The organism is Ruegeria sp. AM7 (assembly GCF_056535965.1).
This window is the reverse complement of sequence record NZ_JBQFJE010000001.1, coordinates 56,242-286,927: the sequence shown is the minus strand read 5'-3', so window position 1 is coordinate 286,927 and position 230,686 is coordinate 56,242. Positions and strand designations below refer to the sequence as shown.

Annotated in this window: 184 protein-coding genes, 3 pseudogenes and 1 riboswitch (2 of these 188 running past the window's edge); of the genes and pseudogenes, 106 read left to right on the top strand and 81 right to left on the bottom strand. The window is 56.6% G+C overall.

Features of this window, described 5'->3' with window-relative positions; genetic code table 11:
- From ACR3EG_RS01225 to ACR3EG_RS01175, 11 genes are all read left to right on the top strand, one after another.
- On the top strand, positions 1-395 hold the 3' end of the coding sequence (locus tag ACR3EG_RS01225; protein ID WP_170356381.1) for an ion transporter. The gene continues 460 nt to the left of window position 1, outside the view; the window shows 395 of its 855 coding nt (coding positions 461-855); its start codon lies beyond the left edge, outside the window; it ends in the stop codon at positions 393-395.
- Positions 388-4,167, top strand: coding sequence for a type VI secretion system contractile sheath small subunit (gene tssB, locus ACR3EG_RS01220; RefSeq protein ID WP_480482201.1), 3,780 nt, complete (start codon positions 388-390; stop codon positions 4,165-4,167). Before ACR3EG_RS01225 ends, tssB begins: the two co-directional genes overlap by 8 nt.
- 34 nt (positions 4,168-4,201) lie before the next feature.
- The gene (locus ACR3EG_RS01215; protein WP_480482199.1) at positions 4,202-6,331 is read left to right on the top strand and encodes a type VI secretion system Vgr family protein; all 2,130 of its coding nucleotides are present in this window, start codon (positions 4,202-4,204) and stop codon (positions 6,329-6,331) included.
- A gap of 11 nt (positions 6,332-6,342) precedes the next feature.
- Positions 6,343-6,933: a DUF6931 family protein gene (locus ACR3EG_RS01210; protein WP_353391756.1), complete on the top strand. Its 591-nt coding sequence runs from the start codon at positions 6,343-6,345 to the stop codon at positions 6,931-6,933.
- A 2-nt stretch (positions 6,934-6,935) separates the two neighbouring features.
- Positions 6,936-7,241 (top strand): PAAR domain-containing protein, encoded by a 306-nt coding sequence (locus ACR3EG_RS01205; protein WP_170356385.1) that lies wholly within the window; start codon positions 6,936-6,938, stop codon positions 7,239-7,241.
- A 10-nt stretch (positions 7,242-7,251) separates the two neighbouring features.
- Positions 7,252-8,715: a type VI secretion system-associated FHA domain protein TagH gene (gene tagH / locus ACR3EG_RS01200; protein ID WP_480482197.1), complete on the top strand. Its 1,464-nt coding sequence runs from the start codon at positions 7,252-7,254 to the stop codon at positions 8,713-8,715.
- 36 nt (positions 8,716-8,751) lie between these two features.
- Positions 8,752-10,092, top strand: a complete 1,341-nt coding sequence (gene tssK / locus ACR3EG_RS01195) for a type VI secretion system baseplate subunit TssK (protein ID WP_480482195.1) — start codon at positions 8,752-8,754, stop codon at positions 10,090-10,092.
- Between the two features lie 93 nt (positions 10,093-10,185).
- Positions 10,186-11,619 (top strand): type VI secretion system protein TssL, long form, encoded by a 1,434-nt coding sequence (gene tssL, locus ACR3EG_RS01190; RefSeq protein WP_480482193.1) that lies wholly within the window; start codon positions 10,186-10,188, stop codon positions 11,617-11,619.
- The gene (tssM, locus tag ACR3EG_RS01185; RefSeq protein WP_480482191.1) at positions 11,616-15,188 is read left to right on the top strand and encodes a type VI secretion system membrane subunit TssM; all 3,573 of its coding nucleotides are present in this window, start codon (positions 11,616-11,618) and stop codon (positions 15,186-15,188) included. The genes tssL and tssM overlap by 4 nt, the downstream gene beginning before the upstream one ends.
- Complete coding sequence (gene tagF, locus ACR3EG_RS01180) at positions 15,188-15,874, top strand: type VI secretion system-associated protein TagF (protein WP_480482189.1); 687 nt, start codon at positions 15,188-15,190, stop codon at positions 15,872-15,874. The genes tssM and tagF overlap by 1 nt, the downstream gene beginning before the upstream one ends.
- On the top strand, positions 15,871-16,593 hold the full coding sequence (locus tag ACR3EG_RS01175) for a PP2C family protein-serine/threonine phosphatase (RefSeq protein ID WP_170356391.1): 723 nt from the start codon (positions 15,871-15,873) through the stop codon (positions 16,591-16,593). Before tagF ends, ACR3EG_RS01175 begins: the two co-directional genes overlap by 4 nt.
- A gap of 8 nt (positions 16,594-16,601) precedes the next feature.
- Here the strand turns inward: ACR3EG_RS01175 and ACR3EG_RS01170 are convergent, their stop codons facing one another.
- The gene (locus tag ACR3EG_RS01170; protein ID WP_480482187.1) at positions 16,602-18,785 is read right to left on the bottom strand and encodes a serine/threonine-protein kinase; all 2,184 of its coding nucleotides are present in this window, start codon (positions 18,783-18,785) and stop codon (positions 16,602-16,604) included.
- Between the two features lie 36 nt (positions 18,786-18,821).
- Complete coding sequence (locus tag ACR3EG_RS01165; RefSeq protein ID WP_480482185.1) at positions 18,822-19,355, bottom strand: OmpA family protein; 534 nt, start codon at positions 19,353-19,355, stop codon at positions 18,822-18,824.
- Positions 19,356-19,647: 292 nt separating this feature from the next.
- Here ACR3EG_RS01165 and ACR3EG_RS01160 point away from each other — a divergent pair, with 292 nt between their 5' ends.
- The 4 genes from ACR3EG_RS01160 (at position 19,648) to ACR3EG_RS01145 (ending at position 27,809) form a co-directional block, all read left to right on the top strand.
- Positions 19,648-20,403 carry a M15 family metallopeptidase gene (locus ACR3EG_RS01160; protein WP_480482183.1) on the top strand — a complete coding sequence of 252 codons (756 nt, stop codon included), beginning with the start codon at positions 19,648-19,650 and terminating at the stop codon, positions 20,401-20,403.
- 174 nt (positions 20,404-20,577) lie between these two features.
- Positions 20,578-22,317, top strand: coding sequence for a ShlB/FhaC/HecB family hemolysin secretion/activation protein (locus tag ACR3EG_RS01155; protein ID WP_480482181.1), 1,740 nt, complete (start codon positions 20,578-20,580; stop codon positions 22,315-22,317).
- Between the two features lie 13 nt (positions 22,318-22,330).
- Positions 22,331-25,855 (top strand): two-partner secretion domain-containing protein, encoded by a 3,525-nt coding sequence (locus tag ACR3EG_RS01150; protein ID WP_480482179.1) that lies wholly within the window; start codon positions 22,331-22,333, stop codon positions 25,853-25,855.
- Between the two features lie 19 nt (positions 25,856-25,874).
- Complete coding sequence (locus ACR3EG_RS01145; RefSeq protein ID WP_480482177.1) at positions 25,875-27,809, top strand: caspase family protein; 1,935 nt, start codon at positions 25,875-25,877, stop codon at positions 27,807-27,809.
- A 5-nt stretch (positions 27,810-27,814) separates the two neighbouring features.
- Here the strand turns inward: ACR3EG_RS01145 and ACR3EG_RS01140 are convergent, their stop codons facing one another.
- The gene (locus ACR3EG_RS01140; protein ID WP_480482175.1) at positions 27,815-28,870 is read right to left on the bottom strand and encodes an OmpA family protein; all 1,056 of its coding nucleotides are present in this window, start codon (positions 28,868-28,870) and stop codon (positions 27,815-27,817) included.
- Between the two features lie 150 nt (positions 28,871-29,020).
- On the opposite strand from ACR3EG_RS01140, the gene ACR3EG_RS01135 reads away from it, so the two are divergent.
- Positions 29,021-30,484, top strand: a complete 1,464-nt coding sequence (locus tag ACR3EG_RS01135; RefSeq protein WP_480482173.1) for a caspase family protein — start codon at positions 29,021-29,023, stop codon at positions 30,482-30,484.
- 4 nt (positions 30,485-30,488) lie between these two features.
- Here ACR3EG_RS01135 and ACR3EG_RS01130 read toward each other — a convergent pair whose 3' ends face one another.
- The 4 genes from ACR3EG_RS01130 to ACR3EG_RS01115 form a co-directional block, all read right to left on the bottom strand.
- Entirely contained in the window at positions 30,489-30,893 is a 405-nt protein-coding gene (locus ACR3EG_RS01130; protein WP_480482171.1) for a hypothetical protein, read from the bottom strand.
- 11 nt (positions 30,894-30,904) lie between these two features.
- On the bottom strand, positions 30,905-31,606 hold the full coding sequence (locus ACR3EG_RS01125; RefSeq protein WP_480482169.1) for a hypothetical protein: 702 nt from the start codon (positions 31,604-31,606) through the stop codon (positions 30,905-30,907).
- On the bottom strand, positions 31,576-33,135 hold the full coding sequence (locus ACR3EG_RS01120) for a caspase family protein (protein WP_480482167.1): 1,560 nt from the start codon (positions 33,133-33,135) through the stop codon (positions 31,576-31,578). Before ACR3EG_RS01120 ends, ACR3EG_RS01125 begins: the two co-directional genes overlap by 31 nt.
- 294 nt (positions 33,136-33,429) lie before the next feature.
- Positions 33,430-34,320 (bottom strand): LysR family transcriptional regulator, encoded by an 891-nt coding sequence (locus ACR3EG_RS01115; protein WP_480482165.1) that lies wholly within the window; start codon positions 34,318-34,320, stop codon positions 33,430-33,432.
- Positions 34,321-34,606: 286 nt separating this feature from the next.
- On the opposite strand from ACR3EG_RS01115, the gene ACR3EG_RS01110 reads away from it, so the two are divergent.
- The 7 genes from ACR3EG_RS01110 (at position 34,607) to ACR3EG_RS01080 (ending at position 45,802) form a co-directional block, all read left to right on the top strand.
- The gene (locus ACR3EG_RS01110) at positions 34,607-36,232 is read left to right on the top strand and encodes an AMP-binding protein (RefSeq protein WP_480482163.1); all 1,626 of its coding nucleotides are present in this window, start codon (positions 34,607-34,609) and stop codon (positions 36,230-36,232) included.
- 195 nt (positions 36,233-36,427) lie between these two features.
- A complete protein-coding gene (locus ACR3EG_RS01105; protein ID WP_480482161.1) occupies positions 36,428-38,083 on the top strand; it encodes a BCCT family transporter in 1,656 nt (551 codons plus the stop codon).
- 117 nt (positions 38,084-38,200) lie between these two features.
- A complete protein-coding gene (locus tag ACR3EG_RS01100; RefSeq protein WP_480482159.1) occupies positions 38,201-39,007 on the top strand; it encodes a crotonase/enoyl-CoA hydratase family protein in 807 nt (268 codons plus the stop codon).
- Between the two features lie 198 nt (positions 39,008-39,205).
- Positions 39,206-40,705: a CoA-acylating methylmalonate-semialdehyde dehydrogenase gene (locus tag ACR3EG_RS01095; protein ID WP_480482139.1), complete on the top strand. Its 1,500-nt coding sequence runs from the start codon at positions 39,206-39,208 to the stop codon at positions 40,703-40,705.
- 16 nt (positions 40,706-40,721) lie between these two features.
- A complete protein-coding gene (locus ACR3EG_RS01090; RefSeq protein ID WP_480482157.1) occupies positions 40,722-42,377 on the top strand; it encodes a GMC family oxidoreductase in 1,656 nt (551 codons plus the stop codon).
- A gap of 100 nt (positions 42,378-42,477) precedes the next feature.
- Positions 42,478-44,991 (top strand): CoA transferase, encoded by a 2,514-nt coding sequence (locus ACR3EG_RS01085; RefSeq protein ID WP_480482155.1) that lies wholly within the window; start codon positions 42,478-42,480, stop codon positions 44,989-44,991.
- Between the two features lie 157 nt (positions 44,992-45,148).
- The gene (locus tag ACR3EG_RS01080; protein WP_480482153.1) at positions 45,149-45,802 is read left to right on the top strand and encodes an NAD-dependent epimerase/dehydratase family protein; all 654 of its coding nucleotides are present in this window, start codon (positions 45,149-45,151) and stop codon (positions 45,800-45,802) included.
- A gap of 8 nt (positions 45,803-45,810) precedes the next feature.
- On the opposite strand, the gene ACR3EG_RS01075 is transcribed toward ACR3EG_RS01080, so the two are convergent.
- Complete coding sequence (locus ACR3EG_RS01075) at positions 45,811-46,392, bottom strand: TetR/AcrR family transcriptional regulator (RefSeq protein WP_480482151.1); 582 nt, start codon at positions 46,390-46,392, stop codon at positions 45,811-45,813.
- A 255-nt stretch (positions 46,393-46,647) separates the two neighbouring features.
- Here ACR3EG_RS01075 and ACR3EG_RS01070 point away from each other — a divergent pair, with 255 nt between their 5' ends.
- The 6 genes from ACR3EG_RS01070 to ACR3EG_RS01045 all read left to right on the top strand — a co-directional run bounded on the left by ACR3EG_RS01070 (position 46,648) and on the right by ACR3EG_RS01045 (position 54,689).
- Entirely contained in the window at positions 46,648-47,325 is a 678-nt protein-coding gene (locus tag ACR3EG_RS01070) for a type 1 glutamine amidotransferase domain-containing protein (protein WP_480482149.1), read from the top strand.
- A gap of 271 nt (positions 47,326-47,596) precedes the next feature.
- Entirely contained in the window at positions 47,597-48,883 is a 1,287-nt protein-coding gene (locus tag ACR3EG_RS01065; RefSeq protein ID WP_480482147.1) for a Hint domain-containing protein, read from the top strand.
- Between the two features lie 314 nt (positions 48,884-49,197).
- Positions 49,198-50,649 (top strand): coniferyl aldehyde dehydrogenase, encoded by a 1,452-nt coding sequence (locus ACR3EG_RS01060; RefSeq protein WP_480482145.1) that lies wholly within the window; start codon positions 49,198-49,200, stop codon positions 50,647-50,649.
- A 168-nt stretch (positions 50,650-50,817) separates the two neighbouring features.
- Positions 50,818-52,680 (top strand): AMP-binding protein, encoded by a 1,863-nt coding sequence (locus ACR3EG_RS01055; RefSeq protein ID WP_480482143.1) that lies wholly within the window; start codon positions 50,818-50,820, stop codon positions 52,678-52,680.
- Between the two features lie 213 nt (positions 52,681-52,893).
- The gene (locus tag ACR3EG_RS01050; protein ID WP_480482141.1) at positions 52,894-53,871 is read left to right on the top strand and encodes an NAD(P)H-dependent flavin oxidoreductase; all 978 of its coding nucleotides are present in this window, start codon (positions 52,894-52,896) and stop codon (positions 53,869-53,871) included.
- Positions 53,872-53,912: 41 nt separating this feature from the next.
- Entirely contained in the window at positions 53,913-54,689 is a 777-nt protein-coding gene (locus tag ACR3EG_RS01045) for an enoyl-CoA hydratase (RefSeq protein WP_209197341.1), read from the top strand.
- A gap of 116 nt (positions 54,690-54,805) precedes the next feature.
- Here the strand turns inward: ACR3EG_RS01045 and ACR3EG_RS01040 are convergent, their stop codons facing one another.
- Positions 54,806-55,723 (bottom strand): LysR family transcriptional regulator, encoded by a 918-nt coding sequence (locus tag ACR3EG_RS01040; RefSeq protein WP_170356418.1) that lies wholly within the window; start codon positions 55,721-55,723, stop codon positions 54,806-54,808.
- Between the two features lie 93 nt (positions 55,724-55,816).
- Here ACR3EG_RS01040 and ACR3EG_RS01035 point away from each other — a divergent pair, with 93 nt between their 5' ends.
- The 5 genes from ACR3EG_RS01035 (at position 55,817) to ACR3EG_RS01015 (ending at position 63,255) form a co-directional block, all read left to right on the top strand.
- Positions 55,817-57,316, top strand: coding sequence for a CoA-acylating methylmalonate-semialdehyde dehydrogenase (locus ACR3EG_RS01035; RefSeq protein ID WP_480482139.1), 1,500 nt, complete (start codon positions 55,817-55,819; stop codon positions 57,314-57,316).
- Between the two features lie 23 nt (positions 57,317-57,339).
- On the top strand, positions 57,340-58,617 hold the full coding sequence (locus tag ACR3EG_RS01030; protein ID WP_480482137.1) for a CaiB/BaiF CoA transferase family protein: 1,278 nt from the start codon (positions 57,340-57,342) through the stop codon (positions 58,615-58,617).
- A gap of 97 nt (positions 58,618-58,714) precedes the next feature.
- Positions 58,715-59,488: an enoyl-CoA hydratase-related protein gene (locus tag ACR3EG_RS01025; protein WP_209197823.1), complete on the top strand. Its 774-nt coding sequence runs from the start codon at positions 58,715-58,717 to the stop codon at positions 59,486-59,488.
- 18 nt (positions 59,489-59,506) lie between these two features.
- The gene (locus ACR3EG_RS01020; RefSeq protein ID WP_480482135.1) at positions 59,507-60,475 is read left to right on the top strand and encodes an enoyl-CoA hydratase/isomerase family protein; all 969 of its coding nucleotides are present in this window, start codon (positions 59,507-59,509) and stop codon (positions 60,473-60,475) included.
- A gap of 440 nt (positions 60,476-60,915) precedes the next feature.
- Positions 60,916-63,255: an ATP-binding protein gene (locus tag ACR3EG_RS01015; RefSeq protein WP_480482133.1), complete on the top strand. Its 2,340-nt coding sequence runs from the start codon at positions 60,916-60,918 to the stop codon at positions 63,253-63,255.
- A gap of 5 nt (positions 63,256-63,260) precedes the next feature.
- Here the strand turns inward: ACR3EG_RS01015 and ACR3EG_RS01010 are convergent, their stop codons facing one another.
- From ACR3EG_RS01010 to ACR3EG_RS00995, 4 genes are all read right to left on the bottom strand, one after another.
- A complete protein-coding gene (locus ACR3EG_RS01010) occupies positions 63,261-63,878 on the bottom strand; it encodes a hypothetical protein (protein ID WP_480482131.1) in 618 nt (205 codons plus the stop codon).
- A gap of 61 nt (positions 63,879-63,939) precedes the next feature.
- Positions 63,940-66,399 carry a trimethylamine-N-oxide reductase TorA gene (gene torA / locus ACR3EG_RS01005; protein ID WP_480482129.1) on the bottom strand — a complete coding sequence of 820 codons (2,460 nt, stop codon included), beginning with the start codon at positions 66,397-66,399 and terminating at the stop codon, positions 63,940-63,942.
- Between the two features lie 123 nt (positions 66,400-66,522).
- The gene (locus ACR3EG_RS01000; RefSeq protein ID WP_480482128.1) at positions 66,523-67,152 is read right to left on the bottom strand and encodes a TorD/DmsD family molecular chaperone; all 630 of its coding nucleotides are present in this window, start codon (positions 67,150-67,152) and stop codon (positions 66,523-66,525) included.
- A complete protein-coding gene (locus tag ACR3EG_RS00995) occupies positions 67,145-68,323 on the bottom strand; it encodes a NapC/NirT family cytochrome c (RefSeq protein ID WP_480482126.1) in 1,179 nt (392 codons plus the stop codon). Before ACR3EG_RS00995 ends, ACR3EG_RS01000 begins: the two co-directional genes overlap by 8 nt.
- Positions 68,324-68,441: 118 nt before the next feature.
- Here ACR3EG_RS00995 and ACR3EG_RS00990 point away from each other — a divergent pair, with 118 nt between their 5' ends.
- A complete protein-coding gene (locus ACR3EG_RS00990; RefSeq protein ID WP_209197304.1) occupies positions 68,442-69,143 on the top strand; it encodes a response regulator in 702 nt (233 codons plus the stop codon).
- A gap of 69 nt (positions 69,144-69,212) precedes the next feature.
- Here ACR3EG_RS00990 and ACR3EG_RS00985 read toward each other — a convergent pair whose 3' ends face one another.
- The 10 genes from ACR3EG_RS00985 to ACR3EG_RS00940 form a co-directional block, all read right to left on the bottom strand.
- The gene (locus tag ACR3EG_RS00985) at positions 69,213-70,664 is read right to left on the bottom strand and encodes an NAD(P)(+) transhydrogenase (Re/Si-specific) subunit beta (RefSeq protein ID WP_480482123.1); all 1,452 of its coding nucleotides are present in this window, start codon (positions 70,662-70,664) and stop codon (positions 69,213-69,215) included.
- Between the two features lie 13 nt (positions 70,665-70,677).
- Positions 70,678-72,249 (bottom strand): Re/Si-specific NAD(P)(+) transhydrogenase subunit alpha, encoded by a 1,572-nt coding sequence (locus tag ACR3EG_RS00980; RefSeq protein ID WP_480482121.1) that lies wholly within the window; start codon positions 72,247-72,249, stop codon positions 70,678-70,680.
- A 10-nt stretch (positions 72,250-72,259) separates the two neighbouring features.
- Complete coding sequence (gene lpdA, locus ACR3EG_RS00975) at positions 72,260-73,993, bottom strand: dihydrolipoyl dehydrogenase (RefSeq protein ID WP_480482119.1); 1,734 nt, start codon at positions 73,991-73,993, stop codon at positions 72,260-72,262.
- A gap of 11 nt (positions 73,994-74,004) precedes the next feature.
- Complete coding sequence (gene aceF, locus ACR3EG_RS00970; protein WP_480482117.1) at positions 74,005-75,258, bottom strand: dihydrolipoyllysine-residue acetyltransferase; 1,254 nt, start codon at positions 75,256-75,258, stop codon at positions 74,005-74,007.
- 27 nt (positions 75,259-75,285) lie between these two features.
- A complete protein-coding gene (aceE, locus tag ACR3EG_RS00965; protein ID WP_480482115.1) occupies positions 75,286-77,940 on the bottom strand; it encodes a pyruvate dehydrogenase (acetyl-transferring), homodimeric type in 2,655 nt (884 codons plus the stop codon).
- Positions 77,941-77,973: 33 nt separating this feature from the next.
- On the bottom strand, positions 77,974-78,696 hold the full coding sequence (phbB, locus tag ACR3EG_RS00960; RefSeq protein ID WP_170356498.1) for an acetoacetyl-CoA reductase: 723 nt from the start codon (positions 78,694-78,696) through the stop codon (positions 77,974-77,976).
- 162 nt (positions 78,697-78,858) lie between these two features.
- A complete protein-coding gene (gene dld / locus ACR3EG_RS00955; RefSeq protein WP_480482113.1) occupies positions 78,859-80,550 on the bottom strand; it encodes a D-lactate dehydrogenase in 1,692 nt (563 codons plus the stop codon).
- Positions 80,547-81,734: an alpha-hydroxy acid oxidase gene (locus tag ACR3EG_RS00950; protein ID WP_480482111.1), complete on the bottom strand. Its 1,188-nt coding sequence runs from the start codon at positions 81,732-81,734 to the stop codon at positions 80,547-80,549. Before ACR3EG_RS00950 ends, dld begins: the two co-directional genes overlap by 4 nt.
- Positions 81,735-81,748: 14 nt before the next feature.
- Positions 81,749-83,812 (bottom strand): TRAP transporter large permease subunit, encoded by a 2,064-nt coding sequence (locus ACR3EG_RS00945; RefSeq protein WP_209197866.1) that lies wholly within the window; start codon positions 83,810-83,812, stop codon positions 81,749-81,751.
- Between the two features lie 114 nt (positions 83,813-83,926).
- Positions 83,927-84,976, bottom strand: coding sequence for a TRAP transporter substrate-binding protein (locus tag ACR3EG_RS00940; protein ID WP_480482109.1), 1,050 nt, complete (start codon positions 84,974-84,976; stop codon positions 83,927-83,929).
- Between the two features lie 351 nt (positions 84,977-85,327).
- On the opposite strand from ACR3EG_RS00940, the gene ACR3EG_RS00935 reads away from it, so the two are divergent.
- The 17 genes from ACR3EG_RS00935 to ACR3EG_RS00855 all read left to right on the top strand — a co-directional run bounded on the left by ACR3EG_RS00935 (position 85,328) and on the right by ACR3EG_RS00855 (position 102,377).
- Positions 85,328-86,122 (top strand): FadR/GntR family transcriptional regulator, encoded by a 795-nt coding sequence (locus ACR3EG_RS00935; protein ID WP_480482107.1) that lies wholly within the window; start codon positions 85,328-85,330, stop codon positions 86,120-86,122.
- 280 nt (positions 86,123-86,402) lie between these two features.
- On the top strand, positions 86,403-87,701 hold the full coding sequence (locus ACR3EG_RS00930) for a hypothetical protein (protein ID WP_247742645.1): 1,299 nt from the start codon (positions 86,403-86,405) through the stop codon (positions 87,699-87,701).
- A gap of 61 nt (positions 87,702-87,762) precedes the next feature.
- Entirely contained in the window at positions 87,763-88,824 is a 1,062-nt protein-coding gene (locus ACR3EG_RS00925; protein ID WP_480482105.1) for a cytochrome-c peroxidase, read from the top strand.
- 10 nt (positions 88,825-88,834) lie between these two features.
- Positions 88,835-89,551 carry an MbnP family protein gene (locus ACR3EG_RS00920; RefSeq protein ID WP_480482103.1) on the top strand — a complete coding sequence of 239 codons (717 nt, stop codon included), beginning with the start codon at positions 88,835-88,837 and terminating at the stop codon, positions 89,549-89,551.
- Positions 89,552-89,686: 135 nt separating this feature from the next.
- Entirely contained in the window at positions 89,687-90,328 is a 642-nt protein-coding gene (locus ACR3EG_RS00915; protein ID WP_480482101.1) for a Crp/Fnr family transcriptional regulator, read from the top strand.
- Between the two features lie 65 nt (positions 90,329-90,393).
- Positions 90,394-90,594: a YgaP family membrane protein gene (locus tag ACR3EG_RS00910; protein WP_170755893.1), complete on the top strand. Its 201-nt coding sequence runs from the start codon at positions 90,394-90,396 to the stop codon at positions 90,592-90,594.
- Complete coding sequence (locus tag ACR3EG_RS00905) at positions 90,591-91,205, top strand: rhodanese-like domain-containing protein (RefSeq protein ID WP_480482099.1); 615 nt, start codon at positions 90,591-90,593, stop codon at positions 91,203-91,205. The genes ACR3EG_RS00910 and ACR3EG_RS00905 overlap by 4 nt, the downstream gene beginning before the upstream one ends.
- A gap of 307 nt (positions 91,206-91,512) precedes the next feature.
- Positions 91,513-92,538 carry an ABC transporter ATP-binding protein gene (locus ACR3EG_RS00900; RefSeq protein ID WP_480482097.1) on the top strand — a complete coding sequence of 342 codons (1,026 nt, stop codon included), beginning with the start codon at positions 91,513-91,515 and terminating at the stop codon, positions 92,536-92,538.
- Positions 92,526-93,623: an ABC transporter ATP-binding protein gene (locus ACR3EG_RS00895; RefSeq protein WP_480482095.1), complete on the top strand. Its 1,098-nt coding sequence runs from the start codon at positions 92,526-92,528 to the stop codon at positions 93,621-93,623. The genes ACR3EG_RS00900 and ACR3EG_RS00895 overlap by 13 nt, the downstream gene beginning before the upstream one ends.
- Positions 93,620-95,131 (top strand): ABC transporter substrate-binding protein, encoded by a 1,512-nt coding sequence (locus tag ACR3EG_RS00890; RefSeq protein ID WP_480482093.1) that lies wholly within the window; start codon positions 93,620-93,622, stop codon positions 95,129-95,131. Before ACR3EG_RS00895 ends, ACR3EG_RS00890 begins: the two co-directional genes overlap by 4 nt.
- A gap of 60 nt (positions 95,132-95,191) precedes the next feature.
- Positions 95,192-96,136: an ABC transporter permease gene (locus ACR3EG_RS00885; protein WP_480482091.1), complete on the top strand. Its 945-nt coding sequence runs from the start codon at positions 95,192-95,194 to the stop codon at positions 96,134-96,136.
- Position 96,137: 1 nt separating this feature from the next.
- Positions 96,138-97,001, top strand: coding sequence for an ABC transporter permease (locus ACR3EG_RS00880; RefSeq protein WP_170356483.1), 864 nt, complete (start codon positions 96,138-96,140; stop codon positions 96,999-97,001).
- 15 nt (positions 97,002-97,016) lie between these two features.
- Positions 97,017-98,810 (top strand): gamma-glutamyltransferase family protein, encoded by a 1,794-nt coding sequence (locus ACR3EG_RS00875; RefSeq protein WP_480482088.1) that lies wholly within the window; start codon positions 97,017-97,019, stop codon positions 98,808-98,810.
- A gap of 1 nt (position 98,811) precedes the next feature.
- Entirely contained in the window at positions 98,812-99,561 is a 750-nt protein-coding gene (locus tag ACR3EG_RS00870) for a DUF1028 domain-containing protein (RefSeq protein ID WP_480482086.1), read from the top strand.
- Between the two features lie 3 nt (positions 99,562-99,564).
- The gene (locus ACR3EG_RS00865) at positions 99,565-100,398 is read left to right on the top strand and encodes a sulfite exporter TauE/SafE family protein (protein ID WP_480482084.1); all 834 of its coding nucleotides are present in this window, start codon (positions 99,565-99,567) and stop codon (positions 100,396-100,398) included.
- Positions 100,399-100,400: 2 nt separating this feature from the next.
- On the top strand, positions 100,401-101,120 hold the full coding sequence (locus ACR3EG_RS00860) for a FadR/GntR family transcriptional regulator (RefSeq protein ID WP_480482082.1): 720 nt from the start codon (positions 100,401-100,403) through the stop codon (positions 101,118-101,120).
- A gap of 120 nt (positions 101,121-101,240) precedes the next feature.
- On the top strand, positions 101,241-102,377 hold the full coding sequence (locus ACR3EG_RS00855; protein ID WP_480482080.1) for an NADH:flavin oxidoreductase/NADH oxidase: 1,137 nt from the start codon (positions 101,241-101,243) through the stop codon (positions 102,375-102,377).
- Positions 102,378-102,482: 105 nt separating this feature from the next.
- Here the strand turns inward: ACR3EG_RS00855 and ACR3EG_RS00850 are convergent, their stop codons facing one another.
- The 11 genes from ACR3EG_RS00850 to ACR3EG_RS00800 form a co-directional block, all read right to left on the bottom strand.
- The gene (locus tag ACR3EG_RS00850; RefSeq protein WP_480482078.1) at positions 102,483-103,295 is read right to left on the bottom strand and encodes an IclR family transcriptional regulator; all 813 of its coding nucleotides are present in this window, start codon (positions 103,293-103,295) and stop codon (positions 102,483-102,485) included.
- Between the two features lie 114 nt (positions 103,296-103,409).
- Positions 103,410-104,366 carry a substrate-binding domain-containing protein gene (locus ACR3EG_RS00845; protein WP_480482076.1) on the bottom strand — a complete coding sequence of 319 codons (957 nt, stop codon included), beginning with the start codon at positions 104,364-104,366 and terminating at the stop codon, positions 103,410-103,412.
- 85 nt (positions 104,367-104,451) lie between these two features.
- The gene (locus ACR3EG_RS00840) at positions 104,452-105,735 is read right to left on the bottom strand and encodes an ABC transporter permease (RefSeq protein ID WP_480482074.1); all 1,284 of its coding nucleotides are present in this window, start codon (positions 105,733-105,735) and stop codon (positions 104,452-104,454) included.
- Between the two features lie 40 nt (positions 105,736-105,775).
- Positions 105,776-107,326 carry a sugar ABC transporter ATP-binding protein gene (locus ACR3EG_RS00835; protein WP_480482072.1) on the bottom strand — a complete coding sequence of 517 codons (1,551 nt, stop codon included), beginning with the start codon at positions 107,324-107,326 and terminating at the stop codon, positions 105,776-105,778.
- Between the two features lie 402 nt (positions 107,327-107,728).
- Positions 107,729-108,577, bottom strand: a complete 849-nt coding sequence (gene nadC, locus ACR3EG_RS00830) for a carboxylating nicotinate-nucleotide diphosphorylase (protein ID WP_480482070.1) — start codon at positions 108,575-108,577, stop codon at positions 107,729-107,731.
- Positions 108,574-110,136, bottom strand: coding sequence for an L-aspartate oxidase (locus ACR3EG_RS00825; RefSeq protein ID WP_480482068.1), 1,563 nt, complete (start codon positions 110,134-110,136; stop codon positions 108,574-108,576). Before ACR3EG_RS00825 ends, nadC begins: the two co-directional genes overlap by 4 nt.
- An 8-nt stretch (positions 110,137-110,144) precedes the next feature.
- The gene (gene nadA / locus ACR3EG_RS00820) at positions 110,145-111,197 is read right to left on the bottom strand and encodes a quinolinate synthase NadA (RefSeq protein ID WP_480482066.1); all 1,053 of its coding nucleotides are present in this window, start codon (positions 111,195-111,197) and stop codon (positions 110,145-110,147) included.
- A gap of 124 nt (positions 111,198-111,321) precedes the next feature.
- The gene (locus ACR3EG_RS00815; RefSeq protein WP_480482064.1) at positions 111,322-113,379 is read right to left on the bottom strand and encodes an adenylate/guanylate cyclase domain-containing protein; all 2,058 of its coding nucleotides are present in this window, start codon (positions 113,377-113,379) and stop codon (positions 111,322-111,324) included.
- A gap of 219 nt (positions 113,380-113,598) precedes the next feature.
- Complete coding sequence (locus tag ACR3EG_RS00810; protein ID WP_480482062.1) at positions 113,599-114,630, bottom strand: NADP-dependent oxidoreductase; 1,032 nt, start codon at positions 114,628-114,630, stop codon at positions 113,599-113,601.
- Positions 114,631-114,843: 213 nt separating this feature from the next.
- Positions 114,844-117,252 carry a YbcC family protein gene (locus ACR3EG_RS00805; protein ID WP_480482060.1) on the bottom strand — a complete coding sequence of 803 codons (2,409 nt, stop codon included), beginning with the start codon at positions 117,250-117,252 and terminating at the stop codon, positions 114,844-114,846.
- Positions 117,253-117,266: 14 nt separating this feature from the next.
- Complete coding sequence (locus ACR3EG_RS00800) at positions 117,267-118,817, bottom strand: proton-conducting transporter transmembrane domain-containing protein (RefSeq protein ID WP_480482058.1); 1,551 nt, start codon at positions 118,815-118,817, stop codon at positions 117,267-117,269.
- A 112-nt stretch (positions 118,818-118,929) separates the two neighbouring features.
- On the opposite strand from ACR3EG_RS00800, the gene ACR3EG_RS00795 reads away from it, so the two are divergent.
- The 5 genes from ACR3EG_RS00795 to ACR3EG_RS00775 all read left to right on the top strand — a co-directional run bounded on the left by ACR3EG_RS00795 (position 118,930) and on the right by ACR3EG_RS00775 (position 123,747).
- Positions 118,930-119,820: a LysR family transcriptional regulator gene (locus tag ACR3EG_RS00795; protein WP_480482056.1), complete on the top strand. Its 891-nt coding sequence runs from the start codon at positions 118,930-118,932 to the stop codon at positions 119,818-119,820.
- Positions 119,821-119,991: 171 nt separating this feature from the next.
- Positions 119,992-120,507, top strand: a complete 516-nt coding sequence (locus ACR3EG_RS00790) for a DUF4178 domain-containing protein (RefSeq protein WP_480482054.1) — start codon at positions 119,992-119,994, stop codon at positions 120,505-120,507.
- A complete protein-coding gene (locus tag ACR3EG_RS00785) occupies positions 120,507-121,808 on the top strand; it encodes a DUF4178 domain-containing protein (protein WP_480482053.1) in 1,302 nt (433 codons plus the stop codon). Before ACR3EG_RS00790 ends, ACR3EG_RS00785 begins: the two co-directional genes overlap by 1 nt.
- 176 nt (positions 121,809-121,984) lie before the next feature.
- Positions 121,985-122,209 (top strand): DUF350 domain-containing protein, encoded by a 225-nt coding sequence (locus ACR3EG_RS00780; protein ID WP_170356464.1) that lies wholly within the window; start codon positions 121,985-121,987, stop codon positions 122,207-122,209.
- Positions 122,206-123,747, top strand: coding sequence for a polyamine aminopropyltransferase (locus ACR3EG_RS00775; RefSeq protein ID WP_480482051.1), 1,542 nt, complete (start codon positions 122,206-122,208; stop codon positions 123,745-123,747). Before ACR3EG_RS00780 ends, ACR3EG_RS00775 begins: the two co-directional genes overlap by 4 nt.
- On the opposite strand, the gene speD is transcribed toward ACR3EG_RS00775, so the two are convergent.
- A complete protein-coding gene (speD, locus tag ACR3EG_RS00770) occupies positions 123,694-124,092 on the bottom strand; it encodes an adenosylmethionine decarboxylase (protein WP_480482049.1) in 399 nt (132 codons plus the stop codon). The two genes, ACR3EG_RS00775 and speD, sit on opposite strands and share 54 nt — an antisense overlap.
- Positions 124,093-124,580: 488 nt before the next feature.
- On the opposite strand from speD, the gene ACR3EG_RS00765 reads away from it, so the two are divergent.
- The 5 genes from ACR3EG_RS00765 (at position 124,581) to ACR3EG_RS00745 (ending at position 131,026) form a co-directional block, all read left to right on the top strand.
- Entirely contained in the window at positions 124,581-125,732 is a 1,152-nt protein-coding gene (locus ACR3EG_RS00765; RefSeq protein ID WP_480482047.1) for a porin, read from the top strand.
- 377 nt (positions 125,733-126,109) lie between these two features.
- Complete coding sequence (locus tag ACR3EG_RS00760; protein ID WP_480482045.1) at positions 126,110-128,170, top strand: 3-hydroxyacyl-CoA dehydrogenase NAD-binding domain-containing protein; 2,061 nt, start codon at positions 126,110-126,112, stop codon at positions 128,168-128,170.
- Between the two features lie 2 nt (positions 128,171-128,172).
- Positions 128,173-129,360, top strand: a complete 1,188-nt coding sequence (locus ACR3EG_RS00755; RefSeq protein WP_480482043.1) for an acyl-CoA dehydrogenase family protein — start codon at positions 128,173-128,175, stop codon at positions 129,358-129,360.
- A gap of 3 nt (positions 129,361-129,363) precedes the next feature.
- A complete protein-coding gene (locus ACR3EG_RS00750; RefSeq protein WP_480482041.1) occupies positions 129,364-130,422 on the top strand; it encodes an acyl-CoA dehydrogenase family protein in 1,059 nt (352 codons plus the stop codon).
- A gap of 136 nt (positions 130,423-130,558) precedes the next feature.
- Entirely contained in the window at positions 130,559-131,026 is a 468-nt protein-coding gene (locus tag ACR3EG_RS00745) for an acyl-CoA thioesterase (RefSeq protein ID WP_170356457.1), read from the top strand.
- A gap of 64 nt (positions 131,027-131,090) precedes the next feature.
- On the opposite strand, the gene ACR3EG_RS00740 is transcribed toward ACR3EG_RS00745, so the two are convergent.
- From ACR3EG_RS00740 to ACR3EG_RS00730, 3 genes are all read right to left on the bottom strand, one after another.
- Positions 131,091-132,710 (bottom strand): GMC family oxidoreductase, encoded by a 1,620-nt coding sequence (locus tag ACR3EG_RS00740; protein WP_480482039.1) that lies wholly within the window; start codon positions 132,708-132,710, stop codon positions 131,091-131,093.
- Positions 132,711-133,075: 365 nt separating this feature from the next.
- Complete coding sequence (locus ACR3EG_RS00735) at positions 133,076-134,059, bottom strand: AraC family transcriptional regulator (protein WP_480482038.1); 984 nt, start codon at positions 134,057-134,059, stop codon at positions 133,076-133,078.
- Positions 134,060-134,213: 154 nt separating this feature from the next.
- Complete coding sequence (locus tag ACR3EG_RS00730; protein ID WP_480482036.1) at positions 134,214-135,257, bottom strand: zinc-dependent alcohol dehydrogenase family protein; 1,044 nt, start codon at positions 135,255-135,257, stop codon at positions 134,214-134,216.
- A 276-nt stretch (positions 135,258-135,533) separates the two neighbouring features.
- On the opposite strand from ACR3EG_RS00730, the gene ACR3EG_RS00725 reads away from it, so the two are divergent.
- The 4 genes from ACR3EG_RS00725 (at position 135,534) to ACR3EG_RS00710 (ending at position 139,804) form a co-directional block, all read left to right on the top strand.
- Positions 135,534-135,911 carry a DoxX family protein gene (locus ACR3EG_RS00725; protein ID WP_480482034.1) on the top strand — a complete coding sequence of 126 codons (378 nt, stop codon included), beginning with the start codon at positions 135,534-135,536 and terminating at the stop codon, positions 135,909-135,911.
- A gap of 144 nt (positions 135,912-136,055) precedes the next feature.
- Positions 136,056-137,582 carry a DUF4153 domain-containing protein gene (locus ACR3EG_RS00720; RefSeq protein ID WP_480482032.1) on the top strand — a complete coding sequence of 509 codons (1,527 nt, stop codon included), beginning with the start codon at positions 136,056-136,058 and terminating at the stop codon, positions 137,580-137,582.
- A gap of 12 nt (positions 137,583-137,594) precedes the next feature.
- Positions 137,595-138,287: a response regulator transcription factor gene (locus ACR3EG_RS00715; RefSeq protein WP_480482030.1), complete on the top strand. Its 693-nt coding sequence runs from the start codon at positions 137,595-137,597 to the stop codon at positions 138,285-138,287.
- Positions 138,272-139,804, top strand: coding sequence for a sensor histidine kinase (locus ACR3EG_RS00710; RefSeq protein WP_480482028.1), 1,533 nt, complete (start codon positions 138,272-138,274; stop codon positions 139,802-139,804). The genes ACR3EG_RS00715 and ACR3EG_RS00710 overlap by 16 nt, the downstream gene beginning before the upstream one ends.
- Positions 139,805-139,837: 33 nt before the next feature.
- Here the strand turns inward: ACR3EG_RS00710 and ACR3EG_RS00705 are convergent, their stop codons facing one another.
- The 4 genes from ACR3EG_RS00705 to paaZ all read right to left on the bottom strand — a co-directional run bounded on the left by ACR3EG_RS00705 (position 139,838) and on the right by paaZ (position 144,600).
- On the bottom strand, positions 139,838-140,722 hold the full coding sequence (locus ACR3EG_RS00705) for an SGNH/GDSL hydrolase family protein (RefSeq protein ID WP_480482027.1): 885 nt from the start codon (positions 140,720-140,722) through the stop codon (positions 139,838-139,840).
- A gap of 22 nt (positions 140,723-140,744) precedes the next feature.
- The gene (locus tag ACR3EG_RS00700) at positions 140,745-141,599 is read right to left on the bottom strand and encodes an SGNH/GDSL hydrolase family protein (RefSeq protein WP_480482025.1); all 855 of its coding nucleotides are present in this window, start codon (positions 141,597-141,599) and stop codon (positions 140,745-140,747) included.
- Positions 141,600-141,739: 140 nt separating this feature from the next.
- Positions 141,740-142,477 carry a hypothetical protein gene (locus ACR3EG_RS00695; protein ID WP_480482023.1) on the bottom strand — a complete coding sequence of 246 codons (738 nt, stop codon included), beginning with the start codon at positions 142,475-142,477 and terminating at the stop codon, positions 141,740-141,742.
- An 83-nt stretch (positions 142,478-142,560) separates the two neighbouring features.
- Complete coding sequence (paaZ, locus tag ACR3EG_RS00690) at positions 142,561-144,600, bottom strand: phenylacetic acid degradation bifunctional protein PaaZ (protein WP_480482021.1); 2,040 nt, start codon at positions 144,598-144,600, stop codon at positions 142,561-142,563.
- A 370-nt stretch (positions 144,601-144,970) separates the two neighbouring features.
- Here paaZ and paaI point away from each other — a divergent pair, with 370 nt between their 5' ends.
- Genes paaI through ACR3EG_RS00675 form a run of 3 tightly spaced genes read left to right on the top strand, consistent with a single transcriptional unit; the run spans position 144,971 to position 147,340 of the window.
- Positions 144,971-145,396, top strand: coding sequence for a hydroxyphenylacetyl-CoA thioesterase PaaI (gene paaI / locus ACR3EG_RS00685; RefSeq protein ID WP_480482019.1), 426 nt, complete (start codon positions 144,971-144,973; stop codon positions 145,394-145,396).
- Positions 145,397-145,407: 11 nt separating this feature from the next.
- Positions 145,408-146,709: a phenylacetate--CoA ligase PaaK gene (gene paaK / locus ACR3EG_RS00680; RefSeq protein WP_480482017.1), complete on the top strand. Its 1,302-nt coding sequence runs from the start codon at positions 145,408-145,410 to the stop codon at positions 146,707-146,709.
- Positions 146,710-146,713: 4 nt separating this feature from the next.
- Positions 146,714-147,340 carry a TetR/AcrR family transcriptional regulator gene (locus tag ACR3EG_RS00675; protein WP_480482015.1) on the top strand — a complete coding sequence of 209 codons (627 nt, stop codon included), beginning with the start codon at positions 146,714-146,716 and terminating at the stop codon, positions 147,338-147,340.
- Here the strand turns inward: ACR3EG_RS00675 and ACR3EG_RS00670 are convergent.
- The 5 genes from ACR3EG_RS00670 to paaA are packed head-to-tail and all read right to left on the bottom strand — an operon-like array spanning position 147,319 to position 150,913.
- The gene (locus ACR3EG_RS00670; RefSeq protein ID WP_480482013.1) at positions 147,319-148,386 is read right to left on the bottom strand and encodes a 2Fe-2S iron-sulfur cluster-binding protein; all 1,068 of its coding nucleotides are present in this window, start codon (positions 148,384-148,386) and stop codon (positions 147,319-147,321) included. The genes ACR3EG_RS00675 and ACR3EG_RS00670 overlap by 22 nt on opposite strands.
- Positions 148,387-148,395: 9 nt before the next feature.
- Positions 148,396-148,857 (bottom strand): 1,2-phenylacetyl-CoA epoxidase subunit PaaD, encoded by a 462-nt coding sequence (gene paaD / locus ACR3EG_RS00665; protein ID WP_480482850.1) that lies wholly within the window; start codon positions 148,855-148,857, stop codon positions 148,396-148,398.
- 2 nt (positions 148,858-148,859) lie between these two features.
- On the bottom strand, positions 148,860-149,624 hold the full coding sequence (gene paaC, locus ACR3EG_RS00660; protein ID WP_480482011.1) for a 1,2-phenylacetyl-CoA epoxidase subunit PaaC: 765 nt from the start codon (positions 149,622-149,624) through the stop codon (positions 148,860-148,862).
- The gene (gene paaB, locus ACR3EG_RS00655; RefSeq protein ID WP_170356441.1) at positions 149,624-149,914 is read right to left on the bottom strand and encodes a 1,2-phenylacetyl-CoA epoxidase subunit PaaB; all 291 of its coding nucleotides are present in this window, start codon (positions 149,912-149,914) and stop codon (positions 149,624-149,626) included. The genes paaC and paaB overlap by 1 nt, the downstream gene beginning before the upstream one ends.
- 3 nt (positions 149,915-149,917) lie before the next feature.
- A complete protein-coding gene (gene paaA, locus ACR3EG_RS00650) occupies positions 149,918-150,913 on the bottom strand; it encodes a 1,2-phenylacetyl-CoA epoxidase subunit PaaA (protein ID WP_480482009.1) in 996 nt (331 codons plus the stop codon).
- A 160-nt stretch (positions 150,914-151,073) separates the two neighbouring features.
- Here paaA and ACR3EG_RS00645 point away from each other — a divergent pair.
- The 3 genes and pseudogenes from ACR3EG_RS00645 to ACR3EG_RS00635 all read left to right on the top strand — a co-directional run.
- A pseudogene (locus ACR3EG_RS00645) lies at positions 151,074-151,331 on the top strand (NAD(P)-binding domain-containing protein); the annotation flags it as partial.
- A 69-nt stretch (positions 151,332-151,400) separates the two neighbouring features.
- Positions 151,401-151,919 carry a DUF2520 domain-containing protein gene (locus ACR3EG_RS00640; protein ID WP_480482848.1) on the top strand — a complete coding sequence of 173 codons (519 nt, stop codon included), beginning with the start codon at positions 151,401-151,403 and terminating at the stop codon, positions 151,917-151,919.
- A 139-nt stretch (positions 151,920-152,058) separates the two neighbouring features.
- The gene (locus ACR3EG_RS00635) at positions 152,059-154,848 is read left to right on the top strand and encodes a bifunctional aconitate hydratase 2/2-methylisocitrate dehydratase (RefSeq protein WP_480482007.1); all 2,790 of its coding nucleotides are present in this window, start codon (positions 152,059-152,061) and stop codon (positions 154,846-154,848) included.
- A 64-nt stretch (positions 154,849-154,912) separates the two neighbouring features.
- Here ACR3EG_RS00635 and ACR3EG_RS00630 read toward each other — a convergent pair whose 3' ends face one another.
- From ACR3EG_RS00630 to pqqA, 13 genes are all read right to left on the bottom strand, one after another.
- Positions 154,913-155,671, bottom strand: coding sequence for a methyltransferase (locus ACR3EG_RS00630; protein WP_480482005.1), 759 nt, complete (start codon positions 155,669-155,671; stop codon positions 154,913-154,915).
- The gene (locus tag ACR3EG_RS00625) at positions 155,668-156,288 is read right to left on the bottom strand and encodes a pimeloyl-ACP methyl esterase BioG family protein (RefSeq protein ID WP_480482003.1); all 621 of its coding nucleotides are present in this window, start codon (positions 156,286-156,288) and stop codon (positions 155,668-155,670) included. Before ACR3EG_RS00625 ends, ACR3EG_RS00630 begins: the two co-directional genes overlap by 4 nt.
- The gene (gene bioA / locus ACR3EG_RS00620) at positions 156,285-157,571 is read right to left on the bottom strand and encodes an adenosylmethionine--8-amino-7-oxononanoate transaminase (RefSeq protein ID WP_480482001.1); all 1,287 of its coding nucleotides are present in this window, start codon (positions 157,569-157,571) and stop codon (positions 156,285-156,287) included. The genes ACR3EG_RS00625 and bioA overlap by 4 nt, the downstream gene beginning before the upstream one ends.
- Positions 157,568-158,188: a dethiobiotin synthase gene (gene bioD / locus ACR3EG_RS00615; RefSeq protein ID WP_480481999.1), complete on the bottom strand. Its 621-nt coding sequence runs from the start codon at positions 158,186-158,188 to the stop codon at positions 157,568-157,570. The genes bioA and bioD overlap by 4 nt, the downstream gene beginning before the upstream one ends.
- Positions 158,185-159,318: an 8-amino-7-oxononanoate synthase gene (locus tag ACR3EG_RS00610; RefSeq protein ID WP_480481997.1), complete on the bottom strand. Its 1,134-nt coding sequence runs from the start codon at positions 159,316-159,318 to the stop codon at positions 158,185-158,187. The genes bioD and ACR3EG_RS00610 overlap by 4 nt, the downstream gene beginning before the upstream one ends.
- The gene (gene bioB / locus ACR3EG_RS00605; RefSeq protein WP_480481995.1) at positions 159,315-160,295 is read right to left on the bottom strand and encodes a biotin synthase BioB; all 981 of its coding nucleotides are present in this window, start codon (positions 160,293-160,295) and stop codon (positions 159,315-159,317) included. Before bioB ends, ACR3EG_RS00610 begins: the two co-directional genes overlap by 4 nt.
- Positions 160,296-160,434: 139 nt before the next feature.
- Positions 160,435-160,776 carry a plastocyanin/azurin family copper-binding protein gene (locus tag ACR3EG_RS00600; RefSeq protein WP_480481993.1) on the bottom strand — a complete coding sequence of 114 codons (342 nt, stop codon included), beginning with the start codon at positions 160,774-160,776 and terminating at the stop codon, positions 160,435-160,437.
- Positions 160,776-161,297, bottom strand: coding sequence for a DUF4142 domain-containing protein (locus tag ACR3EG_RS00595; protein ID WP_480481991.1), 522 nt, complete (start codon positions 161,295-161,297; stop codon positions 160,776-160,778). The genes ACR3EG_RS00600 and ACR3EG_RS00595 overlap by 1 nt, the downstream gene beginning before the upstream one ends.
- 149 nt (positions 161,298-161,446) lie before the next feature.
- Complete coding sequence (pqqE, locus tag ACR3EG_RS00590) at positions 161,447-162,541, bottom strand: pyrroloquinoline quinone biosynthesis protein PqqE (protein ID WP_480481989.1); 1,095 nt, start codon at positions 162,539-162,541, stop codon at positions 161,447-161,449.
- Positions 162,538-162,825, bottom strand: a complete 288-nt coding sequence (gene pqqD, locus ACR3EG_RS00585; RefSeq protein ID WP_480481987.1) for a pyrroloquinoline quinone biosynthesis peptide chaperone PqqD — start codon at positions 162,823-162,825, stop codon at positions 162,538-162,540. Before pqqD ends, pqqE begins: the two co-directional genes overlap by 4 nt.
- Entirely contained in the window at positions 162,822-163,550 is a 729-nt protein-coding gene (gene pqqC, locus ACR3EG_RS00580) for a pyrroloquinoline-quinone synthase PqqC (RefSeq protein ID WP_480481985.1), read from the bottom strand. Before pqqC ends, pqqD begins: the two co-directional genes overlap by 4 nt.
- Entirely contained in the window at positions 163,547-164,434 is an 888-nt protein-coding gene (gene pqqB, locus ACR3EG_RS00575; protein WP_209198076.1) for a pyrroloquinoline quinone biosynthesis protein PqqB, read from the bottom strand. The genes pqqC and pqqB overlap by 4 nt, the downstream gene beginning before the upstream one ends.
- Positions 164,435-164,460: 26 nt before the next feature.
- Positions 164,461-164,568, bottom strand: a complete 108-nt coding sequence (gene pqqA / locus ACR3EG_RS00570) for a pyrroloquinoline quinone precursor peptide PqqA (protein ID WP_170537497.1) — start codon at positions 164,566-164,568, stop codon at positions 164,461-164,463.
- 199 nt (positions 164,569-164,767) lie between these two features.
- On the opposite strand from pqqA, the gene ACR3EG_RS00565 reads away from it, so the two are divergent.
- Together ACR3EG_RS00565 and ACR3EG_RS00560 are read left to right on the top strand one after the other, a co-directional pair.
- Positions 164,768-166,831, top strand: coding sequence for a 4Fe-4S binding protein (locus tag ACR3EG_RS00565; RefSeq protein ID WP_480481983.1), 2,064 nt, complete (start codon positions 164,768-164,770; stop codon positions 166,829-166,831).
- A complete protein-coding gene (locus tag ACR3EG_RS00560) occupies positions 166,831-167,718 on the top strand; it encodes an FAD:protein FMN transferase (protein WP_480481981.1) in 888 nt (295 codons plus the stop codon). The genes ACR3EG_RS00565 and ACR3EG_RS00560 overlap by 1 nt, the downstream gene beginning before the upstream one ends.
- Positions 167,719-167,753: 35 nt before the next feature.
- On the opposite strand, the gene ACR3EG_RS00555 is transcribed toward ACR3EG_RS00560, so the two are convergent.
- The 6 genes from ACR3EG_RS00555 to pedF all read right to left on the bottom strand — a co-directional run bounded on the left by ACR3EG_RS00555 (position 167,754) and on the right by pedF (position 173,832).
- A complete protein-coding gene (locus ACR3EG_RS00555; protein ID WP_480481979.1) occupies positions 167,754-168,545 on the bottom strand; it encodes an FAD binding domain-containing protein in 792 nt (263 codons plus the stop codon).
- A 95-nt stretch (positions 168,546-168,640) separates the two neighbouring features.
- A complete protein-coding gene (locus ACR3EG_RS00550; RefSeq protein WP_480481977.1) occupies positions 168,641-171,001 on the bottom strand; it encodes a xanthine dehydrogenase family protein molybdopterin-binding subunit in 2,361 nt (786 codons plus the stop codon).
- A gap of 75 nt (positions 171,002-171,076) precedes the next feature.
- Positions 171,077-171,562 (bottom strand): (2Fe-2S)-binding protein, encoded by a 486-nt coding sequence (locus ACR3EG_RS00545; RefSeq protein ID WP_480482846.1) that lies wholly within the window; start codon positions 171,560-171,562, stop codon positions 171,077-171,079.
- Positions 171,563-171,586: 24 nt separating this feature from the next.
- Positions 171,587-172,165, bottom strand: coding sequence for an SRPBCC family protein (locus ACR3EG_RS00540; RefSeq protein ID WP_480481975.1), 579 nt, complete (start codon positions 172,163-172,165; stop codon positions 171,587-171,589).
- Between the two features lie 71 nt (positions 172,166-172,236).
- Positions 172,237-173,133, bottom strand: a complete 897-nt coding sequence (locus ACR3EG_RS00535; RefSeq protein WP_480481973.1) for a substrate-binding periplasmic protein — start codon at positions 173,131-173,133, stop codon at positions 172,237-172,239.
- An 18-nt stretch (positions 173,134-173,151) separates the two neighbouring features.
- Entirely contained in the window at positions 173,152-173,832 is a 681-nt protein-coding gene (gene pedF / locus ACR3EG_RS00530; RefSeq protein WP_209196092.1) for a cytochrome c-550 PedF, read from the bottom strand.
- 158 nt (positions 173,833-173,990) lie between these two features.
- On the opposite strand from pedF, the gene ACR3EG_RS00525 reads away from it, so the two are divergent.
- From ACR3EG_RS00525 to ACR3EG_RS00475, 11 genes are all read left to right on the top strand, one after another.
- The gene (locus ACR3EG_RS00525; RefSeq protein WP_480481971.1) at positions 173,991-175,157 is read left to right on the top strand and encodes an ABC transporter substrate-binding protein; all 1,167 of its coding nucleotides are present in this window, start codon (positions 173,991-173,993) and stop codon (positions 175,155-175,157) included.
- A gap of 5 nt (positions 175,158-175,162) precedes the next feature.
- Positions 175,163-176,125: a YVTN family beta-propeller repeat protein gene (locus ACR3EG_RS00520; protein ID WP_209196094.1), complete on the top strand. Its 963-nt coding sequence runs from the start codon at positions 175,163-175,165 to the stop codon at positions 176,123-176,125.
- Positions 176,126-176,140: 15 nt separating this feature from the next.
- A complete protein-coding gene (locus tag ACR3EG_RS00515) occupies positions 176,141-176,584 on the top strand; it encodes a cupredoxin domain-containing protein (protein WP_480481969.1) in 444 nt (147 codons plus the stop codon).
- Positions 176,581-177,300: an ABC transporter ATP-binding protein gene (locus ACR3EG_RS00510; RefSeq protein WP_480481967.1), complete on the top strand. Its 720-nt coding sequence runs from the start codon at positions 176,581-176,583 to the stop codon at positions 177,298-177,300. Before ACR3EG_RS00515 ends, ACR3EG_RS00510 begins: the two co-directional genes overlap by 4 nt.
- Positions 177,297-178,082, top strand: a complete 786-nt coding sequence (locus ACR3EG_RS00505) for an ABC transporter permease (RefSeq protein WP_480481965.1) — start codon at positions 177,297-177,299, stop codon at positions 178,080-178,082. Before ACR3EG_RS00510 ends, ACR3EG_RS00505 begins: the two co-directional genes overlap by 4 nt.
- Before the next feature lie 73 nt (positions 178,083-178,155).
- A complete protein-coding gene (locus ACR3EG_RS00500) occupies positions 178,156-178,695 on the top strand; it encodes an SEL1-like repeat protein (RefSeq protein ID WP_234899563.1) in 540 nt (179 codons plus the stop codon).
- A gap of 122 nt (positions 178,696-178,817) precedes the next feature.
- Entirely contained in the window at positions 178,818-179,210 is a 393-nt protein-coding gene (locus tag ACR3EG_RS00495) for a c-type cytochrome (RefSeq protein ID WP_170356218.1), read from the top strand.
- A 201-nt stretch (positions 179,211-179,411) separates the two neighbouring features.
- A complete protein-coding gene (locus tag ACR3EG_RS00490; protein WP_170356219.1) occupies positions 179,412-181,178 on the top strand; it encodes a PQQ-dependent methanol/ethanol family dehydrogenase in 1,767 nt (588 codons plus the stop codon).
- A gap of 133 nt (positions 181,179-181,311) precedes the next feature.
- The gene (locus tag ACR3EG_RS00485) at positions 181,312-182,001 is read left to right on the top strand and encodes a response regulator (protein WP_480481963.1); all 690 of its coding nucleotides are present in this window, start codon (positions 181,312-181,314) and stop codon (positions 181,999-182,001) included.
- 45 nt (positions 182,002-182,046) lie between these two features.
- The gene (locus ACR3EG_RS00480; RefSeq protein WP_480481961.1) at positions 182,047-183,225 is read left to right on the top strand and encodes an FIST N-terminal domain-containing protein; all 1,179 of its coding nucleotides are present in this window, start codon (positions 182,047-182,049) and stop codon (positions 183,223-183,225) included.
- Positions 183,218-185,437 carry a hybrid sensor histidine kinase/response regulator gene (locus ACR3EG_RS00475; RefSeq protein WP_480481959.1) on the top strand — a complete coding sequence of 740 codons (2,220 nt, stop codon included), beginning with the start codon at positions 183,218-183,220 and terminating at the stop codon, positions 185,435-185,437. The genes ACR3EG_RS00480 and ACR3EG_RS00475 overlap by 8 nt, the downstream gene beginning before the upstream one ends.
- 56 nt (positions 185,438-185,493) lie before the next feature.
- Here the strand turns inward: ACR3EG_RS00475 and ACR3EG_RS00470 are convergent, their stop codons facing one another.
- The 3 genes from ACR3EG_RS00470 to dctP all read right to left on the bottom strand — a co-directional run bounded on the left by ACR3EG_RS00470 (position 185,494) and on the right by dctP (position 189,359).
- A complete protein-coding gene (locus tag ACR3EG_RS00470) occupies positions 185,494-186,810 on the bottom strand; it encodes a TRAP transporter large permease (RefSeq protein WP_480481957.1) in 1,317 nt (438 codons plus the stop codon).
- A gap of 42 nt (positions 186,811-186,852) precedes the next feature.
- Positions 186,853-188,184 (bottom strand): TRAP transporter small permease subunit, encoded by a 1,332-nt coding sequence (locus tag ACR3EG_RS00465; RefSeq protein ID WP_480481955.1) that lies wholly within the window; start codon positions 188,182-188,184, stop codon positions 186,853-186,855.
- 74 nt (positions 188,185-188,258) lie between these two features.
- Positions 188,259-189,359 carry a TRAP transporter substrate-binding protein DctP gene (gene dctP, locus ACR3EG_RS00460; RefSeq protein ID WP_209196103.1) on the bottom strand — a complete coding sequence of 367 codons (1,101 nt, stop codon included), beginning with the start codon at positions 189,357-189,359 and terminating at the stop codon, positions 188,259-188,261.
- A 320-nt stretch (positions 189,360-189,679) separates the two neighbouring features.
- On the opposite strand from dctP, the gene queC reads away from it, so the two are divergent.
- From queC to queF, 4 genes are read left to right on the top strand one after another with little or no spacing between them, the layout of a single operon-like run.
- Positions 189,680-190,381, top strand: coding sequence for a 7-cyano-7-deazaguanine synthase QueC (gene queC / locus ACR3EG_RS00455; RefSeq protein WP_480481953.1), 702 nt, complete (start codon positions 189,680-189,682; stop codon positions 190,379-190,381).
- Positions 190,381-190,734, top strand: coding sequence for a 6-carboxytetrahydropterin synthase QueD (gene queD, locus ACR3EG_RS00450; RefSeq protein WP_480481952.1), 354 nt, complete (start codon positions 190,381-190,383; stop codon positions 190,732-190,734). Before queC ends, queD begins: the two co-directional genes overlap by 1 nt.
- Positions 190,731-191,441 carry a 7-carboxy-7-deazaguanine synthase QueE gene (gene queE / locus ACR3EG_RS00445; RefSeq protein ID WP_480481950.1) on the top strand — a complete coding sequence of 237 codons (711 nt, stop codon included), beginning with the start codon at positions 190,731-190,733 and terminating at the stop codon, positions 191,439-191,441. Before queD ends, queE begins: the two co-directional genes overlap by 4 nt.
- A gap of 20 nt (positions 191,442-191,461) precedes the next feature.
- Positions 191,462-191,923, top strand: coding sequence for a preQ(1) synthase (gene queF, locus ACR3EG_RS00440; protein ID WP_170756028.1), 462 nt, complete (start codon positions 191,462-191,464; stop codon positions 191,921-191,923).
- Positions 191,924-191,982: 59 nt separating this feature from the next.
- Here queF and ACR3EG_RS00435 read toward each other — a convergent pair whose 3' ends face one another.
- Positions 191,983-192,864, bottom strand: coding sequence for a LysR family transcriptional regulator (locus tag ACR3EG_RS00435; RefSeq protein WP_209196107.1), 882 nt, complete (start codon positions 192,862-192,864; stop codon positions 191,983-191,985).
- 485 nt (positions 192,865-193,349) lie between these two features.
- Between ACR3EG_RS00435 and ACR3EG_RS00430 the strand changes: the two genes are divergently transcribed.
- From ACR3EG_RS00430 to ACR3EG_RS00410, 5 genes are all read left to right on the top strand, one after another.
- On the top strand, positions 193,350-193,904 hold the full coding sequence (locus ACR3EG_RS00430) for a toxin-activating lysine-acyltransferase (protein ID WP_480481947.1): 555 nt from the start codon (positions 193,350-193,352) through the stop codon (positions 193,902-193,904).
- Positions 193,905-193,982: 78 nt separating this feature from the next.
- A complete protein-coding gene (locus ACR3EG_RS00425; RefSeq protein WP_480481946.1) occupies positions 193,983-202,865 on the top strand; it encodes a beta strand repeat-containing protein in 8,883 nt (2,960 codons plus the stop codon).
- Between the two features lie 65 nt (positions 202,866-202,930).
- On the top strand, positions 202,931-203,179 hold the full coding sequence (locus ACR3EG_RS00420) for a hypothetical protein (protein ID WP_170356233.1): 249 nt from the start codon (positions 202,931-202,933) through the stop codon (positions 203,177-203,179).
- A gap of 95 nt (positions 203,180-203,274) precedes the next feature.
- Positions 203,275-205,017: a type I secretion system permease/ATPase gene (locus tag ACR3EG_RS00415; protein WP_480481943.1), complete on the top strand. Its 1,743-nt coding sequence runs from the start codon at positions 203,275-203,277 to the stop codon at positions 205,015-205,017.
- Entirely contained in the window at positions 205,014-206,330 is a 1,317-nt protein-coding gene (locus tag ACR3EG_RS00410; RefSeq protein ID WP_480481941.1) for an HlyD family type I secretion periplasmic adaptor subunit, read from the top strand. Before ACR3EG_RS00415 ends, ACR3EG_RS00410 begins: the two co-directional genes overlap by 4 nt.
- Here the strand turns inward: ACR3EG_RS00410 and ACR3EG_RS00405 are convergent.
- The 5 genes from ACR3EG_RS00405 to ACR3EG_RS00385 form a co-directional block, all read right to left on the bottom strand.
- Complete coding sequence (locus ACR3EG_RS00405; RefSeq protein ID WP_480481939.1) at positions 206,293-207,084, bottom strand: maleate cis-trans isomerase family protein; 792 nt, start codon at positions 207,082-207,084, stop codon at positions 206,293-206,295. The genes ACR3EG_RS00410 and ACR3EG_RS00405 overlap by 38 nt on opposite strands.
- Positions 207,081-208,163: a pyridoxal phosphate-dependent aminotransferase gene (locus ACR3EG_RS00400; protein WP_480481937.1), complete on the bottom strand. Its 1,083-nt coding sequence runs from the start codon at positions 208,161-208,163 to the stop codon at positions 207,081-207,083. The genes ACR3EG_RS00405 and ACR3EG_RS00400 overlap by 4 nt, the downstream gene beginning before the upstream one ends.
- The gene (locus ACR3EG_RS00395; RefSeq protein WP_480481935.1) at positions 208,160-209,809 is read right to left on the bottom strand and encodes a hydantoinase B/oxoprolinase family protein; all 1,650 of its coding nucleotides are present in this window, start codon (positions 209,807-209,809) and stop codon (positions 208,160-208,162) included. Before ACR3EG_RS00395 ends, ACR3EG_RS00400 begins: the two co-directional genes overlap by 4 nt.
- On the bottom strand, positions 209,809-211,905 hold the full coding sequence (locus ACR3EG_RS00390; protein WP_480481933.1) for a hydantoinase/oxoprolinase family protein: 2,097 nt from the start codon (positions 211,903-211,905) through the stop codon (positions 209,809-209,811). The genes ACR3EG_RS00395 and ACR3EG_RS00390 overlap by 1 nt, the downstream gene beginning before the upstream one ends.
- A gap of 246 nt (positions 211,906-212,151) precedes the next feature.
- Complete coding sequence (locus tag ACR3EG_RS00385) at positions 212,152-212,889, bottom strand: DUF3299 domain-containing protein (protein WP_480481932.1); 738 nt, start codon at positions 212,887-212,889, stop codon at positions 212,152-212,154.
- A 331-nt stretch (positions 212,890-213,220) separates the two neighbouring features.
- Positions 213,221-213,327: riboswitch (guanidine-I (ykkC/yxkD leader) on the top strand.
- 95 nt (positions 213,328-213,422) lie between these two features.
- Between ACR3EG_RS00385 and ACR3EG_RS00380 the strand changes: the two genes are divergently transcribed.
- The 7 genes from ACR3EG_RS00380 to aspT all read left to right on the top strand — a co-directional run bounded on the left by ACR3EG_RS00380 (position 213,423) and on the right by aspT (position 219,916).
- Positions 213,423-214,481: a putative urea ABC transporter substrate-binding protein gene (locus tag ACR3EG_RS00380; protein ID WP_480481930.1), complete on the top strand. Its 1,059-nt coding sequence runs from the start codon at positions 213,423-213,425 to the stop codon at positions 214,479-214,481.
- A 63-nt stretch (positions 214,482-214,544) separates the two neighbouring features.
- Entirely contained in the window at positions 214,545-215,357 is an 813-nt protein-coding gene (locus tag ACR3EG_RS00375) for an ABC transporter permease (RefSeq protein WP_480481928.1), read from the top strand.
- Entirely contained in the window at positions 215,354-216,121 is a 768-nt protein-coding gene (locus ACR3EG_RS00370) for an ATP-binding cassette domain-containing protein (RefSeq protein ID WP_480481926.1), read from the top strand. The genes ACR3EG_RS00375 and ACR3EG_RS00370 overlap by 4 nt, the downstream gene beginning before the upstream one ends.
- A gap of 97 nt (positions 216,122-216,218) precedes the next feature.
- Entirely contained in the window at positions 216,219-217,472 is a 1,254-nt protein-coding gene (locus tag ACR3EG_RS00365) for an agmatinase family protein (protein WP_209196120.1), read from the top strand.
- On the top strand, positions 217,462-217,917 hold the full coding sequence (locus ACR3EG_RS00360) for a hypothetical protein (protein ID WP_480481923.1): 456 nt from the start codon (positions 217,462-217,464) through the stop codon (positions 217,915-217,917). The genes ACR3EG_RS00365 and ACR3EG_RS00360 overlap by 11 nt, the downstream gene beginning before the upstream one ends.
- Positions 217,914-218,069, top strand: a complete 156-nt coding sequence (locus tag ACR3EG_RS00355) for a hypothetical protein (RefSeq protein WP_480481921.1) — start codon at positions 217,914-217,916, stop codon at positions 218,067-218,069. The genes ACR3EG_RS00360 and ACR3EG_RS00355 overlap by 4 nt, the downstream gene beginning before the upstream one ends.
- A gap of 146 nt (positions 218,070-218,215) precedes the next feature.
- A complete protein-coding gene (aspT, locus tag ACR3EG_RS00350) occupies positions 218,216-219,916 on the top strand; it encodes an aspartate-alanine antiporter (protein ID WP_480481919.1) in 1,701 nt (566 codons plus the stop codon).
- A gap of 22 nt (positions 219,917-219,938) precedes the next feature.
- Here the strand turns inward: aspT and ACR3EG_RS00345 are convergent, their stop codons facing one another.
- Complete coding sequence (locus ACR3EG_RS00345; protein WP_480481917.1) at positions 219,939-221,570, bottom strand: bifunctional aspartate transaminase/aspartate 4-decarboxylase; 1,632 nt, start codon at positions 221,568-221,570, stop codon at positions 219,939-219,941.
- A 227-nt stretch (positions 221,571-221,797) separates the two neighbouring features.
- On the opposite strand from ACR3EG_RS00345, the gene ACR3EG_RS00340 reads away from it, so the two are divergent.
- A complete protein-coding gene (locus ACR3EG_RS00340) occupies positions 221,798-224,050 on the top strand; it encodes a hypothetical protein (RefSeq protein ID WP_480481915.1) in 2,253 nt (750 codons plus the stop codon).
- 139 nt (positions 224,051-224,189) lie between these two features.
- Here ACR3EG_RS00340 and ACR3EG_RS00335 read toward each other — a convergent pair whose 3' ends face one another.
- Positions 224,190-224,825 carry a glutathione S-transferase gene (locus ACR3EG_RS00335; RefSeq protein WP_480481913.1) on the bottom strand — a complete coding sequence of 212 codons (636 nt, stop codon included), beginning with the start codon at positions 224,823-224,825 and terminating at the stop codon, positions 224,190-224,192.
- Positions 224,826-225,137: 312 nt separating this feature from the next.
- Here ACR3EG_RS00335 and ACR3EG_RS00330 point away from each other — a divergent pair, with 312 nt between their 5' ends.
- Positions 225,138-226,496 (top strand): DUF3179 domain-containing (seleno)protein, encoded by a 1,359-nt coding sequence (locus tag ACR3EG_RS00330; protein WP_480481911.1) that lies wholly within the window; start codon positions 225,138-225,140, stop codon positions 226,494-226,496.
- 210 nt (positions 226,497-226,706) lie between these two features.
- On the opposite strand, the gene ACR3EG_RS00325 is transcribed toward ACR3EG_RS00330, so the two are convergent.
- Positions 226,707-226,868, bottom strand: a complete 162-nt coding sequence (locus ACR3EG_RS00325; protein WP_480481909.1) for a hypothetical protein — start codon at positions 226,866-226,868, stop codon at positions 226,707-226,709.
- 128 nt (positions 226,869-226,996) lie between these two features.
- On the opposite strand from ACR3EG_RS00325, the gene ACR3EG_RS00320 reads away from it, so the two are divergent.
- Together ACR3EG_RS00320 and ACR3EG_RS00315 are read left to right on the top strand one after the other, a co-directional pair.
- Positions 226,997-227,754 (top strand): IS5 family transposase gene (locus ACR3EG_RS00320; protein WP_480481907.1). Its coding sequence is split into 2 segments (ribosomal slippage): positions 226,997-227,318 and positions 227,318-227,754, totalling 759 coding nucleotides; the frame shifts between segments, so codons are not numbered across the junction.
- A 50-nt stretch (positions 227,755-227,804) separates the two neighbouring features.
- Positions 227,805-227,930: pseudogene (locus ACR3EG_RS00315) on the top strand (IS3 family transposase); the annotation flags it as partial.
- Positions 227,931-228,395: 465 nt separating this feature from the next.
- Here ACR3EG_RS00315 and ACR3EG_RS00310 read toward each other — a convergent pair.
- Positions 228,396-228,638: a lipid-binding SYLF domain-containing protein gene (locus tag ACR3EG_RS00310; protein WP_480481905.1), complete on the bottom strand. Its 243-nt coding sequence runs from the start codon at positions 228,636-228,638 to the stop codon at positions 228,396-228,398.
- Positions 228,639-228,678: 40 nt separating this feature from the next.
- Here ACR3EG_RS00310 and ACR3EG_RS00305 point away from each other — a divergent pair.
- Positions 228,679-228,801: pseudogene (locus tag ACR3EG_RS00305) on the top strand (integrase); the annotation flags it as partial.
- Between the two features lie 268 nt (positions 228,802-229,069).
- Here the strand turns inward: ACR3EG_RS00305 and ACR3EG_RS00300 are convergent.
- Together ACR3EG_RS00300 and ACR3EG_RS00295 are read right to left on the bottom strand one after the other, a co-directional pair.
- Positions 229,070-230,581 (bottom strand): mannitol dehydrogenase family protein, encoded by a 1,512-nt coding sequence (locus ACR3EG_RS00300; protein ID WP_480482844.1) that lies wholly within the window; start codon positions 230,579-230,581, stop codon positions 229,070-229,072.
- Positions 230,581-230,686 carry the 3' portion of an L-iditol 2-dehydrogenase gene (locus ACR3EG_RS00295; RefSeq protein ID WP_480481904.1) on the bottom strand. The gene runs 668 nt beyond the window's last position, so 106 of the gene's 774 nt are visible here — the last part of the coding sequence; its start codon lies off the right edge, out of view; it ends in the stop codon at positions 230,581-230,583. The genes ACR3EG_RS00300 and ACR3EG_RS00295 overlap by 1 nt, the downstream gene beginning before the upstream one ends.

The following is a 230,686-nucleotide window of genomic DNA, read 5'->3' as shown; positions in this document are numbered from 1 at the left end:
TTGCCGTCATGGCCACGCTGATGTACGGCCCAGATTTCCCCGATTGGTTCGGTACGCTGGGCCGGTCGCTTTACACGCTGTTCCAGGTCATGACGCTGGAAAGCTGGTCGATGGGCATCGTACGTCCGGTGATGGACGTGCATCCGACGGCCTGGATATTCTTTGTCCCCTTCATCGTCATAACGGCTTTTTCGGTATTAAACCTGTTCATTGGCCTTCTGGTCAACACGATGCAGTCGGCGGTTGAAGACGAGTCAGTGGAAGAGTTTTCGCACCTTCGGGACCTTGTTCGCAGTGAAACGGATATTGTGGACGAACACGTGATGGAGCTTATGGTCGAGGTCAAAGCCTTACGCCGCGAGGTCGCGGAATTGAAAGGACAAGGCAATGGCTGACAACTCGCAAAAGTTCATTGCGCGTAACCGGGCGCCGCGCGTTCAGATCGAATATGACGTGGAATTGTACGGGGCTGAAAAAAAGGTCCAACTTCCATTTGTGATGGGCGTGCTCAGCGACCTGTCCGGCAAATCCAAGGCCGAGACGCCTTCGGTATCCGATCGCAAGTTCCTTGAGATTGACGTCGACAATTTCGACGACCGCATGAAGGCGATGGCCCCGCGCGTCGAATTCGTGGTGCCGAACACGCTGACCGGCGAGGGCAGTCTTTCGGTTGATCTGACATTCGAGAAAATGGACGATTTTAACCCGGCCCAGATCGCCGCCAAGATCGAACCATTGCAGAAGCTGCTGGATGCACGAACGCAGTTGGCTACTCTCATGGCGTATATGGATGGCAAGGCCGGTGCAGAGGCGCTGATCGAGAAGATCTTGGCTGATCCTGCGTTGTTGGCAACGTTGGCCAACAGTCAGGTTGATCAGCAAGATACACAGACAACACTCGATGCCCTGCGCGAAATGGCCCCAGAGGAAGCACCTGATGATCGCTCGGTCGCCGATGCTTTGGCCTCTCTGCCCGACGCTGAAATTGAAGAGCCCACAGATGACACGTCAAATGTCTTGTCAAATCTTTCCGCAGCTGCGCCCCAAGACGCACCGGAAGACAGGTCTGTGGATGACGCCCTAGCTTCTTTGCCAGACGCCGTCGAAACTGACGATCCGCAGGATGAGTTTGCGGATGTGCTTTCAGATTTGGCGGAATCCGCTCCTGACGACGAACAACAGTATCGGTCGGTCGAAGAGGCCTTGTCTTCGGTTCCAGAGGTGACACATGAAGACGTCGAGGATGATACCACGGGTGTTTTGTCTGATCTGGCGGATCGCGCACCGGAAGAAGTTACAGAAAGTGATGCTCTCGAGGATGCATTATCTTCCCTGCCTGAGGTCGAAGACAGAAGTGCGGCCGATCACTCGGATGTCTTGTCAAACCTCGCCGATGCGGCGCCAGAGGATGAGGCGTTGGACACCAGTTTGGATGATTTGCTGGGCGACCTTGCCGAAATGGCTCCTGAAGAGGACATGTTCGACGAAAGTTCTGCGGCAGAGGCTCTGGCCTCATTGCCCGATGTGGCGGATGTCGAGGATGCCGATGACAGTGACGATATTCTGTCCGATTTGGCCGATGTAGTTCCTGATGACGGCCCAGAAGACACCAGCCTAGATGATTTGCTGGGCGATCTTGCCGGCATGGCTCCTGATGAGGATGCGTCTGACGAAAGCTCTGCGGCAGAGGCTTTGGCGTCGTTGCCCGATGCGGCCGAAGTCGAGGATGCCGATGACAGTGACGATATTCTGTCCGATTTGGCCGATGCAGATCCAGATGACGGCCCAGAAGACACCAGCCTAGATGATTTGCTGGGCGATCTTGCCGGCATGGCTCCTGATGAGGATGCGTCTGACGAAAGCTCTGCGGCAGAGGCTCTGGCGTCGTTGCCCGATGTGGCCGAGTTTGACGATGCGGACTCTGATCTTGATGATCTTTTGGCCGATCTTGCCGAGACTCCCTCTGAGCAGGTTGACGCAAGTGATGACACCGATGACGTCTTGGCGTCCCTTCCTGACATTGACGAGGATGAGGACGCAGACAGTTTAGATGACGTTCTCGGCGATCTTGCCGACGCTGCCCCGGATGAGGACGCAGAGGATGACGATGATCTTGACGCGCTGCTGAACGATTTGGCTGAAACCGCTACTGAGCCGGACAGCTTGGACGACATAGACCTGGATGATCTTCTGGGCGATTTGGCGGATGAGGGCACGGAAAGCGACGGCGATGCGCAAGAGCCCGACTTGGATGACCTCGATTTGGACAGCTTGTTGGCAGAAGACGAGACTGAAACCGAGGAAAGCAGCGAAGTTGACCTGGATGATCTGGATCTGGACGACCTGTTGGGGGATTTGGATGACGTATCCGAACCCGAAGAACAGGGCGATGACGATTTGGATGACGCATCCGTTTCCCAAGAGGTCAAGACGGATGGCGAACCGGTGCTGGCCTTTGGCCGCATGAGCGCCGACCGGCCCGAGCCGGAACAGTTGAAACGCAGCCGGTTCCGAATTGCCATCTTCGGTGATTTCTCGGGCCGGGCGGCACGGGGGCAGATGGAAACTGGCGATGCGCTGGCTGTGCGCGCGCCGATCCTGCTGGACGCCGATACAGTCGAAGATGTGATCTCAAGTTTTGCCACTAACTTGGTTCTGCCCATCGGTAAGGACGGCGCGGGGATCGAGGTCAAGTTGACCGAACTGGACGATCTGCACCCCGACGAGCTGTATGAAAAGGTCGCGCTATTCGAAGGGCTGTCGGGCCTGAAAGGCCAGCTTGGCGCCGGAGCTACCGCCGATCACGCGGCGAAACAGTTGACGGCATGGGGAGAGGAATTCGGGCAGGCCGTGGTGCCGCCGCGCAAAACGTCTGGTGGCAATACTGTGCGGGCTGATCTGAAACTCAGTGATTTTCAGAAGCTGATCGGAGATACGAGCGGAGAGCTGGCGCAGCCTTCTCCGGTGGATGATCTGCTGAAACGGGTGGTCGGGCCGCATATTCGCAAACTGCCCAGCCCGGACGTAGCGGCGATGAAAACAGCGGTGGAAAAGGCGCTGAGTACGGCGATGCGCATGGTTCTGCATCATCCCGAATTCCAGTCGATCGAGGCGCAGTGGCGCAGTCTGGACCTGATCGCGCGCAGCGTTGAGGATGACGATACGCTGGACGTGATCCTCTATGATGTTTCGGCCGAAGAGATTGCGGCCGATCTGGCGTCGGAAGAGGATCTGGCCCAGACCGGGTTGGTTCGTCTTCTGACCGAGGAACCCTTGGATGAGGAAAACGGGCGCGGCGGCTATTCCGCCCTGATCGGGCTTTATACGTTCGAGGAAACCCCGCCCCATGCCGAGTTGCTGGGGCGTATCGGCCGGGTCGCCGCCCATGTGGATGCGCCTTTCATCAGCGCGATCACCCCCGCCTATCTGGACATCAAGAAAGAGGATCGCCACCCGCTGGTGGTTAAAGCCTGGGATACGTTCCGCGCGATGCCCGAGGCCGGGCATGTCGGGCTTGCCTCACCTCGCTTTATGCTGCGACGGCCCTATGGGGCCAAGTCCGAGCCGATATATGAGTTCGACTTTGAGGAATTCACCGAAGCTGAAGGTCTGCGCGGGATGCTGTGGGCCAATCCGGCGGTGTTGGTGACAATCCTGTTGGCGCAGTCCTTTAAGCAGAATGGCAAAGCGATGAATCTGGGGGCCGTCATGAGCCTTGGTGGGGTGCCCTATCATTTCGTCAACGACCGATACGGTGACCAGGTGGCGCTGCCCTGTACCGAACGCAACCTGACAATGGACAAGCACGAACATTCGGTCCAGCGGGGCTATATGCCGGTGCTGTCCGTCAAGGGACGGGACGAGATCCGGCTGGGCTCGTTCAACTCGGTCGCGGGGCAAGAGCTTCTGGGGCCATGGTCGGGTGTTCCCGCCCCGGCGCCTTCGCCGGATGTACCTGATGCGCCCGAATCCGATGACCCAGAGTTTGACGAAACGACAGTCGAGGATGACTTTGATCTGGATGATCTGGGGCTGGAGGACGATACCGGTTCTGGTGACTCGGACGATTTGGATGATTTCCTTGCTTCCTTCGATGACGATGCGGAAGAAGATGAGGATGACGACGAAATGGACCCGGAATTGGCCGCATTATTGGCTGATCTGTAACGGCGTATCCAACGCGATTTGGAAGGATTAGGAAATGTCTGACAGTCTGCAAAGCAAGGAATGGCCGCTTCGGATCACGGGCAGTTATAAATATAAGGAAGACGAGCTTGTCATTCGTCGCGCGATCATCACCGAGAAGATGGGTGAACTGACTGAGATCCAGGTCGAGATGCTGTCGCCCGACAAAACCATCAAGCTGGAAGAGCTGCTGGGTAAAATTCTTACAATCCATATGGCTTCGGGCGAGGGGAAAGAACGCAAGTTCACCGGCACGATCGTGCGCGTCGAACGGCTGGCGCTGCGGGATGGGTTCGTGCATCTGCTGGCCGAGCTGCGCCCGTGGTTCTGGATGCTGCAACAGACCACCAACAGTCGCATCTTCCAGAACATGACAGCCGACAAGATCATCGAAGATGTTTTCAAAGCGCACGGGTTCTCGGACTTCCAGAAGAAGCTGAGCGGAACCTATGAACAGAGGGAATATTGCGTTCAGTACCGGGAAACCGATTTCGACTTTGTCTCACGCCTGATGCAGGAAGAGGGCATTTATTACTTCTTCGACTATGCGAAGGCGGACAACAAATATGAAACGTTGGTCCTGTGTGACGGGCTGTCGGGGCACACGCCGCTGACCGGGAGTTCAGACCTGTTTTACCGGGCGGGCGACGATTATGAACAGCGCCTGCCCGACAGCGTGACTGAATGGGCCAGCGCGCAGCAAATCGTTCCCGGTGTCGTTGCTTTAGGAGATTTCAATTTTGAGACACCCAGTGCCAAAATGGCCTCGGTGTCGAAAACCATCCTTTCGCCCGATCACAAGCACAACAAGTACGAGCTGTATGACACGCCCGGTCATTACATTGACGCCAACAAGGGCAAACCCCGCGCGCAGGTTCGGATGGAGGCTGAAGAAACCGAATATGACCGCCGCCGGGGCCGTGCCTCGGTCCGGGCGATGGAGGTCGGCAAGACCTTCACCTTGAAAGAACATCCCGACAAAGATCAGAACCAGGAATATCTGGTCACGGCGGCTACCTTCTATCTACAGACGACCGAAGGCTACGGTTTTGAAAAGAACTCCAAAGACCTGGATACAGGCGCGTTGGAATTTCCCGAAGACATTAGCGAAATGTATATGGTTGAATTCGACGTTCAGCCCAAAAAGGTTCAATACCGTAACGCCCGCACTACGCCCTGGCCCGAGATTGCAGGGCTTCACACGGCCATCGTCACCGGCCCTTCGGGCAAGGAAATCCACACCGACAAATATGGCCGGATTAAAGTTCAGTTCCATTGGGATCGTGTGGGCAAGAAGGATGAGAAGACGTCTTGCTGGGTGCGTGTCGTCACCCCGTGGTCCGGTAAGAACTGGGGCATGATCCATATCCCCCGGATCGGGCAAGAGGTCGTCATCCAGTTTGAAGAGGGCGATCCCGACAGACCCATTTGCACTGGTATGTTGTATAACGCCGAAACGATGCCGCCCTATGATTTGCCGGCAAACCAGACGCAGTCCGGGATCAGGACCCGGTCGTCCGAGAAAGGCAAACCCGACACATTTAACGAACTGATGTTCGAAGACAAAAAGGATGCGGAACTGGTGCGCTTTCAGGCGCAGAAAGATCATGAGAAGCTGGTCAAGAACAAGTCTACGGTCACGATAGGCTATGACAAGCTGGACACGGGGGGCAACGGCGGCGACGGTTGCCTGAGCCAGGTGGTGAAGAAAGACGTGAATGAAACGATCAAGGAAGGGAATCATACCTTCACGATTGAAACCGGCAGTCAGAAGGTCAGCATCAAGACTGACCAGACTGAAACGATCGAGGGCAAATCCACCCGCACCGTTACCGGCAACGACACCGAAACGATCAAGCAAGGCAACATGGTCACGTCGGTCGATTCCGGTAACAAAACGACGACTGTGAAACTGGGGAACATTCAGGTCGATGCCAAGGCGGGCAAGATCACCATGACAGCCATGCAGTCAATCGAGCTGAAAGTCGGGACCTCGTCAATTAAGCTGGATCCGACCTCGGTGACGATCAAAAGCACAATGATCAATGTGCAGGCGACCGCCAAGATGGACGCAAAAAGCCCACTGACGACGGTCAGCGGCGATGCTATGCTGACCCTTAAGGGTGGCGTGACGATGATTAACTAAGGGGCGAACGGATGAGCGAACGATTTGCCAATTTGACCAAGACACCCCAGATGCCTGCCGCCCGGATGCTGGCGGATGCCAATGCGCGGCTGGGCACCAAGCTGGATGCACCGGCCAGTGCGCCTCTGGACGTTGTTCTGGCCGAGCTTGAAGAAAAAGGCGCACCGATTGACATGTTGCGGTTGCTGGGCGTGGCTCTGCCGCCGCGCGAACGGGTCTGGTGGTCGTGTCTGGCTGCGCGCGACTATATCGGAGCTGCGCCCGATCACAACACGCCGTCTCTGGCGGCGTCCGAGGCTTGGGTGTTTCGCCCGACGCAGGAAAATCGCGAAAAGGCCGAGCATACGATTGATCTGGCCGAGCCCGATGATGAGACCATAAATTGCGCCATGGGCGTGCTCTATGCCGACGGCACGCTTGGCACGGGCGAGCTTGCGTCGATGCCGGCCCCGCATGGCGCAGCCGAAGCGTTGGCATTCGCGATGAATGTCACAGCGATGGGCTATCATGAGGGCGATTTCGACGCTTATGTGCAATTGCTGATCGACCGTGGCCTTGATATCGCTCGTGGTGGAAACGGCAATCTTGAGGCGAAGGAATAGACATGGGATTTCCACAAGCCCGCGTCGCGGATCTACACACCTGTACGTTTCTGGCCCCGCCGCCTGCACCCCCCGCACCGGTGCCTGCGCCGATGCCGATCCTGCCGCCCTGCTGCCCCACGGTGTTGGTGGGTAAGATGCCTGCCGCTCGCATTTTTGACATGGCCACACCCGCCTTTCCGCACCCGATCATCAAAGGCTCGGCGACGGTACTGATTGGCAAGATGCCAGCTGCGCGGGTGATGGATACCTGCGCCTGTGGCGGACCTATCGTCAAAGGTGAATTTACCGTGCTGGTCGGAGGATGAAGACAGAAGTATGACGGTCACGCTCAAATTCCAATCCACCGGCGTCGTGCCGGGCGACGGGCGTCCTGTGTCGATGCAGGGGGGATCGCTGACCGTAGGGCGCGGTCCGGCCAATGATCTTGTTTTGCCCGACCCCGAGCGGACACTCAGCAAGAACCATTTCGTGATCGAGGATCACAATGGCAACGTGGTGATCGTGGACCTGTCGACCAACGGGACCTTTCTGAACTATTCAAAGATTGCTTTGGGTCGAACGCCGACACCGCTGAACAATGGCGATGTGCTGACGGCGGGCGGTTATGAGATGGTGGTCGAGATCGGCGCCGATTTACCCTCGTTCGAAGAGATGATCCCGCAGCCGATGCAGCAGGGCAATGTCTCGCCCGGACAGTCGCAAAACGCGCCGGACCCGCTGGATTTGCTGGACGCGCCCTCGCCGGGAGGGGATTTTCTGGACGACCTGCTGGGTGGTGAAGCCCCCAAAGGACCGGGCCAGATCGCAACGCCTGATCCCATGGACGAACTGTTGCCACCGCTCGGTGATGATGACCCGTTCTTTGCCAAACCTGCCGATGCGCATCAGGGCATGGGCGCGAGCGACCCCATGCACAACCCCTCGGCTACGGATGCGTTTTCAGCGCCCACCAGTGGCGACGGCGCGAACCTGATCCCCGACGATTGGGATGACGATTTCCTGTCGCCGCCAGAGCCGTCCTCTTCGGACCCGTTTGCTGCGCCACCGCCGGAACCTGCCGCTCCACCGGCCAAGCCAACACCGGGCGTGCGTGCGGCCCCACCTCTGCCGTCGGAACCTGTGGCTCCGCCCCCTGCGCCCGAGCCTGCGAATGAGCCCACAGTCGTCGAAACCCCTGCGCCCGCTGCGGCAAGTGGCGACCAATCCGCCGCCCGTGCTCTGCTTGAGGCGCTGGAGGTCGATGACTTGCGCATCGACGATGCCGATCTGCCCGCCACGATGGGCCGGATGGGGCGCGTGTTACGGGCAATGATCACGGGTCTGCGCGAAATTCTGATGACGCGCACCTCGATCAAGTCCGAATTCCGCATTGACCAGACGATGATCAGCGCAGGCGGAAACAACCCGCTGAAGTTTTCGATCAGTGCCGAACAGGCGATCGAGGCGCTGGTGAAACCGCGGGTCAAAGGCTACCTCGCTTCTGAGGAGGCAACCGCTGAGGCGTTGAACGATATCAAGGCCCATGAGGTCGCCATGGTCACAGGGATGGAGGCCGCGCTCAAAGGTGTGTTGTCGCGGCTCGACCCCGAGGTGCTGGCCGGGAAAATCGAAGGCTCCGGCAAACTTGGGTCACTTTTCAAGGGTAAGAAGGCCCAATATTGGGAAGTGTATGAAAAGATGTATGCGGAAATTTCGGATCAGGCCGAGAATGATTTTCACGATCTCTTCAGCCGGGAATTCGCGCGTGCGTATAAAGAACAGCTGGAAAAGCTGAAGTAACGCCCCATCGGGCGCAATAACAAGGGAGGGCAGCCATTGTCCTGGGACAGCAAGGTGCTTTGGACCGAAGGGTTGTTTTTGCAGCCCCACCATTTCCAGCAGGCCGACCGGTATACCGAGGCGCTGGTGGCCGGGCTTGCGCGCCGGGTTACACCCTATGCCTGGGGGCTGAGTGCGCTTGAACTGGATGACGAGGTGCTCAAGGTCGGGCAGATTGCGCTGAAATCCTGTTCAGGGCTGACGCCGGACGGGCAGGTGTTTCGCGTTCCGCAGGCCGAAGACCATCCGCCCGCTTTGGAAGTGCCCGAAACGATCAAGGATTGCGTTGTTTACCTGACCGTACCGCAGCGGCGTCAAGGCGCATCTGAGGTAGATCTGAGCGGTGCGGAACAGTCCGTCAGCCGCCTGCGTCCCGCCGAACAGGAAATCACCGACGTGATGAGCCAGCAGAAAAAGCCGGTGACGCTGGGCGTTGGCAAGCTGCGGCTTCAATTTGCGTTGGCGGTGGACGATCTGGCCGACAAACTGGCCATTCCGATTGCCCGCATCATCGAAGTGCGCCCCGACAAAGAGATTGTTCTGGATCGCGGCTTTGTGCCCTCGGTCCTGGATGTGCGCGCAGCCCCGGCACTGGCGGGGTTCATGAATGAGCTTGAGGGGATGCTGTCGCACCGGATGCAGGCATTGGCCGGGCGGCTGTCCGAAGGTGGACCCGCCAAGGGTGCTGCCGAGATTTCGGATTTCCTGCTGTTGATGGTGATCAACCGCAACCTGCCCCTGGTGCGCCATTTCGCCAATATCGAAAACGTGCACCCCGAACACGTCTACCGCGTTTGCGCAGCCCTTGCCGGTGAATTGGCCACCTTCATGAGCGCCGAGAAAGAAGCCGTGCAATTCCCCGCCTACCAGCACGACAACCTGACCGAAAGTTTCGCTCCGGTGATCCGGGTGCTGCGCCAATATCTCAGCTCGGTGCTGGAACAGACGGCGATCTCGATCCCGTTGGAGCCGCGCAAATACGGCATCAGTGTCGGTGTGATTGCTGACCGCAAGTTGATCGGCTCGGCCGGATTTGTGCTGGCGGTTAATGCCGATATCCCCGCCGAAGATGTGCGGCGGCACTTTGCGGGTCAGGCCAAAACCGGCCCGGTTGAGGAAATCCGCCAATTGGTGAACTCGGCCCTGCCGGGCATCACCTTGCGCCCACTACCGGTCGCGCCGCGCCAGATTCCGTACCATTCGGGCGTGGTCTATTTCGAATTGGATGCCGCCAGCCCGTATTGGAGCAAGATGACAACTTCGGGCGGGATCGCGGTGCATGTGTCGGGGCAATATCCCGGCTTGCAGATGGAGCTCTGGGCGATCCGCAATCAGTAGCCGTCCGGGCAGCTGGTTGGTACGAAACAAATTGATGGGGCTGCCCGCGTGGACCACTGGACCATGCGGGCGCTGTGAGGAAGCAGGTAGATCATGTCCGACAACGATCCTTTTGCCGAACCGGACGATACAGACAAGACGGTCATCCGCCCCAACCCGGGTGGACGACGTCAGGCCGGGACCATGCCGCAACAACCCGCCGCGCCTCAGCAACCGGCGGGTTACCCCGAGCCGATGGAAGCGCCTCAGCCGCAGCCCGCTGCGGGAGGGGACGGATATGGCGTACCTCCGGCGCAGGCCCCACAGTCGCGCCCGCCACAAGGCGGTGGGGAACAGGTGGCCGCAACTGGGATGAACCGGCTGAACGCCTGCGCCGCGCCTTTGTTTTCACTGATCAGCCGTATCCGCAACCGCGCGCAACACATGGACCCCGACAAGCTGCGCCAAAGCGTGGTGGCCGAGGTGCGCAGCTTTGAAAATGCCGCCCTACAGGCGGGCATCCCGGCGCAGTCGGTCAAGGTGGCGCGTTATGCGCTGTGCGCGACGCTGGATGATGTGGTGCTGAACACGCCGTGGGGCGGCCAGTCCAGTTGGGCGACGCAATCACTTGTCGGCACTTTCCACCGCGAGACGGTGGGTGGGGATCGGTTCTATGACCTTCTGGCGCGGCTGGAACAGGAGCCCGCGAACAATATCGAACTGCTGGAATTCGTCTATATGTGCCTGTCGCTGGGCTTTGAAGGCCGCTTGCGGGTCGAACAAGGCGGCCCGGACAAGCATCTGCAAATCCGGCAGGGCCTGGCTCGGGTCATCCGGGCGCAGCGCGGTCCCGTTGAGCATGATCTGGCCCCGCATTGGGAAGGTGTGGATAAGCCATACCGTGCGCTTAGCATGTGGAAACCGGTCTGGATCGCGCTTGGCGTGACGGCGCTTTTGCTGGTGATTGAATTTAGTGGTCTGTCTTATGTCCTGTCGAACAAGACGGAAAATCTTGTGGGTCAGATGTCGGTGATCGACGCGGGTCCCGTGACCGAGCTGCAGCGCCGCGCGCCTCCGCCACCTCCGCCTCCTCCGCAGGCGCAACCTCAGATCGCGAAGGTCGTCGAATTCCTTCAACCCGAGATTGACGAGGGGCTGGTCGAGGTTTTTGAGAAAGGCAATACGCTGGTCATCCGTATCAAGGGGTCGGGTATGTTCGGGTCAGGCTCGGACAGTCTGCAAGACAAATTCCAAGAGCCGGTGCGTCGGGTTGCCGTGGCGCTAAATGCTGAGCCGGGCACGGTGATCGTGACCGGACATTCGGACAATGTGCCAATCCGGTCAGCGCGCTTTCCGTCCAACCTCGCCTTGTCGCTGGCGCGCGCAAAATCGGTGATGAATAAGATGTCACCCGAATTGACCGACCCCAATCGCCTCAGCGCCGAAGGTCGGGCCGACAGTGACCCGATTGCCGACAATTCCACCCGTGAAGGCCGCGCCACCAACCGCCGGATCGAAGTCCTGTTGGTGCAGGAGGATACTCAATGACCGCCCGTAGAATCTTGAGATTCATCTTCATGTCGATTTACACCGTGCTGTTTTTTACGGCGACGGCGTTGTCCTTGTGCCTTTATTTTTTCGGACCACTTATTGGGTCGGATGAATGGCGTCCTTTGGATGGGATGACGGCGCGGTTGATCTGGTGCGGTGTGATTTATGCGTTTTTCCTGATCATTGCGCTAACCATCTTCTTTGTTCGTCGTCGTCGCGAAAAGAAGCTGACCGAAGAAATCACCGAAGCCGTCAGCGACGGCGGCGACATGATCGACAGCGAAATCTCGGAATTACGCGGCAAGTTGAAAACCGCAATGGCAGAGCTGCGCAAGTCCAAGAACGGACGGCGGCATCTGAATGAGCTGCCGTGGTACGTGATGATCGGCCCTCCGGGCGCGGGCAAGACCACAGCCATTGTGAATTCCGGCCTGAACTTTCCGCTGGCAGATGAGATGGGTAAAACCGCGATTGGTGGTGTTGGCGGCACGCGCAACTGCGATTGGTGGTTCACCGAAAACGCCGTTCTGATCGATACGGCCGGGCGATACACGACACAGGAAAGCGACGCGCAGGTCGACAACGCGGCGTGGATCGGGTTCCTTGGGCTGCTCAAGAAATACCGCAAGCGACAGCCGATCAACGGGGCGATGATCGCGATCTCGTTGTCGGATCTGTCTTTGCAGGATGAGATCACCCAGAAAGAGCACGCCAAAGCCGTGCGCCGCCGTCTGGAAGAGTTGCGCGAAAAACTGGGCGTGCGCTTTCCAGTTTATATCCTGTTCACCAAGGCCGACCTGATTGCCGGGTTTGCCGAGTTCTATGACAATCTGGGCAAGGAAGATCGTGAACAGGTTTGGGGTTTTACCTTGCCATTGGACAAGTCCCGGTCTGAGCAATCCCCGGTCGCCGCCTTTGACGAGGAATTCGCGTTGCTGCTGGGCCGTTTGAACGCCCAGTCGCTGGAGCGGATGCAGGCCGAGACAGACCCCCAGCGCCGCGCCTTGGTTGCGGGCTTCCCGATGCAGGTGGCCTCGTTCCGCAAAGTGGCGCATGAATTCCTGACCGAGGTGTTTCAGGACAGCCGCTATCAACACCGCCACATGTTGCGCGGGGTCTATTTCACATCCGGCACGCAAGAAGGCACCCCCATTGACCGGCTGATGTTGGGCATGGCGCGTACCTTCGGGATCGGACGTCAGGCGATTGGTTCGGGTCAGGGCTCGGGCCGGTCGTATTTCCTGACCCGCCTGTTTGATCAGGTGATCTTCCGCGAGGCCGGTCTGGTCAGCGCCGATGACAAGGTTGAGCGGCGCTATAAGATCACCAAATGGGCCTCGGTCGCGGCGACGCTGATTGCCGCTGTTGCAGTGGGTGCCCTGCTGGTTCGCAGCTTCTCGGGCAATTCCGAACTGATCGCTGAGGCACAAGACGGCGTGTCCGCTTATCAGGCCGCGGCCGCGACTCTGCCGCCCAGCCCGGTGGGCGATACCGATCTGGTGCCAGTAGTGCAAGCGCTGAACACACTGCGCGATCTGCCCGCGAACCCGACCCTGTCCGACCCGGACCCTGAAACGCGCCTGACCTATGGCCTGTATCAGGGGGATGTGATTGGCACGCAGGCGGCGCAAACCTACCGCGCGGCGCTGAATCAGCGCCTTCTGCCGCGCTTGTTGCTGCGTCTCGAAGAACAGATGAGCGCCAATATCAACAACCCCGATGTGCTGTATGAGGCGCTGAAGGTTTATCTGATGTTGGGTCTGCAAGGGCCGATGAACCAGAACCTTGTCAAGGAATGGATGAATATCGACTGGACGGTGTCCTTCCCCGGCCCCTCGCGCGAGGAGTTTCGCGATGATCTGAACGACCATCTTGAGGCATTGCTGAGCCAGCCGATGCAGGCTGTGGCGTTGAACGGGCCCATGGTCGAGCAGATACAGGGTCTGCTGTCTGAACTGCCACTGGCGCAGCGCGTGTATAACGGGATCATCTCAAGCCCGTCCGCGACGGCTCTGCCTGAATGGCGGATCACCGAGGTCGGCGGCCCTGCGGTTGCGCGCGTTTTGGTGCGGTCCTCGGGCAAACCGTTGAATGACGGGATCGAGGGGATCTTTACCTACCGCGGTTTCAACGACGTATTTGTCGGCGAAGCAGTTGGCGTAGCCAAACGGGTGCAAAAGGAAAGCTGGGTTCTGGGCCCGCGCGGCGAGGCGGAACAGACCGAACTGGCGCTGGCCGCGCTCAGCCGCGATGTGCTGGACCTGTATTACAACGACTACATTGCGCGCTATGACGCGATGCTGGGCGATATCGACATCGTGCCGATGGAAAGCCTCAGCCACGCTGTCGAAGTGACCAATGTGCTGTCCGGCCCGACCTCGCCTATCGTGAATATCCTGAACTCGATCTCGGACGAGACGAAGCTGACCGAAAGCCGATCGGTTCTGCCCAATTCGGATGCTCTGGGTGAAGGACTGTCCAGCGCGGCCAGCCTCGAGTTGCAGTCGGCGACCTCGGTCCAGACGCAAATCCTGCTGGAGGCCTTGGCCAAATCCAGCGGCGCGACTGCGTCACAGCCGGTGCAAGAGCCTGGCCAATATGTCGAGGATCGGTTTGCCTGGCTGCACCAGCTTGTGGACCGGCCCGAGGGGCAGCCCTCGCAATTGGATCAGTTGATGGGATCGTTGACGGGCGTCTATCAGGAACTGAACAAGATGTCCTTCAGCGGAACCTCCGGCGGCGAGTCCGGGCAGGCGCTGCAGCAGTTTCAGCAAGAAGCGGCTCGCATTCCCGGCCCAATGGAACGCTGGGCGGTGCAGATCATCGACGGATCGTCGGGGATCACGTCTGACAGTACACGGGCCTCGCTGAACGCACGCTGGCAGGCCAATGTGCTGCCCTTCTGCGAGCAGGTCGTCACTGACCGCTACCCGTTCAGCCGCAGGTCAGGTGCGGATGTGGCGATGGGCGATTTCAGCCGGTTGTTTGGGCCGCAAGGTCTGATCGACACGTTCTTTACGGACAACCTCGCCAAACACGTGGACATGCGCACGCGCCCGTGGAGTTGGAAAAGCAGCGTGAACGAGGCGGATTTGGGCATCAGCCAGGCCGTTCTCACCCAATTCCAGAACGCCGCCGAAATCCGCGAGGCTTTCTTTGCCGCAGGCCCTCAGCCGCAGATTCAGTTCCAGATCATGCCCGAGGCGCTGGACCCCAAAGCCAAGGGCGTCACGCTTGAGATTGACGGCCAATCGCTGGAATTCCGCCATCGCGGCGGGTTGCCTTCGCCGATGGCGGTGACGTGGCCGGGGCAGGTTGGATTGGCGCGGGTCACGTTCCAGCCCGACAAACGCAACATCGAAAGTGTGTTGTCCAAGGACGGGCCATGGGCGTGGTTCCGCCTTCTGGACGCGGCCGAGGTGCGGCGGACCAACGTATCGGACCGCAAGAAGGTGATCTTCAATGTCGGCGGCCGCATTGCGATCTTCCAGTTGCAATCTGGCTCGGTCATCAACCCATTTGCCCTTCCGGCGCTGCAAAAGTTCAGCTGCCCTAAATCGTTCTGATGCAGCGGGCTGGGTTTGGCGCGTTTGGTAAGATGCCTTCGGTCGGAGATTTTTTTCGGCTGGGGGTTTCACAGGATTTCGTCCAGCCCTGGGATACCTGGATTCAGCACAGCATGTTAAACGCGGCTGAAGCTTTGGGACCTGTGTGGGACGCGCATTACATGTCCGCACCCATTTGGCGGTTTTGTCTGGCTCCGGGATTGGCAGGCCCGCAAAAGATGTTGGGCGTTTTGATGCCATCAGTGGATCGGGTCGGACGACGGTTTCCCCTGACTTTGGTATCGGGCGTATCTAATGAAGGTTCGGCAATTCTGTCTCACTTCCGGGCCGAGGCGACATACCGCCAGCTAGAAGACTTGGCTTTGGCTGCGCTTGAGGATGACATGACGCGGGACAAACTGGCCGAGGGATTGGAGGCGTTGGTGGTTCCATTACAAGAGCCGACTTCCCCGGTTCGGGCCGAGGGAAACACGCTGGTTCTGACGCGCGGGGAAGTCGCTGACAGTCTGTTGCCCGACCTCGCGGCGGGGTTGGTCGCGCATCGCTATCGGTCTCCGACAATCTGGAGCACTGACATCGGCGGCGTCCCTCGGATGATGGTCTGCGAAGGTTTACCGCAAGGATCAAACATGCAAGGTTTGTTTAATCTTCACGCTGCAGTCTGGACCGAGGCAAGGCCACTATGAATTCAAGTCACCGCGTTCGGTACAGCGCCCGCAGCCATGTCGGCCTCAAGCGCAAGCTCAATGAAGATGCCGTTTTGGCCCTGCCCGAGGAAAGCCTTTGGATGGTCGCGGACGGTATGGGCGGCCACGAAGGGGGCGATTACGCCAGCCGTCTTGTCGCTGACATGGTCGCGGCGATCCCGCCGGGACTGCCACCAGCGGATCGACTGGTGAAGTTGCGGGATGTGTTACAGCAAGCGCATTCGGCAATCCGTCAAGAGGCTGAGACCCGTGGCGGTAAAACCATGGGCACGACCGTTGCCTGTATGATGCTGGCCAACGGCCATTTCGTCGGTTTGTGGGCGGGCGACAGCCGCATCTATTTGCTGCGTGACAACCAGATTCAAATGCTGACCACCGATCACTCGGTTGTGGCCGATCTGGTGTTGGCGGGCCAAATGAGCTGGGATGAAGCGGAACAGCATCCCCAATCAAATGCGATCAATCGTGCGGTTGGTGTCGGGGATGTGCTGGAACTGGACAAGATCCGGGGCGAGGTTCAGCCGGGCGACCGGTTCCTGATCTGCTCGGACGGTCTAAGCAAATACGCGACCTTCCCGATGCTGGAAAAGGCTCTGTCCGAGATGCCGATTGAAACCGTCGCCGATCAGTTGATCCAGATCGCGCTGGACGGGGGCGGGGCCGACAATATCTCGGTGATTGTGGTCGATATTCCTTAAGCCCCGCGCTACTGCGCGAGGGTGGTCAGGATACGGCTGTCCAGCGACAAAATCTGCGTTTCCACATTGCGATCCTGTTCGCGCAGCGCCTCGGCATATCCTGCAGCGGATTCCGTGGTTGGGCGTAGTGTGTCGAACAGTTGATTGTCAGTGTGCAGCACGATCACCTTGCTTTTGCCCAAGGTGCTGTCATCGACGCTAAACTGAAGGCCGCCATCTGTAGGTGTTTCATCAAGAGAATAAGCGGCACGCACTGAAATCGGCCCGGTTTCCCCGTCACGCAGCTCAGCAATACTGTTCGTTTGTCGTGTAACGTTGGGAAGCAAATGATACACGTTCCCAGAGACGTCCAGAATAGAAACAGACAAGAAACCATCTTGTACGTCTGCAGGAAGGTCCACGTCGATCACCGGGTTCTGGCCAACGACAAAATCCCCGGTCGGGTTAGGGGCATCATTCTGTTCGCCATTGAAAAACGCGATCGAGATATCGCTGGTTGGGGCAGTTGGTAGAAAGTTCTCGACAAGACAAAGAGTTGGGTTCAGCACATTCACGCCGCCCAGATCAATCGGTCGCTCACCGACCAAAGCGGTCAGGGCAGTGCCCAGGCCGGTCAGGCTGTCCTGCGAGGCCAAGGTGCCACTGATCCGAACCGGTGTCTCGGGGCCATATCCGGCAGTTGGGGCATTCTCCAGTTTCAGCGCGCCGCAATCGGCCAGACCGGCAAGGATCGGGCGGATATCACCAGCGGGCAGGAACAGTGGTTCAAGCTCTAGTTCGACAGTGCCTTGCAGCCCGGCGGGCAAGCCTGCCGAGTAAAGCTGTTCCAGCTTGTCATGCAATGCCTGATCCGTGGTTTGCCCGGTCAGTTGCGCATCATTTCCGTTTACGACCAGCCGCCATTCATCCAGCTCCATCACTGTGTCGATGACGTCGCTGACCGCGGCGCCCCAGCTTTCCGAGATTTCCCCGGACGCCAACGTCAGATCAACCGTCCCACCCTGATCGGTTATCTCGCGGGTCATGGCATCACGAGTGTCTTCCGAGGGCACAAAGCCTACGGCGCGCGGCGGCAGGCCCTCACGCTTGTCCGCCACCAGCGTATAAGGTGCTGCCACGGGATATTGGGGCCCGGTAAAGCTGTCGAATGCGCCGCTGAAATAGGCACCAGCGCCGCCGCCGACAATGACCAGCGCGCCAAGAGCGGCAACCAGTCCGGTGCGCGATTTCTCGGGCGTTTCGGCCGGAGGTGCGGCGGGTGCTGCGACGGCCGGGGCGGGCTGCGCAGGGGCCGCAGGTTTGCTTTTGGGCACGATGATGGTTGCGTCGTCATCGGTCTCGGCAGGGGGGGATTCCGCCTGTCCCGACCGGGCCGAGGACAAAGCCCTCAATACATCGCTGGTCGACTGATACCGGTCATCGGGGTCTGGCGCGGTCATCTTGTCCAGCACGGTTTTCAGCGGCTCGGGCACATCTGCAGTGTTCAGCGGTTGTTTTTTACTTTCCACAACCTCTAGCAGGTTACGCCCGGAATTGGCCTTTTCGCCCCGGAAGTTCGCCAGCAGCAGCGCGCCCAGCGAATAGATGTCGGTACGCTGGTCGGTCTTTCCCGACAGCTGCTCGGGTGCGGCATAGGCGTATTTGCCCGCGAACTCTCCGCCCACGATGGTTTCTGCGCCGGGGTTGGTATCCTTGGCGATGCCAAAGTCGATGATTACCGCCTGCGCAGGATCACCGTCACGCAGGATGATGTTGTCGGGGCTCAGGTCACGGTGGACGATGTTGCGCGCATGCGCGGCCTCGAGCCCCTCGCAGACGCGTTTGCATATGGTCAGAATGTCGTCTGCCGACATAGGACCATCAGCCAGTTTCCGGTCCAACCCCGGCCCGTCCACATAATCCATCACCAGATAGACATGTCCGTCGGCAGTACGGTTGTTTTCGGAATAGCGCACCACCGCGTCATGGCGGATGTCGCGGATCTCTTCCTCACGGGTTAACAGAACGAGGTAATCGTCGTTGCTGGAAAATTCGGCCTTCAGAACCTTAAGCGCGGCCAGACGCCCCGATATCTCGGAGCGCGCGCGATAAACGTCAGAGGTACCACCCCGCCCAAGGATTGCCTCGATCCGATATGTATTGTTCACCAGATCGCCCGGCTGAAACAGGTCGCCTGCGCGGGATTCAGTCATGCTGCCCTCGAAATTGTGTTTTATGAGGAGACTAAATCAGCCGAGCGCCTGAAATTCAACGCGGCGGTTTTCATCGGCGCGCGGATCGTCCTTGTTCAGAGGTTCGGCTTCACCTACGCCCAGTACTTCCAGTCGCCCTTCGGCGATACCGCAATCGCTGACCAGAAAGCGTTTGACTTCTTTCGCGCGTAGCAGAGACAGATTTTGGTTGTAGTCCGCAGATCCTGCGCTGTCAGTGTGGCCGATGATCTGAAAGACGTTAACGTCGACGTTTTTCATCGCTTGGCACAAGGATGACAGCTTGGGTTTTTGATCATCGCGCAAGGCGGCCGAGGCGAAGTCGAACCGAACCTGAATATTAACCTGATCTTCCGAGGCCACCGGTTGATATTCGGCCGGGGCGGCAGCAACCGTGGTTTCCACAGCCTCGTCGGTTGCTTCAGTCGCGGCTGTTGAAGGTACGATCACCAAGCCGCGCGTTTTTTGCTTGTTGAATGCATCGGTGATTTCGTCGGCTGTTAGTTCATTGGATTGGGCCAAAGCGAATTGCGTCGTGCAAACGAGGGCCACGGCCGAAGCCCCAAAAAATTTAAGTCGAGAAAAAGTAATCATTACCGGAGTCCTTCCCTGTTTGGGACGAAGAGTACCCGTGCCTCAGGTGTGCGACAATGAAGAAAGTCACATTTGTGATTAAGAAATAAAGCCGAGCACGTGACATCTTGCGCGGCGACTTTTAGATTTGGGCGCAATTGAATTGAGATACAGGTAAACACATCAGATGCGCATAGTTCCGGCAGTAATTCTTGGGGTTTCGATTATGTTGGCCCCTGTTATCTGGTATGTTTTTCCACTGATCGTTCCTATGGAAAGTGATTTTGAGGGGCCGGCAATCGATTCAGGCGCGCGGATCGAAATCGAAATGCTGAGCCAACAGGTTGAAGATATGCGCAACGAGATTGAGAGGTTGTCGCTCGAGATATCGCGATCCCAAAGCGACGGTTCGCCCGTGTTGCAAGGCGCAGACGGGGCGGACGACTATGGATATGACAGCACCAGCCCAAACGAGATCATTGATGCCTACGCTCAGGTTGTCCTTATCGCCAACCGCAACGACGTTAATAAAGAGCTCAAACTGGCGAGTTCGTCGTTTCTGAAAGAGAAATTCGGGCTGCCGCGCGAAGACTTAACAGATAATTGTCAGTCCATGACCAACCCGCGGTTAGAAGAAAACCTTGTATTAGAAGAAGTCGGCCCGGTTCGGGTACGCATGTTGAAACCGGCAATAGAATCTCTGCGTGTTGTTTTCGAAAACATCCGTCGCACGGACCCCGACCTCTTTGCACGTATCAATACAGCCGGGTCCTTGTGTGTGCGGCGGATTCGTGGCGCGACCTCATCCGCATCGGCCCATGCCTATGGTCTGGCTGTTGACTTGAATATCGACGGAGTGTTGGACACGCTAGGCGATGGTAAAACCCAGCTGGGCCTGACTATTCTGGCCGACTTCTTCCGGCAGGAGGGCTGGGTATGGGGTGCGGCCTGGGGTCGAGAAGACTCGATGCATTTCGAGGTTAGCCGCAACAAGATCGAAGAATGGTTGGAGCAGGGACTTTTGTAAAATCGTCGAATGATACGACGCTCTGTGAACTAGGACACGGACAGTCTCGGAACCAATCGTGATATGGATAACCTCAATCCAGACGGGTATCCTGTATTGGGAAATACAATCTTGCTTTGGCCTGCGGGCTGGGCTTTGCTAGGTTCTGTTTTAAGGTTTCACTAAGGGTTACGAATGCCAAAGACTCTACCTCAGGCGATCATGCGGATTCCGCGTCTCAGCATGATATTTGCTCTTGCAACCGGTGGCAGTCTTGTCCTTTCGGACGCGGTGCTGGCCCAAAGCGCATCGAATTTGGCACCGTCAACATTTCAGCCGCAAAATCAACGTAATACGGGCCCTGTGACTGTCGCCAGAGACCCTGGCGCGCCGGTTCCCGAAGGTGCGGACAAATTGTTTGTGACAGTCGGGGGCGTGGACATCGAAGGCGCTTTGCCGCAAATGGAGGCTGCCAACGCTGCCTTTATTGAGCGACTGACGGGAAAGCGTGTTGCTGCCTCTGAAATTTTTGCAGCCACAAATCGCCTTGAAAGCGCGTATAGCAATGCCGGCTTTGTTCTGAGTCGGGTCGTTCTGCCGCAGCAAACTTTGCGAGATGGTGGAACGTTGCGGATCGTTGTAGTCGACGGGTTCGTCGAGCGTATTGACGCAACCAAAGTTCCGGAAGAGGTCCGGGACCGCGTGGTCAAGATTACCCAGCCGTTAATCGGCAAGCGTGGCATCAAACTGCAGCAGATCGAGCGCGCCTTGCTGCTTGCAGGTGATACGTTCGGAGTTCGCTTGGCGTCGACCTTGTCGGCAGGTGACAGCAATGGCGGCACCGTTCTGACTTTGGACGGAGAGTTCAAGGAGTTTACCGGCTCATATGGGTTCGACAATACGCTTTCAGACGATCTTGGTCCGTTGAATCTGAGCCTTGGACTTGAGTTCAATGGCCTGCTGGATCTGGGTGAGACTTTCTATTTTAACCTGGGTGGGTCTCCGACGCGGTTTTTCTCGGGTGACCCTGAGTATCGGATTTTGGCTGCAGGTGCGGTATTCCCGATCGGTTATGATGGCTTTACGATTAACGCCGAGGTGACCTCTAGCGAAGCGCGCCCCGACACGGATTTTTTACCTAACGAAAGCGAGTTCGAACGGTTTTCGCTGCGGCTCTATTATCCGTGGATTAGATCCAAGAAAGTTAATCTTTCGTCGCAACTGATCCTGGATCGTATCAGCGATACGCAGAACCTGTTGGTCGGTCCCTTTGAGATTCCGGTCTTTGACGACGATATCAGCGTGCTGCGCGCCACTTTGGATGCTACACGCGCCTATGACAATGGTGGCTTCCTGCGCGGGAGTGTTGTGCTTTCAAGGGGTTTGGATATCCTTGGCGCACGGACCTCGGTCGGCCCCGGAGAAACTCCATTCTCGCGCCAGGACGCAGAACCGGAGTTTACGAAACTCGTTCTGTCCGGCCAGTATCAGCGTCCTCTGAATGCCAACTGGTCGTTGGCTTTGAACGGCCGAATTCAAGCCAGCTTTGGGGACGCACTGGTGACGTCCGAGCAATTCAGTATCGCAAGCACCAGCGAATTGTCGACCTTTGATGCGGGTTCGTTGCGTGGCGATGACGGATGGGTCGTGCGGTCCGAAGTGGGTCGATCGCAGCGGGTCGAAGTGGCTGGGTTGCCGCTGATCCTGAAGCCTTATGTATTTGGTGCTTACGGCGAATTGGGAATAGAACAACCTACGGTTTTTGAGCAAAGCACGACCACGGCCTACGCCTATGGGATCGGTGCTGATTTGATTGCAATTGAAGACTCGACCTACAAGTCGGGATCGTTACGAGTTGAATATGGGAGAGGTGAACGCGATGACCTGGGGGCAGACGAAAACCGCTTCACTATTGTTGCAAGCCGCAGATTTTAGGGCTCGCGCCACAGTGATCCGCGGCGCAATTTTGACAGCCACGGCAACGCTTTGGGGCACGACAGCTCTGGCACAAACGCTGCCCAATGGCGGAACCGTGGCGGCGGGAACTGTTACGATTGCGCAACCCAGCGGCAACCAGCTGGACATTACGCAGGGGTCGGGCGCGGCCGTAGTGAATTGGAACGGGTTTTCGATCGGGTCTGGCTCGACAGTTAATTTCTTCCAGCCCGGGCAAGAAAGCGTGATTTTGAACCGGGTGACAGGGGATACTACCAGCGCAATTCTCGGCCAGTTGAATGCCAATGGTCAGGTGTTTCTGGTTAACCCTAACGGTATCTTTATTGGCCCCAACGGTGCAGTCAATGCGGGTGGCTTTGTGGCCTCGACCCTTGATGTAACGGATGAAGATTTCCTTAACGGGCGCTATCGCTTTGCCGGAAATGGAAGTTCAGCCGCAGTGGAAAACGCGGGAACAATCTCGATTGTTCCGGGCGGGTATGCAGCGCTAATTGGTGGGCAAGTTTCCAATTCGGGCTTGATCCGTGTGCCTCTTGGCAAGGTAGGGCTTGGTGCGGGTGAACAAGTAACACTGGATATTTCTGGCGATGGCTTTTTGCAGGTCGCTGTTCCTTCGGATAGCGATGACGCCATGATGGAGGCGTTGATTACCAATTCAGGGCGGATCGAGGCCAATGGCGGTTCTGTTCACCTCAAAGCGGCCAGTGCTCGGAATGCGGCGCGACAGGTAATCAACATGTCTGGCGTGATCGAGGCTCAATCGGTTGGCGGAGTATCCGGAGCTGTCGTTTTGGGTGGCAGCGGCGGCGGCGTTCGGGTCGGTGGCACGATCGATACGTCGGCTCAGGAAACACTTGTCGAAACGTCGCTTCGGCCAAAGGTTCGTACTCAGAACGGTGGGTCTATAACCATAACTGGTGAGGCGATCACGCTGGCAGGGGCCACACTGACATCCGACGGGACGGGTGGTGGAGATGGTGGAACCATTCTGGTCGGTGGCGATTTTCAGGGCGGTGGTACGCTTCCGACGGCGCAGACAACCTTCGTAGATGCGAGCACCAGTATCTCGGCAGACGGCGGAGACGAAGGTAATGGCGGTCGCGTTATTATCTGGTCTGATGACCTGACCGAGTTCCACGGCCAGATATCAGCCCGTGGCGGCGATACTGCGGGCGATGGCGGCTTTGTCGAGGTCTCGGGGCAGATCGATCTGGTCTATCGCGGTTTTACCGACCTGCGCGCTCCGAATGGGGAAACCGGAGATCTGTTGATCGATCCGGTGAACATAACGATTCCGGGCACGTTTACCGAAGCGGGTCTGGAAGCCCAGCTTGAATCTGCGGATGTGTTTCTGACTACGTCTGTGACCGGCACAGATGACGGCAATATCACGATCAACGCTGATATCGACTGGATGGCGGCAAATACGTTGTTCCTGATCGCGGATAACATGATCACGATCAACGGTGCGATCAACGCGGTCAACGGTGGGTTGTTGCTGAATGCAATGGGGGCGGTCGACGGAGTAGGCCGGATCACCACCGGCCCCGGCGGTAGCATAAGTGTGGCCACGTTCAACTTGGTTGCAGGGTTCTGGGATCAGGTTTCGGCCACGCTGCCCAGCTTTTTCGCGGGCGATTTCATCGTCTCGCCAAACGCCACATTCCTGCGCGCCACGGGCGGCAACGGGTCGGGCGCGAACCCGTTCCAGTTAACCGATATCTATGGTTTGCAGGGTCTCAATGGCTCTAGCCAATCCTTTGCGCTGGTCAACGACATCGATGCCTCGCCCACGTCCAGCTGGTCATTTGGTTTTGTCCCTGCAGATTTTTCAGGCACGCTTGAAGGTAACAGGTTTTCGATCAACAACCTGTTCATAGACAACGACTTCACCTTCGGCGGCCTTTTCGGCACTCTGGACGGTACCGTGCGTAACCTGAGTATCAGGAATGCGGATATTACCGCTCAGGGTGGTGGCATACTTGCCGGTGAAAACCTTGGGACAATCTCGGGCGTTAGTGTGTCGGGCAGCTTCACCGGCAGTGACGACGTGACCGGCGGGCTGGTTGGCATTAACGATGGCGGTACAATCAGTGACAGTTTCTCGACTGCCAGTGTGACGGTTGATCCGATCGAGGCTGATTTCGTTTTGGTCGGTGGCTTGGTTGGAGAGAATTCTGGGGTCATTCAGCGTTCGTTCAGTAGTGGTTCGGTGACCGGACTTGGCTTTGGCGAGTTTATCATGGGCGGATTGGTCGGCGAGAACTTCGGTTCGATCGTTGACTCGTATTCCAACTCGGACGTCCGGGGGGTAAGCCAGTTTTCCAGCCCGATGGATACCGTAGCCGTCGGTGGCTTGGTCGGAATAAACAACGGTGGTTCGGTCACACGCAGCTATTCGAACGGCAGTGTGGATTTCTCCGGCAGCGACACTCCGATGTTAGGCGGATTGATCGGCAGTAATTCCGGGACCGTCACCGCATCTTTCTGGGACACGCAGAGTTCCGGGCAGAATACCAGCGCCGGTGGCACGGGACTGTCCACGTTCCAACTGAACGACACAGTGACGTTCTTCAACCTTGCTTCGGCACAAGGCTGGGACTTTGAAAACACCTGGGCTCCGGGATCGGGTGAGACAGGCCCGGCAAATTACACGACCTCGCCGGTTGTGTTTGCTATTCCCGACGATATCGCGGTTGTTGAGGGCGAACAGCCGCCCAATGCGACGACGGGAACCATTTTTGGTGGGCCTTCCGTTTACCTGTTTGGTCCCCCATCTGATTCTTTGGATACGTCCACAGTATTTGAGGGGTTGAACTTCATCGAAAACGACGATGGCACCACGACATTTACGCTGTCGACCTCGTTTTTGCTCAGCTCGGCCGAAATAGGATATCAAGTTGTGTCTTTGCCCGGTTCGGTTGTGACAGTAGTGGAGCCGATACCCGTTCCGCCCACACCCGAGGTAGAAGTTACTCCGACCGTTGATACCACTATAACCGGAGGCGGCGGAGGTGGTGGCACTGCCGTGACAACAGTCGCCGAGGCTGAAGCAACACTTGGGACTGTTGAAAACGTATCCGAGGAATTCGGAGGCGAGATCGCATCCTGCGCCAGCAGCGGTGAGAATGTCAGTGAATACCTGGCCTGTCTTGCCGAAGCGATGGATGACTACGCGTCCGAACTTGACGGTATCGTGAAGGGTTTGCCACCGGGGCTCGAATCCGTCGGTGACATCATTCGCGGCGCCAGCGCGGGTATCCGCGAGGCGGGTGACGAAGCGAATCGTCGCCTGTCGCTGGCCACTACCGCCGAAGAGCGCAACGCGATCCGCCGCGAGGCGGTACAGCAGGCGCGGCGGCAAATCCGTCAGGCCCAGCGTGAGATCCGCAAGGCCATCACATTGATTAGAGCAACCGATCCCGAGCTTGCCATCGTTCAGAACCAACAGGTAGAAACGATTGTGGCAGCGGTCGGTCAGGCGGATATCGGACTGACCCGCGCCATCGGCCTTTGATACGTCGGAGAGTAGACCATTGGCTCTGAAACGGTGCTTCGCAGCGCTTATCCTGATGCTGTTCAGCGCGACCATTGCGCTGGCGGACAAGCGGGTTGCGCTGATTATCGGCAATTCCGACTACGTGTCGGTCAGCCCGCTGGACAACCCGATCAACGATGCCTCTGATCTCGCCATCGCGCTGGAAGGGTTGGGGTTCGAGGTGTTTCTGGGCACCGACCTGACACGGGACGAGATGCTGTCGCTGGCGGAATCCTATGGCACGACTGCTGCGGATTCCGACGTATCGCTGCTGTTTTATGCCGGGCACGGGTTTCAGGTGAACGGGCGCAACTATTTGGTTCCTGTCGATGCGCAGATCACCAAGCCCGAAGACATCCCCGAGCAGACAATCCAGATGGAGGAATTCGTCAACCGGATGGAACGCTCGGACGGCATCCGTCTGGTGTTTCTGGATGCCTGCCGCGACAACCCGTTCGAAGGAACGGGACTCGAGGTTGGTGGCGAGGGTCTGGCACGGGTTGGCAGCGCGGCGGACTTCATGTTCGCCTATGCCACCCAACCCGATAACGTGGCCTATGACGGCACCGGCCGGAACAGCTTTTTCACCGAAGCGCTGCTGAGCCATATCTATACGCCGGGTCAGGACATTTCGGACCTGATGATCTCGGTGCGCAAAGACGTGCTGGCCTCAACAGGGGGACGGCAGATTCCGTGGGACAACTCATCCCTGACGCGGCAGTTCCGGTTCGACAACAGCCCTGTCACTGCGTCCGAGGAGACGCTGCTGTGGCAGGTGGCCGCTAATGCGCAGGATGCGTCCCTGATGCAGCTCTATATGGATCGCTACCCGCAGGGCGCGCATGTGAATGAGGTCGTGGCCTTTCTGGACAGGGCCGGGCAGGGGCAGACACTGACCCGCGCGGTAACGGTTGAGGACGCAGACGAACAGGCCGAACGTCTGTGGAAGCTGGCGCAGCGCAGCCGAATGCGCCCGCTGCTGGAGTTCTACCTTGAGCAATATCCCGAGGGCGCACATGCGGCAAAGGCCCAGCGTCTGATCGCGTCCATCCCGCGCCCCGAGGACAGCACACCCGGCGGCATATGTGAACGTTTGGCTACCCACCCGCGCGACCGCACGGCCAGCATCCCCGGCGTGCCCTTCAGTCGTCTTCAGGAAAACGCCCTGACCGCCATTCAGGCGTGCAGTGCTGCAGCGTCGCAGACGCCTGACCTGTCCCACTACGTGGCCCTGCTGGCGCGGGCTACGATTGCGGCAGGGGATGTGGAACGGGCGGTGACGCTTTACAAGCAGGCAGCCGAAGCGGGGGACTTGCGGGCCATGGTTTCGCTGGCGCAATTGCACGAGGGCGGCACCGGTGTTCCGCAAGATCAGGCCACTGCGCTATCTCTGTATGAACAAGCCGCCCAAGGGGGCAGCTTTGATGCGATGATCAATCTTGCCGTAACTCTGTTTGAAGGACAGATCGTTCCCAAGGACGAAGCGCGCGCGATCGCGCTGTTGCAAAAGGCGGCGGATGGGGGGTCAGCCAAGGCGACTTTCAATCTGGGCGTTCTGGCTCAGGATGGGATAGCAGGCACTCCGGATCAGGCGCTTGGCTATTTCCAGCGCGCCGCACGTGAAGGCGAATATCAGGGCTATCTGGCGGCGGCGATCCTGCTGGACGAAGGGCGCGGCGTGCCCCGCGATCCGCTTGAGGCCGCGCGTATGTTGCTGCGTGGCGCTGCTGAGGATGACGGAGCAATCGTGAACCAATTGTCACTGGCCTCGGACCAGTGGACGCGCGAGACGTTGATGGAAGTGCAGAAACTGCTGCAAAAGGCTGGTTACTACAACAGCACCATCGACGGTGTGCCTGGGCCGAATTTCCTCTCGGCCCTGCAACAATGGCGCAGCGGCGGGTTCGATCCGATCATCCTGGCGGCGAACTGACGCCTCTAGTTCACCGGCACAAATTCGATCCGGCGGTTGCGGCGTTTGCCCTCAGCCGTGTCGTTCGAGGTCACGGGGCGGCTTTCGCCATAGCCTACGGTCACAAGACGTTCCGGCGCGATCCCCTGATTTACCAGATAGGCGTTCACCGCCTGCGCCCGCCGTTCGCTGAGCACACGGTTGGCGGTGTCTGAGCCATCACTGTCCGTATGCCCGCCGATCTCGATTGTTAGTTCTGGGCAGCGGTTCACGATGTCATGCAGGTTCGTCAACAGCGGGATTGAGGCGTCGGACAGCCGCGCGCTGCCCGAGTTGAAATAGATGTTGCCGGTCCGGGACAGGATCTCCATCCGGCCTTCGCACGCCTCGCGGTCAAGATCGCCCTTGGTCTCAAGCGCGGCAGCGCCGGGGGTGGCCGAAGCCGTTACCAATTGCGGCGGGGTGCCCGCCTGGGCGCGGTCGAACACGAAGCCAAAGCTGACAAAACCGAAGGGCAGGATATCAACGCCCGCGGCCTCTTGCAGCTTGCCGCGGCCTTCTTCGAGGTTGAAATCGGGCAGGGCGATGGCAATCGGCGTGGTGTTGGCCACGGCCACGCGGTCATTGTCGACCAGAGTGATCGCAACCTGCGCGACGCCGTCCTTGGTCACACCGTGTAGCGACAGAGAATAGGGAAGGTCGATGATCTTGTGGCGCGACTGATGCAGGTCGACCAGTTTTTCAGGGGGAAGCTGGGCGGTGATGATGGCTTCGGGGTATTTGAAGGTTTCAAAGAACAAAAACCGCATCCGCACGTTGCGCAGGTCGATCTTGGTGTCCACGCTGTCCATTTGCACCCGGATCTCGGCGGCGCCATCGGGGCCGATCACGCCTGACAGGCTGGCGAAACCGCTGTTCTCAGCGACCGAGCTTTTCTTGACGGAAAGAAATTGCAATTCCGAGGCGCCTGCATCCAACGTCCAGCCATGTTCAAACGGATCCGCGCTTTGCGCCCATGCTGCGTTAGACAGCAAAATGACGGTTATGGCACAAATGCTTCGCATCAAGTTTGAGCCTGGCATGTGTGAACCTCTTCCTATGCTTGCTGGTCAATTCGGGATATGTCAGGCGATGGCCACAATAAAGTCAAATGACATATTTAAATATAATCAGGCTTACGTGATGCCATGGCGTCACGGGCGTGATAAAGGACCCGAAACAAAGGACCCGACGTGCTTCGCATTTTTTACTTTCTGATTGCGATGATTTCGATCTCGTGGGCGGCGCCGGCGATGGCCGAGCCGCGGATTGCATTGGTTATTGGCAATTCTGCTTATGCGTCGGTGTCGCCATTGGATAATCCGGTCAATGACGCCACGCTGATCTCGGGGAAACTTAAGGGCCTTGGGTTCGATGTTCGCAATTTGACTGACAGCACGCAGATCGAGATGAAGCGCGCCATTGCCCAGTTTGGCCGCGATCTACGGCAGGGTGGCGAGGATGCGGTTGGGTTGTTCTACTATGCGGGCCACGGGGTGCAGTCCTTTGGATCGAACTATTTGCTGCCTGTCGATATCTCGCTGAGCGACCCCGCTGATCTTGATTTGATGGCGGTCGAGGCGCGTTCGGTCCTGCACCAGATGGCCTCGGCGCATAACAAAACCAATATCGTCATTCTGGATGCCTGCCGGAACAACCCGTTCGAAAATCTGACCGATATGGATGACAACGGCCTGGCCGAGATGAAAGCCCCCACGGGCACATTTCTGGCCTATGCCACCGATCCCGGCGGCGTCGCACTGGATGGTGAGAAAGGCAACAGCCCGTTTACGTTGAGCTTGGCCGAACACATTGAAACGCCGGGTATGGCTATCGAGCACTTGTTCAAGAAGGTCCGCGTGGACGTTTTGGATCAGACCCGAGGGTTGCAAACGCCTTGGGATACCTCGTCCCTGACACAGGATTTTGCCTTCTCTCCGCAGGTTCAGACGCCCGTTGTCCAGACCCGAAGCGAAGAGGAGCTTTGGCGGGAGGCAACCATCTCGCGTGATCCGGTTCAGATCATGTTGTTTATGCGCGCCTATCCAGACAGCGCTTATGCTGCCGAAGCAAGCGATCTTTTGCAGACCGTTCTAGCCGAATCCTTTGGAACCGCGCCGCAACCCAAAGTGCCAGAGCAAACGGTGATCGAGGCAAATGAAACCGAACGCCTGATGTACGAACTGGCGTTGGCTGACGACACAGTGCACGCATATGAGGTCTATCTGCAAAGTTTCCCTGAAGGGGCGTTCTCGGGCAAAGCAGCCGAACGTTTGGCTGCCTTGAAATACGGTGAGGAAACCGTGACCCGTAAGACCGAGGCAGATGGTGAGTTGACAGAAACAGGACCGCCGGGCAACACCCCGATGACGCTCGATTCAGTATTGGATTTCGGCAACGACCATGTGCGCGGGCAAACGATTAACCAACTGGTGGCAGGCGCGCCACTGTTCCCTCCGATCGAAGGTTTGCCGGATGAGTTGTGGAAAGACCAGTCCTGTTCGAATTGCCACCAGTGGACGCCCGAGGACCTGTGCAATCAGGCCCAGACCTATGTCAACCGCCCCGAGGCCGGGAATGTCGCCAAGCAACACCCCTTTGGCGGCGGTTTGAAAGTCAACCTGCGCCGTTGGGCATTGGGCGGATGTCAGGGCTAATCGTTTAACTCGACAGTTTAGCTAAATCGGCGCTGAGTGCGCGCGCGTCCGAGATGCTTTTTTGCAGGGCCGTCAGTCTGGCTTCCGGCGTAGCCCCCCCAGGCGTGTCGTTCAAAACACGGTCGATGCGAGCCGCCGTTGCTGCGTCGCCTCCGCCTGTCGCGTCGCGTTGTTGTAAAATTTTGAGCTTGAGCTTGGCCAGTTCAGATTCCGACGATCGAATTTGCGCAGCAAGCGCATCATTTCGTGCCTGCGCCGTGGCCACATCCCCCTCGGCTGCGGTGATACGATCGTCGTAGGCACCGGTAGTAATTCCAGAAACACCGGCGAAGAACCCACCGTCTGCAGGATCAGTCGTGGTTTGGCACGCGGTAAGCAACAGGCAGGCTAGGGCGGCAAAGCGGATCATTCGTGCACCCTTCACAACGACGACGCCAGATCACTGGCGATCCCGCGCATTTGCGTGATCTGATTCGACAAAGCCGTAAGATCCGCATCTATTGGTGAAGTTGTCTGTCCGCGGGCAATTGTAAGAGAGCGGGCCTCGGTGAATTCGGCCTGTCGTTTGGCGGCACCGTCAATGGCCAGTTCCATCTGGGTCAAGTTTCCGTTGGCTTCGGCCAGTTCTCTTTCGATCTGCGATGGGTCGGCCGTGCCCGCGGCGATGCTTGCGTTCAGTGCATCCAGTTCGGCTTTCTGTGCAGCCAGAACCTGGTTCATAACTGTTAGTGTCGTCTGCATTTCAGTTGTGTTGCGATCCAGGTCTTTCTTGATCTGTCGCAAACGCGCCTCTCGCCCTGCATAGCTGCGCTGGACGAAGGCGACGTAAGTCCCTGCTAAAGCCCCGGCGCCAAAGCCGATCGAGATGCCTGTGCCCACATCATCACTACCACCCAGGCCAAAGCCGATCCCTCCGCCTACCGCGCCTCCGGCGACTGCGCCCTGCAGGATTGTTTTTTGCATGGCTGCGGCCTGTTTGACCAAATCAGCCTCGGCTTGTGTCATGCCCGAGGGGGTGGTTGCTGGAGCCGACGTCTGAGTGCTGTCGCCACAGGCCGCCAGGACTAAGGTCGCAACAACAAGGCTTGCACCTATTCGGGAGGGATAAGATCGGCCAGCCATTGGTAACTTCCTTTTCTGCTATCATCTGCTTGCGATACATGCCGCAGGAACAAGCTCGCGTCCTGCGTCAGTTGCACATTGGCAAAATCGAGATCACGTGACCCTGATGCGGCATTGACAATCGAAGCATCAATGTCGGGTGGAAAAAAAATAACAGCGCGGGCCAGTACCTCATCATAATAACTGCGGCTCTGGTCCAGACGGCGCAGGATAATCCCGCGCGACCGGTAGATGTCGTAGATATCACTGCGTGCCTGTTGCAAAACCGGCAATGCGTCTGCGTTTGAACGGGCGATGTCTTCGATTTGCTTCAAAGCATCCTCGGCAATAGTGAGCGTGCGCTCGACGCTACGAAGGGCTATTATGTCGGTGCGCAGCCTTTGCATCGTTGTGACCGCCAGATACACCGAAACCTGAGCCGCGTCTTCAAATAGCCGCTCCGGCGTGGCTGTTTCGGCAGCTGGCAAACCCCTCCTGTAGCTGTCCAGTGCAGGGCCAAGGTCAGGTGACTGCGGTTCCTTGAGATGCCCCAATGCCATCAAGGCGGTCGCAAGCTTCTGAGGATCGGCCTGTGTGAATGTGGCACTGACCGGTGTCAGCGGAGTCGCCGCCGGTGTTTCAAGGGATGCCAGCTGTTCACGGGCGAATGAGGCAAACAACCCATCGGGATAGGTTTTCAGGTAAGTCTCGAATTCCCGGCTGTCCGAACTGGAGGAGATACGTCTCCAATGTTCCAGATCGGCAGTGATTTCGTCTTTGGGCGAACTGTTGGGCAGGCCGGGTGCAAAGCTGTGTTCGTCCAGCACAGATTCCTCGACCCAAGGGATCTGGCGCCCATCGGTTTCCAAAACCACTTGCTGGCGGACACGACCCAACATCAGTCGAACGTCCAGGTCCGGCGTCGCAATATGGTCCAGTAGCCCATTGGTGAAAACGCTGTTCTTTCCTTGCCCGTCATATGCCACGTTTCCTGGGTCTGTCGCGTAGGCTATCAACAAACCCGCTCCGCCACGCATTCTGACAAGGCCATGTTCGACGAGGCCCTTATCGGAAAACGGATTGTTACGGCAGGCATCCAAAAGCAGGACGCCGACATCGGGCCCGGCCTTGGTCATAACGTCTCGCACTCGGTCCAAGGTGATCGAACTGCGTTTCAGTGCCTGCAGGCTATTTCCGTTGAAATCGGTTCCGATCAGATAATTTGCTCCGCCGATCTGTACCCCATGCCCGGCATAGAAGAACACGGCCATCTTAGCGCCTTTTGAGATAGCACCAAACTTGTCTACCGCCTCTTGCATAGTTCGTGCGTTTTGGTTTGTGGCCTGAATGACTGTGAAACCTAGCTCTTGCAACGTGTTGCCCAAAGCTCCGACATCGTTGCCGGGATTGCGCAGTGACATTTCCTGCGTGGCATAGTCCGAATTGCCAATCAATAATGCGACGCGATCGGCTGCGTAGGATTGTGCCGCACTCAAGGTCAAACACAGTAGAATGATGGGTATTCCGATGGTCATGCGGGTCTGGCACATGATTTCACGATAGCCCAACAGATGAACAGATAACAATCTGATTTGGGACGCTCAGTCACCGGGGTTCGGTTAGGCGTTTTTGCCCGGGCAGTGTTTGTTGAGAGCAGCCGAGAGAGTTCGCTGAAAGCCGTGCGTCAATAATATGCGCGCGTCCTGTTGCATCATTTTATTGGCCGGCATTCAGGGCTGTAGCGGCAGGCTTGTTAAACATAGACTAGGTCGACTTGTACAGACATTGATCCTGCGGAAAAGTTACGTTTTCCGATAGTAGTGTTGGGAACCACTATCCAGTCCTTAGTCGGTTTCTGGAGCGAGGGCATCGTAGATTTTCTGACCTTCTTCGGATTGAAAAAAACCCTTGCGACCCAAAAGCCAATATCCACTGGAGGAGGTAGCCTCGTACTGGGAAAGTTGAACAAGACTGCCGGCGTTCAGGTGGCCTTGTAAAACGCCATGCCATCCCAGTGCGATCCCTGATCCTGCCAGCGCCAGATGTAGCGCCATACCATGATCGTTTACGATGATCCGGTTGTCCAAGAAGTTCCAGTTCTCGGAACTGGCCCCAAGCCAGGATTGCCAGTCCAACCAGCGGTGCTCAGTGTCTTCCAGTTCGATGAGGGGAACGCCTCCGGTTTCAACCCGGTCCTTCAATTTGAGAATCTGTCGTGCGACGCTGGGCGACGCGACCGGGAAAACACGTTCCTGGATCAACAGGCGGGATTCGAACCCGGGCCAGTATCCGTCCCCGAAGGCAATCCAGCAATTTGCCTCTTCTCGAAACAAGTCAGCATCCGTTACTAGCGTTACGACTTTGGTGCGCACGTTTAGGTGTTTGGACAGTGCCGGTAGGCGGGGTGACACCCAATGTGCGCCTACGCCGGCATATGTTGCGATCGTCCAGACCTGCTTTTGATCGGCACGTCGAATCCGGGCCGATGTCTCGCGGATTCCATCAAATGCTCGTGAAACCGAGTGAAACAAATCATGAGCTGGTGGCGTGGGTTCAAGCTTGCCGTTTTTTCGCAGGAAAAGACGAGTCCCCAAGTCTTCTTCTAACTGTTTGATTTGATAGCTTATTGCTGGCTGTTGGACGTTCAGGGCATCGGCGGCCCTAGTAAAGTTACCCAGAATGTAGACTTCTTCGAAGGCGCGCAGGCCTTTGAGTGTCGGTGTGCGTCGTGACATTGAAAAATTCGATACCCCTTCAAAATTTTTCCATATTTTACAGAATCCGCATTCTAATTAAACAACGCGGACCAGAAATTAGTCAGACAGAAAAAGACACAATGCGCCAGAAGTGATCCGGATTGGTTTCCAAAAAGTTAACTACGTCTTCTCGTGGCGTTTGGTGGCTTGACGGGAACCTGTTTCGGCGTTGAGAGTGCCATTGAGCTTTCTTCCTGAACGTTCTGAGCCGCCAACAGTTGGCGGCAAACTAAAAAACTTATCTGGTCGTTTGGGAGGAAAGGCCATGCAGCACAACTATGACGCATTGGCGCAAAATGCGGCGAACTTTGTACCGCTTTCACCGCTTTCGTTTTTGTCGCGGGCAAGCTCGGTCCATCGAGACCGTGTCGCGGTTATCTATGGGGATGTTCGCCGCAATTGGAGCGATATAGCCTCTCGGGCGCGTGCTGTTGCAAGCGGCCTGAAGGCGTTGGGTTTGTCCAAGGGAGACACGATTTCGATCCTGAGCCCGAACATCCCGGAATTGTTCGAGCTTCATTTCGCCATCCCGCTGATGGGCGCGGTTCTCAACACGCTCAATACACGGTTGGAAGCCGAAACGATCGCTTACATTCTGGATCATGCCGATACCAAACTGGTGATTGTTGATCGTGAGTTCGTTCCCCTCCTGTCGCAGGCTTTCGAGCGGCTTGGCCGCACGATTCCAGTGGTCGAGATCAACGATGTGAATGCGCCAAGGTCCGACACGTTGGGTGGCAGAAACTACGAAGATCTCGCCGCGGCCCCTGTCGATCCTGATCTGTCGGTCTCGCCAGCCAGTGAATGGGATGCGATCGCTCTCAATTACACGTCAGGCACATCAGGGCGCCCGAAGGGCGTCGTGTATCACCACCGCGGTGCGTATCTGATGGCTTTGGGTACTGTCGCCGCTTGGGAAATGCCACACTATCCGATCTATCTGTCTGTGGTCCCGATGTTCCATTGTAATGGCTGGGGCCATCCGTGGATGATGGCTATTCTGGGCGGAACCAAGGTTTTCACGCGGACGCCCGCAGCAGACAAAGTTCTGGACGCGATCCGGACCCATGGTGTCACCCATTTGGGAGCAGCGCCTATCGTACTTCAGATGATCGCTGAGCACGAAGATACCGATGCCGCGCCGTTTGATCCGGCAATTCGTGTCCTTACCGCTGGTGCGCCGCCGCCACCTTCTGTCTTGGAAAAGACCAAGGCGATGGGTCTGGACGTCATGCAGGTTTACGGCCTGACCGAAACATATGGTCATATATCGCAGTGCTTGTGGCAGGATGAATGGGATCACAAGCACCCCGAGGAACAAGCTCAGTTGCAAGCCCAGCAGGGTATCGCTTTCCCAATGGTCGAAGATGTGACGGTTCTGGATAGCGAGACCGGGCAAGAAGTTCCGCGCGACGGCGAAACGCAAGGCGAGATTGCCATTCGGGGCAACACGGTGATGAAGGGGTACTACAAAGATCCCGAAGCCACGGCCAAGGCGTTCAAGGATGGATGGTTCTGGTCTGGTGATGCCGCCGTTGTTCAACCGGACGGCTATATCCAAATCCGCGACCGGTTGAAGGATGTGATTATCTCGGGGGGCGAGAACATCTCGTCGGTCGAGGTTGAGGCCGTGTTATTCCGCCACCCGGCAGTTCAAGCAGCGGCGGTTGTTGCCAAGGCTGACCCGAAATGGGGGGAAGTGCCATGTGCATTTGTTGAACTGCGCCCGGGTCACGAGGCTGACGAAGCGGAAATCATCAGCTTTTGTCGCGCAAATCTGGCTGGGTTCAAGACCCCTAAATCGGTGATCTTCGCTGAGTTGCCCAAGACATCGACCGGAAAGATCCAGAAATTCCAGCTGCGGGAAACCGCCAAAGCCGCAAAGGAGTAGATGGATACAGTCACACCAGAAGCACGTTTGCGCGATCAACGCTCTGAGGCGCGAAAAACGGGTTTAGGGTGAGAGACACTCGAACACAAAACACCGCTCGATACAGAAGACGGAGACCTAGGTGCCGGGCGGATCGTGCTTAATGACAATCTATTTTAAGTGCGAGCTTTACGAAATCACGGAGGAGAAACATAAATGGCAAAAGAACCACCACTGATGGAATTGCCCATCGAAGTCAGCGAAGGCGGCTTTTATGATGGCTTCAGCAAGGACGTCACCATCGCGTCAAAAATCCTGGTCGGTGCGCTGATCTTCTGGGCGATTGCCTTCCCAGAGAACGCATCGAGTGTTTTGGGTGCAATGAACAGCTTCCTGCTGTCGAACTTTGCGGCCTGGTACACGTGGGTCGTGGCGTTCTTCATCATCGTCTGTGTGGTGCTGGCGCTGATCCCGTCGACTGGCCGTCTGAAAATGGGCCTGCCCGGCGACAAACCCGAGTTTTCAAGCTTTTCCTGGTTCTCGATGATGTTCGGGGCGGGGATTGGCATCGGAATGCTGACGTTTGCAACCGCAGAGCCTATGTACCACTTTGCCAATAACCCCGAGGTTATTCAGGGTCTGGCAGAAGGGTCGTCGGCTGACAACGTTCGCAATGCCTATAAGTGGTCGTTCCTGCATTGGGGCTTCTCGGCTTGGGCGTGCTATGCGCTGGTTGGCTTGTCGCTGGGGTATTTCTCGTACCGCCGCAACTTGCCGCTGACCATCCGCTCGGGTCTGGCACCGCTGTTCGGCAGTGCGCTGTCGGGTAAGCTGGGCCACGCGATCGACATCGTTGCAGTTGTTGCCACCATTCTGGGCGTCGCGCAGACGCTGGGCTTTGGCGTTGAACAGTTCGTCGCAGGTCTGCACCGGATTGGTGTTGGCGACTGGCTGCTGAACGAAGATGGCAAAGCCACTACCGCTGCCATCGTTGTTGCCCTGCTAGTCATCATGGGTGCGTCCACCTTGTCTGCTCTGTCGGGCGTCGGCAAAGGCATCAAATGGCTGTCGAACATCAACATGGGCCTCAGCTTCTTCCTGCTGGCGTTCTTCTTGATCTTCGGCTCGGCTCTGTTTGGTCTGCAAGCACTGTTTGTTGGCATTTTCGACTATATCGTGGCGCTGCCGGGTATGCTGTTCAACGTCTGGAAAGCTGATGGTACCGAAACCGGCGATGCGCTGGCCAGCTGGCAGGGCGGATGGTCCGTCTTCTACTGGGCCTGGTGGATTGCGTTTGCCCCGTTCGTGGGTGTGTTCCTGGCGCGTATCTCGCGCGGGCGGACCGTTCGTGAATACGTGCTGGGTGCGATCATCATCCCCTCGATGATGTGCTTCGTCTGGTTCACCATCGTTGGTGGCACCGCCATTGACCTGACCCTGAACGGCACCGCTGGTGACGCGATTTCGGGTGCCGGTCAGCAGGCACAGCTGTTTGCGATGCTGGACGTGATCCTGTCGTCTGGCTTTGCTTGGGTAATGGCGGTCATTGTTGTGATCCTGCTGCTGACCTATCTGGTCACTTCGGCAGACTCGGCTGTTCTGATCGTTAACACCATCAACTCGGGTGGTGACGAAGGCCCCAAAGGCCGTCCGCACATCATCTTCTGGGGCGCTGCCCTGGCGCTGGTTGTGGGTGCCTTGTTGATCATCGGTGGGCTGGGCGCAATCCAGACCGCAATGGTGATCGGTGCGCTGCCGTTCAGTTTGGTGATGGCGCTGATGGGTGTGGCACTGATCAAGGGTATCATCCGTGACAGTCGCCGTGAAAAGCTGGGTGTGAACAGCGTTCACGTCGCTGAACCGGCCGAGTAAGGTCAAGAAAATCGGGGCGGGCGTGTAAAAACGCCCGCCCTTTTTTTGTGCCCGGCCTTTCGTGGGCTACAGAATTCGTTAGAAGTTTGATCCAGACAAAAAGCCATAGGATAGACGATGCTGACCCTCGACCAACTGAGTGAACTGAAGAATCTGGTCGTTGAGCGACACGAAGATGGCGTCTGGATTGTGCGATTGAACCGCCCGAACAAACGCAACGCGTTGGATATTGCCACGATTGATGAGCTGGTTGACCTGTTCAGCAGCGCGCCTCGGCTTGGCGCCGCGGCGATTGTCCTGACGGGTGAAGGCGATCACTTTTGCGCTGGCCTCGATCTGGTCGAGCACCATCAGGCCGATCGCAGCCCTGCTGATTTCATGTATGTCTGCCTGCGTTGGCACGAAGCATTCAACAAGATGGAATATGGTGGCGTACCTGTCATTGCCGCCCTGACCGGCGCTGTTGTGGGCGGCGGGCTGGAACTGGCCAGCGCGGCGCATATACGTGTCGCTGATGCCAGCACCTATTTCGCCCTACCCGAGGGTCAGCGTGGGTTATTTACCGGAGGTGGAGCCACGATTCGGGTCGCCGATCTGGTCGGCAAGGCCCGCATGATTGACATGATGCTGACAGGTCGCGTGTATCAGGGACAAGAAGCCATCGAGATAGGCCTCGCGCAATACCGCGTCGAAGGCTCCAGCTTTGACAAGGCGCTGGAACTTGCACGCCGCGCGGCCGAGAACCTGCCGTTGACCAACTTTGCCATCTGCTCTGCGATTAGCCACATGCAGAACATGTCTCCTTTGGACGCGTCCTATGCCGAATCGGTCGTTGCCGGTGTGGTGAATACTCAAACTGATGCCCGCGCGCGACTTGAGGCGTTTGCCAATAAGACGGCCGCGCGAATTCGACCCAACAGATAGTCCATCGAACGTCACCTTTGGGCGCTAAGGAAGTCGTAATCTACTCGTTTTCCTGAAAATTAATTTTGTAAAAACAATTTATTAGACGTTTCGTTTCGAGGAAATATTAACGCTGCTTATATCACTTGGTATGATTAGTCATTGGATTTGTTTTGTTTGGATTTGGCAGATTGAGGTCAACCCAAGGAGGAGGCATCCATGACGACGACAGCAATCGGCCATTATATCAATGGCGAGGTTTATGGTGGTGCGCGCACCAACACTCAGGACGTGTTCAACCCGGCGACGGGGGCTCTGACGGGGCAGGTTGATCTGGCCTCGGCGGGGGATGTGGACAAGGCGGTTGCGGCGGCGAAAGCTGCGTTTCCGGCGTGGTCGAACATGCCTCCGATCCGCCGCGCGCGGTTGATGAACAAGTTCCTGAACCTGCTGAACGAGCACAAGGACGATCTGGCCCGCGCGATCACCGCCGAGCATGGCAAGGTCTTCACCGACGCCCGTGGCGAGGTTGAGCGCGGCATCGATATCGTCGAGTTCGCCTGCGGCATCCCGCAGCTGCTCAAGGGCGATTTCACCGATCAGGTTTCGACCGGCATCGACAACTGGACCCTGCGCCAGCCGCTGGGCGTGGTGGCGGGCGTGACCCCGTTCAACTTCCCGGTGATGGTGCCGATGTGGATGTTCCCGGTGGCGATTGCGGCGGGCAACACGTTTGTCCTGAAGCCCTCGCCGACTGACCCGACGCCGTCGCTGATGTATGCCGAGCTGATGAAAGAGGCCGGCTTCCCCGATGGCGTCTTCAACGTGGTGCAGGGCGACAAGGTGGCCGTGGACGCGCTGCTGGAGCACCCGGACGTGCAGGCGATTTCCTTCGTCGGTTCGACCCCGATTGCGAACTACATCTACGAGACCGGCGCCCGTCACGGCAAGCGCGTGCAGGCGTTGGGTGGGGCCAAGAACCACATGCTGGTGATGCCCGACGCCGATCTGGACAAAGCCGTCGACGCGCTGATGGGCGCGGCCTATGGCTCGGCCGGCGAGCGCTGCATGGCGATCTCGGTGGCCACGCTGGTGGGCGACGTGGCCGACAAGATCGTGCCGATGATCGCGGAGCGTCTGGCCTCGCTGAAGGTCAAGAACGGGGTCGAGATGGACGCCGAGATGGGTCCGATCGTCACCAAGGCCGCGCATGAGCGGATCACCGGCTATATCGCCAAAGGTGTCGAAGAAGGCGCTGATCTGGTGGTCGATGGCCGTGGTTACACGGTTGAAGGTCACGAGGATGGCTATTGGATGGGCGGCACGCTGTTCGACAATGTCACCAAGGACATGACCATCTACAAAGAGGAAATCTTTGGCCCGGTTCTGGCCTGTGTCCGCGTCGACAGCTTTGCCGAGGGTGTGCAGCTGATCAACGACCACGAGTTCGGCAATGGCGTGAGCATCTTCACCCGCGACGGCAACGCCGCGCGCGAGTTCGGACGTCAGATCCAGGTGGGCATGGTCGGTGTGAACGTGCCGATCCCGGTGCCGATGGCCTGGCACGGTTTTGGCGGCTGGAAAAAGAGCCTGTTCGGCGACACCCACGCCTATGGCGAAGAGGGCGTCCGCTTCTACACCAAGCAGAAGTCGATCATGCAGCGCTGGCCTGAAAGCATCTCAAAAGGCGCTGAGTTCACAATGCCCGTCGCGCGGTAAGATCGGAGCACTGACCATGGAAACCTTTGACTATATCGTCGTGGGGGCCGGCACTGCCGGCTGCCTGCTGGCCAACCGGCTCAGCAAGGATCCGTCGAAACGCGTCCTGCTGCTGGAAGCTGGCAAGAAAGACAACTACCCTTGGATTCACATCCCAGTTGGGTATCTGTATTGCATTGGCAATCCCCGCACCGACTGGTTGTACCAGACCGAGCCCGACAAGGGCCTGAACGGCCGTTCGTTGCGCTATCCGCGCGGCAAGACACTGGGGGGCTGCTCGTCGATCAACGGCATGATCTACATGCGCGGTCAGGCGCGCGACTTTGACAATTGGGCAAACCTGAGCGGCGAAGACGATTGGAGCTGGCAGAACTCTCTGCCGGACTTCAAGGCGCATGAAAACCACTACAAGCTGGATGGTGGGGCGGACCCGGCGACCGGAGACAACAGCCGCTTTTCCGACCTGCATGGTCATGGCGGCGAGTGGCGTGTGGAAAAGCAGCGCTTGCAATGGGACGTGCTGGATTCCTTTGCCAAGGCCGCAAACGAGGCGGGCATTGAATCGACCGACGATTTCAACTCGGGCGACAATGCTGGGGTCGGTTACTTTGACGTCAATCAGAAGTCAGGCTGGCGCTGGAATACCTCGAAAGGGTTTCTGCGCCCGGCGAAAGACCGTCAGAACCTGACTATCTGGACCGAAGCGCAGGTTGAGCGTCTGACCTTTGACACCACCGATGACGGCGCGACCCGCTGTTCCGGTGCGGTTGTCCGCCGTGCGGGCCAGCCGGTGACCGTCAAGGCGCAGTCCGAGGTCATTCTGTCCGCCGGGGCCATCAACTCGCCGCAGATTCTGCAGCTGTCGGGCATCGGGGATGGTGAGTTCTTGAAATCGCAGGGCATCGACGTGGTGCTGGACGCACCTGCCGTGGGTGAGAACCTGCAGGATCACCTGCAGATCCGCGCCGTGTTCAAAGTGGACGGGGCCAAGACCCTGAACACGCTGGCCAACAGCCTGGTGGGCAAGGCCAAGATCGGCCTGCAATACGCGCTGCAGCGTTCGGGCCCGATGAGCATGTCGCCCAGCCAGCTGGGTGCCTTCACCCGGTCGGACCCCAGCCGCACCCATGCCAATCTGGAATATCACGTCCAGCCGCTGAGCCTTGAGGCCTTTGGCGAAGATTTGCATGAATTCCCGGCGATTACGGTCAGTGTGTGCAACCTGAACCCCACCAGCCGTGGCCATGTGCGCATCCGGTCGGGCAAATATACCGACGCGCCGATGATCGCGCCGAACTATCTGGACACCGAGGATGACCGCAAGGTCGCCGCCGACAGCCTGCGTCAGGTGCGTGAAATCATGGCGAAACCGGCCATGAAGCGCTATAACCCGCAGGAATGGAAACCGGGGACCCAGTACCAGTCCGATGAGGAACTGGCCAAGCTGGCGGGCGATATCGCTAACACGATCTTCCATCCCGTCGGTACTGCCAAGATGGGCAGCGCGGATGATCCGACGGCGGTGGTTGACCCTCAGCTCAAGGTCAAGGGGATCAAGGGATTGCGCGTGGTCGATGCCTCGATCATGCCCGAGATCACCAGCGGCAATACCAACGCTCCGACCCTGATGATCGCGGAAAAGGCGGCGCGGTGGATTCAGGCGGGCCGCTAACGCGGCGCTTAGAAAAATCTGGCCTCGGGTTCATGGGCGGACCCGGGGCTTTTCACGTCATATCGGGCTGCGGGTCCGACATTTTGCAGGGATAATGCACATGACACGTCACACGTCCACGGAGCTGCCGCTTGCCGGTGTCAAGGTGATCGATTTTGGTCAATATATTGCCGGCCCGGCTGTTGCCATGGTGCTGGCCGACTTCGGCGCGACCGTGATCCGGGTGGAAATCCCCGGCGGTCCGTTGTGGGAGAGCCCGGCCAACGCGACGCTGAACCGCAACAAACAGATTGTGACTCTGGACCTGAAAACCGACGAAGGTATGGATCAGGTCCGTCAGCTGATCGCCGAGGCCGATATTCTGGTCGAGAGCTTCCGCCCCGGCACCATGACCCGCATGGGTCTGGATTTTGCCGAGATGCGCAAAGCCCGCCCCGAACTGATCACTCTGTCGATCCCCGGTTTTGCCTCGAATGACGAGCTGCGCCGCGAATGGCGGGCCTATGAAAGCGTCATCGCTGCGTCCTCGGGCGTGTTCACCGACATGGGCCTGAACCGGGTGCTGATGGGGATCAACCCGTCCTTTTCGCCGCTGCCGCTGGCCTCGGCCTATGGCACGATGCTGGCCGCGTCTTCGGTCGTGCTGGCGCTGCAATCGCGCGAGCGTACCGGGTACGGCGACCAGATCGAAGTGCCGCTGGCCTCGGCCGTGATGGAGGGGCTCAGCTACAACTCGATCAAGATCGAGGACTATCCCGACCGCTACAAGACCCAGCGCGAGCTTGAGATCGAGCGCCGCCGGATCGAAGGTCTGCCGATGAATGTCAGCTATGAAGACCTGCAGGAAATGCTGGACCCGTTTTATCGGTCCTACAAGTGCAAGGACGGGCGGATGTTCTATGTGGTCTGCCCCAGCCACAGGGACCACGCCAAGCGCTGCCTCAAGAAACTGGGCATCTATGATGAGCTGGTCGAGGAAGGGCTGACCGAGGAAGAAGACACCTATCTGCCCATGTCCGAGTGGAAGAACGACGTGTCGCTGGGCGTCTATCCGCTGCCGAAGGAATGGGCCGACAAGATCGCCGAGCGGATGAAAGAGGTGTTCCTGACCCGCACGTCGAAGGAGTGGGAGCGGATTTTCGGCCGCGGCAAATTCCCCGGTGCCCCCCAGCGATGGCTGCAGGAGTGGATTCACGATGACCACGCCGAAACCGCCGGTCTGATGGTCGAGGTCGAAGACCCCGAGTTTGGCACCATGATCCAGCCCGGCCCGATGGTCTGGCTTGAGGAAAGCGGCGAAGAAATGCTCGAACCGCGCGGCCGGGAATGGGTGGATTTCGACACGGCTCTGGCCTCGCTGCGCGCGCATGAAACCTTGGTGCCCGACCCGGTGCCCGAAGAAGAGAAAACCGGCTGGCTGGACGGCGTCCGCATTCTGGACCTGTGCAACGTGATTGCCGGGCCGCATTCGGTGTCCTATCTGGCCCGGTTCGGGGCCGAGGTGATCAAGCTGGACCCGGCTAAGCCGTTTTATGACTGCTGGAACACGGTGATCTTCAGCCTGACCCACGGGTCGGGTAAACGCTCGGTTCTGGCGGATATGAAATCGCCCGAAGGTCGCGAGATCTTTGAGAAACTGGTGAAATCTGTCGATGTGATCGTCTGGAACGCGACCGACGCGCAGGTGCAGTCGATGGGTCTGGACCGCGAAAACCTGGCGAAACTGAACCCCGATGCGATCTTCTGCAAGATGGATTGCTTTGGCGGCGTCCGCCGGGGCCCGCGGTCGAACTATCTGGGCTATGACGATCTGGTGCAGGCCACCACAGGCATCATGCTGCGCTTTGGCGGCTCGATGGAGACGCCCGAAGAACACGCGCATGTGGGCACGATTGACGTCATGTGCGGCTTTGGCGGCTCGCTTGGTGTGGCGACGGCGCTTTACCAAAAGCTGAAAACCGGTCAGGTCGGGCGTCCGCGCACCTCGTTGGCGGCACTCAGCGGTCTGGCTCAGATCCCCTATTGCTATGACCATGAACGCCGGGGGCTGTTTGACGAACCGGCGGGCCGTGAGTTCAACGGCTATGACGCGCTGACGCGCTTTTACTACACCTCGTCCGACCGTTTCATCCTGCTGAGCGCCTATGAACACGATGTGCCCCGTCTGGCCTCGGTCGAGGGTCTGGAAGGATTTGATGAGGTCGCCCCCGAGGATCGCGACGCCTTTCTGGCCAACGCCTTCTATCAGGCCCGCGCCAGCGACTGGGCGGAACGTCTGCAGGCGGCGGATGTGGGTGGAACGATCTGCGAAAACATCGAGTCGCTGCGCTATTACAACGCGCGGCCTGCGGATGGCACGCCGGGGATCGACCGGGGCAGCTATTCCTTCTCGGTGCGCGAAGATCACCCCAGCGGCCACACGGTCACGCAGCTGGACCCCTTTGCCATCCGTCCTGTGCGCGGAACGGTTTATGCGCTGGACCCGGCCGAGAAATTCGGCACGTCCACGCGGGCGGTTCTGCAGGAGCTGGGCTATGACGACGCAGCCATTGACGGAATGTTAAACGATGGCACGGTCAGCGAGAGCTGGAGCAGGGAATACCTGCCCAGTTAATAAAAAGACCTAAGCGGTACCTTGATCCCAAGGTGCCGCTTAGGTTAGCGCGCCGATGTTCGGTTATTCCTTGGCGTCACAAAATCCTTGGGTTGACCGGTGATCGTATATCGGACGAAAACCATGACCCAAACCATGGGCGCTGGAGGTTCCGTTCATGTCTGGGACTGCTCTTGTTTTTGGAGGAACCGGACTTGTCGGCAGAGCGCTTGTCGACTTGCTAATACGTGACGAACGCTGGGAACGCGTTGTTTGTGTCAATCGCAAGCCAATTAGGTACGAAGGACATAAGGTTGTCCAGGTTCTGGCGGACCAGGGTTCTATCGAAGCGGTCGCCGCGAGCCTTTGTGCGGACACAGTGTTTTGTTGCCTTGGGACAACTCAGAAAGTGGCCGGGGGTCGTGAGGCATTCCGCGAGATCGACTATGACTATGTCCTGCAATGCGCCCGAATTGCGTATCGAAAGGGGGCCACGCGGTTTCTTTTAGTGTCTTCAATGGGAGCAAGGATCGGGTCTATCAGTTACTATGCACATGTCAAAGGCGAGACAGAACGTGACATTGCCAGGATTGGGTATCCTGCTGTCGATATACTTAGACCGTCTTTGTTGATAGGTGATCGCTTGGACCATCGGTTCAAAGAAAAATGGGCCGGTCGCATTATGCCTCACTTTAATTTTCTTCTATGTGGTCCACTCAAAAAATATCGACCTATCAAGGCCAGCCAGGTCGCGCGGGCAATGGGCACAATCGCCCATACCGCCGCGAACGGAGTCACCGTGTACACCAGTGACAAGCTAGAAAGTATCTGAGGCCTGTGTCAGCTCGCAGCCATTTTCAACATCTGCCGCGTGTTTATCAGCGCCGCGTCGAAGGCGTCTTGCTCGCGTGAGATTTTGACCATGATGCTCGCGCCGACCCAAAGGGCGTACAGATTGGCGGCAGCATCTTCACTGGACGATGGAGGGCGCAGCGAACCGTCTTTCCTTCCAGTTTCGATTACATTTGCAAGGCGCGAGATAATGCCGTCAGTTCCTTGCTTTAACGCATGACGCATGGTCTCTGAGAAGTCTGAAACCTCTGCTCCCAATTTGACGGCCAGGCATCTGCCCTGGCAGTCGTTAAACCTCTGGTGTTCGCGCCAATTGGCAAAATACAGCATGAGTTTTTCGCCCGGCGTGAGCCCTTGCATGCCAAACATCTCGTCCATTTCGGCATGATAGGCATCAAAGTAATCGTCTAATACGGCGGCACCGAATGCGTCCTTAGACGCAAAGAAATGATAGAATGACCCCTTGGGAACGCCAGCTGACTTCAGGATTTCGGCAAGCCCTACGGCGCTGAAACCTTTTTGGCCGATCAAGGTCTGGCCCGCTGTAACGATATTAGACCGTGTGTTCATGTGTTTACTTCAGGCGAATTTGATTTCACTAGACGAACAGTCTAATAACATTCTTCTCTGTTTTCAATATCCCAGTTGGCTACAAAATATTCTATGCCGGTATGGCGAGAGACAAAAAGATATGACTAGACGACCGGTCTAATAAAGTATAGTGGAAGTGCTCACCGACCCTACCCTGCGGCGACTCACTCCTCTCGTTGCTGTAGGTCAAGGAAGGGCGGACACACATATAAGCAACATTTATGGATCATAATCATGAAAATCCTGATGGTTCTCACTTCGCATGACAAACTCGGTGATACCGGGATGAAAACCGGGTTTTGGCTCGAAGAGTTGGCGGCTCCTTATTACGTTTTCAAAAACGCCGGAGCTCAGATCACACTGGCGTCTCCCAAGGGCGGAGTGCCGCCTCTTGACCCCAAAAGCGCAGATGAAGGTTTCCAGACAGATGCCACACGGGCATTTGAGGCAGATGCAGAGGCAATGGCTCAATTGGCGACGACTAAAAAGCTGGCGGACGTCAATGCAGAAGACTATGACGCGCTCTTCTATCCCGGCGGCCACGGTCCATTGTGGGATCTTGCCGAAGACGCGAAGTCGATTGCCCTGATCGAAGCGTTCCATGGTGCTGGTAAACCTGTGTCGTTGGTTTGCCATGCCCCCGGCGTCTTGAAAAACGTCAAAGGCCCTGATGGCCAGTCGCTGGTCGCGGGCAAGACTGTGACGGGCTTCACAAACTCTGAAGAAGCTGCTGTGGAATTGACTGAAATCGTACCCTTTTTAGTTGAAGATATGCTCAAGGAAAACGGTGCTGAATTTTCTTCCGGAGAGGATTGGATGCCGCATGTCGTCGAAGATGGGTTGTTAATCACTGGCCAAAATCCTGCGTCATCGGAAGATGCGGCAGCAATTTTGTTGGCTGCTGTAAGCTGACCATTTCTTCAGGGCCGCCTTCGGACGGCCCTGATACTTTTGTTCCGTCTGACTGTTTCTTAAGTCATTCTATGACGCTCGAACTTTCGCCAGATTGTCTCCTGTTCACCAATCTCGTTTTCGTCAGTTGCATGGGTTCGCCGGTTCACTTAGAGTACAGCGTAAGTGTCTTTTCAGAATTGTATTTTATCCAAGTCGCAGTAATTGTTAGAAACTGCGTTGTAAAAACTCAGAGCCGCCTTTCGCAGCGCTCTTCAGTGAGGAGAAACACATGCCCTCGACGATCATTTTGAACACTGAAAATGGTACCTTGAACGGGGACGCCACGGGCGCAGGTGATGATCTGGATTTGCTGGATGGTTCTGTTGAAGAACCTGGTGGTGATCCGTCTATTGGATCCGCCTTTTACAATCAGCAGATTTCCTTGAACGAAGATTTTACGTTCACATTGAATGCTACCTTAACGGGTGCAGACGGGTTTGCTGTTGTGCTTCACAACGACACTGACGGTGTGAACGCATTGGGTGGGGTTGGTCGGCAAATCGGCACTGGGGGAATTGACGATGGTATTGGGATCGAATTCGACACGTTTTTAAATAACGCCGTAACCGGAGGTGACGAAACTTCGGATAACCATAGCCATATCGTCGACACAGACGGAAACATTTTTCAATCCTCCAGTGATATTTCGGCGCCGAACAATGCGCTGCCTGTCGATCTGAATGATGGGAATGAACACTCATACGTTATCAGCTGGGATGCCAGTTCGCGAACAATGACATGGTCAATTGACGGGACACAGGTCGGTTCACGAACATTCACTGAGGCGGAGCTAGACAGCTTTCTGACTGACGACCGTTCGGTTTTTATCGGGCTGACTTCCGGTAATTTTCTTGATGGCGATACTCAGATTTCGGATGCGACGCTCACGGCTACTTTTGTCTGCATTCAAGGCGACGCGATGATTGCGACGGACCAAGGCCTGATAGCGATAAAGGACCTCTCAGTGGGGGATCGGGTCCTGACCGACTCGGGTGAATACGAAGCGATCCGGTGGATAGGTTCACGTGTCGTGAAACTGGAAGAGCTTTTGGCCAATCCCAAGCTCTTGCCGGTCCGTATCCGAGCTGGTGCTCTTGGGCGAGCCTTGCCCGCAAAAGACCTTTTGGTATCGCGACAGCATCGGATGAAGGTCTCATCGAAGATTGCACAGCGGGTAACTGAGAGTCAGGATGTCTTGATTCCGGCGTTCCGACTGACAGAATTGCCCGGTATCGAAGTGGCCGACGACGTAAAAGAGGTCAGCTATTTCCATATCCTTTGCGATCGGCATGAGGTGATATTTGCCGAAAGCGCACCGACCGAGACGATGTTGCCGGGCGCCCAAGCAATGCTTTCACTGACCGCTGCTCAACGTGAGGAAATCTTGACGATCTTTCCGGAACTGTCCCTCGATATTGGTCATTGGCAGCCAGCGTTTCCTATTCCGTCGGCTCAGCATCAAAAGCGCATTGTTGAGCGGCATGGTAGGAACGAAAAACCTATTTTGACGTTCTGATACCTAAGGATATTGGCGGTCCGTCGGTGCGATCTGATTGTCTTGCCAGTGTCTCAGGCCGGAACTGTGCAAAGATGCGACCAATCGGCTACTAAACGAAAACAGTCGAGGTGTGGTTCGCCGTGTACTGAGGTCGCTGAAAGCACGGATGCCCTATTTCCCACAATCGTCTGGTGTAGGTCTTAGTTGTGAATTTGTCCCGAGCGGACAACAATCTGTCCTGCCGAACTCTTAACGAGTTACGATGTTTGCCCAATATTTACGAGGCCAAACTCAATAAATGATCTCGGCAGTGCTAACGGAGGACGAAGCTCATGTCTGTTCAAAACGTCGTTGAAATCGAACCGGTCGGACCTGCTCTTTCTGGGGTGCTTGGCAAGCTGCAGGCGGCTTACCGTGCTGATCCTGCACCAAGCTACGAGCAGCGGGTAGGCCGACTGAGCCGGCTGCACGCCGGTTTGATGGAATTCAAAGACAAGATCATCGACGCGGTCGATCAGGACTTCGACGGCCGCGCCCATGCCGAGACGATGCTGGCTGAAATCCTGCCAATTCTGGAAGGCATCAGATATTACCGCAAGAACCTGCGCAAGCTGATGGGTCAGTCCAAGCGCCATCTGCCGTTGATGCTGATGGGGGCGCATGCCAAGGTCCACTATCAACCGTTAGGAGTGGTTGGCATCGTGGTGCCGTGGAATTTCCCCGTATTCCTCGGACTCTCGCCGCTGGTGGGTGCGCTGGCCGCGGGCAACCGGGCGATGATCAAGACGTCGGAATTTGCGCCCAAAACCGCTGACACACTGACCGAGATGATCTCTAAGCATTTCACCGATGAAGAGGTCGTGGTGATTAATGGCGATGTTAGCGTTGCCACGGAATTTACCAAGCTGCCTTTCGACCATTTGGTCTTTACCGGCTCGACCCCAGTTGGGCGCATCGTAATGCGCGCCGCAGCCGAGAACTTGACGCCGGTTACTCTGGAGTTGGGGGGCAAGTCTCCGGTCATCATTCATGATGACTTTGAAATCGAGGAAGCCGCCAAGCGGGTCGTGTTTGGCAAGGGTTTGAACGCGGGTCAGATCTGTGTGGCCCCCGACTATGTGATGGTCCCGCGTGGCAAGGTTGACGCCTTTGTTGCAGCGTTCGTCAAAGCGTTTTCGCGCCGTTATCCGACGCTTGCGGCGAACAATGACTATACCTCGATCATCACCGAGCGTCAGCGTGACCGGCTGTTAGAGAATATCGAGGACGCCAAGGCCAAAGGGGCCACAGTCACAGCGATCAACCCGTCGAATGACAACTTTGAAGGTACGCGCAAACTGCCGATGCATCTGGTTACAGACGTGACGGAAGACATGCGCGTGATGCAGGAAGAGATATTTGGTCCGATCCTGCCGGTCATTCCATATGACACGTTGGACGACGCGATTGCCTATGTGAATGACCGTGATCGCCCGCTGGCGCTGTACTACTTCGATTGGGACAAAGCCCGCGGCGAGAAGATTTTGAACGAAACCCACTCGGGCGGTGTCTGCATCAACGAGGTTGTCACCCATGTGGCCGTTGATGACATGCCCTTTGGCGGCGTTGGCCCGTCGGGGATGGGGCATTACCACGGCAAGGAAGGGTTCCTGAACTTCTCGAAAGCCAAGGGCGTTGTGCGCAAGGGTAAGCTTGACGGTAACCAGTTCGTCGGCGCGCCGTGGGACAACAAGATGTTCAAACTGCTGGTCAATTTTCAGCTGCGCCGCTTTAAAAAGCCCTAATCGCGATCTGCCAATCCTGCGATCCGTTCTAACCCCTATCAAAGGCGTTTAGGGGCGCGGTCAGGCTGTGCCCTGAGCACTGTCACAGGGTGCGGCAACCAAAAAAGGCATAGCGGCGGCACTAAGCCGCCGCCTGACAAAAGACAGTGTTTTGGAGGAGCACAGACTATGGCTGTATTCAGCGATCAACCCGTTCGAACCCTTGAGGATATCAAACGGCTGGAAACCGATCTGACCTTGGATCAACGCCTGCCCGAACGCAGTATTCTTGAGGTGTTCGAAGCCAGCGCCGCCGCCCATCCCGACAAGTCCGCCCTGACCATGCTGATGACCGGGGCCGAAGACGAAGAGGCGCGGCGGGTCACCTATGGTCAGTTGCTGGGCCTGATCCGGGGCGCAGCCAACATGTTTGCCGATCTTGGCGGCCCCGCGCCCGGCGTTGCCTATATGCTGCCCTCGCTGATCGAAACCTACGTGACCCTGTGGGGCGCCGAAACCGCCGGTTACGCGGTGCCGATCAACTTTTTGCTGCAGGTCGAGAGCATCGTTGACCTGCTGCGCGCCTCCGAGGCGAAAATTCTTGTGACGCTCGGGCCGCATCCGCAGCTGGATATCTGGGAAAAGTCGCTGGAAATCCGCGACCAGATCCCCGGCCTGACCCTGGTGCGCATCGCGCCTCCGGGGACGCCGCCGGTCGAAGGTGTGGTGGATTTCGCCGAAGCCATCCAGGGCCAGCCCATGGATCACCTGACCTTTGGCGCGGCGCGCTCGGGCGATGATGTGGCGGCCTATTTCCATACGGGCGGCACGACGGGCGTGCCCAAGCTGGTGGCCCATACCCATCGCGGGCAACTGGTCGCGGCCTTTGGTGGCGCAACCATGTGCGGATACCGCCCCGACGACGTGTTGACCGCGACACTGCCGCTGTTCCACGTGGCGGGAACAATCGCCGCCGGGCTCAGCGCGTTCATGTGCGGTGTTGAATTGGTGGTGATGTCGCCGGGCGGGCTGCGCACTCCGACGATTGTGTCCGGGTTCTGGCGTCTGGTGGAGCAGCACAAAGTAACACTGGTTGGCGGAGTTCCGACCGCGCTGGGTGCGGTGCTGCAGGTTCCGGCCGACGGGTATGACCTCAGCCGCGTGCGCGCCGGTCTGACCGGGGCGGCCTTGCTGCCCCCTGCGGTCGGGGCGCATTTCCGCGAGGTGACAGGTGCGACCCTGTTTGAACTTCTGGGCATGACCGAGGCTTCGGGGCTGGTCAGTATTGATCCGCTGTCGGGCGCTGGGGCCGTCAGTTCGGTCGGCTGGCCGCTGCCTTATTCTCAGGTTGATATCCTGCGCCTGACGGCAGAGGGCGCGTTGGGCGATACCTGCGACGTGGACGAGATCGGCGTGATCGCCATCAAGGGCGCGCATGTCTCGCCCGGCTATCGCGACGCGAGCCAGAATGCGGGCGTGTTTGAAGGCGGATACCTGAACTCGGGCGATCTGGGTTACAAGGACGCGGATGGGCGGATTTACATCGCGGGCCGGTCCAAGGATCTGATCATCCGCAGCGGCCACAATATCGACCCGGCCATGATAGAAAATGTCCTGACCGACCACCCCGCCGTGGCCATCGCCGCCGCCGTGGGCAAACCCGACGCCTATGCCGGAGAGCTGCCGGTGTGTTTCGTGCAGCTGATCGACGGGGCCGACGTTACGATGGACGAGCTGCAGGAACACGCTCACGCGCATATTGACGAACGCCCGGCCTGGCCGAAACAGATTTTCATCGTGGATGAGGTCCCGCTGACGACGGTGGGCAAAATCTACAAGCCAAGCCTGCGCCTTGAGGCGGCAAAACGCGCCGTGGCCGAACTGGTCCGCTATGAACACAAACTGCCCGAGGCGCAGATTGCCGTCACCGATGGTGGCGCGCGCGGGATGCATGTGACGGTGACGCTGCCCGAGCAGAACCGCGCGGATATCCCAAAGGTTCAGGATGCCCTGGCCGAGTATCTGTTCTCGGCGACGGTCGAAATCGGATAACCCAAACCAGCCGGGGAAAGGCGTCGTGCGGCGCCTTCCCGATGCCAGCACCCAACCTATTCCAAATCACAACGCAAACGGAATTCCCCAAACCCACGTCGATCCTGTTCTCGACGCAACGTTCATCTGTAAGGCGCTTTTATTGTGTGCAGCGACATGTTCTCTCGCACTCAAACCGAAACCAGCGCCAGAATCATCACGGAGGCTGCGGCCATGAAAACCGAAATCACCGAACTCTTTGGCATCGAACGCCCGATCCTTCAGGGCGGGATGCATTATGTGGGCTTTGCCGAACTGGCTGCCGCTGTCTCGAATGCGGGCGGGCTGGGCACGATCACTGGGCTGACACAGAAAACACCCGCCGATCTGGCCAATGAGATCGCGCGCTGCAAGGACATGACCGACAAGCCCATCGCGGTGAACGTGACCTTTCTGCCCACCGTCAATGCGCCGGACTATCCGGCCATCATCAAGACCATCATCGAAGGCGGCGTCACCGTGGTTGAAACCGCCGGGCGCAACCCGTCGCAGGTGATGCCGTATCTCAAGGATGCCGGGATCAAGGTGATCCACAAATGCACCTCGGTCCGCCATGCGCTGAAAGCGCAGGAAATCGGCTGCGATGCCGTCTCGGTTGACGGGTTCGAATGCGGCGGACATCCGGGTGAGGATGACGTGCCCAACATGATCCTGCTGCCTCGCGCTGCAGATGAGCTGGAAATCCCATTTGTCGCGTCCGGCGGCCAGGCGGATGGTCGCTCGCTGGTGGCCTCGCTGGCGATGGGCGCGTCGGGTATCAATCTGGGCACCCGCTTTGTGGCCACCAAAGAAGCCCCCGTGCACCAGAACGTCAAAGATGCCATCGTCGCCGCGTCCGAGCTGGACACACGCCTGGTCATGCGTCCGCTGCGCAATACGGAACGGGTTCTGACCAACCCGGCGGTCGAACGTATTCTGGCCACTGAAAAGGCAAAGGGCGATGCCATCCAGTTTGAGGACATCATTGATGAAGTGGCTGGTGTCTACCCGCGTGTCATGCAGGACGGGGACATGGATATTGGCGCCTGGTCCTGTGGCATGGTTGTGGGCCTGATCAATGACATCCCATCCTGTCAGGAGCTGCTGGATCGGATTATGTCCGAGGCTGATCAGATCATCGCCAATCGCCTCGCCGGGTATAACAACGCCTAATAGACCGGGCATAAGAAACCAACCAGTGGTAGGAGCGCAGAATGACCGACGAAAACGCAACCCAGCCAGGTGTAATCACGGAAAAACTGGGATCTGCCCTTCGTGTGACCATGTCGAATCCGGGAAAGAAAAACGCGATCGACCGGGCGATGTATCTTGGCTTGGCCGACGCGCTGACCAACGCGGCGAATGACCCGGACATCCGGGTGGTCTGGCTGCGGGGCGCGGATGGGGATTTTACCAGCGGCAACATGGTGAGCGACTTCCACAATTCTGCGTCCGGCGATCATCCTCCGGTCGTTGCTTTTTTGGAAGCGCTGATTAAGTTTCCCAAGCCGATCGTTGCTCAGGTCGAGGGTGTCGCCATCGGTGTCGGGACCACCATGTTGATGCATTGTGACCTGATCTACGTGGCCGAAGAAACTCTGTTTCGTATGCCCTTCGTCAACCTTGGGTTGGTGCCCGAAGCTGGTTCCAGCTATATCGTGCCGCGATTGATGGGGCAGGCTAAAGCTGCCGAGTTGCTTTTGCTGGGCCGGATGTTCTCGGCGCAGGAAGCGTTGGAAACAGGACTGGTTAGCCGGGTCGTCAGCCCGGAAGACCTGGAAACAACCGTGGCCGCGGCTGTTGCTGAACTCGGCGAGCTGCCACCCAATGCGGTTATGAAAACCAAAGCACTGTTGCGTCGCCCTCTGACCGGCGACCTTTGGAGCCGGGTGACGGAAGAGTTAGTAGACTTCGGAGAAGCGCTGCAAAACGATGAATTCAGCGAAGCTTTCTCGGCGTTCGTAGAAAAGCGCAAACCAGTCTTCAAATAAGCCAAAAGCTACTGGGGAGCGGGCGACGTATCCCGCGCGATTCGGGCGTGTGCGGCCGCATGGATATCTTTATCTGTGGCTGCACATGTCGTCGCGCAATCGTGAAGATGCAGCGGTCAGCTCCAGGTCGAGTCCAGAGCGTCGAAAGCCGCTTCGACATTCGGGTCCTTTTTCTTGGCGGACAATGTCACAAACCGTAGACAGGTTTCAATTCTCACGCGATCCGAGACGGCCAGCCCACGGTTTTGCATTTCTTCCAGTGCAATGGATTCTCGGCACAGGCTGAGGCCAATGCCGGACCGAACCATTGCCAGCATCGAAGGCTCCTGATCGACAAGGCAAACCGGTTCGGGTTGGGTGTCGAGGTCACCATAAATTCTGGTAAGCAGCCGTTGATGTACGGAATTTTGGGGTGTCCCAATCCATGGCATTGTGGCCAATTCGGACCAATCTTTTCCCTGAATACGGTTTCGCCATCCAGCGGGCGCGATGACGCGATAAGTGAACTTGGTCAGTTCTCGCTGATAAAAAAGCGAGCCGGTCTGGTCTTCGGTCTTGGGCTCAAATTCTTCCAATTCCCCAAGAAAAAAGCCGACATCCAGTTGATCGTTGATTAGCCGATTGATCACGTCGCCGCTTATCCCGTGAACCAGTTTGGTTTGAAGATCAGGGTACCCATCTACCAACGCAGCCAGAAACGTACCCAAGCGAATGAAATCGGGATCGACGATTGTACCCAGACGCAAGGACCCGCGTACGTTGCCATTGATCCGCCGAGCAGTCTGGCCAAATTCGGAGATCGCATTCTGAACCTTCTCGGCCTTGGCCACAAGCGCTTCACCGTCGCGTGTCAGTTCAACACCCTTGGAGGTTCGGTGAAATAATTCCAACCCGGTGTCTTCGGCCAGCCTTTTAAGCTGAAGGCTGACGGCTGGCTGGGTCAGGTGCAGGCGCTTTGCCGCGCGCGAGATGTTTCCTTCCTGCGCAACGGCGACGAAGGCGTTCAAAATGCGGATGTCGGTAATTGGTCTCATATTAACGCTGCTTATATCACTTGGTATGATTAGTCATTGGATTTGTTTTGTTTGGATTTGGCAGATTGAGGTCAACCCAAGGAGGAGGCATCCATGACGACGACAGCAATCGGCCATTATATCAATGGCGAGGTTTATGGTGGTGCGCGCACCAATACTCAGGACGTGTTCAACCCGGCGACGGGGGCTCTGACGGGGCAGGTTGATCTGGCCTCGGCGGGGGATGTGGACAAGGCGGTTGCGGCGGCGAAAGCTGCGTTTCCGGCGTGGTCGAACATGCCTCCGATCCGCCGCGCGCGGTTGATGAACAAGTTCCTGAACCTGCTGAACGAGCACAAGGACGATCTGGCCCGCGCGATCACCGCCGAGCATGGCAAGGTCTTCACCGACGCCCGTGGCGAGGTTGAGCGCGGCATCGATATCGTCGAGTTCGCCTGCGGCATCCCGCAGCTGCTCAAGGGCGATTTCACCGATCAGGTTTCGACCGGCATCGACAACTGGACCCTGCGCCAGCCGCTGGGCGTGGTGGCGGGCGTGACCCCGTTCAACTTCCCGGTCATGGTGCCGATGTGGATGTTCCCGGTGGCGATTGCGGCGGGCAACACGTTTGTGCTCAAGCCCTCGCCGACTGACCCGACGCCGTCGCTGATGTATGCCGAACTGATGAAAGAGGCCGGCTTCCCCGATGGCGTCTTCAACGTGGTGCAGGGCGACAAGGTGGCCGTGGACGCGCTGCTGGAGCACCCGGACGTGCAGGCGATTTCCTTCGTCGGTTCGACCCCGATTGCGAACTACATCTACGAGACCGGCGCCCGTCACGGCAAGCGCGTGCAGGCGTTGGGTGGGGCCAAGAACCACATGCTGGTGATGCCCGACGCCGATCTGGACAAAGCCGTCGACGCGCTGATGGGCGCGGCCTATGGCTCGGCCGGCGAGCGCTGCATGGCGATCTCGGTGGCCACGCTGGTGGGCGACGTGGCCGACAAGATCGTGCCGATGATCGCGGAGCGTCTGGCCTCGCTGAAGGTCAAGAACGGGGTCGAGATGGACGCCGAGATGGGTCCGATCGTCACCAAGGCCGCGCATGAGCGGATCACCGGCTATATCGCCAAAGGTGTCGAAGAAGGCGCTGATCTGGTGGTCGATGGCCGTGGTTACACGGTTGAAGGTCACGAGGATGGCTATTGGATGGGCGGCACGCTGTTCGACAATGTCACCAAGGACATGACCATCTACAAAGAGGAAATCTTTGGCCCGGTTCTGGCCTGTGTCCGCGTCGACAGCTTTGCCGAGGGTGTGCAGCTGATCAACGACCACGAGTTCGGCAATGGCGTGAGCATCTTCACCCGCGACGGCAACGCCGCGCGCGAGTTCGGACGTCAGATCCAGGTGGGCATGGTCGGTGTGAACGTGCCGATCCCGGTGCCGATGGCCTGGCACGGTTTTGGCGGCTGGAAAAAGAGCCTGTTCGGCGACACCCACGCCTATGGCGAAGAGGGCGTCCGCTTCTACACCAAGCAGAAGTCGATCATGCAGCGCTGGCCTGAAAGCATCTCAAAAGGCGCCGAATTCACAATGCCCGTCGCGCGCTGATTGTCTGGTTGGGAGGAGGAACCATGCAAAAACCCGAAGACGAAAAACTAGAAGGCGGTCCCCTGTCGGGGATCACCGTTCTTGACTTCTCGCGCGTGCTGGCGGGGCCGTATTGCACAATGGTGCTGGCCGATCTGGGCGCGCGGGTGATCAAGGTTGAAAAGTTCGGGACAGGCGACGACACGCGCGCCTTCCCCCCCTTTATCGACGCCGAAAGCGCCTATTTCATGAGCTTCAACCGGGGCAAGGAGAGCATCGTTCTGGATGTGAAATCGCCCCGCGACCGTGAATTGCTGGAGCGCCTGCTGGATACGTCCGATGTTCTGGTCGAAAACTTCCGCCCCGGCGTGATGGACCGCCTTGGCTATGGCGCAGAACGGCTGGCCAAGACGCATCCGCATCTGATCTATGCCTCGATCTCGGGCTTTGGCCACTCCGGCCCGATGACCGATCTGCCCGGCTATGACATGGTTGTGCAGGCCATGGGCGGCGTCATGAGCCTGACCGGCTGGCCCGGCGAACGCCCGGCGCGCGTTGGCACCAGCTTTGGCGATCTGGGCGCGGCCTTGTTCGGCGTGATCGGCATCCTGTCGGCGCTGTATAAGCGCACCAAGAACGCACAGGGCGAGCGGGTCGATATCGGCATGCTGGACTGTCAGGCCGCGCTGATGGAAACCGCGCTGGCACGGTATGATGTCGAAGGCGTCGTGCCCACGCGCACCGGGGATTGCCACCCCTCGCTGGCCCCGTTCGAGACGTTTCAGGCCAAGGATGAACGCTTTGTCATCGCCGCAGGCAACGACCAGTTGTTCCTGCTGATGGCCGATGCGCTGAACGCACCTGATCTGGCGATGGACCCGGATTTTGCGTCCAACGATCTGCGGGTGCGCAACCGTCCCAAGATGGTTGAGGCGATCGAGGCCGTTACTACCAAAATGCCGATGGAACACTGGCTGGACGCGTTGAACGAGGCTGGTGTGCCCTGTGGCCCGGTCAACACCATCGACAAGCTGCTGGACCATCCGCAACTGCTGTCGCGCAACATGATCGTTCAGGTCGAGGGTAAGGGCAAAACGCCGTTCCGCACCGCTGGCAACCCGATCAAGCTGTCGGCCTACAAGGATATGGACCCTGACCAACCGCAGGTCGCGCCGGGGCTGAACCAGCACCGCGAGGCGATTCTGGCCGAAAAGATGGCGGATTTCGAATCCTACGATCAGAACCGCTCGGCCAAGGTCAAGCACAGCGATGAAGCGCCCGCCGAGGGCACCAACTGGACCGATTTTGGTCTCAAAAACTGAATCAGATTCCGGGAGAAAACTCATGACGACCAACAAGACCAAGGCCAAAGCCGCCGACACCGCCAAGAAAGCCGCACCCGAAGCCAAATCCGAGCGCATCGCTCTTGAGGAAATCATCGTTGAACGCCGTGAAAGCGTTGGCCTGATCACGCTGAACCGGCCCAAAAGCCTGAACGCACTGAACCTGCAACTGGCCGCCGAGGTGATGCAAACCCTCAAGGAATTCGACGCCGATGACCGCATCGGTGCCGTGGTCATCACCGGCAGCCCCCGCGCCTTTGCTGCGGGTGCCGATATCGAGGAAATGGCCGAAAAGCACCTGGTGGACCTGCTGGCAAATGACATCTTTGCCGACTGGGATCAGATGCGGTTCATTAAGAAACCCGTTATCGCTGCCGTCAGCGGCTTTGCGCTGGGTGGCGGGTTTGAACTGGCGCTGATGTGCGATTTCATCATCGCCAGCGAAGACGCGCAATTTGGTCTGCCCGAGATCAAACTGGGCATTCTGCCGGGTATTGGGGGTTCTCAGCGCCTGACCAAATCGATTGGCAAAGCGTTTGCGATGGACCTGATCCTGACCGGGCGGACAATTGGCGCGGCCGAAGCCAAGGAATCGGGCATCGTCGCCCGCGTGGTTCCTACCGAAGATCTGCTACAAACTGCACTGGAGGCTGCACATCAGATCGCCGGTCTGAACGCCCCTGCCGTGGCAATGGCCAAAGAAGCGGTGAACAACGCGCTTGAGACAGGGCTGACCCCGGGCGTGCTGCATGAACGCCGCCTGTTCCAGGCCGCGTTCGCGACCGATGGCCAAAAAGAAGGCATGGCGGCGTTTATCGCCAAGCGGGCACCCGTATTCCGCAACCGCTGAGGCATGGCGGAACAAGCCATGTCACTGGTCAATGTTGAAAAAAAAGGGCGTTCAGGCATCATCTGCCTGAACCGCCCCGAGGCGATGAACGCCCTGAATCTTGAGATGATCCGCCAGATAGACGCGGCCCTGGACCAGTTCCAGGACAATCCGGCCGTGTTCTGCGTGGTTCTGACATCCTCCAGCGACCGGGCCTTTTGTGCCGGGGGCGATATGCGCCGGGTGCGCGAGCTGGTTCTCGCCGAGCAGCTGGACGAGGCCGAGCAGTTCTTTCGGGAGGAGTACGCCCTGATCGAACGGATCGCCGGGTTTCCCAAACCTTATATCTCGGTGATTGACGGGATTTGCATGGGCGGCGGTATGGGCTTGTCGGTGAACGGAGCCTACCGTATCGCGACCGAGCGTGCACTGTTTGCCATGCCGGAAACCGCAATCGGGTTCATTCCCGATGTGGGCGGCAGCTATTTCCTGTCACGTATGCCGCATCATTGCGGTGTCTGGATGGGCCTTACCGGGGCCTCGGTTCGCGGGTTTGATGCGCATGGTCTTGGGATTTCGACCCATATGACGGGGACAGAATCCCTGCCTGCACTGATGAAGGCCCTGTGTCATTCAGACCATTCGATCGACGATATCCTGACTGATTTGTGCGTCACGAACGTAAATCAACCAAGTATATTGATGTTGTCCGATACGTCCGGCTGTTTCAGTCCCACATCGCTAAGCGCCATTGCCGAATGCCTTCAAAAACGCCCCAGTAAACGCAAAGAGGCGGCTCTTAAGGCTCTGCGAAAGGCGTCTCCGCGTAGCTTGCTGGAATCCCTGAACCTGTTGCGCAATGGAAAACATCTGACTCTATCCGAATGTCTGGAACAGGAATTCGAAGCTATGCGGATGGCCATACGCCACCCCGATCTTATCGAAGGTGTCCGGGCAGTGCTGGTCGACAAGGATCATAGCCCGAACTGGCATTCGCGCAGTAACTAATATTAAGGGCGCTAACCTTCCGGCAACAGGAAGGACTGCGATGACCCAAGGCTCAGAAGATTTAAACTGCGTGATTGTGGCGGACGGTTTGGCCAAATGTGATTTGGCTAATCGTTCTTCGGAAACCCCTCAGAACAAGGTGTACTGCTCAAGGGTGGGCAAGAATACTTGTATCTGGACGTAAATCCTCGTCGGTTATTTGTGTTACATGAGTAGGCCCCCGACGGATTTTGGCGTCAGGGCCCGGAGCAGGATGTTTTGATCGCGCGCGCAAAACTAACCGCACCACGGTTGGGACGATGTGCACCGAGCCGGCTACTTGCCGGATATGAAACACGGCACGTGATTGAGTTCATGGGCTGTGACTATCCTGCGCATGGACCCGTGGCATTGCCTGTAGGTACAATGAAGCCGGAGCCTAAGAACAGCCGGAATGAGTGATGCTGCAAGTCTCAAACCTGATAAATTCCCATACCGAGTGGCTGACCGACCGGGTGATCCACTATGCGCATAAAAGGGACTATACTCAGTTCTCATCCACCCTGCGTGAAGCTTGGAGGATTTCGGTCATCGGGCTCAGTGAACCTCTGGTCGATTTGATTGAAACCGCTCATTCTAAAACGCTGCCTCATGAAGCTATGCTGGATCACGCTTCTGAGTTTGGGGTGCAGCAGGGGCTCAAACATCGGGCGCGTGGGATAAACATAGTGGACTTCGTCGGGCTGATGAAGCTGTACCGAAACGCCTATCTGGATTTGGTGGTCGAAAAATCCAACCCGGACAATCAGCGCGAGGAGCTGCGTAACCTGATCTTGGAACTTTTTGATGCTATGGAGACCGGTCTGATCAAGACGTGGCAAGCTACGAACAGCTCTGATCGGCTAGAAGAACTTCAGACGCTTAACCGATCGTTGAGTAACGAAAAGAACAAATACCTGACCGTGTTCGAGAGTATAGCTGAGCCTGCGATCTTGCTGGACAGCGAGAACAAACCCACACATGTCAATGTCGCGGCCAATCGTATTCTACTAGGTCAGATGCAATCCGGTGCCGGATACTACACCGAAATTCAGTCGGCGGCTTTGTCGCAGATCGTTGCGAAATTGTTGAGCGCCCACGGTCCGTCGCTGGAACCTGTTGTGCTTGATACCCCACACGGCGCCCGCTTTTTCGATGTCGCTATCCAGGAAATGCTTGATGTCAGCGAGAAATTTGCAGGGCGCGTTATTATTCTGCAAGACATCACAGACTACCTGAAAGCCATAGATGCCGCGCGCGAGGCCGACCGCGCCAAGACCGTGTTTCTGAATACGATCAGCCATGAAATCCGAACTCCTATCAACAGTATTCTGGGCTTAACCCGCCTGTTGGAAGAAGACTTGGCTCCGGCTACCAACGACAAGCTACTCAGTATCCGGGCGTCGGGTACGGTTCTGGCCTCACTGATTGAAAATGTGCTGGGTTTGTCCAAGGCGGAAAACGGCGCATTGCAACGCGTGGATCAGGATTTCGACCTTGATGAACTTTGCAGTTCTATTGCGCAGATTGTTTGGGTGCATCAGCCTTCGGAGCAGTCACAGTTCAAGCTGCGGATCGCGCCCGAAGTATCGCGGCATTTGAACGGTGATATGCACAAGTTGCGACAGGTTTTGTTGAACCTTTTGTCCAATGCGCGCAAATACGCGTGCGAGGGCGAGGTGGTTCTCAATGTCACGGCTGAGGGCTGCGGAGCACCTGATAGAACACGCCTGATGTTCAAAATTGTAGATTCCGGTCCCGGAGTTCCGGAAAGCGCCGTATCCGATCTTTTTGAGCCGTTCACGCAAATCGCGCAGGGCGACAATTTGGGGCTGAATACAGGGACAGGGTTGGGGCTGGCGATAAGCCACCGATTGGTGAGTTTTCTGGGCGGACGGTTGGAATATCTGCCGAATCCCACGGGCGGCAGTATCTTTACATTTGCGATTGAAATGCGGGTGCTAACGGGAAAGACCCCCAGCCAACCCAGTGGCCGTAAGGTTCTTGTTGTCGAAGACGACCCGTTGAATGCCACTGTGATAGAGGGCTATCTGAGCGAGCTAGGAAATCACGTGGTTACAGCCAGCAGTTTCGCTCAGGCCAGAGACGTTCTGAAGAATCCAAATTTTGATGTTGTAATCACCGACTTTCAATTGGGCTCGCATACGGGGCTGGATGTGGCGCAGCATGTCAAGTCTGTCGGTGCGAATTACGGCCATAGCATTCCAGTAATTGTCGCAACAGCAGCTTTGCCGCAAGATGGGCTGAATATGTTGCGTAAATCGGGTATCAGCCGTTTTCTGGAGAAACCATTTACCAAGGCTGAACTTGGAGCTGCTCTATCCGGCGCTATTGCTGCTGATGACACGCAATCGGAAACTGCCTCGATTCAAAACGCGATTGCAGATGCAAATCTAAGGCAAATCTTTGCCGATCTTGGTGTGCAAAGGGGGTGCGCGGTTGCGGACAAGTTCTTTGAAAGCTGTCCCGATTTGGTTTCCAAATTGAATGCTGCATTAATTGCGGGTGACCACTCGGGCATAGCCGAATTAACTCACCAATTGACCGGAGCCGCAGGTTTTGTTGGTGCCACTCGGTTGGTTGCATTGGCCAAAGAACTGAACCAGCGCAGCAAACAAACCGACGATGCAACGTCCATCAAGCAAAAGCTGCATGAGGTCGAGACCGAAAGTCTGCGCGCAACCAAGGCGTTGCATGAGCTGGTGCAGGAATTGTCGAACGCCCCGAAAGCAGGGGCCTGACTGAATTATGGGTTTTGCGTCAGTCGTGCGCTGTCCTTCGCATGATGTTGCAGATAGGTGCGGATCAGGAACTGATCGTCTTTCGGCAACCCGGTGCGGGGTCCCATCACCTTAAGGTGGCTGGTCCACTGGTTCGCGGTGTAGTGATCGGGAATGCGGCGTTGATGGCAGGCGGTGCAGCGCTTGGCGAACAGCGGCTCGGCGCGCGCCCAGATCTGACTCAGATCGGATTGCAGCGCGGGGTCGTGTAGCCACCCGCGCAACTCCGTCCGGGTCCATGTCAGCCCGGTTTCCGGATCCTCCTGCGTGTCGGTCAGGATCAGATCGCCCACTGCCGATTTTGGCACCGTGGCCGACAGCACACGAATGCCGGGGGCTGCATAGATCACGCGTTCAGCCCCGGACTGGGTCCATCCGGTGATACGGACCTGCACCCAATCGTCCTGACGGCTCAGTACCTGCAGCGGTGTTGCAACAAAGACCCGGCCGGGTTTGCCATCGGTTGAAGGGGTTAGGTGGATGGCGCTCATCTGATCCAGATACTGCAGATCGGGGTCGGCCTGTGCGACTTCGGTCAAACCAAGAGCCGCGCAAAGAATAAGGAGGCGGTACAGTCTAAACATTTCGGCACCTGAAGGGAAAAAGGCGCGCGCCCGAAAGCGCGCGCCAGTAGGGAGGTTAGGATCAGCCCTCTGCCGGGGCGGTAAAGACGTTCACCTCGGGCAGTTCGCCGGTATATTTCTCGACTTCTGCCATGCCGGTGTGACCGCAGTTACCCTGCGCCAGGCTGGATGTGCCGCGACCAACAGTCAGACAGTTGACGTCGCCATATGCGTCCAGCGAGCCCAGCTCACCGCCATTGACCGGATCGTACCAGCCGCCTTCGAAGATGCGGATCACGCTGGGGCGGATATCGTCCGATACGATGGCCCCCACCAGAACCTGACCGCGATCGTTGAAGACGCGCACGATATCCCCATCCGCGATGCCACGGGCGGCGGCGTCCTGCGTGTTGATCATGCAGGGCTCACGTCCGCCAACCACGTATTTCTCGCGGGTGACCGTGCCGCACAGCTGCGAGTGCAGACGGTATTGCGGGTGCGCCGAGTCGATATGCAGCGGGTAGGGCGCGTTGCCACCCAGACGCTCTTCGGGTTCGTACCATGTCGGGTGCGGACCACAGTCGTCATAGCCCATCTTCTCGATATTACGTGAGAAGATCTCGATCTTACCGGTCGGCGTGCCCAGCGGCTCCAGCAGCGGGTCGTCGCGGTAATCAGCATAGCGGACGAACTGCTTGGCGCTTTCGGGGATGTCAAAGACCACGACACCGGCGTCCCAGAACTCGTCAAAGCTGGGAACGTCAATGCCTTTGCCCGGACCCTGTTTGGCGGCATCTTCATAGAAGCCCTGGATCCAGCCCATCTCGTCCTTGCCTTCGGTAAAGGCGTCACCAGCACCCAGACGGGTGGCAATCTCGGTGAAGATGTCAAAGTCGGTGCGGGATTCGAACACCGGATCGACGATTTTCTTCATGCCAAGGATCGCCTTGAGCGAGTAGTCCCCGATATGCTCGATATCGTTGCGCTCGTAGGATGTGGTGGCGGGCAGAACGATGTCGGCAAAGCGCGCGGTTGCGGTCCACTGGAAGTCCTGCACAACAACCGTTTCCAGTTTCTGCCAGGCTTCGACCATACGGTTCCGGTCCTGCTGGTGCGAGAACGGGTTGCCGCCGGTCCAGTAGACCATCTTCACTTCGGGGAAGGTGGTACGGGTGCCGTTAAAGTCGAACTCTTCGCCCGGACGTTCCAGCATCTCGACAATCCGGCTGACCGGGATCGAGGCCGCGCCGGCCTGTGTCAGCCATGCTGCGCCTTCGACCGCTGCGCCGCCATCCGAGATACCCGGCAGAACAACCGAGTCCGCCGACGGTGCGCCACCGTTGGCATAGTGGTAGCTGAGGCCAAAGCCGCCGCCCGGCAGACCAATCTGACCCAGCATCGAGGCCAGAGTGACCAGCATCCAGTGCGACTGTTCGCCGTGGTGCTGACGCTGGATTGACCAGCCTGAACCCAGCATGGTGCGGTTGCTGGCGAACAGGGCAGCCAGTTCCTTGATCTGCTCGGCAGGGACTTCGCAGATTTCCGCAGCCCATTCTGGTGTCTTGGCAACGCCATCGCTTTCGCCGGTCAGATAGGGCAGGAAGTCTTCAAAGCCTGCGGTGTATTCGTCCAGGAAGTCGGCGTCATGCAGGCCCTGCGCATACAGCTCATGCGCGATACCCAGCATCATGGCGACGTCGGTATGCGGACGGATCGGAATCCACTCGGCATCGAAGAACTTGGCTGTTTCCGTGCGGATCGGGTCGATGACGATGACCTTCTTGCCGGTTTTGCGGAACTCTTCGTAGTAGGGATAGGTGTCGTGGTCAGCCACGGTCCAACCGATCTGGTTGGTTTTGACCGGGTCGGCGGCCCAGAAGACCAGTACGTCGGTGCTTTCGATCAAAACAGGCCAGACGGTCTGCTGTTCGTAAACTTCCAGCGTGCCCATCACGTGCGGCATGATGATCTGGCTGGCGCCGGTCGAATAGTCGCCCGAGCTGTTTACGAACTTGCCTTCCAGACCCACGTTCAGCGCACGGCGCAGCAGGTTCTGACAGTTATGCAGCTTGCCCGAGCTTTTCCAGCCATACGAGCCCGCATAAACGCCGGTCGGACCATACGTGTCGCTGACGCGTTTGAGTTCATTGGTGACCAGTTCCAGCGCCTGATCCCAGCTGACGCGCACGAATTCTTCGTTGCCGCGGCCTTCGGGGTTCGCACCTGCGCCACCTTCCAAATAGGCTTTGCGGACCATCGGGTATTTGATGCGCGAAGGCGAATAGACGCTGTCCATGACGCCTTCGAGCATTTCACTGGGATGGGGGTCTTGTTCCCAGGGGCGGATTTTGGTCCAGACGCCGTCTTCAACGGTGCCGTAGAACGCTCCCCAGTGCGAGCCCGACAGGACCTCGCCCGAGGTTGCGGCATGGGCCGCACCTGCACGCAACAATGCCGGAGCAAACGCGCTGAAGACACCCAGCGATGTGGCCCCTTTCAGCAGACTGCGACGTGACAGTTTGGTGGATGTATTAATGGACATTCTTCCCTCCATTACTTCGTCAAACGGGTCGAAAGGACTGGCCTTTCGGGTTTCTGAAGCGGCCCCCCGTCTTGGGTGTAGGGGATCGCTATGCGGTGTGGCTGATCCGACCTTCAGGTCGGGTCACGCTGCGGTTTGGGCCGCCTGTGCGTCGTCCCGACCAAGCGCCAGAGCGGCGCGGGCGGTTTCCGCGATCAGGGCGGGGTCGCGCTGCTGCTCACAGCGATGCGCGAATTGGGGCAGCCAGGTCAGGACGTATCGGTCCAGGAACTCTGACGGTGTCAGTGGCAGGTCGTCCCCCTGATCGACACGGTCCAGCAACTCGGCCATGACCTGAAGCTGAACGCCCAGATGGTCGGGGGGTTCCTTCAGATCGGTGGGCAGACGCATGTCCAGCTCTTGCAGAAGGGCGGCCATGTCGCGGGCGGGTTGTTGAAACAGCCGCCCGCTGCCACTGAGGTAGATCGAGGCATAAGGCAGAGCCCCGTGCTTGCCGCCCATGTCGAAGATCCGGCTGTAGGCGCGGACGATCCGATCATGCAGGGCGTCCAGGTCTTGTCCTTCGGCCATCTCGTCAGTGATCCACTGCACCAGAGGCTTCAGCGCTGGATAGGTGGCGCATTCTGCCAGAAACCTCAGACCATCGTCGCTGCGATAAGCCTGCAGTTCGGGCCGGGTCGGGGGGCACAGCAGAAGCTGTGCCAACCACCGATAGGCTGCGCTGCGGGGCAGGGGTTCGGACCGATCAGCCATGGCTACCCGCTCCGCCTGTGTCCTTGGCGTTCAGCTGGAGGTACTTCTGAAGAATACGGTATTCTTCCTTGTCCAGCGTGATGAACCGTTTCATCGCTTTCAAAGAGCCAATCCACTGGTTCGCCAACGAATGTCCCGGATCAGGTTTCGAGTGGCAGGTGCCGCAGCTGGCGGAGTACATCTCGGATGTATATGTCCACAGCTGGTCCACGTCCGAGATCAGATCCTTGTCAGCCACCCAGCCGTCCAGGCTGACCTTGTGCCAGACCAGATCGGTGTCCGGGTCGGTTTCGGTGCCATGGTTCTGAACCAGGTCAATCTTGGCCTTTTTCACAGTCGCCTCAAAGATACGCTGGCCGCGCAGAGCATAGACAACCTGTCCGACGCCATCCTGTTGCCAGCCTTCGACCTGAACATTCAGTGCGCCCTTGCTGCGATCTTGCACATGCATGTGGGTTGCAGCCAGAACCTGACCGATGACGTTTTCGCCTGCGGCCGCGTCAGCAGCGGTTTCATAGAGCGGCACAGTTTTGATCGGGTACAAATCCTCACCGGATGCGCCATGAGCAGCTTCGGCTGTCAGGTCTTCGAATTTCTTCTTATACCCTTGCGACAGGTCGGGCAGTTTGTGCGCGATGCCTTTGTGACAGTCGATACAGGTGTCACCCCGTTCGAACCCGGCCTGCATCAGCTCGGCCGCTTTAGGGCTTTGCAGTTTGAAGTCCATATGCTCGACCGCGTGACAGTTGCGGCATTCCAGCGAATCGTTGGCCTCCATCGTGGCCCAGACGCTTTGCGCCATCTCGGCCCGGTGGGCTTCGAATTTTTCAGGTGTGTCGATAACGCCCGTTACAAAGTGGCCGTAAAGCTCCTGCGATGCCTGAATTTTGCGGATCACCTTGGGGAACCACTTTTTCGGCACATGGCAGTCAGAACAGACCGCACCCACGCCGGATGCGTTCATAAAGTGAGGGGATTCCTTGTATTCCTTGTATACATTGTCCCGCATTTCGTGACACGAGATGCAGAACTCCATTTCGTTTGTGGCTTCCATCGCGGTGTTGAAACCGCCCCAGAAAATGACCCCGGCAATAAAGCCGCCGATCATGATGAAGCCAAAAGACAGGGCACCTGCAGGGCCCCAGAATTTTCGCCAGATTCGTCCAATCATCTGTTTCGCCTCCGATTATGCCGTCAGCATAGGCGGGGGCTGTAAACACGGTTTTTTGGGTCTTTGAACGGTTGGTAAAAGTATGTAAACGTCATGTAAACGCGCGGAGCCAGACAACATGCAAGCCAAGCAAATCCTGATCGTCGAGGATGATCCGACCAGCCTTGAGGCGATGGCAGGATATTATGAAGTCGAAGGCTACCGGGTCGTCCGTGCCCACGACAGCGACGAAATGGAGCGCGAACTTAAGCGGCACGTGATTGATCTGGTTGTCCTGGATATTCGCCTGCCCGGAAAGGACGGGCTGACCCTTTTGCGTGAATTGCGGGCAGAATCGGATGTACCTGTAATTGTCGCCAGTGCGCGCGGCGAGGACGTGGACAGGATCGTCGCGTTGGAAATTGGTGCTGATGATTATTTGCACAAACCCGTCAACCTGCGCGAATTGTTGGTGCGGACAAAGAACATACTGCACAGGGTCGCAATGCCGGCCGTTCCTCATTCGGAACAGGATGAGGTGCTCGAGTTCAACGGGCTTACTCTTGATCGCGGCGCACGCACATTGACAGCAGCAAATGGAGAAGACGTTCACCTCACGCGCGGCGAGTTTGAACTGCTTAGCTATCTCGCCCAACGCCCCAAACGCGTGCTGCAACGAGATCAGTTGCTGGACTGTCTATCAGGTCGCGACTGGCAACCCTTTGATCGCACCGTAGATGTGATCATTGGACGACTGCGGAACAAAATTGAAGAGAATTCAAAAGCGCCCGAAATTCTGGTGACCGTTCACGGGGTAGGTTACGTGTTCATGGGGGCTTAGCCCTTAACCTACCGCGAAACGCGGAAAGGCGCCCGTTTGGGCGCCTTTTTGAGTTTTATGTGCCTTGGATCAGTCGATCATGGGCAGGAGCTTGTCCAGCGACTGCTTGGCGTCGCCATAGAACATGCGGGTGTTTTCCTTGAAGAACAGCGGGTTTTCGATGCCCGAATAGCCGGTGCCCTGACCACGCTTGGACACAAACACCTGCTTGGCCTTCCAGCATTCCAGAACCGGCATCCCGGCGATGGGGCTGTTGGGATCTTCCTGCGCCGCAGGGTTCACGATGTCGTTCGACCCGATCACGATGGCCACATCCGTTTCCGGGAAGTCATCGTTGATCTCGTCCATCTCCAGCACGATGTCATAAGGCACCTTGGCCTCGGCCAGCAGCACGTTCATGTGACCCGGCAGACGACCGGCAACGGGGTGGATCGCGAAACGCACCTCTTTGCCCTTGGCGCGCAGCTTTCGGACCAGTTCAGAGACAGACTGCTGTGCCTGTGCAACCGCCATACCGTAGCCCGGAATGATGATCACGCTGTCAGCGTCGTTCAGAGCTGCGGCAACGCCATCGGCGTCAATGGCCACCTGCTCGCCCTCAACTTCCATCTGCTCACCCTGCGGGCCGCCAAAGCCGCCCAGGATCACGCTGACAAAGTGCCGGTTCATCGCCTTACACATGATGTAGGACAGGATCGCACCCGACGAGCCCACCAGCGCACCCACCACGATCAGCAGGTCGTTGCCGAGGCTGAAGCCAATGGCCGCCGCAGCCCAACCCGAGTACGAGTTCAGCATCGACACAACCACCGGCATGTCTGCGCCACCGATACCCATGATCAGGTGATAGCCGATGAACAGCGCCGCCAGTGTCATCAGGATCAGCGGGAACAGACCACCCGACGCAGTGTACCAGATCAGGCAGATCAGCGAGAGACCCGCCGCCGCCGCGTTCAGCGCGTGACCGCCGGGCAGCTTGGTCGCCGCCGAGGTCACCTTACCCGCCAGCTTGCCATAGGCCACGACCGAACCGGTAAAGGTGATCGCACCGATGAAGATGCCCAGGAACAGTTCCACATGCAGGATCGTCAGCTCGGCCGCCGTCTTCTTGGCGATCAGCTTGGCAAAGGCGCCCAGATCCGACAGGTCCGCCTGGTTCGCCGCATCCGCAATCGCCATGACCTGCGCGACGTTGCCGATCTCAAAATGCGCGTTGAAGCCCACAAACACAGCCGCCAGACCCACGAGGCTGTGCATCGCGGCCACAAGCTGCGGCATCTCGGTCATCTGCACGCGCTTGGCGACGTAAGAGCCAATCAGACCGCCACCTGCAATCAACAGCAGCGACAGCAGCCACAGGCCGGAACCGGGGCCCACAAGCGTGGCAAAGACCGCCAGCGCCATACCGACAATACCGTACCAGACGGCGCGCTTGGCGCTTTCCTGGTTCGACAACCCGCCCAGAGACAGGATAAATAGGACAGCCGCAACAACATAAGCGGCAGTGGTGAAGCCAATCATCTACCCGGCCTCCTTAAGATTTCTGGAACATGGCGAGCATGCGCCGGGTGACAAGAAAGCCGCCGAAGATGTTGATCCCAGCCATAAAGACCGACAGCGCCGCCAGCAGGATCACCAGGAACGAGCCCGACCCGATCTGCATAAGCGCCCCAACAATGATGATCGACGAGATCGCGTTGGTGATCGCCATCAGCGGGGTGTGCAAGCTGTGCGCCACGCCCCAGATCACCTGGAAGCCCACAAACACGGCCAGCACGAACACGATGAAGTGCTGCATGAAGCTGGCCGGAGCGACCAGACCCACCAGCAGCATCAGCGCGCCGCCCACACCCAGCAGGGTGAACTGCTGCTTGGTCTGCGCCTTGAACGCAGCGATTTCCTGCGCCTTTTTCTCTTCCGGGGTCAGTTCCTTGACCTCGGGCTTCTTCTGCGCCGCGATGGCCTGCACTTTCGGCGGCGGCGGCGGGAAGGTGATCTCACCCTCAAAGGTCACGGTCGAGCCGCGGATCACGTCATCTTCCATGTCGTGGTTGATCTGACCGTCCTTCTCGGGCGTCAGGTCAGTCATCATGTGACGGATGTTGGTCGCGTACAGAGACGACGATTGCGCCGCCATCCGGCTGGGGAAGTCGGTATAGCCGATGATGGTCACGCCATTGTCGGTCACAATCTTCTCATCCGCGACGGTCAGCTTACAGTTGCCGCCTTTTTCCGCCGCTAGGTCCACGATGACCGAGCCCGGCTTCATCGCCTCGACCATATCCTTGGTCCAAAGCTCAGGCGCCTCGCGGTTCGGGATCAGCGCGGTGGTGATCACGATGTCCATCTCGGGGGCAAGTTCACGGAACTTGGCCAACTGCGCGTTGCGGAATTCTTCGGACTGAACCGACGCATACCCGCCAGTGGCCGCGCCATCCTGCTGCTGCTCTTCAAAGTCCAGATAGACGAACTCGGCACCCATCGACTCGACCTGTTCGGCCACTTCGGGGCGCACGTCGAACGCATAGGTGATCGCGCCCAGCGACGTGGACGTCCCGATCGCGGCCAGACCGGCCACACCGGCCCCCACGATCAGAACTTTCGCAGGGGGTACTTTACCCGCCGCCGTCACCTGACCGGTGAAGAAACGGCCAAAGTTGTTGCCCGCCTCGATCACGGCACGGTAGCCCGCGATATTGGCCATCGACGACAGCGCGTCCATCTTCTGCGCGCGGGAAATACGCGGCACCATCTCCATCGCGATCACGTTCGCGCCTTTGGAATTGGCCAGCTCCATCCCGTCTTCATTGCCCGCAGGGTTGAAGAACGAGATCAGCGTCTTGCCCTTGGTCAGACGCTTCAACTCGGTCTCGGTGGGCTGACGCACCTTGGCGACAATATCGCAGTCTTTCCACAGCGCAGCAGCGGTCTTGATAACCTCAACCCCTGCAGCTTCATAGGCAGCATCCGAAAAACCTGCCGCAAGACCAGCCCCCTTCTCAATGGCGCAGTCATAGCCAAGTTTCTGCAACTGCAAAGCGGACTCGGGCGTCATCGCGACCCGGTTCTCACCGTCCAGTATTTCCTTTGGTGTGCCTAGCTTCATGGGTCTGGTCCTAATGGCGTTTCTTGGGCGGCATAAGGTCGGTGATCGTGCCTTCGAACATCTCGGCGGCAAAGTTCACCGTCTCGCTTAGCGTTGGGTGCGGGTGGATCGTGTGGCCGAGGTCCACCGCATCTGCGCCCATCTCGATGGCCAGAGCTGTCTCGGCGATCAGGTCGCCCGCGTTCGTGCCCACGATGCAGGCCCCCACTACGCGTTGATCTTCGGGATCGAAAAGCAATTTTGTGATGCCTTCGGACCGGCCATTGGACAGGGATTTGCCCGATGCAGCCCAAGGGAACACGCCTTTTTCGACCTTGATGCCTTTGGCCTTGGCCTCGGTCTCGGTCAGGCCACACCATGCGACCTCGGGGTCGGTATAAGCGACCGAGGGTATCAGCTTGGCGTCGAAGAACCGCTTGTGACCAGCGGCCACTTCGGCGGCGACCTTACCTTCGTGCACTGCCTTGTGTGCCAGCATGGGCTGGCCGACCAGATCACCGATGGCGAAAATATGCGGCACGCCTGTGCGCTGCTGGTTGTCCACGGCGATGAAGCCACGTTCATCCACCGCAACACCCGCCTTTTCTGCGTCGATTAGCTTGCCATTGGGCTTGCGGCCCACGGCGACCAGAACCTTGTCGAACGTGTCGGTGAAGCTTTCGCCCTTGTCATCCTCGAATGTGACTTTCAGGCCCTTTTTCTGAGGCTCAATCGCGGTCACTTTGGTCTTGAGGAAGATGTTCTCGTACCGGCCCCTAATGCGGTTCATCAAGGGTTTGACGATATCCTTGTCGGCACCGGGGATGATCTGATCCATCAGTTCGACCACGGTGATGTTCGACCCCAAAGCGTCATAGACGCAGGCCATTTCCAGACCGATGATACCGCCGCCCAGAACCAGCATCCGTTTGGGCACATCCGCCAGTTCCAACGCTCCGGTCGAGTCGATCACGCGATCGTCGTCATGCGGGATGAAAGGCAATTCAACAGGTTCAGAGCCCGCAGCGATGATGCACTGATCGAAAGAAACCGTCGTCATGCCATCATCGCCCACAACTTCGATCATGTTGGGGCCCGAGAAACGGCCATAGCCGCGCACGATTTGAACCTTGCGGCCTTTGGACAAACCGTCCAGACCGCCGGTCAGCTTGCCGACAACGCTGTCTTTGAAAGCGCGCAGCTCGTCTAGGTTGATCTTCGGTTTTCCGAAGCTAACCCCGTGTGCGCCCATCTCTTCGGCTTCGGTGATGACCTTGGCCACGTGCAGCAGCGCTTTTGACGGGATGCAGCCCACGTTCAGGCAGACACCGCCCAGAGTTGGATTGCGTTCGATCATGACCACCTTCTTGCCCAGATCGGCAGCACGGAAAGCTGCGGTGTAACCACCGGGGCCAGAGCCCAGCACAACCACCTCGGCATGTACATCGCCCTGACCAGTCGCCGTGCCGGTGGCAGCCACCGCTTGCGGTGCGGCGGCGGGTGCCTCTGCCGGAGCAGCGTCGGGCGTGGCCCCATCGGCGGCTTCCAGTGTCAGGATCAACGCACCTTCTGAGACGTTGTCGCCTTCGGAAACGGCAATCGAGACCACTTTGCCTGCGGCGGGCGAGGGGACCTCCATCGTGGCTTTGTCGGATTCCAGTTCGATCAGCGGGTCCTCGGCGGCGACAGTATCGCCGACCGAGACAAGAATGCTGATCACGGGTACATCGGAGAAATCACCGATATCGGGTACTTTGACGTCCATCTGATCTCTCCTTACCACATCAGCTTGCGCATATCGCCCAACAGCGTCTTGAGCGTCACGCAGAAGCGCGCAGCCAAGGCGCCATCGACGGCACGGTGGTCATAGCTAAGCGACATTGGCTGCATCAGGCGCGGCACAAATTCCTCGCCATTCCAGACCGGCGCCATTTTCGAGCGGGTCAGGCCCAAGATAGCCACCTCGGGTGCGTTGACGATGGGCGTAAAATGCGTGCCGCCGATACCGCCCAACGACGAGATCGTGAAGGTCGCGCCCTGCATGTCGCCCGATTTCAGCTCACCCGCGCGGGCCTTGCCGGACAGCTCCATCAGGTCCTTGGAAATCTCGACAATCCCCTTGCGGTCGGCATCCTTGATGACCGGAACCACCAGACCGTTGGGCGTGTCCGCAGCAAAACCGATATTGTAGTAGGATTTGCGGATCAGCTTGTCGCCATCGGGGTGGATGGACGAGTTGAACTCCCAATGCTGTTTCAGCGCACTGACCGAGGCTTTGACGACAAAACTCAGCAAGGTAACGCGATAGCCTTCTTCTTTGGCCATCGTGTCCATTTCCTTGCGGTACTTGTCCAGATCGGTGATGTCCGCCTCGTCATTATGCGTCACATGCGGGATGTTAAGCCAGGACCGGTGCAGGGCAGGGCCCGACAGCTTTTTGATCCGCGGCATTTCCACATCTTCCACGGGGCCGAATTTCGAGAAATCAACAACCGGGATCGGCGGAATGCCCATGCCGCCCGCCGCACCGGCAGCCGCCGGGGCCGCAGCGGTCGAGGTTTTCAGGAACTTGGTGACGTCTTCACGCAAGATACGACCCTTGCGGCCCGAGCCGTTGACCTTGGACAGGTCGATATCCAACTGGCGGGCAAAGGCGCGCACCGATGGCGACGCGTGGGCCTTGCCGAACCCACCATCCACAACGGGTGCGGGTGCCGGGGCAGCAGGCGCTGCCGGAGCGGTAGCAGGTGCGGCAGCAGGTGCGGGCGCAGTCTCGGCTGGGGCGGCAGAGGCCCCTTCGCCTTCCAGCAGCAGGATCAGCGCGCCCTCAGACACGTTATCTCCCTCGGCCACTTTGATTTCCTTGACGACACCAGCCGCGGGGGAAGGAACCTCCATCGTTGCCTTGTCGCTTTCCAACTCGATCAGCGGATCTTCGGCGGCGATCGTATCACCGACCGAGACCAGAATGCTGATGACCGGAACGTCCGAGAAATCCCCGATATCCGGGACTGTTACTTCGATTGCCATGTCTATGTCTCCTCGTGCCCCGTGGCCTTAAACCAACCGGGGGTTCGGCTTGTCGCCGTCAATTTCATATGTCTTGAGCGCTTTCTCGAGCTCGGCCTTGGTCACGGCACCTTCGCGGTACAGATCGACCATGGCGGCCGCCGCGATGTGGTTGGCATCGACTTCGAAGAACCGGCGCAGGTTCACCCGGCTGTCCGAGCGGCCATAGCCATCCGTGCCCAGCACGGTGTAGCGACCGGGCACGAAGGCGCGGATCTGCTCGGCGTAGTTCTTCATATAGTCGGTGGCCGCAATAATCGGGCCTTTGGCTTTGGACAGCTGCTCGGTCACGTAAGGCACACGTTCTTCGGCCAGCGGGTCCAGACGGTTGGCGCGCGCCGCGTCCTGACCATCGCGGGCCAGTTCGTTGAACGAGGTTGCCGACCAAATATCCGAAGTCACGCCGAAATCTTTCTTCAGCATCTCGGCGGCTTTCATCGCCTGAACCAGAATGGTGCCCGAGCCCATCAGATTGACGTGCTTCTTGCCGGGTTTCTTGACCTCCTGGAACCGGTAGAGCCCCTTGATGATGCCTTCTTCCGCGCCCATCGGCATATCGGGATGGACATAGTTTTCGTTCATCAGGGTCAGGTAGAAATAGATATCCTCCTGATTGCCATACATCCGTTGCAGGCCGTGCTGTATGATTACCGCGACCTCATAGCTGAAGGTCGGGTCATAGGTGATGCAGTTCGGAATGGTGCCCGCAAGGATATGGCTGTGCCCATCCTCGTGCTGCAACCCCTCGCCGTTCAAAGTGGTCCGTCCGGCAGTGCCACCCAGCATGAAGCCACGCGCGCGACTGTCGCCCGCTGCCCAGGCCAGATCGCCGATCCGCTGGAACCCGAACATCGAGTAATAGATAAAGAACGGGATCATCGCCACGCCGTGGTTGGAATAGGACGTCGCCGCCGCGATCCAGTCGGCCATGGCTCCGGCCTCATTGATGCCTTCCTGCAGGACCTGACCGTTGGTCGTTTCCTTGTAGAACATCATCTGATCGGCATCTTCGGGGGTATAGTTCTGACCCGCCGGGTTGTAGATGCCAACCGAGCGGAACAGCCCCTCCATCCCGAAGGTGCGGCTTTCATCGGGCACGATCGGAACCACGTTTTTGCCGATTCCTTTGTCACGCAGCAGCGTGGTCAGGATTCGGACAAAGGCCATGGTGGTCGAAATCTCGCGGTCCCCGGTGCCTTTGAGCTGCGCTTCGAACTTGGACAGGTTCGGGATATCCAGCGCGGGTGCGATGCTGTCGCGTTTGGGGAATTCCCCCCCCAACGCTTTGCGCCGGTCCGCGAGATAAGCCTTCTGTGCATTGTTAAGCGACACGAACGGCGCGTTGGGCAAATCTTCGTCGCTAACCGGGATTTGGAACCGGTCGCGGAAGGCGCGCAGTTGATCTTCGGCCAGTTTTTTTTGCTGGTGCGTGGTGTTCTGACCTTCGCCAGCCGAGCCCATGCCATAGCCTTTGACGGTTTTCACCAACAGGCAGGTTGGCGTGCCCTCATTCTCGGTTGCGCGTTTGAACGCGGTAAAGACTTTCTCAGGGTCGTGTCCGCCCCGGCGCAGCGCCCAGATTTGATCGTCGGTCCAGTCTTCGACCAAGGCGGCGGTCTCGGGGTATTTGCCAAAGAAATGTTCGCGGATATAAGCGCCGTCCTTGGATTTGAAGGTCTGGTAGTCCCCATCGACCGTCTCATCCATCAACTGGCGCAGACGACCGGAGGTGTCTTTCTCCAACAGCTGATCCCAGCCTTTGCCCCAGAGCAGCTTGATCACGTTCCAGCCTGCGCCGCGGAAGTCGCCCTCAAGCTCTTGCACGATCTTGCCGTTACCGCGCACAGGGCCGTCCAAGCGTTGCAGGTTGCAGTTGATGACAAAGATCAGGTTATCCAGACCTTCGCGCACGGCAAGGTCGATGGCACCCCGGCTTTCGGGTTCGTCCATCTCGCCGTCGCCCAGGAAACACCACACTTTGCGGTCTGCCATGTCGATATGGCCCCGGTTGTGCATGTATTTCATGAATCGTGCCTGGTAGATCGCCATCAACGGACCCAGACCCATCGAAACGGTTGGGAACTGCCAGTAATCCGGCATCAGCCACGGGTGTGGATAGCTGGACAGACCACCTCCGCTGACTTCCGAGCGGAAGTTTTCCAACTGCTCTTCGCTGATGCGACCTTCCATGAAGGACCGGGCATAGATGCCGGGGATCACGTGGCCCTGAAAGAACACCAGATCGCCGCCATGGATCGCTGATTTCGACCGCCAAAAGTGGTTCAGGCCAATGTCATACATGACCGCCGACGACGCGAATGAGGCGATGTGGCCACCATATTCGCTGCTGACCTTGTTGCGCCGCACCACGGTGGCCATGGCGTTCCAGCGGTTGATCGTGCGAATGCGCCATTCCATGTCCTGATCGCCTGGAAAGGCATACTGATCATCGACAGGAATGGTGTTCTGATAGGGCGTCGTTGCCGAAAACGGCAGGGTCGCCCCAGCAGCGCGCGCCTTTTGCACCGCTTTGTCCAGCAGGAAATGTGCGCGATTGGCGCCATCCCGTTCGATGACGTCTTCGATGGCGTCCTGCCACTCCTGAGACTCGATTGGGTCGATGTCGGGTTCAAGGTCTTTCATGTGGCAGGATCCTTTCTTGTGTATGTCCGGGCGTTAGCTGAAGAACTGCGCGCCGTTGGCAGAGATGGTCGAGCCGTTGATGAACTGACTGTCATCCGAGGCCAGGAAGGCCACGCAGCGGGCGATCTCCTCGGGCTCGCCCAGCCGTCCCGCCGGGATTTGGGCTATGATCGACTCGCGCACCTTCTCGGGTACGGCCATGACCATCTCGGTTGCGATATATCCGGGGCAGATCGCGTTGGCGGTGATGCCCGCGCGTGCGCCTTCCTGCGCCAGTGATTTTACGATACCCAGATCGCCCGCCTTGGTTGCAGCATAGTTCACCTGCGCGAACTGACCTTTCTGGCCGTTGATCGAGCTGATGACGATGATGCGACCGAATTTGCGCTCGCGCATACCGGGCCAGACGGGGTGGACGGTGTTGAACACACCGGTCAGGTTGGTGTCGATCACGTCTTTCCACTGGTCCGGGGTCATTTTGTGGAATGGTGCATCGCGGGTGATGCCTGCATTGGCCACGACAACGTCGATGGGTCCAAGGTCCGCTTCGACTTGGGCGATACCTGCGGCCGAGGCTTCGTAGTCGGCTACATTCCACTTGTAAGTCTTGATACCGGTTTCGGCGGTGAAGGCTGCGGCCTTTTCATCATTGCCCGCATAAGTCGCGGCGACATTATATCCTTCAGCCTTTAACTTTCTGGAAATCGCTTCGCCGATACCCCGGCTACCACCAGTTACAAGGGCAGTACGCGTCATTTTCAATTCCTCCAATTAGTCAGTAACTGTGACCTAACTCGCCTTGTTACGTAGCGTAATTTTCAGCGTACGGATAGGCCTGAGCGGAATACCAGCTATGCGTCTCAGGAAAAGTTTAACGTTAAACTATCTGAAAAAAGGTCACGCATAGCCTTGGGCGATTTACTTGATCCCTTCGCCATAGTTGCGGGATTTTGACATCTTGCCGATCCCCGGATTGAAAGAGTTCGTCGGATCGCAACACGTGTAATGCGTCGCAAGGTCGGGCTTGGCTTTATAGAGGTGCCCGACATTATGTTCCGCCGGATATTCGGCACCACGTGCGTCGAACAGCTTCAGCATCGCAGTTTTCAGTGCTTTGGGATCCGCCCCTTTGCGCACCACATAGTCCTGGTGCATCACGTGACACATGAAGTGGCCATAGTAGAGTTTGTGTACAATCTGATCGCTGATCTCGGGCGGCAAAACCTCAAGCCAATCACGATCATTGCGGCGCAGGGCTACGTCCAGCGCGATGATGTCCTCGACCTCATCTGCGTGGATCGCCATATAGCGCACCGCAGCGCCCGCAGCAGCAAACCGGTGCAGGCCCGCGATCTTGGCTTCGTGTGGCGTGCATTCGAAGAAACCTGCATCGCGTCCTTCGAAGAAGCCGGGCAACCAGTCGCGGATCGCCTCGATGCCCTCGTCCTTCATCTTCAGGATCAGATGATGTTCATAGGCGTCTCGGTATTCGGTCATCCTCTTGGGCAGGACCTGCGGCAGGAGGCTGACTGCGGCCTGCATGAACCGGTCGGTGAAATTGCGCAGAAAAGGAATGCGCCGCAAACGTGCATCCACCGCGCCCTTCAGCGCAAAGAACATCGGCAAGCGGTCCGTGCCCAGCTTGTCGATCATCCACACTGTGTCCTTACCGTAGGTCTTAGTGATGTCGAACACGTCGCGCTGCATGTACTCGGCCGAGACTGGCAGGGACGCGAATTGCGACAGTATATGCCGGCGCAACTCGGCCAGATCGTCTGGGGAGTTGGTTCCGATATAGAAAACCTGTTCAGCCTCGTTCTTGGCGAAAGTGTCCAGACGCACGGCAAACACAGCCATTTTTCCGGCTGAACCCGCAGATTCAAACAGCTTCGCCTTGTCCGCATTGTATCGTGCGGGCGTTTCGGCATCCACGTCGCGCACGATCTGCGCATAGTCACTGGCCGAGGCGCGTTTATTCGTGGCCCCCGGATTGCGCTCGAACTGGCCTGCATCTAGGTTTGACAGGATCTGTTCCGGTGTCTCACCCAGATCAATGCCCAAGTGGTTGACCAGCTCTAACGCGCCGTCTTCGGTGATGCGGGCATAGACCGACAGCTCGGTGTAGACCGGCCCGCGTTCAACCAATGAACCGCCCGAATTGTTGCAGACTCCGCCCACAATCGACGCCCCAATGCACGAAGATCCGATCACCGAGTGCGGCTCACGCCCCATTGGGTCCAGCAACTTTTCCAGTGCAAAGAGCGTGGCACCCGGAAAGCTGACGACTTGTTCGCCGCCGTTCAGCGGCACCAGAGTATCCATGCGGCGGGTATTAATCAGAACCACATCGCGGTCATAGCGACCCGAGGGTGTGGACCCTTCGGTCAGGCCCGTATTTGCGGCCTGCATGATGACGATCTTGTCGGCGGCAACACAGGCTTGTAGCACCTTCCACTGTTCCAGCAGGGTGCCGGGTTGTACGACGCACAGTGCCTCGCCCTCACCCGACCTGAACCCACGGCGGAACCGCTCGGTCGCGCGTGCGCCGGTCAGCACATGGCGCGACCCGACGATTGCGCGGAAGTCGGATATGAGGGCATCGTTGGTCATGCCGCGTTCCGATGCGCCTGTCCCTGAACCGTCACCGGGTCGCGAAACCGCAGATTGGCGCGCGACAGTTGATCAACTCGCGTGACGCCCATCAGCTTCATGTCGCGCTCGATCTCGGCCCGCATCAGGCCAAGGGCCCGTTCGACACCAGGTTGACCGGCAGCGGCCAGCGGATACAGATAGTGCCGTCCGACACCAACCGCTTTGGCCCCCAGAGACAGCGCCTTCAGCACATGGGTGCCGCGTTGAATGCCGCTGTCCATCATCACGTCCAGCTTGTCGCCGACCGCATCCACGATCTCGGCCAGTTGGTCGAACGGCGTGCGCGAGCCGTCCAACTGGCGTCCGCCATGGTTCGACAGGATGATGCCCGTACAGCCGATCTCGGCCGCGCGGCGGGCGTCCTCGACGGTCATGATCCCCTTAAGGCAGAACTGACCGTCCCATTCGCGCACCATCTGGGCCACATCGTCCCAGTTCATCGACGGGTCCAGCATTTCGGTGAAATAGCTGCCGATGGAACTAGCCCCGCCGCTCATGTCGACGTGTTCATCCAGTTGCGGCAGGCGGAACTTCTCGTGCGTTACATAGTTGATGCCCCACATCGGCTTGATCGCAAACTGGATCATGCCGCCCAACGTTAGCCGGAACGGGATCGAGAACCCTGTGCGCAGGTCACGTTCGCGATTGCCACCTGTGATGGAGTCCACGGTCAGCATCATCACTTCGACACCCGCCTCTTTGGCGCGCTGCATCATGGCCGAGTTCAGTCCCCGGTCTTTGTGGAAATAGAACTGATAGACCTGCGGGTTTTTGTGTTTCTGGCGCAGTTCCTCCAGCGAAACGGTGCCCAGCGAGGATACTCCGAACATGGTCCCGTATTTCTCGGCCGCCGCCGCCACCGCGCGCTCGCCCTGATGGTGGAACAGGCGCTGCAGCGCGGTGGGCGAGCAATAGATCGGCATGTCCAGCTTTTGCCCCATGACGGTGACGGACATGTCCACGTCTTTCACCCCGCGCAACACCGATGGCAGCAGATCGCAGCGATCAAAGGCGTTGGTGTTTTCGCGATACGTCACCTCATCATCGGCACCGCCGTCGATATAGTTGAAGATTGGTCCCGGCAGGCGGCGCTTGGCCAGTTGGCGGAAATCGTGGAAGTTATGGCAATCGGTCAGACGCATGTCTCTTCCTCCTATCAATACGCGACGGATGGCAGCCAGGTGGCCAATGTGGGCCACAGGAAGACCAGCGCCAGCCCCGTCAGTTGCAGCAGGACAAACGGGATGATGCCCTTGTAGATGTCGGTCAGTTTAATCTCTGGCGGGCAAACGCCTTTGAGATAGAACAAGGCAAAGCCAACCGGAGGTGTCAGGAAGCTGGTTTGCAGCGTCACGGCTACCAGGATCACGAACCAGACCAGCGCGGGTTCGTCCAGAACGCCAAAGCCGGGGATGTCGATGCCCAGCCCATTCACGATCGGGCGCATCAGGGGCAGGACGATCAGCGTGATCTCGATCCAGTCCAGCACAAAGCCCAGCAGGAAAACGATGAACAGGATGAACAGGATCGTGCCATTGGCTCCAAAGCCGGTGGACTGAACCACATGTTCGATCAGTTCATCGCCGCCAAGTTCTCGCAGTACATAAGAGAACACGGTCGCGCCCAGGAAGATCGCAAAGATATAGGCGGTGGTGTTGAAGGTCGACACCAGCACGTTCCACAGCTTTTGGAAGGTCAGCTTGCGATAGCCCAAGGCCAGCAGGGTCGCACCCAGTGCCCCGATGCCCGACGCTTCGGTCGGCGTGGTCAGGCCCGCAAAGATCGAACCCAGCACGGCGAGGATCAGCATCAGCGTCGGGATGACCGCGATCAGCACGTCCTTGACGGCAGCCCAGTCGGGGGCCTTGGCCCCTTCGGGGACAGGGGCCGCATCGCGTTTCACCAGCGCAAGGATAAAGATATAGCTCAGATACAGTCCACCGATGATCACACCGGGGAAGACGGCGGCCATGAACAGATCACCCACAGACAGAGCCATCTGGTCGGCCATGATCACCAGCATGATCGAGGGCGGGATCAGAATGCCCAGCGTACCAGACGCGGAAACCACGCCTGCCGCCAGTGTCGGTTGATATTTCTGCTGCATCATCGAGGGCAGCGAGAGCACGCCCAGCAACACGACAGACGCACCAATGATCCCGGTTGAAGCCGCAAGGATGATCCCGATCAGGGTCACGGTGATCGCCAAACCTCCGCGCACTGTGCCAAAGAGGCGCTGCATCGAGGACATCAGGCGCTCGGCCACGCCGGATTCGTCCAGCATCAGGCCCATGAAGATAAACATCGGCAGGGCCACCAGAACCGCGTTGGACATAGTCGCATAGACCCGGTTCACCACCGCACCCAACGTCAGATAGTCCAGCCCGGTAAAGGTGCTTTCCAGCCCCGTCCAAAGCATCAGGTCGTTGTCGAACAGATAGGCCAACCCGCAATAGGCTACGCCAACACCGGCAAGCACCCATGCCACCGGGTAGCCAGTGAACAGCAGCGCGATGAAGGTCAGGAACATGGCGATGACCAGCTTTTCCTCGGTGGTTTCCACCAGGAATGTCAGGCCCACACAGATCGCGGCAAAGACGGCCAGAACCAGCAGGACACGGCGCAGCGGCGCGCCTTCGCGTTCGCTCTCGGGTCCGTAGATCAGCGCGTGGCCATCATGGATCAGCCGGGCAAGGGCGGCGAGCGCCAGTAGCACAAAGCTGATAGGAATGACCGCTTTGAACGCCCACCGTGCCGGCAGGCCGGTCGGGCTGTCGGACCGTTCGTTGACGCGGAAGCTTTCGTAGAAATAATCATACCCCTGGTCGATCATCAGATAGATGAAAGGGGTCAGCAGGGTCAGGATGCCGATCACCTCGATCACCCGCTGAGCGCGGCGGGAAAGCTGCATATGCAGCACGTCCACACGCACATGGCTGTCGGTGATCAGGGCATAGGATATACCGATCATCGTCACGATGCCGTAGAAATGCCACTGGATCTCGTCCAGTTTGGGATAGTTCTGGCTGAACAAATAGCGTAGTGAAACCTGAGTGAAAATCGCGGCCATCAGCAGCACATTGGCCCACATCACCACATGGCCAACGGCCTTTACGCTGGTGTCTATGGCAACAGCAATTTTCTGGCGGTCTGTATCGGGATGTTCCAGGAGGCCTTCATAGGCTTCGACCGGATCATTGACGTTCTTTGGCGTAGCCATGGGTAATCCTCCCTCGGTTGATCGGCGCGGGCGCGATCAAGGCTTTGCAGGCAGTGGTCCTGTGAATATCCGGGGCGGAGGAGCCCGCCGCCCCGGACGCGTCAGTCGTTCAATTTACTGACGAGGGAGGAACGCGTTTGTTTTCCACAGGTCATAGCCTTCGCGGAACTCAGTCATGTCGGTCATGACTTTGGCAAAGAAGGCATCGTTTGCAGCTTCTTCAGCAGCAACTTCTTCCCAAGTGGTGCGGAAGGTGTCCAGCATCTCGGGCGACCATTGTTTGATGGTGACACCGTTGTTTTCGACGTTGTCAATCAATGCGGCGTGCTGAATGGCTTCACCTTCGGCAAAGCTGTCTGTCATCGACGCTTTGCAGGCATTTTCGATGATCGCCTTGTGCTGGTCGCTGGCTTCGTTCCAGACATCCTTGTTGATCATCAATTCGAACACGGTTGCCTGCTGGTGCCAGCCGGGGAAGTAGTTGTACTTGACCAGCTTGTGGAAGCCCAGGCGAGCGTCGATCGCGGGCATCGAAAACTCGGTCGCGTCGATTGCGCCTTTTTCCAGCGCAGGGAAGATCTCACCACCTGGCAACAACGATGTTGCAACGCCCAGCTTTTGCATGACTTTGCCGCCCAGGCCAAAGAAGCGCATCTTCAGGCCGTCCAGGTCTTCGGGGCTGTTGATCTCGGTTGCGAACCAGCCCGAGGTTTCCGGGGCAATGATTGCGCAGGGCATGACGTGTACATTGTAGCCCGCCTGGTCGTACATTTCCTGATACAACGCGCGACCGTTTCCGTAATACATCCAGGCCATGTATTCGCCGGCTTCGGGGCCAAACGGAACGGCCGAGAACAGCGGTGCGGCGGGGATTTTACCGGCCCAGTAACCGGCGGTGGTGTAACCTGAGTTGATCTTGCCGGTCGACACCGCATCCAGAATTTCAAATGGCGGAACCAGCTTGCCCGGCTCATAGACCTTCATCTTCAGCGTGCCGCCCGACATCAGCTGCAGCTGCTCGGCTACGCGCGGAATTGGCGAGCCCAGACCCGGCAGTTCGGTCGAGAAGGCGATAGGTGTTTTCAGCAGCAACTTGTCGGCGGCGAGTGCAGGTGCGGCGATCAAGCTGGCAGCGACTGCAAGGCTGGTCAGGGTCTTTTTCATAAATTCTCCTCCGGGATGTTTCGGACGCAACGTCCAATCAATCTGTGACGCTAGGTTATCTGGCGCCTTGAGTGGTCAATAAAGTTTACCATCATATCCAGTCAACAACTTTATTTACCACTGGATCATGTGGCCGCAGGCACAAACTGCCTTGCGTCTCGATCGGTAGATAATTTCTGACTTTGTGAAGGAAGTTCAGAAATACAGAATAAAATATTTTAAAACAGTCTATTAAGGTAATTCGTCAGGTGATCTTGCGTGCGCAGAAACTAGTTGAAGTTTGATATCTCAAAGGTTATTTTAATTTACCAGTAAGAACGACTGAGCCCAAACCACAAAAGGCTGCGCGTGATGACACCAACTGCGATTTTTGAACCAATCGGCCACGAATCGCTTGCAGATGCGGTGGTTGCTCAGGTCGAGGATCTTATTGCTTCAGGTATTCTCAAGCAGGGTCGGAAGCTGCCTTCCGAACGCGATTTGGCAGAGATGTTGCGCGTGTCCCGGCCTAAACTACGTGAAGCGCTACATGTTCTGGAAGAGCGTGGTCTGGTCACAACCCAACACGGCGAAGGCACTTTTGTCGCTGCTTTGACAGGGCAGGCAATGATGCCCGCGTTGCTGGCATTGTACGAACGCCACGAGCCGGCCTTTTTCGATTATCTTGAGTATCGCCGCGAACAAGAGGGCTTTGCTGCGCGACTAGCCGCGCGCCGCGCGACTAAGGCCGACAAAGAACGGATCACGGAAATTCTGGCTGAAGATGACCGGGCTTGGCGCGCGAATGATCCGACTGCTTCTCGTGAAGCTGATTTTGCGTTGCACGCAGCAATTGTCGACGCAAGCCAGAATGCCACGCTCATTCACATGATGGCCTCAATCTATGAATTGACTCGTCAAGGCGTTTTCTACAACCGCGAGTTCCTGAAAACCATTGACGGAACCGGCGAGCGATTAGTGCAACAGCACAAAGAACTGGGTGAGGCTGTCATTGCGGGTGACGAGGCGCGTGCCGAACAGGCCGCATTCGACCATATTGATTTTGTAGAGGAGTCTTTCCGCCTTGGAATTGAAAGACGCCGGCGAGAGACGATGGCCGAGAAACGACGTATGCTTTCAAGTTCTATGCCGACACCCAATTCCTGAGAGTAAGCGCAGCCCGTGCATTTCGGGCAAAACTCGTGATTTGGTAGCTAAGGTTTGCATTAAAACAGCCATCGTTCACGCGGTAACCTCGAAATTTTGAGTGGGGTGCGTTAAGGTTTGTGTGCACAGAATAGTCGCAAGACTCTATCGTCTTAGAAACGTGCCAGCATTTTCGGTGTGTTGAAGATGAGATCACTGACGGTCAGGCAAGTGTTCCGTGCAGCCCTTATAGGTAGGGTTTTACGTTTTGTAGTCGTGAAAATACTGGGGGGAAATCAATATGAAAACAGCAGGGATACTCAGCGCGTTTGCTTTGCCGATTGTAATCGCTGCGGGCGGAACATCTGTACTGGCTGAAAGTGCTCGCGAGGAAAGTCAGGGTATGGTTTTGCTGCGCGGACTGCCAACTTTGGACACGTCGCACAGTGTGGCGATTGTCGAGCTTGATCCGGAATCCGAAAACTTCGGGAAAATACTCAGCGAGGCCGAACAGCCTGATATGGCTGAGCCCTTTCATCATTTGTATTACAGCCCGAATGGTCGCCTGTATGCCACCGGGCTGGATCCAACATGCAGTTTGGCAGAAATCGGTCTTGTCCGCGATTCCAGCGGTGCGCCGCAGGTCTCAGGTTTTGAATGTCTAGACACGGCAGGCCAGATGGTCGGCGAAGACATCATGTGGACCACGTCGAATGGGTCCGAGTACATGTTTGTCACGTTCATGGGTGGCCTTGGCGGCGACGACGGCGGGTCATTGGGTGTGTTTGATCCACAGACGAATGAAGTCGTAAAAGTCATTGAGGCCCGCAAGAGCGAGGTCGCTGAGGGCGCGCCATACATCATGTATCCCCACGGGATTTCGGCGTTTGAAGATCGTATGGTGATCTCGTCAACAATCCATCCTGATCTGGCGACCGGAGTTGGCAATTCAATCACGGTAATCGACCTCAATACGCTCGAACCTATCCAGACAATTACGGTCGAAGGTGAGACACCGATTGGCTTTCCTTCATCTCCGGTCGAAGTGCTTTTTGCCCGCCCGTCGATCCACCCAGAGATCGAACCAGCGGTCATGGTGAATACGATGTTTGGCTTTGAAACCTGGTCCATCCCTTACGATGCGGCGACTAAGACGTTTGGCGAAGGCAAAGTGATCTATTCCGGGACTGAAAACGGCACAGGCGTGCCACTTGAGTTTTACGGAACCGAGGATGAGCTGTTTATCAGTCACGGTCTGCCGGGTGTCGTAAAGCGCTACGACTTGTCGAAGCTGCCTCAGCTTGTCTCGTCTGGTCCTGATATCGTCGCCGATCCAGGTGCGCATCACATGATCTTTTTCACTTCGGCGTCTGGACGCGATCTGATCGCTGTTCAGAACAACCTTTTGAACCTTGGAAATGCTGAAGCGAATGATCCGACGGATGTCGATTTTATCGCGTCGGTCAATGCCAACACAATTACCGTCCATGATCTGGAAACCGGAGAACGTCTGGGCACGGTGAATTTCAAAGAAACGTACCGGAAAGGGGTCGAAAATGTCGAAGGCCTGTTTGGCTCGGGCTTCGTACATCACCACTAGGCTGCGTTCTTCCAAGTCCAAAAAGGCCGTTTGCACCGGGCTTACGGCCATTTTGGCTTGGGTGCTTTTTGGTTCATTTGATGGTCAGGGCCATGCCGATCCTACGCCGATAGAGGGCTTTCAAGCACCCTTTGTATTTGGCCGGTTCACGGTACCCGCCGACAACCCGCTGACGGAAGAAGCCTTTGAGCTAGGTCGACGTCTGTTTTACGATCCGATCCTGTCGGGTGACAACACGATGTCTTGTGCAACCTGTCACGAACAGTCTCGTGGGTTCACAGATGGCCGCGCGCGGTCGGTTGGGCATAACGGTGAAGAACTGGGCTTCAATGCAATGGCTCTGGGCAATCTGCTTTGGGGTCCGCAACTATTTCTATGGGACGGACGCAGCCCAAGCCTTGAACATCAGGCCCTGCAACCTTTGCTTAACCCGATTGAAATGAACCAGCCTCTGGACGCGTTGTTGCATGAGTTGAGAGCTTCCGCCCACTACCAAGAAATGTTTGACGCTGCTTACGGCGAAATTTCGGAACAGTCCGTTTCCAAAGCACTGGCGACATTTGTTCGACTGTTGATTTCCGCCGATAGCAAATATGACCGTTACCTGCGGGGTGAAATCAAGTTGAACGACCAGGAAGAGCATGGGCGCAAACTGTTCATGGCGCATCCGGATGTGAAAACATCACTGCGTGGAGGGAACTGTATCGATTGCCATAGTCAGTTTGTCACCGCTGGATTTACCGAAGGGTTTGATGGGTTCAGCAACAACGGTTTAGACCCCGATACAGATCTAAAGCCCGGCTTGAGCGCCACGACCAACTATGATGGTGACCATGGAAAGTTCAAAGTACCCAGCCTGCGCAATATCGCAGTCACCGGTCCTTACATGCATGATGGGCGTTTTGAGACATTGCGAGAAGTTATGAACCACTACAATGAAGGTATCGTCCGCAGCAGCACGCTTAGCCCGCTGATCCTTGAGGCAGATAATGAAGTGGTCGACCCGACACAGGCATTGGGGCTGCAACTGACTGACGTGGAAATAGAGGCAATCATCGCCTTTCTGCACACGCTCACGGACGAAGCATTCTTGTCAAATCCAAAGTTTTCGAACCCATTTTAAGGTGCTGTTCATGATCAATCTTCTAACGGCAAAACGACAGTTGATGGGGGCAGGGTTGGGTCTGACCTTGTGGGGCGCACAGGTTGCGGCTCAGTCTCCGATGACGCTTGAATTCCACGCGATGGCCGGTGACGCGCCTTTCATTTTCGATGAATTTGTCCATTCCGACCCAATTGGGGGTGAACCTTTTCGCCTGCGCGACTTTCGTTTTTTTCTAAGTAATGTGGTGTTTTCCGATGGCACCCGGCAATTTGTGGTTCCCGACAGCTATTACCTGATCAGGTTTGATGGCCGTAGCCAAACCTATGAGGTAACTATCCCGGAAATGCCCTTGCAGACCGTCTCGGAAATCACTTTCGCCATCGGTCTGGATGTTCAGACCAACGGGTCAATAGCGCCGCGCGGAGATGTAGACCCGAACAGCCGCATGGCCTGGAACTGGGAGATTGGCTACAAGTTCGTACTGGCCGAAGGCGCTCTGCGCGGGGCGGATGGGCTTATCCCGTTGGTTTACCATGTCGGGTTTGACGAGAATATGCGTGAGCAAAGCCTTGCTTTGAGCCTTGAAAGCGGCGCGCGCGAAATTGCGTTTGATGTTGATATAATGGCGTTGTTCGACGGCGAAACCCGGCTTGATCTCTCGGCCTTGCCGACTGTGAAAATGGACCGGGATGATGCCTCAGCCTTGGCTGACAATTTTGCCGGTTTGGTGAAGCAGCGGAAATAGGGCTCGCAAGGGCAGTCCCGTTTGGGAATTTAAGTCACTTGCCCCCGCCAGACGTGGATTTGTCACAGGCGGTGTGGGTTTTTCCCAAAGCGGCCAACGCTTAAGTTCGAGTCATCGCAAATCGGAGCTACCTACGTGACGCATCAAAGTTGGAGCACAGCCATCCTCGACCGGCTGGAAGCTGAAGGGACGCGCATGACAATCCCTGACGGAGCGCAGTTGTTTGCTCCGGGTGCCTACGGACAGGTTTTTCTGATTGTCCGGTCGGGGATCGTGCGCGTTGAACAAACCAGCCCGTCTGGTCGCACGGTGGTGCTGTACCGCGTTGGTCCCAATGATAGCTGTGTGATGACGACATCTTGCATGTTGTCCGACATTCCATATTCCGGGTTTGGCTATGCCGAAGGGGCAGTGACCGCGCTGGCGATTGGCCGGGACCGGTTCAACGCGCTACTGGCTACGGACTCGGCGTTTCGCGCTGCGGTTTTCATGGCGTTTTCTCAACGGATCGTAGAACTCTCCGAAGTCATCGACGACCTTTTGCTGAATCGTATGGATCAGAAGCTGGCGCAGTGGTTGCTGGATCAGGGCAAAGATGTCCCCGACATTCACACCACTCATCAGCGAATTGCCACTGAGCTGGGCAGCGCACGCGAGGTGATGTCACGTATTCTCAAGGATTTCGAACACCGGGGCTGGGTCGCGTTGGAACGGGGTGTAATCCACCTGCAGAATCGTTCTGCATTGCAGTTGCACGCAAAATCCGGATCTGTGTGACCTCGTCACATATAGCCAAGCCAAAAGCTGCGAATCTCTTCCCAGATCATCAAGGAGATTCGATCATGCAATTCACATCCAACGTAGGCTCTATCGACCGCGCATTGCGTCTGATCCTGGGGACAGCGCTGATCCTCTTGGCTTTGACTGGCACTGTTGGCCTGTGGGGCTGGCTGGGCGCGGTGTTTGTCGTTACTGCGTTCGTCAAGTTCTGTCCGATCTACGCGATGCTGGGCCTATGCACCTGCGGAAAGGTCGGCCAATGACCCTGCGCACACCTCCGTCACGCAGGGCCGTTCTGGGTATGGGGATCGCGACGGCGCTGGCGTCACCATCGTTGGTTTCAGGGGCCAGTTCGATTGAAACTTCGGTCGATCCTGCGCGCCTATCAGACCGGCAACGGACTCCATTGGGTTTGTATTTGACACCGCAGGCCGCATTTGCGGCCCTGCAGCGGGATAGTGACATCTTGTTCGTTGACGTACGCGACCCGATCGAAATTTCCTTTGTGGGCCACCCAGAGGGGTTGGACAAGATCATCCCACTGGGCATTGTTACCCATCAAGTCGATCCGCAGAGCGGTCAGTACCAGATGAAAAACAATCCCAATCTGGTGGCCGAGTTTGACGCTGTGTTGAAACAGCAGGGGAGATCCCGGCAGGATGCCGTTTTTGTCACTTGCCGGTCAGGGGCGCGGTCTGCTGTCGCAACCGGTCAATTGGCCAAGGCGGGTTATTCAAATGTCTGGAATCTGATCGAAGGGTTTGAGGGCGACAAGGACGCTCGCGGTGTACGTGCGCTTAATGGTTGGCGCAATGCGGGATTGCCATGGGGGTATCGTTTGGGCCCCGGCGTTGCATGGCATGGCGCGATTTAATCTTGTTGGTGCAACATGTTTAGGGCTGCCTGCCCCTAACCACAAAGTGTGGCGTCGAAACTGAATGCGAGGCCACACCCTTTTGTCGTGTGAAGCCAACGACCGCGGTGCGGCGTTTGGTACAAATTTAATCAACAGATCAGTTTGGGTTTTCAGTCCGCCTTTTTGAGGGAATTATGAGTGCTTAAAAGGCGGGCGCAAATTCGTGGATCACGTCTGACGGCTGGAAAAACTGCATCAAAGCGTTGACAAGTATTTTTCAAAGATGCAACCAATTGCACATTGGTTTAATGAAAAGGTTGCGCCTGTGCCCACACCAAGTGTCCGCACCACGCCTGACACAAGCGTCGAAATCCTGAAGCTGTCCGCCTTCAGCCTGTCGTTTCGTGGCCAGCCTACTGCTGCGGTCGACGACTTGAGCCTGAGTGTTTCAGCGGGTGAAACGCTTTGCATTGTCGGCGAGTCCGGTTGCGGTAAGTCGGTAACCGCCATGGCCTTGATGGGTCTGTTGCCGCGGGACGTCATCGAAATTCCATCAGGACGGTTGGACTTCGAAGGACGCAGCTATGATTTGCGCTCGGAACAGCTTGATGCCGCCACCCGGGGCGACAGGATGGCTATGATCTTTCAAGAGCCGATGACCTCGCTCAACCCCGCCTTCAAGATCGGGGATCAGATTACAGAGGCCGTTCTGCACCATCGCAATTGTAGCCGTGCCGAGGCAGACAAGAGCGCTCTGACCATGCTGCGGCGCGTAGGTATCCCGGCCCCTGAGCAGCGGCTGAACGAGTATCCTCATCAGTTGTCTGGTGGGATGCGGCAGCGGGTGATGATCGCGATGGCGTTGATCAACAATCCCTCGCTGCTGATCGCGGATGAGCCGACTACGGCCCTGGACGTCACGATCCAGGCCCAAATCCTTGACCTGATCCGGGAACTTCAGGCCGAGACCGGAATGGGTGCGGTTTTCATTACCCACGATCTGGGCGTTGTTGCCGAAATCGCGACGAATGTGGCGGTGATGTATGGCGGGCAGATCGTGGAAAGCGGTCCGGTCGATGCTGTGTTCGATGACCCTCAACACCCCTACACCATTGGCCTCATGAGCTCGGTCCCGCGCATGAGCGGATCGCGCGACAAGCTGATCACCGTGCCCGGCACCGTGCCTTCGCTGGCGGACATGCCGCAAGGTTGCCGCTTTCGCACGCGCTGCCCCTTTGCGACTGATGACTGCGCAAATCGCCCGGTATTGTCTGACGTTGGGCAGAACCATGCGGTGGCCTGCCACTATGCCCCCCTGGAACAACTCAAGGGGGTCAAATGCGCGATGTAATCCTTGAGGCACGGAACCTCACCCGTCATTTCACACTGGGCACCGGGTTGTTCGAGCGCAAAACCAAAGTGCGAGCGGTCGATGGTGTTTCGCTGTCGGTTCACAAAGGCGAGACCTTTGCCATTGTCGGAGAATCCGGTTGCGGTAAGTCAACGCTTGCGCGGCTATTGATGCGGCTGGATCGGCCAACCTCGGGTCAGGTTCTGTTTGACGGGCAAGAGGTTCAGGACCTGCCCCGCCGTGACATGGCCCCGCTGCGCCAACAGATGCAGTTCGTGTTTCAGGACCCGTTCTCGTCCCTGAACCCGCGTATGACGGTGGGCAAACTGGTTGGCGAACCCTTAGAAGTTCACGCGCCCGAACTGGATGAGGGCGCGCGTCGCCAAAAGGTTGCCGCGTTGTTGGCACAGGTCGGGTTACTTCCAGATCACGCCAACCGCTATCCGCACGAATTCTCGGGCGGTCAACGCCAGCGGATCGGAATTGCCCGCGCGCTGGCCTCGGGTCCCCGGCTGCTGATCGGGGATGAACCGGTCTCGGCTTTGGATGTGTCGGTACAGGCGCAGGTGGTCAATCTGCTGAATGATCTGAAGGAGGATCTGGATCTGACGCTGGTCATCATCGCCCATGATCTGGCCGTTATCCGGCATATGAGCGACCGCATCGCTGTGATGTATCTGGGTCAGGTGGTTGAAACTGGCCCTGCAGATCAGGTGTTCGAGGAACCACGCCACCCCTATACGCACGCGCTGTTGTCAGCCATCCCGGAACCCGAACCGGGGCGCGAACGCGATCACATGGCGCTGAACGGGGAAACACCCAGCCCATCCGCACCGCCAGCAGGGTGCCGGTTTCATACTCGCTGCCCCTTTGCGCAAGAAGACTGCCGGACGACACCCCCAGTTCTGGAGGACGCGGGCAGGGGCCATCACGTCGCCTGTCATCATTGGAAAACCATACCAGAGGCCGGAAAACCGGCCCCGCCCCGACGCCGCAGCGCCGGAGCAGAAGAGCGGTTCGCGCTGTATCGCGCGGCTGTCCAAACGCCCCCGGCTTCTGCCGAAAACAGAGAGGAAACACCATGAATGTCTTGAAAACCGGTCTGTTGGCCGGACTGCTCGGCGCAACCGCGCTCAGCGCGCAAGCTGCCGACCTGCGCATCGCCCTGCAATCTGACGCCGACGTGCTGGACCCCGATCAGTCGCGCACATTTGTGGGTCGCATCGTCTATGCCTCGATGTGTGACAAGCTGGTCGACATCACTCCTGACCTTGAGTTGATCCCGCAACTGGCTACCGGCTGGGAATGGAGCGAGGACGGCAAAGCCCTGACCATGACCCTGCGAGAAGGCGTGGTGTTTCATGATGGCACACCGTTCAACGCACAAGCCGTGGCCGACAATATCGACCGGTCGCAAAATCTTGAGGAATCGCGCCGCAAGTCCGAGCTGAAGTCCGTAACCGGTGTCGAAGTGGTCGATGACTATACTGTTCGTTTTAACATGGCCGCGCCCGACGCTACCCTGCTGGCGCAATTTGCCGACCGCTCGGGCATGATGGTTTCGCCAACGGCAGCCAAGGCGGCAGGGGCGGATTTTGGTCTGAACCCGGTCTGCTCGGGCCCGTTCAAGTTCAAGGAACGCGTCGCTCAGGATCGTATCGCGCTGGAACGGTTCCCTGATTACTGGAACGCGGATGAGATCCATTTCGACAGCGTCACCTTCCTGCCGATCCCGGACACCACCGTTCGTCTTGCCAACCTGCAATCGGGTGACATCGACATGCTGGAACGTCTGGCCGCGACTGACCTCGCGCAGGCCGAAGGTGATGGCGGGATCAACGTCGAACGCGCCGTTTCGCTGGGATATCAGGGCATTACCATCAATGTGAACAATGGCGAAAAGGGCGATAATCCGTGGGGAAATGACAAACGTCTGCGTCAGGCGCTCAGCTATGCATTGGACCGCGATGCGATCAATCAGGTCGTGTTCGAGGGTGCCTTTGCGCCGGGCAACCAGCCCTTCCCGCCCACGTCGCCGTGGTATGACGCCGATCACCCGGTGCCCGCGCGTGACGTGGAAAAAGCCAAGGCCCTGCTGGCCGAAGCGGGCTTCCCCGACGGAATCGACCTTGAGGTTCAGGTACCTAACACCACCGTTCCGCTACAACTGATGCAGGTCGTGCAGGCCATGGCGGCCGAGGCCGGGATCAGAATCGAGATCACGTCCAAGGAATTTGCCACTCTGTTGGCCGATCAAAGCGCCGGTGACTATCAGGCCAGCCAGATCGGATGGTCGGGCCGCGTCGACCCCGATGGTAACATCCACCAGTTCATGACCACTGGCGGCGGCATCAATGACAGCCACTATTCCGACGCGAAAGTGGATGAGATGCTGAACAACGCCCGCGCCTCGACCGATTTCGACGTACGCAAGGCGGACTATGACGCGGCACGGGACATTCTGGCCCAAGATATGCCCATTGTGTACCTGTATCACCAGACATGGATCTGGGCGCTTGATGATGGCCTCTCGGGCTTCACCCCCTATCCGGATGGGATGATCCGGCTGGAAGGCGTGAAGCTCGAGGAATAAGCCACTCACGGCCCGCCCGGTCCTTTGACCGGGCGGGTAACTTAACCGAAAGCCCCTGTTATGCTGTCTTTCATTCTGCGTCGCATCCTGATTGCGATCCCCACGATCCTGCTGATCTCGATCTTCGTGTTCGGCCTGCAAAAGCTGCTGCCCGGTGATCCGGTTCTGGCCATGGCAGGCGAAGAGCGCGACCCCGAAGTGCTGGAATTCCTGCGCGAGAAATATCGCCTGAACGACCCGATACCGGTGCAATATCTGACATGGGTCGGGAATGCATTGCAGGGGGATCTGGGCATTTCGCTGCGCACCAACCAGCCGGTGACCGAGCTGATTGCAGAAAAGCTGCCGGTGACAATCCAGCTTGCCATCATGGCGATCCTGTTTGCGCTGGTGATCGGGATACCGGCGGGCATTTTGTCGGCGGTCAAGAAAGGCACTATTACAGACTACATTGCCAATATCGTGGCTCTGTCCGGGCTCTCCATTCCGAATTTCTGGCTGGGCATCATGCTGATCCTGCTGGTCTCGGTAAAGCTGAACCTGCTGCCAGCCTCAGGCTATGTGCCCTTGTCCGAAGACCCTGTGAAATCCATCACCACCATGCTTATGCCCGCCTTTGTGCTGGGTACCGCACTGGCCGCGACGCTGATGCGACATACCCGGTCGGCGATGCTGGGTGTGCTGAAATCCGACTATGTCCGCACTGCACGTGCCAAGGGTCTGTACGAGCGCCGCGTGGTCTTGAAACACGCCTTCCGCAACGCGCTGACCCCGATTGTGACCCTGACTGCCTTACTGTTCGGGGAGCTGATTGCAGGTGCCGTTCTGACCGAGCAGATTTTCACCATCCCCGGTTTCGGCAAGATGGTCGTCGATGCAGTGTTCAACCGCGATTACGCTGTGGTGCAGGGCATCGTGCTGGTCACAGCCGTGGGGTTCATCGTGATGAACCTTTTGGCTGACGTGGCTTATGTGCTGTTGAACCCCCGTCTGAGGAACGCGTGACATGGCTCTAGCTGATCCAATCCTTTCTCGCCGCCCGGAAAACCGGGTCTGGAAGAAATTCCGCACGCATAAAAGCGCTATGTTGGGCGGTTTTCTGGTTACGTTTTTCGTGCTGATTGCCCTTCTGGCCCCAATTTTGCCTGTGCCCGACCCAGCAGCCACCGACTGGGGCGCTGTACGCAAACCGCCCACTGCAGCACACCCGTTTGGCACCGATGAAATTGGCCGAGACGTTCTGTCCCGCATGATCTGGGGCGCGCAGGCCTCACTGCTGGCAGGCGTTGTCTCGGTCGGGATTGCGGTGCTGCTGGGCGTTCCGCTGGGCATTATCGCCGGCTATTTCGGCGGCTGGATCGACGCCATCATCTCGCGCTGCACAGAGGCGTTGCTGGCCGCGCCCTTCCTGATCCTTGCCATCGCTCTGGCGGCGTTTTTGGGGCCATCCCTGACCAACGCGATGATCGCCATTGGTCTGTCTGCGACCCCTGTCTTCATACGCCTGACCCGTGGGCAAGTGCTATCGGTCCGGGCCGAGGACTACGTCACCTCAGCCCGCGCCATCGGCTTGCCGACCTCGAAAATCCTCAGCCGTTACATCTTTCCCAACGTGCTGCCGCCGGTTCTGGTGCAGGCCACGCTGACCATCGCCACCGCCATCATTGCCGAGGCGTCACTGTCTTTCCTTGGCCTTGGGCAGCAGCCACCTGCGCCCAGCTGGGGCTCGATGCTGAACACGGCGAAAAACTTCCTCAATCAGGCCCCGTGGATGGCCATGTGGCCGGGCATTGCAATCTTCCTTGTGGTGCTGGGGTTCAACCTTCTGGGCGATGGGCTGCGCGACGCGCTGGACCCGCGCGAACATTGATTTCGGAGACTAAGAATGACTGAATTCACCACCCGCCCCGAGATCCGAGGCACGTTTGGCGTCGTCACCTCGACCCATTGGATCGCCTCGGCTGTGGGCTTTGGCATTCTGGAAAAAGGCGGCAACGCGTTTGATGCTGCCGTCGCCACCGCGATGACACTACAAGTGGTCGAACCCCATCTGAACGGACCCGCAGGCGATATGCCTGCCATTATCCACTCGGCCGAAACTGGCAAAACGCAGGTTCTGTGCGCCCAAGGGCCTGCACCTGCCGCAGCCACGATTGAACACTACACAGGGTTGGGCCTGAACCTGATCCCGGGTTCGGGGCTGTTGGCCACGGTCATCCCCGGAGCTTTCGATGGCTGGATGCTTATGCTGCGCGATCACGGCTCGCTACCGCTGCGGGACGTCATGGAACCTGCCATCGCTTATGCGCGGGATGGTCATCCCGTGCTGCCGCGTGTTGCAGATACAATCGACGGGCTCTCGGATTTTTTTGAAGACGAATGGCCCAGTTCGGCGGAAACCTGGATGCCCGATGGCAAAGCGCCCGCGCCGCACAGTATCTTCGCCAATCCCGATCTGGCGACGACCTATGAGCGAATAGTGACTGATGCCGAAACCGCGCATGGCGACCGCACTGAACAGATTGATGCCGCCCGACGGGTATGGCGCGCAGGATTTGTCGCCGATCGTATTTTCGGCTACCTGAGCGACGCCAAGGTCATGGATGTATCAGGCCAACGCAATGCAGGGGTCATGACCCGTGCTGACATGGCGAATTGGGAGGCGACGTATGAGGACACGCTGACCTATGAATACCACGGTTGGACGGTCCACAAGACACACGCCTGGAGCCAGGGTCCGGTCCTTTTGCAAACTTTGGCGATCCTCAAAGGGATAGACCTTGGCGCAATGGACCCGAACGGGTCCGAGTTCGTCCATACAGTGATCGAGGCGATGAAGCTCGCCTATGCGGATCGCGAAGCCTATTACGGCGACCCCGATCACAGTGATATTCAAATGGACTATCTGCTGAGCGACGAATACGCTGCGGAACGTCGTGCGATGATTGGCGTAGATGCTTCGCAAGACCACCGCCCGGGTCGCGTCCCCGGGTTTGAACATTTGGCGGATGCCTATGTCGCCCGCGCGGCGCAGGACTTTTCGGCCAGAACCGGAGCGAGCGCGGGCGAGCCGACGATGTCTCACCTGACAGAAAAACGCGGCGATACGGTGCATCTGGATGTGATCGACCGTTGGGGTAATATGGTTGCGGCCACGCCATCGGGGGGATGGCTGCAAAGCTCTCCGGTTATTCCGGGTTTAGGATTTCCGCTCAATAGCCGGGCGCAGATGTTCTGGTTGGAACCCGGCTTGCCGACCTCACTGGCACCGGGGCGCAGGCCCCGAACGACACTGACGCCTAGTTTGGCTGAAAAGGACGGCGTCCGGCTGGTGTTCGGGACGCCGGGCGGAGATCAACAGGATCAATGGCAACTGATCTGGTTCCTGCGGTTCGTGCATTTCGGGCTGGAATTGCAGGAATGCATGGACGCGCCGCTGTTCCATTCGACGCATTTTCAGGGGTCATTCTACCCGCGCGCCGCAGCCCCCGGTGAGATGATGATCGAGGCAACCTTTGGCGATGCCGTGATTGAGGATCTGCGCGCACGTGGCCACAAGATCACCGTGGCTGATCCCTGGACGGTTGGACGCCTGACAGCGGCCTTGCGGGAAAAAGACGGATCAATGCGCGCGGCGGCGACGCCGCGATTGATGCAAGCCTATGCGGTGGGACGGTGACATGACTTATTCTCTGATTGCAAAAGACCCGGAAACCGGCGCCATCGGCTTGATCGTGGCCAGCCGCTTTTTCGCCTGTGGTGCGCGTGTTCCCAATGTTGGTCCGCACTGTGCCATCGCCTCGCAAGCCTTCTCAAACCCGGTTTGGGGCACCGAGGGGTTGCGGCGTCTTGAAGCCGGAGAGGCCGCGCAATCGGTACTGGATGATCTGGTTGCTCGTGATACCGGCCGCGATGCGCGACAAGCCCATCTTATGGACGCGCAGGGCAACTTTGCGGCCTATACCGGGTCGGCCTGTGTTGAATGGGCGGGGCACCGGATCGGTCAAACACATTCGGTCGCCGGCAACATGCTGGTTGGGCCAGAGGTTGTGGATGCGACCTTTGAAACCTATGCCTCTGAAACCGCGCTGCCGTTTCCCGAACGTCTGATGGCCGCGATGGAGGCAGGAGAGCGCGCAGGTGGCGACAAGCGTGGCAAGCAAGCCGCCGGTCTGGTGATCAATCGGGGCGAGGTACATTCCTGGTTGGATATGCGCAGCGATGACCATGCCGATCCGCTGGCAGAGTTGAGACGCCTCTATGACGTAGCCGGTGAGCGTTATCTGCATTTCGCCGAGGCGATGCCGAGTGAACGGAACTTCTCGGGCAATCCGGATCGCACCGCATTGGACGCCGCAATTGCCGGGGCCGAGGCCAAACGTCAGGCTGAAGGACGGGTTAGCCGTTCACTGGCCACCGATCCGGCGTGATGCATGGGCGGGATTGACCTTTCCACATTGGCAACACTGGTCGCAATTGCGGCAGCGGCCGGTGTGTTCGGCGGTATTTTGGCCGGGCTGTTGGGGGTTGGAGGCGGGATTGTCATCGTTCCTGCGCTGTACTTTGCGCTATCGCTGACAGGCAGTGATCCTGCGCTAACCATGCAGGTGGCGGTTGGTACATCGCTGGCCACCATTGTTTTCACTTCGCTGTCTTCAAGCTGGGGCCACTACAAACGCGGTGCGCTGGACATGGCTTTGTTGAAACGCTGGGCCCCCGCCATTTTGATCGGAGTGGTTATTGGTGGCTTGTTGGGTGGAGTGGTCAGTGGCTACATCCTTGTTGCTGTCTTTGCTACTGTGGCAGCGTTGGTTGCGTTGGACATGATCTTTCGTAAGCCCGGTGGAGATGGACCTCCGCGCAGCTTTTCACCACGCGTGTGGGCGGCTACGGGCGTTGCCGCAGGGGGGATATCGGCGATGATGGGCATTGGCGGCGGTACGGTTTGTGTCCCGGTGCTGAACTTTCTGGGTTACGATATACGTCGTGCCGTCGGTACGTCCGCCGCGATCGGATTTGTCATAGGTCTGCCCGGAGCTTTGATTTATGCGGGCACGGGCCTGGGGCAAACGGGATTGCCCCCTTTTTCCATCGGCTACGTCAATTTGATTGCCGCCGCGTTGATCATTCCGCTGACGACCAGCTTTGCGCATGTCGGAGTCCGCATTGCACACACCATTTCGCAACGTGCGTTACGGCTTGCTTTTGGTGCGTTCCTGATGCTTACGTCCCTGCGCATGTTTTATGACTTGATCGGAGCGTTCTGACCTTGGGGACTTGTCCAACAGACACAGAGCTGACCGCAGCATTGCGCGCAGGGATCGAATCCGGCGCGTTCCTAAAAAACGGAAAGCTGCTGCCCGAGAGAGCCTTGGCCGAGGCGCTGGCCGTAACGCGGGCCCGCATGCGACGTATCCTGGATCGGTTGGAGGAAGACGGTACCGTTTTTCGCAGGCACGGGCAGGGGACGTTTGTGTCGCCACCGCCTGCTGTTGGAGCAAGCCCGTTCCGGGCTGTTGCGGCCAAGGTAATGCCGCGCGATGTCATGGAAGTCCGCTTGGAAATCGAACCTGCGCTGGCGGCGTTGGCAGCGCAACGCGCCTCGGTCAAAGAGCTGCGAACGCTGGAACAATTGATGCGCGCGACGTTGGATGCGGCGGATACGCAAGCCTATGGGGTTGCGGATGATGTGTTCCACTACAAGATCGCGGAACTTGCCCACAATCCGTTGTTTCTGACTGTGTACGACTCGATCCGAGCGGTCAGGAAGCAAGCGGAATGGACACGGCAGCGGGAAACGCAATATTCACCGTCGACCCTTACCCGTCTGGGGGAACAACACGAGCAACTGTTCAGCAGCATTGCGTCACGCGACAGTCAGGCAGCAGCAGAAATCATGCAGTCGCATCTTTTGTCGGTTTCGAATGCCATGCTGCGAGAGAGAACATATGGGCAGACCCAAACCTTCTCCGATTTGGCTGAGGAGTGATTTCACGGTTTGAACCAGTATGCGATCTCATAGAGATGTGACCTCGCTGGCCGGAGATTTACTTAGGATGCGGGCAAAGGCCGAAGCTATGATAACTTACGACCCGTTGGAGTGACCTAAATGCCTTCACTTTTCAGCGCCTTTGAATTGCGAGGCGTGACGTTCAAAAACCGTGTTTCGGTTTCTCCGATGAGTCAGTACCGGGCGCAAGATGGTCTCGCAAACGATTGGCATCTTGTTCATCTGGGGCGGTTTGCGATGGGTGGTGCAGCGCTGGTTTATGCCGAGGCGACAGCGGTCACGCGCGATGGGCGCCGGACACCGGGCGATCTTGGGTTGTGGGACGACAGCCAAATCGCGCCCTTGGCAAACATCGCTGATTTTATAACACGCGAAGGGGCAGTTCCGGGTATCCAACTTAGTCACGCAGGGCGAAAAGCGTCAGAGCGGCGACCTTGGCACGGTGAAACGCCGTTGGATGATGAAGACGCGGCAGTTCGAAGCGAACATGCGTGGCCAGCTATGGCGCCGTCTGCTTTGCCTTATGCAGAGGGATGGCCTACGCCGCGCCAAATGTCGGACGATGATATACAGGCCGCCATTTCAGCTTTTGGGGCAGCGGCAAAACGGGCAAAAACTGCTGGTTTTCAAATCATTGAGGTCTATGCCGCGCATGGCTTTCTGGTGCACCAGTTTCTGTCGCCGATCACCAACCAAAGGCAAGACAAGTGGGGCGGCAACACTGAGAACCGGGCACGTTTTGCGGTCGAGGTCGCGCGTGAAATCCGTCGGAACTGGCCGGAGGATCTACCGCTTGCTTTTCGGTTGTCTGCCTCTGATTGGATGGACAATGGGCTTACTCCGGAAGATACGGTGGACATCGCCATAGCTCTCAAGTCAGCTGGGGTAGACCTTATCGACTGCAGCTCGGGCGGGATCGGAGGCAAAGACCGGCCGCAACGTATGACCATCGAACACGGATTTCAGGTGCCGTTCGCAGCGCAAGTACGGTCAGAGGCCGACATTCCGACTATGGCAGTCGGATTTCTTTGGGATGCCGCTGTGTGCGACACGTTGATCGACCGCGGAGACGCGGACATGATCGCCCTCGCGCGCGAGTTGCTGGATGATCCGAACTGGCCCTTGCACGCGGCAAGCCAGCTTGGGCGGAACGCTGACCATACCCTGTGGCCGATTGAGTCAGGATGGTGGTTGATGAAACGCGATCGTTTGCTGTCGAAACTCGGTCTTAGATAGTTTGAATTTTCCGCTTTGGAATCCGCGAAGCTGCCGTCCGCTGATGTTCCAGCGCTTGTTCTTGAGAAGCATGGACAAGGTCCGGTGAAGCCTTGAAAGACTACTTTAGATCATTTGATGCCAGGACGATCGGGGCAATGGCATTCGGGTCGCGATGCTTTCCTGCAGTTGTGCTGCCGTAGACCTCAGGGCGTCAATGACCATTTCTCTTCGGTTGTCGATCAGGGCCGTTGCGAAATGAGGAATGGTTAGGGCTGCGATGACAGCTTTGCCCGGAGCATGCCTCACCGGAGCCGAAATCTCGTTGATGGCCTGACTTTCAGGGCTGCTTAAAGAGATATAGTTCTGAACCTCACACGTTGCGGCCTGATCAGCGAACTTGTTCAGGTGCTCCTCGTCATGGCCGGGTGAAAGCTTCTCCAGCAGTTCCAGCCGCGCTTTTTTTGTTTCCAGTTCTGACAGGAAGCAGACCCCGGCAGAGGTTGGGAAGATTGGGCTGTTATACCCGACCTGCACGGTCACACCGTAGTTTTGCGAAGACGAAACACTGTTGATAACGACAAGATCGCCGGAGCCGCTGGGCACCCATAGGTGGTTGGACAGTTCGGTTTCTTCTGCAAGACGTTCCATATAGGGTTCGGCCAGTTCGGCGAGTTTGCTGTTATCCGTGCGATCTCCGCCCAACAGCGCCAGTTTGCCGGTCAAGCGAAACAAGTCGCCTTCCTGACGCTCAATATATCCGCGCTCTTCCAACACGATCATCATGCGGAAGATTTCGTTTTTTGAGCGCCCAATTCCCTGCGCCAATTGTGACAGGGTGGGAAAGACATCCGAAAGCGACAAAAACTCCAGAATATCCAGCCCTTTTTCCAAGGCGGGGGCCGAGTATTTCTGAAGCTTGGTCTTTTCTTCGGACATCGGGTTTCCTTTTTACCGGTGCTTTCTCAAAAAAAACCGCAGGGGCGCAAGCCCCTGCGTGTCCGGTCGACCATCCCGACAGGGAGGAGAAAGGGTGCCGACCTGAACAGTCTTTTATAGACCGTTCTTTTTCAGGACTTCACCAGCGTTCTCAGAGGTGATTGCCTCGGTGCCCATAACAACCGATTTCGGCACTTCTTCACCTTTCAAGTGCTTCAGTGCCTGACGCAGACCTTCTGCACCGGGGGTCGGGTACAGGAAGGTGGCCGACAGTTCGCCGTTTGCAACCCAGGTCACGCCTTCGCCGGGCAGAGCGTCCACACCGATGAACATGATGTCATCCGCGCGGCCTGCGTCCTTGGCGGCCAGATAGGCGCCATAGGCCATGGGGTCGTTGTGGCCATAGACCATGGTGATGTCTTCATAGTTGCGCAGGGCGGTCGACATGATGTCATAGGCCTGATCCTGCTTCCAGTCGCCCGACTGCTGATCCAGCAGGAAGGTCACGCCGTCTTCGCCTTCGAACGCTTCGTGGAAGCCGTTGGCGCGGTCATGTGCGGCTTGTGTGCCCAGGCCACCCCAGATTTCCACGATGGTGCCTTTGGCGTTGCCAGCACCGCCCAGCTGCTCAACCGCGTACTTGCCGGCTTCGCGACCGATCAGTTCGTTGTCGCCGCCAACCCACTGAACGAATTTGTCGGTGTCGACGTTACGGTCCAGAACAAAGACGGGGATACCCGCGTCGGTTGCCTGCTCGACCACACCGGTCAGGCCAGCGGATTCTTTCGGCGAGATCAGGATCGCGTCGACTTCCTGACGGATGAAGTTTTCAACGTCTGCTACCTGCTTTTCGGTGCGGTCGTTGGCGTCTGCGATGATCAACTCGACATTGTCGTGCAGGTCCGCTTCGGCGCGCAGGTCTTTGTTGAACTGGACGCGCCAGGGCTCAACAGTGGTCACCTGCGAGAAACCGATCACATAGTTGTCAGCGGCCAGTACCATGGATGCCGAAAACGAGGTTGCGAGCGCGGTGGCGGCCATCAGGCCCTTGCCAAATGTTCTTCTTTTCATAGTCTACTCCTTAGTCATGATGCGGGTTTCTCCAATGTTCCCGCGTTCTGATTGCTCTGACCTACTGTCCACCAAGACCTTAAGGTCAGAGCCTCCTCCCTCTGCCCAGGCGCTCTTTCGCCATGACAAAGATCTCTTCAAATCGCCCTTCCTGAAGCAGGACGGCGACCACGATGATGATGCCCTTCAGCACCAGCTGCGTGTTGCTGTCGATGTTGTTCAATTGCAGGATGTTGCTTAGGAAGCCAAAGATCAGCACCCCAACGAACGTTCCCATGATTGCGCCGCGCCCGCCCATCAGGCTGGTGCCGCCGATGACCACGGCCGCAATCGCGTCCAGTTCCAGACCGAGGCCCGCATCCGGTTTACCCTGACGGAACTGTGCCACATAGAGCACCCCGGCCAGCGCCGACAGGCCACCCGCCAGCGCATAGGTGATGATCTTGTTGCGGCCCACATTGATGCCCGCCAGACGCGCGGCCTCTTCATTGCCGCCGATGGCCATCAAATAGCTGCCGAATGTGGTGAAGCGTGTGACAAGGAAGAATACCAGCAACACACCCAGGAAGAACAGGCCTGGTACAGGGACGACGCCCCACAACAGTTCACGCAGCACTTCAAAATTCTCGGTCGCATTCGACCCGGTATAAACCGGATATACGGCCGTATCCTGCCCGGCGATCACGCGGGCCAGACCCAGTGCGCCCACCATCATCGCCAGTGTCACAATAAAGGGCTGCAGACGGCCATAGACGATCAGCGCACCGTTCACCGTGCCCATCACGGCCCCAATGCAGGGCACAACTATCAGCACTGCCAGAACGCCGAATTTAGGCATCACTTGACCGGCCAGCCAGACCATTACACCGATGGCAATGGCGGCGGCGACCAGACGGCTCAGCATCCGCGAGGGCGCGCTGTCTGTCGGGTTGTCCGAGCTGCGGCTCAGGTTGTTTTGCACGAAATAGATCAGCGCTGCTATACAGACGAACAGTACGATTCCGGTAGCCGGAACCCCGAAATAGCTGGCAGCCGTCCAGCCTTCCTGCGTCAGCAGCATGGCGCAGATCACGGTTCCCAACGCCATGACCGAACCCACAGACAAGTCGATTCCGGCAATGAAGATCACCATGGTCATGCCCACCGCGACGATCCCGGTGACCGAGACCTGACGCAAAATGTCGGTCAGGTTGCCCAACGACAGAAAGATGTTGTTGCCTTTGGACGACAGCGGCGAGGTCAGCGCCCCAAACAGGATCAGAGCGAACAGGCCCCAATATAGTTTGGTCTTACCCAAAAGGCGCATTAACGTCGCCGCGCCGGGGCGTTCGGGTTTCACTGTCGGGCTATTGGGTTCCATAACGGTCATGTCTTTTCTCTGGTTGGGCCAGTTTTAACGGTGTGTGCAGTCAGCGGAACTGCATCGCCAGGGCCTTGATTGAATCAACGGTCATCTCATCGCGTGAAAGCTCTCCGGCCATCTGGCCTTCACACAAAACGATCATGCGGTCGCAGACGGCGATGAATTCGGACAGTTCCGAACTGGCAAACAGGACCGAGATGCCCTGATCTGCCAATCGTCCGACCAGATCGTAGATTTCGTCTTTGGCACCGATATCGATGCCACGAGTGGGTTCGTCCAAAAGCAATACTTGCGGTTGCGTGGCCAGCCATTTGCCCAGCACGACCTTTTGCTGGTTACCGCCGCTGAGTTTCCCGACCGGATGTTCGGGCCCGGTTGCGGCAACCTTCAAGGTCTCGATCGCGGTCAGAGCCTGCTTGCGTTGTTCAGCTTCGGAAAACCGACCAAAACGCGATTGCAGCGGCATCAGCGGCAAAGCAACGTTGGACGCAATCGAGCGGTCAAGGATCAAGCCGTTACCTTTACGGTCTTCTGTGATCAAAGCCAGCCCGTTGCGCACCCCGTCCTGGGGTTTGACTGGTCTTAGTTTCTTGCCTTCAAGTGTGATTTCGCCCTGATAGCTGGCGCCACGCGCGCCGAACAGAGTTTCAAGCAGTTCGGTCCGACCTGCGCCCAACAGGCCGCCAACCCCAAGAACCTCTCCGCGCTTAAGCTCGAAGGACACATCATCCAGAACCTTGCGCTTGCCTTCCCACGCGGACAGGTTTGCCACCTGCAGAACGGTTTCGTCGGTCGCAGGTGCGTTGCGTTCGACCGGATTGATTTCAACCGTGCGTCCAACCATCATGTTGATCAGTTCGGTCGAAGTGGTTTCTGAGGCAAGCCGAGTCCCGATAAGATTGCCATCGCGCAGAACTGTAACGCGGTCAGAAATCTCGAACACTTCGTCCATCCGGTGCGAGATATAGACAACCGCAACACCCTGCAGCGCCAGATCGCGGACGACTTCCATAAGAATATCAGCTTCGGCTTGCGACAAAGCCGAGGTCGGCTCATCCATGATCAGAAGGCGCGCATTCATCAGCAGTGCACGGGCGATTTCTACCAACTGCTGCTCACCAACACGCAAATCTTTTACCGGCGTGTCGATATCCAGAGTGAAGCCAAAGCGGGCCAACGCTTTGCTGGCCTTTTCCCGCAGGGCTTTGCGGTCGATGAACGTGCCAAATTTCCGGGGCTCGTGGCCCAGCAGAACATTTTCGGCCACGGTCATTTCCGGGATCAGGCTGAGTTCCTGATGCATGATGACGATACCATGCTTTTCAGCGTCCCTTGGCGCATCAAACTCCACGGTTTCGCCGTCGATCTGAAATGTCCCGAATGTCGGTTTTTGCACGCCGCTGATGATCTTCACCAACGTACTTTTGCCCGCGCCGTTTTCGCCCATCAGCGTGTGAATTTCACCACCGTCAATGACCAGGTCGACATCCCTTAGAACGGATACACCTGAAAACGACATACCGATGCCATTGAGGGAAACCGTAACCTGGCTTTCCGTTCCTTGTTGTGCGCGCAGAGCAGATTCTTGCTTCGCCATCACAACGCCTCCCTTCGTTGATCTTAACGATTTACCGCAAAACGGTTTTATATACGAAACCACGTAGGTCCACAGAGCGTCAAGAGGTATTTTTTAATTTGAATTTGAAGGTAGGATGAACTGCAAATAAAGTGTTTAAAAATATCAGGTTATAAGACTCTCTGCAGACCCATCAGCTCTGCCATTTCCACGATTTCAGGTTGCTTGACCGACCGTTTTACATGCAAAACGGGTGGCGTGTTCGTTAAGAATCTTCCGTATTCCAAGTGCATTTGAGTCGGCATGAATCGCCGTTTCGAACGGTTGATGACGCCCCTTGCGTTGGGGCCAGCGCGACGAATGTGGCTGACTTTGCGCGCGCTGAAGAAACAATTTTTGGTCGTTTTGGGGGCGTCGAACGGCTCAGAAGTCCAGCCCGATGTCAATCGATCGGTACGAATGCGTCAAAGCACCGGACGAGATGTAATCAACCCCAGTCGCGGCTACCGCTGCAACTGTGGCCTTGCTGATATTACCCGATGCCTCGGTCACCAATCGGCCGTCCACCAACTTGACTGCCTTCGTCAGAACGTCTGGCGGCATGTTGTCAAGTAGCACGACGTCAGCACCGCCGACCTCGATCACCTCGGACAGTTGGTCCAGCGTATCGACCTCGATTTCGACTTTCATCATATGCGACGCGCGGGCTTTTGTTGCATCAAGCACAGCCCGCACACCGCCAGCGGCTGCGATATGATTGTCCTTGATCAGGATTGCATCCGATAGCGAGAAACGATGGTTGAAACCGCCGCCGTGCAGCACGGCCTGCTTTTCCACCAGACGTAGCCCGGGTGTCGTTTTTCGCGTGCAGGTGATACGCGCCTTGGTGCCTTTGGTTTCAGCCACCAATTCCGAAGTGGCCGTTGCAACACCCATCATCCGCTGGGCGAAATTCAATGCCACGCGCTCGGCTGACAGGATTGAGGCGGCTCGGCCTTGGATTTTCATCAGTGTGTCGCCCTTGGCGCAGCTCTGGCCATCTTCGGTGTAGGTCGTGATGAGCAACAAGGGATCGACCAGACGGAACGCCAGCGCAGCCACTTGCATCCCTGAAACCACAGCATTTTCACGCGCTTTTAACCGTGCGGAATAGGTGACGTCCGCGGGGATCACTGTCTGAGTGGTGATATCGCCACAGGTACCCATATCTTCAGTTAGCGCGGACCGGACCAGAGGTTCTAGGATCATGTCTGGCAAAGCGGGGTGGGTCATGCTGCGTCCTTTGCTATGCGATCTCGCAAGTTGAGCGCCTGTGTCAGCGTCAGGCTGGATCGTTGACCGTTGCCACGATTGAGGTCGGGGAAATCGGACCGATAATGCGCGCCGCGACTTTCGCGGCGTTGCAGCGCGGCGGTAGCGATCAGAGTGGCCGTAGCGGTCATGTTGAGAAACTGGTCTGACCCAAAGTGCTGGGCCTCAAGCGCGGCAATTCCGGATAGGGCTTGGCTCAGGCCAGCTTCTTCCCGTACCACGCCGACATGTTCCGTCATTATGCGGCGTAAAAGCATCAAATCTTGCTCATCGTCAGTTGTGCCGGGTGCCAAACGGATTTTGACTTCGGGTGCGCTCTTCACGGTGATTTGGCCCGCAATGTCCCGGGCACAGGATCGGGCAAACACCAAAGCTTCAAGCAACCCGTTTGATGCCAACCGGTTGGCGCCATGTAACCCGGTGGACGCCGCCTCGCCACAGGCCCAGAGCCCGGCCAACGAACTTCGCCCGAACAAATCTGTTTCTACGCCGCCCATATGGTAATGCGCTGACGCGGTCACAGGGATGGGGTCCCGTGTTGGGTCAACGCCATGACGCATACAGGCGCGTGTTACACCGGGAAAAATAATGCCGATGTCGGCACCGATCGCGCCGCGCGTGTCCAACGCTGGCCGCATGCCAGCTTTGGCTTGCAGATAAACGGCCCGCGCAACCGTATCTCTGGGGGCAAGCTCGGCATCGGGGTGGAAATCGGGCATGAACCGATGCCCGTTCTTGTCGACAAGAACGGCCCCCTCCCCGCGCAGTGCTTCGGTTGCCAACGGGGTGGGGTCGGAACCTACGTCGATTGCGGTGGGATGGAACTGTACAAATTCTGCGTCCGCGATGCGCGCACCAGCACGGGCAGCCATACCAATCCCTTGTCCGCGAATACGCGTTGGGTTGGTGGTTTGCGCATAAAGGCCCGAAGACCCACCCGTTGCCAACAGATAAGCGGCCCCGCGCAGCAGCTGCTGCGCCGGGCCGGACCCAATCGCACTTGTCAGGTAGACGCCTGTTACTTGCGTGCCGTCGCTTTCCAGCGCCACGGCCTGCGCACCCTCGATAACCTGGATTGAAGGTGTTTCGCGTAGGGCTTTGATTAACGCGCGCATAATCTCGGCCCCGGCCTGATCACCTTTGACCCGCACAACCCGAGCAGCGGAGTGAGCAGCCTCACGCGACTGAACAAACTCGCCGCTTGCAGTACGGTCGAATCCGGTGCCAAGCGCAGAAAGGTCGAGGATATGCTCTGGCGCAGCTTGCGTCACAAACTCGGCCACTTCGCGCAAAACCGAGCCCGCACCCGCGCGCATCGTGTCGTCGGCATGGGCCTTTGGGCTGTCTGTCCGCGCCATGGCGGCGGCGATGCCACCCTGCGCCCAGGCTGAGCTTGCGCCAGAGCCCAGCTGTTCAGGCGAAATCATCACGACTGGGCAGGGCGCCAGCTTGAGAGCCGCATACACGGCGGCCAAACCAGCGCCAATGATAACCACTCGCGATGTTTCGATGGTTTGCATCTGCTGTGTCAAATGCCCAACTGGCGCGACAGGTCGATCATACGCTGAACCGAAAGACGTGCCTTTTCGGCGACCTGGGCGTCAACCTCGACTTGACCGGTCATTGTGTCCAGCGCGAACAGCACTTTTTCCAGCGTGATTTTCTTCATGTAGGGGCACATGTTGCACGGGCCGACAAATTCGACTTCGGGCAGTTCGTCCGCGATGTTGGACGCCATCGAACACTCGGTGATCAGCAGTGCTTTCTCTGGTTTTTCGTCCGTGACATATTTGATGATGCCGCTGGTTGAACCCGAGAAATCGGCCTCGGCCACCACGTCTGGCGGGCATTCGGGATGCGCGATCAAGCGAGTTCCGGGGTTCCATTCGCGAAAGTCGCGCAGGTCACTGGCCGAATATTGCTCGTGAACGATGCACGAACCCTCCCACCATACGACGTTTTTCTGCGGAACGTCGCGTGCCACGTTCTGCGCCAGATACTGGTCGGGCGTCATGATGACGGTCTCACTGTCCTGTGCTGCCACGATTTGTGCCGCATTGGACGAGGTGCAACAGATGTCCGAGGCTGCCTTTACCTCGGCTGTTGTATTCACATAGGACACAACCGGTGCACCGGGATACCGACGGCGCATTTCCGCGATGCCTTCGGCGGTGATCGATTCTGCCAAAGAACACCCTGCCTCCATATCCGGCATGAGAACCGTTTTTTCGGGGCTGAGAATTTTGGACGTTTCGGCCATGAAATGAACGCCGCATTGAACGATCACCTCGGCCTCGACCTCGGTGGCCTTGATTGCCAATTGCAGGCTGTCACCGACGAAATCGGAAATTCCGTGGTAGATCTCGGGCGTCATGTAGTTGTGTCCCAAGATGACCGCGTTGCGGTTTTCCTTGAGTTCATTGATCGCCTTTACATATGGCGCATAAATCGCCCAATCCGCTGGTGAGACCACACGCGACATGCGGTCGTATATTTCGCGCATGCTTGCTGCAAGCTCGGGCGACGGGGTCAGGTCATATTTTTCGGAGAGATGCGCGCGCTGCGCGGGTAGGTCGAACACGGGGCTGTTTTTCTGCCTTACAATCTTTTGGCGCTCTGACTATCGGATTTCGTTTATATTGAACACCAGTCAATAAAGGAAAATATGCTGTTTTTTGCAGCTTTTGTAGAACCAGCTGACTTATTTAGGACTTTTCAGTGATGGTTACGGGCTTCCATCCCGCAGCGGGCGGGCTTGCCAGAAGTTCTCGCATTTTGTCGGCCATCGCGAGCGAGGCAAGGTCCCCGCCGCGGATTTGGTCAGCGGTTTCAAATTCTGACAGGGCTTGTCCGAATTGCCCGGCGCGATAAAGCGTGAGGCCGCGTTCATAAGCCTCGATCCAATCGTGTGAGGGGTTATAACCGTCGGTCATTGCAATCAATTCATAGACCACAAGCTCTTCGCTGCGGCCGAACACTGTGAGCGTATCCAATTCGCGCACGATCACAGAATCGCCGGCTTCGCGTCGGGTGTCTGGGCCGATCAGGATAAGGGTGCCGTATACTTTGTTCGCGCCTTCCAGTCGGCTTGCGACATTCACCACATCGCCGATCGCCGTATAGTTCAGGCGCTGTTCGGATCCTATGTTCCCCACAAGCGCCTCGCCGCTGTTCACCCCGATCCGTAGCCGCAGAGGAATACCCTGACTGTCCTTGATGCCTGCTGCGTCGACGGTTTTGACAAGATCTAGCGCCGCACGACAGGCGTTTTCCGCGTGGTTTTTATCCTGACGTGGTGCCCCCCAAAAGGCCATGACTGCATCGCCCATGAACTTGTCGATAGTTCCGTCATGCCTTGCAATTGCGGCTGAAGCGGCGGTGAAGAACGGTTCCATCAACTGAACAATTCCTGGGCCCAGTTTCTCGGACAGTCCGGTAAAGCCAGTCACATCGCAAAACAGAACCGAGATTTGCTTCATATCACCGCCCGGCTGCGTTTTGATGCCTTCGGCAACCAGCATGCGAACCAGATCGGTTGGCACATATTTTCGGAACGCCGATAGACCCGCAGCCATACTGGCCGTTGCCGCAGACAGGTTAGCCAGTTCCGACAGCTTTGAGGGCCTGCGTGAAATACGCTCAACATCGAAACGCTCGATCTTGTTTAGATCTTCGGCGATCCGCGCCAAAGGGTTCGCCACAACCCTACGGACCAGCCAGATGGCTAACCCGGTGGCGAAAACGACTACTCCAATCAGAATATAAAGAAGGTTGATCAGAGTTTTGTCGATCCCAGACAGGAATGCGGATTCCGGGATTACGGTGGCAACGCGCCAGCCATAAAATCCCAACGGGGTCAGGGCAACTGCATACGGAACGCCGTCTATTACAACCCGGGTCGTTGCCCCGCCGGCAGGATTTTTGGCAGGGTCACCCAAAAGCCGTTCGCCCGATATCATGGCGGCTTCGTACAACTCGCCTTCGCCCATACGGGCCGGTGTCGTTTCATCCGCCAGGGCGTCAGGAACGGCGATCACCTTGCCATCAGCATCCAGAATATAGGCTGCTCCGAATTCGCCCGGATGTAAGGTCGCAAGGAACCGCGACAAACGGTCGGTTTCGATTGCGACCGCTAGAACACCCTGTCGCCCGCGGTTGACGTCAATGGGACCGGCATAAGCATAGACCGTTTTTTCACTTCCTGGCAGATCCCGCGCTTCGATCCATCCCGATGAGTTCAGGCTCATAAAGTTATTGAACCAGGCGTGGTCCCGTGGATCATAGTCTGTTTCCCGGAATTTTCGCTCTTCGAACTGGATGTCACCTGGAATGAAAATGTATTGGTCGGTTCGCAACTGCCGATCGCGGATGTTCTTATCGATTTCGACCATCTCAAGGCCGCCATCCCCAAGGCGGTGCGAGGCGAAGAAATTGCCGTCGGGCCAGCCGAAGAATATCCACGAGATATTGGGCTGCGCTTGTAGTTGCGACAGGAATACGAATTCTCGCTTGTCTGCCTGGCGCGTGGCGATGACATTCTGCACGAAAATGGTGCGCACTGCGGCCCAGGCTGCTTCGGCCGAGCTGAGTGTCGCGCCGACCTCGATCCGGACGGTATTGGCGATCTGAGTGTTGATTTCAGCAGCCAGCATACGACTGTTGTCCCGTGCCGTTGTCCACCAAAGCGTATGAACAATAAAAGTTGACACGCCAATGGACAGGGCGACCAGGATAGATACAGCGATGCCTACACTTATCCGCATCACATCTCCACAACAATGACCGGTAAAGCAGTATTGGATTGAGAATTTGCCAAGCGCAAAGGTTGCTTTGCTAAACGCCCGAAAATTCACGCATCTGTTAGGTTGACGCCATATCGACTGGCGGAAACGTGAGCGGCCAAAACGGCGATCGGCCGACAATTCGCCGAGTGTTTACTGGCGTTGCGCATCAAAGGCGCAACGCCTGCTCTCGAATGGCAATCAGCCGACTTTCACAACCATTTTGCCGAAATTACCCCCGGCGAGTAGTTGATTGAAGGCCTCTGGCGCCTTTTCCAGCCCATCAACCACGTGTTCTTTGTACGATACCGAGCCGTCCTTAAGCCAGCCTGTCATGTCCCGGACAAATTCCTGATAGACCTCGGGGCCGAAATTGTCGAAAATGATGAACCCCTGCATTTTGACCTTCATCCGCAGCAAGGTGCCTAAGATTGCAGGGCCCATATCCGGCCCTTCCGGCAAACCGGGCAGGTTGTACCACGCTACGATTCCGCAGACAGGGACCCGTGCAAACGGGTTTAGCAACGGCAGAACAGCATATAGCACCTTACCGCCAACATTCTCGAAATAGACGTCGATCCCATCTGGGCATGCATCGCGCAGTTGAGCTGCCAGATCGTCGGATCTGTGGTCTATACAGGCGTCAAAGCCAAGGTTCTGGACAACATGCGCACATTTTTCGGGCCCGCCTGCGATGCCGACGACGCGACATCCTTTAAGCTTGGCAATCTGTCCCACAGTTGCCCCGACCGGTCCCGCAGCCGCTGCAACAACGACGGTTTCACCGGGTTTGGGCTCACCAATTTTCAACAAACCTGCATAGGCCGTGTAGCCGGGCATTCCCAAAATACCCAAAGCCCAGGATGGATTGTCTGGTGTTTTGCCCAGATTGACCACCTGTTCTCCGTTCGAAATCGCGTAGTCCTGCCAGCCGCTCATATTCAAGACATAGTCACCGGCCTCGTACCCATCCAGGTTCGACTCGATCACTTGGGCCACAACCTGAGCGGTCATGACGCCGCCAATTTCGACGGGCTCGGCATAGGATTTTGCGTCGTTCATACGGCCGCGCATGTAGGGGTCGAGCGACATAAAGACCGTTCGCACCAGCATCTCATCAGCGCCCGGTGACGGGATATCAGTGGTTTCAAGCCGAAGCGTGTTTTCGTCGGGCTGACCAACGGGGCGTTCAGCTAGAACGATACGACGGTTGGTGTCGGATGTTTGGGGCATTGGAACCTCTTGCAAATATTTCCCAGCAACAGAAACCTTAAGCGGGCAAGGTGCAAGGGAAACAATGCAGACAAGAAGGGAAACCGGCAGAGACTGGCCAAGAGTGCTCTGGATACTTTGCCTTGTTTCAGGCCAGGCGAAGTAAACAGGCTGGCTAAGTCCAATTTAAAATGGACTTAACCGCCAAAATTACTGTGTCTTGCTGCTCTGTTCTTATTCTGCTGCGATTGCGCCTGAGGTGTCTGGAATTTCGCGGATTGGGGACCACTCGAGGTTGCCGTCGTATCTCCAAGCCAGTTGTCCGCTGTCATCCATGGCGATCAGGTGAAGCCACCCATTGTCAAAAAGAGCTTTGACGTCAGGGTGACGTGCCAGGATGTTTGACATCGCCTCGCGCGGGGCTTCGATAACCACCGTCAAGCGCAGAGGATCATGCTGGAATCCGTTGCCATCATGCACGGACTGCCATGGCAAGCCCGGCCTGGGGGCGCCGTTATTGCCTTCCAGCACGCCTATCCCGCCAACAACATTGTGCAGAAGCTTGTTGCCTCCTCCGAACAAGTCGGGCGCAACGGTTGAACCGTAATACTGCAAGCTGATCCAGCTGGCCACGACAACCGGAGCAGTCATGATCAATTCAAGGACGCCAAACCCATCATCCTGTCGCCAGTTGTAGTTGTGCAGAAAAGCCCGCCCGGACAAGTCCGCGCCATTGGTCCGGTCGCGTGGAGCGGCGACAAACGCACGACACCCGGCAAGACCCCATTCGGGCCGCGTTTCAGCCCAATCACGTGCACGACGCAGAACTGCTGCAGACTCGTTTGCACGCGGCAGGCGTTGCGCGCGTTCTGCGCGCGACAGATCCCCTGCGGCATTCAACCAGGTTTTGAGCCGCGCAATCTCTGCCGCTGCGGTGCCTGATGGTAAATCCTGTTCGAACAAAGTGACCATATCAGTCGTCGTGTGATGCAACGCAGGTAAGAACACGGTGTCTTCGGGTATATCTATCCCTTGAGCCTGAAGACCGCTTCGTATGTTGGGATCGTTCAACAGCCCAGCCAAAAGGCGAGCGTTCACATCTCCGGCGTAGCCACCACAGGCCCCGCATTGCAATGCGCTTTCATGGGGGTTGTTTGTGACGTCGGCCCCGTGGCCCGCCAACATGACAATTCGTGCGAAGTTATGGGTCAGCGACATAGCCGACAAAACCGACTTGGCCATACCGACCCGCGTTTCAAAGCTTAGGGAAGGGTCCAGTCTTGGCGCCGGTTCCGGTTTGGCCTTGTCACCCAGACCAAGCGAATCCCGCACAAGTTTACCGGCATAGACCGGGCCAGTGGCCTCGACAAAGGCAAAGGACGACACGGCGGCCAGCTTGAACCGGCCCCATGCGCGTTTAGCGCGCGCCGTGTAGCGGCGGTTCAGGTCCGCTTTGACAGGTTCAACAGCTTCCGAGGTTGCCCCGGCTTTCAATAGAACCGGACCCCTGAACTCGGTCACGTCCGACCCTGCGGCCTTGTGCGCGCTGGCCAAACCGAAGAACCCGGCAAAGCCGATGGTTTCGATTTTGGCATCCTGTGGTTCCAGCGCCCTGCGGAAAACCTCAGAGCGGACGTCGATGCAAAACGCTGCCTGTATGTCAGGGCGTCCATTGGAGGCGACGGGTTCGCTTTTTTTCAGTTCAATCGCCAAAGCGCGTTGCTGTGCGCGTTCAGCTGCATCCTGCAGGACAGCGTCGATCACCTCAGACTTGGACGGCGTGACGGGTGTGCGGTGCTTGGCTACGACCTCGTCCCAACGGGCGGCGATTTGGTCTTGGTAAAGGTCATATAGCGCCTCATCAAACACCATGCGAACGGCCAGCAACTCAGCCACAGTGCTGTCTGGGCGTCCGTCCAATTCGGCCTGCCACAAATGATACCGGCCGTACTGCGCCCAACCGCCCAAGGTTATCAACCAGCGGTGGAACGTCGTTTTGGCGGCCTCAGTGTCGACGCCCAACCGCTCGGACGCCCGTCCTATGGCGCGCCAATGCGACCTGTTGGTTCGAGTGACAAAGGCGCAAAAGCCTTTCAAACCGTGGATTTCAGGCGTCAGGTCACGCGTGGCGAATTCTCGCCACGACTGGAATACGCCGCCTGTATCGGACTGCTGCCACAGCGCCTGACCCTGATCAAAATGACCCGCAGCCCAGGCGCCGATGCGATCCTCGATCAAGCCAGGCCAATCAATACCAGAAACATCGGCAGCAAGTTCGGCGACGGTTGCCAGTGGCTGCGGCGTGTCCTGAGGTGTGTCTAATGCGTCCAGTACGTCTTGCAGGCGTGGTGCATTAAATTGCCCTTCAACCGCTGACACAGCGGCGCGCACATCTTCTTGCAAGATCTCGTCGCCCTCATATTTTGCTTTCCAGTATTCCCGAGCAGGGGTGATCCGTGTTCCGGCAACCCGTGCAAGGCGTGCCGCGGTGACCGAAAGTGGCTCATCAATCTGGCCAAGAAAGGGGTTCACCGCAACGCTAGAGGAAAGCGGGAACAGCGGCGGGATCGCTTTGGAGACGTCGTTGGCCTCGGTCACCAGCTCCAACAAAGGGGCGGGGTAGGTTTCAAGTTTCGCAAACATGAGGAACGTTCCTTTCACACGATCGAACGCTTGGACCAACCGTCCAGCAACTTATCGAAAACTGCATTGGCATAGAGACCATTGGTCAGGTGAACCCTTGGCCCTGCCGCTGCCGGGTGCGCGGCCCATAACGGGAATGTCGCCTGTGCCACGGCAACACAGCCAAAGCTGATCAATGCGAGGATAATCAAAGCCCATTCAAGCGGGCCAGGGGCCGGAGTAGCTGGCAGGGTTCCCGAAGTCAGTTTCTGTGCGATGACCTGCAGGGCGAAATAGCTGACCGAAGTGACCAGAGCATAGGCGACAGTGCGTTGCATCAACGCCCTTGGGGCAGCATCGGCAAACCCTTGGGCCAAGAGATAAGCGACGCCGAAAATCAGGATGACTCCCAGTGCAATGGCCTGAACCGATTTTCCGTCAAACCCAACGATCATGCCAACAAGCCCATAGATTGCTATCGCGATTACAAAGGACAGCAACACGTTACGCGCGCTTGGGACGGCAATCGGTCCGGGGCGGCGAATAGCAGCGACGTTTCGCACTGCTTCGCCAGCACTGAGGAACGCATGTGCCTTGTACAGCGAATGGGCCACAATGTGCAGCAATGCCAGCGGGAACAGCGCCAAGCCACATTGCATGACCATGAAGCCCATCTGGGCAATGGTCGACCATGCAAGCGACGTCTTTACTGCTGGTTGAGTCAGCATCACCAACCCGCCGAACAAGGCGGTGAACCCTCCCAACATGACCAACAAAGCCATCACACCCGGCGCAAGCAACATTACGTCGGCGAAACGTATTAGCAGCAGACCGCCAGCATTGATAACACCTGCATGCAGCAGGGCCGAAACGGGCGTTGGGGCCTCCATAACCTCGGTCAGCCATCCATGCAGCGGGAACTGGGCTGAAGCCAGGACAGCAGACACGGCAATCAGAAAGGCAGCGGACATCGTCAGCCAGTTTGGTTCTACGACCGAAAGGATCGTTTTTATGTCTGTGGTCCCGGTGGCGACAACGATCAGCACAAAAGCCAATGCCAAGGTCGCCTCGCTTAGCCGTGCAACGAGGGCTTTTTTACGTGCTGCGCGCTGCGCGGTGGCGCGTTCCGGATAGAACAGCAGCAATTTGTTCAATGCCAGGCTGGTCGCGACCCAAGCCAGAAAGAACTGCACAAGATTGCCGGACATGACCAATAGAAGAACCGACGCCAGTGTGACTGACATCCAGCCCGCGAAGGCACCTTGGTGGTCTTCGCCATCCATGTAAGTTCTGGAATAGCGGATCACGATCCAGCCGATGAAGCTGACTAGCAACAGCATCACGGAACTCACCGCATTCAGATGAACCGAGAGGCCGACGCCGAACATCCCGATCAATGCCGATGTGCCGGGCCCCTTTATCACCAAAAATATGGTTGCAAGGATCGAGGAACCGAAGGCCGCGAATGCGGCAACTTCAGTCAGGCCTGCTGTGTTTCCCGGTCGTTTTCCCGGTTGCCGCGACGCAAACCATGCTGCCCCAAGTAAGACGAGCGGGCCAAGAAGCGGCAAAAAAACGTAAGCCATAGTCCATTTCCTTCTGTGTCGTGGCCAAAGGGCCCTTTGCGGCAGATAGGACAGAATTTGTGACAATAAAAATTCATTGTTTGCAAGATTACGTTCTATTAAATAGAACAATATGCCATTGAACTATCATCATCTCCGATATTTTTGGGCCGTTGCGCATGACGGTAACCTGACCCGCACGGCGCAGCGTCTGAACCTGTCTCAATCGGCTCTTTCTGTGCAAATCAAACAACTGGAAGAACGTCTGGGTCACGCCTTGTTTGAACGCCGCGGTCGGCAGTTGCAATTGACCGAGGCCGGTCGCATCGCACTGGACCATGCAGACGCGATTTTCGCCACGGGGCAAGAACTTGTGGCCACGATGGAAGGAACAGTTCAGAACCGAAAGGCACTTAGGGTGGGGTCGCTGGCGACCCTGTCACGCAACTTTCAGATTGGGTTTTTAAGGCCCATCTTGTCTCGTATGGATGTAGAGGTGATCCTAAGATCGGGCAGTCCGACCGAATTGTTAGAGGGGTTAGAGGCGCACAATCTGGACCTTGCCTTGATGAACAGGCCCCCCCCTGATGACAGCCTGACCCCTTTCGAAATTCACTCGATCGGTGAGCAAGAGGTTAGCATCGTGGGCACTCCGGGGCGGTTGCAGTCTGATGCACCTTTGCGCGAGTTGTTGCATAAACAGCCGTTTATTCTGCCGACAACTGACAGCAGCGTTCGAACGGCCTTTGACGCGCTGGCCAGCCGGTTATCGGTTCGTCCACAGATCGCCGCCGAGGTGGATGATATGGCGATGATGCGACTGCTCGCGCGCGAGGATATTGGCCTTGCGCTTGTGGCGCCTATCGTTGTGACAGACGAACTGACTTCGGGCCGATTGAAAGAGGCCAAAGAGCATCCCCGGATCAAGGAAACGTTCTATGCGGTCACTCTACGACGGCGGTTTGTAAATCCTTTGGTGCATCAGATTTTGGAGCAGAATTCCGGCTCTGCATTCTTGACCTGATCAAAAAGCAACACTCTGCATCTTGCTCTGTCAAACTGTTCTTGCGCTTTGGCAGCCCATAAGCAACTTGACGGTATGGAGAATTTGAACTGTCCGAATTGCGGGACGGACTGCCCTATTTCATTGACGTTGATTAAGGTCGTTGTTTGTCCGTCCTGCGGAACTACGCTGATGCTGAACGACGAAACGGCCTCGGTCGCGGGTGACCAAGGCGTGATGCATGATGCACCACTCTTATTCGGGGTTGGCGATCGGGTGGTGATGGGCCGGACTTCGACCCGAATTCTAGGTCACGCCCGATATTCTTACGGTCGCGGGTTTTGGGATGAGTTCTGCGGTGTGGATGAAGCCGGAGAAACCTGCTGGATTTCGGTCGACGAGGGTGACGTCGTGCGGCAAACCCGTTTGCAGGCGGACGACGCGCCGAAGAACCAACCGCCCTTCAAACCCGGCGAAACATTACACTTCGACTCGGCGACGTTTACGGTGACAGAAGTGGAAAGTGCCGAATGTATCGCGTTGCGCGGGCAGTTCGACGAAGCTCTGACCGTGGGAGAAACCTATCAATTCGTAAACGCGTCTGCCGGTGACGAAGCGTTGCTGTCTGGTGAGTTTTGGGATCAGTCCGGCGCGTGGTTCTATGGTCGCTGGTACGATCCTTTCGACATACAGGTCGAGCGCCAGTAATGACCAGAAACCCCGAGGTACTGTCGATCAACTGCACGAGCTGCGGCGCGGGGCTGAACGTGTTGGGTGGCGGTCGTGTCGTGGTACAAATCTGCCCTTATTGCGGTAGCGAACTGGACGCGCAGGACAACTACAGAACTCTCAGGCAGTTCAAGGGACTTACGCGTCCCAAAACACCGTTTTCGATCGGGATGACCGGCGCGCTTTATGGGGTCGATTTCACTATTATCGGGATGATCGAGCACTCAGAACGGTGGGGCGGGCGGTTTTACACCTGGATTGATCACCAGCTTTATTCACCCACACATGGGTATGCGTGGCTAACGCTGGAAGCTGGCCATTTGGTGTTTACCCGACGCCACCGTGGGCCAGGATGGATATCTGAACGGGCAGTGGAAATATCAGAATATCCGCCGATTGTCCGCGTAAATGGAGAGCGGTTTGTCTATTTCGAAACGACGACAAGCTCGATCACCTATGTCGAAGGTGAATTCACGTGGCGGCCAGAAATCGGCGAGCAAACCACAACCATTTCAGCGATGTCTGATGCGGCGATGCTGGGTTTTTCTAAGACTGGCTCTGAACGCGAGAGCTATCGTTCGATTTATGTCCCCAGAAAAACAGTCGAAGACGCATTCGATGTTCAGCTTGATCGGAAACCTTTTCGCGTTCACCCGCTAGAGCCATTTGTTGCCGGACCGAATTATGGCTTTATACTGGTCGCCTCGTGCGTGTTTGCGATCATCTGCCTTGTCATGTCCTTTGTTTTTGCCAGCCGCACGGGTGAAGATGTGCTGGGCGCGCATGTCCTGACGCGGGCGGATTTTCCCGCAGAAATCACGTTCCCGCTGGAAGCCGACAGTCAGCTTGCGCGTATTTCTTTTTCGGCCGATGTTCGCAACAGTTGGGCGTATCTGGATCTGGAATTGCTGGATCCAGACGACACTCCTGTCTTCCTAGCAGGCCGGACCATCGAGTATTACTCGGGCCGCGACGCCGACGGATCATGGAGCGAAGGCTCAAGACGCGCCAACCTGTCGTTTCGGCCAGAACGTACAGGCGATTACACACTAACAGTGGACGTGCCCGACCAAGGGGTCTGGACCGGGCCGGGGGCATCCTCGGCTCCGAGTTATCCTTTCAACCAACTCACGATCAATGTGCGTTCCGGTCTGTCCAGCGGCATGTGGACGCTTGCGTTGGCCGGCGGCTTCGGGTTGTTGTTCTTGCTGCAATTCGGACGTAAATGGCTGCACCAGCGCGCCCGTTGGTCCGGAACCGATTGGGTGGATGAGGATTAACGTGAACCTGTTCCGAGCTATTTTTGTTGTCATTTCAACCACCGCAATCGCTTCAGTGGGGTACGTCGCATGGCACGGCTATGGCGCCGAGAGCCGCGATCTGGATACTTCGGTTCGCGTCGGTAGCAGTGGCGGCGGATATTATCGAACAGGTCGTGTAAAATAAGGGAAAACCAATGGAATATCTGGCAGCGATTCAGATCGCCGAGATTGTAAGCACCATCTTCTACACTGTTCTTGGTGTCTCGCTGATGTGGGGTGTCTGGAAAGTGATCGATTGGCTGACGCCGTTTTCCATCGTGCGTGAGATCGAGAAGGACCAGAACATTGCGCTGGCAATTCTGATCGGCCTGCTCTTCGTGGCTGTCTCAATTATCATCGCCGCTGTCATCCTGTCATGACACCCGCTCCGGCGGTTCAGGCACGGGCGGTTTGGTTACTGGCGGCCACCTTTCTGGTGGCCGTGGCTGGCCTGATCTACGAGCTGATTGCCGCAACTCTTTCCAGTTATCTGCTGGGCGACTCGGTGCGTCAGTTCTCTCTGGTTATCGGGGTTTTCCTGTCGGCAATGGGGATCGGCGCGTGGCTGTCGCGCTATGTTATTCATGCTTTTTCTGGGTTTGTTTGGGCGCAAATACTGTTGGGCATTGTCGGTGGCTTCATGGCCCCGGTTCTGTTCTTGAACTACGCGTGGATAGGTCAGGTGGCCTTGCCTTTGTACGCGGCACTGGTTGCCATCGGAATCTTGTCGGGCATGGAATTGCCCTTGATCGCGCGTGTGTTGGAAGAGATCGGGGCGCTAAAGTTCCGTTTCGAAAACGTGTTGAGCGTGGATTACGTGGGGGCTTTGGTGGCCTCACTGGCATTTCCGTTGTTGGTTATTCCGCATTTGGGATTGATGTCCGCAAGTCTTGCATTCGGCGCGTTAAATCTTGCGGTGGCGGGGCTGTCATTGCTGGTGTTTCGGGAGCTAACGACCCGCAGGCAAGTCACAGTCTGGACGTTGGCCATGCTGGCCACGGTTGTGGGCCTATGGCAATCTGAACGGTTGGTCTCCATAACCGAGGCTGAGTTGTTTGAAGATGACATAATCCTGTCGGAAACCACCCCATATCAACAGGTTACTGTTACGCGGTATCGAGACAGAGTGCGGCTGTTTCTGGACCACTCAATCCAATTCGACAGCCTTGACGAACATCGGTATCACGAACCTTTGGTTCATCCTGCAATGGCTTTGGCACCGCGCAGGGCTCAGGTGCTGGTTCTGGGCGGGGGGGACGGAATGGCCGTCAGAGAGGTGCTCCGCTACCCAGATGTTCACAATGTCACTTTGGTGGACCTTGATCCACGAGTTACCGAGTTGTTCCGCGACCATCCAGCATTATCGAGTTTGAACGATTTTGCTTTAAGTGATCCTCGCGTAACGATCGTAAATAATGATGCGTGGAAATTCCTGGAACGGGATCACAAGATTTACGATGTGATCATTGTAGATTTGCCTGACCCGAAATCCATAAGCTTGTCGCGCCTGTATACTAGGCAATTCTATTCCATTCTGGTTGAACGCCTCAGCGCGCAAGGACTTCTTGTGACACAAGCCGGTTCACCTTTTTTTGCACGACAGGCGTTTTGGTCCGTTGTTGGAACGATCGAGTCCAGCCGGAATCCTCAGCGACCGGGGCAGGGGCTAAGTGTTTTGCCCTATCACAGCTATGTGCCCAGTTTCGGTGAGTGGGGGTTTGTGTTGGCTTCGCCAGAGCCTGTGTCAGGCCGAAAGATCTTGTTGCCGGGGGGGTTGCGATATCTTGATGAAGATGTTTGGCGTGCAACGCAGGTATTCGGAGCCGATACCGCGCGTATCGCGGCTGATCCGAATACGCTGCAGTCACATGCTTTGGTCGGCTACTATTTGGACGGGTGGGATTTCTGGTTCCGTTAAGGCGCCTCGGTGAATACGAGTGATGTCCACACTCTCGGGGTGCAACAATTCTGCAAGGCAGACCACGGCGCGTTCGGGACAGGTGCCCCCGCACATAAAAATGTCGATCGCGGCATAAGATTTCTCGGGCCATGTGTGAATCGAGATGTGAGACTCGGCCAGTAACAGAACGCCCGTAATGCCGCCATGGCCACCGAAAGTGTGAAAGCTGCTTGAAAGGATTGTAGCCCCTGCAGCGTGGGCCGCAGATTTAAGCGCGCTCTCTAGATACGAGGCGTCCGTAAGCCTCGACCCGCCATGATGGTCTAATAGTATGTGCGTCCCGACGGGATTCTTCCTGATCATGTCTTGCGTTTACACGGAAAAAGCGGGCCACGAAAACCCCCGGTTGCCTAGCTCGGGGGCATGTCTGGTCATGGCGAGCGGTAGCCTGTTTTCAAAGTCCGATTTTCTCAGACGTGGCGTGTCGAAAAATCACGTGACACACCGGAAGCGCTTGGGTTAGCTTATCTCAAAACGAAACTAAAAAACATAATACGTAAATACTTGAAGACATATAGCGTGCGGTCGCCCGTTGGGACTCTGAGAAAATTCCCACAGGAGCAGCGCAATGGGCCACGGCATTTAAGCTGTTGCCTGTATCAGGAACTCTGAGGCTTCGGCAACGAGTGGAGTTCTGAAGCAGGCGCGGTGTTTCATTGAAACACGGAGGAGCCGCAATTCAGACAAGACATACCTGCACATCCGCTGCGCACCTTTTTCTGACACTGACCGGACAACAAACGCAGAGGTGATCGGGTGCGTTGCAATATTTAAAAATGAGGGAATGACAGATGACACAGAAAACCAGATTGATATCTTCGGCTGCCGTTCTGGCTCTGGGTTTTGCACTGCCGGCCACGGCCGAGTTAAAGTACGACAACAACTCGGGCGGTTTTGTTGTGCTGTATGGACAGTTGAACCCCGCTATCATCTCGGTTGATGACGGAGAAGAGACCGAAACCAATGTTCGCGACTTCGACGCCTCCAACAGTCGTGTTGGACTACGGCTCGAGCAACCCTATGGCGCCAACACGTTCCGGTTCCGCTTTGAAACTGCACTGGGTTTGCCAAATTCGACCGAAACGGATCAGAACGGCAACGACTTCAGCGGCTGGACACGCGAAGACATTCGACATGTAGATTTGTCCCTAGAGGGAGACTGGGGCACTTTCTCGGCCGGGCAGGGCAGCATGGCCGCTGATGGTGTCGCCGAACAGGATTTGTCGCTGGTTGCTCTGGTCTTGTATTCGTTCACCGCGGATTCAAACGCATCTTTCCTGTTCCGTGACGATGGCGGCATTCTGAGCGGGCCGACGGTCTCGGGAACAACCGATAACTTTGATGGCGCGCGGCGGACACGGGTGCGCTATGACACGCCGTCGTTTAATGGGTTTTCGTTCAGTCTGGCTTATGGCCAGAACGTGTTGGAAGAAGATTTCAACGATGACCGCGACTATTATGACTTTGCAGCCTATTATCGAAACACGTTTGCCAACGGTGTCGAAGTTGCCGCCGGACTGGCCTATCAGGTACGTGGATCCGGCAACAGCGGTGCAGGCGGCAGTGAAAGCGAAAAGCGTGAGGACGTTGTTGGATCGGCCTCGGTTCTGTTGGATAACGGCTTAAGCTTCGCGGTCGCCATCGGTGAGAGGGATGTGGACGATGATGCCTCGGCAGATCCCAGTTTTTACTATCTCAAAATCGGCTACGAGGGCGACTGGTTCAACTTTGGTAAAACCGGTGTCGGGCTTCATTACTGGGATGGCTCAGATTTTAACGCGGATGGTTCGGATTCTGAGGTCTGGGGCATTGGTGTCGTCCAAAAAATCGACCAGTACAATATGGAAGCTTACTTCTCGTACCAGGATTATGCCTATGACGACTCATCCGATGAGTTTGATGACCTGTCCACAGTCGTCTTGGGCGCACGCTGGCGCTTTTGAAGACAATTCACGTTTGCGGGCCCTTCTTTGACTGGCCCGCAAAAGGATGAAATCGAACGATTATAGGCCCTGTTTCCGGACTATCCCAAGGCGCTTTGCGCGGATCAGATTGCTTACTCTGCTTCAGCTATCGCTGGAGCTACTGATGGTGTATTGAATCCGACCACGATTAACACGGGTTCTTTCGTGCCTTTGGCCACGCTGCACTTCATTTCTTAAATCAGTGACTGACAAGAAACCCTCTGGTGCCGAAACTCCAAAACTTGTTTTGTGGGTGCTGACAGAATGCAGCAGAAGTTTAGGGCTGACACCTCGCGATGACAGCACCTAAGGCAACGGAGGCTTTGGGCGTATGCGAGTGAAATCAGGAGGAACCCATGGCGTCAGTTGAAACACGCAAAGAAAATGGCCTAGCGCTCGTAAAAATCGACAATCCGCCGGTCAACGCGGCGGGGTATAGTGTGCGTATCGGGCTGGTGAACGCAGTCCGTGATCTGGCCGGGGACGAAACCGTTCGCGTTATAGTACTTTATGCTGCGGGGCGGACTTTTGTCGCCGGTGCTGATATTCGCGAGTTCGGCCAGCCGCCGAAGCAGCCGGGTTTGCCCGAAGTGTGTGAGATACTGGAAGCCAGCGCCAAGCCTATTGTTTGCGTTCTGCATGGAACAACACTGGGTGGAGGGCTTGAGATCGCGCTTAGTTGTCACGCGCGGGTCGGTATAAAGGGTCTTCGACTGGGCCTACCGGAAGTTAATCTCGGCCTGTTGCCCGGTGCGGGCGGAACGCAACGCCTTCCGCGCCTGGTTGATGGGCAAACGGCGCTTACAATGATCACCTCTGGTAAACCGGTATCGGCAAACGTCGCGCTGGATGCAGGGTTACTGGATGATCTGCAAGAGGGTGATCCCGAAGCGGTAGCGTTGGCTGCAGGTCAAAAGGTGTTGGACAGCACCCTGAAAACCCGCGCAACTGCGGATCAGGACAATCGCCTCAGTGCTGATGAAATCGATGCCTTTCGCGGCAAGATCACCGGTGAGGTCGCTGAACGCGCCTTAAAGGCTGCTGAAGCAAGTAACCTACCGCTCGCCGAAGGTCTAAAGATTGAACGTGAGCTTTTCGTGGAAGCGATGGGTAGCAACGCACACAAAGGGCTGAAGCATGCCTTCTTCGCGGAAAGGGCAGTTGCCCATATTCCCGAAGCCAAGGCCGAAGCAAGAGAGCTGACCTCGGGCGGGGTGATTGGGGGTGGTACCATGGGCTCGGGCATTGCTACGGCGATGCTTCTGGCCGGGATGCCCGTTACGCTGGTTGAGATGGAAAAGGATCGTGTGGATTTCGCTCGCAATACGATCACCAAAAATCTTGCCGGTGCCGTCCAGCGCGGCAAACTGACCGAGGCGCAACGGGACACGGCCTTGGCCGCATTGACATGTACCACGGATATGGCCGCGCTGGCAGATGCGGACGTTGTGATCGAGGCTGTTTTTGAATCCATGGAGGTCAAGCAGGAGGTTTTCGGAAAGCTTGATGAGGTTTGCAAACACGGTGCCATCCTTGCCACCAATACCTCCTATCTTGATGTCAATGAAATCGCATCTACGACCAAGCGGCCTCAGAATGTCATCGGTTTGCACTTTTTCTCACCTGCTCATGTCATGCGATTGCTTGAAGTTGTGGTTGGTAAAGAAACCGCGCCCGAGACGGTCGCCACCTGTTTCAGACTTGCGAAGAAACTCCGAAAGATTGCGGTTCGGGCAGAGGTGTGTGACGGGTTTATCGGAAACCGAATTCTTGCGCATTACCTGAAATCAACGTCTTACATGCATCTTGATGGGGCGCCGTTTGATCAAATCGACACTGCGTTGGAAGAGTTCGGTTTCGCTATGGGACCTTTCGCCGTCTCGGATCTTGCCGGTTTGGATATTGGATGGGCCACGCGCAAACGCAAAGCTGCCGCCCGTCCGGCGCAGGAACGATATGTCGAGATTGCCGACCGTATTTGTGAACAGGGTTGGTTCGGACGTAAGACTGGCAAAGGGTTCTACTTGTACGACGGTAAATCCCGCAGCGTTAATCCAGCGGTGGCCGAATTTGCGCAGGCTGAACGTGATGCCAAAGGGATCACCGGGCGCAGCTTTACCAATCAGGAAATCGTCGACCGATACATGGCGGCGATGGTGTCCGAAGCCGCTCGGGTTGTTGAAGACAAAATAGCCCTGCGTCCCATTGATGTAGATGCTGTATTTCTATTCGGTTACGGCTTTCCGCGCGTATGGGGTGGACCTATGCAATATGCCGATATGACGGGGCTGGATGTTCTGGTGCAACGCATTGAGGCATACGCGCGAGAAGACCCTTACTACTGGCAGGTTCCAGACCTGCTGCGCGAACTGGCCGAAGCGGGTAAAACCTTCGGCGATCTTAACAAAGGGGCGTGAACATGGACCTGAGATTTACCCCGGAAGAAGAAGCGTTTCGTGCTGAGGTGCGCGCGTTTCTGGACGATAACCTATCTGATGATCTTGTTCGAAAAAACCGTAACTCTGCAGCTTTAAGCAAGGCGGATATGGAAGACTGGCATGCAAAGCTGAACGCAAAAGGCTGGTTGGCTGCAACGTGGCCTTCGGAATATGGCGGCACCGGGTGGGGTGCGGTCGAGCGCCATATTTTCGAAGAAGAATGCGCTCTGGCCAATGCCCCTCGTACGGTTCCCTTCGGCCTGAACATGTTAGGGCCGGTTCTGATCAAGTTCGGAACCGAAGCCCAAAAAGCTGAAATTTTACCACGCATTCTGGATGGCTCAGATTGGTGGTGTCAGGGCTATTCCGAGCCGGGCGCGGGCTCCGACCTTGCAAGCCTCAAGACCCGCGCTGTGCGGGAAGGCGACGTCTATGTAATCAACGGCCAGAAAACATGGACGACGCTGGGGCAGTATGCAAACAAGATTTTCTGCCTTGTGCGGACGTCGAATGAAGGGAAACCGCAGGAGGGTATCAGCTTTGTTCTGGTCGATATGGACACACCGGGGGTTGAGCTGCGTCCGATCCGATTGTTGGAAGGCGGATACGAGGTGAACGAGGTGTTCTTTACCGACGTGCATGTGCCCGTGACCAATCTGGTCGGTCAGGAAAACAAAGGTTGGACCATCGCCAAATACCTTCTGACACATGAGCGAACAAATATTGCGGGTGTCGGGTTTTCCACCCGCGACCTTGATAAGCTGAAAATGTTGTCCCAAACCCTTGTTCGGGGGGGCAGGCCATTGTCCCAGGATCCGTTGTTTGCGGCGGAAATGACCGAGGTAGAAATCGACCTGGAGGCGCTGAGAATCATGAACCTGCGTATGCTGTCGGCGGCCAAAGAAAGTGCTGCATCCGGAACACAAAGCTCAATGCTCAAGATCAAAGGAACCGTTATCCGCCAACGAATTCTAAGCCTGACCCGTTCAGCGCTTGGGTCTGCGGCTGCCCCATTCCCTGCAGATGAGTTGCCAGAGAACGTGCTGTCTGTGCCCGAAGAAGCAGCGCGCGCTGCGGCCAGTTATTTCAACAACCGCAAGCTGTCGATCTTTGGCGGGTCAAACGAGATTCAGAGCAACATCATCGCCAAAGACCTTTTTGGAGGCTGACGCATGGATTTCAACCTGACCGAAGACCGCCAGATGCTGTCCGATACTGTGCGCCGCTATTTGGCGGACCAATATGATTTCAAAGTCCGGGCCGCGGCGACTGCGTCCGCTCCGTACCATTCTGCTGAGAAATGGGAGGAATTGTCAGAACTGGGCCTGATCGCCGCTTTTGTGGCCCAAGACAAAGGCGGTTTCGGTGGCACTGGTTTCGATATAGCCACTGTTTTCGAGGAACTGGGACGGGGCCTATGCCCCGAGCCGATGTTGGCCGCGTTGATGAGCTCGCGTGTCGCTGCCGACTGCGGGGCGCAGACGTTGGTTGATGAGATGATCATGGGCGCCAGAAGGTTCGCCTTTGCGGTGTTCGAGCCGGATGCTGATAGTCTTTCTTTGATCCGGGCAAGTGCAGACAAGTCCGGTGAAGGTTGGGTTCTGAACGGTCGAAAATCTGTGGTATACGGCCTGCCCGGCGCGGATGGCGTACTGGTGGCAGCGCGTGTCGAAGCGGAAATCGGGCTGTTTCTGGTCGAGACGCCCGAGACCATCGACTATGCCATGATTGACGGTGGCGGTGCAGGCGAGTTGATTTTGGAAAATACTCCGGCCATCTGTCTGGTCGAAGACGCAACCCAGAGCATCAAAGCGAGTTTGGATGCGGGCCGTCTGGCACTCTGTGCCGAGGCGGTTGGCGTTATGCAGGTTCTTGTAGACATGACTGTGGAATACCTGAAACAGCGAAAACAGTTCGGTCGCCCAATCGCCAGCTTTCAGGCGTTGCAGCATCGTGCGGTAGATATGGCAATCGAGATCGAGCAGTGTCGGTCGATCACTATTCTGGCGGCCAGTAAGCTGGGAACCGATCAAGCTGAAAAATACGTCGCCATGGCGAAAAACCTCATTGGACGTGCAGGCGCCATGATCGCCGAAGAAAGCATTCAGTTACATGGGGGTATCGGAATGACATGGGAATACCCAGGATCACATTATGCCAAACGTTTGGTAATGATCGACCATCAACTGGGCGATCGCTATGCGCAATTGCAGCGCGTGATCGAGATGTAACCAGCGTTTTGACTGGGTAAAGGCATCGTGTAGGTGCTTAGCTAAGAAGTATCAAAACTATCGGGTTCTGGGTCTTGTTTCCTGACGTGTTCTACCACAAAAGTCTGGAACCCTATTTGAACGCAAAGGCTATTTCATGAATGCCCGTCACGACCAAGACCTGTCGACCTTGTCCGATTGTCCTGATGCGTTTTGGAAACGCTTTGTCGTAACGAAAGACGATCTCGATGGCTTTAACCACGTTAACAATGCCGTTTATTTGAAGTGGCTGGACGCGACAGTATGGGAGCACACACGGGCCGTGGGCTTGGGTGAACGTGCCTGCCTGGAGCTGGACCGCGGCATGGCGGCCGCGCGTCACGAAATCGACTATATCGCGTCTGCTTTTCTGGGAGATGAGATCGTTGTTTACAACTGGATCTCTGCCAACGACCAACGGTTGCGCGCCAGCCGGTCTTTTCAAGTGATCCGGTTGCAAGACATGAAAACGATCCTGCGGGCAAAATCCCACTACGTATGCACCAAACTGAGCACCGGTCGCCCCACACGAATGCCCGAGATATTCAAGACGGCCTATGACGTGAAAGTCTCGGTTCAGCGTTAGAATTATGCATGAGTGAGTTCCGGCACTGGTCCGCGTTTCGACCAGTGCCTTTTGGACTCAGATATCAGGCTGCGCGGGCAGCCTTAATCAGATCCGAGGCGCGCTCGGCGATCATAATCGTAGGGGCGTTAGTGTTCCCGGACACCAGATTGGGCATGACCGAAGCGTCAACTACACGTAACCCCTGAATCCCGTGCACGCGTAGTTCAGGGTCTACGACCGACATCTCATCTACGCCCATTTTACACGTGCCGACGGGGTGATAGATTGAGTCTGCGCGAGACCGGATGTGGTTTTCCCAGTCTTCATCAGTCCTCAATTTATCAGATCCGAACATCTCTTTTTTGCGGTGTTGGGTCATAGTTTCGGTCTCAAGGACGTCGCGCATCATCTTCGCGCCTTTGACCATGACTTTTATGTCGCGAGGATCGGACAGGAAAGCTGGATCAATACCCGGTGCAGCCAGCTCGTTTGTGCTTTGCAAAAAGACCGAGCCGCGGCTGTACGGTCGTACTTGGCAGACGTGACAGCTGTAGCCGTGTCCCAGATGTTGTTTGCGCCCGTGGTCGTCGAGTAAGGCTGGCACAAAGTGAAACTGAATATCCGGCCGGTCCAGCGCCGGATCGGTCTTTAAGAATGCGCCAGCTTCGGCGACGGGTGACGCGGCAAGAGAAACTCCGTCTTTGCGCCACCGCAGGATTTCGCGGACGATGTGGATACCGCCTCTCAAACTGATCCCAAGGTTGTCGTGCCGATTGGTCTTGTAGCCAAGAATAAAGTCCAGGTGGTCCTGCAAATTCTGGCCGACGCCCGGTAGATCATGTCTGACCTGAATGCCCAACTTGGACAGATCTGCACCATTACCGATCCCTGACAGTTGCAATAGTTGCGGCGACTGAAAGGCCCCCCCGCAAAGTAAGACTTCATGTTTTGCGGTAACCGCAATGTCTTGGCCTTTGTGTTGATAAATCACGCCTGTGGCACGTTTCCCCTCAAAGGTGACGCGACGTGCACGAGCGCGGGTCACAATCGTAAGGTTGGGTCTGTCGGCATTGGGAAACACGTAGCCTGCAGCCGCCGAGCAGCGTTCACCGTTTTTGTCTTCGTCAAAGAACTGTGTGACCTGATAAAATCCAACCCCTTCGTTGTCGCCGGTGTTGAAGTCGCGAGTTCTGCGATGTTGCAACTGCGTGGCGGCATCAACAAAGGCTTCAGATAAAACATGGATGGATTTCTGATCACACACCTGCAGCGGTCCGCTGCCGCCATGCATGTCGTCTTCGCCGCGTTCATTGCTTTCGGCTTTTCGGAAATAGGGCAACACACTGTCCCAATCCCATCCTTCGCAGCCCAGATCGGCCCAAGCATCATAATCCTCGCGCTGGCCGCGGACATAAAGCATGGCATTGATCGCACTGGACCCGCCCAGACACTTCCCGCGCGGCTGATAGCCCTTGCGCCCGTTCAAGCCGGGTTGTTCGACCGTTTCAAAGCTCCAATTGTTGATCTTTATCGGCTTGCTTGGGACCATGGCTGCGACTGCCATAGGCATACGTACGAATATATCGTTGCCACCCCCGCCGGCTTCGAGCAGGCAAACCGAAACTTTCGGATCTTCGCTGAGGCGTGCGGCAAGAACCGACCCGGCGGAGCCGCCACCTACTATGACGTAATCGAACTGCATAGATTTCCTTCCAGTTTACCTGCTCTCTTGCGGGTTATATGTGGCGCGAGGATTAGTGCGTAAGCTGATCCGGCTCGGACCAAGTTGCGCCCGCCAGTCTGTATTTGCTTGCAAGAACAAAACTTTAAAGCCAAACGAGTTTGTCGGATGGGGTTTCGCTCGCAGCAATGACATAGTTAACCTCCGGCCGTTTCTCGGATGCTTCAGCCTCTCTCCTAGCCAGCAGCAACTCGATACCCAACAGAAAGACTGATCTGCGGATGTTTCGACTTAGTGGGAAATATTGCCAGTCGACCCCAGTGCGTAAACCCCACATCGGGTCATAAGATTGACAATCGAGGACAACGTAGCGTCAGATTCCGCCTTCAGAAACCGACCCTATAGTGTTTCGGTGTTTTTCCTGTCCACCTTCTGAAGGCGCGCACGAAGCTGGCAGAATCTGAGAAACCTAGCACATAGGCGATTTCCTGTGTGCTGAGTTCGGCATCCCGAAGATACCGAAGTGCTAGTTCAGACCGGGTGGAATCGACGATATCGCTGAACGTCGTGTTTTCTCGTTTCAGATGGCGGCGCAGGGTTCGGCTAGTCAATCCAATCTGACGTGAAATCAGTTCCATATTGGCCCCAAAAGAGAGGCTTTGAACAAGCGCTTTTCGAACTTCTCCAGACACGCGCCCCTCATCGCGGCTGAGCAATTCGGACAACTCCTGTTCGCAAATCTGGACGATTTGCTGAAAGGTCATCCGGTTTCCCAGTTCCAATCTCTGGTCCATCCATTTGGGAGAAACACTATACCGGTTCTTCTCAGCCGAGAATCTGATGGCATCTGCGGCGTGTGCCGGAATGGTGTAATAACTGTCCCTAGGGTATCGCAACTCAAGCAAATTGCACTGGAAATCCTGACCAATCACGTCCTGATGCAGTGAGGCAAATATTCCGGCCTGCAGATTGGTCAGAAAGGCATAGAAGTCAGGCGATTGTTCGATCACCGAGACCGGTTCAAATTCCCAACCCGGGTTGTCCTTATCAAAGTCAAAGGACATTTCGGCTGTAGGCGCCGCAAGATAGTGAAACCTCTGCGCGAAATCTACAGTATCCCGGTATCTTGTGCTGCTTAGAACAGCATATCCATAAAGCCCGTAATCCGAGATATGGAGGTTTCTTCCGATATCGTAAGGTAATTCCGGGTGCCAGCGCTGCTGCGCGATATTATTCAGCACATCGATGATCTGACGCAGCGAGACACGATACTCTGTGTCTTTTAAGCGACTTCTGTCGATATCGGTTCGTTCGAATACACCATCAGATTGAATCTGATAGCGATCCAATACCCGAAGCGCCGCATTCAATTTTGCGGCTGTATAATGCCTTTCTTTCAAAACTCCTCCCACTCGGTTCCACTGCGTTCGCAACCGGGTTAAGCAAGACTATGGCCTATATCTATCTGATCACACAAGAATCTTGGTGATAACAATCCGTTTTTAACGACAAGAGCTAGTCGCGTTAACGGTCGAAATCAGTGATGACTGTCGCGCCGATGGATTGAAAGTGGTCCATTTCCATCAAGGCCTGCGGTGCCTGAGACAGGTTGATCGTTTTGCCTACCAGTTTTTCTGGCGCCAGCTTGCCACAAGCGATCATGTCCAACATCGCGCCGTACCGATGGGCCTGCATTCCGTGAGAGCCCAAGATTTCAAGCTCATTCGAGATAACTTTTGCCATTGGCACCTGAGGTTGCGCTTGTTCGCCCAGCATAAGCCCAACCTGCACATGTTTCCCTCGGGGTCGTAGGTTCTGGATGGAGTTGAAGCAGGTCGTCGGATGTCCCAGTGCGTCAACCGAGACATGAGCACCGCCACGGGTCAATTCGATAACTTCTGCTGCGACATCTGTCCCGGTGCCATTGATTGCGGTGGCCGCGCCCAGGTTTCGAGCCAGGTCAAGCTTTCGGTCATCAATATCTACGGCTATGACCTGAGCGCCCAACGCGCTGGCGATCATCACGGCAGACAGACCGACCCCGCCGCACCCGTGAATGGCGACCCATTGACCTGCGCCGACTTTCCCTTGGTCGACAACGGCGCGAAAAGACGTCGCAAAGCGGCAACCTAGGCTGGCCGCGGTTGCAAATTCCATGCGCTCGGGCAAAGCAACAAGGTTTAGATCGGCCTGATGGACCGCAACATATTCGGCGAATGAGCCCCAGTACGTAAAGCCGGGTTGATGTTGATCCAGACACACTTGTTGATGTCCCGCGTGGCATTCCGGGCAAGAGCCGCAGCCTGCGACAAAGGGGACTGTTACCCTGTCACCTGGTTTCCATTTCTTGACGTTTACGCCTGTGGCTTCCACAACGCCGGCCAGTTCGTGGCCGGGGACATGTGGCAATTCGATATCGTCGTCATGCCCCATCCAACCGTGCCAGTCCGAGCGGCATACACCCGACGCCTCAACGCGGATCACAACGCCATCTGCATCCGGTGAGGGGTCGCTTATTGTGACCAGCTTAGGAGGCTGCGAGAAATTTTCGTAGAGAACGGCTTTCATTGGTCAGTCCCGCGGTAGTGGTTGCGTAGGCAGCATAGTAGTCAGGTTTTCAAGCGATAAAAAGCTCTGCCAAGTGTCGTTTGTTCAGTGGGTTCGGTGTTCAATTTACCGTGGCCTCCGGTTGCGGAGATTTATGGATGAAAATAAGTCATGTGCCATTGTCGCAAACAGCTTGGACCTACAATGACGTTGCCTCAAACCGGCTGGTTCAACTTGGAGTTCCCCAATGCCTGGCGGCTTCCCGACATCCAATGTGCTTGCGAGTCTGAGGGGAACATGGTCAGATTTTATTACTTGGGTCTTTTGATCGTTTTCCTTTGGTTTTTTTGCGGCGGGATCGGGCATTTTGTCGTGTCAGAGTTCTTCCTAAGTATTACGCCACCTTATGTTCCTTGGCCGTTGGCGGTGGTTTACGTGTCAGGAGTTCTGGAGATCTTGGGGGCGATTGGCATTCTATTGCCGCAGGTTCGCCAACTGGCTGGGAATTGTCTGATTTTACTGACATTGGCCGTGACCCCGGCCAACATTCATATGTCATTGAACCCTGAGCTTTACCCATTTGTAGCCGAATGGCAGCTGAACTTACGCCTGGTTATTCAAGTCCTACTGTTGGTTTGTATCTGGTGGTCGACACGCGACCGTCGCTGGGTCTGACCGTTTGGTCAACTGGGTGGTCTCCTCAAAGGTGTGCGCAAAATCTGCACAATAGCCTTTCAAAACCTGTTCAGGAGTCGCCCCAGCTCTGCAATTGCGTCTGTCAACCTGACGGGAAGAACAACCGCAATCAGGAGGCGCGTAATGAGGCAGGAGCTGATAATCCACGGAGTGCCGGATAGCCTTAAACGAGATGCGTGGTGGCTAAGCATGTCAGAGACAACATCCGCGCAAACAACCCCACGGGCGCAAAGCGATAAATCGCTGTTTTCCTCACTTGGAATGCGGCACAAGATACCATTGCTTGGCGTTTTGGTGACACTGGCAGATTGGCTGTTCTGGCACCAGCCGATTGGAATCTCTCTTGCCGTGTTTGCGATGATCCTTTCGGCAACAATAGTGGCATTGAAGACCCCTCGGACCAATCGGCGCGAGTGGGTCGGGGCCATGGGCTTTGCCCTAGTGAGCAATTTGCCGTTGTGCATCGACCTGCAATTCTTGTCGGTGTTATTTAGTCTGGCCGGGTTGGTTTTGCTGGTGGGGTGGTCAGTCTACGGATTGCCGTTGAACGAACGCTTGTTTTTTAGGGTTGCAGTGCGATTGCCTACAATCGGAAACTTGTTGCTGAGTTGGGCCGCGCTGCGTGATTTGCCTGAGGCAGATATGGGCAAGGGCATTCGTCGTCAGGCATCTTCGGCCGTGCTTCCCTTCATGATGGGCATCATTTTCCTGATACTGCTGGCCGCCGCAAACCCAGTTCTGGAAGGCTACCTGCAAGGGTTGGACCCAACTCATTTGTTCACAGCCGATTTTTGGTTGCGCGTCTTGTTCTGGTGTCTGATCGGGTCTCAAGTTTGGGCGTGTTTGAACCTTAGTAAGTCTTGGTTGGGTTCCGGAGCGCAAAAACCCTCTTTCCAGAGGGCCGGGCCCGGACGGGTTACATTTCTGATCAACCCTCTTTCTGTTCGGAATTCGCTGTTTTTGTTCAACCTGTTGTTCTTTGTGCAGACAGGTATGGATATCGGTGTTTTTACCGGCGGTGTCGCCTTGCCCGATGGTATGACTTATGCTTCCTATGCCCATCGCGGTGCCTATCCTTTGGTCGTGACGGCATTGCTAGCAGGGGTATTCGTCCTGTTGACACGCAGCATGATCGCGCAGGATAGAGTCTTGCGGAATCTGGTTTATCTTTGGTTGGCTCAGAATATCTTTTTGGTGATGACCGCAGCCTTCCGCCTACAGCTGTATGTCGAGGCATATGCCCTGACTTATCTGCGCGTTGCCGCCTTTATCTGGATGGGCCTTGTATTGATCGGCTTGGTGCTGACGGTCATTCAAGTTTATCGAGGGTTGGGAGTTGATTGGCTATTGCGACGGTGCCTGGCCACCGTTGTCGTCACAGTCTATGTTTGCTGCTTTGTCAATTTCGCGCACCTGATCGCTGGCTACAACCTGACGCAAGGTCAGGATCTGGCGTTCCTCGATACCTACTACATCTGTGGATTAGGTCCCGATGCATACCCTGCCATACACGCTTTTGAAGCCAAAACCGGCGAGCGTATTTGCGGTAAAAGACTGGACTATCTCATGTCCCAGGATGCCATTTCCAACTGGCGAGAATGGGGCTTTCGCAGGTGGCGCATCCAAGCCTATTATCAGGATCAGAGCTGAGGACCTTATTTGATGCCCGCACGTATTCTTATCGTCGACGACGATCCGGACATTCTTGAAGTAACAGGGTTTGCAGTTGAAAACGCGGGTTTTCAAACGATGTTTGCCAGTGACGGTTTGGCCGCACTTGACGCTGCTCGACAAGAGCAACCTGAACTGATCGTATTGGATATCGGCTTGCCTGAACGTGACGGGCTTGAAGTGTGTCGCGAAATTCGCAAGTCCTCGGATGTCCCGATCCTGTTTCTTACGGCTCGGGATGATGAGGTTGACCGGGTCGTCGGGCTTGAGATCGGAGCAGACGACTATCTTACCAAACCCTTTTCCCCGCGCGAACTGGTGGCGCGTATCAAAGCCATCCTCAAACGCAGCGTCCCGCCAGCCACCCCGGCCGAACAAGTCCTCGTGCAAGGGAAGCTGACTCTGGATGCGCGGCGCCATTCTTGCCTGTACGGCGTAGAGCAGGTGGTATTGACAGGATCAGAGCTTCGGTTGTTGGCAACTTTGATGTCTCGACCGGATCACGTTATGTCCCGACCTCAGTTGGTGGATGCGCTGTACGGCTACAACATCCACGTGTCGGACCGAACAATAGACAGTCATATTCGCAATATTCGCGCCAAGCTGTCACAAGCCGGCTGCACCGACGGAATCGTCACCGTGCATGGTGTTGGCCTGAGGATGGGATCATGCAAGGCGGGGTAAAGCCTAGAAAACGTCCCAAGCTTTGGACTGTTGTCTTGCTTGTTCTGGGGATTGTTCTGTGCCTGCCGTTTGCTGGGCTGGCACTGTTCCGATTTTACGACAGCCAGTTGGTCCAGCAAACCGAAGAAAGCCTGCTGACACAAGCTGCTGTCCTCTCGGCGACCTATTCCGAGCTATATGCTGAGGCAGCAGGGCTTGATCCGCCCAAGCGCGGCGCAATTTCGGTCGATCGGGCAGTCTTTCCAGCGCTGTCTGTTAACCGGGAAACAGTTTTGCCTCCGCGCCCTGATGCGCAGGCAATGCAACTAGACCCCGACCGCGTTTATAAGCAAATAGCGGCTCCTTTATCTCGGATCGCGGCTGGAGCACAGACGCAAACGCTGGTGGGGTATCGGTTTCTGGATACGCTCGGAAATGTCTTCGCCGGAACCGCCGAACTCGGAGAGAATCTGGGGCAGGTGGCCGAAGTACAGGAAGCTATGCAGGGGAACATCGCGTCGGTCGCTCGAACGCGTCTGCGCGAGGACAGAACGCCTGCGGTCTATACACTCAGCAGGGCAGCCCGTGTTCGCGTGTTTGTTGCGATGCCGGTGTTCGTAGAAGAGGCGCAGATCGGGGCTGTCTATCTGAGCCGGACCCCAAACCATATCTTCCGATTTCTTTATGGCGAGCGTTTTAACTTGGCCAAAGCGGCCGTATTCGTGGCTTTGTCCACTGCGTTGATCGGGTTTGTGTTCTGGCGCTTTATCACACGGCCCATCCGCCTTTTGATAGAAAGGACGCAATCGGCAGGCTATGGCGTTGACGCGTGGGAGCCACCAGAGCATTTAGGAACCCGCGAAATTGAGGAGCTGAGTCAGAGCTTTCAATCTCTCACCACACGTCTGCAAAACAAACAAGACGCGCTAAAAACCTATACCGCCCATGTCACGCACGAGTTGAAGTCTCCTCTGACTGCCCTCAAAGGTGCGACCGAGCTGCTGCGGGACAACAGCTTGCCTGTGGAACAACGGAACAAGCTTCTGGACACCGTAGATAAAGGCGGCAAGCGTATGGAGGACTTGCTGGCCCATATGCGTGCGTTCAGCCTTGCCGATCAAAGTGCTTTGACCGGAAGTTGTCGTCTGGATGATGTCGTTCCCTTCGTGACCGAGACCTTTCCCAACCTTTCGGTGCAAGTCGTAAACGGAGATCTCCCTCTGCCCGTGGCTGAAGAAACGCTAAGGATTATACTGACGCATTTGCTTGAAAATGCACAACAACACGACGCCAGCGAAATCGTTCTGACAGCAGGTCAAGGCAACGATGCGACCACCCTGCGCGTTGCAGACAACGGCACGGGGGTTAGCGATGGGAATGCAGGAAAGATAATGCAGCCCTTTTTCACCACGCGGAGAAACAGTGGTGGGACGGGTATGGGTTTGAATATTGTTACGGCAACCGCCGAGGCGATCGGTGGACGCCTAAGCCTGGACCCATCCAGTCGCGGGGCATGTTTTCTCTTGACCTTCGGCTGACTCGACTGTCGCGCCAAAGAGCAAGGTCAGGATTCAGCTTTGTTCCTTCGTCGGCGAAATTTGCGTGAAGATCGCCGTACAAATCTGATCCATTTCTAGGGCAAAGAAGTTTTTGGCTGCAGCTTCGTTCGGATGATACGGATCCTTCACCATGCCTTTTTTGTTCAGACGAAAATACTCTTTGTTCCCTTGATTGGCGGCGACAGTTTCCGGCGTGGATCCCGGCACAAACGAACAACGCAAGCCTGATGTTTTGAAGGCGTCCATTAGGTTCTTTTGCGCCCGCAACCTCAGGTCTACTATTTTCTTTTTGTAAGCCGGGGCGGTGGTCATGAAAATGCAGGGCAGGTCAGGTGGAAGCTGGGTTTTCAACTTTTGAACATCGCGGATTGCAGCCTCGGGGCTGTTGGCCCAGCGTTTGGCGGAATTGCCCAGAAAAGACATCAGGATCAGCTTAGGGTCGTAGTAATCGTCGCGCAACATCTCTTCCAGCGGAGACGTGTTTGCTGCACAAAACTGGTAGTCGCGCCCTTCGCCAATCTGGACGTATTTGTTGCCGGACTTGTTTACGAAGCCATAAGCCCCCGCATTAACCCGCCATTTGGGATCAACCTTGCAGATCGTATCCTTACCCTTGCCAGATCGTGCCGTCCACGATGGTATAGAGCTGGAGCGAACACCGATTACACCGACCCGCATTTTTCCAAGTCGCTCAAGATGCTGCTTTTGCTCGGCGTTCGGTTTGCAATGAGTTTTGATATTACTGAAGAACTCCAGGAATGCAGGCCCCGAGCCGAACGATATCTGACTGTCCCCGATGATCAGTATTTCAGGCGAGTCAAACGGCTCTGCACTGATCGGAAGTGCTTGCAAAAGAAGGGCAATGGCCATGCCCGCGGCTTTGTTCAGAAACTGCATGTTTCCCCCTTATGCGGTTTCTCTATTTCAGGGCTTCGAAGATCGCATCGCAGAAATCGACCGTGTTGATCTTCAAAAACTGGCGAATTGCAGCCGGACTTGGATGATGCGGATCTTTAACACGACCGGCGTCGTTGCGGCGGAAATACTTAGGCTTGCCCTCAATGGCCGCGCGCGTCTTTGCATTAAACCCTTCGACGGCGATACACTGGGCATCTGCACGCTCGAACGCTCGGGCGATGGCCGTTTGAGCTTTCATCCGCTTGTCATTTGTTTTTTTGAGGTAAACCGGCGCGCTTGAGATAAAGACGCAAGGCATATCCTTGGGCACCTGTGCCAGAGTCTTGGACACATCCTGTGCGACCGCCTCTGGTGAGTTTGCCCAGCGATCGGCCGAGTTGCCCAAAAAAGTCAGGACCAACAAACTGGGATCATAGTAGTTTTCGGCAAACATAGCCTCAAATGCGGTCTGTTTGGGTTTGCAGAACTGATAAGATGGACCTTTTCCGATCTGGATGAAAACACGATCAGGGTTTCCATCGATCCCATAGGCACCAGCGTTAACACCAAATTTCTTGTCTACATCGCAGATTGCACCGCGTGTCGGCCCGCTGACGGATGTCCAAGATTGCAATGAGGTGGACCGTACACCGATCGCAGCCGTTTGACGCGCGCCAAGCTTTTCCAGCAACCGAGTGCGTTCTGCTGTCATATTGCAGCGTTGTGGCAAGTCTTGGAAGAACCGGGTGTATTCCTTTCCTGCCCCAAAAGAGATCTGGCTGTCGCCCAGCACCAAAATGTCGGGTTGCGCCAGCGCAGGCACTGAGCCCAGCGACAGTATTGCCGCAAGCGCAGTGCGCAAGATTGATCGTCCCATGTGTGTCACGCGGCTACCCTCGATGAGAACCAACTGTGCATCCAAAACCTAACTGATCGGTAAAACATGGCCTAACCGGCGATGAAATACCAATCAAGACCCGGTTACAGTTAGCCAAGCTACTCAGATTAGAACGTGAATTATCGGGAAAATCGTTCCGGGGACAGGTTGGGCAACGCGGAAAGTAGATCGGTGACCCTGCCGTGGCACAGTGCCAGTGGTCCTTTTGGGTTTAGGGAAATATGGGCCCATACTGCAGGGCGCAGTGCCATTTTCCGCCAGTGGTGCAAAAGCATCAGTCGTATCGCAGCTTGGGGCAAGGATTGCATGCGATGAATTTCGGCAGAAGCTGCAAGGTCAAAGATGCGCGACGCCTGACGCAGACCCTTGTCCTGCACAAGACCGCTCGAGAACCACTCGGGCGGAGGGTAGTCATCAAACTTTAGCGTCACAACGTTTTCGGCTTTGGCAGCAGCTGAGGCGGGCATCAGAACCAGCGTTTTGTCCATTGGAATCGATAAGGGTGGCGCTGCGAAACCCTGACGAACCCAGCAGATTACCCAGCCTTCGGGGTATTTGGCGTCTTGACGATATACATCCTCATAGGCGGCCCGGGTTTCTGATAGGCCATGTGAAGAAAGGCGATAGGTAACTTCGCGTCCCGATTTTGTTGACTCGATCCAGCCGTCTTTTCTAAGGCGATGCAAGGCGACACGCATGGCTTCGGTTTTGATCCCAACACGACCAAGTAGCAGCCCCAAGTCTTTGCCTGTAATTTCCTTGCCATTCATGTCACCGAATACGGTAACGATCAGCGACCAGGTCTTGATCGGTTCCAACGCAACAAGTTCTTCAATCAGTTTTTCGGCTGAATTCAAATCAAGGTTTCCAAATGGCCGGTTCGCAGGCTGGCCTATTGGATATCATGCCAATGTCTTGTGTGGCCACGGAAAACCGATGCTCAACCTCGGGAATATGCATTCATTGTCAGAAGATCATACTCGGCTGCCCGGTCGCCATTCTGGTTTGTCAGTGTCACATGCCAGCGAACCTCGCCATAGTCTTGGTTGCGCGGGGTTTTCTGCTTGACCGTCAGATGAACTTGAATGCTGTCTCCGGCTTGCACGGGCTTAAGGAACCTCAGATTGTCGAGCCCGGTATTCGCCAGAACTGGCCCTTCATCTGGTTGCACGAACAACCCCGCAGCGAAGCTGAGTAACAGATACCCATGTGCCACCCGTCCCGGGAAAAACGGGTTCCGCTTTGCGGCAGCTTCGTCCATATGCGCATAGAATATGTCGCCGGTAAAATGTGCGAAAGTTTCAATGTCGGCCAAAGAGATTTCTCGGGACGCGGTGTGTAACGTCTCACCTATTTCTAGTTCATGGAAGGTGCGGGTAAAGGGGTGTGCATCGCGGGTGACCTCTGATGAGCCGGCCGTCCATTTTCGGTTAATCCGCGTCAGAATATCGGGGCTGCCTTGAACCGCAGTGCGCTGCATGTAGTGCAGTACGCCCCGAACGCCTCCCAGCTCTTCGCCGCCGCCCGCGCGTCCTGGGCCACCATGCACCATGTGCGGCAGCGGAGAGCCATGGCCTGTGCTTTCGTTCATAGATTGTCGGTTGTTGAAGTACAGTCGACCGTGAAACGCGCCCGCACCCAAGGCGGCTTGTCGGGCAAAGTCGCCGTCGTTGGTGATGACCGAGGCAACAAGGCTGCCTTTGCCCTTGTTGGTCAGGCGAAGGGCATGATCAAGATCGCGGTAGGTCATGACGGTCGAAACCGGCCCAAAGGCTTCGACATCATGAACGTATTGCGCTGTATCTGGGGTCTCGCAATAAAACAGCATGTGTGGCACGAACGCGCCTTTTTTGCGGTCCGCACCCGAAACCTGAAATTTTTCTGGGTGGCCAAATACGCGAGTCGCATCCTGCTCGATCAGGGCGGCCTTCTGCAAAACGTCCCGGCGTTGCGCCTGAGAGACCAGCGGCCCCATCTGCGTCGCCGTGTCCGAGGGATCGCCTACAATTGTCCGCTCAAGGGTTTTCCGCAAAGCTGTAATCACCGCTTCGACCTGTGGTTCAGGCACAATAATCCGACGAATGGCAGTGCATTTCTGCCCAGCCTTTGCCGTCATCTCGTGGGTAATTTCCTTGATGAATAGGTCGAATTCGGGCGTGCCTACTTCCGCATCGGGTCCGAGAATTGAGGCATTCAGGCTGTCTTGCTCGGCAATAAAACGGGTTGAGTTATGCAAAATGCTCGGTGTGCTACGCAGTTCAAGAGCCGTTTGCGCCGAGCCAGTAAAGCTGATCACATCTTGCGATCCGACGTGGTCTAGCAGCGCACCAATATCGCCCGAGATCAGCTGTACCGCACCATCTGGCAACAAGCCGCTTTCGAGCATGATGCGAACACATAACTCGGTTACGTAACAGGTGGTTGTCGCGGGTTTGACGATTGACGGCACCCCGGCCAGCAAGGTGGGCGCAAGCTTTTCCAGCATGCCCCAGACCGGAAAATTGAACGCATTGATGTGGACAGCGGCGCCCGTCAACGAGGTGCAGATATGTTGACCCAAAAAGGTTCCGCTGCGGGACAGCTGCTCGATATTGCCGTCCAAATAGATCGTATCATCTGGCATCTCACGCCGACCTTTGCTGGCAAAGACCAGCAACGTGCCGATCCCCCCATCAATGTCGATCAGGTGGTCCTTGTGCGTAGACCCGGTCGCGAAAGAGGCGTCATAAAGCGCCTTTTTGTGCTGGCCTAAATGCAGCGCGAGCGCCTTCAGCATGCGGGCTCGGTCATGGAAAGTCATGGCCCTCAACGCTGAACCGCCTTTGGAACGCGCATATTCCAGCATGGCTTGGGTGTCCAAAGCACTGTTGCCTGCCCGAGCAATCAAATCTCCGGTCACCGCCGAGTGGATATCCCGCGCGGCGCTGTCACAGCCAATCCATTGACCGGCTACATAACTTTCAACGTTCTGAACTGCCATTTCGGGACCTCTACAATGGTGTCGTTCAATAATTGACCAACCGGACGGTTTATGAAATGTTTAAATTGAAGGTTGCTTAAGATCAAGGAGTATACAGTGCTTGCCACGCGACACACAGGTTGGGACGGGTTCACAGTGAATCGACCTGATCAGATGAGCAATTTGACCAATGAAATGCGCCGTATCTTTCGCGATGCCTTGAATTGCGCGAATGCTGCGCAACACGTTTTGATCAGTGAGGCGAGGCAGCAGCGCATTGCACCAGTCGCCTATGCCGTAAACAGCTTGGCTGTCAGGACAAGGCGATTATCGCCTTGGCGAGTGGTATCGTAGTGGCCACGGTTACGGCCAAAAGCCCAAGGGTACAGTTATGACGCCCAAGGAACGTGCGGAACAGGCGGCCCGAACGATGTGGGGTAATGATCAGGCAAGCCCTTGGGTGGGAATGCAGATCGAAGCAGTGGATGAAGGGCAGGCGGTTCTGACGCTGACAGTAGAAAAGCACCACACCAACGGGCACGGCATTTGTCATGGAGGCGTGATCTATATGCTGGCCGATAGTGCATTCGCGTTTGCCTGCAACAGCCGGAACCAATCGACGGTCGCGCAACACAACTCAATTTCCTACATCGCGCCCGGTCAGTTGGGCGATCATCTGACCGCAACAGCGACAGAGGTCAGCCTGACTGGGCGGAGCGGTATTTATGATGTGACCGTGGTCAATCAGACCAACACAGTTGTAGCAGTGTTTCGCGGTTGCTCTCGGGCGGTGCGCGGTCACGTGTTCGAGGAATAGCGGAGGAGTTCATGAAAGACCTAACACCGGCCCGAAACACGCTTGATCCGATAGAGATTGCTTCCATCGACGAAATCAGAAGCCTGCAGTTGGACCGTCTGAGATGGTCTCTGCGCCACGCTTACGAAAACGTTCAGATGTATCGCCAACGGTTCGACGCGGCAGGGGTCCATCCGAATGATCTGCGATCACTAAGCGACCTGTCGAAATTCCCGTTTACGCACAAAGACGATCTGCGTGCCAACTATCCATTTGGGCTTTTCGCTGTTCCTCGGGAAGAAATCGTGCGGGTCCATGCATCATCCGGGACGACGGGTAAACCCACGGTGGTGGGCTATACGCCGAAAGATATTGATAACTGGGCCGGACTTGTGGCGCGATCCATGCGGGCCAGCGGTACCAAACCAGGAGAAATAGTGCACATCGCCTATGGCTATGGCCTGTTCACAGGGGGGCTGGGCGCGCATTACGGGGCCGAGCGTTTGAACTGCACGGTTGTTCCGGTTTCCGGCGGAATGACAGAACGCCAAGTGATGCTGATACAGGACTTCAAGCCCAGCACGATCATGGTCACTCCGTCCTATATGCTGAACATACTGGAGCAGTTTCACGCGGCTGGTATTGATCCGCGCGATACCTCGTTGGATGTGGGAATCTTTGGCGCCGAACCCTGGACGAACGCAATGAGGGCAGAAGTTGAGGATGCTTTCGACATGCATGCAGTCGACATCTATGGCCTGTCCGAAATCATGGGGCCAGGCGTTGCAAATGAGTGCGTCGAGACCAAGGACGGGCTGCATATCTGGGAGGACCACTTCTACCCGGAAATCATTGACCCGGAGACGGGTGAAGTGTTGCCAGATGGCGAGCTGGGTGAGCTGGTCTTTACGACGCTGACCAAAGAGGGCATGCCAATGATCCGCTATCGCACTCGCGATCTGACGCGGCTTTTGCCGGGAACGGCGCGATCAATGCGGAGAATGGAGAAAATCACCGGCCGCTCCGATGACATGATCATCCTCAGGGGCGTGAACGTCTTTCCAACCCAGATTGAAGAGCTTGTTCTGGCAGCCCCGGATCTGGCGCCGCATTTCCAAATAGAGCTGTCCCGCACGGGCCGAATGGACGATATGACAGTACGCGTTGAAACCGGCGCGCCAGAGGACATGCGCGAAGGTATTGCCGGGGCCTTGTCCAAGAAGATTAAAGACACCATAGGGATCGGCGCATCGGTGAATGTCGGTGCTCCGGGCAGTGTCGAGCGCAGCCAGGGCAAAGCCCGTCGAGTAGTTGACAACAGGCCAAAGGAGTAAACCCGTGGCGCGGACGATCGCTAAGGACCATGACAAGAAGCGTCAGAGCATCCTCGCGGTGGCTGCAAATGTGTTCGCCCATGAAGGCATCGCACGGGCTTCGATGAATCAGGTTGCCAAAGCTGCGGGTATATCGAAGGCGAATATTTACCACTACTATGACAGCAAAGAAGCACTGCTGTTCGACATTCTGGATACCTATCTGTCCGAGTTGAAGAACCGCGTCTCCGCAATTGATCTGGACGGGTATCCGCCAGAAGAACAGTTGCATCTGATCCTGCGCGAGTATCTGCTGGCCTATGAAGGGATGGATTACGAACACACCATTCAAAGCGAAGGTGTCTCTCTGCTGCCCGAGCATATGCAGAAGGTGCTTAAAGCCTATCAAAAAGACATGGTAGCGCAGATGAGCAACATTCTGAACGCGATCAGTGGTGGCAAGCTGCAAGACGATGGCAACCTGCTGCGTGAGGTGACCATGTCCGTTTTCGGAATGCTGAACTGGTATTACATGTGGCATCCAAAGGCGACACGTGCTGATCGCGAAGGATATGCCAAAACGGTTGCCCGTTTCACCGTGGCGGGCTTGCCCGGAGTGTTAAGCAACGTTCAATGCCCGGCCTCATCATAGTCCCAAGCAACTTTCTCTGACACTGCAAAGCACTGACAGGTCAGAACAAAACCGGCTTCAACCTCGTAATCCTCAAGGGCGTGATTGGCGACCATTTCAACCTCACCTTCAAGGACCTTGGCCTTGCAGGTCGAACAAACACCCGCTTTACAGGCGTGGGGCGCATCCAAGTTTTCGGCCAAAGCCGCTTCCAGCAAGCTTGTGTCTTTAGGTATGACAAGGCTTCTGGTTTCACCGCCCAACGTGACGCGACCTTTGACGCCGCCTGTTTCGGCGGCTTTTGAGACGGCGCGTTTTCTGGCGCGCCCGGGTTGAGACGACGCGAAAAGTTCGAAACGGATTTGGTCCTTTCGCAATCCATGATCCTTAAGCGCCTCTGAAATGGCCAGCATCATTGGCTCGGGCCCGCAGATGTAAGCCATCGAGACCGATTTAATGTCGATCCAGTGTCGAAACAGATCGGCGCATTTGGTTTGATCGACCCGGCCTTTGAACAATTCAATGTCCTGGCTGTCATCCTCAAGAACGTGGACGATGTTCAGCCGATGAAGGTAGCGGTTTTTCAGGTCCTCAAGCTCTTCCCGGAACATGATCGTATTTGGTGTGCGGTTTGCGTAGACTAAAGTGAACCGCGTCGATGCGTCCTCGGACAGGGCGGTCTTGAGAATGGACAGGACCGGAGTGATGCCCGAGCCGCCAGCAAACGCCAGATAGTGAGGCGCGTCGTCTTCGACTGCGGCATGAAAGTTGCCCATGGGAGGCATGGCGTCCATTACGTCCCCAACCTGTAGTTCGGTATTTGCCCATGTTGAGAACGCCCCGCCATCCACACTTTTGATCCCAACCTGCAGGATACCTTCATGCGGTGCCGCGCAGATAGAGTACGACCGGCGCAGTTCCTCGCCCTCGAAATCCCGTTTGAATGTCAGGTACTGACCAGGTGCAAAACCAAACTCTGCTGCGTTTTCAGCTTGCAAAGTGACCACCACGGCGTCGCGGATGGTCTTTTGAATATCGGTAACTTTCAAAGGGTGGAAGTTGGTCATATCGGGACCTCAGATACACTTGAAATAGTCGAAGGGTTCCATGCAATCCTGACATCGCCATTGGGCCTTGCAGGGGGTCGAGCCGAACTGGCTGATTTTTTCTACCCGCTTGGATTTGCAATGGGGGCATCGTTTGGGACCACCCGCAGCTTGGGGTGGGGCAATCCCGAATTCTTCCAGTCGGGTCCGGCCTTTTTCGGATAACCAGTCAGTCGTCCACGCCGGTGCGATCCGGGTTTGAATGTCCAGCTTGCCGATGCCGTTTTTTGCAAGTTCGGTTTCGATGTCCAGCGCGATAACAGCCATGGCCGGGCAGCCGGTATAGGTCGGTGTGATCGTCACAGTCACATGGTCCTGCGCGACCTGCACCTCGCGGATCACGCCGAGATCCACAACCGAGATGACTGGGATTTCAGGGTCAGGCACGGTGTCGAGCCAATCCCAGACCTGAGCCTCGGTCACCACCATCATCGTCACCACGTTGCGCCTGGATACGAGCGTTGCAGGGTTTGCATCACGGCCAGCATATGGCCCAGGTGTTCAGTGTGCCGAAATCCGGTCCGCCCTCCTTTTTGGGCATAGTCGCCTTCCGGAAAAGTCAAGCACGCCTGCGCCAGCACAGTCTGTACGGTTTCCAGCCACAGTGGCTTTATTTCTGAAGGCAACGGCGCGACACCCGCTGTCGCCATGGCGTGATCGGTTTCGTCATCGACAAAGACTTCACCACTATACGGCCAGAGGAAGGTAAGCGCTTCATCCATGCGCTTGTTGCTTTCCGCGGTGCCGTCCCCCAAGGCGATTACCGTGTGAGAAGACCTGTCCAAATGATAGAGGGCCTCTTTCAAGCATTTTGCGGCGATTTCAGCCACTCGGGTGTCGGTGGAATTTTGCAGTTGCGTCAACCATGGTACTTGAAAGGCGTCATAAAGGAATTGTCGCATCTGAGTGCGCCCGAAATCGCCGTTCGGGACCTCAAGCATCAACAAATTCCGGAAATCATAAACGTCACGTAGAAACGCCAGATCGTCGGCAGAGCGTCCGGCCCCTTCGACCTCAGCCGCATATCCCAGCCACAACTGGGTTTGCCCGATCTGATCCAAGGCCATATTGGCCAGCGCGATATCCTCTTCCAAAATCGGAGCGACCCCGCACCATTCCGAGGTTCGATGCCCCAGAACCAAAGCGTTGTCGCCTTGTCTCAGCAGAAACTCGAACAGTGGTTTTTGCGCCGCGTCCATCACATTTTCCCAACTTCGTCAGGAATGTCGTAGAAAGTGGGGTGCCGGTAAACTTTGTCGCGGGATGGGTCGAACAGGGGCCCTTTGTCCGAAGGGCTGGAGGCCGTGATCTTTTCAGCCTCGACCACCCAGATACTGACGCCTTCGTTGCGGCGCGTATAAACGTCTCGCGCATTCCGTATGGCATGCTCGGCATCTGCTGCGTGCAACGAGCCGACGTGCCGGTGGCTCATGCCGTGTTGGCCTCGGATAAAGACTTCCCACAGGGGCCATTCGTTTTGATGTGACATCGACTACTCCGCCGCTCTGGATTTGTTTTGGGCTTTCCGCGCGTGGGCCAGCATGGCATCACGGACCCACGCGCCATCCTCCCAAGCCTTGCGGCGGGCGCTCAGACGCTCGGCATTGCAGGGGCCATTGCCCGAGATCACGTCGAAAAACTCGGACCAGTCTGGTTCACTAAAATCATAATGCCCGGTTTCTTCGTTCCAGCGCAGGTTCTCGTCGGGAATTGACAACCCCAGAAACTCGGCTTGCGGAACGGTTTCATCGACGAACTTCTGACGCAGCTCATCATTTGTGTTGATCTTGATCCGCCAAGCCATCGATTGGGCGGAATGTAAGCTGTCCTTGTCCGACGGTCCGAACATCATCAGGGCGGGATACCAGAACCGGTTCAGAGCGTCCTGCGCCATGCGCTTTTGATCGGCAGTGCCTTCTTTCGCCATCTTGATCATGATGTGATAGCCTTGGCGCTGGTGAAAGCTTTCTTCTTTGCAAATGCGCACCATTGCCCGCGCATAGGGACCATACGAGGTGCGCTGCAACGGCACCTGATTCATGATAGCAGCCCCATCAACCAGCCAACCAACCGCGCCCATATCGGCCCAAGTCAGGGTGGGATAGTTGAAGATGGACGAATATTTCATCCGCTCAGAGTGCAGCATCTCGACCAGCTCATCCCGGCTGACGCCCAGTGTCTCAGCGGCGCAATAAAGATACAGCCCATGGCCTGCCTCATCCTGAACTTTGGCCAGAAGGTTGGCCTTGCGTTCCAAAGTGGGCGCACGGGTGATCCAATTGCCTTCGGGCAGTTGGCCTACAATTTCAGAATGCGCGTGCTGGCCGATCTGACGGATCAGTGTTTTTCGATAGCTTGGAGGCATATAGTCCTTGGGTTCGATCTTTTCACCGCGGTCGATGCGATCTTGAAATGCCCGATCTTCGGGGCTTATCTCGTCACGAGATTGCACCCCTTTGCCCGTTGATTTTACCATTTGGGCGTACATGGCCTTGTCCTCCTCAAACCCATTCCGCTTGCCTTGATCAATATGTTACAGAAAAACAAAATAACAAGCAAACTGTAACGTATTTTGTTTGATCAATTCCTTTGAGATAGTTGGCGATCATTTTAATAGCTGTTGTGCGTCTTAAAGGGGGGGCTCAGAATTGGGCACTACGACTGTTAATCTCATCGGGGCAGGACGGGTTGGCCAGACACTGGCTCGACTATTGCCGGCAACGCAGTCCTATGTTCTGCAGGATGTAAGCAGCCGTCGTCTTAAATCCGCTACGGATGCTGCCGCATTCGGTCATAACGCGCGGGCTGTTGAGCACTTGGCCGATATGCGGCCAGCAAACATCTGGATACTTGCCGTACCCGATACGAAGATTGCCGAGGTAGCCAGAACCTTAAGTGACTCGCACCCAGATAGTGTGTTGCAGGGATCGCGCCCTGTTGCACTGCATTGTAGCGGATTCTACCCGGCCGCCCAAATGGATGCCTTAAACGAATATGGGTGGGGTTTGGCGAGTGCGCATCCAGTGCTTTCCTTTGCAGATCCCGAAACTGCAGCATCGCAGTTCTCCTGTGTCCCTTGTGGCATCGAAGGTGACCCATATGCGGCAAGGATCGCTACTTCGTTGTTCGAAGAGATGGGCGCCGAGTGCTTTTCCATCCGGTCGGATGCGAAAAGCCTGTATCATGCTGCTGCGGTAATCTCGAATAACTTCACGGTAGTTCTGCAAGCCTTGGCGCGTGAGGCGTGGGCCGAAGCGGGCGTTTCCGAGGATATGGCAGCACGCCTGAATGAAAAGCTGTTGATCGGAACCTGCGAAAACATAACAGCGCAGGGGCCACAGGTCGCGTTGACTGGTCCCGCTGCACGCGGGGATACTGACGTCGTTGCTCAACAAAACAGAGTCGTGGCCGGGTGGCACCCGACAGCCGGCGAGTTGTACGCACATCTTAGTGATCTGGCGCGATCTCTTAAATCAAGCGGTAAAACCCGTTAGCGCCACAACCACTGCTTTGGTCTATTGATCCGCAGCGGAAAATAGTATACCGCCGCATACAAAGAGCATCCTGTGGGTCTGGAGTACCAGTCTTTGCCGGGTCTCAAGCTTCTTCTAACGCCTAATCGTCGGGACCGCCATGAGCCTTTACACAGATTACCTCAGTGAAATTGAAACGCGCAAAGAACAGGGTCTGCATCCTAAACCCATTGATGATGGTGCGCTGGCCAAAGAGATCGTTGAGCAGATCAGAGATACCGGAAACGTGCATCGCGAGGACTCGCTGAACTTTTTCATTTACAACACCCTGCCCGGAACCACGAGCGCCGCAGCTGAAAAGGCTGATTTCCTGAAAGAAATCGTCTTGGGTCACACTGTGGTCGACGAAATCTCGGTTCCTTTCGCGTTTGAACTTTTGTCACACATGAAAGGTGGCCCGTCGGTGCGGGTCTTGTTGGACCTTGCTTTGGGCGAAGATGCAGCAATTGCCGAGCAGGCAGCCGAAGTCCTGAAGACTCAGGTTTTCTTGTATGACGCCGATACAGATCGCTTGAAAGAGGCTTTCAAAGCCGGGCATCCCATCGCCAAAGAGATTCTGGAAAGCTACGCCAAGGCTGAATTCTTCACCAAACTGCCCGAAATCGACGAAGAGATCGAAGTTGTCACCTATGTTGCAGCAGAAGGTGACATCTCGACCGACTTATTGTCGCCCGGCAATCAGGCGCACTCGCGCGCGGATCGGGAACTGCACGGCAAGTGCTTTATCTCGGACAAGGCGCAGCAAGAAGTTGAGGCGCTGAAACTGCAACACCCCGATAAGCGGGTGATGCTGATTGCCGAAAAAGGCACCATGGGGGTTGGGTCGTCTCGGATGTCGGGGGTGAACAACGTGGCCCTGTGGACGGGTAAGCAGGCGAGCCCCTACGTGCCTTTCGTCAACTTCGCACCTGTTGTCGCGGGCACGAACGGCATTTCCCCGATCTTCCTGACCACCGTCGGCGTGACTGGCGGTATTGGTTTGGACCTGAAGAACTGGGTCAAGAAGGTCGATGAAGACGGGAATGCCATCCTGAACAATGACGGCAACCCGATTCTTGAAGAGCAGTATTCGGTCGCGACCGGCACCGTTCTGAAGATCAACACCAAAAGCCACAAACTGCTGAACGAAGATGGCGAGGAACTGGTGGATGTGTCGGCCTCGTTCACTCCGCAAAAAGTCGAATTCATGAAGGCCGGTGGGTCTTACGCCATTGTCTTTGGTAAGAAACTGCAGACTTTGGCCGCCGAGACGCTGGGTGTCGAGGCCCCGCTGGTCTTTGCACCGTCCAAGGAAGTCAGCCATGAAGGTCAGGGCCTGACTGCGGTTGAGAAAATCTTTAACAAGAACGCAGTTGGGGCGACCCCGGGTAAGACCCTGCACGCTGGTTCGGACGTCCGTGTAAAGGTCAATATCGTGGGTTCGCAGGACACCACCGGCCTGATGACCATGCAAGAGCTTGAGGCGATGGCCGCAACGGTTGTGGCGCCCAGTGTTGACGGTGCCTATCAGTCGGGTTGTCACACTGCGTCGGTCTGGGATGCCAAAGCTCAGGCCAACACGCCGCGTCTGATGAAGTTCATGAATGATTTCGGCCTTGTTACCGGTCGCGACCCGAAGGGTGTGTATCATTCGATGACCGACGTGATCCACAAGGTTCTGAACGACATCACTGTTGACGACTGGTCGGTGATTATCGGTGGGGACAGCCACACCCGTATGTCCAAAGGTGTGGCGTTCGGCGCAGACTCGGGCACCGTTGCTTTGGCACTGGCAACCGGTGAAGCCTCGATGCCGATCCCCGAGTCAGTAAAAGTGACCTTCAAGGGCAAAATGGCGGACCATATGGACTTCCGCGACGTGGTACACGCCACGCAGGCGCAGATGTTGGAACAGCATGGCGACAATGTCTTCCAGGGCCGCGTGATCGAGGTACATATCGGAACGCTGCTGGCGGACCAGGCCTTTACCTTCACTGACTGGACTGCCGAGATGAAGGCCAAAGCCTCGGTCTGTATTTCGGATGACGATACTCTGATCGGTTCTCTGGAATTGGCTAAATCGCGTATTCAGATCATGATCGACAAGGGTATGGAGCATGAAAGTGGAATGCTGCAGAAGTTGATCGCGATTGCGGATGCCCGCATTGCCGAGATCAAGTCCGGTGAGAAACCCGCTCTGCGTCCCGACGACAACGCGAAGTATTTCGCCGAAGTGGTCGTGGATCTGGATCAGATCGTCGAGCCGATGATCGCGGACCCGGATGTTAACAATGCGGACGTGTCCAAGCGCTATACACACGACACGATCCGCCCGGTATCTTTCTATGGTGGTGACAAGAAAGTTGATCTGGGCTTCGTAGGATCTTGCATGGTGCATAAGGGTGACATGAAGATTGTTGCGCAGATGCTGCGAAACCTCGAAAAAGTGTCGGGGAAGGTAGAGTTCAAAGCCCCGCTGGTGGTGGCCGCCCCGACCTACAACATCATCGATGAGTTGAAGGAAGAAGGCGATTGGGACGTGCTCGAGAAGTATTCGGGCTTCGAATTCGACGACCTGTTCCCGAAAGAAAAGGCACGCACCGAGTACGAAAACATCCTGTATCTTGAGCGCCCGGGCTGCAACCTGTGCATGGGCAACCAAGAGAAAGCCGCTAAAGGTGATACGGTTCTGGCGACATCTACACGCTTGTTCCAAGGTCGCGTTGTGGCGGATGCGCCGGACAAGAAAGGCGAAAGCTTGCTGGCCTCGACCCCGGTCGTTGTGCTGTCGGCCATTCTGGGTCGTACGCCTAAGATCGACGAGTACAAAGCCGCGGTCGAAGGCATTGACCTGACCCGGTTTGCGCCTCCGGTTGAAAAACTGGCCAACAGCCGCTCGGCTCATTTCTAAACACGGCGGGCCGGTCACCAAACAGGTGATCCGGCCCGTTTTTTTCCGTTGTCTAATTCGACGTTCAGCGCGCTTTGCGCGCAACAATCCATGTTGCGTGATACGTCAGACTGACCCCTGCCGGGGTCCGGTGCAGCCTTTCATAGTCATCGCTGAACTGTCTGAGCGTGGCTTTGGTCCACGGCCGTTGGGCCCGGCCATTTACTCCGGTTTTCCGCAGGTGTTGCAGGACATCTCTTGGAGTTGCGAAGAACACGCGCTCTAACGCTTCCCCGGTATTGATGACCTCCAAACACTCGGTGACGGCCGACGCCATATCTGAGTGATCCATTAGGCCGGGTGCGGCCGCAGACGAACCAATCTGTGCCAATTCGGTGTATTGGCATGGCCCGAACCCGGAAATGGCAAGCCATCCACCGGGCGACAATGCGTTGGCAGCCTGACGCAGAAACTCTGCGGGGTTCTGTAGCCATTGTATCATCGAGGCTGACGCGATTAGGTCAGGCTGCGTCGGCCAGCTGACTTTTGAGGCATCGCCGCACAGAAACTTGGCGCGATGACGGTTTGCGGTTTCTGCGGCGGCGGGGGTAAGGTCGTTAAGCGTTAAAGCGCCACAATCAAAGGTTTCAAGCAGGCGTCGAGTAAGGTGACCTGTGCCGCATCCAAGTTCCAGCGTTTTGTTGAATCGTTCAGGCGCACCTGCCGTGCCAAGGGCTGTTACCAGACGATCCGCGACTCGTGCCTGTTGGCTGGCCTCTCCGTGATAGGAATGAAAACTTCTGCTGAAACTGCGCTGCACCCGATCTGTGGCTTGAAACGTCATGAACACCACTCCGTCCAGTTTTGACCCTTATGAAAAGGGACATGTGGCGCATCCACGCCGCGCACCACGCTTGCCTGGTCCTTCCAGGCGGTTTCTTGTGCAAAGGTTGGAATGATCCGGTCGCGCTGCGGAATCCAAATGCGATCGAATGAAAGCGCGGGCGCTGACCCCCGTGCGATAACTGCGTTCAACTCTGCACGGGCCTTGGGGACGTCGAGCTTGCGGGCGGGCACGTCCAATCCCGCGCGGCGGCAGAATTTGGAAAAGCTCGCTTCGGTCAGGTTGTCGGCAGTTGCCCTAATCATCTCGGGTGCTATGCCCCAGCGCGGATCTGCTGGGTGCAAAGTACCGCCAATAGCAACAAGCCTTGTCGGTCTGAAATTAAAATCGTTCACCCAATGGGCGGCCGAAACGACTCCGAAGGAAAATGAAACCAGTGTGACTCGATCATAGTCGGAGGTTTCATGAAGGGGGTCGTCTAGGCGGGTATAATCGTCAATAAACAGTTGATCATGGTCGCTGGAAAGTTGTTGAAACGGGGCAGAGCCCAAGGCCCATCCCCCAAAGATCAGGACCAAGTCTGCCGTACCAGAGCGTGCCAGCCATTGCTTTTTCATGAATGTCCTCGGGCCAGGGAAACCATGGTCTGTGTTACCCGGCTCAGTTCGTCCGAGGAGATTACATAAGGCGGCATACAATAGATGTTGCGTGCAAAGGGGCGCAGCCAAACGCCCGTTTCCGGAGCCAGTTGATGTGCAACCGAAGGGTCAACCGGCGACATCATCTCGATAACACCGATCGCACCCAGCACGCGAACATCCGCAACACCGGCAAGGGTTCGCGCGGGGGCCAATTCTTGTGTCAGCTGATCCGTGATGGATTGAACTTCACCTTGCCAATCTCGGGTCGAGATCTGATCAAGGCTGGCACAGGCCGCAGCACAAGCTAATGGGTTTGCCATATAGGTCGGTCCATGCATCAGAACACCGGCTTCGCTTTGTCCGATACGACGAGCGACGTTCCGCGACGTGATCGTCGTTGCCAGCGTGATGTGCCCCCCGGTCAAGGCTTTCCCAAGACACAGGATGTCAGGGACTACCCCAGCGTGATCCATCGCAAACAGTTTTCCCGTGCGCCCGAACCCCGTGGCGATCTCGTCGAAGATGACCAAGACGTCATGCTCGCGGCACAACGCGTGCGCGCGCCGCAGCCATTCGGGGTGGTAGAAATACATTCCGCCTGCGCCTTGGACCACGGGCTCAAGGATAAGCCCTGCGATCTTGTCACCTTGTTCAGACAGTAATTTCTTTAACTCATTGAGGCCGTTGGTATCGTCGTCTTCGGACCAGTCGTCGTCAAACCGGATTTTCGGACGCGACAGAAAATGCTGAATTGATAGCGCGCCTCGGAACAGGCCGTGCATCCCGTTGACCGGGTCGCAAACGCTCATCGCTTTCCATGTGTCGCCGTGATATCCGCCGCGAATGGTAGCGAACTCGGTACGTTGGATTCGGTTTTGCGCCATCTGGTACTGCACCGCCATTTTGAGCGCGACCTCAATGGCAACCGATCCGCTGTCACTGTAGAAAATTCGGTCTAGACCATCAGGTAGCAGGCCGACCAGCTTCCGCCCCAGCTCGATCGCGGGCGTATGTGTCAGCCCACCGAACATGACGTGGGGCATTTGATCTAGTTGCGCCTGCATCGCCGCGATCAGTGCCGGATGACGATGCCCGTGGATGGCGCACCACCATGAAGACATGGCGTCGATCATTTTTACCCCATCGTCTCGGGTCAGCCAGACGCCTTCTGCCTCTGTGATCAGATGCATCGGGCCGGGATTTGCGATGTTCGTGTATGGGTGCCACAGGTGGTTGGCGTCAAATTCCAGCGGGGTCACAGGGCGCTCCGGATTGTGGCGGTGTCGATGGCTTCAAACGCGTCCGACAGTATTTGGGGTGTCAATGATGGCAAAGGCGGAAGCCGGCCCAGATGCCGGACCGAGCACATCTGGGCAATGGTCTGCTCGACAGGCGGTTCAGCTTTGCCCACGAATGCAACGCCGACCAAATTGCATCCTGCGTTCCGCAACGCCATCACGGACAGGCTGGTGTGATTGATCGTGCCAAGTGCTGTGCGGGCGACCAAAACAACCGGGGCTTTCCATTGCGCGAACAGGTCCAGATAAAAATGTTCACGGTTCAGCGGTACCATCACGCCGCCTGCACCTTCGACGACCAAGGGGCCGTCGACCCGCGGCAGTGCCAACTGATCAAGCGTGATTTCGACACCCATATCTTCGGCCGACAAATGTGGAGAAGCGGGCAGGGATAGCCGGTACGCCTCGGGCAGTGTCTCAGCGCCAGACAAAGCGCGTATGGTTTCTGTGTCGGTCGCGTCTTCCAAACCGGATTGAACAGGTTTCCAATACCGCGCGCCAAGTGCGGCCGTCAGGCCAGCTGCAAAAACTGTCTTGCCAACGCCGGTATCAGTTCCTGTGACGATAATGGCGCTCATGCGGCTGCTTTCAACTGGTTGGACAAAGTGTCGAAAAGGGCAGTGATATCTGCATCGCTGACATTGCCGGTGACGGAGATACGCAAGCGAGATGTCCCGCGCGGAACCGTCGGTGGGCGAATTCCGCGAACGTCGAACCCGTGGGCTTGCAACTCGGACGCGATGCGCATTGTCAAAGCGTCATCGCCCAAGATAATCGGGACGATTTGGCTGTTTAGGCTGGCGTTGGGTAGGCCGATGCGCCGGGCGCAGGCATGCGCGAAATGCATTCTGGAGACGGCCGACTGGGTCAGAGTCGCCTCACTTTGCAATCGTTCAAGCACAGCTTGCAGCAGCGCAGCATTCAGCGGAGAGGGCGCAGTCGCGAAAATAAAGGGTCGGGCACGGTTGATCAGCGTGTCAATCATCACCCGAGGGCCACAGATCAATCCGCCAGCAACCCCCAAACCCTTGCCGCATGTATGCAGCGTGACAAGCTCTGCTTCCAAACCATGGGCCAGCCCCCGTCCGTTGGGTCCAAATACTCCGGTCGCATGGGCTTCGTCGACAACCAGAATGGCGTCGAACGCAACAGCGATATCCTCTAGCGCTGTCAAAGGTGCCAGATCACCTTCCATCGAATAGACGCTTTCTACGGCGATCCAGATTTGCCCGGCCCCACCTTTCGCGCGCCACTCCTCAAGGATACGCCGGGCGTCCTCCACGTCATTATGTTTGAAAGCCCGGGTTTCAGCGCGACCGAGGCGCATTCCTTCGTGTGCACTGGCATGAACAAGCGCATCATAAAGGATTAGATCTTCGGCTGCGGGCAGAGTCGAAAATATTGCCTGATTTGCCTGAAATCCGCCGCCCATGAACAGAGCAGCTTCGGACTGGAAAAAACGGGCCGCTGACTGCTCAAGCGCCTCATGTTCCGGGTGGTTGCCGCGTAACAGGCGTGATCCGCCCGACCCGACAGGCACTTCGCGGGCAAGGGCGTTGCGCGCGGCGTCGGCCATAAACTCGGACTGTGCCAGCCCCAAGTAGTCATTGGAGGCAAAGTCTAAACCCTGCGCTGCGGTCAGGCTACGTCTGCGATGCCGTTCCGTAAGGGTCGTAAGCATCGCGTCAAGGCGATGATGTGCTTTCATTCAGCCGCTTCCCTGCTGCTTTGTCCTGCTACGGTCTCTGACTGCAGGCCGAGTTTTGCGAACAGGATTGCATCTGTATCCTCTTCGGGGTTTTCGGCCGTCAAAAGGGTCTCTCCTACAAAGATCGAATTTGCACCCGCAAAGAAACACATCGCCTGCAGTTCATCGCTCATGTCGCTGCGCCCGGCGGACAATCGGACATATGAGGTCGGCATCATGATCCGAGCTGTTGCAATCACACGGACGAAATCAATAGGGTCGATCGGTTTGGCATCGGCCAAGGGTGTGTCTTCTTGCGGCATCAACATGTTGATCGGGACCGAGTCTGGAGCCGGGTTCATACTTGCCAGAGTCACCAGCATGTCGACACGGTCCTGCGTTTCCTCGCCCATGCCGAGGATGCCGCCGGAACACACTTTGATACCAGCTTCTTGCACACGGTTCATCGTGTCGATCCGATCCGAAAACGTGCGCGTTGTGATCACTTCGGGGTAATATCGTTCCGACGTGTCGATGTTGTGGTTGTAATAATCCAACCCGGCATCGCGAAGACGGATTACCTGATTGTCGTCCAGCATTCCCAACGTCATGCAGGTTTCCATTCCCAGTGCCCGAACGCCTTCGACCATGGCAACCAATGCATCCATGTCTCGATCCTTGGGTTCGCGCCATGCTGCGCCCATGCAAAACCGGGTTGCGCCGCCGTCGCGGGCTTGTCGCGCTTGGGTCAGAACACGTTCGACCTCGATCAGTTTGGAGGCAGAAAGTTTTGATCCGTTCCGTGCGGACTGAGAACAATACGCACAGTCCTCGGCACATCCACCTGTTTTGATCGACAAGAGCTTGGAGGTCTGCACCTTATTGGGATCAAAATGCGTGCGGTGAACGGATTGAGCGCGAAACATCAAGTCCATAAGGGGCAGATCATGCAGGGTCTGAGCGTCTTCGCGGGTCCAGCTTGGCGTGGCAACAGTCATTTTATAGATAAAATCCCATCATCTTGAGGCTGATGTGGATGTTTATAGATAAAAATTTGTATAACAAGTCTCAACCCGGGCATTTGGCGGGTTTCCGACCATCTCAGGCAGATTTGATCACGTAAAACCGGTATTGAAATCAGATAATTTCAATGGTGCCCTTCATATGGGGATGAAAGGCGCAGAAATACTCAAGCTCCATACCCTCGGTTACAAGGACTTCTGCACTCTGACCTTTCGACAATTCCTGCGTGTCCCAACCCTGTGCGTCAGCCGTGGCCGTGTGTGGCGCGATATCCAGATTGGTCCATTTGATGCGATCTCCAACGTGGACCTTTACCAACGCGGGCTGAAACTCAAATCGGTGAATCCTGACCATATGTATTGCAGATGCTCGGGATGCTTGCGCGGCCAGGGTAAAAGCGACTGCTGACGCAGCCGCTTGGGTCACAACCTGACGTCGCGATAGCAAGCGCGGCATCAATTCAGCGACTCTACCATCTTTTCGGCATGAACTTCATGGGCTTTGAAAATCTCTAAACCCTGTTCAAACAACGCTTTGACCTCTGCATTGTCGATGTTCGGGATCATGCTACCCTCGACCAGACCATTAACCGCTTGATGGTACGCAAGTTCATTTGCTGCATATGCCGCATCAAATTCTGCACCGCGCAGCTGTGATAGCGTGTTGATGATCTCTTCCGCGTTGGCGTTGAGAGTCTGGCTGAAGGCATTGTCCTGCGCCGTTGCGCCGAGTTTGTTCAGCAACCCAAGCGCCGCTTCGTTCACGGCGGTGTGGTCGCGGATCATGGTCTTGGCGAACTCATGGATGTCGGGGTTGTCCGAGAGCGCCAGCGCCAGATGAGCGTACCGTATGTCGATGACATCAGCAGTATAGGCGATATGCGCAAATTCCAGATCGTTCATGCCAGAAACGTCCTGAGCATAGGCTGGTGCTGACAAGATCAAAGCGGTGGCGACGGCAGAGAAGAAGCGGTTCATCAAAGATACTCCATTGCGAATGGTTTGTATCTCCGAGTATCGACGTTCTCTTGTTATTCGACATTGCTCGGCGTCCGAATAACCTGACAGATCGTCCACGAAAAGGAACTATCGCGCGGTTGTGACCCGAACTTTATGTGCTCGTGCGATCAAGTCCGGGTCGGGTCCAGTGTTCGATAGACAAAGCCGGGGTCCTCCTGCGGCGATGTGTCTTGTAAAATTGCCTTGATCCGAGCGTGTTCCGGGGATTTTTGGCAAACTGGATCAGTCGCGGACGCGTCGCCTGCCAATGCCAGCGCCTGGCATCGGCACCCGCCAAAGTCCACCTCTTTGCGGTCGCAGCTTTTACACGGCTCAGGCATCCAGTCGGTGCCTCGGTACGCATTGAAGGCCGTGCTGTCATACCAAATGTCACTCAGACGCCGATCTCTTACAGAGTCGAAATGCAGATGGCTCAGGGTTTGTGCGGCATGACAGGGTAGTACCGTACCATTCGGAGTTACGTTTAGCCCGGTTGACCCCCATCCACCCATGCACGCCTTGGGATAATCTGCATAGTAGTCAGGCGGGACAAAGTCGAATGCCAACACGCCCTGCAGTTGCTGTGCGGCCTTCGCCACCGTTTTTTTCACAGCCAAGGTTTGTTCAAACGACGGCATCAGAGTGTGCCGGTTTTTCAAGGCCCATCCGTGAAACTGCACGCAGGCGACCTCTAGCCTGCGGGCACCGAGTTCGACGGCCATTTCGATCGTCCGATCCAGGTCATCCAGGTTTTGGCTGTGCATCACGGCGTTCAGAGTCAGCGGAATGCCCCGATCGCGGATTTCGCGGGCGATTTTCATTTTGCGGTCGAACCCGCCGCGATAACCTCCGATCCGATCAGCAAGTGCCGCGTTGGTGCCTTGCAGCGATAACTGAATATGGTCCAGGCCCGCGTCCTCAAGGCGCTCGAGCCGTTTGGGTGTCAATCCCACGCCGGACGTAATCAAGTTGGTGTACAAACCCAGTTGGGCTGCATGACGAGTCAGGTCCTCTAGATCGCGGCGCGAGGCTGGTTCGCCCCCAGACAGATGCAGTTGCAGAACGCCAAGGTCACACGCTTGCGAGAAGACATCTTTCCACGTGTCGGTGTCCAACTCGGTCTCTTTGCGTTCAAGTTCGACCGGATTGCTGCAATAGGGACAACTAAGGGGGCATCGATGGGTCAGCTCGGCCAGCAGTGCGATAGGCGGTGCGATACTCATGGCTTTACCATCACATACAGACGCCCGCGCAAAGTTTGTAAAAACTGTTGAACGTCTTTCTCAATGGTCTCGGCCGGAGCCCCAAATGTAGCAGCCAAATCCGCGATGATATCGCCAAACCGGGCTTGCCCATCGACCCTAGACAGGATTGCGACGCCAATATCGTCCAGTTCAATCACTTTCTCTGGTGCCATCAGAACAGTGCGATCACGTACTGTGTCGCGTTGAATCCGCACGCCGCGCGGCAGATAAGGGCGGTCCGATGCAGAGAAAACCAGCGTCATTTCATGCCTTCCCCGGGTTGCCAGGCACCGGGCGGGATCAGGCCGGGTTCGACATAGGCGGACCACAGCGCATCGAGCTGTGCCCACAACACGTTGGTTTTGAAAATAAGGGCGTCGCAGGCCATATCCTCTTTCTCGGATGTGTCGGCGTGATCCAAAACCCAATTTAGACCAAAAGCCACATCTTTAGGTGCCTGCGACAGTCGTTTACGGAAGTAAGACAAACTGTCCGCATTGGCGAAGTCGTAGTGCTCGAGCAGACCTTCGATCCGTTTTTCATGAATTTTTGGGGCGAACAGTTCTGTCAGTGAGGATGCTACAGCCTGAAGCATTGGCTTTTCGCGGACGTAATGCACATAAGCTTCAACGGCGAATTGAGTTGCGGGTAGAACACCTCGCCCCGAGGCGACGTAGTCGGGGTCCAACCCGACTGCCTCGGCCAGTTTCAGCCAACGTCGGATGCCGCCGCCCTCTTTCACGTCCCCGTCGTGATCTTCGATCCGGGACCGCCATTCGCGGCGGATATCTGGGTCGGTACAACGCGACATGAAGGCAGCGTCTTTCATGGGGATCGCCGCCTGATATGCCCAACGATTGATCACCCATGCGCGCACCTGATCCGGGGAGCATTGACCGCTATGAAGCCGGTGGTGAAACGGATGTTTGTCGTGATACCGCTCGGCCCCGATCTGGCGCAGCCGTGCTTCGAGAGTTTCGCGGCTCATATCGTGATCTCCTGCCCGTCATAGGCAATGGTCCAGCCTGCAGATTCGACAAAGGCGCGCTCGGGTCCATCGGGCTGCAACATCGGGTTGGTGTTGTTGATGTGGATAAAGGTCTTGGCCGCGTCGATCCCCGCCAATTGCGCGACCGAACCGTCCGGGCCACTGACCGAGATATGCCCCATCCGCTGCCCTGTCTTCACCCCTGTTCCCGAACGGATCATCTCGTCATCGTCCCAAAGCGTGCCGTCAAAAAACAGCTGATCCGCGTCCGAGAGTTGATCCAGCAGGGCAGGGGTCACTTGGGCGCATCCAGGAATATAATAGGCAATCTTGTCGCCTGCAGTCAGGCGAACGCCCACTGTTTGCTCTCCGATCAGATCGGTTTGAACGGTATCACCTTCCATGAAAAGCGGCACTTTACCGGGCACGGCGAACAAGCGTGCGCTGAGGCCGGGCTGCAGGGCGAATTCCTGATCAAGTGAAATCGGGGTCCGCAAGACCTTATCGCGATTGACCGCATCAAAAATCCGGTTCTGTGCTAGAACGTTCAGAATGTCCCCTGTGGCGAACAACGAAAACGGGGTTTGTTCGCGCAGGCTAAGCAAACCTGCAATGTGGTCAATATCTCCGTTTGTCAGCAATACCGAAGCCACAGGCGTATCGCGCAGTGTTCTGGGATGTAGTTTGGGGCAGTCCAGCATTTGTTGCCGGATGTCAGGTGAAGCGTTCAGTATGCTCCAGCTTTCACCATCGGGCGAGACCGCCAAAGATGATTGGCCAGAGGGCGGGATGATTCCCAAACGGGCATCCTCGCAATTCCGGCATCCACAATTCCATTGCGGCAGTCCGCCGCCCGCAGAAGCCCCAAGAACCAGAAAATGCACCTCGGGCCTCCGCTGCGTTTACGTAATCAGAACAGGTCGCGCTCGTGCTCGCGGCCTTCATCCTCGGACGGAGAATACATGTTGATCTCCATGCCGCAATTTACTTCTTTCAGCTTCGGTGTGCTCCAGGTCATTGCTACCTCCCATAAATCACTGGCGTTGATGAGACCGTACATCTCGGGCCAGATTCAGAAAATGCTTCTTTGGTCGTACGGTTCGAACGGTAGTTTTGAACCCATTTGGGCCGAGGTCAACAGACTTTAGGTCGTAGATTGCCAGCTTAGGACTTTTGTCGAATGTCGTCGGGTTGGATGGGCTTATAGTCTTGCGACCATGCGCGCGGTTATAGCAATGATCCTGCTGATGCTCGGCAGCCTGATGGCTGCGGCCGAGCCACTGCCGCGCGAACGCATCGAGACATTTATCCGAGCCCCATTTTCTCTGGGAGAGCGCCTTAGCGAAGACGGGGTTTATTCGCTGTTGAACTCTGGCGGGATCGAGGCGGGTTATGTGTTTGAAACCGAACCCTTAGCGCCTTTGCCGGGGTTCTCCGGTGCCCCAATCAACTTGCTGGTTGTCTTGGATCTTGAAGGACGGTTCATGGACGTCCAGCTGATTGAACATAACGAACCCATATTTGTGTCTGGTTTGGGCCAGGCACCGTTCCACAAGTTCTTTGAGCAATATGGAGGGCTGTCCATATCGGACTCGATCGTTGTTGGTACGCCGTACGGCGATGCTGCGTCCGGTTCACAGCTAGTTTATCTGGATGGCGTAACGAAGGCCACGGCCAGTGTCCGTATAGCGCATGAATCCGTCATGGGGGCGGCGCTGGCCGTTGCGCGCGAAAAGATGCAAGGGTTGGCAACCGCGCCACCCGCTTTTCCGAACCCAGACTATGACGAGACCCTCAGCTGGGAGGATCTGGTCGCTAAGGGGATCGCAACCAACAAGATCATTAAGAATTCGGATGTCGACGCCCTTTTCGAGGGGACATTGTGGGAAGATGACGATCCCGAGGCACAGGATTATCCGGACGAGGCTTATCTGGATTTGTGGGTGGTCGATCTGGGGCCCAAATCCATTGCGCGCGCGGCATTATCCCAAGACAGTTTCGACGAGCTGCAGGGTTTTCTGGAGATTTCCGACAATGATGAACCAATCCTTCTGATCGAAACTGCACGTCATGGGCTGGTCAGCGAAAAGTTCGTGCGAAACACAGCACCCGATTGGATTTCTGCAGAGCAAGACGGGTTACCGGTCGCATTGCGCGACGCCGATCTGCTTGTCGAATTGGCCGATGGAATGCCAGACGGCGTCGCAATGATCCTGCGCACCGACCGTCGTTTGGGTTTTGATCCTTCACGCGAGTGGGTACTGAAGGTTCTTGCCGTTCGCGAACACGGCATGTTCCAGCCCGAGACGGGGTCGGTGACACTGGAAGTGAGACATGTGACGCCCGATCGGTTCTTTGAGCGTCCGGTCCAGATCACGCCCGCCCCACCATGGTTAGAGGCCCTGCGAAATCGTCAGACAGACATGATCATTTTGTCTGCATTGCTTGCCGGTCTAGTGCTGACGCTCGGTTTGCGGATGAATTCTTTTGCTGCGCAACCGCTGTTCACACCATATAGGCTCGTTATTCTCGCGGTCATCGTGGGATTCATTGGTTGGTGGGGACAGGGACAACTGTCCATTGTCACCGTGTTGGGTGTTATCCGAACAGCTATTGACGGGGGCAGCTATGGGTTTTTGCTGTACGACCCGTTTTCGCTTTTGATCTGGGCGGTTTCGATTGCCGGGTTAATCGCTTGGGGCAGGGGCTTGTTCTGCGGGTGGCTCTGCCCGTTCGGCGCGCTTCAGGAGTTTGCACATCATCTGGGAAAAGCGCTCCGCTTGCCCCAGATCGAGCCATCGCGGGCGTGGGACCAACGGTTGAAATGGCTGAAATACGTGATTCTTGGTGGCTTGATTGGCGTCGTGTTTCTGGCCCCAGACGAAGTTGACAAAGTGGCTGAGGTTGAACCTTTCAAAACCGCCATCACAACTTTCTTTATCCGCGAGTGGTACTATGCCGCATATGCGATTTTTTGGCTTATTCTGGGCATGGTAATGTTCAAAGGGTTTTGCCGCTATGTCTGTCCGTTGGGGGCGGTCATGGCGATCGGAGGCCTTCTTCGTGGCCGCGACTGGATCGAAAGACGAGCTGAATGCGGGTCACCGTGTCAACTGTGCAAGGTCAAGTGCAAGTACGGGGCTATTAAGCAGACTGGGGAAATTCAATATAATGAGTGTTTCCAATGCCTTGATTGCGTTGCCATCCATGATGACCGCAACCAATGTGTCCCATTGATTCTAGCCGCACGCCGTCAATCCAGAAAGGTTGCTGCAGAATGATGAACCGCCGACGATTCCTGGCCGTATCAGCGGCGGCTCTGGGGGCTCCCGCTACGGCTCAGCCGGCTCAGTGGCGCGGTCACGCTATGGGTGCCGAAGTCAGCCTGACCTTCGATGCCAATCCTGAGGCAGCCGCGTCTGCGATCACTAAAGTGCAGGCCCTCTTGGATCGGGCCGAGTCTCTGTTCAGTCTGTATCGGCCGGGCTCTGATTTGGTTCGCCTGAACCAAACCGGGATATTAGTGAACCCAGCGCCGGAAATGCTGGAGTTGTTAAGTATTTGTGATTGGGCACATGGCCGGACGGGGGGGCGGTTTGACCCTACGGTGCAACCGCTTTGGCTGGCGACCGCCAACGGTCGCAATCTCAACGCTGCCCGAGAATTAATCGGTTGGGATAGGGTCCAGATATCTGAAGACAGAATTGTTCTGGGACAGGGTCAGCAACTTACATTGAACGGCATCGCTCAGGGTTTTGTCACGGACCTTGTGGCCAACACATTGCGGAATGCAGGCTGGACCAATGTGCTGGTAAATATCGGTGAGTATTACGCCGCTGGCCGAATCTGGAGGCTGGGAGTTTCAGACCCGGTGCATGGCATCGTTCAAACCGTCAGGCTTCGGGATCGGGCTATCGCAACTTCCAGCCCCTCTGTGCTTCGTTTGAGCCCTGTTCATCTCCATATCCTGAATGCAAAAAACGAACGTCCTGCACTATGGTCGACTGTCAGTGTGGAAGCCGCAAACGCAGCAATGGCCGACGCACTCTCCACAGCGTTGTGCCATGTCCCAGCCAAGGAAATTGCAGAGATACTATCGCTTTCAAAGGGCAATCCCAAAGCCATTTGCACGCACGAAAGCGGCGAAGTATCGGTATTTTATTCCTAAAGTCAGCCCTGTTTTTTTCAGGGCTGACGTTTGATTTAGCTGCAGGCCTGGACGGCGCGTTTGGTCATGACGCTGACCAGATGTGCGCGGTAGTCTTTGCTGCCATGCAGATCGCCGATCATGTTCATCGGGTTCACCTTGAGACCCATGAGCGCATCGGCGCGGAACTCTTTGGTCAAGGCCTCCTCGGCCTCGGACCAGCGGAACACGCCGTCCTCGCTGGCGCCGGTCACGGCCACACGGACACCATCCGCAAACCGCGCCAGATAGACCCCCACCAACGCAAAGCGCGACGCAGGCTGCAGGAACTTCTGATAGCTTGCGGCCTGCGGCACCGGGAAGCGGATCTGGGTGATGATCTCGCCCTCGTCCAGCGCGGTGGTGAACATGCCCTGGAAATAGTCATCCGCCGCGATCTGCCGCGTATTGGTCACAACGGTCGCGCCCGAACCCAGCACCCCTGCCGGATAACAGGCCGCCGGATCATTGTTGGCCACCGACCCACCAATGGTGCCGCGATTGCGCACCGCCGGATCCCCAATCTGACCGGCCAACGCCGCCAGCGCCGGATATGACCCGGCCGCCTCGCGCGCCACCGTGGCGTGGGTCGTCGCCCCACCGATAGCGACCGAGCCATCATCCTCGATGCAAACCCCTTGCATCTCGGCAATCCCGCTCAGCGACACCAGCGCCGAGGGCGCCGCCAACCGCTGCTTCAACGTCGGGATCAGCGTCTGACCACCCCCCAACGCCTGCGCATCCTCAGCCCCCAACGCAGCCACCGCATCGGCGACGCTCGAGGGCTTCTCAAACTCGAAATTATACATTCCGCTTTTCCTTTCCGAAGAACACAGATCCGCTCTTCATCTGGCTATAAATACCTCGGGGGTCTGGGGGCAGAGCCCCCAGCTACCCCAACCTCTCAGCTGTTCATCGCTGCCCAAACGCGCGACGGGCTCACCGGCATGTCGATGTGATCCACCGCCTTACCGCCCGAGTTCATCGCATCCAGAACCGCATTGACCACAGCCGGCGGAGAGCCAATGGCCCCGGCCTCACCACAGCCCTTCACCCCCAGCGGGTTATGCGTGCAGGGCGTCTGGCTGGAATGATCCACCCCATAGAAGGGCACATCATCGGCACGCGGCATGGCGTAATCCATGAAGGACGCGCTCAGCAGCTGGCCATTCTCATCATAGGCGCAGTTCTCCAACAGCGCCTGACCGATACCCTGACCGATACCGCCATGCACCTGGCCATCCACGATCATCGGGTTGACGATATTGCCAAAGTCATCGGCGGCGGTGAAGGCCTCGATACTGACTTTGCCGGTCTCGGGGTCCAGCTCGACCTCACACGCATAGGCGCCCGAGGGGAAGGTAAAGTTGGCCGGGTCGTAAAACGCGGTCTCCTCCAGCCCCGGCTCCACCTCCAGCGGGTAGTTATGCGGCACATAGGCCGTCAGGGTCACATCGCCCCAGGCCACCGATTTGTCGGTGCCTGCCACGCTGAATTGACCGTCCTTCAGCTCGATATCCGCCTCGGAGGCCTCCAGCAGGTGGGCGGCGATCTTCTTGGCCTTGTCGATCACCTTCTCGGTGGCCTTGACCATGGCCGAGCCACAAACGGCCAAAGACCGCGAGCCATAGGTGCCCATCCCAAACGGGATTTTCGAGGTGTCGCCATGTACGATCTCGACCATAGACTCGTCGATGCCGATCATGTCGGCCACAACCTGCGGGAAGGCGGTCTCATGCCCCTGCCCGTGGCTGTGCGCACCCACCATGACGCTGATTGATCCGGTGGCGTTCACCCGCACGGTTGCCGCATCATAAAGACCCGCGCGGGCCCCCAGCATGCCAACGATGTTCGACGGCGCAATGCCGCACGCCTCGATATAGCAGTTGATGCCCAGGCCCCGCAGCTTGCCCTTGGCCTCACTTTCCGTACGCCGCGCGGCAAAGCCGGCCAGATCGGCGGCGGCCTCCAGCTTGTCCATGGTCCCGTTGTAGTCGCCAGTGTCATAGGTCAGCGCCACCGGCGTGTCATAGGGGAACTGGGTGATGAAGTTCTGACGGCGCAGCGCAATGGGATCGACCCCCAACTCGCGCGCGGCTTTGTCGACGACGCGCTCCAGCTGATAGGTCGCCTCGGGCCGGCCCGCGCCGCGATAGGCATCCACCGGCACCGTGTTGGTGAACATCGCCTTGACGTTCACCTGAATGACCGGCGTCTTGTAATTGCCTGCCATCAGCGTGCCGTGCAGCCATGTGGGCACGGAACTTGAGAAGGTCGACAGATACGCCCCCAGGTTCGCATAGGTGTTGGTCCGCAGACCGATAAAGTTGTTGTCCGCATCCAGCGCCAGTTCGATCGTGCCCACATGGTCGCGGCCATGGGCATCGGACATGAACGCCTCGGACCGGCTGGCCGACCACTTCACAGGCCGGTTGCAGGCCTTGGCGGCGAAGGTCACAAACGCCTCTTCCGCATAGTGGAAAATCTTGGTGCCAAAGCCGCCACCCACATCCGGGGCCACCACGCGGACCTTGTGTTCCGGCAGGCCCAAAACGAAGGCACACATCAGCAGCCGGATCACATGCGGGTTCTGCGAAGTGGTATAGAGCGTATAATCCTCGGTCCCGCGGCTGTATTCCGCCACCGCCACGCGCGGCTCCATCGGGTTGGCAACCAGACGGTTGTTCACCAGATCCAGCGTGGTCACATGCGCCGCATTGGCGAAGACCTCATTGACCTTGGCGTCATCCGCCTCGCCCAGCTGCCAGTCATAGCAGATGTTGTTCTTCAGATCGTCATGGACCAGCGTTGCACCATCCAGGGCGGCGGCCTTCATGTCGATCACGGCGGGCAGTTCTTCGATATCCAGATCGATCGCCTCGGCCGCATCGCGCGCCTGTTCCAGGCTGTCGGCCACCACGGCCGCAATCGGATCGCCCACATGGCGCACTTTACCTTGTGCCAGAATGGGATGCGCCGGTTCCTGCATGGGCGCGCCGTGCTTGTCCGTCACCTCCCAGCCGCAGGGGATGCCGCCCACCCCTTCGAAATCCTTGCCGGTGAACACCCGGACCACGCCGGGCATGCCTTCGGCTGCCGAGGTGTCGATGCTGGCGATCCGGCCATGCGCGATATCCGAGCGCAGGAAATACACATAGGCCTGTCCGGCCACATTGATGTCGTCGGTGTAATTGCCTGCTCCGGTCAGAAAGCGCACGTCCTCGCGCCGCTTGGAACTGGCTCCGATGCCACTGTCTTTGGGCATTGCTTGTTCTCCTCCCATAAACGGATGCTAACGCATCCTTGTCCTTCCACGGGCGCTACAGGCCCGCAGTGGCGTTTATTCCGCAGCGATGCTGCCGACGTCCTGACCCGATGCGGCCATGATCGCCTTGACGATGTTATGATAGCCCGTGCACCGGCACAGGTTGCCTTCCAGATAATGCCGGATCTCTCCTTCCGTCGGGCGCGGGTTCTCCTTCAGCAAGGCCGCCGCACTCATCACCATGCCCGGCGTGCAGAACCCGCACTGAAGACCGTGATGATCCTGAAACGCCTGCTGAATGGTGTTCAAAGACCCATCCGCAGTCGCCTGACCTTCAATCGTACCAACCTCAGACCCGTCTGCCTCAAGCGCAAGCATGTTGCACGACTTCACGGCCTGACCATCCACATGCACAACACACGCACCACATTGCGCCGTGTCACACCCAACATGCGTCCCGGTCATCCCCAAATGATCACGCAAAAATCCAGACAATAACGTCCGACCCTCAACATCACCGCTCACAGATAAACCGTTCACAGTCATCGAAACCTTCATCAGATTTTCCTCCCTGAAATTTTCGGATCAACCACCGAACAGGCGCTTGAACCATCCTTTTTTCTCTTCTGGCGGCGGCGCTGCCGGAGCTGGTTCAGGCGACACTTCGGACACAGCAGGGGCCGCGGCCGGTTCGGGCGCAGCCGCGGCAGGCACGGGCTGAGGTTCTTCCTCGACCGCATCCTGGAAATTCTCAAAGAACTGGTCGGCCATTTTCTTGGCCACACCATCAATCACCCGACCGCCGAGCTGAGCCAGCTTGCCGCCCACACGCGCATCGACATTATAGGCCAGCAATGTCCCCTCGGGCGCATCCGACAAGGTGACATCTGCTGCACCCTTGGCAAACCCGGCGGCCCCGCCTTTGCCTTCCCCAGATAACTTGACGCTTTCCTGATCCACCATGTCCGAAAGGGTCACTTCACCTTTGAAGGTCGCCTTTACGGGTCCGACCTTCTGCACCACTGTCGCGGCAAACCCATCTTCGGCTGTTCCCGACATTTCTTTGCAGCCGGGGACACATTCTTTCAGAATGTCGGCCGATAGCAGTGCCTCCCAGACTTTGGAACGTGGGGCCGCAATGACGCGGCTGTCATGTAGTTCCATGTCACTCCCTCCAGTATTTTTAGTTAAGCTAAGCGGTGATCTATCCGTTGCCTATAAGACCTTGGGTGTAGTCACCGCAGTTTCGGGGGCGAATGTGTCAGGCCATATTCCGCAAAGATATTAGCAATACGCCCGTCCTGAAGCGCTGCAAAAATGGCGTCATCCACGGCGTAGCTGAGGCCGCGATACGCAAAGTGAACGGCGACACCATTCGTCCAGCTGCTGACAGCAAACCCAGGAAGCGGTGGCGTATGGACACCTAAGTCGGGCGTCAATCCGGCCTCAAGCTGGCCCCGAGGTCCCATAGCAGCCATGGTTTCGCCTGCCGCCAATGCCTCCATAGCTTTTTCGGCTGTCTTGAACCGACGGATGTTGCGCGAAAGTTGCCCACCCGGAAAGGCGGATAGGTAGAAATCCGCGATTGAGTCATTTTCGACCGCTACCGAATCGAACCGGAAATAAGCCGGGATCGGAGGATCCTCGGGGTAGGCATCCCGACGATAGGCGATTGCGATTTCTTCGTCGTGGTACTGACCAGTAAAAACAACCTGCTCGACCCGGCACGCGAACTCGCTGTCGTAGGGGATATGCAACATCACATTTGCAACTCGGCCGTTAATCAGCGGGCCTTTCCAGATCCAATTGCGCAAGTCGGCTTCTAGGTTCTCTCCGGCAGCGACCAGATTGAACCGGGCTTCGACCCCCAGATCACTGGCGATGAGTTTTCCAATCTCAATATCGACACCTTGGATAGTACCGTCTCTCTCAAACGACCAAGGGGGAAAGTCTTCGTAGGCTGCGAATTCAATATAACCGCGGTCGATTATGGTATCGAGATCGGCACCTACAATATCTCGGCTTGCGTTCTGAGGTTTGGGCTGGGGCACATGATCTTCGCACCTGGCCAAAACCGGTCCTGAAAACAGGGTGGTGGCCAACAGGGAGAAAACGAAAACGTACTTGATCATGCGCCCCATTCTGCCGCGCTACTGCGCGGCGGACAATCCAATGGTCAGTTGTTCAGCGGCTTCGGCGAAATTGGGTGCATTCCCTGATATCAATACCGCCGCACGCAGAGCCACGCTGTCGGCCACGGGCGCACCGGATCCGGTTTCTATAGTTTCGGCGATCTGGGTCAATTCCGATTGAAGCGCTGCCGTGTCCCCCTCTGCGCCGCCGGCCATTGCTGCCAGAAGATCCCTGATTTCCTTCAGGCGGTCCGAGTGATCGTCCAGCGCGCCGTCATCAGGACGCGTTTCGATATAGGTTCGAATGGCCCACGCTGCCTTTTGTCCCAACAATTCGCCAAAGGCGGGCATCTTAGTAATGCCGTTTTGAGTATAACCTTCGCGGAACCGCTCTACATACCATTCGTCGCCATATTCCTCGGCTTCAAGATACCGCAAATCAGGGGCTAACCCGCCCGATACGACACCAAGACCATGGCAGCGGGCACAATTCTGGTTATAGCCGGAATCGCCTATTTCGATTGCAGCCTGCCATACCTCTTCGCCCTGGTCGCGATAGGGGTTTTCAATCAGCCACTCTTCTCCAACATCGGGAAGGATGTCTGTGTTGACTGGTTGTGGGGCGACATCGCCATGGGCCAGCGCCATACCTCCGGCAACAAGGCCGCCCAGCAATGTGCTGTGAAATCCAAGACGCATCTTCTCCTCCTTTACGATGCTTTTCACGGTCATACCGCAGCAGGACTAGGCGTGAAATTCGACCTTGGTTGCACATCCGTGCAGGTTTGCGACTAAGGTCTTATGGTGGGCTGCATTTTGGCCGTTTTTACTAAGGCGGCGCAGGAGGAGGCGCGAAAATGATTAAGATGTTCCGTGCGGTAGCGGCACTGATACTTCTGCCAGGCACTGCGTTGGCAGAGATTGGTATTTCAGTGACTTACCTACAACAGCAGGTCGCGCGTCCACCCGTTTTATCCAACCTTGATCCGATTCCAGATGATCTTGGTTCGGCGGGTGCCAAGCTGGCGCTGGAAGACAATCTGACGACCGCTAAGTTTCTGGGACACGACTACACGCTTACGGTCACTACCGTTTCTGAGGGTGAGGATTGGATTACAGCAGCGCGTAAGGCATTGTCGGACAGTCCGTTTCTAATTCTTGATGCGCCTGCCTCTGCTCAGTTGCAGGTCGCGGACTTGGCCGAGGCCGATGGTGCGGTGCTTTTCAATGCATCTTCCCCTGAACTTTCAATACGCGAGCAGGACTGTCGGCCGAACCTGCTGCACACTTTGCCGTCGGGGCTAATGCGCACGGATGCATTGGCTCAATTTCTGGTCAAACGCCGCTGGCAGGATCTGGTTCTGATCTCTGGAAACCACCCAGAAGATCAAGCTTTTGCCGACGCGCTGAAGCGGTCATTGCAGAAATTCCGTCTTGGTCTGAGGGCAGAAAAGACCTGGGTTTTTGATGCTGACCTGCGTCGCAACGCAGCGCAAGAAGTTCCGTTGTTCACGCAGGAATTCGGCGACTATGACGTCCTGTTATTGGCCGATGAATTGGACGATTTCGGCCGCTACGTCGAATTCAACACCTGGAAGGCGCGCCCTGTTGCTGGTTCCGATGGTCTTAAGCCCGTCACATGGTCGCGCGTGGTCGAACAATGGGGTGCGGCCCAGATGCAGAATCGGTTCTTTGAGCAGTCGGGCCGCACCATGATGTCAAAAGACTACGCCGCATGGGCGGCATACCGGACGTTGGGCGAAGCCGTGACACGTACCCAGTCCGACGATCCTGCGGTCTTGCGTGACTATATTTTGTCGGATGAATTCGAACTTGCCGGATTCAAGGGCAGGGCGATGAACTTCAGGTTTTGGAATGGGCAATTGCGGCAACCAATCCCTTTGGTCACAGACCGCGCGGTGGTCGCCATGGCTCCGCTGGAAGGATTTCTACATCAGCGTACAGAACTGGATACGCTTGGAATTGACGAGGCGGAAAGCCAGTGCCAGGCATTCAAGGAGTAACGGGCATGAGACTAGCGACACTATTGGCCTCTGCTGCATTGTGCGTTCCCGCAGCAGCGGATGAGATGTGGATCAGCAACGAAAAAGACGACACGCTCAGCGTGATCGACATCGAGACGCTTGAGGTCATCCGCACGATTGAAACTGGTGAGCGGCCGAGGGGAATTACGTTTTCGAAAGATTTCTCGGTGCTGTACATCTGCGCCTCCGACAGCGACTCGGTTCAGGTCATGGATCCCGAAACCGGAGAGATACTGCACGACTTGCCATCTGGCGAAGACCCTGAGCAGTTCGTTCTACATCCCAATGATCGTCATCTTTACATCGCCAACGAGGATGACGCGATCACCACTGTGGTCGATACTGAAACGCGAACGGTTATCGCGCAGATCGACGTCGGGATCGAACCCGAAGGCATGGCGGTGTCGCCGGATGGAAAGATCGCAATCACGACTTCTGAAACCACCAATATGGCTCATTGGATCGACACGGAAACGCAGGAGCTTTTCGCCAATACTCTGGTCGATTCCCGCCCACGCCACGCCGAATTCCTTAAGGATGGAACCGAGCTTTGGGTGAGTTCCGAGATTGGCGGTACGATCACTGTCTTTGATGTGGAAACCCAGACCGAAAAAGCCAAGATTGAATTTGAAGTCGAAGGTGTGCATCCTGATCGGGTTCAGCCCGTAGGGTTTGAACTGTCCAACGAAGACAAAACTGCCTTTGTCGCGCTTGGACCGTCGAACCACGTCGCAGCGGTCAATCCCGACACCTATGAGGTTGAGGATTACATCCTCGTCGGCCGTCGGGTCTGGCACATGGATTTCAACGCGGACAAATCACTCTTGTTCACCACAAATGGTGTGTCCGGCGATGTGACCGTCATCGATGTTGCAAAACGTGAACCAATCAAAACCATCAAGGTCGGGCGGTTCCCATGGGGCGCAGCGTTCCGTCCGACAAACTGATCAGGGAGAATTCAAATGAAGCGTTTATCCACGCTGGCAATTGCTGCCGCGATGACCTTACCCAGCGTCGTTAATGCCGACGATGACTCGGGGTTCGGTCTGGCCGGGTTGTTGTCGGCCAAAAACAAAGAAGACCTACCGCCCATCATCCTTTCAGCAGGAGAACCCCTGGCAGATGCTCCATGGGAACTAAAATCTGGCACTTATTACGAGTTCGAAATTCAAGGTGACGGAAGTCAGGAGCTTGCCATCATCGGCCCCGAGTTCTTTCGTGCCATCTGGGTCGATGAGATTGTGGTAGAAGGTTTAGAGATCCGGCCGCTGGGTGTGGATTCGATCGAATTCGACGAGGCCGGTGAAATGGAAATAGGCTTTGTCGCGATCAAGCCGGGCAGCTACTATCTGAAAGTGCCGGGAAGCACCGGTGAGACACAGCGGCTGGAGATTACCATTAAGTGACAGGGCTAACGGTCCGAAACGTCAGCTATGCCTATGGCGAGAAACGCGCTCTTGATGATGTGAATTTTCACGTCCCGCAGGGCGCGTTTTGTGCGTTGCTGGGCCCGAATGGGGCAGGTAAGTCAACGCTGTTTTCCCTGCTGACACGATTGTTCACCACAAGGCAGGGTGAGATTGAAATTGCTGGAATTGACATCGCGAAACACCCGCGGAAAGCCTTGGCTAAGATAGGGGTCGTTTTTCAACAGCCTACGCTTGATCTGGACCTGACGGTTCATCGAAACCTCAGTTATTTTGCCGCTTTGCACGGTCTGTCCGGCCGCCAAGCTGAGGGCCGCATCACGGCCGTACTAGAGCGTCTGGATATGGCTGAACGTGCTACTGAACGTGCGCGTGATCTGAATGGAGGTCATCGCAGACGGTTGGAAATAGCACGATGCCTGATACATGTGCCTTCGGTCCTTTTGTTGGACGAGCCAACCGTTGGGCTTGATGCTGCGTCGCGTCATGCCATCACCAAACATGTGCATGACCTGTCTTCGCAAGACGGTTTGACGGTGTTGTGGGCTACCCACTTGACCGACGAGATCGGGCCAGACGACCAAGTGGCGATCCTTCATCGTGGTAAGTTGCTGGATCAGGGTATTTGCCGAGACATCACTGGCGGCGCTCCGATGCAGGATACCTTTTTGTCGATGACCAGAGCGGCTTCATGATCGATGCAATGATCGCTTTGCGCGCAATCCTGATCCGAGAAGCCTTGCGGTTCGTGCGGCAACGCAGCCGGTTCGTTGCGGCGCTTGTACGTCCTCTGGTTTGGCTAGTGGTCTTCGCCGCTGGTTTTCGCGCAGCATTGGGTTTGTCGATTACTCCGCCGTATCAGACTTATATCACCTATGAGATCTACATCGTCCCCGGTCTGTGCGGCATGATCATGTTGTTCAATGGCATGCAAAGCTCTCTCAGCTTGGTTTACGACCGTGAAATGGGGTCGATGCGGCTACTGCTCACCAGCCCTTTGCCTCGGTGGTGGTTGCTGTTTTGTCGCTTGTTGGCAAGCACAACGATATCGATCCTGCAGGTTTATACTTTTCTGGCGGTCGCTGCGGTTTACGGTATCGACATGCCCTGGATCGGATACGCCTGCGTGTTTCCAGCGCTAATCGTCGCTGGATTGATGCTGGGCGCGTTGGGCTTGGCTTTGTCCTCGGCGATCAGGCAACTTGAGAATTTTGCGGGCGTCATGAACTTTGTGATCTTTCCGATGTTTTTTCTGTCTTCAGCACTTTATCCACTTTGGAAGATGGCAGAAAGTTCGGCCTTATTAAGAGATATCTGCGCGCTTAACCCTTTTACGCACGCGGTCGAGCTAATCCGTTTCGCGCTCTATGGGCAGTTTAATGCTGTGGCATTGGGGTGGACGATATTGGCGGGTATTGTTTTTCTTGGGTTTGCTTTTTGGGGCTACGATCCTGCGCGTGGCATGAAGCGCGGCTAAGCATCTAAGACCAATACCACGGTGAAATCGTGGGCCGACTACTGTAAACTGTCGAAAACCGGAGGGTACTGCCATGATCCGCATTGCTGCGTTTTTTTTGCTTTTGGCGTCTGCAGTCACGGCGCAGACCGTCGAGGACGAGTACGGAACGCTTAACCCGCAGGACACGGGCTGGGGCAAAGTCCTCAGCAACATCGACAATGGCGTAACCGATATGACCACCTGCGCTTCGGGTTACTACATGACAAAGTCAGGCCGCCACGATCTGGCGCGACGCTTGTTTCGCACCTGTGCCGAAGCAGGGTACACCGGTGCAATGACCTGGATGGGTCAGTTGGATAACAATGGGCTGGCCGGACCCTATGACCCTGATGCAGCGGCGGCATGGGACAAGCGCGCCGCCGATCTGGGCGATCCGGTGGGCAAGTTCAACTATGGTCTCAACCTTTTGCGTGGTCACGGTGTGACAAGGAACGAGGAACTGGGTCGGGCCTATGTTGACGAGGCCGCACAGGACGGCCTCAGGATCGCCAAACGCCTTAGGGATTCGGGCTATGATCCCAACGAAGTCACACCTGACGCTGACGAGTGGAAATACGCACCTCTATTCTGAATCCAGTTTTTTTTCTGAGAACTACGACTAAAGGATGATGCTCTTCCTCGGTTTTATTGACCCACGTCAAGCCGGTATCGATGGCCGCGGATTTACAGTTCGGCCAACGTTAGGAGGACCACATGAAACATCTTACCCTGCTACTCGGCCTCGCCGTCAGTTCCGTTACGACAGCGCCAACACTTGCTCAATCCACGTTCGACCGAGTCAAGATTGAGGCGGGCGAGACGCTCTTTTTCTCTGAATGCCGACGCTGCCACGCGCCAGATGCAACTGGTCCAAGTTATGGGCCGCAACTTGACGGTGTCGTTGGGCGCAAAGCAGGGACTGTAGAAGGTTATCAGTATTCGGATGCTCTGGCTGGTTCCGGTATCGTTTGGACACCGGCCGCTCTGCGGGCATGGATGGAAGACAACGACGGCTTCATGCCGGGCACCAAGATGCGGCATGTCGGCATCGATGATCGCACGGTTCAAGACTTTATTCTGGCATATCTAAGCAGCATCTCAGACTAGAACCGAGCGTTGGCCGAAGCTGATCAGAAAAATTGGTTTATCCAGAATAATTGACGATCGCGCTTGAAAGCCATGATTTCCGCCCTACGACCATTGTGCAATTTCACCACGAGTTCTGCCCGCCAATAATACTCTCGCCTGCAATCCCGATGCGTCGGAGATTCGGCGCGGAGGAAAGACATAAGTCTAGGGAGGACACAGATGAGTCGGTTTATCATGGCAACTGTTGCAAGTGTTATTGCAGCAGGCGCGGCCTATGCAGAAGTTACCGAAGACGATCTGGCCAATGACCAAACGATCACCACGCAAGTCGTAACCAACGGTATGGGGCGGCACCTTCAGCGCTATAGCCCACTGGACATGCTTAACAAGGACAACGTCAAAAACCTGCTGCCGGCCTGGGCTTTCAGCCTTGGAGGGGAAAAACAACGCGGACAGGAAACCCAGCCGCTGATCTATGACGGCATGATGTATATCACCGGCTCTTACTCGCGCCTTTATGCGATTGATCTGGAGACCGGTAAAGAGGTCTGGCAATACGATGCCCGTCTACCCGAAGGTATCCTGCCCTGTTGTGACGTGGTTAATCGCGGGGCCGCAATATACGGCGACAAGATAATCTTCGGAACGTTGGATGCTCGGATTGTGGCGCTGAACAAGGACACTGGAGACGTTGTCTGGCGTGATAAGATTGCTGATTACAAGGCAGGATATTCTTATACCGCTGCTCCATTGATCGTAGATGGACTGGTGATCACCGGCAATTCCGGGGGCGAGTTTGGCATCGTCGGGGCCGTTCAAGCGCGCGATGTGAACACTGGTGATCTGGTCTGGGAACGCCCGGTGATTGAAGGCCACATGGGCACGTTGAATGGTGAAGAAAGCACTATGACCGGAGAGCTGAACGCAACGTGGCCCGGTGACATGTGGAAAACCGGTGGTGGGGCGACCTGGCTGGGTGGGTCTTATGATGCGGACACGGATACGCTGGTCTTTGGCGCGGGCAACCCGGCGCCTTGGAACTCGTGGCTGCGGGACGCAGGAACTCCGACTGAAGGCAACAAAGGCGACAACCTCTATGCCGCCAGCCGTATTGGGATCGACCCAAAGACTGGCGACATCAAGTGGCACTTTCAAACCACCCCGCGCGAGGGTTGGGATTATGACGGTGTCAACGAAGTCGTGGCCTACACGGACCGTGATGGGAACAAGCGTTTTGCCACAGCGGATCGCAACGGTTACTTCTATGTTCTGAACCGCGAAGACGGTGCTTTCGTCTCGGCGACGCCTTTTGTCAAAGACATTACTTGGGCCGATGGCGTGGATGACACGGGTCGCCCGATCTTTGTCGAAAACAATCGTCCCGGTGACCCGGCTGCAGCAGCCGATGGTAAGAAAGGTGAGGTTATCTTTGCCTCGCCGTCCTTCCTGGGCGGCAAAAACTGGATGCCAATGGCCTTCTCTCAAAACACTGGCAATTTCTATGTGCCTTCAAACGAATGGGGTATGGATATCTGGAACGAGCCGATCACCTACAAGAAAGGTGCCGCCTATCTGGGCGCGGGCTTTACCATCAAGCCCAATTACGAAGACCACATCGGTTCTCTTAAAGCCATCGACCCGGATACCGGGGAGTGGAAGTGGGAGTACAAAAACGACGCGCCGTTATGGTCAGGTGTGATGACCACTGCCGGTGGCTTGGTGTTCTTTGGCACACCCGAAGGCGAGTTCATCGCGCTGGATGATGAGACCGGCGAGAAACTCTGGTCGTTCCAAACAGGGTCCGGGATTGTCGGCCAACCTGTGACATGGGAACAGGACGGCGAGCAGTATGTCTCGATCATCTCTGGCTGGGGTGGCGCAGTTCCGCTTTGGGGCGGCGAAGTGGCAAAGAAGGTTAACTATCTGAACCAGGGTGGCACGCTTTGGACTTTCCGATTGCCCAAGGAGCTGGCCTCGGCAAATTGATCTTCTTCGTAACTCATGACTTTAACGCGCGCCTCGCTTGGGTGCGCGTTTTTTATACGACTTTCCGCCAGTTGGCGTGACTCTGTTCTCTTGCTACGCTTTGGTAGGTTGGGCAACATGATTGCAAAGGCCAATGCGAATGCTTGCAAATGCCGTCGGGCAAAACGATTTCGAGAATGTGCTGATCGTCGATGATCATCCTTTGTTTTGTGACGCTTTGTCGATGACATTGCAAAGCGTGGCTCATATCCGCGAAATCCATACCGCCGACCGTCTGGAAGATGCGCTTGAGATGATTGCGGGAGGTTTGAAGCCTGATGCAATCATGCTGGATCTTAACTTGCCTGACGTTGACGGATTGGATGGGCTTGTCCGTCTGAAGGCCGTCGCAAATGCGCCTGTGATCGTAGTGTCTTCAATGACGGACAATCGGGTGATTAGCCAGGTTATTCAAGCGGGTGCGTCTGGGTACGTTCCAAAACACAGCCAGCGTGACGTCTTTCGAACCGCGTTTGAAACCGTTCACGCGGGCAATGTCTTTTTGCCGGATGGATGCGTTCTGATCGATCTGGACGGCGCAGATGAACAAAGCGATGCAGTCGGGCGGCTTGCAACGTTGACCAATCAGCAGTCCCGTATTCTTCAGCTGATCTGTGAAGGCAAGCTGAACAAGCAAATTGCCTATGACCTTTCGATCGCCGAAACCACGGTCAAAGCGCATGTCACTGCAATCATGCGCAAGCTGGGTGTCCAAAGTCGTACGCAGGCCGTTTTGATAGCAAAGAAAGCGTCCTTTGCCAGCGTCTTGCAAGAGTCGAGTTAAGCTGCATACTCACAGAAAATCGTCGCGCTTTAGGGAGGAGGCTCGATGGACCAAGCTGTCGGGTGGGCAACGGCTCCGACCCGCGCGCCAGGTATCGTAAGAACTGCATGTGTGCCATACGACACCGAAGACGCGGTCACCGGACTATTGAAGACTTTCGGTGCCGGAGAGTTATCTCTGGTCATTCTTTTTGTGACGGACAGAGCTGACGCTGCATCGGTTATTGCAAAGGCAGCCGAAGCCTTTGCGCCCGCGCCAGTGGTTGGTTGTACAACAGCCGGTGAATTGGCGGGGGCCGGCTATACCGAAAACCAGATCGTGGCCATCGGGTTGCCTGCATCACATTTTGACGCTCGCATCTTGCCAGTACCTGATCTGGATACATTTCTGGCTAAGGATCTGATTCATCAGATGATCCGAAACCGCAATGAAATGACGGAGGCAAATCCTGACTGGCACCACGAATTCACCTTTTTATTGATTGACGGGCTTTCAACAAAAGAAGACGCGCTGACTTCAGAACTCGCGTTGGGGTTAGGGCCAGTTCCGTTGTTTGGGGGTTCCGCCGGGGATGGAACGGATTTCGAAACAACTTACGTTCTGCACGACGGACAGGCATTGGAAAATGCTGCAATCCTGGCGCAAATACGAACTCGATGTCCGATAAAGGTTTTCAAGACAGATCATCTTGTGCCAACAGCGCAGCGGATGGTCGTGACCAAAGCCGACCCCGCCCGGCGGATCGTTCGTGAGATCAACGCAGAACCTGCCGCGCGCGAATACGCCCGAATTCTGGGCAAAGACCCCGAACAGTTGACGACCTTCACCTTTGCTGCGCATCCGGTCGTCGTACAGATTGGCGGGCAGCATCACGTTCGGGCCATTCAGCGCGTGGATGAGAACGGGGATTTGGTGTTTTTCTCGGCCATCGACGAAGGATTGGTTCTGACTTTGGCTGAACCTCGCGACATGGTCGAGCATCTCGAGCAAGAGATCGAGGGCCTAACAGAAGCCGAGGCTCCGGATACGATTCTTGGATGCGACTGTATTCTCAGGCGTCTGGAAGCGCAGGAAAAACAGATGACAGGTGCTTTGTCTGCAATCCTCGCCGACAATCACGTGGTTGGGTTTTCTACTTATGGCGAGCAATTCAATTCGATCCATGTCAACCAAACGTTGACGGGGGTTGCGATATACCCGCCGGAAGAGGATCGACATGATTGAATCCCTGATCAACCCGGACGACCCGCCAGACCGGCAGAATGAAAAGCTGTTGAAGATCGCCGAGGCACTGATGCGCAGGGTTGAGGAATCGACTGATGCAAGCGGCGCGGCTTACGCACAGTTTCAAAGGGCTGCAGTGCTGGAACAAGAAGTCCGCGCCCGGACATTCGATCTTGAACGTGCGCTGGATTTGCTGAACGATTCCAATGCTCGTCTGGCTCAAGCCAATCAGGCAACAGAGGCGGCGCGGGCGGACCTCGCGAATGCGATAGAAACGGTGCAAGAGGGCTTTGCCCTGTTCAACTTGGAAGAAGAGCTTGTGCTGTGCAACAGCCGCTTTGGTATACACATGCCCGATATCCAGCCTCATCTGGTGCCTGGTTTGCAATTTACCGAGTACGTTGAACTGGTCAGTCGCTCTCGGTTTTTGTCACTCCCCGAGGCAGTGTCGCCGTGGGACTGGGCAAAACGTCGTATCGCGCGCCATGCGGATGACCACGTTGTTTTTAACGTCAGGTTGAATGGCAATCGCTGGATGCAAGTCTCTGAACATCGGACACCCGACGGTGGTACCGTGATCTTGCAAACTGATGTCACGGATATCATGCGTATCGAACGTCAGGAAAGGGACCGCATTCTTGACGACAAGGCCCGGCTTATCCGCGCCACTCTGGAACATATCGATCAGGGTGTATGTATCTTCGACAGTAAGCTGAGGCTTATTGGCTGGAACAACCGGGCCAGTGAATTGTTGGCAATCCCAAATGCACAGTTTCAGATGGGTGCGCAGTTCAAAACTCTGTTCAATCGCCTAAGCACCACAATCCGCTTTGCACAGGGCGTAAGTGACGCAGACCTGCTTGCGTGGGTAAACCGAACGTCCGAACGGCCACCGTTGAGGTTCGAGATGCATAGCGGTCGGGCAAAGATTCTATCTGTTTTCGCGCAGGAAATGTCCGACCGGGGATTTGTGATCTCGTTCACCGATGTGACCGCTGAGCGTAAATCTGCCCAGGCGTTGTACGACTCCAAAGCCTTGCTGGAACAGCGCGTCGCAGCCCGCACCGAAGAGCTTGCGGATGCGCTTAAGGACGCGGAACGGGCAAATGCTTCGAAATCACGCTTTGTTGCCGCCGCAAGTCACGACCTGCTGCAACCGCTGTCGGCGGCTAAGCTCTACGTTGCCACTCTTGGAAGTGGCTTGAACGAAACAGACGCGAGGGACGTGGCCGCCAAGGCGGAAAGTGCACTTAGCAGCGTTGAACATATTTTGGATGCGCTTCTTGATATTTCGAAACTGGATTCAGGACGGGCAACTGTTCATTTGTCGACATTGCCAATAGATGACGTGTTTTCGCAGCTCGAAGATTCCTTTCGTCCGGTCGCACAGGCCAAGGGATTGGAGCTGCGCGTCGTCTCTTGCGGCGCGCTGGTTCAGAGTGATGCAAGTTATTTGAGGCGCATCCTGCAGAACCTTCTGTCAAACGCCATTCGCTACACTGAAGCAGGCAAGGTACTGGTTGGCGCCCGGCGTCGAAAAGACTCTGTCGTGATCGAGGTTTGGGATACCGGTATCGGAATTGCACCGGATCAGAGGGATATCATCTTTCAGGAATTCCAGCGGCTTCATTCGGATGCCAGCGCTGCCGAAGGAATGGGGCTTGGGCTGGCCATCGTTGAGCGCGCGTGTGTCCTGTTGAAACATCCTATGAAGTTATGTTCCGGATTGGGAAAGGGGTCGGTCTTCTCGGTAGAGGTGCCTTTGGCTAAACCGGCGTCTCATTGTTATGGCCGGTCTGCTGATTTGGCTTCGCCAGACACCAAGGTTCTGACGCGCGCGGTTGTTTTGTTGATTGAGAACGACGAAAATCTGCGCACGGCGTTGACCATGACAATGGAATCCTGGGGCGTGCAGGTTTTGGAATGCGAAAGTCAGGCACAAGCGGTTGGCTTGCTGCAGGAAATTGGCATTCTTCCGGATATTGTGGTTGCCGACTACCAGTTGAACAAAGGTATGACCGGAACTGAGGCGATAGACGTGTTATGGAAGGAATTCGGTCCATTACCTGCCTGTGTGATCTCGGCTAATCGTTCGCCAGAATTGACCGAGTATTGTGAGGATGTGGGTCTGCCTTTGCTGCGAAAGCCGATTGACGCTCGCCACCTGAAATCAATTATCGAAACCGCACTTAAAGGCGCGTCCGCCGCTTGATTGTGCCAAGGTTTAACGACCGCGGGCAGAGATTTTACTCTGCCCGCGCCTGACGTCTATCCGTAAACAATGTTTGGTAACCAGGTCACCACCCAAGGGAACAGCATACAGATCACCAACCCGACAATTTGAAGGAACAAGAACGGCAAGGCGGCTTTGAAAATGTCCGTCATTGGGATCGACGGTGGCGCTACACCGCGCAAGTAGAACAGCGCATAGCCGAAAGGTGGTGACAAAAAGCTCATCTGCATGTTCACGAGGTACAGAACCCCAAACCACAGCACCAGATCGTTGGGGTCGTCAAAGCCGAAGGCTGCCGCCCCCAGCGCCTTGATGATTGGCACAAAGATCGGGACACACAGCAACAGGATGCCGACCCAGTCCAAGAACATACCCAGAACCACCAGCAGAATCTGCATCACGATCAGGATACCCCAAGGGCCCAGACCCGCGCCTTGCATAGTCTCTTGGACGAATTGCTGACCGCCTTCCAGAACGTAAAGTCCCACAAAGATCGTTGCACCGAACATGATCCAAATCACCATAGCCGAGGCTTTCAGAGTGGTCAGACATGCCTCGCGCACTGTGGGCCAGTCCAGCTTGTTGTGGATAGCGGCCACGATGAAGGCGCCGAAGGTGCCGATACCCGCCGCCTCAACCGGAGTTGCAACGCCCGAGAAGATCACGCCCAGAACAATTACGATCAGCGCGATGGGCGCGGACATCTTGCCCAGCAGGCGCATTTTTTCTCGGTTCGAGATACGCTCGTCAACCGGGATTGGCGGGCCAAGCACCGGGTTGATATAGGACCGCACCACCACGTAGATGATGTACATACCCGACAGCATCAGGCCGGGAATGACCGCGCCGATGAACAGCTCCCCAACCGATTGTTCGGCAACAACGGCGTAGATAATGGCCAGAATGGAGGGTGGGATCAGGATGCCCAGCGTCCCCCCGGCCATGATCGAACCCATGGCGATCTTTGTGTCATAGCCGCGTTTCAGCATGGCGGGCAGGGCGATGATGCCCATCGTCACCACAGCTGCGCCGATCACACCCACCATCGCCGCCAGAACGGTCGAGGCGATGATTGTTGCCGCAGCCAGACCACCTTTAAGCCCACCGAGCACCTTGTAGATCACATCGAACATGTCGTTGATGATCCCGGCCCTTTCCAACATCGAGGCCATAAAGATGAAAAGTGGAATTGCGGATAGCTGATAGTTCGTCATCAGCGGGAAAATCCGGCTGGGCACAATGTTCAGTGCACGCGCATCCCCCAGAACGAACAGGAAGACACAGGCCAGACCTCCGGTCACAAAGGCCAGCGGCAGACCTGCCGTCAGCAGGACCAGAAGCGAGCCAAACATTACGAGCGTCAACAGCTCGATGGACATATCAAGACCCATCGGTCAGTACCCCCGTGCAATCGTTCGGATGTCTTTGGACAGTTTCGACACCCCTTGCAAAATCAACAGAACCGCGCCTACGACCATCATCCATTTCATTGGCCAAAGCGGGATTTCCCATTCGTTAAAGCTGATCTCACCCCAGCGGATGTTCGGATCGGTCCAATCGCCAAAAGTCAGCGCGCCGAACATCTGGAAGAAGCTCATCTCGCCCCGCGCCCAGTCCGAGACAACCGAGTTGCCGGTCGGAACAGCGATCGCGTCCATCGCAAAGATGTAGGACGTCACCAGCAGTGTTCCGGCGAAGATGAAGAAGAAGATCGAGGTGAACAGGTCCGCCCACGCCCGTTTCGGCTTGGTTAGCGGGGCATAGAAAATGTCCACACGCACATGGCTTTCGGTCAGCATCGCATAGGACCCGGCGATCAGGTACTGCATTCCGAACATCAGATACATGGATTCATGCGCCCAGTTTGTGGGGGCGTTGAAAACATAGCGGACGATCACTTCGTAGTAGTAGACGAATACCGCGATTACGGCCCAATAGCTGACGAACTCACCTGCATAGAGAGACAGGCGGTCAATCCAGTTCTCGGCATAATCCTGATCAGCCTTACGTGCGCCGGGGTCCATTTCCGCAGCCCGTGCAGCGGTTTCTTCGTCAATCTCCATCTCGGGCTCATGCGGGTCCGCAGCCGCCTTGGCGCGCGCACTTGCGACAAGGCGCGGTAGCATCAGCGCGTCAATCGCCAAGAAGGCGAGGATCGTGAAGAACGCATAACGTGCTACCGAACTCCACAAAGCGCGATTGGCACCGCTGGCCTCGGCCAGAGGCTGCGCCTCGGCCAGAGCGGTTTCGGATTCGGCCAGACGTTCGCGCCCGGTTTCAATGGCCTTCTCGGCCCGCTCCAGAGCACGCTCGGCTCGGCGTTTTTGCAATGCTGTCCCATCCTGCGCAGCCTCGGCGGTGGCGCGGAGGTCTTCCAGTCCTTCTTCGGCGGTTGCAACCCGGTCGGTTTCGCGCGTGATCGTACGCTCGGCTTGACGGACGATGTTGACCGCATTCGAGAATTCGTTGCGGGCCGTTCGCTCTTCGCCATTGGCATAGAGGATCAGCAGGAAAACTGGCAGATAGACCAACCCCAGTAAGCTGCGCAGGTAAAAGCGGTGCAGGCCCAGCATTCCCCCGGTGACAAGGATCAGATAGCCCAACGGTAACCCGTAGGTGCGCTGTTCGGGTTGGGCTTTGCGTGCCAGCACCATGGCCAGGGCCGGAAAGGCGATCAGCCCGACCCAATATAGCCAGTGCGGCAGCGTGAAATCGACGCTCGGCATAGTACGTTCCGAATTCCAAGGAAAAGGCATGCCCGCGCGAAATTCGCGCGGACTTTTGGTTAGGCTTCAGCGGATTACAGGTCCAACGTATAGCCTTCGATCATTTCAGGCGTCACATAGCCCAAGGAACCCGACATCATGTAGTCAAGTTGGATCTTGAAGACCCGCGCCGCATCTTTGTCGCGGTTGGCATATTTGAACCAGATCGGCACGGCGACCTCGGTCATCAGCTCGACATCGTCCTGCGACAGGCGCGTGATCTCGGTGCCTTCCGCTTCGAACTTTTTCCAGGCTTCCTGGTCTGCGGCCTGAATGGCGGCGTGGTGCAGGTCGGAATAGACATGGGTTTCCATTTCCACGAATTCCTGCATCTGTGGGCTCAGCTTGTCCCATGCGGTCTTGCCAACCGTGATGTCCATGATGTCAACCGGCTGATAGACCGACATAAAGCCCGGAGGGCCCATCACGATGTAATCGGTCACCTGGCTGAAGCCCAGAGCGTGGTTCACTGCGGGGCCCACAAAGTCAGCCACGTCGATAGTGCCTTTTTCCAGCGCTGGGAAGATTTCCGAGCCCGGTAGAACGGTTGTCTCAGCACCCAGTTCCGAGAAGACCTCGGCCACCATACCGCCGGGCAGGCGCATTTTACGGCCTGCGAAGTCGTCAACCGAGCGGATCGGAACCTTCGAGTGGATGATGTTCGGCCCGTGATGCACCGGCCCCACAAAGTGCAGACCCTGACGGCCAAGCAGCTCACGCGCGATGTCGATGCCGCCCAGACCGTAATAGAACGTGTCATATTCATGCGGCTGACGCAGCCCCAGCGGGTATGAGCTGAGGAAAACGGCGGCAGGGATGATGCCCTGATAGTAGATGGTGAACGGGTTGATAGCGTCCAGCACACCGTTCTTCACCGCGTCGGCCAGTTGGAAATCCCCAACCACGTCATTGGCGCCAAAGGCCTGGAAGGCCAGCTCACCGCCGGTTTTTTCTTCGATCGTTGCGCACCAGTCCTTGAACGTCTGCAGTCCAATACCGCCAGGCCAAGATGTTTGAATCTTCCAGGTGGTGGTTTCACCCGCTGCGGTCGCGATGTGAGGGGCCGCCAATGTGGCCGCACTTGCACCTGCAATAGTTCTAAACGCGCTGCGGCGCGTGATGAGCTTTTTGGTCATTTCTTCCTCCCATTGATCATCGCCATGCACGTGTCAGGCCATGTCGATGCGAGGATAGCATAACCTGCGACCCAGAAATTGGTAATATTTTTTTTCCAATTAGCGCTTTGCTCACTGTTGTGTGAAGAACTGAGGGTTTCGCTATCGATGAAATTCGGGCATTCCGCCCGGCGTCGACGACGCGATTAATAGTCATGCCGAAAACGTGTGCGGCGGTGTGAATTGGGTGTTTCGTTACCGCTTGCCAAGTCCAAGACCTCTGTATAACAGGGCGCATCCCGGTCGCAGCCTACCCGGGTAACAAAACAAGGGTTCAAAATATGAAAACGATCGTAATCTGCTCGGGCGGGCTGGATTCGGTATCTTTGGCGCATATGGTTGCGCAGGATCACGAATTGGTGGGCCTGATCTCATTCGACTATGGCCAGCGTCACCGCAAAGAGCTGGACTATGCTGCGCTGTGCGCGCTGCGCCTTGGCGTTCCCCATGACATCATCGACCTGCGCCCCGTTGGGGCGGTTCTGACCGGTTCGGCGCTGACCGATGATGTGGATGTGCCTGACGGGCACTATGCCGAAGACAGCATGAAAGTGACCGTGGTGCCCAACCGCAATGCCATCATGCTGACCGTGGCCTTCGGTGCCGCTGCCGCACGCGGAGCGGATGCGGTGGCCACCGCCGTGCATGGCGGGGATCACTTTATCTATCCCGATTGCCGTCCGGCCTTCACCGAGGCCTTTGAGGCGATGCAGAAACTGGCGCTGGATGGATATGCCGATGTCTCGCTGTTCACGCCGTTCGTCCATCGCAGCAAGGCCGACATCGTGACCGAGGGCGCGCGTGTGAACACCCCCTTTGCGCAGACATGGTCCTGCTACAAGGGTGGTGACAATCACTGCGGGCGCTGCGGCACCTGCGTCGAACGGCGCGAGGCGTTCCATCTGGCGGGTATCCCCGACCCAACCATCTATGACGACCCCGATTTCTGGGTGGCCGCCACGGCACAGAAGGAAAGCGCCTGATGTACCGGATTACCAAGGAATTCCACTTTTCTGCCTCGCACCAGCTGAGCCATCTGCCCGACGATCACCAATGCGCGCGGATGCACGGTCACAATTACATCGTCGAGGTTGAACTGGCTGCCAAGGAACTGAACGCCGACGGGTTTGTCCGAGACTATGGCGAGCTGAAGCCGCTCAAGACCTATATCGATGAGACGTTTGATCATCGCCACCTGAATGATGTGATGAACATCCTGACCACGGCTGAAAACATGGCGCGTCATTTCTATGACTGGTGTGCTGCACGTTGGCCGGAAACCGCCGCCGTTCGGGTCAGTGAAACGCCGAAAACATGGGCCGAGTATCGCCCATGAATCGCCTGCGCATTGCCGAGATTTTCGGCCCCACGATTCAGGGCGAAGGCGCGCTGATCGGGGAACCTACCGTATTCGTGCGCACCGGCGGGTGCGATTACCGGTGCAGCTGGTGCGACAGCCTGCATGCGGTTGATACTGCCTATCGTCATGACTGGGCGGCGATGACCACTAATGCGGTCTGGAGCCGGGTGCGCGACCTGTCGGGCGGGCGGCCTTTGACCGTTTCGCTGTCGGGTGGCAACCCTGCCATTCAGGACTTTGCCCCTCTGATCACGTTGGGACGGACAGAGGGTTATCGGTTCGCCTGCGAGACGCAGGGCTCCATCGCAAAACCGTGGTTCAGCGAACTGGATACGCTGGTTCTTAGTCCCAAACCGCCCTCCAGCGGGGAGACGGTGGATTGGGCTGCGTTCGACGCCTGCCTGTTGGCTGCTGGAAACGGCCCCAAAACAGTGATGAAAATCGTGATATTTGACGAACGTGACTACGCTTGGGCCCGTGCCGCGGCGGATCGCTATCCGGCGCTGCCACTGTATCTACAGCCGGGCAATGAGGCGGTCGACCCCAAGCAGCCCGTCGATCCGCAAACCCTGTCGGACCGGTTGCTATGGCTGGTCGAGAAAGTCACCGCAGATGGCTGGTTCACCCCTCGGGTGCTGCCGCAACTGCATGTCCTTTTGTGGGGCAACAAACGCGGGGTTTAAAACCCCATCAGGAGAAGACAATGGAAACCATCTACAGCGACCTGACCCAATTGGGCGGGAAAACCGAACTGCCTACCTCGCCCGAGGCGGCAGAACTGGAACGGGTACAGAACCCGCAGGCCGATATCGACTATTGTGTGCGGTTCACTGCGCCCGAGTTTACCTCGCTGTGTCCGATGACGGGGCAGCCGGATTTCGCGCACTTGGTGATCGACTATGTGCCCGGTGATTGGCTGGTTGAATCAAAATCGTTGAAGCTGTTTCTGGGCTCGTTCCGCAATCACGGTGCGTTTCACGAAGACTGTACAGTATCCATCGCACGTCGTTTGGTTGATTTTCTGAACCCACGCTGGTTGCGGATTGGTGGGTACTGGTATCCGCGCGGCGGCATCCCCATTGACGTATTTTGGCAGACCGGGGCCACTCCAAACCATGTCTGGATTCCCGATCAAGGCGTGCCTCCTTATCGCGGACGCGGCTAGTTGCCAGACACGCGCCACGGAATACCCATGCGCGCCGCGGCGCTTGTACTCCAGAGAATTCACAACGTGGTTGTGGTGAGACGATCCAGATGGCTGTCAATAATACTTAGAACTCGACGCAGATTTGCCGCAGGCTCAGCCTGGTTTAGGCGATGAATATAGAATTGACCGAAAGGTTTGAGCCTATCGTCAATGTAGTGCAGGTCACTGGCCACAGGCAGATTGTGAAGAAAGATATCCCCTACATACCCCAAACCAACGCCAGCTTGCACCGCATTCAGATAATTGCTCAGGTTTTGAGTCTGGTAGATCGGCCGAAACCTGTATGATGATTTTTCGAAATACGCCGAGAAAATCTGCGCTGGCTGCCATTGTTCGTGCCAACCAACGATAGGGACAATGGGACGCGCCAGAAGGTCATCTACATCGACAGACTTGGCCGCGACCCAGCGAACGTCAAATGGCCAACTTTTTTGGGTTAGCGGGCTGGGCACCTCCCGATTGCAAATATAGCACGCATCCAAATTGCCCTTTTCCACGGAAGCCAGCAGGTTTTCTGTGTCATCTGTCGAGATTGAAAGTGTCGTGTCAGCCCGGCCCAAACCGAGGCTTGCGATCGCTGAGCCCGAGCACAGGTTTTCCAGGCTGGCGGACACACCGATCCGGATGACTTTCCCGACTTGGGTTTGCGTCAGCACCGAGATTTGATCCAACTCATTCTGGATCGTAAGGCATCGCTGATACAACAGCTCGGCCTGCGCGGTCAGCCCCGAGTGCGGTGTCTTATCCTTGAACAGTGCAAATCCAACTTGATCTTCCAGCAAGCGAATCCGATTGCTGATCGTAGGCTGAGATCGCCGGAGCATCTTTGCGGTTTCTGAATATGACTTCACCTGACACAAGGTCACAAACGCTTTCACGAGGTCAGTCGATATTGGCATCTTTTGTTTCCTGATAGGGGCGTGAGATAAAAAAGACGAATCAAAAAATAATTTGAGTATTGTGAGCAAAATTATGCGGTATTGTGTTCATGTCTTTCTCCATCCCAATTGCGCTACTATAGTTCCAAAATGATCCTTTTTACTTTCAGGGAAGCGGCCAATATAGCCCCAAAACAGATCAAACTACTTTGCGCAATTAAATAAACACGCGAGAGCCAATATATATTCACGCGCAATCGAAGAAAAATTCAAAATTATTATAAACATAAATTTATCATATAGTTACAGTGCAGCTCTTCCGAGCTGGAAAGCAAAGATACACATAGTTTTCGATGCTAACGGCTAAGTTAAAGTTTTTTCAATACCTCATTCAACTTTCGAATTTGACTGCTGCAGTTGCTTCGTAAAGTCTTGCCTAAAATCTACGCCACTTTTCTCTCACAAAGTTGTGGAGAGCATATGTGGTCACCTGGGTGGAGAAGAAGATGACGGTTATGCAGAATATGAACCAGCATGCAGATGGTGAAATAGCTGGTTATTCTTCAAATGAAGAACCGTCTTTAATTAACGGTCCCAATTCGAATGCGGCGGGAAAATACGGCGAGAACGAAAGATTTAAATGCCAGCAAATCGGAGAGGTTTGCTTGGTATTGTCCCGCTCGCCCCACTATGCACCGATGCCCCTTCGGCACTTGGGTGAACGGTTCATCTTTCCGATGAGCATTGGTCAAGGTCGTATTTTCAAGGATCGGAATGGAAAGCCATTTGGCATTCTTAGTTACGCTTGGTTGTCCGACGAGTTGAGCGAAAAAATGAGGCTACAAGGGCCGTTTGAGCTGCGGCCTGAGGATTGGAATTCGGGCAGTAACCTTTGGTTTATGGAATTTGCAGCGCCCTATGGGGGTACTCGAAAAATGACTCGGGTGATGCATGACTTCGTGCGCGACACGTTTCCCGACGTTCAGTTTGTTTTGGCGCACAGAGTTAAAAATCAAGGGCGCGATATCCGCGTCGCCAAGTTCCACATCATTCGAAACTAAACAACACACCAGGGACACGGCCTGGCTGCGGTGATGCTGCTCACCCGTCCAGAGCGTTAACAAAAGGGATACGGTATAATGGGTTCTTCCTACGAGTCATTCTACAGCACGACCTACGATAACGGCCGCTACGCGCATATCGACGACGTGGGCGATATTTATGTTGAACACTACGGCAGCAACAGCACCATCAGGATCACCAACACTTTCGACATCGAGAACCTGATCATCCATGGTGACAACAACACCATCTATCTGGATGATGTTGAATACATTTACAATTTTGACGCCCGGGGCAACAACCTGGACATTGATATCAGCCGTATTCGTGAAGATAATATCTCGCAGGCAGACGCCAATATCGAGCTGTGGACATCGGGGTCTGACGTTAACCTTGTGGACGGCTTCAACCTGGAGCTGTGGTTTCATGACAATGGCGTCAATGGGAACAACAATATCAGTATTGTCGACTTCTGGAATATCGATGTCGACCTTTGGGGCAACTATAACTCTCTATATGCTTACGACGTTGATGATGTATGGCTGGATGCCTATGGGGGTGGTCAGACGATTACCATCATCGACGCCTTCGATATCGAACGCCTCTATATATCGGGCGGTGACAACTATGTTTACCTCAACGATGTAGAGTTTGTGACCGTCGATATTCGCGGCGGCAACAACACCTTGAATCTATATAACGTCGCTGAGAACGGGATCTCGTTCGCAAATTCTGACGTTGATATCTACGGCGGCAGCAACACCCTGAACGTAGACGATATCTTTGACCTAGATTTGGATATTCGCGGCGGGTTCAACACCATCAGTGTCAACAACGCCACTGATATTGACATCAACACCCATGGCTATGGCGAAAATAATATCACATTGACCGATGTGGATGACGTGACGCTGCATTTGGTCGGACGCAACACCACCCGTATTCACTCGACGGCCGAGTTCAGCGCCGATATCACCGTGCATGGCGGCACGGGAACCAACCACATCACCACTGCGGGCGGGTTCGAGGCGACAGTCAACACCTATGGCAACACCGATGATACTGTCATTGCAGGGGCTGGTGGATCTTATATCTACACGCATGGCGGGAACGACTATATCGACTCGACCGGAGCGTTTAAGATCAATGTCTATGCAGGGGCAGGCGACGACACGATCATTGCCCGTGGAGCGGATGCCTATATTGATGCAGGCAGCGGCCACAACACGATTACCGCCAGTGGGGTCGGTGTGGGCGTTGTTGCCGGGTCTGGAAATGACACGCTGACAGTTGATGCCGCCATCGGTTACGCCAGCCTTGGCGATGGTCACAACACAGTGAATTTCAACGTGGGTGTTGGCTCGGTCACGGTTGGGTCCGGCGATGACACAATCAACGTCAACGCGGCAGGGGCTGCGATCAACGCGGGCGAAGGCAACAACACCATTCGTTTCAACGGCTTTGCCGGGGATATCTCGGTGGGCAGCGGCAATGATACGGTTCACGTGAACGCAGCGGGTGTCCGCCTGAATGCTGGCGAAGGGGATAACTCGATCCATTTCAACGGGTTTGCGGGCGATATCACCGTTGGTGGGGGCAACGACAGAATCTATGTGAACGCTGTGGGTGTCGGCATTGACGCCGGTGAGGGCAACAACCATTTCGACGTGCGCGCGTTGGGGGCAAACCTGACCGCAGGCAGCGGGAATGACAGCGCTTATGTTGGAGCCGCTGTTGGTGTTCTGGATTTGGGTGAGGGCAACAATACGATCGAGTTGCACGCAATCGGAGGATCTATCCGAGTCGGGTCTGGCGACGACACGATCCTTGCGCGGGTGGTCGGAGCCTCGATCGACGCAGGTCATGGGAACAACCTCTTTGACGTTCAAGCCGCGGGCGCAAGCCTGACTGCGGGCGATGGCGACGACACCGCGTTTGTTGGGGCTGCTGTTGGCTTGCTGAACCTGGGCGGGGGGAACAACGTTGTCGAACTGAACGCAGTTGGTGGCAACATCACGGTAGGCGATGGCGACGACACATTCGTAGTCAACGCTTTGGGCGCGGATCTGAACGCGGGCAACGGTGACAATATCATCACCGCAAAGGGCTTTGGCTTTTCGGCGGAAACCGGGTCAGGCAATGACCGTATCTGGTCCTTGGGCGTAGGCGGACAAGAAATTGACAGCGGTGATGGCAATGACATTGTCACCGCCTATGGCGGGGTCAACGTGGTCCATGCTGGGCATGGCCACAATCAGGTCGAGGTCGCGGGTGGCCTGAACGTCGTACAAGCAGGCTACGGCAACAACGTGATCGACGCTTACGGCGGCGCAAACGTGGTTCTTTCGGGCCACGGCAACAACGACGTAGACGCCTTTGGCGGCGCCAATGCCGCTTTCCTCGGGGATGGAGACAACGAAGTCGTCGCCGGCGGTGGCCTCAACATCATCGCGGTAGGGGATGGCGAAAACAACATCTTCGCCGCAGGGGGTCTGAACATCATCCTCGCAGGCAACGGAGATTCCAGCCTGAACACCCGCGCGCAGGCGGTCACCAATTCTGATCGCGGCGCAAATCTGGTCGAGAACGGCTCGTTCGAGCTGGGCACCGATATCGGAACCGGTATTTCTTTCCGCGTCCCTGATGGCTGGACGCAATCCTTCGGCCAGTTGGAAATTCACGACACTTCCATCTTTAACGATCAGGTCAGCCCGTATGGGTTCTCGGCTTCGGACAGCGGACGGCACATTCTGGAACTGGACGGCACGCGGAACTCGGGTGTGTACCAGGATATCGACACCCGTGACGGGGCGACCTACGAGATCACGCTCAGCTATCGCGGGACGACCACCGTGTCGGTGGAAAGCAACACGATCGAAGTCTGGTGGGATGGCGCAAAGGTTGGCGAGATCGCCTCAACCCATACCGATTGGCGCGACTATTCCTTTGCGGTCACCGGCGGCGACACCTCGCGGCTGGAACTGCGCGCAGCGGGCAACTCGGATCTGCTGGGCGGAGCCGTTGACAACGTGCGCGTGAATGAAATCCTCGGCACCCGAGACATCGGTGACGGCGTTTTGGATGCGGATTTCAACGCAAACGCCGCTGAAAACGTGCAGGATCTGTCGGAAAACATCGTTCAGAACGGGTCGTTCGAGCTGGGCACGCAGGCAGATACCGCCATTTCGTTTTATGTGCCGACGGGCTGGACACAATCCTTTGGACGGCTCGAAGTCCACAACACCAACTTGATCAATGACAGCATTAACCAGTTTGGCCACAGCGCATCTGGCCATGGCGACCACATTCTGGAATTGGACGGAACCGAGAATTCAGGAATTTACCAGGACCTCAACACGCGGGCTGGTCTCGAATATGATATCACCATCAGCTATCGCGGAACGACAACGGTATCCGCGGAAAGCAACTCGATCGAGGTTTGGTGGGCCGGGCAACTGGTTGGGACGGTTGCAGATACCCACACTGATTGGCGCGACTATACTTTCCGGGTAACAGGGGCGGATACATCACGTCTTGAATTCCGGGCGGCGGGAACATCCGACCTGTTGGGCGGGGCCATCGACAACGTACGGGTTGTTGCGAATTCGCAAGCAACCGACGGTAACCTTCTGACCAATGGCAGCTTTGAACAAGGTAACTATGGCGATGCCAATTTCGGTCTTGGCCTGCCAGACGGCTGGACATCGTCCTTCGGCACACCCGAGTTCATTAAACTGGCAAACGCAGGGTACGGAGATGCCGCCGACGGCGACTATATCATCGAACTGGCCGGCGGTGCGGTCAATGGTGGCTTTGGTTCGGGCATTTACCAGGATGTCGACACCAATTCGGGCAGCACCTATCAGGTCTCACTGAATTTCCGGGGACGAGATGGTGCAAACGGGGCGGACAACGCAATCGAGGTCTGGTGGGACGGTGCTCAGGTCGGAGTGATCTCCGAGGCGCATTCGGATTGGCGGACTTATACGTTCGACGTGAACGGCGCGGCCGGGGATACGTCGCGGCTGGAACTGCGTGCAAATGACAGCACCCATCTGGGCGGGCTGATCGACGATGTGCGCGTCGTCGAGACCGGCGAGCTGAACGCAAACCTGACCGCTGGCCTGAGCAATCCGGGCGCGGGTGACAATCTGATCACCAATGGCAGTTTCGAATTCGGCAATTACGGCGATGCCAATTTCGGACTGTCTCTGCCCTATGGCTGGTCCTCGTCCTTTGGCACGCCTGAGTTCCTGAAAACCAGTACAATTGGTCTGGGTGCTGCTGCCGACGGAGAGTTTGCTCTTGAACTGGCTGGCGGTGCAGTCAACGGCGGATTTGGCTCGGGCGTTTATCAGGATGTCGACACCAGCTCGGGCGAGACCTACCAGATTTCGCTGAATTTCCGAGGACGGGATGGCGCAAACGGGGCGGATAACGCGATCGAGGTCTGGTGGGACGGCGTACAGGTCGGAGTGATTTCCGAGGCGCACACGGATTGGCGGACCTATACATTCGAAGTCTCGGGCGCGGCCGGTGACAGCTCGCGGCTGGAGTTGCGCACAACTGACAGCACCCATCTGGGCGGGCTGATCGATGATGTGCGCGTCGAGCGTGTCGTTGACGGTGCGCAGCCTGCAGCCGATGAGCCCGGCAATGACATTCAGGCTTACGGCGTTGGTAACCTTGTGGTTAGCGGCAGCGGCAGTGACCGCATCGTTGCGGGAAGCCTGTTGAACCTGGCAGCGCTTGTTGCAGTGGATGCCGCTGCCGCCAGCGACGATAGCGGGCTGGTCGGCAGCCTGTTCGGTACGTCGGATGGCACGGCCTTTGGAGAAGATCAGGCCGGGTCCATTCTGATCAACGCGCTGGCCAGCGTGACCAACCTGGCCAACGTGGTCATCGCGGGCAATGGCAACAACCAGATCAAGGCTTATGGCGGGCACAACCTTGTGCAGGCCGGAGAAGGCGATGACGACATCACCGCGATCGGCAATGCCAACCTTGTGGTGGCCGGTAATGGCAACAACGATGCGCAGCTTGTCGGCTCGCTCAACGCCTATTGGGGCGGCAGCGGCGATGATGAGATCGACCTGATCGGTGGAAACAACATCCTGCTGCTGGGCACCGGCGACAATACCGTGACTGGTCTGGCGCTGGGGCAAAACCTGATCGTGGGCGGCGGCAATGCAGGGGATACCGATGACATCGTGATCACCGGCAGCTCGAACTTCCTGTTCCTGGGCAGCGGCACCAATAACGTGCTGACCATTGGCCAGAGCAATATCGTTCTGGGCGGCGACGGCGAGGACACGATCTTTGCACTTGGCAACTTCAACTTTGTCAACGCAGCCAGCGGCACAAACAGCATCGCGGTGGCCGGTGTCACCAACTATGTACTGGGTGGCGACGACAACGATCAGGCGCTGGTCCTGGGCGGCAATAACGTGTCGCTGCTGGGTAATGGCAACAACGACGTGATCACGCTGGGCTACAGCAATGTGGTCTTCACCGGATCGCACAGCGACACGGTATACGCCGGAGGTCGCTACAACGCGATCTCGACTGCGGCAGGTGAAGACACGATCATTGCCGCAGGTCAGGCCAATGTGGTTCTGTCCGGTGCCGATGACGATTTTGCCACCATCGCAGGCCAGCGCAACTTTGCCCTTTCAGGCACTGGGGACGACGTGGTCGTCTCGGTCGGCCAATACAATATCCTTTTGACCGAAGCCGGGGACGACACCGTTCTGACTGCGGGCAAGGACAATTTCGTGCTGACAGCCAGCGGTGACGATACCGTTGCGGCCTTTGGTAAGTTCAACCTTGTGGCTTCAGGCAGCGGCTCTGACGTTGTGATTGCCTTTGGTCAGACCAACTTTGTTGTGACAGACAATGAAATCACGATCGACCCGCAAGAGATCGCCGATTACCAAAAGCGCGTCAAAGACAAGAAAGAGGCCGACAAGACCGCAGCGGATGCGGCTGATCGAAAAGCCAAAGGCCTGCCGGAAAAAACTGCGCAGGAAACACCAACCAGCTCTACCACCAACACGGCCAATGCCACGGGTGTCAGCACCAAATACGAAGACAAGGATATCGGAGCCAGCTTCACAGCCGGTATCGCTGTATCGGGGTCGGCTTCGGTGCTGTTTCCCGATCTCGAATTCTCGACAGAAGGGGTGCCGGACGTCTACATCCCGGGGTTCAGCACGCCGCAAATCAATCTGGATATTCCCGATATTCCGGAACTGCGCAGTCGGCCTGATTACCAATATGGTGAGTTGGGCGCCTATGGCCTGCCAGAAATCAGCCTGCCGGACCTGACGATCCCCGACCTGACAGTCGCCGGGCAGGCTCTGCCCAGCTTGTCGCTGCCCGATGTGTCAGATTTCGGGTTCCGCGATGACGGGTTGGATTTCGATTTCACGCTGGATATCGACTTTAACCCCAGCGCTTACGCCGAAATCAGCAATGTCTACAAAGACCTTGTCGGCGTCGAAAGCGCGGACGGGAAGGCGGGCATCTTCAACTCGTCCAACGGAATTCGCCTCAGCCCCAACAGCGGCAATGCGGAATTCCAGGCCTATACCGAACAGCGCGGCGATGTCGGGCCTGCAAGCGGGGGCAACAACACCTTCTTTACCGGCACCGATCTGGCCAATTCGCCCTCAATCACCGGCACGGCCAATGGCGGCTATCAGGTGTTGCAGACCGAGGATGAGTTCGCCGTTCAGGTCAATCCTGCCGAAGCCGCGCCGGAAACCGCACCACCCACGACAATCAGCCTGCCAACCTTTACTCTGCCTGAAATCTCGGTGCCCTCTTTTGCCATCGGCGGAGCAGATCTGTCGGGCCTGTCGGATATCGACACCATTTTGGGAGGACGCGAGTTCTTTGGTCTGTCGATCCCCGAATTCGACATTCCGGCCGAGTATCTGGAAATTCCGGATTTTGATTTGGACGACTTCGCCAGCCGCGATGCGGTGACGCTGGGCGCGCAGACCTTCACGATCCCGGAACTGGCCTTGCCTACGGTTGCAGGCGTCAACTGGGCGCAACGGTTTGGCAGCTTTAACCAAACCTACAACTTCCTGCAAACCGATGCGGATGGCGGCGAAGGTGACATTGCAGTGGTCGGTGGGCGCGAAAACCGTGTCTACACCGGCGGAGGCGACGACGCGGCGCTGGTTCTTGGCAAAGCCAACAGTGTCTATCTGGGCGCGGGCAATGACGCCGCCGCCGTGTTCGGGACCGAGCGCAACTTTGTCAACGCAGGCGCCGGTGCGGATATATTGCTGGCCGTGGGCAAGACCAACAGCCTGAATGGCGGGGCGGGCAACGATATTGTCTTTGCCATCGGGGAATCCAACACCGTCCGCGGCGGCACTGATCCCACACCCGGCGTGACCGACGACAACATTCTGATCGCCATCGGTAAGAAGAATGACATCGACTCGTCCAACAATGGCAATGATCTGAATGACGGCATAGACGTGGCCATCGGAATCGGGGCGGAAAACAAAGTCCGCACCGGGGGCGGAAATGATACCGTCCTGAGTGTCGGGGTGAAAAACGACATCGACTCTGGTGGTGGCAACGATATCGTGGTCAGTATTGGCCAGGAGAATACTGTCAATCTGGCGCGCGGCAGCGATGTGGCCCTGGTGCTGGGGGTCAAAACCGAAATCTCCGGCGACAAACAGTCTGACTCAAATGGCGATGACATCATCTTTGCCTTGGGTGGTCGCAACAAGATCGAAGGCAACGGAGGCAATGACAGCATTTTTGTTGCCGGTCTCTATAACACGGTACTGGCTGGTGGAGACGACGATCTTGTGGTCAGCACTGGATCGCGAAACCTGACCTCGTTGGGGTCGGGTGATGATATCGGCATCACCATAGGTGTGGCCAGCCTGACAACAGGTGGTCTTGGGGATGACACCATCATCAATGTCGGCGCGCGCTATGCCAGCCTTGGGGGTGCTGGGAACGACGTGTTCCTCGGTATCGGCAACGGATATCTGGATGGTGGCGACGATCAGGACGTCTTCCTGAACTTCGGGACCGGGACGTTGGACTTCCTGTTCAACGCGGGGATTTCGGTTGTGTCGGAAGCGCTGGCGAATGTGGTTGGCGCCCTGGATACAGTGCTGGAATCCTTCGAAGTCAGCGGTTCAGCCGCGTTGGGCGGGGTCTTCAGCTTTGTCGAAAACTCGGTACTGAACGGCGGCGCGGATAACGATGTGTTTGTGGCGGGCTTTGGCAACTCGGTGGCCTTTGGTGGCAGCGGCGCGGACCAGTATATCTATACGCTGGGCAGCGGGCGCTTTGCGGTCAGCGACCAGATCCAGACCAACCTGCAGGACGGCGCATCTGCTCTGACGGGAACAACAGCCGAAGGTCTGTCGCAATTGTCCAACGGCGATGACGCAGCATTCGGCACCTATTTCGACGACGTCGAAAACGGTGTGCTAGGAGATGCCTCGGGGTCCGCCGCATCGGTTCTCAGCAATGATGCTTTTGTGGACGTGCTGATCTTCCGAACTGCCAACGGGGATACCACCGATATCACTACCGACAACCTTGTCTTCTCGGATGCGGATGACACGATTGACGTTGTGGTGGGCGGGGCCTCGCTGGGTCAGGTGCAGATCAACCAGTTCGGCAGTGAGGACATAATCCGCGTCGTGGATCATGACAGCACCTCAGAGATCACGTTTGGGCAGCTCATTTCAAGCTCGACTGATGCGCAAGACCCGTTCACCGAGTTTGATGTTGTTGCCGCAATCCAGTCCGGAGTTGATGCAACGATCGCGTATCTCAGTGAAGGCGTGGCCGATCTTGCAGCCAGTAACACTTCCGCAACACGCAGTATCGAAAACGGTGCTTTCCAGGAAGTTTCGTCAATATACGACGATCTGTCGATCCTGAGTAGCGACAATCTGGTCTTTGTCTGATCCTCCCGGCTCGGCGCGTTGTCCTGCGCCGGGCCACTAACATCCCTCTGCGTAAGGAGCGTTAAATGCAACACGTTTATATTGATGGCATCACGGATATCTCGACGATCAACGGAGTAGTACGTGTCACTTGTGGGTGTCTGAAAAAATCCGCGACCGAGGGGGAAGCTCCGGCAAGCGAAAATACCCTGATGATCAACATGTCGCTTCATGCGCTTCTGCAATGCCATGCGCAGATTTCAACCATGATCAAGGTGCTTGAAGAGAAAGAAATATACAAACACGTGGAAAAAACGTCCGAAACCGATGCCTAGGCGGAGTTGGATTTTCAAAGGTTTGCGGGCAAAGGGCTCTGGCAAAGCCAGTAAGATCTTTCTGGTTTAAGGTACTGAAAAGACAGGGCTAAAAAATGGCAGGTTCAGAGGCCAGGCAGATTCAGGCGGGGCGCGCCGAATTGCGCGGGGCACGGCGTCAAAGCCGTGGCCTGTTTTGGTGTGTTGCCATTTTTAGCTTTTTTGCGAACCTGTTGATGCTCACTGGCCCGCTATACATGCTCCAGGTATATGATCGCGTCTTGGGTAGCCGCTCGGTCGAAACACTGGTCGCCCTCTCTGTGCTGGTGGTCTTCCTCTACGGTATGATGGGATTGCTGGACTACGCGCGAGGTCGACTTTTGGGCCGAATAGGCGCGCGGTTCCAATCCGACCTTGATCCTCGTGTTTTTGATGCGGCGCTGCGTAGGGCGTCAGGTCCGGGGAAATCAGATAACACTGCCGGTCCAGCTGATCTGGTTGCCATTTCGCGGTTGTTCTCGTCTCCAGTTTTCGGAGCGGTTTTTGATCTGCCCTGGACCCCGGTATTTTTCCTTGGAATTTGGGTTTTCCACCCATGGCTGGGCATACTGGCCCTCGTCGGTGGGGCCGTTCTGATTGCAGTAACCGTCATCAACCAGGTCACCACGCGCGCACCTAGTCAAGCGGCCAACCGGGCTTCGGTCGAGGCGCAAGTCATCTCGGACCAAATGCAAAATGAGGCCGAAATGGTGCAGGCGCTGGGAATGCGTGGCGCAGCCTTTACAAGGTGGAGCAAAGCGCGTGACAACGCATTGTCCGAACATATGCGCTCGGCCGATCTTGGAGGGACGTTCACCACCACGACAAAGACATTCCGACTGTTCTTACAATCTGCAATGCTGGGGCTTGGCGCACTGCTTGTGCTACGAGGTCAGATGACGCCAGGGGCAATGATTGCAGGTTCGATCCTGATGGGCCGTGCCCTTGCACCTATCGAACAGATCGTCGGCCAATGGCCAATGGTTCAGGCTGCTATGCGAGGCTGGGGACAACTGGCCGAGCTTTTGGGCACGGTTCCAATCGAAACAAAGCGAACACCGCTGCCAACACCGAAAGCTCGACTTGAAATACGTAACCTCACCATTGTTCCACCCGGTGAAACGCAAGCCGTCCTAAAAGCTGTCAACTTCGCTGTTTCACCAGGGCAAGCCGTGGGGGTAATCGGTCCGTCAGGTGCTGGTAAATCAAGCCTCGCAAGGGCGTTAACCGGCGTATGGCCTTCGGCAGGGGGGTACATCCGGTTGGATGGGGCCAGTCTTGATCAATATACGCCAGATGTTCTGGGGTCGCATATCGGGTATCTGCCGCAGGAGGTGACCTTGTTTGACGGAACCATTGCCGAGAACATAGCTAAACTGGCCCCGGACCCCGAAGCTGAAAAGGTGGTATCAGCTGCGCGCAAGGCGGATGCGCATGAAATGATCCTCAAATTGCCAAGGGGTTATGACACGCCTGTCAGAGCCACGGCCAATCGTCTGTCTGGTGGTCAGATTCAACGCATCGGTCTGGCCCGAGCGATGTATAGCGATCCTGTCATTCTTGTTCTGGATGAGCCGAACTCAAACTTGGACAATGAGGGCAGCGAAGCAGTGAACAAGGCGATCCGGGGGCTCAAGGCTGATGGCAAGTCCCTGTTGATTATCGCGCATCGGCCCGCGGTTCTGGCAGAATGCGATCTGTTGTTAATGTTGGATGGCGGAACTGTACGGGCCTTTGGACCCCGAGACGAGGTTTTGCGAAAAGTGGTCAGGAACAGCAATGATGTCGCCCGAACAGATGCGCAGGGAGGTGTCCAGTGACCCGACCGGTTCAGCAAAGCAACGGGCAATGGTCCGCGAAGGGGCCGTTGATTCTGGGCGTTTTGACACTGTTTCTGTTACTTGGAGGTTTTGGCGCCTGGGCGGTACTTGCCCGTATCTCGGGCGCGATCATCGCTAGCGGACAGATTGAGGTCGATCAGAACCGTCAGGTGGTTCAGCACCCCGATGGTGGTGTGGTGGCAGAAATTCTGGTGGATGAAGGAGACGTGGTCAGGGCAGGTGAGACCTTAATTCGTCTGGATCCAAGCGCTTTGGAGTCCGAGTTGGCCATCGCTGAAAACCAGCTCTATGAGTTGATGGCCCGCCGCGGGCGGCTAGAAGCTGAAAGGGATGGTCGCGAATCCATCCGGTTTGACGTTATTCTGTCGGAAGCTGCGGCTAAAGACTCAGACGCTGCGGATCTGATTGCGGGTCAAAAGCGGCTGTTTTCTGCGCGCGCGGCATCGACGCGCAACGAGATCGCCCAACTTGAGAAGCGCGCCAATCAGATCAAGAACCAGATAGATGGTCTGGCGGCACAGGAGGCGGCGCTGTCCCGGCAGCTTGAATTAATCACACAAGAGTTGGCCGGGCAGCAACAGTTGCTGGATCGTGGCCTGGCGCAGGCGTCTCGTGTTTTGGCCTTGCAAAGAGAAGATGCCAACCTGTCGGGCCAGATGGGTGACCTCAAGGCGCGTAAGGCAGAAGCCGAGGTGCGGATCACCGAGATTGGAATCGAAATCCTCAAGCTCGCCACTGCTCAGCGCGAAGATGCTATATCCCAGTTGCGCGACCTGACGGTTCGTGAGTTGGGTTTGCGGGAAGAACGCCGGGCTCTTTTGGATCGTCTGGCTCGCCTTAACATCAAGGCTCCGGTCGCAGGCGTAGTGTATAGTCTGCAGGTCTTTGCCCTGCAATCCGTTGTCCAACAGGCGGATCCGGTTCTGTTCATTGTGCCGCAGGACCGACCATTGGTGATCAACACACAAGTTGAGGCTATTCATATTGACAAGCTGAGTATCGGCCAACTGGTCACCCTGCGTTTTCCAGCGCTGGATCAGCGCAAAACACCTGAACTTAGCGGTCGCGTTGTGACAATTTCGGCAGACGCTTTCGAGGATAACACCAGTCAGCTGCGATATTACCGAGCCGAGATCACATTGAACGAAGGCGAAACGCGAAGGCTGCCAGAAGGTTCGATTCTTGTACCTGGCATGCCTGTTGAAGCTTTCATCCGAACCGCGGATCGCAGCCCCTTGGGGTATTTGGTCAAACCTATGGCAGACTATTTTGCGAAGGCATTTCGTGACTAGTGTCTGGGCGATCGGACGCCGTCGTTTGCAGCAACCTTCCGTACCCATGCACAGAATTGGCTAGACCCATGATGTGCCGAGCCTGATACATCATTGCTTGGTTTGACGTGATAATTGGTTTGCCCAATGCCTGTTCTAATTGGTCGATAATTTCGACACTGCGCATATCGGTACAGGAAAGAACAATCGCATCAGCCTTCGGGTGGTCTGCAGCTCGTCCAAGCTCGAACACGGCTTGGGGGCTTATCGTACCCTGTCCATAATTGTCCAACGTACTTGTGACTTCCGAGCGGTTGACCGTGTGGATTCCGGCCTCGGCCAAAAAACTGACGGCAAGGTCGTTGATTGCGGGGACATACGGCGAAGCAAACCCGATATTTTTCGCGCCCAGTGATCGCAGTGCAAACACGATTGCTCCGGCAACGGTTACAGTCTCGGCTCCGCATTCGGCTTTAATCCGGGTCGCAAGTGTTCGGTCAAAGGCGAACCCATGGGTCAAGGTTGCAGATGTGCATCCATAAAGTATGACCTCGGGCCGGACCCCTTGGAGCAAACGAAGCGGCTCAACCAGATCTGCGGCTCCAAGGCCGTGCATCTGTTCGGCATCAGGAATCTCATCCTGATCATAACCGCCCATTCGCGCGAAATGCAGCGACACCCCGTCAGGGCGCAACAAATACATATCAGGTTCAAGGTTGGTGTTCGTGAAGGGCACAAGAATGCCGAAACGAGCCAACCCTCGGGAATGCTTCATGGTGTGTCCCCTTCGATCCAAGCTTCCAACAGTTGGGCCGTGCGGTTCATTTCGGCGGGTTGTCCTACAGTGATCCGCAGGCATTCGGGCAAGCCGACCCCGGCCTGTCCGCGTGCTATGATGCCGCCAGCCCGAAGCGCAGCATCTGCCGACCTTGCATCTTGGGGATTTTCAAAATGGATCAACACGAAATTGGTGAAGCTTTCTGGTACCTCGAAACCCGCACGGCGTAGTCTTGTCGCGAAATCGTCGCGCAGTTGGATCGTTGCTGACCGAGTGGCCTTCATATAGTCCTGATCATTCAACGCGCCTATCGCCGCAGCCTGAGCCGCCACTGATATGTTGTTGGGATTCATGATCTTACGGGTCTGTGTCGCGATATCCAAAGGGAACACGCCCCAGCCGATCCGCATACCTGCCAATCCGTAGGCCTTGGAAAACGTCCGCAAAACAACCGTGTCACCGCGTTCGACCAGATCAAAGACAGGCTCGTTAAGTTGGCCAGCATATTCGCCGTAAGCCTCGTCAACAACCAGCAACACTTGATCGGGAAGAGCCTCACGCAAACGCACAAGATCTGATTTCGGGATAATGGTACCAGTCGGATTGCCCGGATTAGCAACAAAAACGATACGTGTGTCGGGTTGAACATGGTCGATCAGCGCATCAACGCATACTCCGCGCGACTTTTCTGGGGCGGTATCAAAACGTGCGCGGGCGACTTGTGCGGCGGTTTTGAAAAACGGATAAGCATGTGCCGGTGCAAGTACCGCACAGTTTTCGTCTGCGTAGGCTTGGGTCAGGCATGAGATTAACTCCATAGACCCGTTGCCACATAATATCCACTCGGCTGGCAGATCATGCAGTGCGGCCAGCGCCGAGCGGAGATCGCGCCAATCGGGATCAGGATAAAGATGACCTGCTACCATAGCGCGAGCAGCGGCAGAAACTGCCAGCGGACTGGGTGGTGTCAGACTTTCATTCTGCGCCAGGGATATTAAGCGCCTACCTTCAAGATCGCTCAATTCAGCAAGCGCGTAAGGCGACAGTCTTGAAACATGCGACGCTGGTTGGATCATGTTTCCGCCCCATAGACGTCACGCGCGGACTGCTCCGTGATCAGGCCCGCCTCTAAGTCACGCAGAACCTCGGTTCGGCTACGGTCCCGGGGTAATCCAAAACCTCCACCCCCCGGTGTTTCGAATACAAGAGTCTGACCCGCCTGAATTCGGACCTGACCTTTTCCTGGCAAGTCAGAACCATCGTGGCCGATGCGAATGCGCCCATTGGCACCTGCTAATCCACCTGATCGCCCACGTGCGGGGTTTTTGACCCGTTCCACTGAAAGGAACAGCAACAGGTCTTCGTCACAAGCGGATCGAAGCTCGATATGCTGCCCTAGACCGCCCCGCCTTTGACCCGCGCCACCGGAATCGGGTTTCAATTCTCGTCGAGTTATCAATACCGGTGCGACCGCTTCGGTCGTTTCGACCTGCGATCCCCAAACCCCAGATGGGAACGCAGTTGCCGAGAGGCCGTCCAAGCTGGGTCTCGCGCCAGTACCACCACTGAACACCAACTCAAGCGCGAACTGTTCGCCTCCGGTCTGCGGCGCTTCGGGCGCATGTCGCAAAGGCAGGTCGTACATGCACGACGCGCCTTCGGCAGGTACGTGATCGGGCAGGGCCTGCGCGAGGCACCCATACACCAGATCCGGCGTCATCTGGCCCAGCGTGTGACGCATTGCAACAGGCGCACCCGGCTGCGCATTCAGAATGCAGTCTTTCGGCCCCGACACGAGGAAAGCCGCCAATGATCCTGCATTGTTGGGAATATCTGGGCCTATTAAGCACCGCAGGGCAAAGACCGAATAGGCGGTCGCGTAATTCAGCGGTACATTGATACCCTTGCTGGACAATCCCGAAGTACCCTTGAAATCCAGAACGATCTTATCCGCCTCAATCGTCAGGGCGGCGTGCAGTTCAATTTCGCGCTCGTACCCGTCTACTTTCAGGATGTTATGCCATGTGCCCTTCGGCAATCCAGCGATGACGTCAAGCGTGCCGCGATACGATGTTTCGATAATATAGTTTGCCAATTCATCCAGCCGATTGATGCCGAACTCTTGCATCATGCCAGACAATCTAACCGCTCCGGCCTCGCAGCATGCAATCAAGGCGTAAATGTCACCTTCATTTGCAACAGGTTCACGTGAGTTTGCCTTCACGATCTCGATCAGCAGAGCGTTGACAGTGCCGGCCTCTACCAGTTTGCAGGGTGGAACAAGCAACCCTTCGTCGTAAACATCTGACCCTTCCGGCCCCATTCCCAGACCACCCAAATCGACCAGATGAGAGGTGCAGGCCGTAAAACCAATCACTGTATCATCCAGAAATACAGGCATCATCAGCAGGAAATCGTTCAGGTGCCCAGATGCGATCCAGGGATCATTGGTCACGTAGATGTCGCCGGGCTGCATATCTTGCAATGCAAAGCGGCCACGCAGGGTTTTCACCGCCTCGGCCATCGTGTTGATATGCCCCGGGGTTCCTGTAACGGCCTGCGCCAGCATCCGCCCCTGCACATCGAATATCCCGGCCGAAATGTCGCCACACTCTCGCACGATCGGAGAAAACGCGGCGCGGATCAGCGCTTGTCCTTGTTCTTCTACAACCGCCAACAGGCGATTCCACATGACCTGCAACCTTGTTTCTGACAGATTCATCATGATCCTCCAGCGTTGCGGGCCAGCCAGATGTTCCCGGCCTCGTCCAACCGCGCCGAGAAATCAGCGCTGACCAAGGTTGTTGTTTGCGGTTCCATAATCAAAGCCGGTCCTGACAGATGATCACCCGGTTTCAGGGTGGCGCGGTCATAGAGACCTGCCTTTCGCCAATCACCAGTGACGTCGCACAGGATTGACCGAAAGCCGCGAGGCTTGGCTTGACGTTTTTTTGCCGAAGCCGCAGCGGGTGTTAAAGCGGGTGGAAGTGATGAGACTTCAAGCCCCCAATTCATGATTTCGATGCGCATACCGGGAACTGCGCGGCTAAACTGTCTGATGTATTCATTCTCGAAGCTATGGTGCAGCTCTGGAATGTCTTCTTCTTGCAGTGACCTATTGGGCAGCTGAATTTCTATCTCGTGACCTTGTCCGTGATACCGCATGTAGGCCCGCCTTCGTTGCACTAGCGCGCCAGTTGGGGCGCCGCTGCGAACAACAGACCGGGCCTCTTGCAACATCAGGTCAAAAAACGCGTTGAGATCCTGCAAATCGAGTTTATCGAGAGTTGTGTAACGCGAGCGAATAATCTCGAATGACACCGGTGCGAACAGAAACCCGACCGCTGAGCCCACGCCCGGGTCGCGTGGAATAAGGATCCGGTCGACCTGCGCGCGCCGAGCCACTCGGGTGGCATGTAACGGCCCGTTGCCGCCAAAGGCGATCATAACGCGCACAGTTAAATCCTTGCCGGACTCCACAGCGTGCATTCTGCCTGCGCTGGCCATGTTTTCGTCAACGATTTCGCTAATACCGAGCGCCGCTTGATCTGCCGCCAATCCCAACGATTTTCCAATGCTCTGGTCCAAAGCGCAGTGCGCAGCGTGTGTGTCTATTTTTAGACGCCCTTCGGCAAACCGGTCCGGATCTATATACCCTTGCGCCACATCCGCATCGGTGACCGTAGGATGCGTGCCGCCATTGGAAAACGCCGCTGGACCGGGTTCAGAACCAGCACTTTGCGGGCCGACATGCAGGCGCCCCAAACGATCTACATGGGCAATCGAACCGCCGCCCGCGCCGATCTCGATCATTTCGATGACCGGAATACGAACGGGCATACCCGATCCTTTGATAAATCGCGCCGCGCGGGCGATCTCGAATTTACGCGCGGTCTGTGGGCGAAAGGCGTCGATCAGGCAGAGTTTGGCCGTCGTACCGCCCATATCAAAGCTCAGAACTTCCCGCTCGTCCGTCTCGGCGGCAACCCGCGCCGCAAGTATTGCGCCTCCGGCCGGGCCGGACTCGACCAAACGGATAGGCAGGCGCGCCGCTGTTTCGAGCGTCGTCATACCTCCGCCTGCGGTCATCATTAGAATAGGGCAATCTAAGCCTTCGGCGTTAAACCGTGTTTGAAAGTCCGACAAATAGTCTGCCATCTGCGGCTGGACATACGCGTTGGCAATAGTTGTCGACAGCCGATCGAATTCTCGCGCCTCGGGGCTGACCTGATGCGACAAGGAAATCGCCACCTCTGGCAAAGCCTGGGACAATAGCTGCCGCAACCTGATCTCATGCGCCGGGTTGGCGTAGGCATGCAAAAGGCAAATCGCGAGAGCCTCGGCGCCACAGTCGGACAGGTCGCGAACAAGCTGTGCGACATCCTCCTCTGCAAGTCCGGACAGTTCGCGGCCACGCGCATCTATCCGCCCTCGGATTGTAAAGGCGCGCGTGCGCGGCACGATCAGGTCTGGCTTGACCAGGTTGATATCATACTGGCTGTAACGGCGCTCATAGGCGATTTCCAGAATGTCCCGAAACCCTTCTGTTGTCACGGTCGCGACCCGAGCACCGCGCCGTTCGATCAACGCATTTGTGGCAAGGGTTGTTCCGTGAATAAATCCGGTGATGTCGCGCCAATTTGCGTTGGCATCTGACATCACACGCCGGACACCTTGCAGCGCGCCCAAAGTGGGGTTGCTGGGTGTCGTAGGCGTTTTGGTCGTTGCCAAAATCTGGTCATGTTCGTTGACCAGGACCGTGTCGGTAAATGTACCACCAATATCGACAGCAACACGCAGGCCGTTTTCAGATTTCATTCAAAGCCATAAGGATTGAGTTAAGGGATTTTGAGCCTGCGTCGCGCTGACAGAGGACCCAACGACGTGTCACTTAGTGACGGTCACACGACCAAGTCACAGCCAGTCGCGCGGCGCCCCAGCTGCGCGCCACCGGCCATAGTAGGCATGTCTGAAACGACCACGATTCCCATGTTTGCAACTCTGCAAGAGGTTCTAACGCGCTGTCAATAAAACGAGCGCGGTAACCTCCCTCGGCTTACACCGTCAATTTAGCTGGTCGGCACCACCGGATTTACGGTGGCGGGCCGCCCGCATGCGATCAGCAAGGGTTTCGATCCGGCTTTGAGCGTCCTGCGCGTCTTCCAAAACCTCGACCTTTTCGGCAGTCATTTGAAATGTTGCGCGCATGGGCACAAATCCATCGACGACCATTACCATTTGATCTGATGGAGCGATGGCCAAAGTTCCGGTCACCCGGATAGGCTGATGCATATAACGCGGCACCCAGTCTGAATCCAATTGCAGACGGATTATCTGATTTGGTGGTGGCGGAGGAAAATGGCTGCACATCCCCAGTTGGGGCACAAGATAAGCCACGGGCTGACCGTCAGTGTCAGGCGGAGCGGGGATAGCATACCCCGATACAGTGAAGGACCGACCATCCAGTTTCGGGTTTCCAGCCGTAGCAGCACGCTCGCGCCGGGCGGTCACAGCCTCACGCTGATCCAGAAGCCAATCAATGTCCACGCCTTTCGCCGCCAAGGCGTTTTCGGTTTCTGCCAGAAGCTCTTGCCACTTCAATCTCTCGTCCGGGGTGCCGATTTCTTGCTGCAGTCTACCGCGCAATCGTACTGCAAAAACCAGATCGTCAAATTCTTCGGGACCGAGTGTCCGAAACGGGTCTTCAAAGACTTGCGCGGCGGGGTCCGGCATCTCGGCCCAATCCAGCGTTTCGTCAGGCATCGCGTCAGCCACGAACGTCATCATGAGCAGAGCAGCCACCCAGCTGAAACCATGTTTTCGCAAATTAGACACAACTCACCATCGTCGGCATAATCCAACTTGAGTATTATGGACTCTGTGCTGTGAATCCAGCCTTGGCCCAGAACAAATTTGCTGAGAATCAGCCCCGCCAACGCGCGCGACGATTTTGCTGCTGGGTAGTCTAAGTCTGAGACTATAATGCTTCGGCTCGCGCCAACTCAAAGTTCAGTTGAGCCCTGCAATGCAGCAAGCGTTCAGGATTTAGTTTAATTTTTAAGCAACCAGATCAGCATCCGAGAAACCGATGGCCCCTTTGTTGTCAGGACCAAACCCTCTGAGCATTCTTAACGGGCAGGATGCTTAGGGTTCCGCTGACATTGTCAGGTCAGGTCCAAGAAGCATCACCTTGTCGGCAAACTCTGACAAGGCACACGGCGGGCCAAAATCCCGGGAGGTTACTGCGCTGGTTTCGTCCGCGCCCGATCTCATTGTTCCGCCAGCGGTCCGGAAACCCTCCACGATTTTGGCGGGACGTGACAACGGGGAATGACATGAAAATGACTAAGCTGATGTCCGCGACCGCCTTTGCCTTGGGTGTTCTGGCCGCGCCGCTGGCCGCACAGGAAAAGACCGAGTTCAAGCTGGCATGGTCAATCTATGTGGGCTGGATGCCCTGGGGGTATCTGGAAGACAGCGGGATCATGGACAAGTGGGCCGACAAATACGGCATCGATGTCGAGATCGTGCAGTTCAACGATTATGTCGAGTCGATCAACCAATACACCGCCGGTGCGTTTGACGGTGTCTCGGCCACCAATATGGACACGCTGTCGATCCCCGCAGGGGGCGGGGTTGATACGACCGCGCTGATCGTGGGTGACTATTCCAACGGCAATGATGCGGTGATCATGAAGGGCGCAGGCAGCCTGGAAGACCTCAAGGGCAAGCCGGTCAATCTGGTGGAACTTTCGGTGTCGCATTACCTTCTGGCGCGGGGGTTGGATTCCGTGGGGCTTGAGGAATCCGATCTGGCCTCAGTCATCAACACGTCGGACGCTGACATGATCGCGGCCTTCGCCACGCCTGATGTCGAGGCGGTGGTGACATGGAATCCGCTTGTGTCCGAAATCATGGGCAGCAACCCTGATGCAGTGAACCTGTTCGACAGTTCCAAAATTCCAGGCGAGATTCTGGACCTGATGGTGGTCAATACCGAGATGCTGGAAGCGAACCCGTCGTTTGGCAAAGCCGTCGCAGGCGCGTGGTATGAGGTCATGGCGCTGATGGCTGCGGGCGACGAAGAGGTTCTGACCGCCATGGCCGAAGCCTCGGGCACCGATCTGGAAGGCTACAAGGCGCAGCTTGCAGCGACCGAGATGTTCTTTGACCCGGCCGCCGCCGTCGCACAGGCCAGCGCCGGGGATCTGCCCGAAACCATGACCAATGTCGCCGAATTCCTGTTCGACAAAGGCATTCTGGGCGAAGGTGCTCCCAGCGCTGATTTCGTGGGCATCGCTTATCCCGATGGCGCGACCACGGGCGACGCGGGTAACGTCAAGTTCCGCTTTGACACGACCTACATGCAGATGGCCGCTGACGGCGACCTGTAAGCAAGCTTCGGGGCGGCCCGTGCGGCTGCCCCGATCCCCCGACGTGCCAAGGATCGCCCACCCATGCGCCTGATCAATCACAAACCCGGACGCCCCGGAGCGTTGCTGCTGGCCGCGCTGCCCTTCGTGGTGCTGTTTGTGGCCTATGCGGTTGCCTCGGATATCCGGCTGACCGCGAACCCGCAGGACAAGCTGCTGCCCGCGCCCTCAACCATTCTGGACACTGCGCACCGGCTGTTCACAGAACCTGACCGTCGGTCAAAAGAGATCCTGCTGTGGAATGACACGTTCGCCAGTCTGGCGCGTTTGCTGGGCGGGGTCGGGATTTCGGCGGCACTGTCTTTGATATTGGGGCTGGCCATCGGTTTGCTGCCCTATGCGCGGTCGCTGCTGTCCAGCTTTGTTGCGGTGATTTCGATGGTGCCGCCGCTGGCGTTGCTGCCGATCCTGTTCATCGTGTTCGGGCTGGGCGAGCTGTCCAAGGTTGTTCTGATCGTCATCGGCATCACCCCCTTCATGACCCGTGATCTGGCGCAGCGCGTTATGGAGATCCCAAAGGAACAGATCGTCAAAGCGCAAACGCTTGGGGCTTCGACCCCGGTCATTGCCCTGCGCGTAGCCCTGCCGCAGATTCTGCCGCGCCTGATCTCGAATGTGCGTCTGTCCTTAGGTTCGGCCTGGCTGTTCCTGATCGCAGCCGAGGCGGTGGCCTCTAATGTGGGCCTTGGCTATCGCATCTTTCTGGTGCGCCGCTATCTGGCGATGGATGTGATCCTGACCTACGTCATCTGGATCACCCTGCTGGCCTTCGTGATCGACTGGGCGCTAAAAACCACCTCGCGCCGTTCGTTCCCTTGGATGGAGGCCGGGCTATGAGTTTTGTATCCGTCCGCAATGTCTGGCAACGTTACGGCGACCGTTCCATTCTGGAGCGGGTCAATGTCTCGGTCGATGAGGGTGAATTCATCTCGATCGTAGGCGCGTCGGGCTGCGGTAAATCCACATTCCTGCGAATGCTGCTGGCTGAAGAGCGACCGTTTAAGGGCGAGATCAGCATTGATGGCGGCGCAACGGCAGTCGAGCCAAACCGCGAACGCGGCGTGGTATTTCAGAAATACTCGGTCTTTCCGCATATGACCGTGCGCGACAATCTGATTGCAGGCGAAAGCTTTGAACGCCCCTTTGGCCGTTTGAGCGGGGCCGCATGTACCGAGGCCGCAGCGCGGGCCGATGCGATGCTGGAACGGATCGGCTTGAACCATGTTGCCGATCAATTCCCGGCGGCATTGTCGGGCGGGATGCAGCAACGGTTGGCCATCGGTCAGGCCATGACGGCGCGCCCGCGCATTCTGCTGCTGGATGAGCCCTTTGGCGCGCTTGATCCGGGTACGCGCCTGCAAATGCATGATTTCCTGATGGAATTGCGGGACGAAACCAACATGACCGTCTTCATGGTCACGCATGACCTGCAAGAAGGGTTCAAGCTGGGCGACCGGGTTCTGGTCTTCGACAAACCCCGCTGGGACCCGGACGATCCGGGCCTGTTCGGAGCAACGATCACCTATGATTTCGAGGCCCGCAACAAGGGTATGCCCTATCAGGACATTCTCGATCAGTACCCCTCATTGGCAGGGGCCTGAACAGCCGCAGCATGCGCCGCCGGGCTCCGCATGCTGCGTTCACCAAAGCCCGGAGATTCCCCGCCCGACAGCGGGACACTGATTTGGGAGACATACCGTGTTTTCGGATCCAAAGCGCACGCAGTCCCATCACCCGATGGACCTGCGCACTCATCTTGAACGCCGCGAAAAGCGCCAACACCACCCTGACCTGACCAAACTGGCGGGCTGGAAGGCCATGCAGAAAGAGGCCGATCTGCCCGAAGGCCGCTGGGACGAGGAACGCCGCTGGGCCCTGCGCATGGGCCTGACCGGGGCCGACAGCATCGAGGACAAGTCGATCCCCACTTTCGCGCGGGGTGAGTTGCCGCATTTCGCAGGCATCAACACCTTCCTCAAGGCCCCCTATGCCGAAGACGTTCTGGAGGTTGCCGATTATGACGCCACCGTGTTGGGTATTCCGTTCGACGGTGGCACCACTTATCGCCCCGGCACCCGGTTCGGGCCGCAGGGGGTGCGCAAGATCTCGGCGCTTTATACGCCTTACAACTACGAGATCGGGGTCGACCTGCGCGAACAGATGACCCTGTGTGATGCGGGCGACGTGTTCACCATCCCGGCCAATATCGAGAAAAGCTTTGACCAGATCAGCCGCGCGGTCAGCCATGTGTTCAGCTCGGGTTCGCTGCCGATCATGATCGGGGGCGACCATTCCATTGGCTTCCCCTGTGTGCGTGGGATCGCCGAATGCACCTCGAAGAAAATCGGCATCGTCCACTTCGACCGCCACGCGGATATTCAGGAAAAAGACTTGGATGAGAGGATGCACACGACTCCGTGGTTTCACTCCACCAACCTGCCCAATGTGCCGGCCAAGAACCTTGTGCAGATCGGCATCGGCGGCTGGCAAGTCCCGCGTGAGGCCGTCAAGGTCGCCCGCGAGCGCGAGACCAACATCATCACTATGGGCGATATGGAGAAGATGGGCGTCGACAAGACCATCGAGATGGCGCTTGAGATGGCGTGGGACGGTGTCGATATGGTTTACATGTCCTTCGATATAGACAGTATCGACTGCGGCTTTGTCCCGGGCACCGGTTGGCCCGAACCCGGCGGATTCCTTCCGCGCGAAGCGCTGGCGCTGGCCTCGGGCATCGCTGCCGAAGGCATCTGTGGCATGGAACTGGTCGAGGTCTCGCCGCCTTACGACACATCCGATATCACCGCCCTGATGGGCACCCGCGTGATCGTGGATGTGTTGGGCGCGCTGGTGTCGAACGGCAAGATGGGCGCGCATAAGAAGTTCATCGACAAACCCGTCGCCATCCCACACGGCGAATTCGAGGGGCGGAGGTGGTCGAATGCCACATGATCACCCGCACCATCACCACCACGGTCATGACCATGCCCATCACGGGCATGGCCACAACCACGCCCATGGCGACCACCTGCACAGCCACATGCATCACGAGGATGAGGCAGCGGACCTGCAGGTTCTGGCCACGCAATTCATCGACGGTTTCCTGCAGGCCGGTGACAAGACCAGCTATCTGAAACTGGCCGGTGTCCCCTTTGAACGCCCGTCCAAGGACGGAGCCAAGGCGCTGAAACTGATCGACATCGAACTGAAGACCGAATGGCAGGTAGGCACCGCCTCACCTTCATTCGGCTCGCGCGAGCTGAGCTATCTGCCCTTTCCCGGTCAGATGGTGCAGGAGCGCACCAATATGTCGCTGATCTATGTCTCTATGGATGAGAAATCCACTTTAGACATCCGCGACTTTCTTCACCAACGCAAACAGGAGATCGAAGCATGAAACCTGTAAGACTCGCATCAGTAGCCGCATTGGCCGCAACGCCCGCGATGGCCCATACCGATCACGCGTTTCACACACATGGCAGCGAGGTTTTCTTAGTCCTCGCTGGCGTTGCAGTGATGGCTTTTGTGGCCTTCCGATCGAAGGGGTAAGTCTGTGGCTCGTGGCGCAGTTATTTAAGCACTGCGCCACGTGTAACCTTGTGCCTATGGTCAAATTCAAATTTTAGTATTTTCTAAATCATCAGTCCCTGTATCGTGAACCAAGTTGACCAGTGTGAAGCTCTGGGGATTTCGATATGGATATTTTAGCAGAACAACTCCGCGCGTTTCCGATTATGGCGCTTTTCCTGTGCCTGGGTCTAGGATACGGCATTGGGAAATTCAGGGTTGGAAAGTTTGAACTGGGCGGAATTGCCGGAACCCTTCTGGTCGCGGTTTTTGTAGGCCAGATCGGCGGCATTACCCTAAGCACTGATGTGCAAAACGTCTTCTTTTCCCTGTTTATTTTTATGGTTGGCTATAACGGCGGGCCGCAATTCTTTGCCGCTCTTAACCGCTCGGCTCTGACAAAACTGTTGGCGGCGTTCATGATGACGGCCTGGGGGCTTTTCTTCGTGATCGTCGTGGCTCGCATGGCGGGGCTGGACAAAGGGCTTGCGGCTGGACTGGCCGCCGGAGGGCTGACGCAGTCGGCGATCATCGGCACAGCGGGCAACGCGATTGATTTGCTAGGGCTCGCGGCAGATGAAGCGGAAAAGCTAAAAACCAATATCGCAGTTGGCTACTCGGTCACCTATATCTTTGGTTCAATTGGGCCGATTCTGGCCGTCAGCGTCATTCCTATCATTTTGCGCTGCGATCTTCGGCAAGAAGCAATCAAACTGGCCAGCAAACTCAGCGGCGGCGGTCGCAAACTGGAGGAGGGTGAGTTTCTTCCAATGAACCGGTTTGAGGCGCGCGTCTATCAGGTGACTGCTGATGCGCAACTTTCCGGGCAATCTGTCAAGGCCATCGAGGAACGGTATGGCGGCGATCTGATTGTCGAGAAGCTGATGCAGAACGGAATTCCAGTAGAGCCTGAACCTGAAACCGTTGTCGGGGCAGGTGATGTAATCGTTGTCTCAGGCCTTGTCGCCTCACTTACCAGTTTCGAAGACACCGCAAGCGGCGAAATCGGGGAATATCCGCCGGAATTGGTTGTCGTGGAGGAACGCCGCAACGTGATCATCACCAATCGCAAACTGACAGGAAAAACACTGGCAGAACTGAGGGCTGCATTGACCGCCGATCAGCGTCGTGGAGTTCACATCTCAAAGATCACGCGTATGGGTCATGACGTGCCGGTACTACACAATACGGAACTCCACGCTGGTGACGAGATCAGCATCGTTGGCCACAAAGATGACCTGAACCGGGTGGCCAAATTGGCAGGCTACGTGCCGCCCTCGGCCTCGGCTACGAACTTCATCGCTCTGGGTATTGGTGTTGCCATCGGTTACCTGATTGGCGAGATCAGCTTTGTCATTGCTGGAACGAAGGTCGCACTTGGGTCGGGGCTTGGCTGTCTTGTGACCGGATTGATCATTGGCTATCTGCGCATTCGTCGACCCAAGATTGGTGGCATCAACCACGGCGCTGCAAACTTCCTTCAGAGCTTTGGACTGGCGGTATTTGTCGGCGTTGTTGGCTTGAATGCTGGCAAACCGGCGCTGGAAGCAATCCAGCAATACGGCATTACCTTGCTCCTGCTGGGTGTGGTCGTTACCTTGATGCCGATGATTGTGCAGTTCACGATCAACTACTTTATTCTGGGCATAAAAAATCCGGTCGAGGCATGCGCGGTCGTAACCGGATCCCGCTCAGGCAACCCAGGCTTTGCGACGTTGTTGGAAAAGACCGGAAACGCGACGCCAACCCCCGCATTTACGATGACTTACGCGGTCGCCAATATCTTTTTAACGCTCTGGGGCCCGCTTGTTGTGGCCTTTGTTCCCTGATCAAAGCGTTCGTGGTCGCAAACTAACCGTGAAGTGGCAGGCTTTTCGCGGCCCGGTAGGCTTGCACATAGCCAACCGCCACCGCCCGAACTGCCCGGCCGATCTGGCGATAGGCGCTGTCATCTAGATTGGCAAAAGAGACACGTGCCGACCAGTTTGGTGCGTCAAAGCCCGACCCATTAAGCAGAACAATCCCATGGTCTTGCGCCAGTTTGAACGAGATATCCAGAGGGTGAACGTTCTCCTTAATCCACTCCACAACCTCTTCACCTACATATTTCCGTAGCCAGAATTCAAAGTCGATAATGCCGTAATACTTGTCGAAAAGCGGATTGTCAGAAACCTCGATCCCCAAGCCTTCGACCAGCTCATTGAAACGGTGATCGAGAATACCCCAGCAAAACGCCTGATATTTTTTCTCTTCGTCCATCAGTTCAACAAGCGAAAACAGCGTCATCATTACCTGCTGGGGCAGAGACAAACCCGCAGTATGATTCAACGCGACATCTCGGCTGTCCGCTACAATTCGATCAATGAATTTGAACGAGGACGGATCAGGGGTCAGCGTTTCGTATCGCGCTTCAACGACTGCACGCGTATTCGCTGGGGCTTGGGCGATCATTTTGTCGAAGATGTTGTTTTCAGACACTAGGATTGCGCCGAGACGCCAACCGGTACACCCAAAATACTTCGAAAAAGAATAAACGCCGATCGTGTTTTCCGGCAAATGTCCCATCACCGACTGAAAGTCTGGCACGAAGGTGCCATAGACATCATCGGTCAGGATAATCAGATCCGGACGTCGGGTACTGACGAAATGCACCAGCCGGGCCATGACCTCGGGGCTGATCGCAACCGACGAAGGGTTGCCTGGATTGACAAGGAAAAGTGCCTTGACCTTCGGGTCGGCCAAGAGCTCCAGATGATCATCCGTCAACTGAAAATGGTGTTCTTCCTCTGACGATATGTCGACGACGTTCAACCCGTAGTCTTCCAAAAGAGGCATTTCCAAATAAGGCGTAAAGATCGGTGTGCCCAAAGCTATTGTATCGCCTGTGTTAAGCAGTCGCTGGTTTTTAAGCGCCTTGAAAATATAGCACATCGCGGCGGTACCACCTTCGACAGCATATATGTCGAATTTTGCCTCGGGCCGATGCCCGGCGCACATCGCCCACATTATGTATTCGTGCACAATGGCTTCGTTGTGTTTCATGCATCGGTCAGGCATTGGATAGTGGTCGCCCACAATGCCATCGGTTAGTTCAAGGACAAAGTCGTCAGGCGTGAAACCAAATTTTTCAACGGCGTAATCCACCATTGCCGCCAGCGTGTCGGCACCCGGAGGTCCATTCTGTTCCAAAGAATTGGTGCAATAGGCTTTCAACCTCTCGTAAGAGCCGCTGCCCTGAGGCATTCCGGCCAACCCGACCTGTGGTTCATTGCGGTGCCGTTTTGCCTCGGTCATCGCAAACTGGCCCAGCAGGAAGAACGCCTCGCGTGCTTTGGTTGCGATCCAGTTGGGATTCCCACGTCCTGCATTCAGATAGGGCAGGGCCATCTGATGCGACTCTTTCTGAGCCAGCTTGATGAGTTCATCTTTGATCTGAAAAGGGCTAAGATGTTCAAATTTGTGCAAGTTGAGCGTCTCGGGCATGACAATAAACCTTTCGAAAAAACTTCAGGAAAATTCATTGAAATCGTAGGCAAACCATAGGGCCAAAGTAAACAACGCTCTGATCGAAGGCATGGGCGGTGTCACAATCTCTGGTATTCAAGACTTGGCCTTAGAACAGGGTATTGAATGCCCAACCCACGGTGAGCTAGGCCATTTTCAGTGTGCTTTGGATGCCATCTTGTCAGAATTAAGCACAGACGCCATAGTTGCCATTAGAAATTTATGTATTCGATTATTTTTTGAAGCGCTTTTGCAAGGAGCTGAACAAAATCGAAACGCAACAATCTCGGTTTTTTCAAGAACTCCTCTGGTTCCTGCTGTTTATTGGCTGGATCCCTATGTTGGCGTCCTATGCATTTGTGCTGGACCCGGTGGCCACTGGAAAGACGGGTGTTCTGACGACGATCACCGATCAAATAACGCTTTATCAGCAGCGTGGTTGGGGGCATCCGGCCATCGGAATTTTGGGGTTGGCAGGGCTTGTTTCCGCGGGCCTGGTCATCCGGCTCGGGCGTTTGTCGCTTTGGCCAATTCCGGCCTTTTTGTTGTGGTCGTCGCTGATTTATCAGTTCAATTCAACGGGGGCCGGCGGCGCATTTGAGATGACCACGCACGTGATTTATGCCGCTCTTGCTGCCGCATGCACCTATCTTTTTCTACGCCAGGGTCATTTGCTTTCCACGTCATTCATAGGGTTTACCACTATTCTGTTTCTGGATGTAGCTGGGTCACAGATTGCGCAACTTTTCGGTGCAGATCCGGGTACCAGCTTGCTGGGGATGATGTTTCTTGGCTATCAACCCAAACTGGTGAACGCATTGTTGTTCCTGACGATTTCGGTGCTGGTTCGAATGCTGTGGATGATGGTCCGTGACAACTGGCAGTTTGTCACAACGCTTTCTAAATCGGATCTACGCTCCGCCAGTCGCAAGACATTGCGACTCTGGAGCCCTGCATTGGCTGTTTTTGTTTTCTTCGGCGGGTTTTGGTGGGCGCTCGTAAATTTGTGGATCGAACCACAGATGGTTGCCGATGTTGAACGCCGAACGGCCGAGTTGGAAAACCGGGCAATCATCTGGATGATCGAAAACGAGCCGATGGCGCAAGACAGCCATGTCCCGTACGTCAAATCCTGGTCCCGTAGCTATCCAAGCGCGGACCCGCTGGAGCGCGCTATCAATCAGTGGTCGGATCTGTATCTGATTTCGGTGCATAAACGTGTGAGTCTCAACCTGAAGACGGTTGAACGGGACACAAAGGACGACCTTGCTCGTGTACACCTAGCTGTAAAAGACCAGATGAATACAGCCTTTCCCAAAGAGGTCTTGCCCTTATTGGAAAAGCCGGGTTGGTGCTTTCCACTTGATCCTGTCTGCAAGACAAAGGAATGGATCGTAGAAGGGGCCAACCAGATTATGGTGGACGCGCGGACCGGAATGATAGACGGCACCACCGATTTTGCGGGATGCATTACTCTGGCATCGTCTGACCCGAACAGGCCCCGAAACTGCCCCAGCGATGTTGCTCTGGCTGATGACGTGTCAGATGCTTCAACCCGGGTTCAAAGCTACTACCAACAGGTTTATCTAACCACACACACGACAACCACTTCGACCGTAACAGGCGGTTTTAGAACCTGGCGCAACGTATCTCTGCTTTTGACGTTGTACAGTGTCATTATTCTGCTCAAAACGTTCCTTATTGTTTTCTCGCGCGTGGTATTTGCGCCAAACGGGGCCGCCAGTCTGCATGCACAGTTTCTGCCAGATGACCCCCCATCTTCAGCGTCTGTTTTGGCTAACCATGGGCAGCACTACCGCATCCCCGTTACCGAAAAAGATGCTTATTTTGTAGCGCGTTGGGGCGTGACGTTGGAAGGGCCTCCGCCCGCCCGACGTCGCCCGCTTGGGTTTCGAATGCCTGTCGCACGCATTGCCAGCGGTACATGGGCTATGAATCGGATTGAGGGCAACCGCGCAGAGAAACCCGATGAATTTGACGCAGAGCTGAAAGTCGACGAGCCTGCAGAACTTGTTTCTTGGTCCCTTCAACCTGGTGAGCGTGTGATTTTCAGGTTTTCAGATTTCGTCGGAATGAGCGAAACATTGAAAATGGGACGCATTGCCAGTCTGGGTCTTTCGACGCTGATACTGGGGCGTATGATCTACTATTATGCAGAAGGTCCTGGAACCCTGATCCTTCGAACGACCGCGGCTGCGCGTCTTACGCCTTCATCTGAGGCGGAAAAACCTGCTCCAATGCCCAAGCTGGTCGCCTGGGGTAGCAATACAAGGTTCAGCATTTTTGCCGCTCTTACAACGATGGACACTTTCTTAAGTGGATACAATCTCAAAACAGCACCAAAAGATGCAGTTGTCTGGGATAGTTCAACCCGCCGTGGAGATGGTCCGGGGACAGGGATCATGCGATTTATGAAAAGCTTCTTGCTGCCGCTATAAATGGCGCAAGCATAGTGGGGGACCAGTTCAGTTGGGGAAGCTCAATACCTGCAGCGAATGTCAGCTTCAGTGAATACCGCATCGCGGCGACCTAGACCCCACTCAAAGTCCGGTTTGGGACGAGTATGATTTGCTGCATTCAGCCGTTAAACCAAATCGGTGCATCGTCTTCTGACCAAGTTGCATACTTTTTCATGACCAGCAAAAAAGCTTCACTGTTTAGGAACTGATCCAACCAAGCGATTAAACTTGGCCACTTCTGTGCATCAAACCAAGCCCTGTCTATATGTGCAAACTGGCGAACGAATGGCAGAAGCGCTAGATCGGCTAGGGTGGGTCTATCCCCAAAAAGCCAAGCCCGCCCAACTAACTGTTCGTCAAGGTCAAGCAAGTAGCCCATCGCTTTCTTGCGTTCCTCATTGAAGTCTAGATCCGGATAACGCGTAGCGTATTTTGTGTGATCCAGTGCAGTTTTGAACGGACCATCATTTGCCGAAATTAGGCCCCAGCCTTCTGGGGGCATGTCCAAAAGCCGCTGCGGGTCATTTTGTTGGAGCGCCCAAACCATGATTTCCAAGCTTTCGTCTATGACTTTGTCTGGAAGTCGAAGCGCGGGCACTGTGGCGGATGGAGATGTTTGCAAGAAAGCTTGTGGTTTGTCCCGCAAGAGAACTTCGCGCAGCTCGACTTTTACTCTTGAACTCGCAAGTGCGAGCCGGGCTCTTATCGCGTAAGGGCATCGACGAAACGTCCAAAAGATTGGGTAGTTGTCCATACTAGATTTTATCTCCAGATTTATCTGGCTGGTCAAACCTCCAATTGATGTTCAATTGGTACTCCTGCTTGCTCTTTGTAGGCAGGAAACTGTGGCGATCCTGCGGCCCCAACAAATAAACGCTGCAATGGCGTCAGTGTCAGTTTTGCGGCTGCGGCCGCACTATCAATAGCGACCGTTGGACGCTGGCTTAGGGCCGCTGAGTGGGGACCTGAAACGTCAGGTTTGCTGCAGCCTAATGCAAACGTGAAGCCACGATCCTGTATTCCCGGCTTAGTATCTCCGAAGGGATTTCCCTTCGAAGGAACTAATATGTTTCGCCACCTGCTCGCTATTGCCGTCGTACACTGTTTCGCTTCCGACATGCTTTGGGCGCAGACAGTCGCGCCGTCACGGGATTATGTGACGGTTGAGTTTGGGGCACCACCGACGATCCAGGAAGGACCTCTGGACGCTTCTGTAAAAGAGGCGTTGGAAGAGATTTTATCGATCGCAGTGGCACAGGCCGCATGGGACCCTGCAAATGCTGCGGCCTTTGATAAAATCGCGCGAACGTATGATCCTCGACTGGTTTGGATCATCACCGACATGCAGCGTTTTGCTTGGAAGCCAGAATTCTACGCTGCGCTGACACGGGCCGCGGCGACGATCCTCGACATTCCTTTGAATACCGGACTTCGGCGCCCGGCGATTATCAACAAGATGATCGCGTGGGACATTCCCGCCTATCCAGGCTACCTCGCCCATAAACGCCATGTCTTTACCAACTATGTTCCCGGTTGGGACGAGATCTTTGTGCAGGGAGATATCGCATGGCAACTCGTGGATTGGGGCGGGGTTAACATAGATGCGCGTCCCTATGACTCGACTGATGAAGTCTGCCATTGCATCCCTGCCGTCGATAATCCCGAGATCAGTACCGCAGCCGAGGCGACTTGGTTGGAAGATGATGATGTCATCTTCGGCATCGTGGTGAACGGTCAGGCGCGTGCCTATCCTCGCAGGATAATGGAAGTGCGCGAAATGGTGAATGACACACTCGGGGGGCGTGATCTTGGCATTCCTTACTGCACGCTTTGCGGAGCCGCGCAAGCCTACTTTACTGATCGACTACCGGCAGGCGTGAAGAGGCCCATTTTACGAACGTCCGGCCTGCTTATCCGTTCGAACAAAGTCATGTATGACATCGAAACACATTCTGTTTTTGACACATTCCTTGGCAAGGCGGTGACCGGCCCATTGGCTGATATCGGGCTCCAATTGGAACAAGCGGCGGTTATCACGACTGATTGGGGTGCTTGGCGCGAGGCGTATCCAAACACAACGGTCCTGGTTGAAGCTTTGGCCCTAGGTCGTGACTTCAACCTGCGCGAAACTCGCGACGCGAATGGCCCAATATTCCCGATAGGGGACGTCGATCCGCGGCTGCCTGTGCACGAAGACATCATCGGTACAACCACGGCCAACGGAACTCCAGTCGCCTTTCCCCGTGCAACAGCCATGGCTGCATTGGTTGCAGGGCAAGACGTCGCGTTTGAAGACGTGAGATTGGAACTATTCGCAGGGGGCGTAAGGGCTATCGGATTAAACGGCGAAGAACGTTTAAGCCATCAGGCCTTTTGGTTTGCTTGGTCGCAGTTCTACTCGGAGACCGTCTTATGGACCGAATAGAGTGAACGTTTGCTTCGTGAGACCTACACTGCAGCGGCAAGCGCCTCGGTCAAGGTCCGGAACGGGTCGCACGTGGCGATTTGCTGATTATCTGAGCGATGGGACCAAATTCGAGATCCAGAGAACTGTTTGGGGCGTAATGTGCGTATAACGTCTGTAGACAGTCCATTCCGATTGCCTTTGCAATGGGTTCAAAAGCAGCCCTTTGCGTTATAATGGCGTTTCTGAGTCGCCGTATACCTGAACACGCGGATTGTCTTCGGGCGTCAGACCGACCTCTGCCAGCAGTTCACGCGGAATCGGACGCTCCTCATCCATGCGCAAAGCTATCGTTTCATGCACAACCTTGCGCTTCTTTTCTCGGGTTTTCACGGGATTGGTTGAAACGAAGGTACTGCCAAAAAGCGAGTCGTGTCCTCTGTCAATCATTTGTGTAGGGTCGGGATACATTGAGTTTCGCTGCGCTGCGTGATTCACAGCTCCGAAAACGGGGCGTTGAAATGAGCGACCTTTATTGGCTTACAGATGAGCAGATGGCCAAGCTTTCCCCTTTCTTCCCGAAGTCGCATGGCAAGCCATGGGTAGATGATAAACGGGTGTTGAGCAGGGTTATCTTCATCAATCGCAATGGGTTGCGCTGGCGGGACGCCCCAAAGGACTACGGACCTCACAAAACGCTCTACAGCCGGTGGAAGCGCTGGAGCGAGAAAGACATCTTTGCGCGGATGATGGCCGGTCTGGCTGCTGAGCACGGTGAAAAGAAAACGGCTATGATCGACGCCACATATCTAAAGGCCCATCGTACAGCGTCCAGTTTGGGCGTCAAAAAGGGGGGCGTGGCCGCCTGATTGGCAGAACCAAAGGCGGCATGAATACAAAATTGCACGCCATATGTGACAGCAAAGGGCGGCCATTGAACCTCTTTGTCGCCGCTGGCCAGGTTAGTGATTACATCGGTGCTCGGGCACTGCCCAGCAGCATACCAAATGTGGACTGGCTGCTCGGGGATCGCGGCTATGATGCCAACTGGTTCCGAGACGCGTTGAAAGACAAGGGAATACGCGCTTGCATCCCCGGTCGAAAGCAACGCAAGACGCCGGTCAAATACGACAAACGCCGATACAAACGGCGTAACCGGATTGAGATCATGTTCGGCAGGCTCAAGGATTGGAGGCGCGTGGCGACACGCTACGACCGTTGCCCAAAGGTCTTCCTATCAGCCATCACACTCGCGGAAACCGTCATATACTGGTTATGAATCCTGACCCTAGCGAGACGTGATTGCTAAATATCATTCAAGATCCTTCATGGCCAACCCGACGCCAGGCTGAAACAGCCATCTTCCAGTACATCAATGGCTTCTACAATCCCCGGCGTCGGCACTCAGCCATGGGATGGAAAAGCCCGGTCGCCTTCGAACGGAAAGTAGCGTAAACGAGCACTTGGGGCGGCATGAAAACGGGACAGGTCCACTTAGCTTTTTGTCAATGGATGGCATGTCCTTCTTTGCCTTTACCATACTAGCGATAGCGGTGCCATTGATGGACACATAGTCTAATCGTTCGATCATCTTTGTACTCCAAGTGTCTTATGCGGCATGACATTTTGAGGCGAGGCTGACCGGTTCAGGCGCTCATTCAAAAAACTAGTTTATAGCTGACCTGCCTATTGGCACTCGTAAAGATCCATTCTTGCTTGGATCGAGACTGCTCGTCTAATTGAATTGTATGGAAGGACGGGAGGATTGAATGATGGGATTGCTGCTGGATTTTTGAAGCAAGCTGCGTAGCGTCCGCTGACACTTGTAGAAATACAGGCCATTCCTCTGTCGATCCTGAGTTGATGCTACGCATACTGCCTTTGGCAAAATAGGAACCGCGCGACTGCCGTTGAGTGATATCAATTCAAATCCGGTGCTCGCCAGTACTTTGTTCCCGTGGCATTCGCCGCGACACGCCAGCCTTTCTTGGTGAGTACGAAGATGGACCTGCCGTCGATAAACCAGACGGTTTCGGCGGTTGCGTCGTAGCCGTCATTGATAAACTTCAGAAAATCGCCGGGTGTTTCAAACAGAATTACGATCTGTGTCTCAAACCCGCCAATGCCCAACGCGGCCCCAACGCCACCCGTTGCCATGTTCATTTAGGTCTCGGAGGCGTTCTCTTGGGATATTGCGACACCACGGCCAGGCGACCTTCGCGCCGTTCAGCTCTTGCGGGGCCGCACCAAGGTGGACAGTACAGTCAGATACCTTGGCGTCGAACTTGAGAATGCCCTAGCCACCGCCGAAGCCATTGAAATCTAGCGCAGATGGGTCGCCTTAACGTGCGGCCCGAACTGAACATTCCAAATAGACTTTGCAGGTCCGGCTTGCGAACCAGTGTTGCCGTTGGCTCAATGGTTGCTGATGACTGGCCTCGACCCGAAGCAGACAAACCTAAACTCAAGGCTGGGCTCGAAGCTGAAAATCACTGTAGCTGCATCGTTTGTTCGATATTGTCTCAAAAATTGAGGCTGTTTTACTTGGCTAGAACCAGCGTGCGCCCCAGCTGCTTGATTGGAGTTGCGGGAAGCTAGTTCGAAGAAGAACTGTGAGAAGTATATTCAGCTAGGGCCGCTCTGCTCCCATTTTTCCAAATCCCGTCTAACCACTGGCCAAAGGCTACAGTAAACTGTGCGCCGTCGCCGAATTCCCCGCAATACAGATCCTGCGCAAGCCAAAGTCCGGGATCAGTTTTGGCTGCTAGCGCAGTTTTTCTCAGATCTTCCCAAACAGGATCATTGGCGGCGATTCTTGAGCCATCCTCACGAATCCCAGCGCACATCCTGCACCATAAAGCTTCAGCTAGAGCCAGTCCTTTTATGGAAGCGCCTGAAGCAATTGCATCGCGTATCGACGGCAGCACGAACCCAGGGTGACGCGCCGATCCGTCGAACGCGACCCGACGCGTTGTGTCGTGAATTGCCGTGTTTTCAAATCGACGTTCAACCAGCCCAAGGTACTCTTGCGGGGTCGTTCCAGGAACAGCGTCGACATGGGGTAGAATTTCTTCGATTTGAACCTTTTTAAAAAACGCAAGTATGTCGGGGTCTTGCATGCAGGCTGAAATCGTCGGGACATTTAGTATCTCGCCAACATTCGCAAGCAGTTGGTGGCCTCCGTTCAATATGCGTAGCTTCAATGCCTCGTATCCGTGAACATCATCGGTCAGTGTGACCCCAACCTGTTCAAAAGGTGGACGCCCTGCACAAAAGTCATCTTCGATGACCCATTGGCGAAAGTTCTCATGTGAAACTGGGGCATGGTCGTCAACACCGAGCGCGTGGCATTGAGAAATCACTTGATCTGTAGTCGCCGGCACGATGCAGTCTACCATCGAATTGGGAAATGCGCCGTTCCGGTCGATCCAATCGGCTAGATCAGGGTCCGACAGGCGCGCTAACCCTACGATACAGTTTCGAAGGATAGTGCCGTTGCCCTGCAGGTTATCACAGCTCAGAGCGGTGAAGGGGGTCAAGCCATTTGCACGACGTATCCCGAGCGCTGCGACAATGGCGCCGAAAGCGGTTCGGGGGTGATTTGGGTTTGCCGCATCATGGAGAATATCATCGTGATCCGTAGCGAATGCGCCGGTATTGGCATCCAGAAAATAGCCGCCCTCAGTCACAGTTAAAGATACAATTCGAATAGACGGATCAGCCATTCCGCGGATCAGTGCAGCGTTTCCTGCCTCAATCGGCAGATAGTCGATCATCGGGCCTATGACTTCCGCCGTTACGCCTTTGGGGTCTAATTCAATCAGAGTGGTCAGGTAGCCCTGCGCTAGCAGCCTCTGGCGCATTTCGGCGTCATAACTGCGTACTCCTGCTCCGATGATGGCCCAATCGCGGGCCTTGCCCTGCTGCATGAGCTGATGAATGTACCAAGCCTGATGGGCACGGTGGAAATTACCAAGGCCGATATGAACGATGCCGGGCGTCATGTCCGAATGCTGATAACTAGGAGTTCCAACGGTCGATGGCAGGTCTGCAAGCTTGTCTCGCCGCAGTTGGATCGGAGGGGTTGCGTGTGTCACAGGGTTCATCAACTCATCCAATTTCCGCCATCGACATTGTAGGTTTGTGCAACGATGTATTTTGCCTCGTCCGAGGCGAGAAACACCGCCATCCCCGTCAGGTCTTCGGCCCGG

What these genes read in the sequence shown, in the direction of transcription:
- tssB (WP_480482201.1), top strand. Translation starts at nt 388, where the DNA reads ATGGCTGACAACTCGCAAAAGTTCATTGCGCGTAACCGGGCGCCGCGC.
- ACR3EG_RS01215 (WP_480482199.1), top strand. Translation starts at nt 4,202, where the DNA reads ATGTCTGACAGTCTGCAAAGCAAGGAATGGCCGCTTCGGATCACGGGC.
- ACR3EG_RS01210 (WP_353391756.1), top strand. Translation starts at nt 6,343, where the DNA reads ATGAGCGAACGATTTGCCAATTTGACCAAGACACCCCAGATGCCTGCC.
- ACR3EG_RS01205 (WP_170356385.1), top strand. Translation starts at nt 6,936, where the DNA reads ATGGGATTTCCACAAGCCCGCGTCGCGGATCTACACACCTGTACGTTT.
- tagH (WP_480482197.1), top strand. Translation starts at nt 7,252, where the DNA reads ATGACGGTCACGCTCAAATTCCAATCCACCGGCGTCGTGCCGGGCGAC.
- tssL (WP_480482193.1), top strand. Translation starts at nt 10,186, where the DNA reads ATGTCCGACAACGATCCTTTTGCCGAACCGGACGATACAGACAAGACG.
- tssM (WP_480482191.1), top strand. Translation starts at nt 11,616, where the DNA reads ATGACCGCCCGTAGAATCTTGAGATTCATCTTCATGTCGATTTACACC.
- tagF (WP_480482189.1), top strand. Translation starts at nt 15,188, where the DNA reads ATGCAGCGGGCTGGGTTTGGCGCGTTTGGTAAGATGCCTTCGGTCGGA.
- ACR3EG_RS01175 (WP_170356391.1), top strand. Translation starts at nt 15,871, where the DNA reads ATGAATTCAAGTCACCGCGTTCGGTACAGCGCCCGCAGCCATGTCGGC.
- ACR3EG_RS01170 (WP_480482187.1), bottom strand. Translation starts at nt 18,785, where the DNA reads ATGACTGAATCCCGCGCAGGCGACCTGTTTCAGCCGGGCGATCTGGTG.
- ACR3EG_RS01160 (WP_480482183.1), top strand. Translation starts at nt 19,648, where the DNA reads ATGGAAAGTGATTTTGAGGGGCCGGCAATCGATTCAGGCGCGCGGATC.
- ACR3EG_RS01155 (WP_480482181.1), top strand. Translation starts at nt 20,578, where the DNA reads ATGCCAAAGACTCTACCTCAGGCGATCATGCGGATTCCGCGTCTCAGC.
- ACR3EG_RS01140 (WP_480482175.1), bottom strand. Translation starts at nt 28,870, where the DNA reads ATGCCAGGCTCAAACTTGATGCGAAGCATTTGTGCCATAACCGTCATT.
- ACR3EG_RS01130 (WP_480482171.1), bottom strand. Translation starts at nt 30,893, where the DNA reads ATGATCCGCTTTGCCGCCCTAGCCTGCCTGTTGCTTACCGCGTGCCAA.
- ACR3EG_RS01125 (WP_480482169.1), bottom strand. Translation starts at nt 31,606, where the DNA reads ATGGCTGGCCGATCTTATCCCTCCCGAATAGGTGCAAGCCTTGTTGTT.
- ACR3EG_RS01120 (WP_480482167.1), bottom strand. Translation starts at nt 33,135, where the DNA reads ATGTGCCAGACCCGCATGACCATCGGAATACCCATCATTCTACTGTGT.
- ACR3EG_RS01115 (WP_480482165.1), bottom strand. Translation starts at nt 34,320, where the DNA reads ATGTCACGACGCACACCGACACTCAAAGGCCTGCGCGCCTTCGAAGAA.
- ACR3EG_RS01110 (WP_480482163.1), top strand. Translation starts at nt 34,607, where the DNA reads ATGCAGCACAACTATGACGCATTGGCGCAAAATGCGGCGAACTTTGTA.
- ACR3EG_RS01105 (WP_480482161.1), top strand. Translation starts at nt 36,428, where the DNA reads ATGGCAAAAGAACCACCACTGATGGAATTGCCCATCGAAGTCAGCGAA.
- ACR3EG_RS01100 (WP_480482159.1), top strand. Translation starts at nt 38,201, where the DNA reads ATGCTGACCCTCGACCAACTGAGTGAACTGAAGAATCTGGTCGTTGAG.
- ACR3EG_RS01095 (WP_480482139.1), top strand. Translation starts at nt 39,206, where the DNA reads ATGACGACGACAGCAATCGGCCATTATATCAATGGCGAGGTTTATGGT.
- ACR3EG_RS01090 (WP_480482157.1), top strand. Translation starts at nt 40,722, where the DNA reads ATGGAAACCTTTGACTATATCGTCGTGGGGGCCGGCACTGCCGGCTGC.
- ACR3EG_RS01085 (WP_480482155.1), top strand. Translation starts at nt 42,478, where the DNA reads ATGACACGTCACACGTCCACGGAGCTGCCGCTTGCCGGTGTCAAGGTG.
- ACR3EG_RS01080 (WP_480482153.1), top strand. Translation starts at nt 45,149, where the DNA reads ATGTCTGGGACTGCTCTTGTTTTTGGAGGAACCGGACTTGTCGGCAGA.
- ACR3EG_RS01075 (WP_480482151.1), bottom strand. Translation starts at nt 46,392, where the DNA reads ATGAACACACGGTCTAATATCGTTACAGCGGGCCAGACCTTGATCGGC.
- ACR3EG_RS01070 (WP_480482149.1), top strand. Translation starts at nt 46,648, where the DNA reads ATGAAAATCCTGATGGTTCTCACTTCGCATGACAAACTCGGTGATACC.
- ACR3EG_RS01065 (WP_480482147.1), top strand. Translation starts at nt 47,597, where the DNA reads ATGCCCTCGACGATCATTTTGAACACTGAAAATGGTACCTTGAACGGG.
- ACR3EG_RS01060 (WP_480482145.1), top strand. Translation starts at nt 49,198, where the DNA reads ATGTCTGTTCAAAACGTCGTTGAAATCGAACCGGTCGGACCTGCTCTT.
- ACR3EG_RS01055 (WP_480482143.1), top strand. Translation starts at nt 50,818, where the DNA reads ATGGCTGTATTCAGCGATCAACCCGTTCGAACCCTTGAGGATATCAAA.
- ACR3EG_RS01050 (WP_480482141.1), top strand. Translation starts at nt 52,894, where the DNA reads ATGAAAACCGAAATCACCGAACTCTTTGGCATCGAACGCCCGATCCTT.
- ACR3EG_RS01045 (WP_209197341.1), top strand. Translation starts at nt 53,913, where the DNA reads ATGACCGACGAAAACGCAACCCAGCCAGGTGTAATCACGGAAAAACTG.
- ACR3EG_RS01040 (WP_170356418.1), bottom strand. Translation starts at nt 55,723, where the DNA reads ATGAGACCAATTACCGACATCCGCATTTTGAACGCCTTCGTCGCCGTT.
- ACR3EG_RS01035 (WP_480482139.1), top strand. Translation starts at nt 55,817, where the DNA reads ATGACGACGACAGCAATCGGCCATTATATCAATGGCGAGGTTTATGGT.
- ACR3EG_RS01030 (WP_480482137.1), top strand. Translation starts at nt 57,340, where the DNA reads ATGCAAAAACCCGAAGACGAAAAACTAGAAGGCGGTCCCCTGTCGGGG.
- ACR3EG_RS01020 (WP_480482135.1), top strand. Translation starts at nt 59,507, where the DNA reads ATGTCACTGGTCAATGTTGAAAAAAAAGGGCGTTCAGGCATCATCTGC.
- ACR3EG_RS01015 (WP_480482133.1), top strand. Translation starts at nt 60,916, where the DNA reads ATGCTGCAAGTCTCAAACCTGATAAATTCCCATACCGAGTGGCTGACC.
- ACR3EG_RS01010 (WP_480482131.1), bottom strand. Translation starts at nt 63,878, where the DNA reads ATGTTTAGACTGTACCGCCTCCTTATTCTTTGCGCGGCTCTTGGTTTG.
- torA (WP_480482129.1), bottom strand. Translation starts at nt 66,399, where the DNA reads ATGTCCATTAATACATCCACCAAACTGTCACGTCGCAGTCTGCTGAAA.
- ACR3EG_RS01000 (WP_480482128.1), bottom strand. Translation starts at nt 67,152, where the DNA reads ATGGCTGATCGGTCCGAACCCCTGCCCCGCAGCGCAGCCTATCGGTGG.
- ACR3EG_RS00995 (WP_480482126.1), bottom strand. Translation starts at nt 68,323, where the DNA reads ATGATTGGACGAATCTGGCGAAAATTCTGGGGCCCTGCAGGTGCCCTG.
- ACR3EG_RS00990 (WP_209197304.1), top strand. Translation starts at nt 68,442, where the DNA reads ATGCAAGCCAAGCAAATCCTGATCGTCGAGGATGATCCGACCAGCCTT.
- ACR3EG_RS00985 (WP_480482123.1), bottom strand. Translation starts at nt 70,664, where the DNA reads ATGATTGGCTTCACCACTGCCGCTTATGTTGTTGCGGCTGTCCTATTT.
- ACR3EG_RS00980 (WP_480482121.1), bottom strand. Translation starts at nt 72,249, where the DNA reads ATGAAGCTAGGCACACCAAAGGAAATACTGGACGGTGAGAACCGGGTC.
- lpdA (WP_480482119.1), bottom strand. Translation starts at nt 73,993, where the DNA reads ATGGACGTCAAAGTACCCGATATCGGTGATTTCTCCGATGTACCCGTG.
- aceF (WP_480482117.1), bottom strand. Translation starts at nt 75,258, where the DNA reads ATGGCAATCGAAGTAACAGTCCCGGATATCGGGGATTTCTCGGACGTT.
- aceE (WP_480482115.1), bottom strand. Translation starts at nt 77,940, where the DNA reads ATGAAAGACCTTGAACCCGACATCGACCCAATCGAGTCTCAGGAGTGG.
- phbB (WP_170356498.1), bottom strand. Translation starts at nt 78,696, where the DNA reads ATGACGCGTACTGCCCTTGTAACTGGTGGTAGCCGGGGTATCGGCGAA.
- dld (WP_480482113.1), bottom strand. Translation starts at nt 80,550, where the DNA reads ATGACCAACGATGCCCTCATATCCGACTTCCGCGCAATCGTCGGGTCG.
- ACR3EG_RS00950 (WP_480482111.1), bottom strand. Translation starts at nt 81,734, where the DNA reads ATGCGTCTGACCGATTGCCATAACTTCCACGATTTCCGCCAACTGGCC.
- ACR3EG_RS00945 (WP_209197866.1), bottom strand. Translation starts at nt 83,812, where the DNA reads ATGGCTACGCCAAAGAACGTCAATGATCCGGTCGAAGCCTATGAAGGC.
- ACR3EG_RS00940 (WP_480482109.1), bottom strand. Translation starts at nt 84,976, where the DNA reads ATGAAAAAGACCCTGACCAGCCTTGCAGTCGCTGCCAGCTTGATCGCC.
- ACR3EG_RS00935 (WP_480482107.1), top strand. Translation starts at nt 85,328, where the DNA reads ATGACACCAACTGCGATTTTTGAACCAATCGGCCACGAATCGCTTGCA.
- ACR3EG_RS00930 (WP_247742645.1), top strand. Translation starts at nt 86,403, where the DNA reads ATGAAAACAGCAGGGATACTCAGCGCGTTTGCTTTGCCGATTGTAATC.
- ACR3EG_RS00920 (WP_480482103.1), top strand. Translation starts at nt 88,835, where the DNA reads ATGATCAATCTTCTAACGGCAAAACGACAGTTGATGGGGGCAGGGTTG.
- ACR3EG_RS00910 (WP_170755893.1), top strand. Translation starts at nt 90,394, where the DNA reads ATGCAATTCACATCCAACGTAGGCTCTATCGACCGCGCATTGCGTCTG.
- ACR3EG_RS00905 (WP_480482099.1), top strand. Translation starts at nt 90,591, where the DNA reads ATGACCCTGCGCACACCTCCGTCACGCAGGGCCGTTCTGGGTATGGGG.
- ACR3EG_RS00895 (WP_480482095.1), top strand. Translation starts at nt 92,526, where the DNA reads ATGCGCGATGTAATCCTTGAGGCACGGAACCTCACCCGTCATTTCACA.
- ACR3EG_RS00890 (WP_480482093.1), top strand. Translation starts at nt 93,620, where the DNA reads ATGAATGTCTTGAAAACCGGTCTGTTGGCCGGACTGCTCGGCGCAACC.
- ACR3EG_RS00885 (WP_480482091.1), top strand. Translation starts at nt 95,192, where the DNA reads ATGCTGTCTTTCATTCTGCGTCGCATCCTGATTGCGATCCCCACGATC.
- ACR3EG_RS00880 (WP_170356483.1), top strand. Translation starts at nt 96,138, where the DNA reads ATGGCTCTAGCTGATCCAATCCTTTCTCGCCGCCCGGAAAACCGGGTC.
- ACR3EG_RS00875 (WP_480482088.1), top strand. Translation starts at nt 97,017, where the DNA reads ATGACTGAATTCACCACCCGCCCCGAGATCCGAGGCACGTTTGGCGTC.
- ACR3EG_RS00870 (WP_480482086.1), top strand. Translation starts at nt 98,812, where the DNA reads ATGACTTATTCTCTGATTGCAAAAGACCCGGAAACCGGCGCCATCGGC.
- ACR3EG_RS00865 (WP_480482084.1), top strand. Translation starts at nt 99,565, where the DNA reads ATGGGCGGGATTGACCTTTCCACATTGGCAACACTGGTCGCAATTGCG.
- ACR3EG_RS00855 (WP_480482080.1), top strand. Translation starts at nt 101,241, where the DNA reads ATGCCTTCACTTTTCAGCGCCTTTGAATTGCGAGGCGTGACGTTCAAA.
- ACR3EG_RS00850 (WP_480482078.1), bottom strand. Translation starts at nt 103,295, where the DNA reads ATGTCCGAAGAAAAGACCAAGCTTCAGAAATACTCGGCCCCCGCCTTG.
- ACR3EG_RS00845 (WP_480482076.1), bottom strand. Translation starts at nt 104,366, where the DNA reads ATGAAAAGAAGAACATTTGGCAAGGGCCTGATGGCCGCCACCGCGCTC.
- ACR3EG_RS00840 (WP_480482074.1), bottom strand. Translation starts at nt 105,735, where the DNA reads ATGACCGTTATGGAACCCAATAGCCCGACAGTGAAACCCGAACGCCCC.
- ACR3EG_RS00835 (WP_480482072.1), bottom strand. Translation starts at nt 107,326, where the DNA reads ATGGCGAAGCAAGAATCTGCTCTGCGCGCACAACAAGGAACGGAAAGC.
- nadC (WP_480482070.1), bottom strand. Translation starts at nt 108,577, where the DNA reads ATGACCCACCCCGCTTTGCCAGACATGATCCTAGAACCTCTGGTCCGG.
- ACR3EG_RS00825 (WP_480482068.1), bottom strand. Translation starts at nt 110,136, where the DNA reads ATGCAAACCATCGAAACATCGCGAGTGGTTATCATTGGCGCTGGTTTG.
- ACR3EG_RS00815 (WP_480482064.1), bottom strand. Translation starts at nt 113,379, where the DNA reads ATGCGGATAAGTGTAGGCATCGCTGTATCTATCCTGGTCGCCCTGTCC.
- ACR3EG_RS00810 (WP_480482062.1), bottom strand. Translation starts at nt 114,630, where the DNA reads ATGCCCCAAACATCCGACACCAACCGTCGTATCGTTCTAGCTGAACGC.
- ACR3EG_RS00805 (WP_480482060.1), bottom strand. Translation starts at nt 117,252, where the DNA reads ATGTTTGCGAAACTTGAAACCTACCCCGCCCCTTTGTTGGAGCTGGTG.
- ACR3EG_RS00800 (WP_480482058.1), bottom strand. Translation starts at nt 118,817, where the DNA reads ATGGCTTACGTTTTTTTGCCGCTTCTTGGCCCGCTCGTCTTACTTGGG.
- ACR3EG_RS00795 (WP_480482056.1), top strand. Translation starts at nt 118,930, where the DNA reads ATGCCATTGAACTATCATCATCTCCGATATTTTTGGGCCGTTGCGCAT.
- ACR3EG_RS00790 (WP_480482054.1), top strand. Translation starts at nt 119,992, where the DNA reads ATGCTGAACGACGAAACGGCCTCGGTCGCGGGTGACCAAGGCGTGATG.
- ACR3EG_RS00785 (WP_480482053.1), top strand. Translation starts at nt 120,507, where the DNA reads ATGACCAGAAACCCCGAGGTACTGTCGATCAACTGCACGAGCTGCGGC.
- ACR3EG_RS00780 (WP_170356464.1), top strand. Translation starts at nt 121,985, where the DNA reads ATGGAATATCTGGCAGCGATTCAGATCGCCGAGATTGTAAGCACCATC.
- ACR3EG_RS00775 (WP_480482051.1), top strand. Translation starts at nt 122,206, where the DNA reads ATGACACCCGCTCCGGCGGTTCAGGCACGGGCGGTTTGGTTACTGGCG.
- speD (WP_480482049.1), bottom strand. Translation starts at nt 124,092, where the DNA reads ATGATCAGGAAGAATCCCGTCGGGACGCACATACTATTAGACCATCAT.
- ACR3EG_RS00765 (WP_480482047.1), top strand. Translation starts at nt 124,581, where the DNA reads ATGACACAGAAAACCAGATTGATATCTTCGGCTGCCGTTCTGGCTCTG.
- ACR3EG_RS00760 (WP_480482045.1), top strand. Translation starts at nt 126,110, where the DNA reads ATGGCGTCAGTTGAAACACGCAAAGAAAATGGCCTAGCGCTCGTAAAA.
- ACR3EG_RS00755 (WP_480482043.1), top strand. Translation starts at nt 128,173, where the DNA reads ATGGACCTGAGATTTACCCCGGAAGAAGAAGCGTTTCGTGCTGAGGTG.
- ACR3EG_RS00750 (WP_480482041.1), top strand. Translation starts at nt 129,364, where the DNA reads ATGGATTTCAACCTGACCGAAGACCGCCAGATGCTGTCCGATACTGTG.
- ACR3EG_RS00745 (WP_170356457.1), top strand. Translation starts at nt 130,559, where the DNA reads ATGAATGCCCGTCACGACCAAGACCTGTCGACCTTGTCCGATTGTCCT.
- ACR3EG_RS00740 (WP_480482039.1), bottom strand. Translation starts at nt 132,710, where the DNA reads ATGCAGTTCGATTACGTCATAGTAGGTGGCGGCTCCGCCGGGTCGGTT.
- ACR3EG_RS00730 (WP_480482036.1), bottom strand. Translation starts at nt 135,257, where the DNA reads ATGAAAGCCGTTCTCTACGAAAATTTCTCGCAGCCTCCTAAGCTGGTC.
- ACR3EG_RS00725 (WP_480482034.1), top strand. Translation starts at nt 135,534, where the DNA reads ATGGTCAGATTTTATTACTTGGGTCTTTTGATCGTTTTCCTTTGGTTT.
- ACR3EG_RS00720 (WP_480482032.1), top strand. Translation starts at nt 136,056, where the DNA reads ATGAGGCAGGAGCTGATAATCCACGGAGTGCCGGATAGCCTTAAACGA.
- ACR3EG_RS00715 (WP_480482030.1), top strand. Translation starts at nt 137,595, where the DNA reads ATGCCCGCACGTATTCTTATCGTCGACGACGATCCGGACATTCTTGAA.
- ACR3EG_RS00710 (WP_480482028.1), top strand. Translation starts at nt 138,272, where the DNA reads ATGCAAGGCGGGGTAAAGCCTAGAAAACGTCCCAAGCTTTGGACTGTT.
- ACR3EG_RS00705 (WP_480482027.1), bottom strand. Translation starts at nt 140,722, where the DNA reads ATGCAGTTTCTGAACAAAGCCGCGGGCATGGCCATTGCCCTTCTTTTG.
- ACR3EG_RS00700 (WP_480482025.1), bottom strand. Translation starts at nt 141,599, where the DNA reads ATGGGACGATCAATCTTGCGCACTGCGCTTGCGGCAATACTGTCGCTG.
- paaZ (WP_480482021.1), bottom strand. Translation starts at nt 144,600, where the DNA reads ATGGCAGTTCAGAACGTTGAAAGTTATGTAGCCGGTCAATGGATTGGC.
- paaI (WP_480482019.1), top strand. Translation starts at nt 144,971, where the DNA reads ATGACGCCCAAGGAACGTGCGGAACAGGCGGCCCGAACGATGTGGGGT.
- paaK (WP_480482017.1), top strand. Translation starts at nt 145,408, where the DNA reads ATGAAAGACCTAACACCGGCCCGAAACACGCTTGATCCGATAGAGATT.
- ACR3EG_RS00670 (WP_480482013.1), bottom strand. Translation starts at nt 148,386, where the DNA reads ATGACCAACTTCCACCCTTTGAAAGTTACCGATATTCAAAAGACCATC.
- paaD (WP_480482850.1), bottom strand. Translation starts at nt 148,857, where the DNA reads ATGATGGTGGTGACCGAGGCTCAGGTCTGGGATTGGCTCGACACCGTG.
- paaC (WP_480482011.1), bottom strand. Translation starts at nt 149,624, where the DNA reads ATGGACGCGGCGCAAAAACCACTGTTCGAGTTTCTGCTGAGACAAGGC.
- paaB (WP_170356441.1), bottom strand. Translation starts at nt 149,914, where the DNA reads ATGTCACATCAAAACGAATGGCCCCTGTGGGAAGTCTTTATCCGAGGC.
- paaA (WP_480482009.1), bottom strand. Translation starts at nt 150,913, where the DNA reads ATGTACGCCCAAATGGTAAAATCAACGGGCAAAGGGGTGCAATCTCGT.
- ACR3EG_RS00640 (WP_480482848.1), top strand. Translation starts at nt 151,401, where the DNA reads ATGGATGCCTTAAACGAATATGGGTGGGGTTTGGCGAGTGCGCATCCA.
- ACR3EG_RS00635 (WP_480482007.1), top strand. Translation starts at nt 152,059, where the DNA reads ATGAGCCTTTACACAGATTACCTCAGTGAAATTGAAACGCGCAAAGAA.
- ACR3EG_RS00630 (WP_480482005.1), bottom strand. Translation starts at nt 155,671, where the DNA reads ATGACGTTTCAAGCCACAGATCGGGTGCAGCGCAGTTTCAGCAGAAGT.
- ACR3EG_RS00625 (WP_480482003.1), bottom strand. Translation starts at nt 156,288, where the DNA reads ATGAAAAAGCAATGGCTGGCACGCTCTGGTACGGCAGACTTGGTCCTG.
- bioD (WP_480481999.1), bottom strand. Translation starts at nt 158,188, where the DNA reads ATGAGCGCCATTATCGTCACAGGAACTGATACCGGCGTTGGCAAGACA.
- ACR3EG_RS00610 (WP_480481997.1), bottom strand. Translation starts at nt 159,318, where the DNA reads ATGAAAGCACATCATCGCCTTGACGCGATGCTTACGACCCTTACGGAA.
- bioB (WP_480481995.1), bottom strand. Translation starts at nt 160,295, where the DNA reads ATGACTGTTGCCACGCCAAGCTGGACCCGCGAAGACGCTCAGACCCTG.
- ACR3EG_RS00600 (WP_480481993.1), bottom strand. Translation starts at nt 160,776, where the DNA reads ATGCCGCGCTTGCTATCGCGACGTCAGGTTGTGACCCAAGCGGCTGCG.
- ACR3EG_RS00595 (WP_480481991.1), bottom strand. Translation starts at nt 161,297, where the DNA reads ATGAACCGCTTCTTCTCTGCCGTCGCCACCGCTTTGATCTTGTCAGCA.
- pqqE (WP_480481989.1), bottom strand. Translation starts at nt 162,541, where the DNA reads ATGAGTATCGCACCGCCTATCGCACTGCTGGCCGAGCTGACCCATCGA.
- pqqD (WP_480481987.1), bottom strand. Translation starts at nt 162,825, where the DNA reads ATGACGCTGGTTTTCTCTGCATCGGACCGCCCTTATCTGCCGCGCGGC.
- pqqC (WP_480481985.1), bottom strand. Translation starts at nt 163,550, where the DNA reads ATGAGCCGCGAAACTCTCGAAGCACGGCTGCGCCAGATCGGGGCCGAG.
- pqqA (WP_170537497.1), bottom strand. Translation starts at nt 164,568, where the DNA reads ATGACCTGGAGCACACCGAAGCTGAAAGAAGTAAATTGCGGCATGGAG.
- ACR3EG_RS00565 (WP_480481983.1), top strand. Translation starts at nt 164,768, where the DNA reads ATGCGCGCGGTTATAGCAATGATCCTGCTGATGCTCGGCAGCCTGATG.
- ACR3EG_RS00560 (WP_480481981.1), top strand. Translation starts at nt 166,831, where the DNA reads ATGAACCGCCGACGATTCCTGGCCGTATCAGCGGCGGCTCTGGGGGCT.
- ACR3EG_RS00555 (WP_480481979.1), bottom strand. Translation starts at nt 168,545, where the DNA reads ATGTATAATTTCGAGTTTGAGAAGCCCTCGAGCGTCGCCGATGCGGTG.
- ACR3EG_RS00550 (WP_480481977.1), bottom strand. Translation starts at nt 171,001, where the DNA reads ATGCCCAAAGACAGTGGCATCGGAGCCAGTTCCAAGCGGCGCGAGGAC.
- ACR3EG_RS00540 (WP_480481975.1), bottom strand. Translation starts at nt 172,165, where the DNA reads ATGGAACTACATGACAGCCGCGTCATTGCGGCCCCACGTTCCAAAGTC.
- ACR3EG_RS00535 (WP_480481973.1), bottom strand. Translation starts at nt 173,133, where the DNA reads ATGATCAAGTACGTTTTCGTTTTCTCCCTGTTGGCCACCACCCTGTTT.
- pedF (WP_209196092.1), bottom strand. Translation starts at nt 173,832, where the DNA reads ATGCGTCTTGGATTTCACAGCACATTGCTGGGCGGCCTTGTTGCCGGA.
- ACR3EG_RS00525 (WP_480481971.1), top strand. Translation starts at nt 173,991, where the DNA reads ATGATTAAGATGTTCCGTGCGGTAGCGGCACTGATACTTCTGCCAGGC.
- ACR3EG_RS00520 (WP_209196094.1), top strand. Translation starts at nt 175,163, where the DNA reads ATGAGACTAGCGACACTATTGGCCTCTGCTGCATTGTGCGTTCCCGCA.
- ACR3EG_RS00515 (WP_480481969.1), top strand. Translation starts at nt 176,141, where the DNA reads ATGAAGCGTTTATCCACGCTGGCAATTGCTGCCGCGATGACCTTACCC.
- ACR3EG_RS00505 (WP_480481965.1), top strand. Translation starts at nt 177,297, where the DNA reads ATGATCGATGCAATGATCGCTTTGCGCGCAATCCTGATCCGAGAAGCC.
- ACR3EG_RS00500 (WP_234899563.1), top strand. Translation starts at nt 178,156, where the DNA reads ATGATCCGCATTGCTGCGTTTTTTTTGCTTTTGGCGTCTGCAGTCACG.
- ACR3EG_RS00495 (WP_170356218.1), top strand. Translation starts at nt 178,818, where the DNA reads ATGAAACATCTTACCCTGCTACTCGGCCTCGCCGTCAGTTCCGTTACG.
- ACR3EG_RS00490 (WP_170356219.1), top strand. Translation starts at nt 179,412, where the DNA reads ATGAGTCGGTTTATCATGGCAACTGTTGCAAGTGTTATTGCAGCAGGC.
- ACR3EG_RS00485 (WP_480481963.1), top strand. Translation starts at nt 181,312, where the DNA reads ATGCGAATGCTTGCAAATGCCGTCGGGCAAAACGATTTCGAGAATGTG.
- ACR3EG_RS00480 (WP_480481961.1), top strand. Translation starts at nt 182,047, where the DNA reads ATGGACCAAGCTGTCGGGTGGGCAACGGCTCCGACCCGCGCGCCAGGT.
- ACR3EG_RS00475 (WP_480481959.1), top strand. Translation starts at nt 183,218, where the DNA reads ATGATTGAATCCCTGATCAACCCGGACGACCCGCCAGACCGGCAGAAT.
- ACR3EG_RS00470 (WP_480481957.1), bottom strand. Translation starts at nt 186,810, where the DNA reads ATGTTTGGCTCGCTTCTGGTCCTGCTGACGGCAGGTCTGCCGCTGGCC.
- ACR3EG_RS00465 (WP_480481955.1), bottom strand. Translation starts at nt 188,184, where the DNA reads ATGCCGAGCGTCGATTTCACGCTGCCGCACTGGCTATATTGGGTCGGG.
- dctP (WP_209196103.1), bottom strand. Translation starts at nt 189,359, where the DNA reads ATGACCAAAAAGCTCATCACGCGCCGCAGCGCGTTTAGAACTATTGCA.
- queC (WP_480481953.1), top strand. Translation starts at nt 189,680, where the DNA reads ATGAAAACGATCGTAATCTGCTCGGGCGGGCTGGATTCGGTATCTTTG.
- queD (WP_480481952.1), top strand. Translation starts at nt 190,381, where the DNA reads ATGTACCGGATTACCAAGGAATTCCACTTTTCTGCCTCGCACCAGCTG.
- queE (WP_480481950.1), top strand. Translation starts at nt 190,731, where the DNA reads ATGAATCGCCTGCGCATTGCCGAGATTTTCGGCCCCACGATTCAGGGC.
- queF (WP_170756028.1), top strand. Translation starts at nt 191,462, where the DNA reads ATGGAAACCATCTACAGCGACCTGACCCAATTGGGCGGGAAAACCGAA.
- ACR3EG_RS00435 (WP_209196107.1), bottom strand. Translation starts at nt 192,864, where the DNA reads ATGCCAATATCGACTGACCTCGTGAAAGCGTTTGTGACCTTGTGTCAG.
- ACR3EG_RS00430 (WP_480481947.1), top strand. Translation starts at nt 193,350, where the DNA reads ATGACGGTTATGCAGAATATGAACCAGCATGCAGATGGTGAAATAGCT.
- ACR3EG_RS00425 (WP_480481946.1), top strand. Translation starts at nt 193,983, where the DNA reads ATGGGTTCTTCCTACGAGTCATTCTACAGCACGACCTACGATAACGGC.
- ACR3EG_RS00420 (WP_170356233.1), top strand. Translation starts at nt 202,931, where the DNA reads ATGCAACACGTTTATATTGATGGCATCACGGATATCTCGACGATCAAC.
- ACR3EG_RS00415 (WP_480481943.1), top strand. Translation starts at nt 203,275, where the DNA reads ATGGCAGGTTCAGAGGCCAGGCAGATTCAGGCGGGGCGCGCCGAATTG.
- ACR3EG_RS00405 (WP_480481939.1), bottom strand. Translation starts at nt 207,084, where the DNA reads ATGAAGCATTCCCGAGGGTTGGCTCGTTTCGGCATTCTTGTGCCCTTC.
- ACR3EG_RS00400 (WP_480481937.1), bottom strand. Translation starts at nt 208,163, where the DNA reads ATGATCCAACCAGCGTCGCATGTTTCAAGACTGTCGCCTTACGCGCTT.
- ACR3EG_RS00395 (WP_480481935.1), bottom strand. Translation starts at nt 209,809, where the DNA reads ATGAATCTGTCAGAAACAAGGTTGCAGGTCATGTGGAATCGCCTGTTG.
- ACR3EG_RS00390 (WP_480481933.1), bottom strand. Translation starts at nt 211,905, where the DNA reads ATGAAATCTGAAAACGGCCTGCGTGTTGCTGTCGATATTGGTGGTACA.
- ACR3EG_RS00380 (WP_480481930.1), top strand. Translation starts at nt 213,423, where the DNA reads ATGAAAATGACTAAGCTGATGTCCGCGACCGCCTTTGCCTTGGGTGTT.
- ACR3EG_RS00375 (WP_480481928.1), top strand. Translation starts at nt 214,545, where the DNA reads ATGCGCCTGATCAATCACAAACCCGGACGCCCCGGAGCGTTGCTGCTG.
- ACR3EG_RS00370 (WP_480481926.1), top strand. Translation starts at nt 215,354, where the DNA reads ATGAGTTTTGTATCCGTCCGCAATGTCTGGCAACGTTACGGCGACCGT.
- ACR3EG_RS00360 (WP_480481923.1), top strand. Translation starts at nt 217,462, where the DNA reads ATGCCACATGATCACCCGCACCATCACCACCACGGTCATGACCATGCC.
- ACR3EG_RS00355 (WP_480481921.1), top strand. Translation starts at nt 217,914, where the DNA reads ATGAAACCTGTAAGACTCGCATCAGTAGCCGCATTGGCCGCAACGCCC.
- aspT (WP_480481919.1), top strand. Translation starts at nt 218,216, where the DNA reads ATGGATATTTTAGCAGAACAACTCCGCGCGTTTCCGATTATGGCGCTT.
- ACR3EG_RS00345 (WP_480481917.1), bottom strand. Translation starts at nt 221,570, where the DNA reads ATGCCCGAGACGCTCAACTTGCACAAATTTGAACATCTTAGCCCTTTT.
- ACR3EG_RS00335 (WP_480481913.1), bottom strand. Translation starts at nt 224,825, where the DNA reads ATGGACAACTACCCAATCTTTTGGACGTTTCGTCGATGCCCTTACGCG.
- ACR3EG_RS00330 (WP_480481911.1), top strand. Translation starts at nt 225,138, where the DNA reads ATGTTTCGCCACCTGCTCGCTATTGCCGTCGTACACTGTTTCGCTTCC.
- ACR3EG_RS00310 (WP_480481905.1), bottom strand. Translation starts at nt 228,638, where the DNA reads ATGAACATGGCAACGGGTGGCGTTGGGGCCGCGTTGGGCATTGGCGGG.
- ACR3EG_RS00300 (WP_480482844.1), bottom strand. Translation starts at nt 230,581, where the DNA reads ATGAACCCTGTGACACACGCAACCCCTCCGATCCAACTGCGGCGAGAC.